This window comes from Micromonospora yangpuensis, assembly GCF_900091615.1.
GTDB classification, from domain to species: Bacteria; Actinomycetota; Actinomycetes; order Mycobacteriales; family Micromonosporaceae; genus Micromonospora; species Micromonospora yangpuensis.
Genome location: NZ_FMIA01000002.1, coordinates 1,362,571 through 1,593,256 on the forward strand (window position 1 = coordinate 1,362,571; position 230,686 = coordinate 1,593,256).

Below are 230,686 nucleotides of genomic sequence, written 5' to 3' on the forward strand. Positions count from 1 at the left end.
CCGGGGCACCCGTGGGGGCGTACCCGGGCTTCTGGTGCCGGTGGTCTCCGTCGTCGGGCCGGCGGTCGGTGCCCCGGCCTGCTGGGGCACCCGCCCCGCTCCGCCGGTGGGTGTATCGGTCCTGCCGGGGGACGTGTTGCGCCCGCCGGGCGACGTCCCACCGGTCCGGGGTGGCGTGCCGACCGGCCCGGCGGCGGCACCGCTCGTGCCGGCCTTACCGCTCGTGCCGGCTCTGTGGGCCCTGCCGGTGGTGCCGCCCGCCCGGCCGCGCCGGACCCGCCGCGGCCGGACGCCCTGCTTGCCCGGTTGTTCACCGGCGTGCGCGAGGATGTCCCGCTGGAAGAGCGCGGCCTGCATCTTCTGGGCGATCTGCCGCTGTTCGGCGGCGATGGCGGCCTCCCGGGCCTTCATCTCCGCGATCGACCGCTCCACCTCCGCCAGGTGCCCGGCCCACTGTGGCTGGTCGGCCCCGCAGTGCGGGCAGTGGGCGGCGGCTTTGATCTCCCTGCCGCACGAGGAGCACTGAAAGGTCTGCACGACACCCCTCCACCCGGCTGGCCCGCACTGTGGACTTCCACTGTCGCAGCATGCCAAACCCGGCGCTGATCTCGACACCCGTCGCCGCGTGGTCGATCGGAATCCTTCGTCCCCGGCCACGCCCCCTCTCCCGGGAGAGGGCACGCCCCTCCCGGGAGAGGGCACGCCCCTCCCGGGAGAGGCGAAGCCTCCCTCTCGGGGAAGGCACGCCAGAAAGCAGGAAGTAGTGGCCTCACCAGGGGGTGAGACCACTACTTCCAGGAAACAGCCGCCCAGACCCTGGGGGAGCGGGGCGGGGCAGGTTTCAGGGGCGGCCGAGGCCCCGGTACTCCCAGCCGGCCTGGGTCCAGAGGGCGGAGTCGAGGCAGTTGCGACCGTCGACGACCCGCCGTCCGTTCACCAACTCGCCGAGGACGATCGGGTCGGCGTTGCGGAAGTCGGCCCACTCGGTGAGCACACAGACCAGGTCGGCACCGGTGACGGCGTCGGTCATGCTGTGCTCGTAGCTCAGCTCCGGCACCGCCCGGCGGGCGTTCTCGATCCCCTGCGGGTCGAAGACGTGCACGTCCGCGCCGGCCTTCTGCAGCAGCGCGGCGACCGACAGGGCGGGGGCGTCCCGGACGTCGTCGGTGTTGGGCTTGAAGGTGGCCCCGAGCACCGCGATCCGGGTCCCGGAGAGGTCCGGGCCCGCCGGGCCGGCGCGGCGACCGAGCAGGTCGGCGGCGAGATGCAGGACCCGGGTACGCCGACGCAGGTTGATCAGGTCGACCTCGTGCAGGAACCGCAGCGCCTCCCCGGCGCCCAGCTCCTGGGCCCGCGCCTGGAAGGCCCGGATGTCCTTGGGCAGGCAGGCCCCGCCGAAGCCGAGCCCGGCCTGGAGGAAGCGGTTGCCGATCCGGGGGTCGTACCCGATGGCCCGGGCCAGCTGGGTGACGTCGCCGCCGGAGGCCTCGCAGACCTCGGCCATCGCGTTGATGAAGGAGATCTTGGTGGCCAGGAAGGCGTTCGCGGCGACCTTTACCAGCTCGGCGGTGGCGAAGTCGGTGACCACCAGGGGCACCTCGCGGTCCTCGGTGGCGGCCAGGTCGAAGACCCCCTTGTGGGCGGCGTAGAGCATGCCGTTGGCCCACTCGCTCTTGACCCCGACCACGATCCGGTTGGGGCGCAGCACGTCGTCGACGGCGAAGCCCTCCTGGAGGAACTCCGGGCTCCACGCCACCTCGACGCCGAGGTCATCCGGGGTGTGCTTGCCGACCAGCTGCTCGACCCACTCGGCGGTGCCCACCGGCACCGTCGACTTGCCGACGATCAGGGCCTTGCGGGTCAGGTGCTGGGCCAGGCCGGTCACCGACGCCTCGACGTACGACAGGTCGGCGCCCATGCCGTCGGCGCGCTGCGGGGTGCCCACGCAGATGAAGTGCACGTCACCGAAGTCGGCGGTCTCGGCGATGTCGGTGCTGAACCGCAGCCGGCCGGCGGCCAGGTTGCGCTTGAGCAGCTCGTCCAGGCCGGGCTCGTGGATCGGCACGTCACCGGCGTTGAGCTTGGCGATCTTGTCGGCGTCGACGTCGAAACCGAGCACCTCGTAGCCGAGTTCGGCGTAGCAGATGGCGTAGGTCGCGCCCAGGTACCCGGTGCCGAGGAAGGTCACCCGGGGCCGGGACGCGCCGGACGGCGGTGTCACCGCGGCGATCGCCGGCATCGGCTGGGTGTTCGGGTACGGGATCGTCACGCCTGTCTTCTCCGCTCGCACTGGCGGCGCTTGGTTTGCGTCGCGTTCGGCTGGGCGCCTGTCCGGGGCACCAAGAAAGTTGTGGATCGTGGTGGGGGTCGGCGGCGCGCGCCGACGGCATCAGGACGAGCCTACGCGGCGGTAAGGATCACCTGAAGCATGGTCGCTATCCTTCATTCTGCGCGGTCGACGGGGCCGGCCACGGCGCCGACTGCGCATGATAGCGGTGAAGGGGAGGGGGCCGACATGGCCGCAGAGGAACCGTTCGACGTCTACCGGCTGCCCGAGGAGCACGAGGCGATCCGGGCTGCGGTCCGTGAGGTCTGTGCGGCGAAGGTGGCCCCCGGTGCCGCTGCGGCCGACGAGACTGGTGAGTTCCCGCAGGCCTCCTACGAGGCGTTGCGGGCCGCCGACTTCCACGCCCCGCACGTGCCCGTCGAGTACGGCGGCGCGGGTGCCGACGCCCTGGCCACCGCGATCGTCATCGAGGAGGTGGCCCGCGCCTGCGCGTCGTCCTCGTTGATCCCCGCGGTCAACAAGCTGGGCACGATGCCGCTGCTGCTGGCCGGCTCGGAGGAGCTGAAGCGGCGGTACCTGACCCCGGTGGCGGCGGGTGAGGCGATGTTCTCGTACTGCCTGTCCGAGCCGGAGGCCGGCAGTGACGCCGCGTCGATGACCACCCGGGCCGTCCGCGACGGCGACCACTGGGTCCTCAACGGCGTCAAGCGGTGGATCACCAACGCCGGCGTCTCGGAGTACTACACGGTCTTCGCCGTCACCGACCCGGCCGCCCGGTCCCGGGGCATCTCCGCCTTCGTGGTCGAGAAGTCCGATCCGGGGGTCAGCTTCGGCGCGCCGGAGAAGAAACTCGGCATCAAGGGCTCGCCGACCCGCGAGGTCTACCTGGACAACGTCCGGATCCCCGCCGACCGCATCATCGGCGAACCCGGCACCGGTTTCGGCACCGCGATGCGGACCCTGGACCACACCCGGGTCACCATCGCCGCCCAGGCCGTCGGCATCGCCCAGGGCGCGCTCGACTACGCCAAGGCGTACGCCGCCGAACGCCGGCAGTTCGGCAAGGCCATCGCCGAGTTCCAGGGCATCCAGTTCATGCTCGCCGACATGGGCATGAAACTCGAAGCCGCCCGACAGCTGACCTACGCCGCGGCCGGCAAGTCCGAACGCGGCGACGCCGACCTGACCTACTTCGGCGCCGCGGCCAAGTGCTTCGCCTCCGACGCCGCCATGGCGATCACCACCGACGCCGTACAGATCCTCGGCGGCTACGGCTACACCCGCGACTACCCCGTCGAACGCATGATGCGCGACGCCAAGATCACCCAGATCTACGAAGGCACCAACCAGGTCCAACGCATCGTCATGGCCAGGCAACTCCTCAAGGACTGACCCGGGTCGGTGGCGGGCCGCCCCATCGGCCCGCCACGGCTCAGATGTCGTCCAGGGTGTCGTCGGATCGGCGCGGTGCGCGTGGCGGCGCCGACCAGGGTGAGTTGCCGGTGCGCCGGGGCAGCGGCTCGGTAGGTGTGTCGTCGGGGTACCCGAGGGTCGGCGGGTTGGTGTCCCGGTCGTACGAGGGGCTCGCCGGCCAGTCGTACTCCTGGGTCTGGGTTGTCGGCGGCTCCGGCTCGGCCGTCGCCGGCACGGGCGCGGGCGCGGGCAGCACCGTCGGCCTGGGCCAGCGCCGCCACCGTTGCCCGCTGAAGGTGGCCATCAGCAGCATCAGGCCCAGCAGGAACAGGGTGCCGTTCTGCACCGGCAGTTCCAGGGGCAGCGGATCGCCCAGGATCCGCCAGCCGTCCGGGATCCGCTCTCGGACCTCGAACGGGACCACGAACATGCCGACGTACGGGGTGACGAGCAGCAGCCCGGCCACCAGCGGGCCGAGCGGTGAGACGCGCAGTGTGCCGAGCAGACCGAGCAGGATCCCGGCGACGCCCAGGTAGACGGCGGGCTCGATCAGGTTGGCGGTGTTGAAGGTACCGACCTGCACCCAGCGGTCGACGGTCCGGGCGGACCCGTCCTGCCCGAGGGTGACCAGGACCCAGGTGACCGGTGCCACCACCAGCCCACCGAGAAGGCTCCACAGATGTCGCATCCGCGCACCGTACCGTTTCCGCCATGACGGAGCACTTCTCTGCCGCGCCGGGTAAACCGACGTCGTACTCCCGGGTGACGCTGAGCCGCATCATGACGGCGGTCGATGTCAACCTGTACGGGACGGTACACGGTGGGGTACTGATGAAGTTCGTCGATGACGTCGCCGGAGCCGCCGCGGCCCGGCACAGCGGAGGCACCGCCGTCACCGCCGCGATCGACGAGATCGTCTTCTCCGAGGCGGTCCGGGTCGGCGACCTGGTGCACGCGCACGCCCAGGTCAACTGGACCGGGCAGACCTCGATGGAGGTCGGGGTGCGGGTGGTGGCCGAGCGGTGGGACTCGGCCGAGGACGAGGCGGTCCGAGTCGCCACGGCGTACCTGGTCTTCGTCGGGGTCGACGCGGGCGGCGCGCCCCGGGCGGTCCGACCGGTCCTGCCGGAGACCCCGCAGGACGAGCGGCGGTACCGGGAGGCCGAGATCCGCCGCGCCCACCGGCTGGCCCGCCGCCGCGCCATCCAGGCCCACCGCGCCACCTGACCTCTCGCGCCGCCGCCCCGGCCCCCGCGCCGCGGTCTCGGCCCCCGCGCCGTCGTCCCGGCCCCCGTGCCGCCGTCCCGGCCGGCTCCGCGCGGGTCGCCGGGGTGAGAGGGGAACCCCGCTATACAAAAGGCGTTAACAGGGGGCCCTTCCTTGCAGTTGGGGAGGGAGGGGTGGGGTGGGGCAGGATGGCGGCATGGACGTGTTGTGGACGCCGCCGGCGGACGTACGCGAGCGGTCCCGGATCGGGGCGTACCTGCGCTGGCTGGCCGAGCACCGGGGGCTGGAGTTCGCCGACTACCACGCGTTGTGGCAGTGGTCGGTCGACGACCTGGACGCCTTCTGGCGTTCGATCTGGGACCACTTCGAGGTGGTCGCGCACACCCCGCCGACGGCCACGCTCACCGACCCGGCGATGCCTGGTGCCCGCTGGTTCCCCGGGGCCCGGCTGAACTACGCCGAGAACGTGCTGCGGATGCCCGGTCGGGCCGACGACGACCCGGTGGTGGTGGCGCACGGCCAGACCCGCCCGCCGGTCACCCTGACCGCCGCCGGCCTGCGCGAGCAGGTTCGCCGGGTGGCGGCCGGGCTGCGCCGGCTCGGTGTCGGCCCCGGCGACCGGGTGGCCGCCTACGCCCCCAACATCGGTGAGACGTACGTGCTGCTGCTGGCCACCGCCAGTCTGGGTGCGGTCTTCTCGTCCTGCGCGCCCGAGTTCGGCACCCGCAGCGTCGTCGACCGCTGGCAGCAGATCGAGCCGGCGGTCCTGGTCGCCGTGGACGGCTACCGGTACGGCGAGAAGCCGGTGGACCGGCGCGCCGAGGTGGCCGCCATCCGGGCCGCGCTGCCGTCGCTGCGGCACACCGTCTGGATCCCGTACCTGGACCCGGCCGGCCCGCCGCCGGCGGAGACGCTTACCTGGGCCGAGTTGGCGGCGGCGACCGACGAGCCGTTGACCTTCACCCCGGTGCCGTTCGACCACCCGCTCTACGTGCTCTACTCCTCCGGCACGACCGGGCTGCCCAAGCCGATCGTGCACGGGCACGGGGGGATCCTGCTGGAGCATCTCAAGATGCTGGCGCTGCACCACGATCTGGGTCCGGCGGACCGGTTCTTCTGGTTCACCACCACCGGCTGGATGATGTGGAACTTCCTGGCCTCCGGCCCGGCGGTGGGCGCGACGATCGTGCTCTTCGACGGCAACCCGGGCCACCCCGACCTGGGCGGGCTCTGGCGGCTGGCCGAGGAGACCGGCACCACGTACTTCGGCACCTCCGCGCCGTACCTGCTGGCCTGCCGCAAGGCCGGGTTGGTGCCGCGCGAGACCGCCGACCTCAGCAGGTTGCGCGGGGTCGGCTCGACCGGCGCGCCGCTGCCCGCCGAGGGCTTCGCCTGGGTGTACGAGGCGGTCGGCGACGACCTGCAACTGCAGTCGCTGTCCGGCGGCACCGACGTCTGCACCGGGTTCGTCGGCGGGGTCCCGCTGTTGCCGGTGTACGCCGGGGAGATCACCTGCCGGGCGCTCGGCGCGAGGGTGGAGGCCCGGTCGGCCGACGGCACGCCGGTCCTCGGTGAGCTGGGCGAGCTGGTGATCACCGCGCCGATGCCGAGCATGCCTGTCGGGTTCTGGAACGACCCGGACGGCGTCCGCTACCGGGAGGCGTACTTCGACCACTACCCGGGGGTGTGGCGGCACGGCGACTGGATCACCATCAACGACCGGGGCGGCTGTGTGATCACCGGTCGTTCCGACGCCACCCTCAACCGGGGCGGCGTCCGGCTCGGTACCGCCGAGTTCTACTCGGTGGTCGAGGGCCTGCCCGAGGTGGTCGACTCGGTGGTGGTGCACCTGGAGGACGACCAGGGCGGCGCCGGTGAGCTGCTGCTCTTCGTGGTCCTCGGCGAGGGGCTGACCCTCGACGACGAGCTGCGTCGGAAGATCAGCCGCGAGCTGCGTACCGCGTTGTCGCCCCGGCACGTGCCCGACGAGATCCACCAGGTCCGGGCGGTGCCCCGCACCCTGTCGGCGAAGAAGCTGGAGGTCCCGGTGAAGAAGATTCTCACCGGGGTGCCGGTCGACCGGGCCGCCGCCACCGGCGCCCTGGTCAACCCGGAGTCGCTGACCGCCTTCGCCGCCCTCGCCCAGCGCCGCACCGCCACCGGCTGAACCGCCGCCCGGGTCCGGCTGTACCGCCCGGCCCGGCTGGCTCGCGTCGCGATCCGGGCCGGGCCGTCGCCGGGTTCAGGTCAGGGTGTGGGTGGTCTTCTCGGTCTCGGTGCGGGCGGCCAGCCGGGCCGGGTCGAGGTTGCCGCAGAGCACCACGCTGGCGGCCACCGTGAGCGGGGCCAGCAGCCAGTCCACCGGGTCCGGGTGGGCCGCCGCGTCGACCAGCACCCGGTCGCCGGGGCCGAGCCCGAGCTGATCGGCCCGATCGGCCGCGCGGGCCAGCAGCGCCGCGTCGTCCGGACCACCATCCGGGTACGGGGTGAAGTGGTCGCCGTGCACCCGTACCTCGCTCACGTAGTCGGCGAAGCCGGGCGGCACCTGCCGCAGCGGCCGGGCGAACGGGTCCAGCGCGAGGGCGTACCGTTCGCCGGCCGGCCAGGCGTCCGCCTCGGTGACCCGGTCGACGGCGGCGAAGAGCACCTCGACCGGACCTGGTCGGGGCAGCACGCTCAGCCGGGCCGACCAGCAGCCGAGCAGCACCGCCGCGGTCTGCCAGTGCGGGGGGAGCAGGACGGCGACCAGATCACCCTCGGTCACCGCCACCTCGTCGACGAGCAGGTTGGCCGTCTTGGCCACCCAGTTCGCCGCGGTGGCGCCGGAGATCTCGGTGCGCTCGCCGGTGGCGTCGTCGTACCAGGTCAGCAGGGGGCGGGCGGGGTCGGCTGCGATCGCGTCGGCGAACACCCGGGCAATGTTGTCGGCCATCGTCGCGAACGATACGCCGCCGCCGGCCGTACTCGTTGACAACGACAAGTCGGCGTACGGTCGGGTCGCAGTCAGCACCCGTACCGCGCGGCGGCGTAGGCTTGCCCGGAGTGTTGTTCCACACATCAGCGAAGTTCTAGGAGTCGCCCCGTGACCCCCGGCCGTCCGCCCCGCGTACTGATCGACGCCACGAGTGTCCCGGCCGACCGTGGTGGCGTCGGTCGATACGTCGATGGCCTGCTCGGTGCCCTCGGCAAGGTCTGCGGTTCGGGGGTGGACCTGGCCGTGGTCAGCCTCCGCACCGACCTGGAGCGTTACACCCGGATGCTGCCCGGCGCGGAGATCGTCCCCGCCCCCGCCGCGGTGGCCCACCGGCCCGCCCGGCTGGCCTGGGAGCAGACCGGGCTGCCGCTGCTGGCCCAGCAGGTGGGTGCCCAGGTGCTGCACTCGCCCTTCTACACCTGTCCGCTGCGGGCCGGCTGTCCGGTGACGGTCACCGTGCACGACGCCACCTTCTTCACCGAGCCGGAGCACTACGACAAGTCCCGGCGGACCTTCTTCCGCAGCGCGATCAAGACCTCGTTGCGTCGGGCCGAGCGGGTGATCGTGCCGAGCAAGGCCACCCGCGACGAGCTGATCCGGCTGCTGGACGCCGACCCGACCCGGATCGACGTCGCCTACCACGGGGTGGACCACACCGCCTTCCACGCCCCCAGCGAGGAGGAGAAGGCCCGGGTCCGGGCCCGACTGGGGCTGGGCGGCAGCAGCTACGTCGCCTTCCTCGGGGCCAAGGAGCCGCGCAAGAACGTACCCAATCTGATCCGGGGTTGGGCCCGCGCGGTGGGTGACCGGCCGGATCCGCCGGCGCTGGTGCTCGCCGGCGGGCAGGGCCACGACGACGACATCGACCGGGCGGTCGCCGAGGTCCCGTCGCACCTGCGGCTGCTACGGCCGGGCTACCTGCGCTACGCCGACCTGCCCGGCTTCCTCGGCGGCGCGCTGGTGGCGGCCTACCCGTCCTACGGGGAGGGTTTCGGGCTGCCCATCCTGGAGGCGATGGCCTGCGCCACCCCGGTGCTCACCACGCCCCGGCTCTCCCTGCCGGAGGTCGGTGGCGACGCGGTCGCCTACACCAGCGAGGCGCCGGACCAGATCGCCACCGACCTGGCCGCGCTCCTCGACGACGAGCAGCGCCGGCTCACCCTGGCCAAGGCCGGGTTCGACCGGGCCAAGGAGTTCACCTGGGCGTCCAGCGCCGAGGTGCACATCGCGGCGTGGAGCCGGGCCCGTTCCTGAGACTTCACTGGCGGTGCCCGCGAGGCTTCGTCCCTAGCGTGGCGGTTCGGGCATGATGTGCTGATGCTCTACGCCGTCATTCCGGCGGGTGGCAGCGGCACGAGGTTGTGGCCGTTGTCCCGCGCCGGCCACCCCAAGTTCCTCCACCCGCTCACCGGCTCGTCGGCCTCCCTGCTGCAGGAGACGGTGCGCCGGTTGGCTCCACTGAGCACGCCCGAGCGCACGTTGGTGGTGACCGGGGTGGCGCACGCCACGGCGGTCGCCCGGCAGCTGACCCAGCTGCCGGAGGAGAACATCCTGGTGGAGCCCTCGCCCCGGGACTCCTGCGCGGCCATCGCGCTGGCCGCCGCGGTGATCGCGACCCGGGACCCGGAGGCGGTGATGGGGTCCTTCGCCGCCGACCACGTGATCGGCGATCCGCAGCGCTGGGCGCAGACCGTGCGGGAGGCGGTCCACGGCGCCGAGCAGGGGCTGCTGATGACCGTGGGCATCACCCCGACCCGGCCCGAGACCGGCTACGGCTACCTGCAGACCGGTGACCCGGTGGGCGACGGTCCACTGCGTCCGGTGGCCGAGTTCAAGGAAAAGCCCGCCGTCGAGGTCGCCGAGGCGTACCTGCGCTCCGGGCACCACCTCTGGAACGCCAGCATGTTCGTCTGGCGGGTCGACGTGTTCCTGGCCGAGCTGGCCCGCCAGCAGCCCGACCTGTACGCGGGTGTCACCGCGATCGCCGCCGCCTGGGGCACCCCGGCGCAGGACGAGGAGCTGGGCCGGGTCTGGCCGACCCTGCCGAAGATCTCCGTGGACTACGCGGTGATGGAGGGTGCGGCGGCGGCCGGCCGGGTGGCCACGGTGCCCGGTGACTTCGGCTGGAACGACGTGGGTGACTTCCACACCCTCGGTGACGTGCTGCCCACCGACCCGGCCGGCAACGTGGTGCTCGGCACCGACGCCAAGGCGGACGTGCTGCTGCGCGACAGCAGCGGTCTGGTGGTGGTCTCCCAGTCCGGCAGGCTGGTGAGCGTGCTGGGCATGCGGGACACGATCGTGGTGGACACCGCCGACGCGGTGCTGGTCTGCGCACGCGAGCGCGCCCAGGACGTCAAGGCGCTCGTCGACGAGCTGAAGCAGCGCGGCGAGGAAGCCCTGATCTGAGGTTGCCCGGTCGGCCCCGGTCGGGCCGGCCCGGGACCCGCAGGCTCAGCGCGGCCGGTGGAAGGTGGCCCGGGTCAGGGCGGCCAGGGCCGGGGCGACCAGTTGGGCGGTCGCGTTGGCAAGTGGTCGGGGCAGCCGGTCCGGGGGGAACCAGCCCAACGCCTCGGACTCGGCACTCACCCGCTCCACCGCCCCGGGCGGCGCGAGGACCGCGAAACGCACGTCGTAGTGCGCCGAGTCGCCACCACAGCGCACCGGGTGGATGTCCACGTCGATGGGGACGGGATCGACGCGCAGGCCGTCGATCCCGGACTCCTCGGTGGCCTCCCGCAACGCCGCGCCGGCCAGCGTACGGTCGCCGGGTTCGCAGTGTCCGCCGAGCTGCACCCACCGACGCAGCTTGCCGTGCAGGCAGAGCAGCACCCGGGAGCCGGTCGGGTCCAGCACCAGCGCGCTGGCGGTGACGTGGCCGACCCGGTGGGCCCGACCCAGCGCCGACGGACCGGCGGTGAGCAGGTCGAGGGTACGGTCGCGGCCCACGGCGGCGCTCGGGCTGGTCGGCTCCCAGCCGGTCAGCAGCGCCACGGCGTCGGCGTGCAGGTCGAGGTACGCCGACCCGGCCGGCTCCACCGGCAGTGCCCCGCTCACAGGGCGAGGGCGGCGCTGGCGGTGCTGCCCGCGGGCGGGGGCAGCAGCACGGACGACACCTGCTCGGCCGCCAGCGCGGTCCGTAGCCGCTGCAGGTCGGCACCGAACCGGATCAGGTCGGCCGGTTCCACCGGGGTGGGCGGCGAGCCCAGCACCAGGGTGGCCGCCCCGGCCGGCCAGCCGGGCACGGCGGCGACCAGCTCGGCGCGTACCTGGTCGTCGGTGACCAGGGTGAAGGTCGTGCCGGGGGCGACCGAGTCGGCGACCACGGCGATCGCGCGTCGGACCGCGGCCGGGTCGACAGGTGCCGCCTCGTGGCGGTCGGGCAGGGTGGCCGCCTGGCGCAGGCCGGCCGCCTTCGCCTCGGCGGTGCCCAGCGAGAACAGGTCGAGCGCGGCGTCGCGGATCAGCGTCGACGCACCGGCGTCGGGGTCGGCGTCGGTACGGGTCGCGTTGAGGTAACCCCGGACCACCGCGACCGGCACCTGGTCACACTTGCCCTTGACCAGTTCGGCCGCGCCGGCCAACTCGTCCACCACCGCCATCTGGGTCAGGCTCAGCTCGTTGCCGTACGGGTCGACCTCCCCCCGGTGGTCGCGCAGCGCCGCCATCCCGGCCACCCCGAGCGCCACGTCGGTCAGCCCGTTGCGCCAGGGCCGGCCCATCGTGTCGCTGACGATCACCGCGACGTCGAGGTCGTACCGCTGGCGCAGGGCGGCGCGCAACGCCCGAGCCGAGGCGTCCGGGTCCACCGGCAGCAGCACCAGCCGGGTCTTGGCCACGTTCGAGGCGTCGATCCCGGCGGCGGCCAGCACGAAACCGTGGTGGGTCTGCACGATCCGGGTCGCCCCCCGGGTCGCCACCACCCGGGCGGTCTCGGCGGCCAGCACCTCGTCGCGGGCGGCGATCCGCTCCGGGCCGTCGGCCGGCACGTCGACCAACCGCCCCTCCGCCTTCGACACGATCTTGCTGGTCACCACCAGCACGTCGCCGTCGCGTAGCCAGGGCGCGGCGTTGCCGATCATCGTCGCCAGGTCGTCGCCCTCGGTCACGTCGCCGATGCCCAGCACCGGCAGGATCTCCAGTCTCACGCCAACTCCAATGCGGCCCGTACCATCTGCGCGGTCGCCTCCTCGTCGGTCATCCGCAGCGGGGCGGCCCGGACCGTCACCCCCGGCACCACCGTGCCGGCGTCCTCCTCGGCGACCAGCCAGCCGTCCAGCAGACCACCGGAGCCCCGCCCGCCGTAGAGCCGGCCCACCCCGGCGGCGCTGCACTCGACCCCGAGCACCGCCAGGCACCGGTCGGCCATGCCGCGTACCGGCGCGCCGCCGATGATCGGTGAGACGCCGACGACCGGGGCCGGCCCGTCGGCGACCGCCTCGCGCAGCCCCGGCACGGCCAGCACCGGGGCGATGCTCACCACCGGGTTGCTCGGCGCGATCAGCACCGCGTCGGCGGAACCGAGCGCCTCCAGCACGCCGGGTGCCGGCTTCGCGGTGTCGGCACCGACGAAGACGAAACGGTGCGTGTCGATCATGGCGCGGTGCCGCACCCACCACTCCTGGAAGTGGATGGCCCGCTGGCCCGTCCCGCTCCCGTCGGCGCCGTCGCCGCTGACCACCGCGTGGGTCTCCAGCCGGTCGTCGGTCGCCGGCAGCAGCCGTACGCCCGGCTGCCAGCGACCGGCCAGCGCCTCGGTCACCGCGTGCAGGGGGTACCCGGCGTTGAGCATCGTGGTGCGGACCAGGTGGGTGGCGACATCCCGGTCACCGAGGCCGAACCAGGTCGGTTGTGCGCCATAGGCGGCCAGCTCGGCCGAGACCGTCCAGGTCTCGTCGACCCGGCCCCAGCCCCGCTCCGGATCGGCGCTCCCACCGAGGGTGTACAGGACGCTGTCCAGGTCGGGACAGATCTTCAGCCCGTGCAGGAACAGGTCGTCGCCGACGTTGACCACGGCGGTCACCTCGGCACCGACCTCCCGGGCGTACGCCCGGACGCCGAGCAGGAAGCGGGCCCCACCGATGCCACCCGCCAGAACCACGATGTGCATGAGGTCCATCCTCGCGCACCGACGTCCCCGGCCCGCGCTCGCGTGGGGAGACTAGGCTCACGTCCGCAACCATTCGTCCATCCACGCCCTTCTAGGGGGAGCCCGTGACCAGCCCCGCCGGGTCCGCGTCGCCCGACGCGCCACAGGCCAGCCAGCTGACCAAGCCGTTACGCGAACTCGGCGCGTTCGTGCTCCTCGGCGCGAACGCGGTTCTGCTCTTCGTCGGACTGATCCGCCTGCTGGCCCCGACCGGATACGGCGACTTCACCGCTCGGGCCGGCCAGAACTACTTCACCTTCGTGGGCCTTGAGGCCGCCGTGCTGCCGGTGCTCGCGGTGCTGCTGGCCACCCACGTCCAGCCGGTCCTGCCGAAGGCGAAGTTGATCGTCCAGGTGGCCCTGGCCCAGTACGGGTTCAGCGTGCTGCTCGGCGGACTGACCTTCCTGATCTGGACCGTCGGCCGGCTGGCCGCCGCCGAGGTCCTGGACGCCCTGCTCGGCATGCTCACCCGGACGGCCTGGCTGGCGCTGCTCGCGTTCGGCGCGTTCGTGGTCTACCGGGTCTGGCGCAACCTCTACCACGTGCCGAAGCCGCAGGCCGAGCCCGGCGTCTACGGTCAGCCCCAGCCCGGGTGGGGGCAGTACCCGGGCGCGCCCGGTCAGCCCGGCACCGGCCAGCCGGGTGGTTACCCGCCCGCCGGCCAGTACGGCTACCCGCCCAATCCCGCCTCGGCCCCGCCGTTCGGCGCACCGTCCGCTCCCTCCTTCGGCGGGCAGCCGGCCCAGCCGCAGTCCGCACCGCCGTTCGGCGGGCAGCCCGGTGCTCCGCAGTCCGCACCGCCGTTCGGTGGCCAGCCGCAGTCCGCACCGCCGTTCGGTGGACAGCCGGGTCAGCCGCAGTCCGCACCGTCGTTCGGTGGGCAGCCGTCGGCTGGTTGGCCGACCACGTCGTCCGCGCCCGCGCCGCCGGTGCCGGCCCCGCCCTTCGGGCAGCCGCCCTCGGCGGACCCGACCCAGGCCATCCCCCGGCAGCCGCACCACCCGACCGAGACCGGCGGGCAGCCGCCGGCGGAGGCCACCGAGCAGTTCCGGGCCGCGCCCGCCGAGGCCACCGAGCAGTTCCGTACCGGTTCGGCGGACGCGACCGAGCGGATCGCTCAGGAGAAGACGGCGGCGACCGAGGCGATCGGCACCGGTTCGGCGGATGCGACCGATCGGTTGGGTACCGGTTCGACGGATGCCACCGAGCGGATCGCTCAGGAGAAGACGGCGGCGACCGAGGCGATCGGCACCGGTTCGGCGGATGCGACCGATCGGTTGGGTACCGGCTCGGCGGATGCCACCGAGCGGATCGGGCAGGAGTCGGCGGAGCCGACCGAGGCGATCGGCCGGACCGACAGCGACAGCGACCGTACCCAGCCCTTCACCGCTCGGCCCGACTCCCGCTGACCGTCCGACCGGCCCCGGCCGGGACATCCACCGCAGGCCCAGCGGGCCGACGCCGGATGTCCCCGGCCGGGGCCGGCGTCCCGGTGGGCACGGATCGGGGGGTGGGCGGGGCCGACAGGACCGGTCGGGCTGGGCATAGGCTGGGCCGATGGTTGATCGCACCGAGCCCGGTCCGACGGTGCAGAGCATTCGTCGGGCCCTGCACCGGGCCGCGACCGGGCGGACGCTCGACGTGGCCGAGGCGACCGCACTGCTGGCCGCCCGGGACACCGAGCTGACCGAGCTGCTCCGGCTCGCCGCCGGGATCCGGGACGCCGGGCTGCGCGAGGCGGGGCGACCCGGCGTGGTCACGTACTCGAAGAAGGTCTTCATCCCGCTGACCCGGCTCTGCCGGGACCGCTGCCACTACTGCACCTTCGCCACCGTGCCGCACCGGTTGCCGGCGCCCTTCCTGGACCGCGACGAGGTGCTGGCCATTGCCCGCGCCGGGGCCGACCAGGGCTGCAAGGAGGCGCTGTTCACCCTCGGTGACCGGCCGGAGGAGCGTTGGCCGGCGGCCCGGAGCTGGCTGGACGAGCGCGGCTACGACTCCACCCTCGACTACCTGCGGGCCTGCGCGGTGGCGGTGCTGGAGGAGACCGGGCTGTTGCCGCACCTCAATCCCGGCGTGCTCTCCTGGTCCGAGCTGCAACGGCTCAAGCCGGTGGCGCCGAGCATGGGGATGATGTTGGAGACCACCGCCACCCGGCTGTGGTCCACCCCGGGTGGCCCGCACTTCGGCTCGCCGGACAAGGAGCCGGCGGTCCGGCTGCGGGTCCTCGACGACGCCGGCCGGGTCAACGTGCCGTTCACCACCGGCATCCTGATCGGCATCGGCGAGACGGCCGCCGAGCGGGTCGACGCGATCTTCGCGATCCGCCGGGCGCAGCGCGGGTACGGCCACCTCCAGGAGGTGATCGTGCAGAACTTCCGGGCCAAGCCGGACACCGCGATGCGGGGCATGCCCGACGCCGAACTGCACGACCTGGCCGCCACCGTGGCGGTGGCCCGGGTGCTGCTCGGCCCGAAGGCCCGCATCCAGGCCCCGCCGAACCTCATCGCCGGCGAGTACGACCTGCTGCTCAATGCCGGGATCGACGACTGGGGCGGGGTGTCCCCGCTGACCCCGGACCACGTCAACCCGGAGCGGCCCTGGCCGCAGCTCGACGAGCTGGCCCGGCACACCGCCCGGGCCGGCTTCACCCTGCGCGAGCGGCTGACCATCTACCCGGAGTACGTCCGCGCCGGTGACCCGTGGCTCGATCCACGGCTGCTGCCGCACGTGCGTGCGTTGGCCGATCCGGAGACCGGGCTGGCCGTCGAGGCGGCGCGGCCGGTGGGCCGGCCGTGGCAGGAGCCGGACGAGACCTACGGCGGGCGGACCGACCTGCATGCCACCATCGACACCACCGGCCGCAGCGAGGACCGGCGCGGCGACTTCGACCACGTCTACGGCGACTGGTCCGAGGTCGCCGAGCGGGTCACCCCGGCCGGCCCGGTGGTCCCGGCGGCCCGGGAGCAGGGGGGTGGGGTGGGGGATCCGGCGTTGCGTACCGGGCTGCGGCTGGCCGCCGACGACCCGGCGGCGCTGCTGGAACCCCGGCACACCGACGCGGCGCTGGCGCTCTTCGCCGCCGACGGGCCGGCGTTGGACGAGCTCTGCCGGCTCGCCGACGACGCCCGGCGGGACGCCGTCGGCGACGACGTCACCTACGTGGTCAACCGCAATATCAACTTCAGCAACGTCTGTTACGTCGGTTGCCGGTTCTGCGCCTTCGCCCAGCGGGAGCGCGACGCCGACGCGTACCGGCTCTCCGTCGACCAGGTCGCCGACCGGGCCGAGCAGGCGCGGGCGGCCGGTGCGACCGAGGTCTGCCTGCAGGGCGGGATCGATCCGAAGCTGCCGGTGACCATCTACGCCGACCTGGTCCGGGCGATCAAGGCGCGGGTGCCCGACATGCACGTGCACGCGTTCTCCCCGATGGAGATCGTCACCGCGGCGGCCAAGGCCGGCGTGCCGATCCGGCAGTGGCTGACCCAGTTGCGCGAGGCCGGGTTGGACACCATCCCCGGCACCGCCGCCGAGATCCTCGACGACGAGGTCCGCTGGGTGCTGACCAAGGGCAAACTGCCCGCCGCCGCCTGGGTCGACGTGGTCGCCACGGCCCACGAGCTGGGCATCCGGTCCAGCTCCACGATGATGTACGGGCACGTCGACCATCCCGGTCAGTGGTTGGCGCACTTCCGGGTCCTGGCCGGGGTGCAGGACCGTACCGGCGGTTTCACCGAGTTCGTGGCCTTGCCGTTCGTGCACACCAACGCGCCGATCTACCTCGCCGGCATCGCCCGGCCGGGGCCGACCTGGCGGGAGAACCGGGTGGTGCACGCGATGGCCCGGCTGCTGCTGCACGGCCGGATCGACAACATCCAGTGTTCCTGGGTCAAGTTGGGCGACGCCGGGACGGCGGCGCTGCTGCGGGGCGGCTGCAACGATCTGGGCGGCACCCTGATGGAGGAGACGATCTCCCGGATGGCCGGTTCCGGCAACGGTTCGGCGCGTACCGAGCAGGAGTTGGTCGCCATCGCGCAGGCCGCCGGACGGCCGGCGCGCAGGCGTACGACCGCGTACCGTCACGCGCGCTAGGAACATCGAACCTTTTCCCGCCGCCGGCCGTACGACTGGATGCCGGCGGCGGTCGAGGCGAGGACCGCCGCCGGGTGTCCACGAAGGACCCGCCGCACCCGCGGCATTGGGATCCCTTCGCCCGTTGGCGCGGGTGTCGCGTGTCGCCCGCCGGAAAGGGTGCTCATGAGAAGTGACCAGTCGAAGTGGCGTCTGCCCAGACTGACCCGCCGTCAGACGTTGACCGCAGCGGCGAGCGCGACCCTCGGGGCGGCGGCGCTGGCGGTGCCCGGCCTGTCGGCCGCCACCCAGAACGACGCCGTCGAGGCGTCGGGTGAGCCGATCATCGTGCATCTGCGCGACGCCGAGAAGGGCACGATGGACATCTTCGTCGGCACGTCCAAGGTCGAGGTGCGGGACCGGGGCCTGGCCGACCGGCTGCGCCGCGCCGCCGCCCGTCGCTGACCCTCAGGTACGGCCACCGCTGGTGGCCCCCCGCCGCTTCCGATCCGTTCGACGCCCAGTGAGGTTGGTCCACCCATGTCTTCCCACCGCGAGGCTCCGGAGATCGCCAAGGATCCGGTCGCTGACAGCGCCGACCTGTACGCCTTCGTCAGCCCCGACAAACCCGACACGGTCACGCTGATCGCCAACTACGTGCCGTTGCAGCTGCCCTCCGGTGGCCCGAACTTCTTCGAGTTCGGCGACGACGTGCGGTACGAGATCCACATCGACAACGACGGCGACGGCCGTCCCGACGTGACCTACCGGTTCGAGTTCACCACCGAGATCACGAACCCGAACAGCTTCCTCTACAACACCGGTCCGATCGACGCGCTCGACAGCGAGACCTGGAACCGGCGGCAGTTCTACAGTCTGACCCGGATCGCCGACGGCCGGGAGCAGCGGCTGGCCAAGAAGCTGCCCTGCCCGCCCTGCAACGTCGGGCCACTGTCCACGCCGAACTACGCGAAGCTGGCCCGGCAGGCCACCTTCGCGCTCTCCACCGGGGAGAAGGTCTTCGCCGGGCAGCGGGCGGACGGCTTCTTCGTCGACCTCGGCGCGATCTTCGACCTGGGCACCCTCCGGCCGTTCCAGCAGCTGCACGTCGCCGGCAAGAAGCTGTTCCGGGACGAGGGCACGCCGGTCAACGCCACCGACCGGATGAACGTGCACAGCATCGCGCTGCAGGTGCCGCTGGGCAGGGTCCGGCGCAAGGCCAACCGGTACTCGGTGGCCGACCCGGCGTCGACGATCGGCGTCTGGACCTCGGCCTCCCGCCAGCAGGTACGGGTGCTGGACCCGGGTCCCGACCTCGCCGCCGGACCCTTCGTCCAGGTGTCCCGGCTGGGCAACCCACTGTTCAACGAGGTCATCGTGCCGATGGCACAGAAGGACAAGTGGAACTCGCTGCCGCCGTCGGAGGACAAGCGGTTCGTCGGGTTCGTGGAGAAGCCGGAGTTGGCCGGCCTGCTCCCGGCGCTCTACCCGGGGGTGTTTCCCAACCTGGACCGGCTCAACAAGGCCGGCAAGCCCCGCGCGGACCTGGTCGCGATCCTGCTGACCGGGGTGCCGGCCGGGTTGATCGACGGGTTCACCAACACCACGGGTGACGTCCAGGCGGACATGCTGCGGCTCAACACCGCCATCCCGCCGAGCCGTCGACCGAACCGGTTCGGCGTGCTGGGCGGGGACCTCGCCGGGTTCCCGAACGGCCGTCGGGTCGACGACGACGTGGTCAGCATCGAGCTGCGGGCGATCGCCGGGCTCACCGTACCGCTCGTCGACAAGACCTTCCGGCCGGACGAGGCGGCGGCCGCGCTGACCCCCGGGCTCAGCGCGGCGGACGTCACCGCTCCGCTGCTCGGGCACTTCCCGTACCTGGGTACGCCGTACGACGGGTTCAACAACCCGCCGGCGTCGTCCTGACGATCGGAACCGGCCAGGAGAGGAGCAGATCGTGCACGAGCACCGGTACGGACCCTCGGAGACCGGCAGTGTCGTGCTCGACATCGGTGGCGATGCGGGCGCGTTGATCATCTATACCGGACAGCAGTGGCACGGGCACGAGATCGAGGTGAGCCGGGTCGACCAGCCCGACGAGCCCCGGACCCACTCGGCGGTGCGGGAACGGCGGGTCCGCGACGGTACGTTCCACAGTGCGGTCTATCCGGACCTGCCGGCGGGCCGCTATACCGTCTGGTGGGACGACGACACGCCGGCCGGCGCGATCTCGGTCACCGGGGGTGTCGTCGCCGAGTTCGTCTGGCCCGCCAGCGCGCCGCCCGGGGCGCACTGAGCTGCCCGACCGGTTTCCGAACCACAGCGCCCCGTCCACGATGTGGACGGGGCGCTGTGCTGTGTGGCGGATTCCGGTGCGCGGATGTCGGCGGCTCGCGTTACTCTTGCCCACCAAGATCACTGATCTTGGTGGGTTGCTTGTCGGTGCCCCGCGTCGACGGCTCCGGCCGGGGGTGCCGGTGGCCGCCGTGACCGGTCCGTCCCTGGTGTCGGCGGGCCGACGCGCGGTCGGCCACGGGAGAAAAGTCGAGCGACTCGCCGGGAGGGCGTTACTCGTCCGGGGTCTGAATCGGTAGGGCAGGTTGCGAGGTCGGACGGCCTGGACGGCCGTCGGGCGCAGTGTCAGGAGGACGACTCCATTATCAAGTTCGGCTTGACGGCGCACGCATTACACGCGTGTAATTTGAATGGGGTTGTCCGCACGGAACACAGCAAATCGGGACCGGACGGACACGCACGCCTTTCGCGTGGGGGGTTGCAGCGGCGGAGTCGTCGGTGCGCGACAAGGAGGCAACTGAATGGACGGCCAGCTTGAGGTGGCCGACCTGCTCGGGAACGCGCCGGAGTGGCAGGAGCGGGCGCTCTGCTCGCAGACCGACCCGGAGGCGTTCTTTCCCGAGAAGGGCGGTTCGACCCGCGAGGCGAAGCGGATCTGCTCGCGTTGCGAGGTCAAGACGGAATGCCTGGAGTACGCGCTCGGCCAGGACGAGCGGTTCGGAATCTGGGGTGGGCTCTCGGAGCGGGAGCGGCGCAAGCTCAAGCGACGGGTCGCCTGAGCCAGCCGGGCCGGGGCGGTGGGGGCCGCCCGGCTCAGGCCAACTCGTCCGGGTCCACGCCCAGCAGGTTGGCGACCTGCTCGATGATCACGTCGTGGACGAGATCCGCCAGATCCTCCCGGTCCATGGCCCGGAACTCCAGCGGCCGCCGGTAGAGCACGATGCGGGGCGGCATCTCCTGCCGGCCGGGGCGCCCCGGCAGCAACCGGGCCAACGGCACCTCGCCGTCCTCCAGCACGTCGGAGTCGTAGACGTTCAGATCCGGTGGGACGTCCTCCACCGCGAACTCGACCCCCGCCAACTCCTTGGCGAACCGCCGTTCCAGCGCCTCCACGGTGTCCAGGACCAGATCGTCGAAGACCTCGGCCTTGGTACGCGCCAACGGGACGGTCGCCGGCACCAGCCGTCCACGCAGCCCACGCCCGTGCCGATCCCGATGGGTACGGCGACCGGAGCCGGGGCGGCGGTGTTCCGGGCTCGTCATGCGGCCAGCGTAGCCCCCACCACGGCCTGGCCCGCGACTGCGGCCACGACCTGGCGTGCCGGGGTTGATCCGGGCCGGGCGGCTCCGAATTGTGATCACGGAGACGGGCGTGTCGCAACGCGAACCGGTGCGCCGGACCCGGTAATGGAGATACCCTGCCGCCGTGAGGTCACCTCGGCGCTGCTCCCGTAACGCCTGCCCCCGGCAAGCGGTCGCCACATTGACCTATGTCTACCACGAGTCGACAGCGGTCGTCGGGCCGCTGGCGGCGTTCGCCGAGCCGCACACCTACGACCTCTGTGAGCCGCACGCCCGCAGCCTCACCGCCCCCCGGGGCTGGGACGTGGTCCGACACGAGGGCGAGTTCGAGCCCCCGCCGCCCACCACCGACGACCTGGTGGCGCTGGCCGAGGCGGTCCGGGAGGCCGCCCGCCCCGCGCCCCGCCCGCCCGCCGAGGACGAGCGCGCCCCCACCAACCCGCAGACCGGCCGCCGGGGCCACCTGCGGGTGATCCCTCCCCACCACTGACCCCCGGCGAGGGCTCAGCCGTACGGCTGGCTATCGGCGTACCCCTTGCGGGCGGCCCGCCCCACGACCCACGATGTGCAGATGACGCCCCCGACCGTCGACGCGGCAATCGGGCGGATCCAGCTGGTCGATCTCTCCGTCGAGCCGGACGCCACGCTGCTGCGGCGGGCCTACACCGAGATCCTCGCGCCCAGCTTTCCGCCGGACCAACTGGACTCCTTCGAGGTCGTCACCGAGTCCGACACCGTCCTCGTCGGCGTCGCCACCCACGACGGGTCGCCGGTCGGCGCCGTGGTGGCCGACCCCTTCGACCGGGTGTTGCTGCTGAGCTACCTGGCCGTCCGGCCGGGTATCCGGGGCGGCGGCGTCGGTGGCGCGTTACTGGCGCACCTGCTGCCGGCCTGGCGGGAGCGCTGCGGCTCCGACGTGGTCCTCGCCGAGGTGGAGGACCCCCGGCTGCACCCGGCCGGCGAGTTCGGCGACCCCACCGCCCGCCTACGCTTCTACCAGCGGGCCGGCTTCGGCCTGCTGCCCGTACCCTTCACCCAACCCCGGGTACGCCCCGACGCCCGGCGCGAACCCGGCCTGCTGCTGGCCGGGTGGCCGATGGCCGGCCCGGTGCCGGCGGCGATGGTGCGGTCGTTCGTCACCGACTACTACCGGTCGGCCGAGGGGACCGGGCCCGGCCAGGACCCCGAGCTCGACGCGCTGCTGACCGCCGTCGAAGGCCAGGGGCCCGAACTGGCCCCGCTCACCCTCGACCGGTACGAGCAGGTGCCCCTGTTGGACGTGCCTACCCGCCGGCCGGGGGAGCAGGGGTAGCCCCCGGCTGCTTCCGGCCGCCGGTCGGGCCGGGTCCCCGTGCTGTCAACCGGTCGGGCCGTCGCCGGACAGCTCGTCGGCGAGCTGGTCGATCCGGTCCAGTTCGGCCCGGGCATCCAGGTCCAGCCGGTCCACGACCTCGCCCCAGTGATCGGTGAACGGCCCCGAGCGCCGGTACAACTCCGCCGGCTCCGGTCCCCGGGGGAAGAGCTGAGCCGCCACCCGGTCGGTCGGGGTGTCCGGACCGGGTCCCACGTCGAGGACCTCCGGCGGGGTACCGGCGGTCGCCTCGACCAGGGCCGCCAGGATCTCCGCCCGGCGGGGCAGCTGATCCCAGCCGACCGCCCGGGCCGCCGCCCGCAAGGTGATCTCGGTGTAGAACTGGCTGGTGTAGTCGTCCGGCGGGCTCACCGAACCGTCCAGCACGTTGTCCATCCGGTGGAAGACGAAGGCGTGCTTGACGGCCTGGCCGTACTGCTCGGCGGCGGCGACCGGGTCCGACTCGTGCAGCAGGTCACCCAGCAGCCGGTGCACGTTGGCCAACAACTCCGACTCGATCTCCTCGTCGGCGACGAGCTGGCGGAGCCAGTGGCTCGACCGCCGGCACCGGGTCGCGGCCGCCCGCCGGTCGCCGGCGTCCCACCCGACCTGGGCCCACTCGTAGTAGAGCCAGGCGAGCATCCACTCGTCGGCCAGGTCGAGGAACTCCGGCTCCAGCTGCCCGTACGTCGCCTCGGCCGCGGCGAACCGGCGGTCGTACCAGTAGGTGTGGGCGGTGAACAACCGCAGGTACAGCCAGGCCTGCCGGCGGAGCTCCTGGACCTCGGCGGAAGAGCCCGGATCCCGCCAGCCGTGGTGCACCCCGCACAGCTCGCCGATCGCCCGTAGCGCGTGGCGGGCCTGTGTCCAGTGCGCGCCGGTCGGTTTGTCCGGCCCGGTGGGATAGTGCTGGTGGAAGCGGCGTACCTCGTCGAGCAGGTCCCGGTCCAGCCCGGTCCGGGCCGCCCGCTGCCAGCTGTCGAGCAGCTGGTGGCAGAAGGAGAACGTGATGTAGAGGCCCCACCACCAGAACGCCTTGAGGAACAACACGACGAACTGGATCCGGGTGACCTGCCGCTCGTCGGGCAGCTGGGCGGAGTGGGACAGCCACTCGGCCTCGTACATCTGCCAGACCGCGTTCTCGTACTTGAACCAGGAGCCGTATACCGTGGTGGTCTTCTCCTCCACGGCGGCCACCTGCCGGTAGTAGTAGGCCGCGGCCCGGCGGTGCAGGTGCGTCCACCGGGCCGGCTGGAACCTCCGCACGGCCGAGGCGATCGCCGGCCGGACGAAGTCGTGCAGACGGAACCGTCCCGCCACCGGCAGTGGGTCGAGCAGGCCGAGCCGCTCGATCCGGCCCACCGCCCGGCCCACCCGCTCGGCGTCGCCGGCCAGCTCCTCGCCGTCGAGCAGATCCAGCAGCATCGGCACGTCGAAGCTGTTCAACAGGGACGCCACCTGGGCCACCCGCCACACGTCCGGACTGCGCTCCGGCCGGATCACCGCCCGGACCAGCTCGTCGACCCGCGGGTCGCCGTCGTCGGACAGGTGGGACAGCAACTCCCGCAGGCGATCCGGGTCCAACGCCTCGTCGACGTGGGCGTGGATGAACTGCACGACGAGCTTGAGCCCGTACGGGTGACCGCCGGTGAAGCCCACCACCAGCTCCGCCAGGCGCCGACCGGCCCGATCCCCGAAGTGGTACGCCAGGTGGGCCTGGGTCTCGGCGACGGTGAACCGGGGCAGGTTCTCGACGAGATCGGGGTCCAGCACCCGCCGGCCGTGCTCGGCGTACTCGCGCGGCACCAGCGACAACACCACGACGGTGTCCGGCAGGCGCGCGGCGAACGCCACGAACCACTGCCCCACCGCGTCGTCGATCAAGGTCTCGAACCCGTCGAGGATCAGCACGGCCCGCCGGCCGGCCAGGAAGGTACGCCAGTCGGCGAGGAACGCCTCGTCGATCCGGCGCTGCGCCCGGCGCAACCGCTCGACCGGGCTCTCGTCCCTGACGTTCACGTCGATCCGCGCGTCGGAGACGGACCCCCACGACCTCGCGGCGAACGTGTTCTGCACGATCACCGAGTTCGCCGTCCCCCGGATGCCCTCCGTCGCCAGGACGAACCCGCCGAACTGCGGCACCAGGTCCTGCACCAGGTCACCGAGGAGCTGGGCCGATTTCTCCAGCACCAACGCGGAGATGCCGGTGGTGGTCGCCGACCCGTACTGCCCCCGGTACAGCTCACTCAACCCGTACGGCTCCGCCGTCATGTCCGCCCGGGTGGGCATCAGCACCACGTCCGGCAGGTCCCGCCGGACGGCCACGCGCAGCAGGCTCAGGAACGAGGTCTTGCCCATGCCCTGACCGCCGAGGACGGCGAAGGTCCCGTGGCCTCCCCGGATACCGGCCATGACCTTGGCCAGCTGTTCGTCCCGCCCGACCAGCCCGTCGACCACCCGGACCCGCTGGATCGCCACCTGCGGTGGGCGTACCTCGTGCGGTGCTGGTGCTGGTGCTGGCCCGGCGACCCGGACATCCTCGATGGTGGCGCCGAGCCCGGCGGTGAAGGTGTGCCCGGCACCGGAGTCGGCGAGCAGGATCCGGCGGATCCGCGCGCCGATCCCGGCCCGAAAACTGTGCCCCGGCCGTCCACCCTCGCCACCGGTGCCGTTGGCGACGAACGCGACGGCTGCCACGAAGCTGCCGATGCCGGCCAGCCAGCCGAGCACCTCCACCCCTCGCAGGCCCCAGAACGCCGCGGCGACGCCGAGCGTGACCGCGCAACCGCCGATCAGGAGGGCCCGTCGAGTGCGCCAAGCCGGGGAGACCATAGGGCCAGTGTGGACAGTGCGGAGATGCCGCTCAATCAGATATCTGCATCATTCGGCCTGCTCGTTCGGTGTGCCGGTCCGCCGATCGTGGCGGGTCGCTGCCGTTCCGTTGCCGCCGGGTGTCACCAGGTGCCGTCGTCGCGTACCCGGGTGGGCGCGTGGCCGAGCAGCAGGGTGTTGAGGGCCGAGTCGATGTCCTGGCCGAGAAACCACTCACCGCCCTGGTCGAGGGCGAAGATGCGGCCGTGTTCGTCGACGGCGAGGATGCTGTGCTGCTGTTCGGAGCCGATCGGGAAGAGCCGGGCCCCGAGCACCGCGGCGAAGTCGGCAAGCGTGTCCGCACTGTGCGTCACCGCATGGGGTCGGATGTCGAACCGCGAGATCCACACTTCGGCACCGGCACCACGTCGCGCACCCACCAGAGCGGGAAAGGCGGTGAGCACCGCCATCACCGCCGGGAAGGCCTGGTGACGGTGATTCGTGCCGGCTACCGCCATGACGTCTCTGACGGCTGCCGCCGCCATCACCTCGTCACCGAAGTGTGGTTGCCAACCGGCTGCCACGAGCGCATGGGAGACCGCCGGTGCGAAACGGCCCGGCTCGGGGTCGGGTGCCGGATCGGGATGCCACTCCCGGGTGAAGGCGAGATCGGACCAGGGCAACAGGTTGAAGTGGACCAGGAAGTTGACGCAGGAATCGCAGGGGCGCTCGGCGGAACCACCGGCCGGGTCGTGCGGTTCGCGGATGCGGTACGTCTCGAACCGGGCGGCCTCGAACAGGGCGCGGACCGCGTCGAAGGTCAGCGGCGGCTGCCCGTTGGTGGTGCGCTCGTGGTCGTACTGGTGCAGGACGTCGGAGACGACGATCAGCTCGGCGTGCCGGTCGCCACCTCGTACCAGGTGGCCGGTGGGTAGCTCGGCCAGGTAGGCCTGGACCAACGGGTGGTGGTGGAGTGCGACGTCGCCCTTGGCGCCGCCGGCGGTGTGCAGGTGGCCGTCCAGGGTCAGGTGGGCGGCACCGCCCGGGATGGGCAGCCGGCGGACCTCGCGCAGCAGTTGGCTGGCCGGGTCCACGGTGGTCGGCGGGGTCGGACCGGCTGGTCTGCTGCGCCGGTACATGTCCTCGACGACGTGGGTGGGGACGCGCGGCCAGGTGGAGACCTTGCCGCTCTCCTTGTCCAGGACGATCGTCGGCAGGTCACCCGGGACGGTGGACGCCTCGGTGGAGACCGTGGTGAGGATGACGTAACCCAGGTCGAACTCGCTGACCAGCGGAGTGCACTCGTACCCGAGGCGTTGCGAGTCCCGGCGCGCCCACGCCTCGGCGAGCTGTTCGGCCTGTTGACGGTCGATCACCGTGCTGAAGTTACCGGACCCACAGGATTCGTGGCACCCGGTATGGTCTGGCCTACTGATCGTGACGGGAGGTGGCGGTGGTCGAGAGCGTGGACCGGGATGCCAACCGGGCGCTGCGGGCCCGGTTCGACGACGTCTACGGGCAGTACCGACAGCTCCGGTCCGGTCTGGACGACCTCCAGGTCAGGCTGGCGGAGCTGCGGGTCACCCGACGCTCCGACGACGGTCAGGTGACCGCGACCGTGGGCGCGCGGGGAGAGGTTCTCGGCATCGAGCTCGACCAGACCGTGTACCGGGACCGGGACGCCGCCGCGCTCAGCCGGAAGATCACCGCGACGGTGCGCCAGGCGACCGCCGACGCGGCAGCCGCCACCCAGGACCTGGTCGCCGGCTACCTGCCGGCCAGCTCCGGGACGATGGACTTCCTCCGTTCCGGTGATTTCGGTGCGCTGCTGCGCCGGGCCGACGCCGCCGTCGAGCGCGGAGAGCGGGGCCAGCATGGCTGAGGGGCACCTGTGGCTCGATCCGTCCCGGGCCCGCCGCGGTGCGACGGACCTGTCGTCGGCCGGCGCGGCGATCAGCGCGAGGCGGCGACAGACCGGTGGTCGGATCGCGGCGGCGAGCGCGAAACGCCCCTGGGGGAACGACGACATCGGCGCCGCCTTCGAAGAGCGCTACCGCGGCATCGAGGAGCTCGTGCTGCGGGCCTGGGAGGGCGTCGGACGCCGGGTCGAAGGACTGGGTGGCGACGCCGTCCGGTCGGTGGAGGCCAACGTCGGCACGGACGTCGGTAACGCCGCACGGTTCGATCGGATCCCGGACCAGCGCCACCTCGACCGTTGACCGTCGGAGGCCACCCTCGTGACGCTGTTGCCGAGTCCGATCCCGCATCCGCTGGAGTTCTCGCCGTGGGAGCTGCCGGGCTGGGTGTACGAGGCCCTGGACTGGGTGGTCGGTGTCCAGTGGCCCGACGGCAACGAACGCGCCGTCTGGGACCTTGCTGACCAGTGGTACGGGGTGGCGGCGGCGTTGGCCGGTCCGCGTGCCGACGCGTTCGCCGCCGCAGCCGAGGTGCGGTCCGGGTACGGCGGCCTCGGGGCGGTGGCCGAGGCGTTCGACACCGCCTGGCGGCGGGTGGCCGAGGGCGACGACGCTCCGCTGCCGGTGCTGTTGGCGGTCACTCAGGATCTCGGCCGGCTGGTCGAGGAGTGTGGTTGTGACATCGAGGGCGCCAAGATCGAGGTCTGGATCGAGCTTGGCATCCTCGTGACCGAGCTGGCCATCCTGGCCGCGGTGACGGTGCTGACCGCCGGGGCGGCATCACCGGCCGCCGCCCCGCTGATCGCCGCGACGCGGGTGGTCGTCCAGCAGATCTTCCGGCGGCTGATCGCCCAACTGGCCCGCAAGGGGCTCAAGCACGGGCTCAGGGAGGCCGGCGAGCGGGCGGCCAAGGAGACGATCCGCAGCGGTGCGCGAGGGCTGGCCCGGCGAGCGGCCGTCGGTGGTGCCTTCGAGGCGGCCGAGGAGAGCGGCATCACCCTGGCCACCCAGGCGTACCAGAACTCCACCGGTCGTCGGCACGGCCTGGACGTGGCGGACGTCGGTGCCTCGGCGGTGGGTGGGTTCGCCGGGGGTGCCGCCGCGCCGGCGGCCTTCCTGGGCCGGCACTTCAGCGGGCGGGCGGCCCGGATCGGCGAGCATGTCGGCAGGTCGATGGCCGGAGAGGTGATCGCGGAGAACGCGGCCAGCCTCGCCACCGGGCAGGGGCTCACGTCCGGGCAGGACGCCGCCCGCGCCGCAGCCTCCGGGGTCCGGGGATCGGCCACCGGCCAGGCCGACGCCGCCCTGCACGCCCGCCTCGACGGACGCCTCAGCGCCCTGGCCGGCAACTCCGCCGCCCCGCCGAACCTCGGTGCACCGCCTCCGGCGTACCCCGAGGGGGTGACCGTTCCCGCGACGGACGGCGACCCGGCGCCCACCGGCATCCCTTTCCCACGCGCGGGCTCCGCTCCAGACGCCGCCCTGTCGCAGGCCGCGTCGGCCCCGGTCGTCGAAGGCCGGGCCGCCCTCGTCTCCGGACCACCCGACAGCCGTCCTACCTCGACGGCGGACCCGGCGCCACACTCGACGGCCGGTGCCCCCAACCTGGTCGCGGGCGTCACCGCCGACCTGCCGGCCGACCCGTCCTCGGGTATCCCGACCATCGCGTCCGGTCCGGTGGTTCCCGCCCCGCCCGACGCTTCACCGTCGTCGAGGCTGGAGGCAGCGCCGTCGGTGGTGGACCACCGTGACGTCCCTGCACCTGCCGAGCCGGAAGTGCCGGGCGACCCTCGTCTCGCCACCGGACCAGTGACCAGCCCCACCCTGTCTTCGGTGCTCGTGGAACCGACAGTTGCACCGTCCTCATCGCTGGCGTCGTCGGTGCCGTCGGTTGGGTCCGTCGCCGGGCCGGGCGAGCCCGGTGTCACGACGGGCAGCCACACCTCGTCTGCCGGTCCGGTGACCGGTGCCGTCGCCCCGGCGGCCGCCACTTCCACGGCGGCCCCGCCGGCGGCCTCTGTGGTCTCACCATCTCCGATGATCCCGCCGGATGGGGTGGCGCAACCGGTGAGCACCGGCCCGGCAACGGGGGTGTCGCCTGTTCCCGGCACGGTCTATCGGTCCAGGCACAGCTCGGTCACCCAGCCCCTCAACCCCGGCCCACCGACGGCCCCGCCGGATCCGGCACCACACCCGGACCGGCAGGACCTGGCCCACCTGCAACCACGCACCCCGCAGTGGTACGCCGCCAAGTGGGCCGTCGAACGAGAAGGCCTCGACCGCCGCCGCTACCAGGGCTACTTCGAAGCGCAACGCGCCTGGTACGAGGAGAACCGGCGGACCGACGAGGCGGCCAGACTGAGAGGGCTGGCCCAGGAGAACGAACGGAGGGGGCGCGAGTACTACCACCATGCCCGGGGCCTCAAGGTCGCTGGCGATGTCAAGGCCGCCAGGGCATGGAACGGCGCGGCGGATGCCTGGTTCCGCGAGAGCTATCGACATCACGATCTCGCTGAGGCGGTGTTGGCGGGGACGGTCAAGCCGCACTCCGTCCGCATCGACGACGAGTCGGCTTTCCAGCGGATCAACGACGACGTGGCCGACCTGGCGACCGGCGCGGTCGAGACCGACGACCGGTCGGCGCTCACCGGTGACGGTCGTCCGCCGACGATCGACCGCTCCCGCCCGTACGGTGTCCGGGGTGGACTCCGTCCGCCGTTGGCGCTGCACCAGACCGACCTGGAACGGCAGATGCCGCGCGACGACCAGGGCCGGGTGCTGCGTACCGCCGATCCTCGCCGGGGTGGATGGTTCGCGCTGGCCAACGACGGCGGGCCACAGGCCGACCCGACCCGGGGCATCAACTGCCTCGACTGCACCCTGTCGCTCTACGAGACCTGGATGCACGGTCGTCCCAGGGTGTCGGCGCCCCGTACCTTCGACGCCTACGCCGAGGGTGACATCAGGTCGCCGCTGGGCGGTGAGGCGGACGGCCCCGGGCGCGCCGAAACCGCGACTGGTGGCCGCTTCCAGCGCCTCTGCACCCCGCCGAACACCCAGCCCATGACCGTGGCGTACGCGGTGGACCAGTCCTACCGCAACCTGCACGACCAGCTTCGCCTCGGTGGACACGGCAGTTTCGCCTTCGTCATCACCGACTGGGAGGGCGGTGGCTCACACATCTGGGCCGCCCTCAACCAGAACGGCACGGTGCTCTACCTCGACCCGCAGACCAACCTGGTAAGCGACCGCCCGTTGTACGGCCACAACGGTGCCACGAACCCGCACAACGTCGTCGGCATCGACGTCATGGTGCTCGCCCCGGACGGCCGGCCCATGCCCCTCGGTGGCCTGCAACGCGGTTGGCACAGCCAGCAGCCCGACCTGCCGCACCATCCACCCGCACCACAGAATCAGGGGTACGGCGAGCCGTACCTCAACCGCCTCCACCTGCTCAACGGCCCCGGCTCGACCACACCGCCAGAGCCATTCCAAAACGATTTAAGCCCACTGTCTGGATCGATGCCGATGCGAGAAGGCGTGGCATCCGCATCTGATCTAGAAGCTGCTTTTGTCGCCGGTGTAACGTCCCTTGAAATTATTTCGGAGTTGAGCGAAAAGGCGCTGAGGCGACTCGCGCCGATGCTGAACGAGTCGGATGCGAAGGATGTGGCAGCGCTCTTCCGGGAACCTGCTGTCCAGAAGATGTTTGCAGATTTCGAACAGGTTCCGTCGCAGGGTGGTAGCGGATTTGGTCAAGAGTTGTTCATGCGGTTGCTGTCCTCTCCTGATCTGGCACGCCTGATCATCGATGTGCCTGAGTTGTGCCGCTCTCTAGCTGCGAGGCCGTTGACGTGGCACCACCTTGCCGGGCAGCCGCAGGCTGTCGACGTGCTCGTCTCGTCTCTTACCCACCTGGTGGCAGAGGGCGTTGATGCGACGGATATTGCGGATCCTCAGGCGCAACCAACGCCGCTGACCCAGGATCAGATCCGAATAAGCGATTCATTTGTTTGTTCTGATCAAGAATCCATGCAGCTGGGTTTCGACTTACGAAGGCGTGCAGATCCCGAGTATCGGCGTCAGTATCTTGATGAACTCTATGTGGAGGCCAGCCTTGCGCAGCAGGAGGTCAACGCAATCGCTGAGAGACTGGCTGCTCATGCTCGCTTCGACGCCCGAGCAGAGGGGCGTCCACGGCCCAAGGATCGACAACGAGCCGAAGACAAGGTCGCAAAGTACGACGGCGATGCATCCCAGTTGACTGACCTTGCAGCAGGGAAGGTTAGCTTCAGTTCTTTGATGGATCTCTATGCCACGCTCGCCTTACTCAAGGTGGATGTCGGTGTGGAAATCGTAGCGTTCGACGATCGATTCCGAAACCCTCAGAGTAGTGGATACCGGGACATCCAAATGATGATTCGGACGAGCCGAGGGCATGTTGCTGAGTTTCGCCTGCATCTGCTGGCGCTCGATGAGGTTGCATCATGGGAGCATGCCTTGTACAAAGTGCGACGTGACCTTATTGCGATCGCCAAAGAGCAGGGACGTACTCTGTCACAGGTAGAGCGGGCCGTCTGGAACGCTGTTCTCGCGCAGGAACAGCAGTTCTTCTGGCGAGCCCTTCAGTCAACACTGAATGGAGAGTTGCCGGGATGAGAGAGATGCCAGGTCTGGTATTGCCGGCGTACTTCTCGTACTTCAAACGACCTTTGAAGGTCGGTGCTGGGCCGGACGGTGGCTTGACGGCTTGGCGTCTCTCCGTCGACTCGGGCGGGTGGGAGGCTGCGGACGACCTTGTCGCCGACGTCTTGCTGGCCGTCGGGGGTGAGGTCAGTTCACTCAACCCGGATGATTTTGTGCAGTTGACGGAACGTACCCGTGCTCGTTACCTGCAAGGCGATGGGCCAATCTTCGCGCTGTACGAAACGATCGACGCCATCATTTCGGTTGCCGCAGGGGAGTCGCGCCAGTTGACCGACCGGGAGAGTGAACTCGTGCGAGGGATTCGGCGGAAGACCTTCGTCCTGTTCGAGGAGCAGTTGCAGCGGGACGGCAAGCCCGGAGCTGACCCCGGTCTGGCCCTGTCGCCGTCATGAGCCCCGAGGTGCACAGGGGACGTCAGCCGTCGGTCGACGGCCCCGGTCCGGGTGTCGCGTACCGGGCGGCGATGGTGCGGACGGCCTCGTCGACCACCTGAGCGACGCGTTCGGCGCTCACCTCCCAGCCCGGCACCAGGAGCGCCGGCCAGAAGACGTAGTTGGAGATCATGCCCAGGAACTGGGTGGCGGCGAGCTCCACGTCCTCGACCCGTACCGTTCCCGCCTCGTGCTCAGCCAGGAGATAGCTGCGTACGGACTCGAAGTAGGGCATCTTGCCCTGCGAGAATTGCGCATGGGCCAGCTCAGGGAAGCGCGGCAGCTCGGCGATGACGATCCTGAACAGGTCGGTCATCTGGGCGCGGCCCAGTAGCTCGGCGTAACGGCGACCGATCATGCTGAGCCCGTCGACGACGTTGCCTGCCGGCGGCGGATCCACCTCGTCGGCGGTCGACCAGGACTCGGCCACGATGGCGTCGAACAGGGCGGCCTTGCTCGGAAACTGCTTGAACAGGGTGGCCCGCGAAACGCCCGAGCGTTCGGCGATCCGCGCCAGCGACGTCCGGTCGTAGCCCAACTCGAGAAACAGTGCGGTCGCGGCCGTCACGATCAGCGCGCGCTTTTCCTGGGCGACGCGCTGGTGGTACGTCGGCACGACCCTGCTCATGGGACCGAGCATACGAGGTGAGTGGCTTGACTCACCATTGCCGTCGACCTAGCATCCAGTGATGGTGAGTCGGTCGGCTCACCACTGGCCGCCGTTCATCTCTGGTGATCCCGGCCAGCCACCCCCGTACCGAGGAGCAGCTGATGCCCCGCTTCGACAACCAGACCGTGCTCGTGACCGGTGGGGCCGGCGGTCAGGGCGCGAGCCACGTACGCGCCTTCCACGCCGAGGGGGCGAACGTGGTGATCGGCGGCATCGACGCCGAACGCGGTGGCGCTCTCGCCGCCGAGCTCGGCAGCCGCGCTCGCTTCACCCCGCTCGACGTCACCGACGAGGGTTCGTGGTCCGCCGCCGTAGTGGCTGCCGAGAGCGCCTTCGGTGCCCTGAACGTGCTCGTCAACAACGCGGGCGTGCAGAACCCGCCCGCGACGATCGAAGACACGGAGCAGGCCACCTGGTCGCGCATCCTCGACGTCAACCTCACCGGGACCTTCCTCGGCATCAAGGTCGCAGCCCCCGCTCTGCGCCGCGCGGCAGGGGGATCCATCGTCAACATCGCCTCGATCATGGGTCTGGGCGGCACGGCTCACTACGCGCCGTACGTCGCCAGCAAGTGGGCCGTGCGAGGCCTCACCCGTACGGCGGCACTCGAACTCGGTCGCGACCACATCCGGGTGAACACCATCCACCCCGGCGTGATCTCGACCCCCTTCATCCACGAGCCGGCGGCCGGCGCGGTCGCGGCAATCGGCGACTTCTACTCGCCCGAGCCGTTCGCCGTTCCCCGACTCGGGGAGCCGACCGACGTCACCCGGCTTCTCCTGTTCCTCACCTCATCGGACGCGTCGTTCATCACGGGCTCGGAGTACGTCATCGACGGTGGACTCCTCCTCGGCCCCGCCCTTCAGGCCGGGACCGCATGAGCACGATCAACGGTCGACTCGGGCGCTGCGGCTGATCTTCTCGGCGCGGGAGGGGGCCGGGGCGGCGCGGGCGGACGGAGTACCCTGCCCACAGGCGCGGGGCTGGGAGAACAGCGCGTCTGGTGCCTCGGTAGTAGCCTGACCGGCGGCCCAACTCGGGGCCGGACACGGTGAGGTGATCATGTCGGTACGTCGGCACGTGGTACGCCTGGTGACGACCAGTGCGGTGCTCGGCGGTCTGGTGGCCGTCGGCGCGGCCCCGGCCTTCGCCGACGACGACTCGGTCCGGGTCCGTTCCTCGGACGGGTTCAGCGCCGGTGGTTCGCCGGGTGCGGTGACCGTGGAGGTCCGCAAGCGCAGCGAGGGCTGTGCGCAGGTGCGTACCGTGCTGGGGTTGCGGCTCGACGGACTGCGGGCCGACCAGGTCCGGGTGCAGGCCGACGCGGGCGGACGGTGGGGCCCGGTGGGGGTTTCCGGCGGCGACGGGGCCGTCGGCACCGCTACCGTCGTGCCCGCCCGGCCCGTGGTCTGCGAGGGCCGGAGTGCTAGGGTGCGGTACCGGATCTCGTTCACCGCCGGGGCGCCCGCCGGCCGGTTGACGGTGGTCGCCCAGGTGGTCACCGCGCAGGGCCGGTCGATCGGCCAGGACGCCACCACGTCCCGGGTCGGTGGTCGGCTCGCCGCCGTCGCCACGCCGTCGCCCACCCCGTCGAAGTCGAAGAAACCGAGTCCGACGCCGAGTCCGAGCGCGGTCGCCACCACCGAGGCGGCGGCACCGCCGGCGGCACCCGCCGCCGCGCCGGCGCTGGCCACGGTCGCCGCCGGGTCGGGGTCCCTCGCGGCGGCGCCCTCCAGTGGGATGTCACCGGTGTTGCTCTTCGGGGTGGCCATGGTGGTGCTCGGGCTCGGGCTGATCATCCTGCTGGTCCGCCGGTCGCGGGCGGACCGCAGGTCGACCGAGCCGGCGGAGGAGACCTCGGTCGGGCCGGCGTTCCCGCTGCCGGGCAAGCCGGGCGGCACCACCTACGGTGCCGGTGCGCCGGTGCCGCCGGGTGGCTCGCCGCCGGCGGCCGGCGGCGTGTACGGGCGGCAGCAACCGAGCCAGCCGACGCCGTCGGGTGGCACCGTGTACGGCGCGCCGACGCCCCGGCCGGCCGGCAACGTCTACGGGGCCCCACCGGCCCCGGCCACCGGCCCGGCACCGTCGACCCCGCCGAGCGCCGCAACCCCGCCGAGCGCCGCAACCCCGCCGAGCGCGTCGGGCGCGCCGCCGCCGTACCAGGCGGGTCTGCCGAAGGCCGGGCTCTACCCGCCGGTCGTGCCGCGTCAGCCGACCGGCGAGGCCGGATCCACCGGTACGCCACCGGCGGGCCCGGCAGCGGGCGGCGACTCGACCACGATCATGCCGCGCCTGCCCGACTGAGCCGGGTGGAGCCGGACCACTCCGATACGCTCAGCTTCGTTGACGACCTGCTGCGAAGGAGTGGAACCGGTGGCTGATTTGTCCCAGATTGTGAAGGCGTACGACGTCCGTGGGACGGTGCCGGACCAATGGGACGAGCGGGTCGCCGAGGCTCTCGGCGTCGCCTTCGCCCAACTGCTGAACGGCCTCGGTGAGCCGGGTGACGCGGTGCTGGTGGCGCACGATATGCGGGCCACCGGCCCCGGTCTCGCCGCCGCCTTCGCCCGGGGCGTGCAGGCGCAGGGGCGCTCGGTGATCGACATCGGGCTGGCCTCCACCGACATGCTCTACTACGCCTCCGGCTCGCTCGACCTGCCCGGGGCGATGTTCACCGCCAGTCACAATCCGGCCCAGTACAACGGCATCAAGATGTGCCGCTCCGGTGCCCGCCCGATCGGCCAGGACAGCGGGCTGGCCGAGATCCGTCAGCGGGCCCAGGCGCTGCTGGACGCCGGCGAGGTCGGCGCGGCCGGGCAGCCGACCCGGTCGGTCGAGCAGCGCAACCTGCTCCCCGAGTACGCCGCCCACCTGCGCAAGCTGGTCGACCTGAGCGGTATCCGGCCGCTGAAGGTGGTCGTCGACGCCGGCAACGGCATGGGTGGCTACACGGTGCCGAGCGTGCTCGGTGACGCCGCCCTGCCGGCCCTGCCGCTGGAGATCGTCCCGCTCTACTTCGAGCTGGACGGCACCTTCCCCAACCACGAGGCGAACCCGCTGGACCCGGCGAACCTGGTCGACCTGCAGCGGGCCGTCCGCGAGCACGGCGCGGACCTCGGGCTGGCCTTCGACGGCGACGCCGACCGGTGCTTCGTGATCGACGAGCGCGGCGAGCCGGTCTCCCCGTCGGCGATCACCGGTCTGGTCGCGGTCCGGGAGCTGGCCCGGCACCCCGGTTCGGTGGTGATCCACAACCTGATCTGCTCCAGCGCCGTCCCGGACATCGTCCGGGAGCACGGCGGCGAGCCGCTGGTGGCCCGGGTCGGGCACTCTTTCATCAAGGCCGAGATGGCCCGGACCAACGCCGTCTTCGGCGGGGAGCACTCGGCGCACTACTACTTCCGGGACTTCTGGTTCGCCGACACCGGCATGCTGGCCGCCATGCACACCCTCGCCGCCCTCGGCGGGCAGGATCTGCCCCTGTCCGAGCTGGCCCGGGAGTACGAGCGGTACGTCGCCTCCGGTGAGATCAACTCGACGGTGACCGACCAGGCCGGGAAGGTCGCCGAGGTCCGGGCCGCCTACCCGGAGGCCGAGGCCGACGAGCTGGACGGGTTGACCCTGCGCTTCCCGGACGGGGCCTGGTTCAACCTGCGCGCGTCGAACACCGAGCCGTTGTTGCGGCTCAACGTCGAGGCACCGGCCCGGGAGCGGATGATCTCGCTCCGCGACGAGGTGCTCGACCGGGTACGTCGATAAGATCCCTGCGCCGGTCGGCACCGCCGACCGGTGAGACCGCACACGTGGAAGGAGCCGCGCCGTGGCCCTGGACCCGCAGTTGCTAGAGATCCTCGCCTGTCCGGACACACACCACTCGCCGTTGGACTACGACGCCGGGGCGCAGACGTTGACCTGCACCGAGTGCGGGCGGATCTTCGAGGTCCGCGACGACGTACCGGTGCTGTTGTTGGACGAGGCGCGCGGCGGCCCGGAGCAGCGGTCGTGATCGACGGTACGGCGGGGGTCAGCGGACGCCGGGACCCCGACGAGGCCCTGCTCGACAACCCGGACGCGCTGGCCGAGCGCGACCCGGGTGGCATGCTGCGGCACACCGCCAGCGCCGGTGCGCAGGTCCGGGAGGCGGCGGCGCTGACCGCCGAGGCCAACCTGTCGGTGCTCGCCGACGAGGGACGGCCCCGCGCGGTGATCATCGCCGGCATCGGCACCGCCGGCCGTACCGGGGACGTGCTGGCCACCGTCGCCGGGCCGCGCTGCCCGGCCCCGGTCATCGCGCACCGCAGCGCCGGGGTGCCCGGCTGGGTAGGCGCGGCGGACGTGGTGATCGCGGTCAGCGCCTCCGGGCGCAGCCCCGAGGCGCTCGGTGCCGCCGAGGCCGCGCACCGCCGGGGTGCCCGGCTGGTCGCGGTCGGCGCCCCCGACTCGCAGCTCCAGTCGGTCGCCGAGCGGGCGCGGGCGCCGTTCGTGCCGGTGCCCCGCCGGGCCCCGGCCCGGGCCAGCCTCTGGGCGCTCACGGTGCCGGTGCTGCTCGCCGCCCGGGCGCTCGGCCTGGTGAAGGTCAACGAGGCGGACCTGGCGGAGACGGCCGCGCGGCTGGACGCCGAGGCGGACCGGAGCCGGCCTACCGCCGAGTCCTTCGTCAACCCGGCGAAGTCGCTGGCCCTGGGCCTGGCCGGCTCGGTACCGATCGTCTGGGGTTCGTCCCCGCTGGCCACCGTGGCGGCCCGTCGCTTCGGCGACACCCTGTCGGCGAACGCCCGGTACCCGGTGGTCACCGGGGCGCTCGGTGAGGCCGGCCGGGGTCGGGTGGGACTGCTCGACGGCGTCTTCGGTGGGCTGGTCGAGGGGGAGCGGGACATCTTCGCCGACCCCGACGAGTCCGCCGACGGTGGCACCCGACTGCGGCTGGTGCTGCTGCGCGACGGTGGCCTGAACGCCGAGGACGACACCGACGAGCCGTTGGCGGTCGAGGAGCGTCGGGCCGACGCGGTGCAGGTCCTCGCCGAGCGGCGGGGGGTGCGCTGCGACGTGGTCACCGCCGAGGGTGGCTCCGCGCTGGAGCGGCTCGCCTCGCTGGTGGCGGTGCCGGACTTCGCCTCGATCTACCTCGCGCTGGCGCACGGTCTGGACCCGATGGCGGTACCCGCCGTCACCGAGATGAAGGAGCTGGCCAACCAGTGAGCACTGGTGACACCGGGGCGGGGGCGGCGTGAGCGCCTCCGGCGGGACGAAGGCGATCATCGCCGCCCTGTTGGCGAACGTCGGCATCGCGGTCACCAAGTTCGTCGCGTTCCTGCTGACCGGCTCCTCGTCGATGCTTGCCGAGTCGATCCACTCGGTGGCCGACTCCGGCAACCAGGGTCTGCTGCTGCTCGGTGGCCGCCGGGCCCGACGGGCGGCCACCCCGCAACACCCCTTCGGGTACGGGCGGGAGCGCTACATCTACGCGTTCATCGTGTCGATCGTGCTGTTCACCGTCGGTGGCCTCTTCGCGCTCTACGAGGCGTACCACAAGTGGTCGCATCCGGAGGCGATCACCGCCTGGCACTGGGTGCCGGTGGCCGTGCTGCTGGCGGCGATCGTCATGGAGTCGTTCTCCTTCCGCACCGCGATCCGGGAGTCCAACCTGGTCCGGGGCGGTCAGTCCTGGGTCCGGTTCATCCGGCGGGCCAAGGCGCCGGAGCTGCCGGTGGTGCTCCTTGAGGACTTCGGTGCCCTGATCGGCCTGGTCTTCGCGCTCTTCGGGGTGGGGCTGACCCTGGCCACCGACGACGGTCGTTGGGACGCGGCCGGTACGGCGATGATCGGCGTGCTGCTGGTGGCCATCGCGGTGGTGCTGGCGATCGAGACCAAGAGCCTGCTGCTCGGTGAGGGGGCCGAGGAGTCCGACGTCACGGCGATCTCCCGGGCGGTCACCGACGGGCCGGAGGTCGAGCGGATCATCCACATGAAGACCCTCTACCTGGGCCCGGAGGAGCTGATGGTGGCCGCGAAGATCGCCGTCGAGCCGTGCGAGAGCGCCGAGGAGCTGGCCCGGGGGATCAACGCCGTGGAGGCGCGGATCAGGGCCGCGGTGCCGGTCGCCCGGGTGATCTACCTGGAACCGGACATCTACTCCGCGGCGGCGGCCCGGTCCGCCACGGGCGGCGGCGAGCAGGGCCCGGCAGCCGATCCGCCGGGCGTCGCGGAGCACTGAGCGTGGAGGTGCTGCACGGGCCGATCCGGGACTACGCGTGGGGGTCCCGGTCGGCGCTCGCCCGCCTGCAGGGGCGTCCGGTGCCCAGTGCCGGTCCTGAGGCGGAGCTGTGGTTGGGCGCCCATCCCGGTGCGCCGGCCGAGGTGGAGCGGGACGGCGTCCGGGTCAGCCTGGGCGAGCTGCTGGTGGCCGAGCCGACGTACTGGCTGGACAGCGAGGGGGTACGGCGGTTCGGCACCCGGCTGCCGTTCCTGCTCAAGGTGCTGGCCGCGGCGGCGCCGTTGAGCCTGCAGGCGCACCCGGACGCGGCACAGGCCCGGGCCGGGTACGCCGCCGAGGCCGGGCGGGCCGACGGGCCGCGCAACTACGTCGACCCGTACCACAAGCCGGAGCTGCTGGTCGCGCTCTCGCCCTTCGAGGCGCTCTGCGGGTTCCGTGATCCGCGGGTCTCCGCCGAGGTGCTCGCCGCTTTCGGCGTACCGGCGTTGGCTCCGGTCGTCGCCGCCCTGCGGGACGGGCCGGACGGGCTGCGTACGGCCGTACGCACGTTGTTGACCTGGCCGGACCGGCAGCGGGCGGCCCTGGTGGCGGCGGTGCTCGCGGCGCCGGTGGCCGGCCCGGACGCCGAGCTGGCCCGGGACCTGGCGGCCGACTACCCGGCCGACCCGGGGGTGCTGGTGGCGCTGCTGCTCAACCATGTCCGGCTGGCGCCGGGGGAGGCGATCTGGATGCCCGCCGGCAACCTGCACGCCTACCTGCGCGGCTGCGGGGTGGAGATCATGGCGGCCAGTGACAACGTGTTGCGGGGTGGGCTGACCCCGAAGCGGGTGGACGTCGACGAGCTGGTCCGGGTGCTCCGGTTCGAGGTGCTCGACGAGCCGGTGCTGGCGCCCCGGCCGGTCTCGCCGGGGGTGTCGACGTGGCCGGTGCCGGTGGACGACTTCGCGTTGCACCGGGTCGAGGTCGCAGCCGCGGTGCCGACGGTCCGCCTGCCGGTGCCGGGGCCACGGGTGGTGCTCTGCGTCGCGGGGGAGTTGCGGGTGGACGACGGGGCCGGGTCGGTCGGGCTGCGTACCGGTCAGGCCGCGGTGGGGCCGGCGGTGGCCGGACCGCTGGTGGTGCACGGCACCGGTGAGGCGTTCGTCGCAACCGCCGGTTGACCGCGGCACGGGGTGCCGGGCGGGGGTCGGCGGAGATCGCCCGACACGCATATCCGAAATTTCCGGAATGAGTTGACTCGGCGGGCACCGGGTGCGAACCTATGGGTGCGCAGCGTTATCGCGACGATGGTCCGAGAGCGTGCGGGGAACCAAACCGGGGGGATGCACGGGGCGGCCGGCTTCTGGACGGGAGATCCGTTCGACGCCGACCGCCCCGTGCGCTGTCCGCCGTCCGCGTATGGTGGAGGGTCGGTCAGCACATCGTTCGACAGGAGACTTCATGACCAGCACCCTCCCGGCCGCCACCACCGGCGGTCAGACCGAGGTTCGGCCGAGCACCCTCGCCGACGGCGACTACCGGGTGGCGGATCTGTCGCTCGCCGAGTTCGGGCGCAAGGAGATCCGGCTCGCCGAGCACGAGATGCCGGGCCTGATGGCCATCCGGCGGGAGTTCGCCGACGCGCAGCCCCTGGCCGGGGCGCGGATCACCGGTTCGCTGCACATGACCATCCAGACCGCCGTGCTGATCGAGACCCTGGTCGCGCTCGGTGCGCAGGTGCGCTGGGCCTCGTGCAACATCTTCTCCACCCAGGACCACGCCGCCGCCGCGGTCGTGGTCGGCCCGACCGGCACCCCCGAGGCCCCCGCCGGCGTGCCGGTGTACGCCTGGAAGGGCGAGAGCCTCCAGGAGTACTGGTGGTGCACCGAGCAGGTTCTCGACTGGCCCGGTGGGGCCGGCCCGAACATGATCCTCGACGACGGCGGTGACGCCACCCTGCTGGTGCACAAGGGCGCGGAGTTCGAGTCCGCCGGGGCCGTTCCGCCGGTGGAGTCCGCCGACTCCGAGGAGTTCGCGGTCATCCTGGAGGTGCTGCACCGCAGCCTCGCCCAGGACAACCAGCGGTGGACCCGGATCGCGGCCGGCATCAAGGGCGTGACCGAGGAGACCACCACCGGTGTGCACCGGCTCTACGAGATGCACCGGGCCGGCACCCTGCTCTTCCCGGCGATCAACGTCAACGACTCGGTGACCAAGAGCAAGTTCGACAACAAGTACGGCTGCCGGCACTCGCTTATCGACGGCATCAACCGCGCCACCGACGTGCTGATCGGCGGCAAGATGGCCGTCGTCATGGGCTACGGCGACGTGGGCAAGGGCTGCGCCGAGTCGCTGCGTGGCCAGGGCGCCCGGGTCGTGGTGACCGAGGTCGACCCGATCTGCGCTCTCCAGGCGGCGATGGACGGCTACCAGGTCGCCACCCTGGAGGACGTGGTCGAGACCGCAGACATCTTCATCACCGCGACCGGCTGCTACGACGTCATCACCAACGAGCACATGGCCCGGATGAAGCACCAGGCCATCGTGGGCAACATCGGCCACTTCGACAACGAGATCGACATGGCCGGCCTGGCCAAGCGCTCCGACGTGACCCGGGAGAACATCAAGCCGCAGGTCGACGTCTGGCGCTTCGCCGACGGGCACGCCATCATCGTGCTCTCCGAGGGCCGCCTGCTGAACCTGGGCAACGCCACCGGGCACCCGAGCTTCGTCATGTCGAACTCGTTCGCCAACCAGACGATCGCCCAGATCGAGCTGTTCACCAAGACCGACGAGTACCCGACCGGCGTCTACGTGCTGCCCAAGCACCTCGACGAGAAGGTCGCCCGGCTGCACCTGGACGCCCTCGGCGCGAAGCTGACCACCCTCAGCAAGGAGCAGGCCTCCTACCTGGGTGTCTCGCCCGACGGCCCGTTCAAGCCGGAGCACTACCGCTACTGAACCCCGGGTTCCGCTCCACCGACGCACGGGCCGGCCGACCACTGCCGGCCCGTGCGTCGCGTCCATAGGCGGCCCGGGCGTCGGTCAGCGGCCCGTGCGTGCGTAGGTCAGGGGTGCCCGTGCGTAGGTCAGGGGCCCCGGCGGCGGGCGGGGCGTACCCAGGTCCAGACGCACCAGGCGAGCCAGGTCAGCGAGACGACCATGGCCAGCGGACGCAGCCGCAGCGCACTGAGTAGCAGTACCACGGCGAGTACGGCCAGCCAGGGGAGGAATGCCTTCACGCCGGCCATTGTCCGCTGTCGCCGGGCCACCCGCCAGGGGCGGACCCGCCGGGCCGGCGTACGGTGTCGGCTCGTCGACTCACCCGGCGTGATGATCGCGGGTCGGGTGTCGGATGACGGCTTCGCGCAGTACCGTGCCGGGTGACGTAAACACATCGACCTGAACAGGGATGGGACCATAACCCCCATGAGAGCCCGGGTACTGGTGGTTGACGACGACCCCGCGCTCGCCGAGATGCTCGGCATCGTGCTGCGCAGCGAGGGTTTCCAGCCCTCCTTCGTCGCCGACGGAGAACGGGCACTGGCGGCGTTCCGTGAGAACCGTCCCGACATCGTGCTGTTGGACCTGATGCTGCCCGGAATGAGCGGTATCGACGTGGCACGGGCCATCCGGGGTGAATCGGGCGTACCGATCGTGATGCTGACCGCGAAGAGCGACACCGTCGACGTGGTGCTCGGGCTGGAGTCCGGCGCGGACGACTACGTGGTGAAGCCGTTCAAGCCCAAGGAGCTGGTCGCCCGGATGCGGGCCCGGTTGCGCCGGGGCGAGGACGCGGCCCCGGAGCTGCTCACCATCGGGCCGCCCGGCAACCAGATCACCATCGACGTGCCGGCGCACACCGTCAGCCGCAACGGTGAGGAGGTGAAGCTGACGCCGCTGGAGTTCGACCTGCTGGTCGCGCTGGCCCGCAAGCCGCGTCAGGTCTTCACCCGGGAGGTGCTGCTGGAGCAGGTCTGGGGCTACCGGCACGCCGCCGACACCCGCCTGGTCAACGTGCACGTGCAGCGGCTCCGGGCCAAGATCGAGCCGGATCCGGAGCGGCCGGAAATCATCCTGACCGTGCGGGGCGTGGGCTACAAGGCGGGCACCGGATAACCTGGTCGGACTGTGACCACCTCCCCGAACGTCACCGGTTCCGCTCCGCCTCCCCGCCGGCGCACCGCCGCGCGGGAGCTGTGGCACGGCCTGGCCGGGTGGTCCGTCCGGTTCGTGGGCGGTCTGCGCCAGACCTGGCGGCGGTCGCTGCAGGTCCGGGTGGTCAGCATCACGTTGGTCGTCTCCAGCCTGCTGGTCGGCGGGTTCGCCTACCTCATCGCCGACAAGATCACCAACATCCTGGTGGAGAACGCCAAGGCCGACGTGCTGATGCGGCTGCAGAGCGGCAGCGACTACGCGGCCAAGCAGCTCAGCTTCTACAGCACGCCGCAGGAGGCGCAGCTCCAGGAGACGATCGAGGGCACGGTCAACTACCTGGCCGGTGGCGACCCGCAGCAGACCAACGGGGTGCTGGTCGCGCTCACCGCCGACCGGTACACCGGCATCATCGAGCCGCGCAGCTCCTCCGACGTCAACTACCGTCCGTTGATCAGCCCGGAGCTGGGCGCGGCCGTGGCCGACGGCAACGTCGCCCACCAGATCCGCAGCGGCCGGCTCACCGACCAGCGCAGCAAGTACCTGGTCTACGGCTCGCCGGTGCCCACCAAGTTCGGGCAGTTGGAGCTCTACTACCTCGTCCCGCTGGACCGGCAGGACGCCACCGCCGCCGACGCCCGGGCCACCGTGGCGGCCACCGGGGTCGCCCTGGTGCTCCTGCTCGGCCTGCTGGCCGCCCTGGTCACCCGGTTGGTGGTACGCCCGGTCCGGGTGGCCGCGCGCACCGCCCAGCGGCTCTCCGCGGGCCTGCTCGACCAGCGGATGGTGGTCAACGGGGAGGACGACCTGGCGTTGCTGGCCGCCTCGTTCAACCAGATGGCGACCAACCTCCAGCGGCAGATCCTGCGGCTGGAGGAGATGTCCCGGTTGCAGCGCCGGTTCACCTCGGACGTCTCCCACGAGCTGCGTACCCCGTTGACCACGGTCCGGATGGCCGCCGACCTGATCTTCGCCGAGCGCGACGAGTTCGACCCGGCGGTGGCCCGTAGCGCCGAGCTGCTCCAGGCCGAGCTGGACCGGTTCGAGGAGTTGCTCACCGACCTGCTGGAGATCAGCCGGTTCGACGCCGGTTTCGCGATGCTGGACGCCGAGCCGACCGACCTGGTGCCGATGGTGCACCGGGTCGCCGACCGGCTGGCCGGGCTCGGCGAGCGGGTGGGCGTGACGATCGAGCTGGACCTGCCGGCCACGCCGGTGATCGCCGAGGTCGATCCACGCCGGGTCGAGCGGGTGCTGCGCAACCTGGTGGGCAACGCCGTGGAGCACGGTGAGGGTCGACCGGTGCTGATCACGCTGGGCATCGACCAGACCACGGTGGCGGTCACCGTCCGCGACCACGGGGTGGGCCTCAAGCCGGGCGAGGAGAAGCTGGTCTTCAACCGGTTCTGGCGGGCGGACCCGTCCCGGGCCCGGCAGACCGGTGGCACCGGGCTCGGCCTGTCGATCAGTCTGGAGGACGCCCGGCTGCACGGCGGCTGGCTGGAGGCCTGGGGAGCGCCCGGTCAGGGGGCCCAGTTCCGGCTGACCCTGCCGGCGCGGGCCGGTGACCGGTTGACCACCTCCCCGCTGCGGTTGGTGCCCGCCGACGCCGCGCTGCCCTTCGGCGGTCCGGTGGAGAGCGGGGCGCTGGCCATCGGCCCGGGACCGGGTGGCACGCTGGCCATCGGCCCCGCGCCCGCCGGCACGGGCGACCGGGCGGAGGTGGGGTCGTGACCGGACGGGTGGCGCGGGCGGGGGCTGGCGCGGCGCGCGGCCCCGTCGCGCGGGTGCTGACCGCCGGGCTGGTCGTGCTGCTGGCGGCCGTCGCAGCGACGGGCTGCGGGATTCCGCACGAGTCCGACGTCCAGGTGGACCAGCGGGGGCCGTCGGTGGTGTCCGGCTCGTCCAGCCTGCGTCGGGACGAGCCACCGAACCGCACCGCCGCCGGCACCGACCCGGACGCCTTCGTCCGTAACTTCCTCGCCGCGGCGGCCGGTGAGCCGGACCGGGCGTACCAGCGGGTCAAGCAGTTCATCGACCCGGCTGAGCGGGACCGGCTCCAGGAGAAGCAGGGCAGCGAGATCGGGCTGACCGTGGTCCGGCTGAAGGACGAGCCGGTGATCACCACGGACGTGGAGAGCACCAAGATCAGAATCGCGGTGCAGCAGATCGGCCTGCTGCGTGCCAACGGCACCCTGGTGCCCCCGGTGGCCACCGAGACCGAGTACCGGTTCGAGGTCGACACCGGCGAGCGCGAGGAGAGTTCCGGCCTGTACGTCCGGGAGCCACCGAACGTGCTGCTGCTCAGCGACACCGCGTTGCGCGAGTTCTACCAGGCCGAGACGATCTACTTCTGGAGTTCCGACCGCACCCGGTTGGTGCCCGACCAGCGTTACCTGCCGCTCTCGGCGCCCGACGAGCGGCGGGTCACCGACGTGGTGCGGTGGCTGACCGCCGGCCCGTCGGACTGGCTCGGGTCCGGCGTCAGCCGCCTGCCCGACGGCACCAGCCTGATCAACAACGCCACCGAGTCGGACGGCCGGTGGGAGGTCAACCTGAACATGACCGGCGAGGACGACAACCGGCTGGACCAGTTCGCCACCCAGCTCGCCTGGTCGTTGCCGGAGTTGCAGGGTTCGCTGGAGCTGAAGATCCGCAACCAGTCGCGCCGGATCATCGACAGCCTCCGCGAGCACCGGATCGCCAACCCGGCCTACCGGATCAGCAACAGCCCGCAACGGTTCTGCGTCTACGACGGCGCTATCCAGCCCCTGGCGTTCGCCGGTGAGCCGGTCGGCACGGTGCCGGTCAGCGCCGGTGACAACCAGCGGGTGGTCTCGGCGGCGGTGACCCGGGCCGGGGAGAAGATCCTCGCCGCGCTGGTCGTCACCGCGACCGAGCGGCGGCAGCAGTTGGCCGTCGGCACCGGCCCCGACCCGGTGAAGGTCTCCGCCACCAGCGACGCGTACGCCTCGATTGGCCGGCCGGTCTGGTTGCGTTCGGCCGACCCGGTCCGGCCGCAGGGGCTGACGGTGGCCGACGGCGAGCTGTACCGGTTCGGCGCGGACGCCCGGCTGGTACGGGTGCCGCTGCTCAACGTGGCCGGCCCGGTGACCGCGGTGGCCGCCGCCCTGGACGGTCACCGGATCGCGGTGATCGCCGGTGGTGCGCTCCACGTGGCCGCGGTGAACCTCGACGGCGGTCAGCTCAACCCGGGCCCGGCCCGTCGGGTGGTCACCTCGTTGACCAACCTGACCGCAGTGGACTGGGGCGGCGAGAACACCCTGATCGTGGCCGGTTCCGGCGGCCGGCCGGCGATCCACGACATCAGCGTCGACGGTGCCCTGGAGACGCCGCGCAACACCGACGTCGGCGCCCAGGTGACTCACCTGGCGGCGTACCCGGCCAACTCGGTCGTCTCGCTCTCCACCGGAACGCTCATGTACGAGGCCAACGGGGTGGCGTACCGCAGCAACCCGTTCGAGCGGATCCGGCAGGACCAGGTGCTGTTCACCCCGCCGCCGGGGCAGGACCGGGCGGGCAACCCGACCGCACCCTTCTTCTTCTACTGACCGCCGTGCCCGATCCCGGTGGACTGTGGGCGGACCTCACCGATCTGGTGCTGCCCACCGAGTGCGCCGGTTGCCGGCAGCGGGTGGCGGGGCTGCGTCACGGCCTCTGCGCCGGTTGTGTGGCCGTCCTGCGCGCCCTGCGACCCCGTCCGGCGCTGCCCACTCCGGCGCCGGCCGGGCTGCCGCCCTGTGTGGCGCTCGGGGCGTACTCGGGGGTGTTGCGGCAGACGCTGCTGGCGTACAAGGAACGGGGTAGACACGGGCTGGCCCGGCCGCTGGGCGCGCTGCTGGCCGAGGTGGTCGTGGCGGCGGTGGGTCCGGTCCGGCCGGTACTGCTGATCGGGGTGCCGGACACCGCGGCGGCGGCTCGGTCCCGCTACGGCGACCACCTGGACCGGTTGACCCGGCACGCCGCACGCCGGCTGCGGGCGGGCGGCTGGCCGGTACGGGTGCTGCGACCGGTGCGGGCGCTGCCCCGACCGGACTCGGTGGCGCTGGACAGCGCCGGTCGGGCGCGGGCGGCCGAGGCGGCGTTCCGGCTGCGTGCCGGACGGTTCCCCGCCGCCCCGCCCACCCAGGCGGTGGTGCTGCTCGACGACATCGTCACCACCGGGGTCACCCTGGCCGGGCTGGCCCGGGTGCTGACCGTCACCGGCCTGTCGCCGTCGGTGGCGGTGGTACTCGCCGCGACCCGGAAAAGACGCACCCCGTAACCCTCCGTGTTTCCGTTTCACCCGAAGGTGTCCGAGGTGTGAAAAGTTTTTGGCCGCGGTGACAACAGGGGGTGACGGCCGGGCGAGGAAGAGTTAGCGTTTCGGTGTCCGGGGTAGGGATGTCCGCATACCCGCCCCGGCGGTGAAAGGAGGCGTAGCCGTACTGACCGGTCGACGCCGAACGGGATCTCCCCGGCTGACGGCTCGACCGGAACTTCGGATCGAACGACCATCCGTACGAGGAGGTCAGATGGACATCGTTGTCAAGGGCCGTAACGTCGAGGTGCCGGACCACTACCGGGTCCACGTCGCCGAGAAACTCGCCAAGATCGAGCGCTACGACCACAAACTCATCCGGGTCGACGTCGAGCTGTTCCACGAGCGCAATCCCCGCCAGGCCGACCACTGCCAGCGGGTCGAGATCACCTGTGTCTCCCGAGGACCGGTGGTACGCGCCGAGGCCTGCACGAACGACTTCTACAGCGCGCTCGACGCGGCCATCGCCAAGCTGGACACCCGGTTCCGCCGGGCCGCCGACCGGCGGCGGGTCCACCGGGGACGGCACGCGCCGATCTCCGTCGCCGCCGCCACCGCGGGACTCCCCGTGGCGGAGCGGGGCGACACCCCGTTGACCGCCGCCGTCGCCGCCCGTAACGGCTCCTCGACCGCCCTCGCCGAACGCGAGGACGAGTCGGACTACGAGTACGACGACCAGCCCTGGCACATCGCGCGGGAGAAGATCCACCCCGCCGAGCCGATGACCGTCGACGACGCCCTCTTCCAGATGGAACTGGTCGGCCACGACTTCTACCTGTTCCAGGACAAGGAGTCCGGCCGGCCGAGCGTCGTCTACCGGCGACACGCCTACGACTACGGCATCATCTCCCTCGACACGTAGGATCATCCCCGCCACGCGAGTGACCGGGCGGTGCGGTGGACGACCCTCCACCGCGCCGCCCGGGCCGGCTCAGGTCAGCTCCGGCGGCAGCAGCGCGAACGTCAGGTCGTCGAGCCGGCCACCGGCCAGCCCCGGCAGCCGGGCCCGCAGCAGCGCCTCCCGGTGGAAGCCCACCCGCTGCAACACCCGGTGCGAGGCGGTGTTGTCGGGCACCGTACCGGCCCCGATCCGGGCCACCCCGACCGAGTCGAACGCCCAGCGGGCGAGCAGCCGGACCGCCCGGGTGGCGAGGCCGCGGCCCCGGAAGGCGGGGGAGAGCGCGTACCCGATGGTGGCGTGACCGGTCCCGGGCTCGGGGTAGCCGAGCCCGCAACTGCCGGCGAAGGCCCCCGAGGCGGCGTCGACGATGGCCAACCGGGCGGTCTCGCCTACCAGCCAGGCGCTCTCGGCCAGCCGGCACCGGGTTTCGATGGCCGAGGGCTCGGGTGGCACCGGTGGGGCCTGGTTCGCCACCACCTCCGGGCGGCTGTGCAGGGCGTACATCTCGTCCACGTCGCCCGGGGCGATCCGGCGCAGCAGCACCACGCCGTCGGTGAGCCGGTCGTCGGGCAGGTCGGGCAGGACCCGGGGGGTCGGTTCGTCGGGATCGTCGGCCAGGCGTACCCAGGCCAGCAGGTCGCGCCGCCCACCACCGGGTAGCGGCGCGGCGGCCCGGCGTACCCCCTCGGGTCGGAAGCCGGCGGCCAGCGCCACCCGCTGGCTGGCCGTGTTCTCGGCGTCGGTGAGCAGCTCCAGCCGGGCGGCCCCGGCCCCGAAGGCCTGCCGGGCCAGCAGCCGGGTGGCGGCGGTCGCCACGCCCCGCCGGCGGGCCCAGGGCGCCACCCAGTAGCCGATCTCGCCCTGCTGGCGCGCGGGCACCGGGTTGTTCACCCCCACCGCACCGAGCAGCCGGTCGGTCCCGGCGTCCGCGATGGCGTACCCGACCCCGCCGCCGGCCCGGGCCGCCGGAGCGCCCTCGGTGATCCACCAGCGGGCGTCGGCCTCGGTGTACGGCGCGGGCAGGCCGGGCAGCCACCGCCGGATCGACGCATCGGCGCAGGCGGTGGCCAGGTCATCGGTGTCGTCGACCCGGAACTCCCGCAGCCGGACCGGGTCGCCCTCGACGGTGCCCGGGTACCCGCTCACTGCAGGTCCTCGGGGAGCAGCGCGGCGACCAGGCAGTCCACCCGTTGCCCCCGGTGGTTCAACCCGGCCCGGGTGACGCCCTCGACGGTGAACCCGGCCTTCTCGGCCACCCGCCGGGAGGAGGTGTTGCCGACCAGCGCCCGCCACTCGACGCGGGCCAGGCCCAACGTGGTGAAACCCCAGGCGGCCAGGGCGGTCAGCGCGGCCGGCTGGTAACCCCGGCCCCGGGCGTGCGGCGCGGTCATGAAGCCCACGTCGGCCAGGAGCGGGTCGGTGGCCGACAACCGCAGGTCGACCGAGCCGACGTACCGGTCGGCCGGGTCGGCGAGCACGTAACGGGCGTTGGTCCCGGCCGCCCAGTCGTGCCGGCAGAGCCGTCGGTACGACTCGGCGTCGGCGCGCCGGTACGGCTCGGGCACCGTGCTCCAGCGGATGGTCTCCGGGTCCCGGCAGGTGGCCACGACGGCGTCGGAGTCGCGCTCCTCCATCGCCCGTAGCCGCAGCTCGGTGCCGCCGACGGTGGCGAAGAGGACCGGCTGGGCCCGGCCGAAGACGGCGGCCCGCCGCGCCGGCAGGGTGCCGGGGCCGGCCGGTCCGGTCTCGCCGGGGGCCGGCACCTCGCCGGGCAGCAGCGAGCCGATCCAGCCGTCGCCGGTGCCCCCCGGAGTCGGATCGGCCAGCCGCAGCTGCCCGGAGACCCGGACCCCGGCGCGCAGCGCGACCAGCCGGGAGGCGTGGTTGCCCAGCTCCGCCTGCCAGATCAACCGCCGCAGCCGCAGCTGCGTGAACGCCCAGCGGGCCACCGCCCGCAGGGCCCGGACCGCGACCCCCTGGCCCCGGGCCCAGGGCGCGGTCCAGTACCCCACCTCGGCGGAGCGCAGCCGGTCGTCGATGGCCACCAGCCCACAGGAGCCGAGCAGCTCACCACTTGCCGCGTCGCAGACCGCGAAGGGCGCGCCGGTGCCGCCCTCCCACGCCGCGGGGGCCAGCTCGGTGACGAAGGAGAGCGCGTCGACCAGCCGGTAGGGGCGGGCCACCCCGGACCAGCGCGCAAGGTCCGGGTCCTGGCAGGCGCGGTGCACCGCGTCGGCGTCCCCGGCCCGCCACGGGCGCAGCAGCAGGCCGTCCTCGGCGATCCGCACGGGCTCCATGCGGGCAATCGTGCCGGATCGTTCGCGCTGGGCGTAACCGGATTTCCGGTCGCCGGGCGGCAGGTGCGGGAAATATGTCGGCTTCGGCGCGTTCCAGGGCCGCCACCAGTGACCAACACCCCGACGGAGCGCCTACGATGGGTCGAGACTGTCTAGGGGAGCGTTGATCCGTGTCGATTCTGGAAAAGGTCCTCCGCGCCGGTGAGGGCCGTATGGTGCGCCGGCTCAAGGCCATCGCCGCCGCTGTCAACTCGATCGAGGACGACTACGTCGACCTCACCGACGAGGAGCTGCGCGGCATGACCGACCAGTTCCGGGAGCGGATCGCCGACGGTGAGAGCCTCGACGACCTGCTGCCGGAGGCCTTCGCGGTGGCCCGGGAGGCGGCCGCCCGGGTGCTCGGTCAACGACCGTACGACGTCCAGGTGATGGGCGGCGCGGCGCTGCACTTCGGCAACATCGCCGAGATGAAGACCGGTGAGGGCAAGACCCTGACCTCGGTCATGGCGGTGTACCTCAACGCGCTGTCCGGCAAGGGCGTGCACGTGATCACGGTCAACGACTACCTCGCCCAGCGGGACGCGGCGTGGATGGGTCGGGTGCACGAGTTCCTCGGGCTCACCGTGGGCGTGGTCCTGCCGAACCGCCCCTCCAGCGAGCACCGCGCGGCGTACGAGTGCGACATCACCTACGGCACCAACAACGAGTTCGGCTTCGACTACCTGCGCGACAACATGGCGTGGTCGAAGGAGGAGCTGGTCCAGCGCGGCCACAACTTCGCCGTGGTCGACGAGGTGGACTCGATCCTGATCGACGAGGCCCGGACCCCGCTGATCATCTCCGGTCCGGCCGAGCACTCCGCCCGCTGGTACGGCGAGTTCGCCGGCGTGGTGGCCCGCCTCCAGTCCGGCAAGGACGGCGCGGGGGACTACGAGGTCGACTACGCCAAGCGGACCATCGCGGTCACCGAGCGGGGCGTGGCCAAGGTGGAGGACCGGCTCGGCATCGACAACCTGTACGAGTCGGTGAACACCCCGCTGGTCGGCTACCTCAACAACGCCATCAAGGCCAAGGAGCTGTACAAGCGGGACAAGGACTACATCGTCAGCGACGGCGAGGTCCTGATCGTCGACGAGTTCACCGGCCGGATCCTGCACGGCCGCCGGTACAACGAGGGCATGCACCAGGCGATCGAGGCCAAGGAGGGGGTGGAGATCAAGCAGGAGAACCAGACCCTGGCCACCATCACCCTGCAGAACTACTTCCGCCTCTACTCGAAGCTCTCCGGCATGACCGGTACCGCCCAGACCGAGGCCGGTGAGTTCAACAAGGTCTACAAGGTGGGCGTGGTGACCATCCCCACGCACCGGCCGATGGTCCGCGAGGACCGCGCCGACGTGATCTACAAGACCGAGAAGGCCAAGTTCAACGCGGTCATCGAGGACATCGCCGAGCGACACGTGCAGGGCCAGCCGGTGCTGGTCGGCACGGTCTCGGTGGAGAACTCCGAGATCCTCTCCCAGCTGCTGCGCAAGCGGGGCATCCCGCACTCGGTGCTGAACGCGAAGTTCCACGCCCGGGAGGCGGAGATCGTCGCCCAGGCCGGCCGCAAGGGCGCGGTCACCGTCGCCACCAACATGGCCGGCCGGGGCACCGACATCCTGCTCGGCGGCAACGCCGAGTACCTCGCCGCCAGCGAGCTGCGCCAGCGTGGCCTCGACCCGGAGGAGCAGCCCGAGGAGTACGCCAAGGCGATGGAGGAGGTCCTGCCCACCTGGAAGCAGGCCTGTGACGCCGAGGCGGACGAGGTGGCCGCCGTCGGTGGCCTCTACGTGCTGGGCACCGAGCGGCACGAGTCCCGCCGGATCGACAACCAGCTGCGCGGTCGTTCCGGCCGGCAGGGCGACCCGGGGGAGTCCCGCTTCTACCTGTCCCTGCAGGACGAGCTGATGAAGCGCTTCCGGGCCGGCGCGGTCGAGGCGGTGATGGAGCGCTTCAACATCCCCGAGGACGTGCCCATCGAGTCGAAGATGGTCACCCGCCAGATCAAGAGCGCGCAGGCCCAGATCGAGGGCCAGAACGCCGAGATCCGCAAGAACGTCCTCAAGTACGACGAGGTGATGAACAAGCAGCGCCAGGTGATCTACGCCGAGCGGCTGCGGGTGCTCAACGGCGAGGACCTCTCCGACCAGGTCCGCAACATGATCAACGACACCATCGAGGCGTACGTGCGGGGGGCCACCGCCGACGGGTACGCCGAGGACTGGGACCTGGAGCAGCTCTGGACCAGCCTGAAGCAGCTCTACCCGGTGGGCGTGACCATCGAGGACCTGGAGGAGGAGGCCGGCGGCTCCCGGGCCGGGCTCGACGGCGACTTCCTGGTCGCCCGGCTCAAGGAGGACGCCAACGCCGCGTACGACCGGCGGGAGGCCGACCTCGGCGAGGAGGGTGCCCGCCAGTTGGAGCGGATGGTGCTGCTCCAGGTCATCGACCGCAAGTGGCGTGAGCACCTCTACGAGATGGACTACCTCCAGGAGGGCATCAGCCTGCGCGCCTACGCCCAGCGCGACCCGGTCGTGGAGTACCAGCGCGAGGGCTTCGACATGTTCGCCACCATGATGGAGGGCATCAAGGAGGAGACGGTCGGCTTCCTCTACAACCTGGAGGTCCAGGTCACCGAGCCCGAGCCGGCGGCCGAGGAGGTCAAGCTCCTGGAGAAGCCGGTCGAGATCAAGGCCAAGGGCCTGGGTCGGGCACCCCAGCAGCAGGGCCTGCAGTACTCCGCACCCACCATCGACGGTGAGGCCGGTGCCGGTGCGGTGGTCGTCGAGCGGCCCGAGGAGGAGGCCCCGGCGCTGGGCATCGGCCGGTCCAGCTCGTCCGGTGGCGCGCAGTCCGGGTCGCCCCGTCCCGGCGCGCAGTCGGGCCCGGGATCACCGCGTCCCGCCGCCCAGGACAACGGCCAGCAGCGCCCGCCCGCCGCCCTGCGTGGCCCGGCGGTGGCGTCGAACGTGGCCCGGCGGAACGCGCCGGGCCAGGCGGAGGCCGCCGGCGGACCGTCCCGTAACGCGCCCTGCCCGTGCGGGTCGGGTCGCAAGTACAAGCGCTGCCACGGATCGCCCAACGGCGGCGCCTGAGCCGCCAGCACGCTCCTGACCGGCGACCCCGGCATCCCCACGCTCGTGGTGGATGCCGGGGTCTCGGCTTGTCGGGGCGTCGTGGCTCAGCCCCCGGCTAGAGCACCTGGATGGTGGTGCAGAGCCAGCTGCCCCGCCGGTGCTCCAGGCGCAGCGCCATCGCCCAGGAGCGGCCGGTGGGGGTGCCGAGGACGGCGGCCACCTCCACCGCCCCGGCCCTCGGCTCGCAGACCCGTAGCCGACGCAGCCGTACCGTCGGCCGGGTCGACCGGCGGCGTACCGGGCCGGACCGGGCGACCCCCCGGGCCAACTGCTCGGTCACCTCGGCGACGGCGTCCGGAGCGGCCAGCGGTCGGATCTGCCCCGGCGGACGGTAGCCGTTGAGGATCTCCAGGCAGGTGGTCACGAACCGGTGGGCAGCCCGACCGGCCTCCGGGCTGGTGCCGCCGCCGGGCAGCCGGGGCCCGGTAGTGGGTGGCCGCTGCTCGGGACGGGTCGGCGTGGGCCGGGGATCCCGCTGTCGGGTGTTCGGCCGGCCAGGGTGGGCCCGGGCCGGGTCGAAGAGGTCGAGCGCGAGCTGAAGGCTGGGCGGCCGGGGCCAGAGATCGGCCGGGTCGTCGGTGAAGGGCGGGTCGAGCGACGGGACCGGGCGTAGCCGGAACGGTGGACGCGCCGACGTGGGACGGCGAGTGTCGACCATCGCGAACCCTTCGTTTGGTTTCGTTTGCCTCCGATTGCCTTCAGTCTCCGGCACGACAGTGTCCATCGTCAATGGTGGGACGACTACTCGGGGTCACGTTCGGCGAGTGGGTTCTCCCGTACCCACTCGGCGGTCTCGGTGTACTTGAGCTGGATGTACTCCTCCAGCCGGGCCCGCTCCACCCGCCACTGTCCCCGGCCGCCGATCTTGATTGCGGGCAGTTCGCCGCTGCGCACCATGTGGTAGACCTGCGAGTCCGACACGTTCAGCTCGGCGGCCACGTCGGAGAGCAGCAGGAACCTGGGCTCCACCGGCACCCCCAAGGCTCGACTACGTTTGCCTAAGCTTGCCACCGATCGCCTCGTCGCCCCGCCCGCCCCGCACGGCGGTCGCGGGTAGCCACGTTCGTGGCCCGACGGCCCGACGGCTCGGCGAGGTCGCGACGTCCTCGTTCCCGCCTGGCGCTCGGGGTGGCATGATCGGCGCTCGGGGTCGGCTTGGTCCGACGCGACAGTACGGGTCGGCTTAGGCCGACACGCGACAGTGTGAGGTCGGCCCAGGCCGACACGCGACAGTGTGGGGTCGGCGTGGCCGGCTTGCGACAGTGCGGGGTCGGCAGGGGCCGGCTCGGGTGACGACGGGGGTGGCCGGTGCGCGACGAGCTGATCCGGGTGTACGTGCCGGCGACCGTGCCGATGCTCGCGCGGTTGCGGTCCGAGGGGCTCACCGTGGCCGGGACGGTGCATGCGGTGACCCCCGCCCTGCGGGAGTGGTACGCCGAGGGCGACGAGGAGGAGCTGGAGTACGTCGCCTTCACCCGGGCTGCCCAGGATGCGCTGCCGCTGCTGGGGGCGGACCCGTCCGCGCCACGCCGTCGGGTGGTGGTCTCGGTCGACCTGCCGGCCGCGCAGGTCGGACGGGGTGACCTTGAGCTGGGGTCCAGCATCGTGGCGCTGAACGGCCCCCTGCCGGTGACCGCGGTCGCCGCCCTGCACGTCGACGGTGCCGAGGCGGTCGCCGACGTGACGGCTGCCGTCGAGGCGGTCGACGCGGCACTGGCCGGCGACCCGGACGCCCAGTTCACCGTCGACGGCGTCGAGGACCACGAGCTGGAGTGGTACGCCGTCAGCGAGCTGGACCTGCTGCTGCACGCCGTGGCCTGACCGCCCGCCCCCTGCCCCGCCCTCCGCCTGCCCCGCCCTCCGCCTGACCAGCCCGCCCCCTGCCCCGCCCTCCGCCGGGCTGCCGCAGGGGTGAGAAGGGCTCCCCGCTATACCGAAAGCGTTAACAGGGGGCCCTTCCTTACTCGTTGTCGGTGGGGGGTGGGGTCAGGGTGCGGCCGAAGGCGATGAGCGAGACCAGGGCGCCGACGAAGAGCACCCAGATCCCGTTGTCGATCCGCGAGGTGCCGAGCGAGGTCTGCGCCACCGCGTCCGCGTCGCTCAACGCGCTGGCCAGGTCGAGCAGGGAACGACCACCGATCCGGAGGATCACCTCGGCGGTGAGCAGGAGCAGCCCGGGTCCCGCCCCGGCCAGCAGGTACGCCGGCCAGCGCAGGTCGGCCGCGTCCGGATCACGGCGGGCAGCGTGCCGGCGGGCCCAGCGCAGGTACCCGAAGGCGAGCAGGCCGGCGAGCAGGCCGGCGAGCAGCGACTCGGTGCGCGACACCCAGTTCGCCGCGCTCACCAGGGCCTCCTGGCTGCCACCGTCCCCGCCGTACAGGTCGAACAGGGGGCTCCGGGCGCGGCTGAACGCCACCACGAAGAGCAGGACGCCCAGCCCCGACAGCACGGCGGCACCGACCACCGGGGCGGTCCGGGCGGCGGCCACCGCGCCGCCGATGATCGCCGCCGCCGCGGCGGTGCCGGCGATGACGTTTGTCGTCGCGGTGTCGAGGTAGGTCAGGTTGATCGCCGTCGCGGTGGCCACCCCGACCAGCAGGCCGGTGCCGACCGCGATGAGGAAGCGCAGGGTGGCCCGGTCGGCCGTCCGCCGGGCGAGCAGGTTCGTCGCCGCGAGGGCGACCGCGGCCCCGGCGACCAGCGCCGCCGAGATCACCCCGGGCAGCGCGAAGGCGGAGAGACTGATCGCGGTCGACCCGGCCTCGGCCGAGCCGATCGCGGCCCGGGTCGACCAGAGCATCGCCGCCAGCCACGCGATGCCCAGCACCTCCAGCAGCGCGGCACCCGGGGCGGGCAGCCGCCGGGACGGGGCGTCCGCCGCGGGCTCCTGACCGGCGGTCGGCTGGTCCTCGGCGGTGGTGCGGCCGGGATCGTTGCTCATCGTCTTCCCTTTCGACGGCCGTCCGGCCGGGCCTGAGCGGGTCACCAGCCGTCCAGCGTACGCGTGCCGCCCCCCGGACCTGCGGCCCGCGCTCCCGGCCGGTGGCGCGCAGGTCGGGTCGGCTGCCGGGCGTGGAACAATCGCCGGAGGTCCCGCCGCCGCGACCGGCGTACCCCCGTGCGCGGAATCCGGCATCCGGTCATCCGACCGGCCCGCCGGCGGGGCCGATGGCCACCGCCGCCGCGAGCACCCAGGAGCTGTGATGGACGCCGTGTTCCACGTACCCGCGCCGCACAACGAGCCGGTACGCACCTACGAGCCGGGGAGCCCGGAGCGGGAGCGGCTGCGACAACGGCTGACCGAGCTGGCCGCCGAGCAGATCGAGCTGCCGATGACCGTCGCCGGTGAGCAGCGGATGGCCGGCGGCGAGCGGATCGACGTGGTGCAGCCGCACCGGCACGCGCACGTGCTCGGGGTGACCGCGCACGCCACCCACGACGACGCCCGGGCGGCGGTCCGGGCGGCCAAGGAGGCCGCACCGATGTGGCGGGCGCTGCCCTTCGAGGAGCGGGCCGCGATCTTCCTGCGCGCCGCCGAGCTGCTCGCCGGCCCCTGGCGGGACACGCTCAACGCGGCGACGATGCTCGGTCAGTCCAAGACGGTGGTCCAGGCCGAGATCGACGCGGCCTGCGAGTTGATCGACTTCCTCCGGTTCAACGTGGGCTTCGGCCGGGAGTTGCTGGAACAGCAGCCGAACTCCTCGGCCGGGGTGTGGAACCGGTTCGACCACCGTCCGCTGGAGGGTTTCGTCTACGCGGTAACCCCGTTCAACTTCACCGCGATCGCCGGCAACCTGCCGTCGGCTCCGGCCCTGATGGGCAACACCGTGGTCTGGAAGCCGTCGCCGACCCAGCAGTTCGCGGCCCATTTCACCATGCGGTTGTTCGAGGCGGCCGGCCTGCCGCCGGGCGTGCTCAACATGGTCACCGGTCGGGGCGAGGAGGTCTCGGACGTGGTGCTGGCCGACCCGGACCTGGCCGGCATCCACTTCACCGGCTCCACGAAGGTCTTCCAGCAGCTCTGGCGCGGTGTCGGGGAGAACATCGCCGGCTACCGGGGGTACCCCCGGTTGGTGGGTGAGACCGGCGGCAAGGACTTCGTGGTCGCCCACCCCAGCGCCGACGTGGACGCGCTGCACACCGCGCTGATCCGGGGGGCCTACGAGTACCAGGGGCAGAAGTGCTCCGCGGCGTCCCGGGCGTACGTGCCGCGTTCGCTCTGGGACGGTGGCCTGGCCGACCGGCTGGCGGCCACCGCGGACTCGTTGACCTACGGCGACGTGACCGATTTCGGCAACTTCGGTGGCGCGGTGATCGACGCCAGGGCGTTCGCCCGACACACCGCCGCCCTGGAGTTGATCTCCAGCGACGACAGTTGCCGGGTCCTCGCCGGTGGGACCGCCGACGACTCGGTGGGCTACTTCGTCCGGCCGACGCTCTTCGAGTGCTCCGACGCCGCGCACGAGACCTTCACCACCGAGTACTTCGGTCCGATCCTCGGCGTGCACGTCTTCGACGACGCCCGCTTCGACGAGGTGGTCGACCAGGCCGAGTCGGTCGCGCCGTACGCGCTCACCGGGTCGATCTTCGCGACCGACCGCCGGGTGGTCGACTCCGTGGCCGAGCGGATGCGGTACGCGGCCGGCAACTTCTACGTCAACGACAAGCCGACCGGTGCGGTGGTCGGGCAGCAGCCCTTCGGTGGCGCGAGGGCCAGCGGCACCAACGACAAGGCCGGCTCCTGGCACAACCTGGTCCGCTGGACGTCCCCACGGACGATCAAGGAGACCTTCGTGCCGCCCACCGACCACACCTATCCGCACATGCGCTGACGGGCCGGCTCCGGCCCCCGGGTGTCCCCTGCGGAGGGGCTCCGGGGGTCGGGCGGAGCACCCCGCGGCGCTTTCCGGTGTCCCCTACGGAGAGGTTCCGGACCCGGATCGGACGATCCGGCCGCACCCGCAGTCAGGGTGACAGACTGTGATCTCGCGCACCGGAACCCGAACTGTCGCGCGCCGACAGTGCACATAGGAAGTCCTAGCGGGTGGCGAAATGGTGAAATCCTGGACGCCGGGACCGCAAAGTGGCAGCGTAATGGGCATGGCGGAATCCGGAGTCAACCCCACGGCGGCAGCTCTGCTCGGGCTGCTCCACGCGGGACCCATGACAGGCGGCCAACTGATGGCCGCCGCTGAGCGCCGACTGGCGCCGTACTGGTCGATGACGCGTAGTCAGGTCTACCGCGAGTTGCCGGTGCTGGCCGAGCGGGGTTTCGTACGTCTGGGCAAGCCCGGTCCACGGATGAGCCAGCCGTACGCGATCACTGCGGCCGGAAAACGGACATTTTCTCGCTGGTTGGCGGAAAATCCCGGGAAGGACACTGTCCGTAACCCCGTGGCACTGCGGATCGCTTTCGGCGACCTGCACTCGGCGAGCCAGCTGCGCAACCTCTACGCCTCGGCCAACGAGTACCACACCGAGGCGCTGGCGGCGGTCCGGGAGCAGGTGAAGAACGCCAAGAAGGAGGGCGAGACGTACGACGCCAGCGCGCTGGAGTTCGCCGTCGCCTACCACAAGGCCGCGCTGTCCTGGCTCAAAAGCGCCCCGGTCGGCTGACCGGGCCGCAGGCAGTACGCTTAGCTGTCGTGACCGCTGCCGATTACGCCGAACAGCTCAAGGAACTCGACGCGACCCTGCGCAACATCGAGGCCGTGCTCAACCTCGACCGGTTGCAGGAGGACAAGGCCCGGCTGGAGCAGGAGGCCTCCGCGCCGGACCTCTGGGACGACCAGGCCAAGGCGCAGCAGGTGACCACCCAGTTGTCGTACGTCAACGGGGAGATCAGCAAGCTGGGCAGCCTGCGCTCCCGGCTCGACGACGCGCGCGTCCTGCTGGAGCTGGCCGAGGCGGAGGACGACTCCGGGGTGCTCACCGAGGTCGAGGGTGAGATCACCGGCCTGACCAAGGCCATCCAGGAGATGGAGGTCCGCACCCTGCTCTCCGGTGAGTACGACTCCCGGGAGGCGCTGGTGGCCATCCGGGCCGGTGCCGGCGGGGTGGACGCGGCGGACTTCGCCGAGATGCTGCTGCGGATGTACCTGCGCTGGGCCGAGCGGCACGGCTACCCGACCGAGGTCTACGAGACCTCGTACGCCGAGGAGGCGGGGTTGAAGTCGGCCACCTTCGCGGTCAAGGTGCCGTACGCGTTCGGCACCCTCAGTGTCGAGTCGGGCACCCACCGGCTGGTCCGGATCAGCCCCTTCGACAACCAGGGGCGCCGGCAGACCAGCTTCGCCGGGGTGGAGGTGCTGCCGGTCACCGAGCAGACCGACCACATCGACATCCCCGAGAACGAGATGCGGGTGGACGTGTACCGCTCGTCCGGGCCGGGTGGCCAGTCGGTCAACACCACCGACTCGGCGGTACGGCTCACCCACATCCCGACCGGCATCGTGGTGACCTGTCAGAACGAGAAGTCCCAGCTGCAGAACAAGGCCTCCGCGCTGCGGGTGCTGCAGGCCCGGCTGCTGGAGCGCAAGCGGCAGGAGGAGCAGGCCAAGCTGGAGGGTCTGAAGACCGACGCCGCCGGCTCCTGGGGCGACCAGATGCGCTCGTACGTCCTGCACCCGTATCAGATGGTGAAGGATCTGCGTACCGAGCAGGAGACCGGCAATCCGAGCGCGGTCTTCGACGGTGAGCTGGACAGCTTCATCGAGGCCGGCATCCGGTGGCGCAAGCAGCGGCAGCTCGCCGGCGACAGCGCGTGACGGGTCGCGGGCGCTGCGCTTCTTCGATCTCCCGCTGACCGGGTATTTGGATGACTCGGCTCGCATCACCGGGGCGTAGCGCTTGGCGTTCCGATTACAGGGCGTAGACTCACCACCCGTGATTCAGCTTGAGCAAGTGACGAAGACGTACCCGAAGGCGTCCCGGCCTTCGCTCGACAACGTGTCCGTCTCGATCGAGAAGGGCGAGTTCGTCTTCTTCATCGGTCCCTCCGGCTCCGGCAAGTCGACCATCATCAAGTTGTTGCTGCACGAGGTCGCCCCGAACAAGGGGCGGGTCGTGGTCAACAGCAAGGACGTCACGTCGCTGCGGTCCTGGAAGCGTCCCCACTTCCGGCGGTCCATCGGCTGTGTCTTCCAGGACTTCCGGCTGCTGCCGAACCGCACCGCGTACGAGAACGTGGCCTTCGCCCTGGAGGTCATCGGCAAGACCAAGGCGGTCGCCCGCCGGGTCGTGCCGGAGGTGCTGGAGCTGGTCGGGCTGGGCGGCAAGGAGCACCGGTACCCGCACGAGCTCTCCGGTGGTGAGCAGCAGCGGGTGGCGGTGGCCCGGGCGTTCGTGAACCGACCGCTGATCCTGCTGGCCGACGAGCCGACCGGAAACCTCGACCCGGACACGTCCATCGAGATCATGCGCCTGCTGGACCGGATCAACCGCACCGGTACGACCGTCGTGATGGTGACGCACGACTCCAACATCGTGAACCAGATGCGCCGTCGGGTGATCGAGATCGAGAGCGGCCAGATCGTGCGCGACCAGGCCCGCGGCGTCTACGGGTGAACCGGCGCCCCACCCCTGCGAAGTCTGACGACGAACACCTCATGCCGGAGACCCGGAGGATCCCCCGATGCGCGTGAAATACGTCCTGTCCGAGGTACTGGTCGGGCTGTGGCGCAACGTGACCATGACCATCGCGATGATCATCACGATGGCGGTGTCGTTGACCATGCTCGGCGTCAGCGGCCTGGTCTACACCAAGGTCGCCGACATGAAGGACCTCTACTTCGAGAACGTCGAGGTCTCGATCTTCCTGACGCCCGAGGTCACCGAGGAACAGCGGGCCACGCTGGACACCCAGCTCAAGAGCGACCCACTGGTCCGGGAAGCCATCTACGTCGACAAGAACGAGGCGTACGAGCGCTTCAAGGACATGTACCGGGACGCTCCCGACCTGGTCTCCGCGGTGAAGCCGGACCAGCTGCCCGAGTCGTACCGGCTGCGGTTGGTCGACCCGGAGCAGTACAAGCAGATCGCCGACCAGTACACGTCCACCGAGGGGGTCGACCAGATCGTCGACCAGAGCCGGGTGCTCGACAAGATCTTCAACCTCTTCACCGCCGGGCAGAACGTCGCCCTGGTCGCCGCGATCGCGATGGCGATCGCCGCGCTCCTGCTGGTCGCGAACACCATCCAGGTGGCGGCGTACAGCAAGCGCCGGGAGGTGGCGGTGATGAAGCTGGTAGGTGCGTCGAACTGGTTCATCCAGGCCCCCTTCGTGCTGGAGGCGGTCGTCGCCGGCCTGATCGGCTCGGTGCTCGGCCTCGGCGCGCTGGTCGCGCTGAAGCGCTTCCTCTTCGACGGGGCGCTGAGCAGCCTGCAGGGCCTCTTCTCGCCGGTCAGCTGGGGTGAGATCTTCCTGACCTTCCCGCTGATGGCGGCGGTCGGCGGGCTGGTCAGCGCGATCACCGCCTGGGTCACCCTCCGCTTCTACCTGCGGGTCTAGTTACGGTACGGCGTCCGCACGCGGCTTGACGAGCCCTCCCGCACCGGAACAAAACGGTGCGGGAGGGCCGTTGTCGTTCGGGTAGCATGATCCCCGCCCGGCGGCCGGTCCGTCGGGTCGGAAGCTCGGGGTCGGAAGCTCGGAAGGGGGTGGCCCGATGCCACGGGAGAAGGGGCGCAAGGTCGTCGCCTCCAACCGGAAGGCGCGGCACGACTACTCGATCCTCGACACGTACGAGGCGGGGATGGCCCTGACCGGCACCGAGGTCAAGTCGCTTCGTGCCGGCCGCGCCTCGCTGGTGGACGCGTTCGCCCAGGAGCGCAGCGGGGAGCTGTACCTGCACGGGATGCACATCCCGGAGTACACCCAGGGCACTTGGACCAACCACGAGCCGCGTCGGACCCGCAAGCTGCTGCTCAAGCGGTTGGAGATCGACCGGCTGATCGGCAAGACCCGCGAGGGCGGGTTGACCATGGTGCCGTTGCAGGTCTACTTCTCCGACGGTTGGGCCAAGGTGGAGATCGCCCTGGCCAAGGGCAAGAAGTCGTACGACAAGCGGCAGGACCTCGCCAAGCGGGACGCGGACCGGGAGATCGCCCGGGTCGCCGGCCGGCGCGGCAAGGGAATGTCTGAGTAGTTTGCCCGGTTTGTCCCAGCGGGCCACTCCGGGCCGGGGCTCGGGGATGAAAGCTGTTGCCCGAGGCGTTAGTCTTGGGTGGTGCTGCCGATCCGGCAGCCCGTCGAGGGGGTGACTGGTTTCGACTTCGTGCGTTGCGGCAGGGGAAGCGAGCCGAGGAAGCCGACGTCGTCTCGATAATCGGTCGTCGGAAAACAATAAGCGCCAAGCAAAATCGCGCTGACTTCGCTCTCGCCGCCTGAGGCGAGTAGCAAGTCTGTCGGCCTGGGATTGCCTTCGACCCAGTTAGCCGGCATCAGCTAGGAGGCTGGCCAAGCGGACCCGGTCGCGGGGTCCGTGCGGCGAGATCAATCAGCGACTGGGCCCGTCACACCGACTCGCTCGCGTGATCGGAGGGGCCGAGTAGAGGCATAGCGAGCTGCGCTCGGAGAAGCCCTGACAAGGCGGCGAAGGACCCGGGTTCGATTCCCGGCACCTCCACCACCACCCGAGGCGCCCCGGTCCACCAGGACCGGGGCGCCTCGTCGTTTCGCCCCGCCGCCTCCGCCGCCCCGCCGCCTCCGCGGCAGGAGCAGGCTTCGCGGTCACAGCAGGGTCGGGATGTCGGTGCTGATCGGGACCGGGAGAATCGTGGGGCGGTCGGCGAGCAGGCCGGTGGCCAGGGCGTCACCGAGCTGGTCGGGGTCGTCGACCACGGTGGCGGCGCACCCGTAGCCCCGGGCCAGCGCGGTGAGGTCCAGGCCGGGCAGGTCCAGCCCGGGCACCCCAGGGGTCTCCTTCAACGCGGCGAAGGCCTTCAGGATGGCGTACTGCTGGTTGACCGGGACCACCACGACCAGGGGCAGCCGGAGTCGGGCGGCGGTCCACAGGGACTGGACCGAGTAGTGGAAGGAGCCGTCGCCGATCACCGCGACCACCGGGCGGCGCCGGCCCGTGTCGCGTTCGGCTAGGGCGATGCCGACCGCCGCCGGCAGGCCGAAGCCGAGGCCGCCGCTGGCCATCGTGAAGTACGACCCGGGCCGCCGGATCCAGAGCTGGCGGCGCAGCGCGGCCAGGTTGGAGGGTGACTCCTGCACCAGAACCCCGTCGGCGGGCCAGTGCCGGGCCAGCGCGGCGAAGAGCGCGTCGGCGGAGAGCGGGACGCCGGCCGGCGGTGTCTCCGGCGCGGGTCGGGGTGGCGGGTCGGGCCGGTCGGCGGAGGGCAGCAACTCCACCAGCGCGTCGAGGGTCAGTCCGGCGTCGCCGAGCAGGCTGTCGCCGACCGGAGCGCGGGCCGCCTCGGCGGGGTCGTCGGTGACGTGCAGCAGCCGGGTGCCGTCGGGCAGGTGGTCGCCGGGCACGTGGGGGTAGTACCGGAACACCGGCGCGCCGACGACCAGCACGGTGTCGTGGCCCCGTAGGGCCTCGGCGAGCGGCGCGATCGCGTACGGCAGGACGCCCCGGAAGTACGGGTGGTCCTCCGGGAAGCTGGCCCGCTCCGCGGCCGGTGCCGACCAGACCGGTACCCGCAGTTTCTCCGCCAACGCCACCGCCGCCGGCCACGCCAGGGCCCGGTCCACCGCCGCCCCGAGCACCAGCACGGGCGTGCGGCTGGCCGCCAGGATCTCGGCGAAGTCCCGCAGCCGTCGGGGGTCGGGGGCGTATCGGGTGGCGACGGCACGTACCGGTGGTGGCGGGTCGGCCGGCTGGTGCCAGTCGTCCAGTGGCAGGGAGAGGAAGACCGGGCCGGCCGGGGGTTGCACCGCGGTGGCGTACGCCCGCATCACCGCCGCCGGGATGTCCTGGGCGCGTACCGGTTCGTGGCTCCACTTCACGTACGGCTGGACCAGCTCGGTGGCGCGGGGGCTGGCCAGCCGGGGCTCCAACAGCAGCATCTCCCGACTCTGCTGGCCGGCGGTGACCAGCAGCGGGGTGCGGTTGTGCCAGGCGGTGACCAGGTTGCCCATCCCGTTACCGGTGCCCGGGGCGGTGTGCAGGTTGACGTGCGCGGGTCCCCGGGTGGCCTGGGCGTAGCCGTCGGCCATCGCCACCGCCGAGGCCTCCTGGAGGGCCAGCACGTAGTGGAAGTCGGCGGGGAAGTCCTGCAGGAAGGGTTCCTCGGTGGAGCCGGGGTTGCCGAAGACGGTGGTCAGGCCGAGTTCCCGCAGCAGGTCGTAGGTCGTGTCGCGGACCGTGGCCATCGTCACCCGCCTCCTGTCTGCGCCGCCACCTCAGCCGAATCTATCCGGATAAGTCTCGCAAAAGGCGCTTTTGGCTCGTGTCCCGTACTCCTTGATCTTGTTGATCACCGCCGGCCGGACCTTAGCCAGCGCGGGAAGGGCAAGCTATGGTGCCAGGCATGGCGTTGACAGCGCGGAGGACCCGGGTGGACGGTGCGCCCCCGGCACGGCGATCGCCGTCCGGAATCGGGGCGGCCGGAGGTGGCCCGCGACGCCGGGGTGGCCAGGTGGCAGCGCGGTTGACCGATGGTTGACATGCAGGGAGAGGGGCAGGCGATCGGCGGTCGTGCGATGGAGTCGATGGCCGGCCGGCTGCTGGTGGCGACCCCTGCGCTCAAGGATCCGAACTTCGACCGGACCGTGGTGATGCTGGTGGCGCACGAGCCGGGCGGGGCGCTCGGCGTGGTGCTCAACCGGGCCACCGAGGTGCCGGTCGCGGACGTGCTCGGCGCCTGGAGCGACCTGGCCCGGCATCCGGCGGTGCTCTTCGAGGGCGGCCCGGTCCAGCCCGACTCGGCGATCTGCCTGGCCCGCCTGCGTAACCCGGTACGCCGGCTGCGCGGCTTCCACCAGGTCGCCGGGGCGATCGGCACGATCGACCTGTCGGTCGACCCCGACCGGCTCCGGGAGAACGTCGCCGGGATCCGGGTCTTCGCCGGTTACTCCGGCTGGGGCGCGGGCCAGTTGGAGCAGGAGATCGAGGAGGGCTCCTGGTTCGTGCTGGACGCCCTGCCCGGGGACGCCTTCGTCGACCGGCCGGACGACCTCTGGCCGATGGTGCTACGCCGGCAGGGCGGGATGATGGCCGCCGTCGCCCACTTCCCGCCGGACGTGGCGTTGAACTGACCCGGGGAGCACCCCCGCGTTTCGACCGCGGCGGTCGGGATGTGTATAGTTTCGCCAGTGCCCGGGCGACCGGGACAGCAGCAGGGGGCCGTGGCGCAGCTGGTAGCGCACCACACTGGCAGTGTGGGGGTCAGGGGTTCGAGTCCCCTCGGCTCCACCCCGAGCAGCAACTCAGCGGCCTGGTCGAGCAATTCCGACCAGGCCGCTGATTCGTTTCCGTCCCGGCGTGGTACTCCGTTCACCCGGGGTGTCACCGTCAGTTGTCGCAGCCCGGGTGGCCTCTGAAACGCGTGATAGGTTTCGCCGATGGGTCAGCCATCCTCCGGCAGCAGCGTGGTAACCGGGCACGTCGATCGGGTAGCCGACTACTACGACGCCAACACCCGGCGCTTTCTGCGCTTCGGCGAGTCGACCGAGGCGATCCATCGCGGAGTGTGGCTGCCGGGAGTGGCGAATGCGGCCGAGGCCGGGGACACGGTCAACCGGCTGGTGGTCGAACGCCTGAGTGACCACGTGCCGGTGCCCGAGGGGCGGGTGCTCGATCTGGGTTGTGGTGTCGGCGCGACGGTGGTGCGTATCGCCCGGACGATCGACGCCCGGGTGGCCGGTGTGACGATCAGCCGGGTGCAGGCCGAGATCGCCGAGCGGCGGTTGGCGGCCGAAGGCCTGACCGAGCGGTGCCACATTGTCCGTGGTGACTTCGCCGAGCTTCCCCCTGAGCCGCGTTACCACGCCATGGTCGCCATCGAGTCCATGGTGCATTCACCGTCGTTGGCCGAGCTGATCCCGACGTTGGCCGAGCGCCTGGAGCCGGGCGGCCGGTTGGTCCTGTGCGACGACTGGATGACCGACAAGGATCGCGGACTGCCGGCCCGTGAACGGTGCCTGGACCAGTTCCGTGCCGGCTGGCGGGTCGGCAGCCTGCACAGCGTCTCCGAGTTGACCGAGATGGGCCAGCGCGCCGGGTTGCGCCTGTTGGAGAACGTGGATCTCACCGCACACCTGCGCCTGGGCCGGCCCCGGGACCGGGTGATCGACGTGGTCGTGGGGGCCACCGGTGCCCTGCCCCGGGTGCGTGACCGCCTGGTCGAGACGCCGTTCTGGGCCAACATGATCGGCGGCTCGGCGTTGCAGGCCGGACTGTCCCGGCGCTGGATCGAGTACCGCCTGTTGGTCCTCGAACGCACGGTCAAGTGAGTGTTCTGCGTCACACATTGAACTGTTGGGAATCCAGAGTCCTTTTAGCCCGTTCTCGGGTCGGATTCCCGTTGCGATGAACCGATCCGGGCGCCGGGTGCCCTTCGTCGCCGCTCGCCTGGTGCTACGTATCGGGTGGGGATCTGTACGCAGAGTGCTGGTTGTGGGCCCCGGGGTGGGCTGCGGACGCCCGTCCGGCTTTCGTCATCCGGCCGAATTTTGCGCCGCTCACTACCCTGTTCGATGATCCCGAGCGTGGGCACCAGTCGAGAGCGATAAGGGCAGCAGATGAGTGACAGTTACCCTCCGTACGGAGGGCAGCCGGACCCGAACGCCACCCCGTGGAGCGGGCCCCCGGCCCAGCAGAGCGGCTACCCCGCCTACGGACATCCAGGTCAAGGTCAGCCCGCTCACCTGGGCGCTCCGTTCCCGCCGCCACCGCAGAAGTCGAACAAGGGCCTGATCATCGGGCTCTCGATCGGTGCCGCGGTCATCCTGCTCCTCGCGCTCTGTGGTGCCGGCATCGCGTTCGCCCTGGCCGGCGGCGACGACGAGCCGGATCCGATCGCCTCGCAGAGCACCCCCGCCGAGGGCGGGGGCGAGAGCCCGCAGCCGGGTGGCGAGAACACCCCCGGCCCGCAGGAGTCCACCCCGCAGGAGGCGCCGCCGAACAACAACGCGGTGACCGCCCGCTACTCCAGTGACTTCTCCTCGGTCTGCGACGGCAGCCCGATCCTGAACGCCGCCACCTACACCAGCGGCGGCTCCGGGGCCAAGGCGTACACCTTCTCGAACAACCCCGAGCGGCTGACCACCTGGTCGACCCGGTCGGTCAGCTCCAGCAAGAGCTACTACGCCCGGTCGACCGAGTTCGAGTCGGTCTCCGTGGTCGGCTGCCTGAAGTTCGTCGAGGGCAGCGAGGGTGAGCCCAGGAAGTGCGACTACAAGGACAGCGACGACAAGCCGGTCTCGGTCTCCTACATCTCGTCGCGGTACACGCTCACCTTCCACGCGGCCAAGACCGCCGAGAAGATCGGCGACGGCGGCACGGTGAACGCCCCGGCCAACCGTTGCCCGAGCTTCATCTCGTACAACCGGACCACCATGAAGGCGTACGCGGCGCCGGACGCCGGCAGCATCGAGGCCGCCCTGGACAAGTTCCTGTCCTGAGGCAGCGCACCACCGGCAGGCTGAGCAGACACCAGCAGGCTGAGCAGGCACCAGCAGGACGAGCGGTACCGGCCGGGCCGGGGCGGGGAGACCGCCCCGGCCCGGCCGCGTTCGTCGTGCCGGTCCCTCGATAGGCTCGGGCCGACCAGCGGGCCCCGACCGGGTGGGTCGCGTGACGAGGAGGCTGGCCGGCACCGTGGCGCGGACGTTGAGGATCACCACCCGGAACGCCACCTTCCAGCAGTGGCAGGCGCTGCTGACCAACCGCACCAAGCGGCAGCGGGCCGGTGAGTTCCTGGTCCAGGGGGTACGGCCGATCTCGCTGGCGGTCCGGCACGGTTGGCCGGTGCGTACCCTGCTCTGCCCGGACCGGGTGGCACTGTCCCGGTGGGCCGGTGACCTGTTGGACACCGTCGACGCCACCCGGGCGGTGCTGGCTCCGGAGCTGCTGCGTGAGCTGGGCGGCAAGGACGAGGACGCACCGGAGCTGCTCGCGGTGGTCGAGCTGCCCGCCGACCGGCTGGACCGGATCCCGACCGGCCCGGACCCGCTGGTGCTGGCCTTCGACCGGCCCACCACGCCGGGCAACATCGGCACCATGGTCCGCTCGGCCGACGCGTTCGGCGCGGCCGGGGTGATCGTCACCGGGCACGCCGCCGACCCGTACGACCCGAAGGCGGTCCGGGCCAGCACCGGCTCGCTCTTCGCCGTACCGGTGGTCCGGGTGCCGAGCCACCGGGAGGCGCTGGAGTGGGTGGCCTCGGCGCGTACCGCCGGGGTCGAGGTGACCGTGGTCGGCACCGACGAGTCCGGCGACGTCGACATCGCCGGAGCGGACCTGACCGGCCCCACGCTCGTCGCCGTCGGCAACGAGACGCACGGCCTCAGCGCGGCCTGGCGACAGTCCTGCGACCGGATGGTACGGATCCCGATCAGCGGCTCGGCGAGCTCGCTGAACGCGGCGACCGCGGCGACGGTGGCCCTGTACGAGGCGACCCGGCAACGCGCCGCACGCCGCTGAGTCGCACCTCTTGAAGGAAACGTCCGTCCACTGACAAACCCCTCGACCGTAACGGCGGAAGGCGCTGGCTAACGCCTCTGCGGCGATCTGGACCGCCTCTGTTGCCCGACCGGCATGGGGGTGGTTCGTCGTTGGATGACCAACCCCGCCGACTGCACGAAGATCGACCGTCGAGCCACCGCGTCGCCCGTGGCGTCAAGCTGGTAGCCGTCGAGCCAACACCACCCGTTGTAGGTGGTCCGGGTCCAGTCCTCGATCACGCGGATGACTCGGAACATGATCGGGTTGACGAACTGCACGCTGGCGGCTCTGGTCACCTGCACCAGGTCACCCGCCATCGGTAGGAGCGCGCTCACCGCAGGTTCCTCACCGTCCGCCAGGCCAGAAGCTGAGCACGAGAGACGGTGACCCGAGGAAACCAGCCGTCCGGGCGGCACCGTTGACAGCGCCCGAAGGTGTGGTCATCGAGAACCAACCAGGCCACCTGGACCCGGAACGGCACCTCGGGCTCAGTCATCGGTCCTCACCCGGCCAATGCCCCCGGTTGATCGGGATGCGGTGTCTGACCCGGCACGGCAGTTCTGAGCCGCACCGGCAGACCCACCGCCACTTGACCCAGGACCACACCGGCCGATGTCGGCGGGCCAGCGTGAGGGCTACCGCCGTCAGGTACTCCGCGTATGTGACCCGTCGAGACATGTCCACCTCCGGCTACTGCGGCACCCCGGCCCGCCGAGCCCCGCTCCACCGAACCGGGGGCACCGCGTGACCGATCCCACACCCACAGCTGCCCGGTGTCAACTAGGGCACGCCCTACAGGGCAGGTCTTTAGGGTCGCGCCCTACAGGGCGGGGTGCGTAAGGCAGGCCCTAAGGGGTAGGACTCACTGTGCCTACCTTGTGGGACATGGGCGAGGAGGAAGTCCCAGGCCCGCTTGTAGGAGCGGCTGAGATTCAGGACATGCTGGGCGTGAGCCGGTCGCGGTTCCGGCAGATCATCCTGCTGCCCAGATTCCCGAAGCCGTTCCAGAAGCTGATCGGCGGCTCGGTGTGGCTGCGGTCCGACGTTGAGGCATACATCCGGGACTACCGCCGCCCCAAGCCGGCGGACGACGACGACTAGCATCAAGCCCGGGCAGCCGACGTCCGTTTTGTGACAGCGACGGCGTCGGATCCGCAGGTTGTGGCAGCCCGGGTCGAACCTTTGCCGTCCCGGCCGCGTACCAGTGGCGGGAGGTCGAAGCCGTGACCGTACGCCGAACGCTCGCCGCCGTCGGGGTCGCCGCCGCCGCGGTGCTGTTCACCGGGGCGGCCGTGGTGCTGCCGCCCACCGGGCCGGCCTCGGCGCACGGTGCTCCCGTCGACCCGGTGAGCCGGTCGGCCGGCTGCGCGCCGGGCAGCCCGGCGGCCGACACCCCCGCCTGCCGGGCGGCAGTGGCGGCCGGGGCGGCGCTGCGCGAGTGGGACAACATCCGGGTGTACGGGGTGGCCGGCCGGGACCGGGAGGTGATCCCGGACGGTGAGCTGTGCAGCGGCGGCCTGTCGGCGTACCGGGGACTGGACCTGCCCCGGGTGGACTGGCCGACCACCGAGCTGACCGGCGGCAGCGCCTTCACCTTCCGCTATCGGAACACCGTCGAGCAGCGGGGCACCTTCCGGCTCTACCTCACCGTCGACGGCTATGACCCGAACGCGCCGTTGACCTGGGCGGACCTGGACCGGCTGCCGTTTCTGCGGGTGACCGACCCGCCGGTGCGGGGTGGGGAGTACCGGGTGTCGGGGATCCTGCCGGCGGGGCGGACCGGGCGACACCTGATCTACACCGTCTGGCAGAACTCCGACACTCCGGACACCTACTACTCCTGCTCGGACGTGCTCCTCCGGTCCGCCGGTGACGACCGTGCTGCCCCGTCGTCGGGTGACGACCGTGCTGCCCCGTCGTCGGTCAGTGCCGTCGACGCGGCGGTGGAGACACCGTCGGGTACGGCGTCGGCGGCACAGACCGATCCGGGGGTGCCGGTGGCGTCGGTGACCGCGACCGCCCAACTGCCCGGGGGCCGGCCGTTGCTGGTCGGTGCCGCGGTGGTGGTGGTTCCGCTGCTGGTCGGCATGGCCGCCGTGCGATTGCGGCGACCCCGGCCGGTGGCTCCCGGTCGACCGTGTCAGGTGCGTAACCACCGGGTCGGTAAACGCCGGATCTGGTGATCGGGTCACCGAAACAAGAATGGCGCTCACAGATGGAATTTGCGACCGGGAAAGCGCTTGTCGTCGTTCACTATTAGAATAATATTCTCGTTATTTGTGGACTCTGAGCTGCCTCTTTAGCTGCACAATGCGAACTTGTCGAGGTCTCTTTCGGTCGACCATGCGACCGGAAGGGACGTGGACCCCTGCGCTTAACTCGCTCTACTCTCTGCGTATTCTCGCCATTCACCGATGATGTGGCGTACGTGAAAATCGATTCACGTCACGGTTCCCGGCGAGCATTCAGGAATGGCCCACCGTCCTTTGCGGCGGTGAGTGCTGCTGTCCACGCGGAGCCCGGAGGGTTCAATGACAACTGCCGCGACCGGTCACCCGGCGGTTCGCCGGCCAGACGACGACGCGCCACGGACCCTGCACGAGCCGCCGGTGGGCGGCCGGATCCGGCTCACCGTCCTGGTGCCCACCCGTAACGAGGCGGGCAACGTGGCGGAGCTGTTGAACCGGCTCGTCCCGGCGGTGGCCACCATCGGCGCGGAGATCCTCGTCGTCGACGACAGCGACGACGACACCCCGGCGGTGCTGGCCCGGCACGCCGCCGGCGCGACGGTGCCGGTCCGCCTGCTGCACCGGCCGGCCCAGCGCCGAAGCGGTGGACTGGGCGGCGCGGTGCTCGCCGGCGCGCACCACGCCCGGGGGGAGTGGGTGCTGGTGATGGACGGCGACCTGCAACACCCACCGGAGGCCGCCGCCGCGCTGGCGGCCGTCGCGTTGCGGCACGACGTCGACGTGGTGATCGGCACCCGGTACGCCGGCCACGGCTCCCGGGGTGGGCTCGGCGGCCTGCTGCGCGAGCTCACCTCGGTCGGTGCGACCCGGCTGGCCAAGAGTCTCTTCCCGCTCCGGCTGGCCACGGTCAGCGACCCGATGAGTGGCCTGTTCGTCTTCCGCCGCTCGGCGGTCCGGCTGGACCGGATGCATCCGCTCGGCTTCAAGGTCCTGTTGGAGCTGTTGGTCCGGCACCCCGGTGCCCGGGTCGCCGAGGTGTCCTACGAGATGGAGAAGCGCCACGCCGGCCACTCCAAGGCCTCGCTGTCCGAGGGCGTCGCCTTCCTGCGGCACCTCAGCCGGTTGCGCGGGCAACGCCTGGTGGGGCAGATCCGGCAGCGTCCACGGACCATCCGTGAGCGCTTCCACGAGCTGTTCCGGATGGTCGCCTTCGGTCTGGTCGGGCTCTCCGGGATGGTGGTGAACACCGCGGCGCTCTGGTTCTTCTACGAGCCCGCCCAGCTGCACCACCTGGTGGGCGCGACGCTGGCCACCCAGCTCTCCACCTCGTGGAACTTCCTGCTGGTGGACAACCTGATCTACCGCGGCCAACGGCGTGGCTCGCTACCTGCCCGGGCGTTCCGGTTCTTCCTGCTCAACAACGTGTTGCTGCTGGTCCGGCTGCCGGTGCTGCAGGCCCTGGTCTGGGCCGGGGTGGGTGTGCTGGCCGCCAACGCGGTCACCCTGGTCGCGCTCTTCCTGGTCCGGTTCCTGATCAACGACCGGGTCATCTACAGCGCCGACGACCGGGGACGCCGGGACCCGGTGTGCCTGCTGGTCGCCTTCGGCGCGGCCGAGCGCGTCACCCCGCCCTCCCGGCGGCGGTACCAGTACCTGCCGTACCGCTACGACGTGGCCGGCGTGGTCACCATCGGTTCCCAGATCATGTTGCCGGAGCTGGAGTTCTTCCGGGCCCAGTGGGTGGCCGACGCCGACCTGGACATCAAGGTCCGGGTCGACGACGTCGGGGGCCGAGGCCCGCAGCGCCGCGCCGCGATGACCCAGTGCGCCCAGCAGGACGTGCTGCGGTACACCGAACAACTGGGCCGGCTGGGGGCGAACTTCCGGATCCAGCTCGGCCCACCGATCGACATCCGGGTGGGCCCGCTGCTGGCCCGCTCGCCGCACGTGGTCTACACCAACATCCTGGAGGCGCTGCTGCGCTTCGTGATGGTCTCGCGCGGCCACATGCTCCTGCACTCGGCCTGCGTCACCCTCGACGGCGTCGGCGTGATGCTCTCCGCGCTCACCGACACCGGCAAGACCGCCACCGTGCTGCGGCTGCTGCGCGACGACGGCGGGCTGTTCCTCTCCGACGACATGACCATCGTCCGGCCGGACGGGGTGGCGCACTGCTTCCCCAAGCCGCTGACCATCAGCTCCCACACGCTGCGCGCGGTGCAGGCGCAGGACCTCACCCCGGGAGAGTGGCGGCGGTTGCAGCTGCAGAGCCGGCTGCACTCCAAGGGCGGCCGGTCGCTGGCGCTGACCCTGAGTCGGTTCAACCTGCCGATCATGGGCATCAACGCGGTCACCCAACTGCTGGTCCCACCGCCGAAGTACAGCGTGGACCGGTTGGTGCCCTGCCGCATCGGGACCACCACCCGGGTCGAGGAGCTCTTCGTCATCGAACGCGGTACGCCCGCGATCAGCGAGCTGACCCCCGCCGAGACGGTGCAGCGGATGATCCAGAACACCGACGACGCGTACGGTTTCCCGCCGTTCCGGTACCTCGCCCCCTCGTTGACCATCGGCGGGCTCAGCTACCCGCAGCTGCGCGAGCGGGAGCTGGAGATCCTCACCGGCTTCCTGACCCGGGTCCGCAGCCGGGTGATCGCCTCGGACCGGTTCGGCTGGGCCGACGACATTCCCGACCTGCTGCGCCAGGAGCGCCCGGAGGCGGCCGTCGGGGTCGTACCGGCGCAGGGTTGGCCCCGCTGGAGTGCGGACCTGGCCACCGCCGGGGGCGGCGCATGAGGGTGCTCAAGGCGCCGAGCTGGGTGGTACCCGGGCAGCGGCGGCGGACCGCGGACCAGCCGGCGGCGGCGGTCCGGCGGGTGCGGTGGCCGGTGGTCGGCGCGCTGCTGGCGATCGCGACCCTGGCGGTGCTGGTGCGGACCTGGCAGCTGGACAGCTTCGGCTTCAACAGCGACGAGGCGGTGTACGCCGGGCAGGCGGCCTCGCTGGCCGGCAACCCCCGCTACACCCCGCACTTCCCGGTCTTCCGGGCCCACCCGATGCTGGTCCAGGCGGTGCTGTCGCCGTTCTTCCGCACCGGTGAGGCCGACCTGGTCGGGCGGCTGGTGGTGGCCGCGTTCGGGGTGGGCACCGTGCTGGCGGTCTACCCCCTGGGCACCCGGCTGTACGGCCGCCGGGTCGGTCTGGTGGCGGCGCTGCTGCTCGCGGTCATGCCGTACCACGCCACCGTGACCCGGCAGGTGCTGCTGGACGGGCCGATGCTCTTCTTCAGCACGCTCACCCTCTACTGCCTGGTGCGCTACGTGCAACGCCAGCAACTGCTCTGGTACGTGGCGACGGCGGCGATGCTCGGCCTCACCATGCTCGCCAAGGAGACCAGCGTGGTGTTGGCCGGCAGCGTCTACGCGTTCCTGGCGTTGACCCCGGCGGTGCGCCGGCCGATCCGGGCCACCTTCTTCGCCCTGCCGGTGCTGGCGGTCGTCTTCGCGGTGCACCCGCTCTCCCAGGCGCTGGCCGGCCGGAGCAGCACCGGTCGCAACTACCTGGTCTGGCAGCTGTTCCGCCGCCCCAACCACCCGCCGGAGTTCTATCTCAGGACCGTGCCGGTGGCGATGGGGCTGCTGCTGGTGGCCGCCGCGGTGGTCGCGCTGGTGTGGAGCGCCCGCCGGTGGACCTGGCGGGAGACCCTGTTGCTGTCCTGGATCGCGGTGCCGGTGCTGTTCTTCCAGCTCTGGCCGGTCAAGGGCTTCCAGTACCTGCTGCCGGTGGCGATCCCGATGGTGCTGCTGGCCGGCCGGGCGCTGGTGGCCGTACCCGCGCCGACCCGGCTGCGTCGACCAGGATGGCTGAGCTGGCCGGGATGGCTGCGCCGGTCCGCCGGCGGTGGGCCGGTGCGGGGTGTCCGGGTCGCCCTCGTCGCCGTGGTGGTGCTGAGTCTGGCCGTACCGTGCTGGAAGGTGGTCAGCCCGCCGGGCGGGACGACCTTCCTGGCCGGCTCCGGTGGCGTGCCCGGCGGCCGGGAGGTCGGCCGGTGGTTGATGGCCAACACCCCCGAAGGGGCGGTCATCCTGACCCTCGGCCCCTCGATGGCCAACATCGTGCGCTACTACGGGCACCGGGAGAGCTACGGGCTCTCGGTCAGCCCGAACCCGTTGCACCGCAACCCGTCCTACGTCCCGTTGAACAACCCGGACAACCGCCTGCGCAGCAACGACCTGCACTACGTGGTCTGGGACTCCTTCTCGGCCGGCCGGTCGGAGTTCTTCGCCCAGCGGCTGATGATCCTGGTCCGTCGCTACCACGGGCGGGTGGTGCACACCGAGTACGTCGACCAGCCCGACTCCTCGGGCCGGCCGGTGCCGGTACCCGTGATCGTCGTCTACGAGGTGCGGCCGTGACCGCCCTCCCGCCCCGACGCCGGGGCATCCATGGAAGGAAATCGATGACTGACCCCGGTGCCCGTACCGGTCGCCGCCGGCTGACCTCGGCCGCCGCGCTGCTGCTCGCCCTCCTGCTGGCCAACCTGGCCCCGGCCGGTGCGGCGCTGGCGGCCCCCGCCGCCGGGCGGGCCACCACGACGCCGATCGACCACTTCATCTTCCTGATGCAGGAGAACCACACCTTCGACAACTACTTCGGTACCCGGGAAGGGGTCGACGGCATCCCGAAGGACGTCTGCATGCCGGTCAAGGCCGGCCAGCCGGAACCCTGCGTCACCCCGTTCCACATCGGCGACCTGGGTGCGATCGACCTGGACCACTCCGCCGAGGCGTTCCGGCAGCAGTACAACGGCGGCCGGATGGACGGCTTCGTCGAGGGGGTGAGCAGCCAGGGCAAGGACGGCAAGATGGCGATGGCCTACTACGACGACCGGGACCTGCCGTTCTACTGGAACGTCGCCGACGAGTACGTGCTCTTCGACCGCTTCTTCAGCTCGTCGAACTCCGGCAGCATCCGCAACCACATGTACCGGGTGACCGGCGGACCCGGCGCGGCCGGCAAGGCGGAGACCATCCCGGCGCAGGGCTGGGGCGACATCCCGACCATCTTCGACCGGCTGGAGGCCGCCGGCATCAGCTGGAAGTTCTACGTGCAGAACTACGACCCGACGATCACCTTCCGGTCCCGGGTCGAGGAGGAGAACATCGACCGCGGGGCGCAGGTCATCTGGGTGCCGCTGCTGGCCTACGCGCGGTACGTCGACGACCCCAGGCTCTCCAGCAAGATCGTGGACCTGGACGAGTACTACACCGACGCGGCCACCGGCAACCTGCCCGCGGTCTCGTTCGTCGCGCCGTCGGGCAACAGCGAACACCCGCCGGGCAACATCGCCTCCGGGCAGAACCTGGTCCGCTCGTTGATCACCCAGCTGATGCGCTCACCGGCCTGGCCCTCGTCGGCGTTCCTCTGGTCCTACGACGACTGGGGCGGCTGGTACGACCACGTCAAGCCACCGCAGGTCGACCGCTACGGGTACGGCTTCCGGGTGCCCACCCTGCTGGTCAGTCCGTACGCTCGGCGCGGGTACGTCGACTCGACCACCCTCGACTTCACCTCGGCGCTGAAGTTCATCCAGGTCAACTGGGGGGTCGAACCGTTGGCCGAGCGGGACGCCAAGGCGGAGACCTTCCTCGGCGCGTTCGACTTCCGGTCACCACCACGCCCCGCCGTGCTGCTCGGCACCGAACGGGAACCGGCCGCCGTGCACCGACCCGATCCGGTGCCCGTCTACGCCTCGTACGCCACCGCACTGGGGCTGGTCGGCACGCTGCTCGGGGTGGCCCTGGTCCGCGGGAGGCGAGTCCGGTGACCGCGCGTCGATGGCTCTGGCGGTGCCTGGTACCGGCCGGTCCGGTGGTGCTGGCGGTGCTCCTGCTGCCCGGCACCGCGCCGGCCGCGCCCGCCTCGGCGCTGCCCGGCACGCTGCGCCTGCAACTGGTTCCGCCGATGGCCGGGGTGACGGCGAAGGTCGACGGCGACACCGCCCGGTCCGACCGGCTGGGCCGGATGAAGCTGCGGGTGCGTAACTTCACCGGCCTGGACGACCGGCTCTCGGTGCTGCCGACCACCGTCGCCGAGGGCCGTCGGGTGGTCTTCGACCGGACCCGGGGCAGCGTCGACCACGGGGTCCGGGGACGGATCGTCGAGGTGGGACTGCGCACCATCCGGCAGGTGCACTGGAACTTTCTGAACCGCTTCGACGAGGCGGTGCCGATCGACCGGGTCAGCACCATGCGGTTGCGCAGCAACACCGGCGAGATCTTCAACCTCGCGGGCAGGCAGCTGCGCGAGCCGCTCTGGGTGGCCGAGAGCCGTACCCAGCAGGGTCCGCGCGGGCTCGCCTCGAAACGGCTGTACTACGTGGTGGACGACGTGGTCGTGGACGGCGCCTCGGTGGTGAACCGGGCCGGGCAGAAGTTCGTGCCGTGGGACCTGCAGAGCTGGACCGTACGGTTGCTGTTCTACCGGGTGTCCTTCACCGCCACCGACATGTTCTTCGGCTGGTCCGCCGGTGACGGCATCGCGCTCACCAGGGCCGACGGCCGCGTCGAGCGGCTCCGGTTCGCCGCCGACCGCACGGCCGTCGTGCCCGACCTGCCCCGGGGTACGTACACCGTCACGGTCGCCGGTGGCGGGGTGTCCTTCGCCCGGCCGGTCAGCATCAGCCGGGACCAGCAGGTGGTCCTCACCGTGATCACCCCGTTCGACCTGGGGCTGGTCGTCGCCGGGCTGCTCACCCTCGCCATCGGTGTGGTCCTGATCGGTCGCCCGCACCTGCGGCGACGGCTGCGCTGGCGGCGCGGATCCGGTACCGGCCCGCCGTGGCGGCCCCGGCAACGCCGGGAACGCCCACCGGCCCGCCCGGACCGGCACGCGGTGACCACCGGCGCTGCCGCCGCGGCGGCCGTGCTGCTCGCCGGCCTGCTCTGCCCGGTGCCGGCCCGGCCGGCGTGGGCCGCGGTGCCGGCCCGGCCGGCGATGGCCGCGGTGCCGGCCCGGTCCGGGTCGGCCGGTGCGTCGACGGTGCGCCCGACCCCGGTGCTGGCGCACTACTACATCTGGTTCAACGCGACCTCCTGGAACCGGGCGAAGGTCGACTACCCGGCGCTGGGCCGGTACTCCAGTGACGACACCGAGATCATGCGCCGGCACGTCCGGATGGCCAAGGCGGCCGGCATCGACGGCTTCCTGGTCTCCTGGAAGCGCACCCCGCTGCTGGACGACCGGCTCGCCAAGCTGGTCGAGGTGGCCGCCGCGGAGGACTTCCGGCTGGGCATCGTCTACCAGGGCATCGACTTCTCCCGGAACCCGTTGCCGCTGGCCACGGTCCGCGCCGACCTGCGGTACTTCACCCAGCGGTACGCGGCCGAGCCGGTGTTCGACATCTTCGACCGACCGGTGGTGATCTGGAACGGCAGCGAACGGTTCGACCCCGACGAGATCGCCGAGACCACCCGCGAGGCCCGCCGGGACCTGCTGGTCCTCGGCACGGCGAAGAACGTCGAGGCGGTCGAGTCGAGCCGGTCGGCGCTGGACGGCCAGGCGTACTACTGGTCGTCGGCGGATCCGGAGAGCGACCGGGTGGCCGACCGGCTCGACGCGATGGCCCGCGCCGTACGGCAGGGCGGTGGCCTGTGGATCGCGCCGGTGACCCCGGGCTTCGACGCCCGGTTGATCGGTGGTCGACGGCAGGTGGGTCGCCGGGACGGCGAGACGCTGCGGGCCTCCTTCGCCGCCGCCCGGCACTCCGCGCCCGACGCGATCGGGGTGATCAGCTGGAACGAGTTCAGCGAGAACACCCACATCGAGCCCAGCGAACGCTTCGGCGCGACGTACCTGCGGGTGCTGGCCGACCTGCTGGAGGTCTCCCTCGACCCGGACGTGTCCCCGGAGAGCAGCCAGGCCGACGGCGAGTACCGGGCGCTGCCGCCCTGGGTGGCGCTGCTGGCCGGGGCCGGCGTGCTGGCCCTGGGGCCGGCGGGCCTGCTGATCCGGCGACGCCGCACCCGGGTTGCCGCCACCGCGACCGCCGCCAGCGGTCCCACCGCCGCGTCCGCCGATGGCGGGCCGGCCACCGATGCTCACGGCTCGACGGGGAGCCGGGGGAAGGATGTCTGACGTGATCAACCGCTGATCGGGGCGGCTCGCCACCGGTGCCGTCGCCGCCCCGGCACTGGCACGTGGGGAGTTGCCATGTCACGAGCGAGCCGCACCGTCCGTCGAGCGCTACCGGTGCTCGTCCTGCTGCTACCGACCCTGCCCCTGCCCGCCGCGGCGGGCACCACACCGGCCCTGCCCGCCGCGGCGGGCACCACACCGGCCCTGCCCGCCGCGGTGGGCACCACACCGATCCACCGGGCCGGCGCGACGGCCCACGGCACCGCTTCGCCGGCCCGGCACCGCTTCGCCGGCCCGGCACCGCTTCGCCGGGCCGGCGTCGTCGGCGGCCCCCACCGTCCACCATCCGGTCGCCGACAGCTGGGTGGACAGCATCAACCCGGCCCGCAACTACGGCACCGGCAGGTACCTGAAGGTCGACGGTTCGCCCCGGGAGGTGACGTACCTGCGCTTCGAGGTGACGACCGCCGGATCGACCCCCTCGGCGGTGCTGCGGGTGTACGCCGAGACGGCGAGCAGCACCGGTTTCGCCGTACACCCGGTGGAAGACGGTGCCTGGGGCGAGACGACCATCACCTACCTGACCGCGCCGGCGGTCGGTGCGGTGGCCAACAGCACCGGACCGGTGTCGGCCGGCCGGTGGGTGTCGGTGGACGTGTCGTCGCTGGTGACCGGGAACGGGCCGGTCACCATCGCCCTGACCACCAGCAACGACACCGGCATGAAGCTGACCAGCCGGGAGGGGACCAACCGGCCCGAGCTGGTCGTCCCCGGGCCGGCGAACCCCTCGCCGTACACGGTCAGTCGCAGCGGTGACACGTACCGGGCGGTGTCGGCGGCGGCCGGCCCGACCTTCACCGGCAGCCTCAAGTCGGTGGTGGAGAGCGCGGTGGCCGAGCTGAACCCGCTCGGCGGCGGCACCGTCACCTTCGGGGCCGGCACCTTCGACTTCGGCTCGCAGTACCTGAAGCTGGAGAGCATCCGCAACATCATCTTCGCCGGGGCGGGCATGACCGCCACCGTGCTGCGTAACAGCAGCTCCGCCGCCGCGGACACCGAACCGTTCAACACCAAGGGACTCAACGGGGTGGTGATCCGGGACCTGACCGTCCACGCTGGTGGCCCGGCCCGCACGACAAGCGACGCCCTCGACTTCGACGACGGCAACAACGTGTTGGTGGAACGGGTCCGGGTGACCGCCTCCCGGGGACGCGGTGTCGTCTTCGACGGCAAGAACCAGACCTGGTCGTCGATGGGCAACACGGTACGCGACTGCGAGATCACCGGCACCGCGAGCGACGGGATCGAGCTGCTGGCCAGCAGCGGTAACACCGTCTCCGGCTGCTCGATCAGTGCCGTCGGCGGCCACGGCATCCAGATCAACCGGGCCTCGTCCGGCGCCGACCAGCCCAACAAGACGGCCGACCACAACATCGTCAGCGACAACACGATCGACCAGGCAGGTCAGGACGGGATCAACGTCGACAGCGGCAACGACAACCGGATCGCCGACAACCACATCACCGACAGCGCCAACGTCACACCCAACCACGACGGCATCCGGATCGCCACGATCAGCGGGGTGAGCTGCACCGACAACATCGTCACCGGCAACGTGGCCATCGACAACCAGGCGGTGAAGACCCAGCGGTACGGGCTGCACATCACCTCCGCCGGCTGCGTGCGGACGGTGGTCGGCACCGGCAACGACTTCACCGGGAACAAGCTCAACGCGATCCGCGACATGGGCACCGACACCCTCTACCGCTGACGCCCACGGTGGCCGTCCGACCGGTTCCGACCGGCCGGGCGGCCACCCCGGGTAGCGTCGGGGCATGCGCTACGTCGAGCTCGACACCCCCAAGCCCATGTCCAGGATCGGCCTCGGGACCTGGCAGTTCGGTTCCCGGGAGTGGGGCTACGGCTCCGACTACGAGCAACGGGCGGCGCAGATCGTCCGCCGCGCCCTCGACCTCGGGGTCACCCTCTTCGACACCGCCGAGATGTACGGCTTCGGCCGCAGCGAGCGGATCCTCGGCGCGGCCCTCGGCGAGGACCGGAGCAAGGTGGTGGTGGCCAGCAAGATCTTCCCGCTGCTGCCGGTCGCCCCGGTGGTGCAGCAGCGGGCGGTCGCCTCGGCGACCCGGCTCGGCGTCGGCCACATCGACCTGTACCAGGTGCACCTGGCCAACCCGGTCATCGCCGACACCACCACCATGCGCGGCATGCGCACGTTGCAGGACGTCGGCCTGGTCGGCGAGGTCGGGGTGAGCAACTACAGCCTGCGCCGCTGGCAGTTCGCCGAGGCGGCGCTGGGCCGGCGGGTGCTCACCAACCAGGTCCGGTACAGCATGCTCGACCGGGGGCCCGAGGACGACCTGCTGCCGTACGCCGCCCAGGCCGGTCGGATCGTGATGGCGTACAGCCCGCTGGCCCAGGGCTTCCTCTCCGGCCGGTACGACGCCGGCAACCCGCCGAGCGGGTCGGTACGCCGGGCCAACCCGTACTTCCTGCCGGAGAACCTGGCCCGCGGCACCCAGTTGATCGAGACGTTGCGCGCGGTGGCCGACGCGCACGACGCCACCCCGAGCCAGATCGCCCTGGCGTACCTGCTGCGCCACCCGAACGTGGTGGCCATCCCCGGCGCGTCGAGCGTCGAGCAGATGGAACGCAACGCCGCCGCCGCCGAGATCGACCTCACCGACGACGAGTACGCCGCCCTGGTCACCGCCGCGAGGCAGTTCCGGCCGGTCACCGGCCTGGCCGCGGTACCCAAGCTGATCCGCGCCCGCGTCGGCCGCTGATCCGCGCCCGCGTCGGCCGCTGATCCGCGCCCGCCTCGGCCGGTGACCCGCGTCGGCCGGTGACCCGCGGTGGCCGGTGGTCCAGCGGTGGCCGGTGGTCCGTCGGTGGCCGGTGGTCCGGCGGCGGGACCGGAAAGTAGCTCGGATGTGACGTTGCGTGGCCGCCCGTTCGGTGTCCGGGCGAGCTAGCGTGGGCGGGTGACTGCGTCTGATGCGTCTACCGCGGTACCGCCGGTGCCGCCCACCGACCTGCCCGGCACCCTCGGCGAGCTGCGCGCGGCCGGGCACCGGTACCGCACCGTCAAACAGGAGCTGCGCGACAACCTGCTCGCCGCGATGCGCGCGGGCGGGGACCGCTTCCCGGGCATCGTCGGGTACGACGACACCGTGCTGCCCGAGGTCGAGCGGGCCCTGCTGGCCGGCCACGACCTGGTGCTGCTCGGTGAGCGGGGGCAGGGCAAGACCCGGCTGATCCGGGCGCTGGTCGGGCTGCTGGACGAGTGGACACCGGTGATCGTCGGCTCGGTGCTCAACGAGCATCCGCTGCACCCGGTCACCCCGGCCTCCCGAGCGCTGGTCGCCGAGGCCGGCGACGACCTGCCGGTCGGCTGGCTGCACCGTTCGCTGCGGTACGGCGAGAAGCTGGCCACCCCGGACACCAGCGTCGGCGACCTGATCGGTGACGTGGACCCGATCCGGATCGCCCAGGGGCGCACCCTCGGCGATCCGGAGACCATCCACTTCGGCCTGGTGCCCCGGACCAACCGGGGCATCTTCGCCGTCAACGAGCTGCCCGACCTGGCCGAACGGATCCAGGTGGCGCTGCTCAACGTGCTGGAGGAGCGCGACATCCAGGTCCGCGGCTACCAGCTGCGGCTGCCGTTGGACCTGCTCCTGGTGGCCAGCGCCAACCCGGAGGACTACACCAACCGGGGCCGGATCATCACCCCGCTCAAGGACCGGTTCGGCGCCGAGGTGCGTACCCACTACCCGCTCGACCTGGAGCTGGAGCTGGCACTGATCCGGCAGGAGGCCGACCTGGTCGCCGAGGTGCCCGAGCACGTGCTCGAGGTGCTGGCCCGTTTCGCCCGCGCGGTGCGCGAGTCGCCCTCGGTCGACGTACGCTCCGGCGTCTCGGCCCGGTTCGCCATCGCCGCAGCCGAGACGGTGGCCGCCGCCGCCCTACGTCGCGCCGCCCTCCTCGCCACGCCCACCACCACCCCCACCGCGCCTGCCACCACCACCCCCGCCACCACGCCCGCCGCGCCTGCCATCGGGTCCGCCGCCGCCCAGGTGTTTGGAAGGGACCCCTATACATCAGAAAGCGTTAACAGGGGGCCCTTCCTTACCGAGGGGGCGGTGGCTCGGGTGGGGGATGCGGTGTCGGTGACCAGCACCCTGCGCGGGAAGGTCGAGTTCGAGAGCGGCGAGGAGGGCCGGGAGACCGAGATCCTCGGCCACCTGCTGCGTACCGCCACCGCCGAGACGTTCCGGGCCCGGCTGGCCGGGTTGGACCTGTCCGGGTTCACCGGTCTGGTCGCCGACGGGGCGGTGATCGAGACCGGTGAGCTGGTGCCGGACGCCGACCTGCTGGGCCAGGTCGGCACCATCGGCGGGCTGGCCAAGGTGCTGGACCGGCTCGGCCTGGGTGACGCGCCCACCCCGGGGCAGGCCGCCGCCGGCATCGAGTTCGTCCTGGAGGGGCTGCACCTGACCCGCCGCCTCGGCAAGGACGTCACCGAGGACGGCCGGGCCCGCTACGGCAGCCGGGGCTGACCGTGGCCGGCAACCGGTTCCGGTACGGGCAGTGGCGCGGCGGCCCCGACCCGCTGGCACCCCCGTACGACGTGCGGGAGGCGGTCGATTCCGTCGGCGCGCAGGTGCTGGCCGGCGAGAGCCTCCGGGATGCCCTGCGGGACCTGCTGCGTCAGGGTCCGAACGGGCGGGGTGGCCTGGACGACCTGGCGGCGCGGGCCCGGCGGTTGCGTCGGGAGGCGCTGCGCCGGGGCAATCTGGACGGTGCGGTGACCCGGGCCCGGGCCCTGCTCGACCAGGCGCTCGCCGCGGAACGCGACGAGCTGCGGGGCCGTGCCGACGAGGCGGCCCGGTTCGCCGAGGCGGTGCTGGACAACCTGCCCCGCTCCACCGCCCGCGCCGTGCAGGAGCTGGACGGGTACTCCTGGGCCAGCGACGAGGCCCGGCAGACGTACCAGCGGATTCTCGACGGCCTGCGCGGCGAGGTGCTGGAGCAGCGCTTCGTCGGGCTGCGGGAGGCGGCCCGCTCCGCCGCCGACCCGGCGGCGCAGGCGCGGCTGGCCGAGCTGATGCGCGACCTGAACGACCTGCTGGCCCGGCACGCCCGGGCCGAGGACACCAGCGACGCGTTCGCCGAGTTCATGCGCCGGCACGGTGAGTTCTTCCCGGAACGCCCCCGGGACGTCGACGAGCTGGTCGACGTGCTGGCCCGGCGGTCCGCGGCCGCGCAGCGGCTACTGGGGTCGTTGACCGACCGGCAGCGCCAGGAACTGGCCGGCCTGATGCGCCAGTCGCTCGGTGACCGCCTCGACGACCAGTTGGCCACCCTGGACGCCAACCTGCGGGCGCTCCGGCCCGACCTGGGCTGGGGCCGGAGCGAGCGGGTCCGGGGCAACGAACCCCTCGGCTACTCCGAGGCCGCCGGCGCGCTCGGTGACCTGGCCGAGTTGGACGAGCTGCTGGACCAGCTCGACCAGGAGCATCCCGGGGCGACCCTGGACGACGTCGACGTCGAGGCGGTCGCCCGGACGTTGGGGCGCGACGCCGCCGACGACGTACGCCGGTTGCGGGAGCTGGAACGGGAGCTGCGCCGGCAGGGCTGGGTGGACCGGGACGCCGACGGGCTGACGTTGAGCCCGAAGGCGCTGCGCCGGTTGGCCGGTACCGCGTTGCGCCGGGTCTTCGCCGACCTCTCCGCGGGGCCGCGCGGTCAGCACGACCTGCGTTCGGCCGGGGCCGCCGGCGAGGTCAGCGGCGCGTCCCGACGCTGGGAGTACGGCGACGAGCAGCCCCTGGACGTGGTGCGCACGATCACCCGGGCGGTCCACCGGGCCGGCCCGAGCGTTCCGGTGCGGCTCACCGTCGAGGACTTCGAGGTGGTCGAGACCGAGCGGCGGGCGTCGGCGGCGGTGGCGCTCTGCGTCGACCTGTCGTACTCGATGATCTCGCAGGGCCGGTGGGGGCCGATGAAGCAGACCGCGTTGGCGCTGTCGCACCTGATGGCGACCCGGTTCCCGCAGGACGCGCTGCAGATCGTCGGCTTCGGTCGGCAGGCGGTGCCGATGACCCAGCAGGAGCTGGCCGCGGCCGAACCGGACATGGTGCAGGGCACCAACCTGCAGCACGCGTTGCGGCTGGCCGGCCGGCACCTGCGGCGGCACCCGGACGCCGAACCGGTGGTGCTGGTGGTCACCGACGGTGAGCCGACCGCGCACCTGGACCCGGTCGACGGTGAGCCGCGCTTCCACTGGCCGCCCCTGCCGGAGACCATCGAGGCCACGATCCTGGAGGTCGACCGGCTCACCCGCTACCGCGCCACGCTGAACCTGTTCATGCTCGGTGACGACCCGGGCCTGCGCCGGTTCGTGGCGGCGGTGGCCCGCCGCAGCCGGGGCCGGGTGTTCACCCCCGACCCCGACGACCTGGGCGAGTACGTCGTCTCCGACTACCTGCGCGCCCGCCACGGCCGCCGCTGACCTCCGCCCCACCCGGCTGCCCGATCCACGAAACCGTGCCCTCGACCGGGCGCTGTGGCCACTCGATCCAGGTTGTGATGGTCGGCCGGGCGCTGACGCCGCTCGATCCGGGTTGTGGTGGTCGGGCCGGGCGCTGTGGCCGCTCGATCCGGGATGCGGTGGTCGCGGCGGGTGCTGACCCCACCAGATCCAGGATGTGGTGGTGGGGTGGGCGCTGTCGCCGCTCGATCCACGATGTGGTGGTCGGTTTGGGCGCTGTGGCTGCTCGATCCTGGTTGTGGTGGTCGCGGCGGCCCTGTCGCCACTCGATCCGGGATGTGGTGGCCTCAACCGGTGCTGTCGCCGCTCGATCCACGAAAACGTGGTCCCGACGGGCGTTGACGCCGCTCGATTGGCGAGAACGTGGTCTCGGCGGACCGGGGGATCACTCGATCCACGATCGACCCCGTGAGCCGCCCGGGAGGTGGTCAGGGTGGGGTGCGTAGGGCCCGGAGTTGTTCCAGGTGGGCCGGGAGGTGGACGCGCAGGTGCAGGTCGAGGGTGCGTTCCCAGGGCAGCACCTCGTCGACGACCAGGGAGAAGCCCTCCCGTAGGTGGGTCTCGACCGGGGTCTGCGCCGCCGGGCCGAGCCGCTCGGCCAGGGTGCAGAGCTTCGAGCTGGTCGTCCGGAGCAGCCCGGCCAGCCCGGCCATCCCGCCGCACTCCGCGACCAATTCGTCCAACTGTGGGCGGTGGATGCTCGCCAGGTCGTAGTAGGCGAAGTGCGAGCCGGCCAGCACCGCCTCCATCGCCTCGTTCATCAACTCGTCGTTGGCGGCGAGGTGCGCCACGATCTGCTCGGCGGTGAGGTCCCCCTCGGCCGGCGGTCCGAACCCGCCGGCGTCGATCTCCGCGAACACCTCCTCGTACGCCTCGCGCAGCCGGCCGCTCTCCATGCCCCCAGTCAACCCCGACCGCCCGTCGGCCGGGCCGGTGACGCCCGTCGGATTCACCCGGACGGGCCACCCGGGGCGGGCGGGGCGGGTGGAACCGTCAGTTGATGGCCCACTGTTGTTCGGGGCTGCCGGTGCAGCCCACCTGGATGATCTCGGCACCGACCCCGGTGCCGGCGTCGCGGACCTGCGCGCACCGGCCGGAGGCCACGCTCACCAACAGCACCGGGCCGGAGCCGACAGCGCTCAGCCGCCACTGCTGGTTCGGCTCGCCGTGGCAGGGGAACTGCTGGATCTTCGCCCCGTCGTCGCCGCTGGCACCCTCGACGTCCAGGCACTGGCCGTACGCGGCGTTGGTCAGGGTGATCACGTCCGGTGCCACCTGGTTGGCCACCCACTGCTGCTCGGGGGCACCGGTGCAGTCGGCGAGCAGAGCGCGGGCCGTCTGGTGACCGCCCTCGGCGGCGACGCAGCGTCCGGAGCCGACGCCCTGGAACACCGTCGGTCCGGACCGACCCGCCGGGGCGGCGGCGGTGCTGGCCGAGGGGGTCGGCGTCGGTTCCGCGGTGGGGGTCGCCTCGACCGTCGAGGGGGTGGGCTCCGGCTCCGGCTCCGGTGCCGCGCTCGGCGCTGCCACGGCTGCGGCCTTCGTCGGTACCGCCGGCTGGTCACCGCCGCCGAGCACGCCGGTGGCGAAGAACACCCCCAGCAGTACGCCCACCAGCCCGACCGCCGAAGCGGCCCGCAACAGCGGATCCCGGGTCAGCCCGCCGCGGCCGACCCGTGGCGCGTCCCGCCGACGGCCGGCCCGCCCGGGATGGCCCTCCTGTCCGGTGCCGTAACCGCGGCCGCCGTACCCGCTGGCGTCCTGTCCGGTGCCGTAACCGCGGCCGCCGTACCCGCTGGCGTCCTGTCCGGTGCCGTAACCGCGGCCGCCGTACCCGCTGGCGTCCTGTCCGGTGCCGAAGCCGCGGCCGCCGTACCCGGTGTTGTCCTGCCCGGTGCCGTGTCCGCGGCGGGCGGGTGGCCCGCCGTAGACGGTGCCGGAGGTGTCACGGGACGACGGGTCGCTGACGGCCATGCTGGCATCCTCACCCGACCGGGGCCCCGATGGCCAGCCGACCCCCGCCGCCGGGTGGTCAGTCGACGACGGTCACGTCCTTCCAGAAGGCCACCCGGTCGCGGATCATTTCCGCCTCCGCCTTCGGTTCGGGGTAGTATCAGACCGCGTCGGTGCTGGCCCGGCCGTCGGACTCCAGGCTGTAGTAGGACGCGGTGCCCTTCCACGGGCAGACGGTCCGCGTCGGGGACTCCCGCAGCACGTCGTCACGCAGCGCCGCTCGGGGGAAGTAGTGGTTGCCCTCGACCACCACCGTGTCGTCGCTCTCGGCGATCACCAGGTCGTTCCAGACGGCTTTCGGCATGTCGCCAGCCTAGGTGCTGCGGGCCACGCCGCAACCCTGCCCGACATTCCGCACTCGAACGCCTACAGTGATCGCATGTGTGCGGTGCGTGCCGAGCGGGCGGCGGGTCAAGGGGAGACCGGCCACGGGAAGACCGGTCGTCCGGAGGCGGTGGCCCGGGACCGGGCGGTCGACCACGAGGCGGCGGTGCGGCGGCTACGGCGGTCGTACGCGGCGGTGCCCGCCGGGGAGACCGTACGGCTGGCCAAACGCACCTCCAACCTGTTCCGTCCCCGGGTCCAGCCCCGGGTACCGGGGCTGGACGTCAGTGGCCTGGCCGGGGTGCTCGCCGTCGACCCGGTCACCCGTACCGCCGACGTGCAGGGCATGTGCACCTACGCGGACCTCGTCGACGCCACCCTGGCGCACGGCCTGATGCCGCTGGTGGTGCCGCAGTTGCGCACCATCACCCTGGGCGGGGCGGTGACCGGGCTGGGCATCGAGTCGACCTCGTTCCGGCACGGCCTGCCGCACGAGTCGGTGCGCGAGATGGACGTGCTGACCGGCAGCGGTGAGCTGCTCACCTGCGCCCCGCAGGGCGAGCACGCCGACCTGTTCGCCGCCTTCCCCAACTCGCTGGGCAGTCTCGGGTACGCCACCCGGCTGCGCATCGAGCTGCAACCGGTACGCCGGTACGTGGCCCTGCGCAACGTCCGGTTCACCGGCCTGGCCGAGCTGACCGACGCGATCGGCGAGATCACCGAGACCCGTTCCTGGGCCGGCGAGCCGGTCGACGCGCTGGACGGGGTGCTCTTCGCCCCGGATGAGGCGTACCTGGTGCTCGGGACCTTCACCGACGACGCGGCCGGGGTCAGCGACTACACCGGCCAGGCGATCTACTACCGCTCGCTGCGCGAGCGGAAGCGGGACACGCTGCGGACCCACGACTACCTCTGGCGGTGGGACACCGACTGGTTCTGGTGTTCGGCGGCCTTCGGGGTGCAGCACCCGGTGGTACGCCGGATCTGGCCGGCGCGGTGGCGGCGCAGCGACGTCTACCACCGGCTGGTCCGCTGGGAACACCGGCACCAGGTGGCCGCCCGGATCGACAGGTGGCGCGGCCGGCCGCCCCGGGAACGGGTGGTGCAGGACGTGGAGATCCCGCTGGACCGCACGGCGGAGTTCCTGCGCTGGTTCGCCGACACGGTGCGGATGGCCCCGGTCTGGCTATGCCCGCTGCGACTGCGCGAGCCGGCCGGGCCGGGCAGCGCCACCGCCTGGCCGTTGTATCCGCTGCGACCGGGGCAGACCTACGTCAACATCGGGTTCTGGGGGAGCGTGCCGATCCCGGCCGGGGCCGCCGACGGCGACCTCAACCGGTCGATCGAGCGCGCGGTGGCCACCGCCGGGGGGCACAAGTCGCTCTACTCCGACGCGTACTACGACCGGGTGTCCTTCGAGCGGCTCTACGGCGGCCCGACCTGGCGGGCGGTGCGGGAACGGTACGACCCGGACCACCGGCTCACCGGACTCTACGAGAAGGCGGTGACCCGGCGATGAGCCTGACCGAGAAGCACCGGACCCCGGCCGACCGGGCAGATCCCGCCGGCCGGCCGCCGGGCCGCCGGACGCGCACCACCGTGGCCGACGTCGTCCGCGCGTCGACCGTCGGGGACCTGCCGGTGCGGATCACCGGGTACGACGGCAGCGCGCTCGGCCCCGCCGACAGCGGCTACACCCTGGCCATCCGTTCCGAGCGTGGCCTGTCGTACCTGCTCACCGCCCCGGGTGACCTGGGGCTGGCGCGGGCGTACGTCAGCGGTGACCTGGCCCTGCTCGGGGTGCACCCGGGCGATCCGTACCCGGCGTTGCGGCTGCTCGCCGACGAGCTGCGGCTGCGCACCCCGGGCCTGGTCGAGGCGTTGGCGCTGGTGCGGGGGCTGGGCTGGGAACGGCTGCTGCCGCCGGTGCCCCCGCCGCAGGAGGCCCCGCCCCGCTGGCGTCGGGTGCTGGGCGGGCTGCGGCACTCCCGGAGCCGGGACAGCTCGGTGATCTCGCACCACTACGACGTGTCGAACGCGTTCTACGAGCGGGTGCTCGGGCCGTCGATGACGTACACCTGTGCCGTCTTCGGCTCGCCGGACGACACCCTGGAGCAGGCCCAGTGGGCCAAGTACGAGCTGGTCGCCGGCAAGCTGGCGCTGCGGCCGGGGATGCGGCTGCTCGACGTCGGCTGCGGGTGGGGCGGCATGGTCCGGCACGCGGCCCGTGAGCACGGGGTACGCGCCCTCGGGGTGACCCTCTCCCGGGAGCAGGCCCGGTGGGCGCAGGCCGCCATCGAGAAGGAGGGGCTGACCGGGCTGGCCGAGGTACGGCACCTGGACTACCGGGACGCCCCACCGGGGCGGTTCGACGCGATCTCCTCGATCGGGCTGACCGAGCACATCGGAGTCCGCAACTACCCGGCGTACTTCGCCGCGCTGCGGGACCGGCTGAGTCCGCACGGCCGGCTGCTCAACCACTGCATCACCCGACCGGACAACCGGGCCGCGCACCGCTCCGGGGCGTTCATCGACAGGTACGTCTTCCCCGACGGCGAGCTGGCCGGGCCGGGTCGGCTGATCGGCGAGCTGCACGACGTGGGCCTGGAGGTGCAGCACGCCGAGAACCTGCGCCGGCACTACGCGCTGACCCTGGCCCGCTGGTGCGCCAACCTGGCGGCGAACTGGGACGCCTGCGTGGCCGAGGTGGGTACGGGCACCGCCCGGGTGTGGGGCCTCTACATGGCCGGGGCCCGTTTCTCCTTCGAACGCAACGGCGTCCAGCTGCACCAGGTGCTGGCCACCCCGGTCGACCCCACCGGTGAGCGGCCCTTCCCGCTGCGCCCCGACTGGACCCCCTGACCGACGCCGCGCCCCGACTGGACCGGCCAAACGACGAGTAGGTTCCGCCGGGGCGGGGTAAAGGCGAGCGATGTTCTTCATCTTCGGACTGCGCACCAAGGTGCACCGCTCGGGGGTGGTCACCGCGGTCTGCCGGTACTGCGGCAAACAGGCCGCGCAGGTGGTCACCCGCCACTCGACCAGGTTCACCCTCTTCTTCGTGCCGCTGATCCCGATCCGGACCCGGTTCGTGCGGCAGTGCACCTTCTGCGGGGCGGAGGACGTGATCAGCCGCGACGAGGCGAGCCGGGCCACGGCGCCGGTCGCTCGATGACCCGCTTCCTCTGCTGGCTGATCGGCCGACCGGCAGCCCCGGCACCGGTCCACTCGGTGCCCCGCCCGCCCTGCACCCCACGCCGCCGGCACCGCCGCCGGACCCGTCGCCCCCAGGCCGGCCACCGGCTGCCGCGCTCGCCCTGGAGCCGCTCACCGGAGCACTGACCGCCGGTCCCGCCTGGCTGCCGCCTCCGTCGGCGTGGCCACACCTCGCCGGTCCGGGCCGGCGTCGGACCCACCCCGCCGGTCCGGCGTCCAGGCGACGGTGGCGGCTATCGTGGCGGATCATGCGGAGCACCGAGCAGCGACTGGCCGAGATCCGGGGTGGGGTGCCACCTCGGCGGCACAACGCCCGTACGATCGCCGCGCTCACCGGCAACCCGGGCTGTACCCGCCGGGCGGTGCTGGACAGCGCCGGGGTGGACAAGACCGGCCTGGCGCAGCAGGTCGGGTTCCCGGCCCGGTTCGGCCAGTCCCGCTTCGCCATCACCCGGGGCAACGCCTTCGAGGCCCAGCTCAAGGCCGACGGCGGTACGGAGCTGCTGCGGCTGGTCGCCGAGCGGCTGGGCGTACCGGTGCCGGCCGAGACCAGCTGGACCGACCTGGGTGACGGCAGCGACGGCCAGCCCGACCGGCACCGGCGTTCCCGGGCCCGCCTGCTCGCCGCCGTGGGCCCGTCCACCGTGGGCCCGTCCGCCGTGGGCCCGTCCGCCGCGGGCCCGTCCGCCGTGGGCCTGTCCGCTTCGGCCCGCGACGACGAGACCGTCGGTCCCGGCCCGGCGGCGGATGCCGCGCTCTTCGACCATCCGCTGTTGGCGTTGGAGGTGGCCGGGCAGCGGGTGCACCTGGAACCCGACCTGGTCGCCGCGCGGCTCGCCGGCCGCTGGCACGTCGTCGAGATCAAGTCGTTCCCGGTGATCGACGGGCAGGCCGATCCGGCCAAGGTGGCCGCCGCCGCGATCCAGTCGGCCGTCTACGTGCTGGCCCTGCGTGACCTGCTCACCGCCGCCGGGCACCCGGCCGAGCTGGTCAGCACCGACGTGGTGCTGATCTGCCCGCGTGACTTCGGCAACCAGCCGGTGGCGAGCCTGGTCGACGTGCGCAAGCAACTGCTGGTGCTGCGCCGCCAACTGGACCGGATGGAACGGATCGACACGCTGCTGGCCGGGGTGCCGGCGGACTTCACCGCCGACCCGGCGGCGGATCCGGCGACGGTGACCGCCGCGCTGCGCCGGGTGGACGCCCGGTACGCCCCGGAGTGCCTGGCCAGCTGCGAGCTGGCGTACTTCTGCCGGCACGAGACGCGCGGGCAGACCGGTTCGCTGGGGCGTCCGGTCCGGGAGGCGCTCGGCGGGGTGGCCACCGTCGAGGAGGTGCTCGCACTGGCCGCCGGGGAGCGGACCGCCGAGCCGGACCAGGCCGAGGCCGCCGCCCTGCTGCGCGCCGCTGCCCGCCTGAGAGCCGACGCCCTGTCTGTCCCGTCGCCCGGCGACACCCTCCCGGCCCCGTCGCCCGGCGACACCCTCCCGGCCCCGTCGCCCGGCGACACCCTCCCGGCCCCGTCGCCCGGCGACACCGTCGCACCCCAGTCGCCCCGCGCCGCCGCGCCCGTGCCGCCGGGTGACGCCGCCGCGCCCGTGCCGCCGGGTGACGCCGTCGCACCCCACCCCGCATGAGTACGCTGCGCGCGCTCGCCCGCGCCCAGGCGCTCGCCGCCGGGCGGGCCCAGCCGGTGGCGACGGTACGACACCTGCACCTGGCCGAGCGCCCGTTGGTGCTGGTGCCGCTGGTGCTGGCGGGTGAGGCGAACGCCCCGCTGGCCGCCCTGGTCGGTGCGGCACCACAGGAGGCGAAGCTGCTGGTCGTGCCGCAGCCGCGCAACCGTGACCAGCGGTTCGCCTTCGCCGCCGAGCTGGCCTCGGTCGTGCTGCCCTGGATCGACGAGCACCGCGGCCCGACCGAGGCGGTACCTGTCGACCGGGGCCGGGACGTGCGGCACCGGTACACCGACGCCCCGCAGGTGGTGGTCCCCAACCCGGCCGGGGTGACGTTCCTGCGGCTGTTCGGCCGGGCCACCCGGTTCCGCCGTACCGACGGGGACTATCCGGTGCACCCGTCGGTGCCGCTGCTCGGGCAGTGGCTGACCTTCTTCGCCGAGCGGGCCGAGCATCCGGGTTCGGCGGCGACCGTGGCGCTGACCGAGGCGTTGACCCTGCACTGGGCGACCGGGCAGTCGACGGTGGAGGACCTGCACCTGCCGGCGCTGCTCGGCTGGCTCGACCCACCGGCCGGCTCGGACGGCCCCACGGCGGCGGCCCGGGCCGAGGATCCGGCGCGCTGCCCGCCGGCCGGACCGGCCACCGATCCGGAGTTCGACAACCGGGTGCTCGCCCCGGCGATGAGCGCGTACGCCGACGCCGAGGACGACCCGGACGCGCGGCGGGCGGCGTACGAACGGCTGGTCGGGGTGCTGCGTGAGCAGCTCGCGCCGACCTGGGAGCTGGCCTGGCGTGGCCTGGGGTTGTTGCGGTCGTTGTCGCCCGGCGCGCGGGTGGCGGGGCGTTTCGCCGGTGACCGGGACGCGTTCACCGCCTTCTGCGAGCACCTCGACGACTCGGGTGGCCCGCAGCCGCGCCGGGACTCGGCGGTGGCCGCCGCCGCCCGACTGCACCGGCTGGAACGGGCGGCGACCTCGTACGCGGTGCAGCGGGCCTACGACGATCCGCTGGTGATGGCCGAGTACCGGCTGACCGGCGAGGCGTTCGCCGGTGAGGTACGGCTGGCCGATCCGAAGCGGGTGGACGACAGCGGAAAACGGCCGGTGCTGCGTCCCCGGATCCAGCTGGTCACCGACGAGCCGGTGCTGGTGCCGGTCGGCGCGACCCTGACCTGCCCGGACCGGCCCGGCCAGAAGGCCCGGGTGGTCTTCGTGACCCCGGTCGACGGCACCCGGACCGAGGTGGTGCTGGAACTCTCCGGTGGCATGGGCCGAGGGTTGACCGCGCCGGCCGGCAGCGTGCCGGTGGTGGGGGAGCGGCTCTGCTACACCACGCTGTCCGAGGCGTTCCTGCCCGCCCCGGTGTTTCCCGCGCCGGAGGAGACCCCCTGGACACACGGGGGTCCGCCCGCCGCACCGGCGCCGGTGTAGTTTCCGACAGTCCGCCTCGGTCCGATGTGGATCGCGGGATGGCGGCACCTCCGGTAGCTGGCTAGGCTGACCGCGTTCGCTGTCCGTGACCGGTCCCCGCCGTGTGCAGGAGGGAGAGCCGGACCGCTGTGCTGCCCCTGGACGTGAGGTCGGGATCCGTGCCGGTGCCGTCACCGAACCGCCCGGGTCTCCCGGTGCCGTCACCGAACCGCCCGGCTCGCCTGGGCCTGTGGTTGGCCGGGGTGGTCCTGCTCGTCGAGGCGGGCTGGCTGGTGGCCGGGTTGCCGCAGGCGGCCCTGGCCAGTGACCTGGGCGCGGTGGTCGTCGCCGGCTGGGCCGCGGTGGCCTGCCTCGGTGCGGCCCGCCGGCATCCGCCGTCGCTGCGCCGGTTCTGGTGGTTGCTGGCCGCCACCATGGTGCTGTCAGGTGTCGGCCGGTCGATCTGGACGGTGCAGCGGCTGATCGGTGACACCCTGCCGCACACCCCGCTGATCGGCGCCATCTTCACCGCCGGCATCGTCACCGGCACCGCCGCGCTTTTCCTTCCGCGGTCGGCTCCCCGCACCGGGCTCGGCCGGGCCCGGACGTTGCTGGACGGGGTGATCGTCGGGCTCGCCCTGATCCCGATCGGTTGGATAGTGGTGTACGGGGACATCGCCGAGGCGGACCTCGCCTATCCACTGCGTATCCTCGGCCTGGCCTATCCGGTGCTCGACCTGATGCAGTTGACCATCCTGGTCGCGGTCGCCGGGCCGGGACGTCCGATGTGGCGGCCGTTGCCGTGGATCGGGGTGAGCCTGGCCGTGCGGGGAATGGCCGACGCGCTCTACGTCTGGCTCGTCACCCAGGGCAGCTACGCGCCGGGGCACCCGATCGATCTCTGCTGGCCGTTGAGTTACCTGCTGATCGGCGCGGCCACCCGCCATCCGCCACCGCCCGACGACGACGGTGCCGACGAGGCGACCGAGCCCCCGTTGTCGGCCAGGTGGCGGGTGGCCCTGCCGTACCTGCCGGTGGGCGGGGCGATCGTCGCGGTGGTGCTGTCCCGCCGGAGCACCGGGCAGACCCCCGAGGTGATCTTCTACGGCATGATGGCGCTGCTCGGCGCGCTGGCGTTGCGCCAGGGGTTGGCCGCCAACGAGATCCTGCGGTTGGTCGGTCGCCTGCGCCGGTTGGCCTACCGGGACCAGCTCACCGGCCTGCCCAACCGGCTGCTGTTCAACAAGCGGCTGCGGCAGGCCCTGCGTCGGGAGTCCCCGGTCGCCGTCCTGCTGCTGGACCTGGACGGCTTCAAACAGGTGAACGACCGGTTCGGCCATGCCGCCGGTGACACCCTGCTCACCAACATCGCGGCCCGGATGCGGGCCGCCGTGGACGCCGACGCCACGGTGGCCCGGCTCGGCGGCGACGAGTTCGCGGTGCTGCTCGACGGCGACCGGTCGACCCCGCCGGAGCTGCTGGCCGAGCGGCTGCTGGTGGCCCTGCGTCCCTCGGTCGGCGAGGAGGAGGCCGGCGTGCACCCCTCGGCGAGCATCGGCATCGCCGAGTACGGCCCGCAGCACGCCTCGCACACCGACCTGCTGCGCGACGCTGACATCGCCATGTACGCGGCCAAGGCGGCCGGTAAGTCCGCGTACCGGACCTGCACGTCGACGTTGCGGGAGTCGGCGGTGAGCCGGGCGGAGCTGATCGCCGAGCTGCGCCGGGCGGTCGACGAGAACCAGCTGTGCCTGGAGTTCCAGCCCATCGTGGACCTGGCCACCGGCACGGTCGGCAGCGCCGAGGCGCTGGTCCGCTGGCGGCACCCCCGGCTGGGGATGCTGCCCCCGGCGAGGTTCCTGCCGTTGGCCGAGGAGACCGGGCTGATCCTGCCGATCGACAGGTGGGTCATCCACGAGGCGTGCCGGGCCGCCGCGGCCTGGCGGGGCCGTGCCCCGCAGGCCACCGTGGCGGTGAACATCGCCGCCGCCCACCTGCACCGCTCCGACCTGATCGCCACGGTCACCGACGCCACCGCCCGCGCCGGCCTGGCCCCGGGCGCGCTCACCCTGGAGCTGACCGAGTCGGCGTTGATCGAGGGCAGCGAGGTGGTGCTGGACCGGCTGCGTCAGCTACGTGAGCTGGGTATCCGGATCGCCATCGACGACTTCGGCACCGGTTACTCGTCGCTGAGCTACCTGCACCGGATCCCGGCCACCGAGCTGAAGATCGACAGGTCCTTCGTGACCCGGCTCGGCGAGGACGACCGGGCCTACGCGACGGTGGAGATGGTCACCCGGCTGGCCGGCGCGTTCGACCTGGCGGTGGTCGCCGAGGGGGTGGAGACCGAACGGCAGCACACGGCGGTCGCCGCGATCGGCTGCGCACACGGCCAGGGCTACCGGTACGGCCGCCCCGGCGAACTGCCCGACCTGCGCGGCCGTACCGGCGTCGGCTCGCCCGCCTGACCGGGTGGCGACTACTGCGGGGGCTCCGACGGTGGGGGTTCCGGTGGCAGGTTGGGGGAGAGCCGCCGCAACGCGCCGAAGGTCGGCAGCAACGCCTCGTACAGCTCCTCGTGTAGCGGCAGCAGCGCCGCGTAGGTGGCGGCGGCGGCCGGGTCGGGGGTGACCGTCTGGTCGATGCGGACCAGGTCGGCCGCCACGTCGACCGAGGGGATCAGGCCCAGCGCCTGCATCCCCAGCAGCGCCGCGCCGAAGCTGGACCCCTCGTGCCCGGCCGGGAAGCGCACCGGCAGACCGAGCGCGTCGGCGAGCATCTGCCGCCACAGTGGGCTGCGGGCGAAACCGCCGCTGGCCCGCACCTCGCGTACCTCGTTGCCGGCGGCCTGCACCGACCGCAGCACCAGGGCCAGCTGCTGGCAGACCCCCTCCAGCGCGGCCCGGATCAGGTGTTCCCGGCGGTGGCCGTGGGTCAGCCCGACGTACGCCCCGCGCGGCAGCGCGCTCCAGTGCGGGGCCCGCTCACTGAGCAGGTACGGCAGCATGATCAGCCCGCCGGAGCCGACCGGGGCGCGGGCGGCCAGCGCCAGCAGCTCCTCCTCGGGCTGGTCGCCCAGGTCGGGGGCGAGCGCGTCGCCGGTCCAGCCGAGCACGATGCCGCCGTTGTTGATCGCGCCGCCGACCACCCAGCGTCGTTCGGTGAGCGCGTAGCAGAACACCCCGCCGAGCGGGTCGACGGCGGGCTGCTCCACCATCACCCGCAACGCGCCGCTGGTGCCGATGGAGCAGGCCAGCACGCCGGGGCGGACCGCGCCGAGGCCCAGGTTGGCCAGCGGGCCGTCACCGGCGCCGACCACCACCGGGGTGCCGGCCGGCAGTCCGGTGGCGCGGGCCGCCGCCGGGGTGAGGCCGGGCAGCACACCGGTGGTGGGGACCAGCCGGGGCAGCTGCGCCTCGGTGATGCCGGCGATGCCCAGCGCCTCCGGGTCCCAGGCCAGCCGGTGGATGTCGAACAGCCCGGTGCCGGAGGCCAGCGAGTGGTCGGTGACCAGCTCACCGCAGAGCCGCCGCAGGACCAGGTCCTTGCTGCCCACCCAGTGCGCGACCTGCTCGAAGAGCCGGATCTTCTGCTCGGCGTACCAGACCAGTTTGGGCAGTGGGGCCATCGGGTGCACGGGGGTGCCGGTCCGGCGGTGCAGGGCCAGCGCGTTGGCCCCGGCGCGCAGCCGTTCGGCCTGCCCGCTGGCGCGCGAGTCGGCCCAGGTGAGCACGGGGGTCAGCGGTTCGCCGTGTACGTCGAGGCCGATCAGGCTGTGCATCGCCGAGCTGAACGACAACCCGGCGACCGGCCGGGCCAGCCCGGCGACGACCACCCGGACGGTCTCCAGCACGGCGGCATGGATCAGCTCGAAGTCCTGTTCGGCGTGACCGGGCCGGGGCGCGTCGAGCGGGTAACCGACCGCGTGGCTGCCGAGCTGCCGCCCGTCGGTGTCGTAGGCCACCGCCTTGGTGCTGGTGGTGCCGATGTCGACGCCGATCACCACCGGTCGGTCGGCTGCGGAGCCTCCCACGCGCGCACCCCCTGACTCCCGCGCCGAGTCCGGCGCGAATTTATCATTCGATCGGATGATTTACCCCCTGCGGGTTGACAACTCTCCGTCTGCCACTCGTTGACCAGGGCGACACCCCAGATTGGTGGCCTGCACGGCGGAGGAGTCGGCATGGCGAGGACTGATTCGACGGGTACCTGGCGGTACCGCTGGGCGCACCGGGAGAACGACCGGTTGCGGCAGGCGTACCGTGATGCCGAGCTGACCTGGCGACGGCGCGACGAGGAGCTGCGGCGCATGCGCGCGGCGGCGCTCGGGTTCCGGGCCGCCGCCACGGCCGCACCCGGCCTGCCGCTGGAACTCGACAGCGACGAGCGGGTGCACTGGGTGGCGCCGGCCGCGCAGCTGGTCGAGAGCCGGCACTCGGCGGTGCTGCCGGCCCCGGAGTTGTCCGTCCCGGTCTCCGGCGCCCGGCCGCGCCCGCGCCGCCCCGACGGCCTGCGGGTGCTCGACACCGGCCTGGCCGTGATCACCAACCACCGGCTGGTGCTGCTCGGCGGCCGGGGCCGCCGCGACTGGGCGTACGGCCGGATCAGCGGCCTGGCGCACGACCCGGCGGCACCGGTGACCCTGATCCAGGTGCTGGACCGGCGGCCGGCCTCCGGGCTGCTGCTGCCGCCGGCCACCGTCGCCGAGTTCCGGCTCACCCTGACCCTGGCCTTCGCCGACGTGATCGAGCAGGGTCCGGCCGTCGTCGCGCAGCTCGACGAGCTGATCGCCGAACACGACCAGGTACGCCCGTTCCGTCCCGAGATCGTCACCCCGGCGCAGGCCCAGTTCACCGCGCGGGTACCCGGCGGCCGGCGGACCGTGGCGGCGGCAGCGGCCGGACTGCTGCTGATACCCGCCGTGCTTGTCGACTCCGACCCACCCGGCCCGACCGGCACCCAGGCTGCCGTCGCCGCCACCGGCGAGGTCGCCGCGCCGGTGGCGGCGACGGCGCGGCCCGCCACCTCGCCGACCCGGACCCGGTCACCGAAGCCCCGCCGGGCCACCGGCGGCGGCACCGCGACCCCGTCGCCCCGGGACCGGTTCTGCGGCGCACCCCGCAACCCCTTCGGGTACGACTTCTGCGACGGCCAGCAGATCTGGACGCCCGCCACCGAGTTCTGCGACTGGTTCTCCTGTGGCCAGGACTTCCAGGACGGCCGGGGCTACCTGGTGCAGTGCCGTGACGGCTCGTTCAGCCGCTCCGGCGGCCAACCGGACGCCTGCGACCTGCACCGGGGCGTCCGCCGTACCCTGCACTCCTGAGCCGGTAGCCGAGGTCCCGAGCCCGCTCAAGGGCAGCTGAGCCGGGGTGGCGCGGCTGTTCCATGATGTCTGGCGTGATCCAACGCAACCGCAAGCGGGACTACTGCGACTGTGCCGGCCCGAGCTGCGACAGCCCGAACTGCGACGGCCCGGGTTGCTGCGACTTCGGACTCTTCTCCTTCCTGCTCACCCTCGGCGCGGCCACCGCCCAGGTCACCCGGGCGCCCCTGGTCGACCGGGCCGGCCGGGCCGCGATCGGCGGCTACCGGCGCTGGCTGTCGCACCGCTGGCCCGGCCGGTGCCGCTTCACCCCGACCTGCAGCGGGTACGGCCTCACCGCCGTCGAGCGGTACGGCCTGGCGGTGGGCGGCCGGATGGCGGCCGACCGGCTGCGCCGTTGCCGTCCACCGGTGCCACTCGGCACCCATGATCCGGTGCCGCCGGGTACCCACGATCCGGTGGCTCCCTCGCCTTGACCGGCCTGGAGGATCTTGGAAGAAATCGGCCCTCGGAGGGGCACTTTCCTGCCAGTATCTTGTCCGCGTCCGAAGGGTGACCTGCGCTCGGCGTCGACCACACAGCCCTTGGCCCGCTCGGCTACCGAACTGCTCATCTGGGTCTCCCGCCAGTGGGAGGCGGCCGGTAGGGTTCGAGGATCATCGGTGGGAGGATCAAGAGGCGCAATGGTCGGTTAGCTGATCCCCACGTTGCATCGTCGCAGCCAGCCAAAGGTGTCCCATGCTCTCCCGCTCCACCGTGGTCTCCGCCACCGAGTCGCCGTCGCTGATCCTCGACCGGGTCACCTCCCTGGTCGACTATCTGATGGCCGTCCGCGCCCAGCAGGAGAAGCCGGCCCGGACGGTGCCGACGGCCGATGCGTACTGGCAGCACGGCCTGCCCGGGCACGTCGACTGCGAGGTCGGGGCGGACCCCGACGGGGTGAGCTGGCTACGGGTCGGCCTGCCCGCCGCCCCCGCCCACCCGGCCGGCGAAGCCGACCAGGACACCCCCGTCGACCCGGACGAGCAGGCCCAGCGCATCGACCAGGTGCGGGAGCTGCACCGTAGCCTCTTCGACCTGAAGCACCGGGTCGACATGAGCGCCGGCAGTCACGAGCTGGTCTGGGGCCACGGGATCCTGCGCACCGAGGTCGCCGGCCACCAGGTGCGGTACCCGCTGGTGGTGACCCCGGTGGCCATCGAGTACGACGCCGACCGGTCGATGGTCCGGGTGGTGCCGCAGGGGGCCGCCCGCCTGCAGACCGACCCGTTGACCGGCCTCGACCAGCGGTACCTCGGTCAGCTGCTGGCCCTGGCCGGTGCCGGTGGGCAGCTCGACCTCGACGTCTGGAACGACCTCGACCGGCGGGAGTTCTTCGAGCGGGCGTTGCGTCGGCTCGGCCACGATCCGGTGGTGCGCGACATCGACGCGCCGGCCCCGACCGGGCCGCACGTGCACGACACCGGGGTGCTCTTCGTGCGGCCCCGGCAGCGGATGCTGCGCCGGTTCCTGGAGGAGCTGCGGTCCCGGCTGCTGGCCGGCGACACCACAAGCATCGGGGCGCTGGCCGCGATCCTGGCCCACGAGCCGAGCCGGCTGCGGATGCCGCAGGACCAGCCGGAGCGCTGGCAGCCGCTGGGGGAGCGGCTGCTGATGCCGCTGCCCACCAACGAGGCCCAGGAGTCCATCGCCCGTCGCCTCGCCGAGCACCGTAACGTCGCCGTGCAGGGCCCGCCGGGCACCGGCAAGACGCACACCATCCGCAACCTGATCTGCCACCTGATGGCCCACGGCAAGCGGGTGCTGGTGGTGGCGCAGAAGGAGGACCCGTTGCGGGTCCTGCGCGACGGTCTGCCGCCGGAGATCCAGTCGCTCTGCCTGGCCGTGCTCGGCCGCTCCACCGACCAGCTCGTGCAGCTGCAGCTGGCCGCCCGGGAGTTGTCCGACCGGGGGGCCACCCTGGACCGGCGCGCCGAGCAGCAGCGGGTCGACCGGCTGCGGCGACAGTTGGCGGAGGCCGAACGGGACCTCGGGCAGGCGCTCGCCGGTCTGCGCACCATGGCGGAGAACGAGTCCGCCCAGTACGAGATCGACGGCATCCGGCTCTCCCCCAGCGACGTCGGCACCTGGCTGCGCGAGCGTGCCGACCGCTACGGCGACCTGCCCGACGCGGTCCCGGCCGACCTCGACGCCCCGCTGACCGTCGAGGAGTTCACCGACCTGCTCGACCTCGCCCGGCGTACCCGGCGGGCCGACCGGACCCAGGCGGTGCGGCACCTGCCGACGGTGGCCGAGCTGCCGGACGCGGCGACGGTGCTGGCCGACCGCGAGGAGCTGGCCGAGGTCCGCGCCGAGCTGGACCACCTCGCCGCCGCGGGGGTGGTCCTGCCGGAGGTCCGGGAGTTCGGCCGGGCCGGCCTGGCGGAGCTGGGCGGGCAGCTGCGGGAGGCGATGGCCCTGCTCGCCGACCGGGAGGGCGCCTGGACCGACCGGCTGGCCACCCTCCTGCAGGCCGACCCCAACTGGCGGGCCCGGTGGGAGGACCACGTCGACGCCTGCGAGCGGGTGCTGGCCGAGCTGGCCGAGGCCGCCCGGGTCATCGCCGGGCACCAGGTGACCGTCTTCGAGGCCCACCTGACCGAGCCGCGCCGGCTCCTGGCGCAACTCGGCGAGCTGCGTCAACGCTTCGCCGCCGGCAAGGGCGTGCACAAGGTCTTCCAGGCCACCCTGGCCCGGGTCGCCGGCGAGTGCCGGATCGACGGCGAGGTCCTGCGCGGCGTCGACGACGTGGACATGGTCGTCGCCTACGTGACCAGCCGCCGGCTGCAACGGGAGCTGACCACCCGCTGGGACGAGTGGCGGCAGACCCTCGACCTGGCCGACCTGGACGACCAGCCGGAGCGCTGGAGCGGGCAGCTGCTCACCGCCGCGGCCACCGCCCTGGACTGGGACCGCCGCCGCTGGCCCACCCTGCTGGCCGAGCTGCGCCGGCTGCTGCCCCGGGTGGAGCGCACCGTCGACGTACATCGGTTGGCGGCCCTGGAGGACGTGGTCGACAGGTGCGCGGACGTCTTCGTCCACGACCGGCTGGTCTCCGAGGAACGGCAGCTCGACGCGTTGTTGCAGGCCGGCATGGTGCACCCCGAGGCCAGCGAGCTGTGGCGGCTGCTCGACCAGAGCCGCCAGCGGGCCGACCTGGCCGGCTGGGACACCCTGGTCGACGAGGTACGCCGGCTCGCCGCGCTGCGCCCGGCGGCGCTGCGCTTCGCCCAGCTCACCGACCGGCTGCGCCCGGTCGCTCCGGGGTGGACCGCACAGCTCGACGACGGCTCCGCGATCCCGCCCGGCACCGGCGCGGACTGCCTGCGCCGCTGGCAGTGGCGGCAGGCGCAGAGCTGGTTCGACAGCGTGGTGGGCAGCGTGGATCCGGTCGCCGTGGGCCGTCGGGTCGACCGCAGCCGGGAGCGGATCCGGCAGCTCACCCGGGAACTCGTGGTCGCCTCGGCCTGGTTGGAGGTGTCGCTGGCCCTGGACGACCGGCGGCGGGCCGCGCTGGCCGACTGGACCACCGCGCTACGCAAGATCGGCAAGGGCACCGGCCGCAACGCCGCCCAGTGGCAGGCACACGCGCAGAAGGCGATGACGGCCGCCGTGGACGCCGTACCGGTCTGGGTGATGTCGATCGACCGGGCGATCGAGCAGTTCGCCGGCGGGGCCCGCTTCGACGTGGTGATCGTCGACGAGGCGTCCCAGGCCGACCTCTTCGCGCTGCCCGTGCTCAGCCTCGCCGAGCGGGCCGTGGTGGTCGGCGACGACCAGCAGATCGGTCCGCAGCTCTCCTTCGTCGGTACGGTCACCAACCTGATCGACGCGCACCTGACCGACGTGCCCTCGGCGGAGCACTTCGACCCGGAGAGCAGTCTCTACGACCACGCGGTGCGCCGCTCGCCGGAGCGGATCCTGCTCACCGAGCACTTCCGCTCGGTGCCGGCGATCATCGGTTTCTCCAGCGACACCTACTACGGCGGTGAGATCGAGCCGCTGCGTACCGACCGGCCGGCCGGCATCGGCGACCCGGTCACCGCCGTGTACGTCCCCGAGGGCATCCGCCAGGACCTGCCGACGTACGGCAACGTCAACGTCGCCGAGGCCGAGGCGCTGGTCACCCGGGTGGCCGCGATCGTCGCCGACCCGGCGTACGCCGGCCGGAGCATCGGCGTGGTGAGCCTGCTCAGCACCAGCGGACAGGCGCTGTACCTGCTGTCCCGGATCCGGGAGACCGTCGGCGAGGAGGAGATGGAGCGGCGTCGGCTGCGCGTCGGTGACCCGTACACCTTCCAGGGCGACGAACGCGACGTCGTGCTGGTGTCGACGGTGGTCTCGGCGCACAACGGCCCGGTCGCCGCCTTCACCAAACGCGACCACCACCGGCGGGTCAACGTGGCCGCCTCCCGGGCGCGCGACCAGCTCTGGGTCTTCCACTCGGTGCAGCCCGCCGACCTGCGCGCCGACGACGCCCGGGGTCTGCTGCTTACCTACTGCCAGCAGGCCACCGGGGCGGAGGAGAGCTACGGGCAGCTCGAACAGCGCTGCGACAGCGACTTCGAACGCGAGGTGCTGCGCCGCCTGCTGCGCCGGGGCCACCGTCCGTTGCCGCAGTTCCGCATCGGCGGGTACCGGATCGACTTCGTGCTGCCCGCCCCGGACGGCCGCCGGCTGGCTGTCGAGTGTGACGGCGACGCGTACCACGGCCCGGACCAGTGGGAGAGCGACATGCGCCGGCAGGCGGTGCTGGAGCGGGTCGGCAACTGCGTCTTCGTCCGGATCCGGGGCAGCGTCTTCAGCCGGGACCCGGATGCGGCCCTGGAGCCACTGTGGCAGCGCATCGAGGAACTCGGCATCACGGCGGTGGGCTCCGCGGCGTCGACTGTGGTCGACGCCGCCGCACACCCGGGGTGAATGTCCGACAACGCAAAGTTGTTCCATTTTGGTGGCAGCAGCCACGGTGGTCCACCGCGTTGAGGGGGAGGAGTTGTCCCCACACGCGCTAGGAGCACCATTCGATGGGATTCAACCGCAGGCGGACCAGGGCCGGGCTGGCGGTGACGGCCGCCGTCACCATCGCCCTCGGTGTCGGCATCGGCGCCGCTGGCGCGAGTGGCCGACAGGACTGGTGGGGGCGCGGCCAGCAGCAGCCGGCACCCACCTCCAGCACGCCGACCGAGGCGGCCGGCAGCACCGCCGCACCGGCCCCGGGGGCGACGCAGAGCACGACCCCGACCGACTCGCCGGCCTCGGCCGCGCCGGCACCGGCGACGACCGCGACGCCCACCGCCACGACCCCGGCCACCACGGTCGCGCCCTCGTCGGCCGCGCCGAAACCGGCCGCCCCGGCCACCGCCCCGCCGCGGACCTCCGCCCCGGTCCGTAAGGGAGCGGGTACGACCGCCGCCTGGGCGCCGCCGCCGGCCAACGCCAACTTCGACTACCAGATCGGCGGGGCGTACGCGCCGCCGAGCGGGGTCACTGTGGTCAGCCGGGACAGCGAGGCCAGCCCGGCCGCCGGGATCTACAACATCTGCTACGTCAACGCCTTCCAGGCCCAGCCCGGCGCCGAGTCGTGGTGGAAGACCAACCACCCGAACCTGTTGCTGCGCGACGCCAACGGCAACCTGGTGGTCGACGAGGACTGGGACGAGCTGATGCTGGACTTCTCCACCGAGGCCAAGCGCACCGCGCTCACCCGGATCGTCGGCGATTGGATCGACACGTGCGCCAGCAAGGGGTTCAAGGCCATCGAGCCGGACAACCTCGACTCGTACACCCGCTCCAAGGGTCTGCTGACCCGGGCGCAGGCCGTGTCGTACGCGGCGTCGCTGAGCGCGTACGCCCACAGCAAGGGCCTCGCCGTGGCCCAGAAGAACCTCGCCGAGCTGAGCACCGCCGACGCCCGTAAGGCCGGCTTCGACTTCGCCGTCGCCGAGGAGTGCGCCACCTGGAACGAGTGCGACGCCTACACCGCCACGTACGGCAACCACGTGATCGTCATCGAGTACACCGAGAGCGGCTACACCAAGGCGTGCCGCTCACACGGCAGTACGCTCTCGGTCGTGCTGCGCGATCTCGACGTCACCACCCCGGGCTCGCGGTCGTACGTCCGGAAGGCCTGCTGAGCCACTGTCCCTGTTCCGCGACGCCGCCGAGATCTCCGGTGCCCGCCCCGGGCCCGGAGATCTCCGGCGTGCCGCCACCCGTGAGGTCGGCGCTGTCCACACCGGTCAGCCGGCGGACTTCGACGAGTTCGTGCAGGGGCGCGGACGGGCGCTGCTGCGCTTCGCCTACGTCCTCTGCGGAGACGCGCACCTGGCCGAGGACATCGTCCAGGAGGTGCTGGCCCGGATGCACCGGCGCTGGGACAAGGTCACCGCGATGCACCACCCCGAGGCGTACGTGCGTGCGGCGATCGTGCGGCAGTTCCTGTCCTGGCGTCGGCGGCGGGCCTCCCGGGAGGCCGTCCTCGCCGAGGTGCCTGAGCCGGTCGGTCCCGACGAGCCCCAGCACCGGGTGCTGGCCCGCGCCCACATGTGGCAGCTGCTGGCCGGGTTGCCCCGCTCGCAGCGGGCCGTGCTCGTCCTCCGCTTCTACTGCGACCTGCCCGACGACGAGATCGCCACGCTGCTGGGCTGCGGCGAGTCGACGGTCCGGTCCCAGGCGTCCCGCGCGCTCGCCCGGATGCGCACCATACTCGGCGAGGCGGGGGTGAGCGGCGATGGATGAGCTGGACCGCCTGCTCGCCGAGACGCTGCGCGGGGCCGACGACCGCGCGCCCACCGACGCCGGCCTGCTGGACACGGTGCACCGACGCTCCCGCCGGTACCACCGCCGCCGGATCGCCACCCGGCTGACCGCCGCCGCGGCCGTGCTGGCCGTCGGCCTCCCGGCGCTGTCGGTGCTCACCACCGGCCCCGACCCGGTCGGACCGCCGCTGGACGTCGTACCACCGGTCACCGCCCCACCGGTCACCCCCACCCCGACCCCGCCGCCGGCCACGACCAGCGCGCGACCGGAGCGCACCACACCCGCGCCGTCGGCCACCGGCTCGACCCCTGCGCGCGGCACCGTCCCGGCCACCCGCGCGGTCACCCTCACCGACGGCTGGTCCGCCCCGAGGTTCCCGTACACGCTGCCCGCCGCCGCGCACCGGCGGACCCCGGTGGCCTCGATGTCCGACGGCGACCTGGTCGGCTTCTTCGAGACCACCGACTGGCACGAGGCCGACGTCACGGTCACCGTCTCGGCCCGCCGACCCACCTTCCCCGCCGGCTCCGCCGCCTCCGAGCAGGAGATCCGGGTACGCGGCCAGGCCGGCACCCTGCGCACCGTCGACGTACGCCCCGCCAAGCAGCTCACCCTCTACTGGCGGGAGTCGTCGAACCGGTGGATCCAGCTGGCCACCGACGACACGTACACCCCGGCCGAGGTGGTGGCGCTCGCCGAGTCGCTGTCGGCCGCGTCGATCGCCGTACTGCCGCCGTTCGAGCTGGCCCGCAGCCCCGCCGGCCTGGTCACCGACACCGTGACCAGGTCCCGGATGACCTTCCGCGCCCCGGGCTCGGCACCGGGCACCGACGGGCTGAGCACCGTGCTGCGGGAGCGTCGCCCGCTCACCGGCGTCAACCAGCGGGTGAACGGCGACGACGCGGTGCTCACCCGCCGGGACGGCCGGGCCACCCTCGCGGTCGACGTCACCAACTGGCAGGCCACCCTGGAGATCACCGTCGGCAACGGCCTCACCATCAGCGACGCCGACCTGCTGCGCTACGCCACCGGGGTACGCATCCTGGACCGCTCCGACCCGGAGTGAGCCATGGCCAGGCGACCCGGCCCTACGCGGCGATGGCGCGGGCGGCAGCGTACGTCTCGGCCGGCAACGGGTACGCCAGTTCCCAGAGGATGCGCATCGGCCGGTCCCCGGTGTGCCCCCGGTACGTCATCGGACCCGCGTACAGGTACGCCGGTGCGCCGAGGTCCCGGTCCGGTACCCGGGACTCCCGGACGAACAGGTGCACACTCGACCCACGCTCAGCATGGTGGACGTACCGTTGCCCGGTGCTCGACGCCGTCGAGGTAGTGCTCTGCGACTCCCACTGGAACAGCGTCTCGGTGATCGCCCGGTCGGCGTACATCGTGGTGGGGGAGTAGTGGTGTGCGGCCTTGACCAGGGTGACGAAGAAGAGGTCGGCGCGGACGTCGGGCAGCCACTTCACCCCCTCGCGCAGCGACCCCGGGTTGGTCATCCCGAACGCCGCGCACGCCTCGTTGCGGCTGTACCGGGCGTGCACCCGCAACAGCCCCGACGGCACGCTCACCCGGTGGATCCGGTCCCGCAGCACCTCGGCGACCTGGCGCAACTCGACGCAGCGGGCCGGCTCCGCCCACAAGCGGGCCAGCCGCTCGTCCCGCGAGGTCAACGGCGCGTTCGGCCCCCACAGGTCGAAGTGCAGCAGGTCCCAGAGCCGGTCGTCGGCCGGTGGGCGCTGCCCGGCGGCGACCCGAGCCAGCAGGTCGAGCCGGTCGACGTCGTCCAGGTGCAGCATCCGCCCGATCGCCCGTCCGAGCGTGGTGTCGTCCGGCCCGGCCGCCGGCACGGGCAGGCCGGCGGCCCGCCGCAGCCCGGTCCACCCACCCAGCGCCGCCGACCGGTACACGTCCTCGACCTCCCACCCGGTCTCGGCGAGAAACTCGGCGAGCGTGGCGTCCTTGAGCTGCCGCAGCTCGGCGACCAGGTTCCGGCGGAAGGTCGGCAGTGCCGTCTTCAGGTTGGCCAGGACCACCTCCTTGGCGACCCGGTCCAGCTGGATGTGGCAGCCGCTGGGCAGCGACGGGAAGTCCTGCTCGACGGCCTCCCGGACGGCCCGCCGACTCACCCCGGTCAACGCCCGCCAGCGCAGGTCGAACCGGAAGTTGGCGTGCTGGCCGCCGATGAAGTCCAGCACCGTCAGGCAGGCCTTGTCGTCGCCCAGCCGCAGCCCCCGACCGAGCTGCTGGAGAAAGATCGTCGCGCTCTCGGTGGGCCGCAACATCAGGATGGTGTCCACCATCGGCAGGTCGACGCCCTCGTTGAACAGGTCGACAGTGAAGAGCACCCGCAGCTTCCCGGACTTGAAATCCCGCAACAACCCCTGCCGGGCGGCCGGCTCCACCCGCGAGGTCACCGCCGCCGACGGTACGCCGTGGCGGCTGAACCAGTCCGCCATGAACTCGGCGTGCCCGATGCTGACGCAGAAGCCGAGCGCCCGCATCCGGGTCACGTCCACGGTGTCGCGAACCGAGGTCAGGATGATCCGCGCCCGCGCGTGGTCGGCGGTGTAGAGGCTGTCCAGCTCGGCGCGGTCGTACCCGTGCCCGCGTTTCCACCGCAGGTGCGACAGGTCGGTGTCGTCGTGCAGCCCGAAATACTGAAACGGGGCGAGCAGCTGCCGCTCCAGGGCATCCCACAGGTGCAGCTCCGCCGCCGACCGCCCGCCGAACCACCGCCGCACGTCCCCGCCGTCGGTCCGGTCCGGCGTCGCGGTCAACCCCAGCAGCACGCGCGGCGTCAGCCGCTCCAGCAATCCGGCGTACGTCGGGGCCTCCGCGTGGTGGAACTCGTCCACGATCACCATGTCGTACGCCCCGGGGTCGATCTGCTGCCGGTGCAGCGACTGGATCGAGGCGAAGACGTGCCGTGCCTGCTCGGGTCGTTCCCCGCCGACCAGCAGCTCGCCGAAGCTGCCGTCGGCCATCACCTGCCGAAACGTCGATCGGCTCTGCCGCAGGATCTGCTCCTGGTGCGCCACGAAGAGCAGCGAGTCCACCGTCCCGGCCCGGCGCAGCCGCCGGTAGTCCAACGCGGCCACGATCGTCTTGCCGGTACCGGTCGCCATCACCACCAGGTTGCGGTGCCGGCCGTGCACCTGCCGCTCCGCGTCCAGGTCGGCCAGGATCTCCGCCTGGTACGGGTACGCCCGCACATCCAGGTTGGCGATCTCGGTAGGTGCCTCGTCGGCCCGCTCCCCGCGCAGCGCCACCCGGAGCCGCTCGGCGTCCCGACCGGCGTCGTAGGTCTCGAACGCCGGATCGTGCCAGTAGTCCTCGAAGGTGGCGGTGAAGGTGTCGATGACGTGCCGCTGCTCCACGTTGGAGATCCGGACGTTCCACTCCAGCCCGTCCAGCAGCGCCGTCCGAGACAGGTTGCTCGATCCGACGTACGCCGTGGTCAGGCCGTTGCCCCGGCGGAACAGCCAGGCCTTGGCGTGCAGCCGGGTGGTCCTGGTCTCGTACGACACCTTGATCTCGGCCCCGAGGTCAGCCAGCCGGTCCAGGGCCCGCTGGTCGGTCGCGCCAAGGTACGTCGTGGTGATGACCCTGATCCGGCCACCCCGCTCCCGCAGCTCGCGCAACGCGGGCTCGACGGTGCGTACGCCGGCCCACTTGATGAACGCGCAGAGCAGATCGACACTCTCGGCGGAGGCCAGCTCGTGGTTGATCTCGTGCCCGATCCGGGGCTGGTGCCGGCCGTTGACCAGCAGTGCGCCGGTGGAGAGCGGGGTGGCCGGGCGCGGCGGGAAGCGCGGCCCGGCGGGCGGGACCGGCGGGGCGGCGATCGCGTGCAGCAGGTTCCGGGCGTCGACAATCTCGTCGTGCGCGTCGTCGTCGGCGGCCGGGTCGAGGGCGACGATGTGCTCGGCGATCCGGTTGGCCACCTCGACCTGCCGCAGCAACCGGTCGTCACCGGCGGGCACAGCGTTTATGGCGCGACGAGCGAGGCCGGCGAGGTGCCGAGCGAGCAGGTCGGGCGCGTCGGCGGGGTCGAGCTGGGCCCGTTGGATGAGGTCGGGGTCGATCCGTTGGAGCCGGGTGGCGAGCTGCCGGGTGATCAGGTGTTCGTGAATGCCCGGCTCAAGATCCGTCACCGCAGCAGGTTACCCAGCGAGCACCGTTCCGCGTTGCCCTCGGCGCGCCGGATAGCATCGCTGCGATGAGCACTGAGTTGCGTGGTCAACGGAGGGCAGCGCCGGCAGTTGTCGGGACGGACGACGCCACCCGGGTCGCCGTCGAACTCGGTGACGAGGTACGGCAGTTGCGGCTGCGGCGCGGCTGGAGTCAGACCCAGCTCGCCCACGCCGCCGGCATGACCCAGTCCACTGTCGCCCGGTTCGAGGCCGGCGGCACGGTGCCGACCCTGCCCGTCCTCCTCCGCCTGGCGGGTGCACTGGGCAGAAGACTGGACATCCGCTTCGTACGCTGAGTCCGGCGGGCTGGCGAGTGGGCTGGCCGGCGGGCGCTGGCGAGCGGGCGGGCTGGCTGGCTGGGAGTGGGGCGTCAGCGCGTGCGGATCATGATCGACTCGGTTGAGCCGATATGGCGGTATCAACCGGCCTCGGACCCCGCCATATCAGCCCAACCGAGTCGATCAACAAAACTGGACGCCCGCTCAGCGGGGTGGTGGCGTAGCTCCACTTCGTACGCTGAGGCCGGCGGGCTGGCTGGCCATCGGGCGGGTGAGTGGGGCGTCAGCGTGTGCGGATCATGATCGACTCGGTTGAGCCGATATGGCGGTATCAACTGGCCGCGGACCCCGCCATATCAGCCCAACCGAGTCGATCAACACCAGCTATCGCCCTCGGCGTGGGCGACGTCGGGTCTGATGCGCCAGTCCGGTCTTGGGTCGACGTCGCGGGCGACGCCTTCGGCGCATCCGCGTCGAAAAAGCCGCCTGTGTCACTTAACCGACACTTCGAGTTCGCCCCAATGGCATCGCGATAAAGTTCTCCGGCGAGATGGTGGCGACATTCGCCGCGAATCGGTAAAGTGGCCCCTTCTTGAACGGGTAAAACTTGATTAAGAGCGAAACCCTCTTGGTGTCACTAGTTTTCTTGGCGGCATTGGCGGTGCTGTTGGCTGTCCTGGTCGTGGTGATGCGCCCGCCCACGCCTGTGGCGGTTCGGCGATTTTCTCCAGTTTGTTCGAGTGATCATTCTTCCGATCTTGAACGTTCTTTAGATGAAGCTCTGGCCGCTACTCGGTATCAGGCAGGACGCGGGGGGTCGCCTGGTGTCCATCTGGGTGAAGTACTGCGGTTGAAGCCGGTGAATTTCCGGGAGTCTTTACCTCAAGTTGCTGAAGCGATCAGGGCTGGCAGGGTCGTATCACTGGACCTGTCCCTTGTTGGTTCTTATGACGCGATGTGTCTGGTGATCTACTGTCACGGCCTCTGTTCAGGGCTGGGAAGCTGGATATATCGCCTGGCTGAGGAAGTTATCGTCATCTGTCCCGTGAACGAGGAGCGGAGTGGTCTTGGTCGTCGAGGCTAGCCAGCAGGAGCAGGTGCTCCTGCTTAACCACCGTATTCGGCAGACTGAGCATGCGCTCAAAGTTGCACGGCGGCGTCGCCAATGGTCGAATTGGTCGCTGGTGTTTGGCCCGATTCTTCTGCTGGTTATTTACGCAGTTTTCTGGATCCCTTCGTGGAGTGATGACCTGAAGCGGATTGTCCTCATTCCTGCAGCCCTGCTGGCTGTTTCTTTTGCGGGGGCCGCCTTTTATTTAAAATCTTATCCGGGCGGGCCGGCCGAAAAGTCTGCTGCTGGCAACGTTCATCGACCATCCGAAGGGGATCTAGAACTCGAAATAGCTCGGCTGCGCGATGAGCGCAAGCTCGTAGTGGCGAGGGTTGATGGCGACCTGAAGGTGCGTCGAGTAGCGTACAAAGAGGACGCTTACTCTGATATTGACAAGCTGAGACTGGAAAGCAATCGTTACCGTAGAGTAAATAACACCTTTCAGGGATTTCTCATTATTGGTTCACTGGGGGCGACCGGAATTGCCGGAATCTCCGACCGGATGACCTGGGATAGGTGGACTATCCTTGGCGTGACCTTCCTTGTTGGTGTCGCAAGTGGCTTTATGGGTTACTTTAAATATAAGGAGCGAAGCTTCTACCTCCAACAAACCGCTGATGCCATTGAGGCTGAGTGGGAGGCGGTGGAGGTGGGTGTTGGCAGGTACAAGCGAATTGCTTCAGAGTCGGAGCAATTGGCGGAGTTCGTTGAGGAAGTTCATCGCCTCAAATCGGAGCAAAAGAAGCGTCAGCAGAATTTGGAGCAACCGCCAGAATCGCGAAATTCGAGCGAATAACGGACCGCCTGCTCCCGCTGTGGTGACGTAGCTCTAGGCCGTCGATCATCGGTGTACCCCCTGGTCGTACGCCTCGACGAACTCGCGCGTCGCGGCGGTCGAGTGCTCCGGCCGGGCGAGTCTGGACCGTACCTGCGCCAGGTGACGGCTCACCCGGCCCGAGCTGACCTGGCCGATGTCGGGCAGCAGATCCAGTGCGATGTGCGCCGCTTCATCGATGTTGCCCTGTTGGCAGGCGGCATCGGCCAGTTGGACCGAGTAGTAGATCCGGTTTCGGCGATGAGCTGGGGAAGGGTTCTCCGCGATGGCTCTGAACGTGTTGACGGCACGTTCCGGCCGGTTCAGGGTCAGGTGGCACATCCCCTGTATGCCGGTCATCTCCTGTTCGTTGACGAAGCCGAGGAACGGTGAGTCGTCGTCGTGGGTGCCGCGCTCGAACTCGCGGCGGGCCTTGGTCATCTCCCGGTTCACCCCACTGCCGTCCTGCAACACCGAGTACGCCCGCGCCCGACGTAGGTGCAGGAGGGTCGTCAGTCGGGGCGTGGCCCACCCGGAGGAGACCCGGAGTGCGGCTTCGGCACAGTGCAGTGACTCGGCGGGGCGGTCGTCCCGGAGTAGCCGTGCCAACCCGTCCAGGGCGTACGCCTCGGTCTGGACGTCATCGGCGATGCGCGCTCGGCTGATCGCCTCGTGCAGATAGGGCGTACCCTCCGATCTGCGGTTGGCGTCGATGGTGAGCCAGGCGGTTTCGATGGCGAGATCGGCCAGGGCGGCGTGGAGAGCTTCACCGACTTCCCGGCTGTAGGTGGCCTTCGCGGCCCAGTTGGACAGGTGGGCGTGGACCCGGATGGCGACGTCGCAGAGGTCGTTGGCCCCGACGGCGGCGTCTGCCCGGCGGAACTCGTCGACCAGGGAGCTTGCGTACCGTACCTGCTCAAGGCCGATGGTGCGGGGTGCGTCGGTGGGTGCGGCGAGCAGGTCGAGCGAGCCGGTCGCGGCGATGCCGGCGAGCGCGGCCAGGGCGTGGAACTGTCGGCGGTCCGTGGTGCCACCTCCTTCATCGGATGCCGCGGTGACGGCATCGGCCGGTGCCGGCGGGGTCGCCGGCCCGGCTTCCATGACGGGTACGTCGGCAGGCGGGTGTGCGGCGGGCGGATTGTCGGCGGGTAGCGGCTGGTCGGGCAGGCTGAACCAGAGGTAGCGGGGCGGGATCCGCAGGAGTTGCGCCCAGTGGATGAGTCGGTCCAGGTGCACGATGGGCGGGCTGTTCTCGATCCGGCTGAGCTGGGCCTGGGTGATGCCGAGCCAGCCGGCCACGGCGCTCTGCGGCAGGGCGTTGCGGCCGTGGTACGGGTGGTTGCGGAAGGCGCGGATCACCCGGCCGAGGTTGCGTTCGGTGAGGGCCTGGCGCAGGGGCCCGTGCTGCCAGAAGCTGGCCGGCACCACGGGTGGTCGGCTCAGCCGGTCGCGCTCGGCGGTGTCGCAGGGGGCGCACCGTCCACTGTCGTTGTCGCGGGCCAGTCGGCCACCGCAGCGGGGACAACTCGGGTGGGCCTTCGGGGACCTCGCCATCTGCCGCCGACTCCATTCAGGTCGCCTCATCGAGGGTAACCATTCAACCCCGCTTGGTGAGGAATTGGTATGCGTGGCGCGCATATCGGGGTATCCGCCGGAGCGGACTCACGGTGATCACTTCGATTCCTACCGTCACTGTCGCCGACCTGATCGCGGTCATGGCCTGCCCCTGCCCGGCCGGCACGCTGTGTCACATGGCCCGGGGCGGGTGCCGGCCCACGCGGTAGGTCCCCCGCCGCCGCTCTGCCCGCCCGCCCCGGTGCCACGTCACGTGTGTGTGTTTGCAGGGGGCCCTTCCTATACAGAAAGCGTTAATAGGGGGCCCTTCCTTTCAGAGAGGGGTGGGTATGACGGCGGAGGAGACGGCGCGACGGTGGTTGCGGTTGGTGGTGGCGGACGCGGAGTTGTCGCCTCACCTGGTCGGGGTCGACCTGCGGCGGTTGGGGGCGCATCTGGCGGCGAGTCTGGCGGCGGCCACCGACGGGGTGGACGTGGCCGACCCGTGGGCCGGGCTGGGACTGTCGGAGGAGCAGCACCGGCGGGTGCTGGACTACCTGGTCGGGGTGCTCTGGGCGGGGGACGTCCCGGCGGAGCGGATCAGCCGGCTGCGGACCGGGGTCGGCGGGTGAGCTGGGTACCGGCCGAGGTGGTCGACCACTACCGGCCCGGTCGCGGGATCGCGATCCTCACGGTGCGTCCGGTCCGGCCGGTCGCACACCGTCCGGGTCAGGCGGTGCCGGTGCGCACCCCGCGCCACCCGGACCGGTGGCGCTGGTACTGCCCGGCGAACGCCCCGCGCCCCGACGACACCATCGAGCTGCACGTCCGCGCGGTACCCGCCGGCACCGTCTCCGGCACCCTCGTTCATCGGGTACGCCCCGGCGAGCTGCTGCACCTCGGCCCACCGGCCGACACCGGGCTGCGGCTGGTCGACGGGCGGGACCTGTTGCTGATCGCCGGCGGCACCGGGCTGGCCCCGCTGCGGGCCCTGGTCGAGCAGGTCGCCGCCGCTCCGGCCGGTCGGCGGGTGACCCTGGTCGTCGGCTCCCGCACCTTCGTCGAGCTGTACGACTCGATCAGCCTGGACGATCTCCAGAGCGCCCACGACTGGCTGCGTCTGGTGCCGGCGTTCTCGCACGACCCGCAGGCCGAGCCGGGGGAGGTGGGCGACGCCCTCACCGTCGCCCTCGACCACCGCCACGGCGACCAGCGGGTGTACGTCTGCGGGCCGCCGGCGATGCTGGCCGGCTCCCGACTCCGGCTCCTCGCCGCCGGCGTCCCCGCCGACCGGATCCACCTGCCCGGCCAACCGTCGGTTCCTACCGGACGAGTTTCGGTCAGCGCCCGGACCTGGCGCGAGTGGGACGACCTCGCCGGTGTCTTCGACCGACCCACCGACCCGGAGTGGGACGGTTGATCGTGGCATCGAACTGCTCGTTCGTGCGCCGGGCCAGCGAGTTCGTGCTATATAAGTATTATCCGAGGAGGATAGGTGATGCTTATATCGTCGTCAGTCTGGCAGCGGCTCAACGAGATCGGGGTGACCCTCGTTCCGGTCGGTCCTGACCGTGTCGAGTTGGGCTGTGCGGGCGTCCGGGACGTGTTCACCGTCGTGGCAACGACGGCACCTCTGCATCCCGGTGACATCGCTGTACTGACCGGTCGTCATCCGGAGGCATGCCTGGTGATCGTGCCGACGGCGACATCGGCGGTCCGCGGGGCGGTGGAGCGGGCGAACTGGTCCCTGCTCGTCGGGGCTGAGCAGCAGGTCGAAGGCTTCCTGAACATCGGTGGCCGAAGAATCGCGGTCAATGGAAGGGGTGCCGGTGACAGGAGGCGCGGCGTCCGCCCCGGACGGGTGCCCTGGGGGACGTACACCCTGCTTCGTCGCCTTGTCGATTGCCCCATGGCCACCCAGCAGGAGTTGGCCAGGCTCGTCGGCATCTCGCAGCCCCGGGTCTCGCAGGCACTGCGCGCGCTTGGCGAGCACGGCCTGGTGTGTCGCGCCTCAACCGGTTGGCAGGTCCCTGACGTGGAGCAGGCGCTGCGGTGGTGGTTGCGGAACTACCCGGGGCCGGGCGGCATCACCACGTTCTGGTACAGCCTCGACCCGCCCAGGGAGCAGGCCTATGCGATCGCTGCCCTGAACGAACACGGACCTGCTGGGTTGGCTGTCTCCGGGGATATCGCCGCCGATCTTCTCGCGCCCTGGCGCAGCCCGCAGCGGGCCGTCCTGTACACCCGAGGTGGTCTGGACCTGACCGAGACCGGCTTCACCCCGGCAGGTGAAGAGGAGGCGACACTCGAACTCACCGTGCCCAGAGACCCAGGAGTCTGGGCCGGGCCGGACCTGCCAGGCCCAGGAGCGGGGGAGCTTCCGCTAGCGGACCCGATGCAGATTCTCTGGGACCTGAACCGAGCGCCCGGCACGGATGTCGAGGAGGCCGTGGAGCGCCTCTGGAACGTGATGCTGCGCCAGCAACGGGGACGGGCGGCGTGACAACATCACGCAAGGTGATCGTGTGGAGTCATGGGAAGGTTTGTTAACTAGTAATTGACGTCAGCTGTTGACAATCTGCATCGATGGACGTAAAGCTGGGAGAGCGCTCTCCCGTCGATGTCGGGGCGACTGCCAGCTGATCCAGGGGAGGGGGTCGTCTGTCTCCCCAAGTCGAGGTTGACCCCCGAGGGTCGATGTGGAGCCCAGCCCCCATCCCGAAGGAGTCACTGTGCGTAACCCGCTCGGTAGGAGAAGCAGAGCCGTCCTGGGTGGACTGGTCGCCGTGGTGTTGGCGCTGCCGGTCAGCCTCGCCGTCAGCGGCGGTCCAGCCCAGGCCGTCGGCCCCGACCTGCTGCCCGTCACCGTCACCAACAACTCCGGTCGCGCCGAGGCGACGTACCTCTATGTTCTCGGCACTGACATCAGGCCCGGCGGCGGCCTCGGCTACGTCAACGCCGCCGGCCGGTTCACCCGCTGGCCGGCCGGCGGGCTGCCGCCGACACCCGCGCCCGACGTGGCGATCGCCGGCCCGGCCCGGGGCGGCAGCGTCACGGTGCGGATCCCCCGGTTCATCTCCGGCCGGATGTACTTCTCCTTCGGCCGCAAGCTCGACTTCCGTCTCACCCCCGACGGCCTGGTGCAGCCCGCGCCGTGGGCCGGCGCCGACCCCAACCGGGACACCCTCTTCGACTGGTCGGAGTTCACCTACAACGATGCCGGCCTCTGGCTGAACAGTACCCAGGTGGACCACTTCGCCGTGCCGCACGCGGTCTCGGTCACCGACGCCCGCGGGGCCACCTCGAAGACCGGCCAACTGGTCACCGGCGGCCGGGCCAACGTGATCAACGGGCTGAAGGCCCAGCCGGCGTTCGCCCGCTCGGTGGTCACCCGCTCCGACGGTACGGTGCTGCGGGTGCTCGCCCCAGGCAAGGCCATGGAGGCGGGGCTGATGGACCCGCGCTACCTCGACGCGTACATCGACTCCGCGTGGCAGACCTACACGAGCCGGACGCTCACCGTGGTGCCCCGCAGCGCCGAGCCGAACCGCCGCTTCACCGGTCGTACCGTGGGGTCGAACATGGTCTTCACCGACTCGACAGGTGCCACCGTGGCCACCGTCGGCAAGCCCACCACCAGCAACGTCTGGGGCTGCGACGGCGTCTTCAACGCCCCGAACGTGCCACCCTTCATCGAGCCCGAGATCAAACGCACCCTCTGTACGGCGTTGGTCCGCGGCACCCTCGGCCGGTACGACGTCGAGCCGAACCTGACCGCCGCCAACTTCTACCGCAACAGCGCCCCGAACCACTACTCGCGGCTCATCCACGCCAACATGGTCGACGGCCGGGCGTACGGCTTCCCCTACGACGACGTCGGCGGCTTCGAGTCGCTGGTGCACAGCGGCGACCCCCGCTCGGCCGCCATCACCCTGACCCCGTTCAACTGAGTCAATCCCAAAGCCGGCTGACCTGCTACTTTCCGGTCATTGCCCCATCGAGGAGCAAAAAGCGCATAACCCCGCAACCACCCGGGTACGTGATCAGGGGCGGGCCGGTCGCACCGGCCGTACCGCGAGGATCTGACCGCGAGAGGTGGGAGCAGGGCATGACGTTACGCAGGTGGGCCGCCGGAGCAGGCATCCTGGTGTTGACCGGGGCGATCGGTGCCTGCGGCAACGCCGACCCGGACACCGACGCCGCGTCCGCCTCGACGCCGGCCTCCGGTGTGGAGAGCCCCACGACGAGCCCACCCGGGGCCACGCCCAGCGCGACCCCGGGTGGCTCGGAGGCCACCGACGACAAACTGCTCTCCGGTACGCGCCGGATCACCATCGTCCGGACCGAGGGCTTCGAGTCGGGTCTGTCGCTGCTCGACGGCGGCAACCTGGCCGAGGTCGACGACGACAGCGGCCGACAGGTGTTCGTGCCGACGCCGCTCGACGGCGGCACCTTCCAGATCAAGGCGTACCAGAGCGGCGGCACCGGCAGCCCGGTCTGCTGGCAGGTGACCGACGCGCAGCCCGCGAAGATCGAAGGCGCCACCTGTGCGGCCGACGAGCAGAAGCAGCAGCTCAACATCAACAAGGCGGAGGGCGCCGAGGGGCTGTACTACATCGGCCACGGCTCGGCCACCCTGCAGCACTCGTCCACCGAAGGCCTGGTCGTGGTCGACTCGGGCGACGACGCGGTACGGCACACGTTCCGCTTCAACGACACCGGAGCCGCCCCGGAACAGGGCTGACCCAGCTGTAAGGAAGGGCCCCTTGTTAACGCTTTCTGTTGCACAAGGGGCCCTTCCTAACGGCCCGGGTGAACCGATCACTCTGGGAGATCATTGTCGCGGGCGGGAACGCTTTGATTTCCGCTGGTCGGAAGCCCGACGGGCCGGCGCACCTGACCCCTGGCCGACGGCTGGTCCGGAGCCCGATTGCAGGTTTGCCGCCTTGACGAGATTCCGGCTTTCCTTCACGATCCTTCGGGACGCGCTCCTGACCGCTGTGACCAGTTTTTCCTGTGCCTTCTGGAGTTCTTTTCGAGAATTCTCAAGTGAAGTGTCAGAGGTGCCCCGTTTTTCGCGCACCGCGTTACTGTATTCCTTTAACTCGAGGTGGGGTCGGAGTGCCTTCACGGCAGTGAGCTGCTCCGCTCGCTCCTTCCCTGGGACCTCACCCGCGCTCGTGAAGTAGTGTATGTCTCTGGTCACGGTGGTCGGCTCGCCGTTCAGTCTCCGTCCCTGCAGGCTCTGGGTCAGGATGAGGTGCCCGGTGTTGACGTAGGGCGAGGAAACGAATTCTCCCTTCTTGTCCTGGTAGCCTTCTTGTCGGTAGTGACGCCGGTCTGGGCTGGCGGAAACCGCAGATATGATCTCCTCTTGCAGCCGTACCTCGTCGAATTTTTGGGACGTCTTCTTGATGTTTTCCTTCACTGTGGGGTCATGAGCCAGTTCCCGCTGCTGCTCCGGCCGGAGGGCGTCGGCGAACTTCGCTGTGACCTCCGGTGGGCAGAGCCTCCGGATCTGGAAGACGGGGTCGAACTGGGAAGATCCGTGCGGCCCGCTGTTCAGCACGTCCATGACGGCTCCAACTCCAACAATTGTGGCCGGCAGGGCTCCCACCGGCGCGTACAGACCGATCCGCTCTACGACCGGAGGCCCTTGGCGGTTCAGTGCCGCGTCGTTTCTGCCCCGTGCCCGGTGCCCGGTGCCCCGTGCACGTCCCTGCAGGCCGTCACGACGGCGAGGTGGGTCAACACGGTGCCCGGCCCCGATGCCGGTAGGGTGCGAGAACCGCGGGTGGGGAGGTGGCACGGTGCGAGGGCTGCAGGTTCCGCCCGCTGTCGAGGCGGAGCAGGTCGTCACGGCCGTGCTGGCCGACCTGCGCTCCGGGGAACACCGGGGTGTGGTGGTCGACTCCCCGCCGGGGGCCGGCAAGTCGACCCTCGTCGTGCGGGCCGCCGTCGAGCTGGCCGCCGCCGGTGAGCCGCTGATCATCATCGCGCAGACCAACGAGCAGGTCGACGATCTGATCGACCGGCTCGCCCGCAAGGCCCCCGAGCTGCGTATCGGTCGGCTGTCGGCCAACGACTACCGGGCCCCGGACCGGGTCACCGCCCACGAGCAGGTCCGGGTCGCCTCGAAGGTCGCCGACCTGAACAGCCCGGCCGTCATCATCGGTACCTCCGCCAAGTGGGCCCTGGTCACCGAGGGGTCCTGGCCGTGGGCGATCGTGGACGAGGCGTACCAGATGCGCTCTGACGCCCTGTTGCGGGTGGCCGGCAGGTTCGAGCGGGCGTTGTTCGTGGGGGACCCGGGGCAGCTCGACCCGTTCTCCACCGTGGAGACTGCCCGCTGGACCGGGCTGACCTGGGATCCGATGCAGTCGGCGGTGGCGGTGCTGCTGCGGCACAACCCGCAGCTGCCGGTACACCGGCTGCCGGTCTCCTGGCGGCTGCCGGTCTCGGCGGCCCCGGTGGTCGCGGCGGCGTTCTACCCGTTCACCGGGTTCCGGGCCGGCACCGGGGCGGGTGACCGGGTACTCGTGCTCACCGAGGCCGGAACGGGTGACGCCGTGGACTCGGCGGTGGAGCTGGCGGCGGCCTCCGGCTGGGCGCTCTACGAACTGCCGGCCCGGCACACCCCGCGTACCGACCGTCAGGCCGCCGCGGCCTGCGCGGAGCTGGCGTTGCGGATGCTGCACCGGGGCGCGGTCGCCGTCAGCGAACACGCCCCGGCCGGCGCGCCGGTCACCGCCGACCGGATCGCCGTCGGTGCCGCCCACCGCGACCAGGTCGCGGTCATCCGCGCCCACCTCGGCCAGGCCGGGGCGGGCATCACCGTGGACACCGCCAACCGGCTCCAGGGCCGCGAGTACGACGTGACGATCGTGCTGCACCCGTTGTCGGGTCGACGCGACGCCACCGCGTTCCACCTGGAGTCGGGGCGGCTCTGCGTGCTCGCCTCCCGGCACCGGCACGCCTGCGTGGTGGTGGCCCGCGCCGGCATCGGTGAGCTGCTCGACGCCCACCCGTCGACCGAACCGGTGCACCTGGACGTGCCGGTCAGGTTCCCCGACGGCTGGGAGGCCCACCAGCACATCCTGCACGCCATTCCCCGGCAGGCCGCCGGCTGAGCCGGCGCCTCGTCGAGACGGGCTGTCCCGTCGGGGCCGTCGAGCTGAGTCGGCTACGACATCAGCTCGACAGCGTCCGGGGGTGCCTTCCCGCTCAGCTACCGGGGCGGGGGCGGGGCAGTGGCCAGCGGGTGGGCGGGCCGGTGATTTCGGTGCGGAAGATGTCGTACCGGTTGTTGGTGTCGCCCGGCACCAGCGAGGTGCCCGCCGAGACGTACGCGACGTAGCGGCCGTCGGCGGAGATGTCGGGGTGCTCGCCACCACCGTCGGTGCCGTGGGCGGGCACGGCGACCAGGACGTTGGTCCGGCTGACCCGGTCGAACCGGAAGACCTGGTTCTGCCACGGGACGGGCTGGCCGGTCAGGTTCTTCGCGTTGGACCAGAAGGTGACGTACCGGCCGTCGGCGCTGAGCCGGGGCGACAGGGCGGTGCCGTTGCCGGGGACACCGGCCGGGGTCGCCGAGGCGGCGACGAGCGTGCCGGTGGCCCGCTCCCAGAGGAAGACGTCGGTGGTGTCGTTGGTGTCACCGGGTACGAGGTTGGTCGCGTCCGAGGTGAAGGTGACGTACCGGCCGTCGCTGCTGATCTCCGAGCTGGTGGCGTGGGCGGCCGGTGCCGGTGGGCCGCTCGGCGGGGCCGAGACGAGCTGGGTGGTGCCGCGTTGCCGGTCGAAGAGGTAGACGTTGTTGCCGTCGGAGACCGGCTGCTCGACGAGGTCGGTGGCCCGTGACTGGTAGCTGATGTACCGGCCGTCGTCGCTGATCGACGGGTTGGTCGAGGCGCCGAGGAAGGGCGCGGTGCCGTCCGGGGTGCGGGAGACCAGCGTCGTCGTGCCGGTGTCGCGGTCGTGGACGTACACGTCGGTGTCGAAGTTGGTGTCCTGCGGCACCAGGTTGGCCACCGCCGAGAAGGTGACGTACCGGCCGTCGCCGCTGATGTCCAGCGAGTCCCAGCTGTGGCTGGCCTGGGAGATCCGGGTGAGCTGCTTCGTCTCCCGCTCCCAGACGAAGACGTGCCCGCTGAAGATGGTGCCCGGATCGCCGGCCAGCTGAGCGGAGGAGTTGAACGCCACGAAACGGCCGTCCCGGCTGATCCGGGGCAGCTCCGACGAGCCGTACACCGGCACTCCGGCCGGACCGACGCTCACCAGCTCGGTGGAGCCGGTCACCGTGTCGTGCAGGAAGACGTCCCGTGAGTAGTTGGTGTCACCGGGCACCAGGTTCTGCGCCGCCGAACTGAACGCGACGTACCTGCCGTCACCGCTTATCGACGGTCGGTACGAGTCGCTGTCGGCCTGGGTGCCGTCGGTGGCGACGGAGACCCGGACGGTGGTGGTATCGGCAGCGGCCTGGGCGGCGGTGACCGGGACCAGCGCGGTCAGCACCCCGACCGCGGTGGCACCCGCCAGGCGGGCGCGCGACATCAGGTGCAACACATTCCTCCCCGTGTGGTTCCCCGGCCGCACATCGACGGTCGCCGGGGACTGCGTACAGCGGCACGCTAGCAGTGCGGCGTCCGTCGATGTGACCACAGGGATCGACGGCCGTGATTCTAGGTCGCGTGGTGGTCAGCACCGGCCGTGGTGGTGGCCTGGTCCAGCCAGTGGCGGTACCAACCGGCGAAGCCCAGCGGGGTGCCGTCGGCGTCCAGCAGCGGCTCGAATCCGCTCTCCTCGGCGGTGCCGTCCGACCACATGGTGCCCCGGGCCGGGCCGCTGACCACCAGGGCGTCCCGCAGGGCGCAGCCCCGGTGGCAGAGGTAGATCAGCCCCACCGAGAGGGCCGGATCGTACATGACCGCGTCGTGCCGCTCCCACCAGGCCTGCTCGGCAGCCTCGTACTCCTCGGTCGAGTCGAAGTCGTCCGCGTCTGGCATCTCGGGCACCCCGTCGGCCTGGTTGAACGCCTCGGTGAACGGGAACGGCTGGTCCAGGGTCGCCAGGGCGGTCAGGTCGGAGCCGTCGCCGTCCCACGTCCACCGGCCGTCGACGCGGCGCAGCCCGAACAGCCCGTACGCCGGGCCGGCCCCGCCGCGTCCCACCTGGAGCAGGAACGACCGGTACTCGCCGGGTAGCTCGACCCGGAGTTGGCTCTCCACCTCGGCCAGCTCCGCCGGGGTCAGCGGCGGCTCGACCACCCACTCGTGCGCGCCCGCCCCGAACACCTCGCCGGCGGCCGGCGCGGCGGCCAACCGGGCGAGTCTCTCCCGTACGTCAGACCAGTCGTGTTCCGTCACGGCCGGCACCATACCGACACCCACCGACGGCTCCGGCCGACGGCGCGGTGCTCAGCCCGCGCCGGCGAGCACGTTGGCGGTCTGCACCCGGACCGGGTCGGGGTCGGCCCAGCTCCAGTTCGGGTGGGCCCGGTTGGTCAGCAGCACGTACACCAGCGCGCGGGTCGGGTCGACCAGCAGGGACGTGCCGGTGAAACCGGTGTGGCCGAAGGTCTTCGGGTTGGCCAGCCGACCCATGAACCAGGGCTGGTTCAGCACCACGCCGAGGCCGTGGTCGGAGGTGCGGTTGGGACGCTCCGGGTCGACGGCGGGCAGCCCGGCGTTGGCGTTGGTGAGCATCCGGCGCACCGTGGCCTCGGTGAGGATCCGTTGGCCGGCCCAGCTGCCGCCGTGCAGCAGCAGCTGGCCGATCACGGCGACCTCCTCGGCGGTGCTGAAGACGCCGGCGTGCCCGGCGATGCCGCCGAGGTGGTTGGCCACGTCGTCGTGGACGACGCCGCGCAGCAGCCCCCGGGAGGAGCGGGCGTCGGTGGCGACCAGCCGGTTGGCCTTGTCGGCGGCGCTCAGCCAGGTGTTCGGCGTGAAGCCGGTCCAGCGCAGGCCCAGCGGGTCGGTCAGGTGGGTCTTGAGTGCCTGGTCCAGTCGCAACCCGGTGACCTTCTCCACCAGCTTGCCGGCGACCATCAGGCCGACGCTGGAGTAGCGGAACACCAGGCCGGGGACCGCGCCGCTGACCAGCGGGGTGGCCAGCACCGCCCGCCAGCGTTCGGCGACGGTGTCGTAGCCGGTGACCTTCGCCCCGACCGGCAGGCCGCTGGTGTGCGCCAGCAACTGCGCCACGGTGACCTTGCTCTTGCCGGTGCCGGTGAACTCCGGCAGGTAACGGACCACCGGGGCGGCCAGGTCGAGCTTGCCCTTCTCCACCTGCTGCAGGGTCAGGATCGCGGTGTACACCTTGGTGATCGAGGCCAGGTCGAAGATGGAGTCGGCGCGCATCTTCACCCGCTGGGCGGCCGGCAGCAGCTTCGGCCCGGCCCCGTACCGCAGCGCCTCGCCGACCACCGCCTGGGTGGTCGGCCGGGGGCGGCCGGCGGTGAAGGCCATCGCGACCGCACCGGCGTACGTCGGGTGGTCCGGATTCTCCGGGGTCGGGCTCAACGACCGGGTGAGCACGGTGGTCAACTGTCCGCTGGGCGGTGCCGGCCGGGGCGCGGCGGCCCGCGGTGCCGGCGCCGCGGCACCCTGACCGCCACTGGCCGCGACCGGGGTACGCCAGGCGGCCGGCGCCGACTCGGCGCGGCAGCCGGTCAGGGTGGCGGTGGTGGCGGCGATCCCGAGCCCGAGCAGCGCCCGGCGACTGGTCGACATCGCTGCATCATGCCACCCACCGGTTGGATCCGTGGTCCCGCCAGGGGCCGCTTGCCCGGTTGGATCCGTGGCCCCGCCAGGGGCCGCTTGCCCGGTTGGATCCGTGGTCCCGCCAGGGGCAGCCGACGGGTCACCCGGAACGGCTCCACTCGCCTAGGGTGAGGATGCCATCACAGGGGCGTCCCGGCGGGGGCGGCAACCCCACGTCGGGGCAGCCGGCCCGGCGACGGCGCGGATGCGGGATCCGCAACGCGCCGGGCCGGCCCTGCCGGTTCTGTCGGTCAGGTCGGCCGGTGGGCCTGCTGGTCAGGAGGGCAGGTAGTCGAAGGTGTCGGGGTGCTCACCCTGCCGCCCGGCCTCACCCCGGTCCAGGCCGCTGATCCGCTCCATGGTGGCCTCGTCCAACTCGAAGTCGAAGAGCCGGAAGTTCTCCTCGATCCGGGCCGGCGTGTTGGACTTCGGGAAGACGATGTCGCCGCGCTGCAGGTGCCAGCGCAGCACCACCTGGGCCGGCGTCCGGCCCAGCTGCTCGGCGACGTCGACGATGGTCGGGTCGTCGAGGACCAGTCCCTGGGCGATCGGCGACCACGCCTGGGTGAGGATCCCGTGCGCCCGGCCGTACGCGCGGACCTCCTCGTTGCCGAAGTACGGGTGCACCTCGATCTGGTTGACCGACGGCACGATCTCCGTCTCGGCGGTGAGTCGCTCCAGGTGCGGCACCTGGAAGTTCGACACCCCGATCGAGCGGGCCCGACCGTCGCGGCTGAACTCCTCCAGCACCTGCCAGGTGGAGACGAAGTCGCCGTCGTAGCGGGTCGGCAGCGGCCAGTGGATCAGGAACAGGTCGAGGTAGTCGAAGCCCAGCGCGTCCAGCGTCGCCTCGAACGCCTTGCGGGCGTCGTCCGGCCGGTGCGCGGCGTTGGTCAGCTTGCTGGTCACGAAGACCTCGTCGCGGGTCAGCCCGGAGGTGCGGACCGCCTGGCCGACCTCGGCCTCGTTGCCGTACATCTCGGCGGTGTCGATGTGTCGGTAGCCGACCTCCAGCGCGGTGCGGACGGCCTGGGTGGTGTCCCGGGGCTTGATCTGGAAGACCCCGAAGCCGAGCTGGGGGATGGTGGTGCCGTCGTTGAGCGGGATGTCGGGGACCGGGTTGCTGGCCATGGTGACTCCTGTTCCGTGATCGAGCGTGACCGGACGACTCCTGATTGTCATACCCGGGATGGCGGTTACCTACCGACGACACCGGACGAATCCCGACGCGTCGGGCGCCGGGTTCACCCGGGTCGGTCCGTCGGCCCTTGTGGAGGCGCGATCAGTGGATCTCCGTCTGCCCGAACGGGCCCCTTCCGCTCCGTGCTGACCTGCATCAGGATTGGTCGATGGTCGGCCTCCGGGAGTCGGAGAGCCGGACGGGGACGACAAGAAGGGGCGTGGCACGCGTGCTGTCATTTCCAGCCAGGAGGGTGTTGGCCGCGATCGCGGTCGGAACACTCGTGAGCACGGTGGCGTTGGCGAACCCGGCGACGGCCGCGCCCAACGACACCGCCAACAAACTGACCCGGGCGGTGACGCTCAAGGGCGTACTCGACCACCTGAACTCCTTCCAGCACATCGCCAACCGCAACGGCGGCACCCGCGCCTCCGGCACGCCCGGCTACGACGCCAGCGCCAACTACGTGGCCCGCAAGCTGCGGGCCGCCGGGTACCGGGTGACCCGCCAGAAGTTCGACTTCCCGTACTTCGAGGCGTTCGGCTCGTCGTTCGCCCAGGTGGCGCCGGGGCAGGTCAGCTACGTCGAGGGCACCGACTACACGCTGCTGGAGTACTCCGGCGACGGGGTGGCGCAGGGCACTGTCGTACCGGTGGATCTGAACCTGACGCCGCCACGCGCCTCCACCTCCGGCTGTGAGGCCAGCGACTTCACCGGGGTCGACGTGGTCGGCAAGATCGCGCTGATGCAGCGCGGCACCTGCGGCTTCGGCGACAAGGTCGCCAACGCCGAGGCCGCCGGCGCGATCGGGGCGATCATCATGAACCAGGGCAACGGCACCCCGCAGGAGAACCCGGACCGCTTCGAGCTGTTCAACGGCACCCTCAGCGGGCCGGTCGCCACCATCCCCGGGGTCGCCGTCTCCTACGACACCGGTGCCGCCTTCTCCACCACCGCCGGCCTGGCCGTACGCATCACCGCCGACACCATCAGCGAGGTACGCAGCACCGAGAACGTGGTGGCCCAGACCCGCGAGGGGCGCACCGACAACGTGGTGATGGCCGGGGCGCACCTGGACAGCGTGCCGGAGGGGCCGGGCATCAACGACAACGGCTCCGGCAGCGCCGCCCTGCTGGAGGTGGCCCTGCAGATGGCCGAGGTCAAGCCGGCCAACGCGGTCCGGTTCGCCTGGTGGGGCGCGGAGGAGGCGAACCTGCTCGGCTCCCAGTACTACGTGGACCAGCTGACCGAGCGGCAGGTCGACAACATCGCGCTCTACCTGAACTTCGACATGATCGGCTCGCCGAACTACGTCTTCGGTGTCTACGACGGTGACGACTCCGCGCAGCAGGGCGCCGGGCCGGGGCCGGAGGGCTCCGCCGAGATCGAGGCCCTCTTCGAGCGCTTCTTCGCCGCCCGTGAACTGCCCACCGTGCCCTCGGACTTCACCGGCCGCTCGGACTACGGCCCGTTCATCGCCGCCGGTATCGACATCCCCTCCGGCGGTCTCTTCACCGGTGCCGAGGGGCTGAAGACGGAGGCGGAGGCCGCGCTCTTCGGCGGCGTGGCCGGTGCGGCGTACGACCCGTGCTACCACCAGCGGTGCGACAGCAAGAAGCCGGTGGTCCACGGCGCCGACGCCGACCTGTACCGCGAGCTGCGCGGCTCGCACCGGCTCTGGGGCAACGTGAGCACCTTCGCCCTGGACGTCAACTCCGACGCCGTCGCCACCGCGGTGATCACCTACGCCTTCGACACCTCTGCGGTCAACGGGGTCTCGAAGAGCACCGACCGGGCTGCCGCCAAGACCCGCAGCGCCCCGGTCGCCGAGGTCGCCGCCGACGCCCACGGGCACGGGCATCCGTGGAAGTGAGCTGACGCCTGCGCCGACGCGGGCCGGGCCCTACCGTGGGGCCCGGCCCGTGCCGTGTCACCGGTCGGCCCGTGCCGCGTCACCGGTCGGTCGGTCGCCAGTACTGGCGTTTCCGCTCGTCGCGGACCACCACACCGAGTCGGCCCAGCTCGGTACGCAGGTCGCGGAGGTCGTCGCCGTCGCCCCGTTCCAGGGCGCGTTGCCGGGCCCGCAGCAGCGCGTCCGCTCCCGCCGGCAGACCGGGTAGCTCCGGTACCCAGCGCCGGTAGGCGTTCCGGTACGGATCCTGCTCCGTCCAGGGCCAGCCGTGCTCCCGCAACGCCGCCGCCAGCCGGTCGCCGGGCAGCTCGCCGGACTCCCGGACCAGCTCCTGCCCGGCGGCACCGAGCACCACCAGGTCGTTGCCGTCACGGAACACCGCCTGCGCGTCCCGGCGCGACACCTCCGACCGGGTACGGTCGCGGCGCAACCGGATCCGTTCCCGCTCGACGGTGACGGTGAGCCGTTCCGCCGTGCCGATCAGCGCGACGACCAGCCCGGCCAGCGCTCCGAGCAGCGGCGCGCCGATCGTCACGTACGGCTCGGGGGCCCCGGCGACCAGCTTGAGGACGTCCTGGAACGGGACCCAGGACCGGCCGGTCAACCAGTCCGCACCGGCCGCGAGGGCCCCGACCGCTCCCGCGCCGAGCAGCGGGAAGCCCAGCCACATCACGACCAGCTCCCCGGCACCGGCGTGCACGACGGTGGAGGTGCCGGAACTGTCGGCCCGCACGGTCAGGACACCTCCCTGCGCAGCGTGCGCACCGTCCCGGCGGCCAGCGGCAGCACCAGCCAGACCAGCAGGGAGACGCCCAGCCGGGCCCACTGCTCCCCGGTCACCGTCGAGCCGTAGAACGGCTCCATGGTCAGCGCGGTGTCCAGCCAACCGGCCGGCCCGCGCAGCGCCGGGATCGTCGCCCCGAGGGTGGACCAGAGGATCGGCAGTAGCAGGTAGCTCACGATGGCCAGCGGGGTGTTCAGCAGCAGCAGCCCGAAGCCCGCCCCCATCAGCACGGCGGCCACCTGGAGCACCACCGCGTGCCAGAGCAGCTCGGGCGCGAACCGCCACGGCCCGTCCGCGCCGGTGGCCCCGGCGACCAGCGCGCCGAGCGCGGCCACCGCCAGGCTGACCAGCACCGAGGCGAGCGCGGCGAGGACCACGGCGGCGAGCTTCGCGACGATCACCCGCTCCCGCCTCGGTACCAGCGCGAAGGTGGCCAGCGCGGTGCGCTGCGACCACTCGCTGGTGATCGACAGGATGCCGAGCACCGGCAGCAGCACCCCGATCGGCAGCAGGGTGAAGGTGAAGAAGAGGGCGAAGGTCTGCTCCTGGCGGGGTGCCCAGATCAGCATCGCGGCGACCAGCGCGGCGGCCAGCAGGCCGATGCCTACCAGCAGCCAGAGCCCGGCCCGGGTGTCGAACAGCTTGCGGGTCTCCACGGCGACCAGCCGGGGCAGCGACGGACGGCGTACCCGGGCGGGCCGGCGGGGTTCGACGGCGGGTGCGGTGATGGTCAACGGACTGCCTCCTTGACGGACGTGCCGGCGGTGAGGGTGAGGAAGATCTGTTCCAGGCCGCCGCTGCCGGCGGGGCGCAGCTCGGTCAGGGCGACGCCCGCGTCGGCGGCGGCCTGCCCGACCACGCCGGCCTCGGCCGGCACCAGCAGCCCCCCGTCGGTGCCGCTGGTGACGGCGAGCCCGGCGCTGGTCAGCGCGGCGCGCAGGGCCTGCGGATCGCGGGCCCGGACCACGGTGCCGGCGGCGCTGAGCAGCTCGTCCTTGTCGCCCTGGGCGACGATCCGGCCGCCGCCGATCACCACCAGCCGGTCGGCGACCGCCTCCACCTCACGCAGCAGGTGGGAGGAGAGCAGCACGGTGCCGCCCCGGTCGGCGAAGTCGCGCAGCAGGCCGCGCATCCAGAAGATCCCCTCCGGGTCGAGGCCGTTGGCCGGCTCGTCGAGGATCAACACCCGGGGGTCACCGAGCAGCGCGTGTGCCAGGCCGAGCCGCTGCCGCATGCCCAACGAGTACGCCCGCACCCGCCGTCGGGCCGCCACCGCGTTCAACCCGACCAGGTCGAGGGTGGCGGCCACCCGATCCGGGCCGACACCCATGGTGTGGGCGGCGACGGTGAGCACCTCCCGGCCGGTCCGCCCGACGTGCTGCGCGGCGGCGTCGAGCAGCACGCCGACCTCCCGGCCCGGATTGTCCAGCTCCCGGTAGGGCCGTCCGGCGACGGTGGCCCGCCCGGCGGTCGGCCGGGCCAACCCGCAGATCATCCGCATGGTGGTGGACTTGCCGGCACCGTTGGGCCCGAGGAAACCGGTCACGGTGCCCGGTAGGCAGCGAAACGTGACGTCGTCGACGGCGCTGTGCCGGCCGTACCGTCTGGTGAGCTGTTCGACCTCGATCATGTGCACAGCGTGCCGGCGGCGGGCGGCGGTGCGCTGCGGCCGACGGTCCATCCCCGGTAGCCGTCGGTCGACGTCGAGGTCTCGACTTTGGTAGCTGGTCGGAGGGTCCGTCGGCTGCCTAGCATCGGAGGGTGACCAGCGCCGTCGTACCGGATCATCCCTGGCTGCTACCCGGTGCCCTGACCACCGGCGGGCAGCCGGCGCGGCGACCCCGGCGCACCACCCGCGACTGGCTGGTCGACGGCACCTTCTTCCTGCTCGCCCTCGCCTTCCTGGTCGCGGCGCACTACGACGCCCGGCAGGCGCAGCCCGAGTTCGCGCTCAACGCCGGCCCGTCCTGGCTGGTCGGGGTGGACATCCTGGCCGGCCTGCTCGCCGTGGCCGCCCTCTGGGTACGCCGCCGCTGGCCGGTCGCCCTCGCCCTGGTCCTGTTGCCGGTCGGGCTCTTCTCGGTCACCGCCGGGGTGGCCCTGCTGGTCGTGCTCTTCACCGTGGTGGTGCACCGGGCGTTTCCGGTGGCGGCGGCGGTGGTCGGCCTGCACCTGCTGGCGGTCCCGGTCTCGCTGCGGCTGCGTCCGGACCCGGTGCTGTCGGACCTGGCGGCGGTGATCCTGGTCGGCTCGCTCATCGCGGCGACGGTGGCCTGGGGGATGTTCGTCCGGGCCCGGCGGCAGCTGATCCTCTCCTTGCGGGACCGCGCCGAGCGTGCCGAAGCCGAGCAGCAGCTCCGGGTCACCCAGGCCCGCCAGGTCGAACGCACCCGGATCGCCCGGGAGATGCACGACGTGCTGGCGCACCGGATCTCCCTGCTCAGCCTGCACGCCGGAGCGTTGGAGTTCCGTCCCGACGCGCCCCCGCCGGAGATCGCCCGCGCCGCCGGGGTGATCCGGGCCAGCGCCCACACCGCCCTGGAGGACCTGCGGGCGGTGATCGGCGTGCTCCGCGCCGACACCGCCGCCTCGGACGCCCCGGAGCCACCGCAGCCGACCCTGGCCGACGTCCCGGCCCTGGTCGGCGAGGCACGGGCCGCCGGGATGCGGGTCGAACTGACCGACGGGGTACGCGAGCCGACCGCGGTGCCGGCGGCGCTGGGGCGCACCGGGTACCGGATCGTGCAGGAGGGGCTGACCAACGCCCGCAAACACGCGCCCGGCGTGGTGGCCACCGTGGCCCTGACCGGCGGCCCGGCCGACGGACTGACCATCGAGATCCGCAACCGGTGGCCGGTCGGCGGCCCCGTCGCCCCGGAGATCCCCGGCACCGGCACCGGCCTGGTGGGCATCGCCGAACGGGTAAGCCTGGCCGGCGGGCGCCTGACCCACGGGCGCGACGACACCGGCGACTTCCACCTGACCGCCTGGCTCCCATGGCCGACCTGACCTCATCCGCCGAGCCGGCCGGCGGTCCGGGTGTTGCCGGTTCGGCCGGCGGTCCGGGCGCTGCCGGCGGTTCGGGTTCGGCCGGTGCCGCCGGCTCTGCGGGCGCTGCCGGTGGCGCGGCGGACCCGGGCGTGGTCCGGGTGCTGATCGTGGACGACGACGCGCTGGTCCGGGCCGGCCTGTCGATGATCCTCGGCGGGGTGCCGGACGTCCGGGTGGTCGGCGAGGCCACCGACGGCGACGAGGTGCCCGCCGCCGTCGTCGCGTACGCCCCGGACGTCGTGCTGATGGACATCCGGATGCCCCGGATCGACGGACTGGCCGCGACCGAGGCGCTGCGGGCGCTGCCCGACCCGCCCGAGGTGCTGGTGCTGACCACCTTCGACGCCGACGAGCAGGTGCTGCGGGCGTTGCGGGCCGGCGCGGGCGGGTTCCTGCTCAAGGACACCCCGCCAGCGGAGATCGTCCAGGCGATCCGCCGGGTGGCCAGCGGGGAGGCGACCCTCTCCCCGAGGGTCACCCGCACGCTGATCCGGCACGTGACCGCCACCGGGCAGGCCCACGCCGGCCCGGCGGTCGGTGGCTCGGCGATCTCCGGCGCGGCGGTTGGTGGCTCGGCGGCCGACGGTGGGTCGGCTGCCCGGCGGGAGCGGGCGCTGCGGCTGCTCGACGGGCTCAGCGCCCGGGAGCGGGAGGTGGCCGTGGCGCTCGGTCGGGGGCAGAGCAACGCCGAGATCTCGGCGGAGCTGTACATGAGCGTGGCGACCGTGAAGGCGTACGTCTCGCGGCTGTTGACCAAGCTCGACCTGAACAACCGGGTGCAGGTGGCGCTGCTCGTCCACGACGCCGACCTCACCTGACCCGCCCGGCCGGCTGGCCTCGGTCGATCGTCTACCGCCGGCTGCATGCACCGAGAAGACTACCAAATTTGGTTGTATCATTTTTGGTACTTTCATGGATGGTTGCTTCAGTGGTTGGGGGATGGCCGGATGGACGGGTTCGTAGGTCGAATCAGGGAGCTGGCTGTCCTGGACGGCATGCTGGGACGGGTCAGCCGTGGGGGGCGTGGTGGACGGCCCGGACGTGCGCTACTGATGCGAGGCAGACGCCGGGTCGGCAAGTCACGCCTGGTGGAGGAGTTCGTCGAACGGGCGGAGACGCCACACCTGTTCTTCACCGCCTCGGCTCAGCCGACCGCTGCGGCCGACATCGCCCTGTTCGTGGCGGCGGCCGCCGCCTCGTCACTGCCCGGGGCGGCGCTGTTCGACGCGCAACGCCCCAGCACCTGGGACGCCGCGTTGACACTGCTCGCCAGTGCGCTGCCGGTGGACCGTCCGAGCGTGATCGTGCTGGACGAGATGCCGTACCTGATCGGGACGGACCCGGGGTTCGAGGGAACGCTGCAGAAGATCTTCGATCGGGAGTTCTCCCGTAGGCCGGTGTTGTTGATCTGTGTCGGCTCGGACCTGGCGATGATGGAGGCCCTCAACGACTACGGCCGACCATTCCACCAGCGGGCCACAGAGATGGTGGTGCCACCGATGAACCCGGCGGAGATCGGGGAGATGCTGGCTCTGCCCGCCGCCGAGTCCTTCGACGCGTGCCTCGTCACCGGTGGACTGCCCCTGATCCTCGACGAATGGCCTGCCGGAGCGTCGTTGACCGACTACCTGGCCACCGCCGTCACCGATCCGACCTCGGCGCTGATGGTCAGTGGGGAGCGGGCCCTGGCCGCCGAGTTCCCCCCACAGAGCCAGGCCGGCCTGTTGCTACGGGCCATCGGCACGGGAGAACGGAGCTTCACGTCGATCTCCCGTGCCGCTGGCGGGCTGCCCCAGGCATCGCTGGTCCGGTCCCTCAAGGTGCTCACCGAGAAGCGGATCGTCTCGGCGACCCTGCCGCTGTCCACCAGACCGTCCCGGGAGACGAGGTACATCGTCGCCGACCCGTACCTGCGGTTCTGGTTGTCGTTCCTTGGCCCGCACCTGGCGGAGATCGAACGGGGCAGGGGTGACCTGACGCTGGCCCGGATCACCTCGTCGTGGACGTCCTGGCGAGGACGGGCGATCGAGCCGGTGGTCCGCGAGGCGTTACGTCGGTTGCCACCTGGGCTGCTGCCCGGTGACCCCGAGGTGATCGGCGGTTACTGGACCCGCACGAATGATCCGGAGATCGACCTCGTCGGTGCCGACCGGGAGCCGGTCGCCCGGCGGGTGAGTTTCGTCGGGTCGGTCAAGTGGTTGGAGAACCGCCCCTTCGACGCGCACGACCTGGGGCGCCTGCTGCTGCACCGGTCCCTGCTGCCCGGTGCCGACGAGGACACCGAGCCGGTTGCGGTCTCCCGGAGCGGGATCACGGTCGATGGCGTACGGGGTGTCTCCCCGGAGGAGTTGCTGGCCGGATATCGGGATTGAACCGACGGCACCCCGGCGACGTACCAGTGCACGAGGATGCGGCGCGTCAGCCGCACCGCTGCGGAGCTGCGGGAGGCCTACCGTGCGAGTTGGTGAGCAGTCGACGGATCCTATCGACCAGGTGCTGGGTGAGGTGCCGCTGCCGGCATCGCTGACCCCCGAGGATGTCCGGCTCGCGGTCCGGGCGGTGGTGGTGCACACCGCCGAGGAGTGGCCGACCGGACCGCTGTGCCGCAACGACGGCGCGTCGTACCCGTGCCGGTTGCACCGCTGGGGACGGCGGGTGCTGGAGACGCACGGGCTCAACGAACGTCAGATCGACGCGTTGATCCGGCACGGCAACCCGTTCGTGCACGTACCGTTCCCGTTCCTGGTGAACGGCCCGTCGACGGCGCGTACCTCGACGGTCCCGGCCCGCCCCGGCATGGCCCCGCCGCCGCGTCCCGGCTCCGCGCCGCCGCGTCCCGGCTCCGCGCCGCCACGCCTCGGCTCCGCGCCGCCGCGTCCCGGGGCGATGACCGCGCGCACGGGCTCCATGCCCCCGCGTTCCGGCTCCATGCCCCCGCGTTCCGGTTCCGTGCCCCCGCGTGGCGGGTCCGTGCCGGCACGCAGCGCGTCCGCAGCCCCGCGTGGTGGTGTCGTGCCGCCGCGTGGCGGGTCTGTTCCGCCTCGGCCCGGTACCGCCCTGGGCCGGGACGGCCGGCCGGCGCCAACCTCGTACCAGACGCGTGGCCAGGTCGGGTCGCGAGCCGCCACGACCCCAGCGCGGCCCGTGACCCGGTCCGGCGTCCCCGGCCGGCCGGTGGCACCCCCCGCCACCGCGCCGCGCTGGCCCCGGGCGAGCTGAGCGGTGCGGCTCCGCGCCCTGGGGAGGTGACCGACGCCGGTCGGAGGCGGGACCCCCAACCCGCCCCCGGCCGGCGTCGGCGTACCCGGTGGTGACCGTGCCGGCGGCCCCCGCGCTGCCGCTGTCCGCTGGCAGCGGCCCCCGCGCCGCCGCTGTCTGCCGGTGGACGTCGTGCGCTGGCCGGCGTCGTGAGCTGGCCGAAAACCGCCAACGGGCGCACTCTGGCTGATGTCGCCACCGATGTCCGGCCCGGTAACCTCAGCGCCGGGCCGGCGAACGGGGGAGGTGGGCCGTGGCGCGCGGAGGGGTGTTCTGCGTCGAGGGACAGTGGCACCGCGACCTGAACGAACGGGGCTCGGTCCTGCCCACCCTGGAGCTGCTCGAACGACTCGGCAAGATCCGGTTCATCCACAAGGACGCGGCCACCCGCGACGAGCTGTTCTACTTCCTGGACCGGTGGCTGCTCAAGCAGTACGCGGACTACCGGGTCGGGTTCTTCGCCATGCACGGTGAGCCGAGCCGGCTCTGCCTGACCGACTGGGACTCCGTCGAGCTGGCCGACGTGGCCGAGCGGATGGCCGGCCGGTGTGACGGGCGGCGGCTGTACTTCGGCAGTTGTTCGGTGCTGCGCGCCTCGGACGCCACGCTGCGGGACTTCCTGGCGGTGACCGGAGCGGCGCTGATCTGCGGCTTCACCCGCGAGGTCGACTGGGTCGAGTCGGCCGCCTTCGAGACGGTGCTGCTCGACGTGCTGGCCAACGGTCAACGGCACAACGCCGCCGAGTTGCGGATGGGATCGGCGCACTGGGCGCCGCTGGCGTCGTACCTCGGCTTTCGGGTGATCTATGCCAACGGCCGGGCCTGGCGGCCGACCGCCCGGCCCCGGGTGCCCGCCCAACCGGCACCCGCGCCCGCCGCGGCCCGCGCGCCCCGGCCCCGCCGGGCCTGACGCCCGCGTCGCCGCTTCGGCGCTGGTGCGTGGCGGGCTGATCAGCGCTGGTAGGAATGTGGGATGGCACGCCACATCGCAACCAACGTCCGAGCGGACCGGGAAACGCTTGTCGAGTTCGTCCGTACCCGGCACCGGGTGGTGCTGATGACCACCCGCGCCGACGGACGGCCGCAGTCCTCACCGGTGTCGGCCGGGGTCGACGCCGAGGGGCGGCTGGTGATCTCCACGTACCCGGAGCGGGCCAAGGTCCGCAACGTCCGTCGCGACCCGCGGGTCTCGGTCTGCGTGCTCTCCGACGACTGGAACGGCCCGTGGGTGCAGCTCGACGGTACCGCCGAGGTGCTCGACCTGCCGGAGGCCCTCGAACCGCTGGTGGAGTACTTCCGGTCGATCTCCGGCGAGCACCCGGACTGGGACGAGTACCGGCGGGCCATGATCCGGCAGGGCAAGTCGCTGATCCGGGTGAGCATCGACGGGTGGGGGCCGATCGCCACCGGCGGTTTCCCGGCCCGGCTCGCCGACTGAGTCCGCGGCGCGAGCGGCACCCCCGCGCGGTCGCGGCGCTTTCCGATCGCGGCGCGGCGCTTCTCGCGGTCCGGGGTGTTTGGAGGGGCCCCCTGCTATACAGAAAGCGTTAACAGGGGGCCCTTCCTTACACCGGTCAGGCGGGTTTGGCGGTGGCGAAGGTGGCGGCGCCGATCAGCTCCAGGGAGACCTGCAGGCGCTCCAGGCTGATGTTCTTCTCGATGGTGTCCTCCGGGCTGTGGTACGGCGGCTCCAGCAGCGCCGGCGACTCCTCACCCCGCCAGGAGAAGTTGGCGCTGGCGATGCCGACCTCCTGGAAGGACTGGTGGTCGCTGGAGCCCCGCTGGGTGACCGGCGAGATCTGCGGCACGTAGCCGAGCCGGTTCGCCGCCGCGGTGACCTCGCTGGTGGCCCGGTTGTCCTGCCCGTCGAAGGAGAGCAGCCAGTACCGGGTGGCCGGGTCCCAGCTGGTGGCGACCATGTCGTTGTTGTAGACCGCCAGGAAGCGGTCCCGCTCGGTCTGCGGCAGCTGCCGGACGTAGTACCGGGAGCCGATCAGGCCCTGCTCCTCGGAGCCCCAGAGGGCGAACCGGATGGTCGCCTCCAGCGGCACGTTCTTGAGCACCCGGGCCAGCTCCAGCGCCAGGACCGTGCCGGAGCCGTCGTCGTTGGCGCCGGGCGCGCCGATGACCGTGTCGTAGTGGGCGCAGACCATCACCACCGGACCGTTCGCGCCGGAGGAGCCGACCCGCTCGCCGATCACGTTGTTCGAGATCAGGTTCCGGTGCGCGGTGGTGTTGATCACCAGGACCAGCCGCTGGGCGGCGACCAGCTCGCGGAGCCGGTGCTTCTGCGCCTGGGCGACGCCGACCACCGGAATCGGCACCGGCGTGCTGGCCGAGCCTGGCAGGGTGGGGGAGAAGGCCGAGGCCCGGCGAGGGGCGACCGCGTCGGCGGGCAGGAAGACCACAGCTGCGGCTCCCTTGGCGACGGCGGTGGCCACCAGCTGCTCCCGCTGGGCGGCGACGTAGTCGACGAGGACGATCCGCCCGGCGGCGTCGGCCGGGTAGTTCTCCGGTGCGCCCGCGCCGACGTCGATGACCTGGCCCCGGGCCTTGGTGTCCAGGGCCGCCTGCGGGGAGGCCCCGGCCTGCCAGCAGAGGTCCCAGGGCAGGCGGGTGGGGGAGCTCAGCTCGGCAAGGAACTTGTCCGCCACCGGGAACGGCTGGAGGGTCGTGTCGTAGCCCATCCGGTCGAGGGTGCGGGCGATGAAGTCGGCGGCCCTCCGCTCCGAGGCGGTCCCACCGATCCGGGGACCGATCTTCTCGCTGAGCGTGAAGAGGTCGTTGACCGCCCGCTTCGCCGAGGCCTGCCGGACGATCCGACGGTCCTCCGGGGTCAGGGTGGGCAGGTTCACCGCACCGGGGCGCTGGTCGTCGGCGGCCCAGGCGGGCAGCGGCAGCGCGACGGTGGCGGCGGCGCCACCGAGGGCGACGGCCAGTACGCGGCGGCGGTTGAGGGGGGCGGGGGAAGAGGTGCTGAGCTGACCGTCCGGTGTGGTCAAGGGTCCTCCTGGTTCGGGGGCTGGACCCGGCACCGTCATGCGGTGGCCCGGGTCACATGCGACCGAACCTATCTCGCCTATGCTCCCTTCTCAAGATCGGTTGTGAGTCAGTTTCGCAGGTCAGCTCAGTACGCGGCGGTGAAACGCCGGTTGGTGAAGGCGGGTTTCTCGATCTCGTCGAGGATCGCCACCGCCAGATCCTCGTAGCTGAGCACCGAGCGACCCGCGGCGTCGACCACCGGCTGGTCGGTGCCGGTCCGGTAACGACCGGTGCGCGCGCCGGGGTGGAACTCCAACGGCGGCGGCGAGACGTAGGTCCAGGTCACCCCGTCGGCACCGGCCCGGTAGAAGTCCAGCGCGTCGGCCTGACCCCGCGCCGACTCGCGGTACTCGTCGGGAAACTCCGGATCGTCGAGGAACCGCCGCCCGTCCGGGTCGAGCAGGGTCGACCCGCCTCCGACATGGATGATCCGCGGCGGATCCGGCAGCTCACGGAGCACCTCGACAAGCGTCCGGGCGGCGTCCAACCACAACCCTCGTTCCCCGCCGCCGACCGCCACCACCAGCACGTCGGCCTCCGGCGCAAGTTCGCGTACGCTGCGCGCGCTGGTGGCGTCACCGGTGACCACCCGTACCCCGGCCGGCAGGTAGGAGACGGCCTCCGGGCGGCGTACCGCGGCGGTCACCCGGTGCCCCCGGCGGACCGCCTCGGCGGTGATCCTCGACCCGGCGGTGCCACCGGCACCGAACACCACGATGTCGCTCATGCCCTCAGGCTAGGGAGCCACCACGCCGGTCGTCGCCGGAACGCCGCCGGCTCAGTCGATCAGGCCGGAAGGTCACCGGCTCAGTCGACCGGGCCGGAACAGCACCGGCTCAGTCGATCAGGGCGGAGTAGATCAGTTGCCGCAGTTGGGCGCGGAGCGGCCAGGTGCTGGAGGGCATCAGCTGGGTGAAGAGCAGCGCGGTGAGCTCCTCGGCCGGGTCGACGAGGAACGCCGTGCTGGCCACCCCGCCCCAGTGGTACTCGCCGGCACTGCTGGGCAGCAGGCTGCGTACCGGGTCCTCCAGGACGGCGAATCCGAGCCCGAAGCCGACCCCCTCGAAGTTGCTCTCGGCGAAACCGCCGACGGAGAGCGCGGCCAGGTCCCGCCCGCCCGGCAGGTGGTTGCGGGTCATGAAGCGGACCGTGCGCGGCCCGAGCAGGCGTACCCCGTCCAGCTCGCCGCCGCGCAGCAGCAGCTGGGTGAAGCGGTGGTAGTCGGCGGCGGTGCTGACCAGGCCGGCACCGCCGGAGAGCAGCACCGGCTGCTGCCGGACCGCCGCGCCGAACCGCTCGTGGCGCACCGCCCGACCGGTGGCCGGATCCGGTACGTAGAGCGCGGCCAGCCGTTCGGCGTCGGACTCCTGGACCCACCAGTGGGTGTCGGTCATGCCCAGCGGGCCGAAGATCCGGTCGGTGAAGAACGCGTCGAGGCTCTGCCCGGAGACCACCTCGACCAGCCGGCCGAGCACGTCGGTGGCGACCGAGTAGCCCCAGGCCGTACCGGGCTGGAAGAGCAGCGGGAACTCGCCGAACACGGCGCAGGCCCCGGCCAGGTCGACCCCGGGCGGCGGCAGCAGGTCGTAGCCGGCCGCCCGGTACAGGCCGTCGACCACCGAGGTCTGCATGAAGCCGTACGTCAGCCCGGCGGTGTGGGTGAGCAGGTGCCAGGCCCGGATCGGCTCGGTCGCCGGCACCGTGTACGGCTTGAGCACCGACCCCTTGGAGTAGACCCGCATGTCGGCGAACTCGGGCAGCCAGCGGCTGATCTCGTCGGTCAGCTCGAACCGGCCGGACTCCCAGAGCATCATCGCCGCCACCGAGGTGATCGGCTTGGTCATCGAGTAGATCCGCCAGAGGGTGTCCGCGCCCACCGGCGCACCCGCCTCGACGTCGCGCATCCCGTACGTCGAGCTGTGCGCGATCTCGCCGCGCCGGGTGACCACGATCTGCCAGCCGGGGAGCCGCCCGTCGTCGACGTACCTGCCGAAGTGCTCGTCGATCCGCGCCAGCCGGGCGGGGTCGAAGCCGATCAGGTCCGGGTCGGTCGTCCGTGTCACGCTCACCTGTCGAACCTACTAGCCGGTACGTCCGACCCGGAAGTGTCCTCCGCGCCACCGGTGTCGGTGGGCCTGGCTAGGCTCGGCGGATGCCGCAACCATCCGGGGAGGGCCCGACCGAGGGGGTCACCTTCCGGCACGACGACTGGTACGCCGAGGAGCTGGTGGACCGGCACTTCACCCGCTGCGAGTTCCACTCGGTCGACCTGACCGAGGCGGTCACCCGGGGCGCGACCTTCACCGAGTGCGTCTTCGGGGCGGTACGGTTCAACGCCTCCCGGCACACCGACTCGGCCTTCACCCGCTGCGCCTTCGTCCGGTGCAACCTGTTCGAGGCCGAGTTCACCGGCTGCAAGCTGGTCGGCAGCACCTTCGAGCAGTGCGACCTGCGGCCGTTGCGGGTCGACGGCGGGGACTGGTCCTTCGTCGCCCTGCCCCGGGCGGACCTGCGCGGGGTGACCCTCACCGGGGTACGGATGCGCGAGGTCGACCTGACCGGCGCGGACCTGACCGGCGCCACCGTCACCCGGGTCGACCTCTCCGCCGCCCAGTTGCAGGGCAGCCAGCTGACCGGGGCGGACCTGCGCGGCAGCGACCTGACCGGCCTCGACCCGACGACGGTACGCCGGGCCGGCGCGCTCATCGACGTGAACCAGGCGGTGCTGCTGGCCCAGGCCCTCGGCTTCGAGCTCCGCTGAGCAGCCGCCCCGAACGGGTACGGGTTCAGGGTTCGGTCTGCTCCTCCTCCGGCACGATGCTTTCGATCGCCAGGTCGGTGCCGTCCAGAATCTCGATCACCTGCTGCCACAACTGGGCGCGTTCCATGCAGAGCGCGGCGAAGTACTTCGGCTCGAAGCGTCGGTCCTCGACGTCCGCGGTGCGGGTCAACTTGTCACTGGCGTCAGACACCCGGATCGCCGACTCGGCCAGCAGTGAACCCAGCACCTTCAGCCGGTAGTCGATCTCTTCGACCCATTCCCGGACCAGTCGGTCGACCTTCCGGGTGGGATCCGGCTCGTCGTCGGGGATCCGTTCCACCCTGGGCAGTACCAGGTCCTCGTAGGGCGGCACCGGGGGCGGGAAATGGTGGTCGGCGGTGCGGATCAGCTCGACCGCCTCGGTGACCGCGCGGGAAAACCGGGCCCGGTGTTCCCAGAACCGGGCCCGGTCCTGCACCAGCTCCGCCACCACCGTCCAGGTCTCGGCATCCACCCGGATCCAGCCCAGCACCTCGTGCAGGAACGTCGGCGGGCCGTCGAAGCGTCGTTGGTGCCACTTGCGTTCCAGCAGGCGGGCCCCTTCACAGAGCAGTTTCTTCGTGTACGCGACGATCCGTACCTCGGTGACGTCCTCCGGGAGCAGAGTGATCGGCTTCATCGGCTGGTAGACGTCCTGTTGGAAGAAGCGGAACTGCGGCTCGTTGCGCAGCCGCTCCAGGTCCGGGTCGCTGCTGGCGATCCAGGTGCGTAGCCGGGAGGCGACCCCGGAGTTGGTGTCGGACTGCACGGCCAGCCGCCCGGCCGTCCCGCTCTGCGTGCCGATCAGGCTGGCCCGCAGGTTCTGCACCGCCAGGAAGGTCAACGCCTCGGCCTCCGCACCCGGCTGGGTTTCCGGTAGGCAGATACCGCGTTCCTGATCCGACCGTCGGTAGGTCCACTTGGGGTGGCCGCAGAGAGCGTGGGCGTAACACACCGCCGCCCCGTAGTAGTCGAGATAGCGGAGCCGGACCAGCGGATTCCACCGGCGCTGGGCGCGGCGTACCGCCTGCTCCAGCAGGTCGGGGTCGGTCGGCCAGCCGACCGCCAGGCCCTGCCGGGCGCGTAGCCGTCGCCATCCGATCCACCAGGTGCTGAGGCAACCGACGGCGTCCAGTTGGTCCCGGGCGATGGCCTGCACCGCCGCCGCGCCGCGATCGTTCCTCAGCGACTCCGCCACTCTCAGCGGGATCCAGACGTCGCGCATCAGCCGGACCTGTCGCCGGGTTGCGTCCCGACCGGCGCCGGGTACCAGCAGGGCAACCGGCAGGTCCTCGTAGAGCCGTTGGAACTCCTGCCAGGCGGCGAGCCGCAGCAGCAGCCGGGCACCCTCGGGGGTGCTGAGTCGTTGCCGGACCTCGCTCTTGGCCTGGTCGTGGTCGGGCGGGTTGGCGCAGGAGAGCACCGCCGGCCAGTACCGCTCGGCCAGCGCGGCACAGAGCCGTTCCCGGGTCTGGTCACGGACGTGTCTCCGGCGGGTGCCGATCGGCTCCTTCGTGAAGAGTTCGGTCACCACCCGCTCGGAGAAGCCGAGGGCCCGGGCGTACTGGAAGCGCAGCTTCAACCACTCGGGATGCCGGCGCACCAGGCGCACGGTCGACCAGGTGTAGCGCACCCAGTGCCGCCAGCGGTCCCGTTTCCGGCTCCACAGCGCACCGGTGTACCTGCCGTCCAGCTCGACGACGGCCAGCGCGCCCTGGTAGGTCTGCAGGGCGTCGAGGAAGAGGCCCATGTCCTCCTGCACGCTGGCCACCATCAGCCGGATGTCGATGTTGAACGGGTCGAGCCGCAGCGCCTCCCGGTAGAAGAAGAGTGCCTCGTCCAGCTTCCGGTCGTCGTGCCGCTTCTTCGCCTCGCTGTAGGTCTCGAAGAGCTCCGCCGGCATGTCCCGCCCGCGCCAGCTACGCCACGGTGCGGTGTCGGCCAGTCGGGTCGCCGGCAGGATCTTCGCCATCGCCCAGTACGCGGCCCGGCAGGTGGCGTCCTCCCAGCTCCTGCCCCACTCGGTGGTGGTCGCGCTGGCGCTGCCGCCGGGCCCGGCGAACGAGGTGACCGTGACCGACAGGCCGTAACGGGGCTCCTGCCGGCGGACCTGCAGGGTCCCCTTGACCTGGAAGCCCCGGGTCGGCCAGAGGCGGGCGAGGCTGGTGGTGACGAAGATCGGCAGGTTGGACTGGTTCTGGTTGTCGGCGAGGACGTCGAAGAAGCCCTGCGGTGGCGGGTTGGATGGCCCGGCGTACGGCGGGTACACCCCGGTCTCGGCGAGCTGCCGGCAGAACCGGCTCCGCAGGTAGGTCCCCCGTCCCCTGAGGGCCTCACAGCTACCGTCCACCGCCGCGTCACCACCGTCGGCCGCAGCGCCGCCCACCGCGTCGCGGGTGCGGCCGGCCCGGTCGGGCTCCTCGCCGGGCAGGAAGCCGATCTCGAACTCCCGTACGTCGATCGGGCCGGGCCGGTACACCATCATGTTCCGGGCGTACCGCCGCCAGGCGAGGAAGCAGAACAGGGCGACCAGGGCCAACCCGAGCCGCTGCCAGGCCGGGGTGCCGCCACCGAAGAGCGTGCCCGCCGTGCCGCGCAGCAGACTCTCCGCGACCACGCCGCCCGGCTGCCACCACCGGGTCTGATCCGGAACCGGCAGCATCCGCGTGCGGCCGAGGGTGGTGAGGCCAACAAACAGGGCCAGCGAGAGGAGCACGGCGAGGGTGCCTGACTCCGCTACCTGGGGCAACGGCAGTTGAGCCGGCACGGTAGCCCCTTGCACGGGCCGCTGGGGAGAGCGCTCGTCCCAGGAAGCCGGCCGGTCCAGCGCGCAGACCGATCGTCGGTACGGGTTCGACATGCCCCCTCCCGGCTCGCTGTGAAAACGCTTCTGAGCTGCGGTTTCAGGCTATCGGCAGCCGGCCTGGCGGGACGTGAAAGTGGCCGACGCGCTTCCTGGTTTCGCGGCCCCCGACGACGAACCGATGACCGATCAGTGACAAAATCGTTCGGTTTCCTCTGGCGTCTGGGTCGATCCGATGAAAACGTGGGAGCGCACACACTCCGGGCAGGCTGTTCCAGATTGGCCGGGACGCAACTGGCGGTGAGTGGAGGTCGGGTTGGCGGAGACGGACCAGGGCCGGACCAGGTCGACCGGGGGTGCCGGACGGCGGGCGGCTCCATCGACAGGTGGTGCCCGCCGGTCCACGTCCCGGTCGACCCGGAGCGCCGAGCGGCGGACGGCTCGGAGTCGGCAGCGTCGGCTGTGGGCGGTCGAGGGGCTGACCGTGGTGGTGTGCCTGGTCGGGCTGGTCGCGTACCTCGGTCGGGAGGCGGGCCCGGAGCCGGAGACCCGGCCGGCGGGCCCCGAGGACGCGCTCGGGGTGGAACGCCCGGCCTCCGCCGGCCGACCCGCCGCCGTCGAGCCCGCCGTGGTCTCACCCGGCCTTAACCCCCGGGCCCGGCCCGCCCCGGACCCGACGCCCAGCGCCACCCCCAGCGCTCCCGCGAGCGCCGCCGTCGCGCCCGCGGCGCAGAAACCGGTGTTGGCGATCTCCCGGGTGGAGGTGCCGGCCATCGTCGACCTGACCGACGCCGGGGCGCGGGACTGGATCCACTGGGGGGCGCGCGGCGCGGAGTCCACGGTACGCAAGCGGGCGGTGCCGCCGTCCCTGGTCGACGCCGGTGGTCGGGGTGACCGCGCGGGGCACGACACCAACCCGGAGCGGTTCGTCTGGCGGGACGGGGCCGAGATGGCCGACCAGAGCGGCACGTCCAACGGGGTGCACACCTGCGGGGCCGGTAACGGGTTCACCCTCGCCGTGGCGGGCGACGGCGAGGTCCGTACCGTGCGGCTCTTCGTCGGGGTGTGGATGGCGCGGGGTCAGCTGGCGGCCCGGCTGGCCGACGGCACCACCGCCACCGTCGCCTTCGAGGATCCGCACACCGAGCACACCGCCGCGTTCGACGTCCGGTTCCGGGCGCCGGCCGGGCAGCGGCTGACGCTCTCCTGGGTCGCCGAACGCGCGTTCAACCCCGAGTGCGGCAGCGTCAGCCTCCAGGCGGCAGCCCTGCGCTGAGCTGCCGCCGGGCACCCCCGCCGGGGTGCCGGGCCGGACGGGGCGGGACAGTTTGTCCGTCACTGCGGGTACGCATAGGCGTACTTTCGGTTGGTCCGATTCGACCATCCTCTGTGGAGGAACCCCTGATGAGTCGCAGTGCCGTCCGTTCCGCCCAGCCCGCCGGTGATGTCCTGCGGGAGATCCCGTTACCGCCGTACGTCACGGGTGAGGACGCGCAGTTCGCCGTCCGGGCGGTGGTGGTGCACGCGCCGCGGCGCTGGTCGGGCGGGACGGTCTGCCGCAACGACGCCAATCCCTTTCCGTGCCGGTTGCACCGGTGGGGGCGGCGGGTGCTGGCGCTGCGCGGACTGCCCCCGGCGGCGATCGACGCCCTGATCGAGCGGGGTGACCCGGCCGCGCCGGTGCCGCCCGCCCTGCCGCCCGGCGCCTGAGGCGGCGGCGGGCCGACGGTGGGTCAGGACCGGGCCGGCTTCTCCGGTCCGCCCCAGTGGTGCGGGTTGCGGTGGATGACAAGCGGCGCCACCAGGGCGGCCAGCGCCCCGCCGAGCAGCGGGAAGACGATGAACAGCCAGAGCTGCCGCAGCGCCGTGCCACCTTCGAAGACCGCTGGCCCGAAGGACCGGGCCGGGTTCACCGACGCGCCGTCCAGGGTGATGCCTACCAGGTTGACCGCGGCGAGGGCCAGGCCGATCGCCAGGCCGGCGAAGCCGGCGTGCTCCGCCCTGCTGGTCACCACCAGGACGACCAGCACGAACAGGAAGGTCAGGACGACCTCCAGCAGCATCGCGCCGCCCCGGTTGATGCTCGCGCCGTACCCGGTGGTGCCGAGTGCCCCGGTCTGGTCCACCACCCCGCCCCACCGGGTCAACCCCCAGAGGAAGAACGCGGCCACCGTGGCCCCGGCGAACTGGGCGATCCAGTAGGCCACCGCCCCGATCGCGGAGATCTTGCCGGAGAGCAGCACTCCGAGGGTGACCGCCGGGTTGACGTGACTGCCGGAGAGCGGCCCGATCGTGTAGACCAGCGCGAGAATGATGAACCCGAAGGCGAGGGCGACCACCACCACGCCGCCCTGTACCCGGGCCGCTATCGCGCTGCCGACCCCGAAGAAGACCAGCAGCAGGGTGCCGATGAACTCGGCGACGTACCGTCGGGCATCGTCCATGCCCTCAGCTTATGAACATATCGCGGCTAAATATGGCAAATGGCCGTTAGATGCGGTGGCCCTGGTCTGCTTTGCATGGATAAGGCCGACTCGCCGGGGTAAGACCCGTGCGCGGGCCGCTGTACCGGCCTGGGTACGTGACCGACCCGAGAAGCCATGAGGAGTCTCCACATGCTGACCATGACCGACAACGCCGTGCTCGTGATCCGTGACCTCGCCGCCCAGCAGGACGTCAGTGCGGACGGTGGACTGCGGATCGCCGCCGACGCCGAGGCCGGGTCGCTCACCATCGAGCTGGTGCCGGAGCCGGTGCGGGGTGACCAGGTGGTGGACAGCTCCGGTGCCCGGATCTTCCTCGACTCCGACGCCGCCGAGCTGCTCAACGACACCTCGGTCGACGCCGTCGTGGACGACGACGGCGTGGTGCAGTTCGGCTTCGCCGAGCGCGGCTGACCGCCTCTTTCCGCAACGCTCGCCCGGGTCGGGTGGGCCGGCCGGACCGGACCTGACCGGCCGGGTCGGCCCACCCGGCCCTGAGCCAGGCGAGGCTGGGTCACCCACCGCGCCGGGCCGAAATCGCTGTGCTGTCGCCACCCGCTCGCCGTAGCATCGCCGGATGTCTGCCGCGCCCTTCCGCTACCGCTCGCCGGACGAGGACAGCGCCCGATGGCTCGACTTCCCGTTCCGGGACGGCGACATCGTGATCAGCACCCGTTCCAAGAGCGGGACGACCTGGCTGCAGATGATCTGCGCGCTGCTGGTGCTGCGTACCCCGGAGTTGCCGGCACCGTTGTCGCGGCTCTCGCCCTGGCTGGACTGGCTGGTCGAGCCGACCGGGGAGGTCTTCGCCCGGCTGGCCGCGCAGCGGCACCGGCGGTTCGTCAAGACCCACACCCCACTGGACGGGTTGCCGCTCGATCCCCGGGTGACCTACGTGGTGGTCGGCCGGCACCCGCTCGACCTGGCGGTCTCGCTGTACCACCAGACGGGCAACCTGAACCGGCAGCGGCTGCGCGAGCTGACGGGGGAACCGGCACCGGCCGGGCCGCCGCGCGCCGCCACACCGGTCGGCGACTGGTTGGCGGAGTGGATCGACCGACAGCCCGATCCCCGTACCGAGTTGGACTCGCTGCCCGGGGTGCTGTGGCATCTCGGCGACGCCTGGCAACGGCGCGGCCAGCCCAACGTGGTCCTGGTGCACTACGCCGACCTGCTGGCCGACCTGCCCGGGCAGATGCGCCGGCTGGCCGACCGGCTGGGCCTCGTCGTACCCGACGAGCAGTGGCCCGCGCTGGTCGAGGCGGCGACCTTCACCCGGATGCGCGAGCGGGCCGACCGGCTCGCCCCGGACCCGGTCGGGATACTCAGGAGCCGGGACGCCTTCTTCCGGCACGGTGGGTCCGGCCAGGGGCAGGCCCTGCTCGACGACGCCGCCCTCGCCCGCTACCGGGCCCGGGTCGCGGGCCTCGCACCGCCGGACCTGACTGCCTGGCTGCACCGCTGAACCGCCACGGCGGCGCGGACGGTTGACCGACGGAGGGCCCCACCGCGGTCGCGGTGGGGCCCTCCGGCAGGGGAAGACTGATCAGTCGTCGTCCCGGTCGTCGTCGTCGTCATCGTCGTCCCGATCGTCGTCCCGGTCGTGGTCCCGGTCGTCGTCGACCGGCTCCTTCTCGGCCTTGACCACCGAGCCGTTCTCCCGGTCCACGTCGATCTCGTGCTCGGTGTCGCCGTTGACGATCTCCACGCTCCAGACCGGGCGGCCGTTCTCCCGCTCGGACTCGGTCTCGGTGATCCGGCCCCCGCCGGCGGCAGCCAGGGCGATCTCGCCGGCCCGCTCGCGGCTGATCTCGGCGGCCCCGGCGGGCGCGCCGGTCGAGCCGGTACCCGTGGGTGCCGGGGTGGTGGCGGTCGGGTCGGCGCTGCCGCCGGTCGGCGGGACGGCCGGGGCCGACGTGGGGTCGGCCGGGACGGTCGTGGGGTCGGCCGGGGCGGCCGGGGCGGTCGTCGCGTCGTCCGGGGTGGGGGCGGCGACCAGGGTGGTGCCGGTGGTCCGCTGCGTCTCACCGGCGGCGATCCCGCCGAGGGCCACGCCGGTGACCGTCAGCACGGCCGTTCCGCCGACCGCGGCCAGTACCAGAGCCATGCGCTTCATCGTGTCGATCCTTTCCTCGGTTGCTGGAGAAAGGATCCGTCCCGGGCGGATAGCGGCGCGCTGTCCGACTGCTAAGGCCGGGTTAAGACCGGCCGGGGTCGCCCGTCGGGGGTGCGTCGGCGGCGTCGCGAGGCGGGCCGAGTCGCAGCACCACCCGGGCCCCACCGTCGGGCCGGGCGTTGCCCACCTCCAGCGATCCACCGCTGGCCTGGGCTGCCTGCCGGACGATGTCCAGGCCGAGACCGGTCGAGCCGCCGTGGCTGGCCCCCCGGCGCACGGTGCCGGCCGGCATCCCCGGCCCCTCGTCGGCGACGGTCAGCAGCACCTGGCCCGGCGTGGAGCTGAGCCGCACCGTGAACGGGGTGCCGTCCGGGGTGTGCGCGAAGACGTTGCCGAGCAGCGCGTCCACCGCCGCCGCCAGCTCGTCGGCGGGCACTCCCACCGGCAGTGGCCCCTCGGCCAGGTCCAGGGTGACCGCGCGGCCGGTGTCCTCGGCCAGCACCGACCAGAAGGCCACCCGGTCGGCCACCACCGCCGCCGCGTCGCAGGCCGCCACCTCGGCGGTCGGGGTACGCCAGCGGGCCTGCCGGATCAGGCCGGTGACCGCCCGTTCCAGGCCGTCGACGGCGGCGGTGACCCGGGCGGTGTCCTGCGGGTCACGCAGCGACTCGGCCTCCAGGCGCAACGCGGTGAGCGGGGTACGCAACCGGTGCGACAGGTCGGCGACCTGCTCGCGTTCCTCGCGCAGCAGCACCTGGATCCGGCCGGCCAGATGGTTGAGCGCCCCGGCCACCTCGCGCAGCTCGGCCGGCCCGGCCGGGGCCACCCGGGCGTCGAGTTCGGCGTTGGCCAGCCGGTGCGACACCGTGGACAGGTCGGTGATCGAGCGCACCAGGGTACGGGCCAGCCGGTCGGCGACGGCCAGCGCGACCAGCACCAGCACCGACCCCAGCAGGGCGAGCACCAGCCAGGACCGGGTCACGCCGGCGGTCAGCTCACCGGCGGGCACCACGGTCCGGATGACACCGGTGCCGTCCGGCCGGCCCTGCACCGCGATGACCACCTCGCGGCCACCGTCGAACTCCGCGGTGAGGCTCTGCCCCCGACCGGCCAGGGCCACCGCCGGGGTACGCGGCGCGGGCGCACCGAGGACCGTACCGTCGGGCAGGAAGACGCTTACCGCCCGGCCGGACTCGGCGACGAGCTGCTCCACGGTCAACCGGATGGTGTCGGTGTCGGCCGTACCGACCACCGTCACCAGCCCCTGCGCGTCGGCGGTGGCCCGGACCGTCGCCCGGTCGGCGGTGACGTCGCGCACCAGCAGGGCCAGCGGCACCAGGAAGGCAGCCAGCACCAGGACGCTCACCGCCGCCGCGAGCAGGGCCAGCCGGCCCCTCACCGGTCCGCCTCCGGGTCGGCCAGCCGCACCCCGACGCCCCGGACGGTGTGCAGGTAGCGCGGCTGCTGGGCGTTCTCCCCGAGTTTGCGCCGCAACCAGGACAGGTGGACGTCGACGGTCTTGTCCGCGCCGCCGTACGGGATCTGCCAGACCTCGGTCAGCAGCTCCCGCTTGGTGACCACCTGACCGGGCCGGCCGGCCAGGTGGTGCAGGAGGTCGAACTCGCGCGGGGTCAGCTCGACGACGGCGCCGTCCAGGGTCACCTGCCGGGAGCGGGGGTCGATGCGCAGCCCGCCGAGCGCGATGGTCGGGTCCTCGGTGTCGGCGGCGGCCGGGCCCCGGCGCAGCACCGCCCGTACCCGGGCGTCGAGCTGGGCGGCGGTGAACGGCTTGACCAGGTAGTCGTCGGCGCCCGCGTCGAGCACCCGGACGATCTCCGTCTCGTCGTCCCGGGCAGTGGCCACGATCACCGGTACCGCGCTGACCGCCCGCAGCATCCGTAGCAGCTCCCGGCCGTCCAGGTCGGGCAGGCCGAGGTCGAGCACGACCAGGTCGGGCCGGTCGTCGAGGGCCGAGCGCAGCCCGTCCATGGCGGTGGAGGTGGCGGCCACCGCGTGGCCGCGTTCCCGTAACGCGCGGACCAGCGGGGTACGGATGGTCAGGTCGTCCTCGACGAGCAGCAGGCGGGCCACAGGTGGCAGGCTAGCCGGCCGAGCGGCCCGGACCGCCGTCCTTAACCCTCTCTTATCGCCGGGCCAGCCCGGCGGCAACCTCGCGTCGGGGATAGTCGGTGCATGCGCCGTCGCACTCTCCTCGCCGTACTCGGGTGGCTGGCGACCGCCGTCGTGGCCACCGGCATCGGGCTGGGCGCGATCCGGCTGGTAGGTGAGGGCATCACCGGTACCCCGGGCGGGGTGCTCAGCCAGGAGCAGATCGAGCGGTCACTGGCCTCCCCGCCGCCGTCCGCCCCGGCCGTTCCGCCGGGCACCACCGCACCGGGCACCACCGCAGGACCGGGCACCACCGCACCGGGCACCACCGCACCGGGCACCGCAGGGCCGGGCACCGCCGGGCCGGGCGAACCGGCCACGGCCACCCCCGCACCGTCGGTGACCCCCGCCGGCATTCGTCGGGTCTTCTCGGTGACCGGCGGCTCGGCGGTCGCCGAGTGCCGCGCCGGCGAGGTACGGCTGGTCTCCTGGGCCCCGGCCCAGGGCTACCGGGTAAGCGACGTCGAGCAGGGGCCGGACGACGACGTCGAGGTGACCTTCAGCGGCCCCGACGGAGAACACGAACTGACCCTGCGCTGCGCCGGCACCGAGCCGGTGGTCGCCCCCGACGACGACTGACCGCCGATGTCGGTCCACTGTGGCACTCTCCTGCGATGCGTTCCCGTCACTGGTTGACAGTCCTTCTTCTCGTCGCCGGCGTGCTGTCGGCCGTCCACCTGGTCGGCGTGCTCACCACGTCGCCGCTGCTGCCCTCGGCCGAGGTGCTCGCCTGGGTCGCCCTGGCCGGGGTGGCGCTGGTGGCGGGTGCTCCGGCGAGCTGGCCGGTGCGGCTGGCGCTGCTGGCCGTGCCGCTGGGCCTGGCCGTCCCGGCGGCCGTCGCCTACCTGCGTCACTTCGTGGCCGAGTGGAACGGCGAGGCCGGTGGGTACGGCTTCGTCGGGTACACGCCGCTCGGCCCGTTGCAGCCGGCCTGGGCCGAGCGGTGGTGGTTCCTGGTGCCCGGCGTGGTCGGCTGCGTCGCCGTGGCGGTCCTGGTCCGCGCGCTGCCCGGGGCCCACGATGGTTCGCCGAACCGGGTGGACCGGATTCTCGCGGCGGTGCTCGCCGGGGGGTTCGTTGCCGGTTGCTACTACGACCTGACCTACCGGTGGTCCGCGTGGGAGAACTGGACGGTGGGTGGTTTCCTCGGCACGGCCCTGCCGCCGGTGCTGCTGGCCGGGGTGCTCCTGGGGCTGGGCCTGACCATCCTGGTGCGGGTCGGGGCGCGCACCCTGGCGGTGGGCACGGCGCTGCTCGCCCTCACCCTGCTGGGCGGTGCGTGGCAGGTGGGCCGACGTGGCCGCAGCGGCGGTGGGGACGGGCCGGAGGAGGTGTTCCTGATGCCCGAGCACGGCTCGCTGTTGTCCCTGATGCCCGAGTTCACCTCGCTTGCCGTGCCTCCGGCGGTGCTGTCGTTCGCTCAGCTGGTCGCGGCGGCGGCGCTCCTGGTCGGTTGCCGGCGGGTCGTCCTGGCCCGGAAACGGGCGCACGGCGGCGTTAGACCTGGCTCGTGACCCGGGTCGTAACGTCGCCGCGCTCCGGCCGTCTCCCACCTGCGCAGCCCAACGGCGGTACGTCGGCGGGGACCTGGCTCGACCGGCACCGTGATGCCGGTCGGCAGTCTCGATCCCCGCTCCGTGCGGATTCAAACCCCGAATCCACGCGACCTTCCACCATCTGCGATTCCCGGCGTGGACCGGTTCTGAAGCGGGTATGAGCGCGGCATGGAACATTTCACTATCGCGACCGTCGCCGAGAAGAGCCCGGACTTCCGGCGGGTGCTCTGGACCGGGGAGAAGACCCAGCTGGTGATCATGACGATCCCCCCGGGTGGGGAGATCGGCGAGGAGGTCCACGAGGGCATCGACCAGATCCTGACCTTCGTCAGCGGCACCGGCGAGGCCAGGGTCGGCCGGGCGAAGAAGGAGGTCGCCCAGGGCGACCTGGTGGTGGTGCCGGCCGGCACCAAGCACAACTTCGTCAACACCGGGCCGAACCCGCTGGTCCTCTACACCGTGTACGGCCCGCCGGAGCACGCCGACCAGGCGGTGCACCGGACCAAGGAGGAGGCCGACAAGGCCGAGGAGGCCGGCGAGGACGAGCCGCCCACCTCCTGAAGCGGGTGAACCCGCCCCGGGGCTGGGTACCCGGGGCGGGTGCAGCAGCCGCCGATCGCCGACTACGGGTTCCTCTCCGACTGCCGGTCGGGGGCCCTGGTCAGCCGGGACGGCTCGGTCGACTGGTGGTGCCCCGGCCGGTTCGACGGGCCTGCGGTCCTCAGCCGGCTCCTGGACGCCGACGCCGGGCACTGGCGGCTCGCGCCGACGGTCGCCAGCCGGGTCGAGCGGGCGTACCGCCCCGGCACGCTGGTGCTGCGTACCGTCCACCACACCGCGCAGGGCCGGGTGGCGGTCACCGACGCGTTGGCCGCCGAGCCGGGTGCCCGGGGGCACGAGTTGGGCCGCAACTCCCCGGCGGTGCTGCTGCGGGTCGTCGAGGGACTGGCCGGTCGGGTCCCGATGCGGCTGGATCTCGCGCCCCGACCGGAGTACGGGCTGCTCACCCCGTACCTGCACGAGCAGCCGGACGGATCGGTGCTGGCCGCCGCCGGTCCGGTCACCCTGGCGCTGCGCGGCGGTGCCGGCCCGCTGCGGGTGACCGGCGACCGGATCCGGCAGGACTTCACCGTCGCGGCGGGCGAGGTGGTCGCCTTCGACCTGGCGTACGCCCCGACCTACGGCCCGCCCCCGACCAGGCTCGATCCGGTGGCGGCGCTGGCCGACACCACGGCCGCCTGGGAGGCCTTCCGGGAGACCCACCGGTACGACGGCCACTACGCCGACCTGGTCCGGCACAGCGCCACGGTGCTGACCGGCCTGACGTACGCCCCCAGCGGCGCGGTCGCCGCGGCGTCGACCACCTCGCTGCCGGAGCGGATCGGCGGGGACCTCAACTACGACTACCGCTACTGCTGGCTTCGTGACTTCGCGGGCACGATGCGGGCGTTCTGGGTGGCGGCCTGTCCCGAGGAGGCGGACCGCCTCTTCGCCTGGGCGGCCCGTTCCATCGGTCGGGTCGGTGCCGGCCCGGTGCCGGTGCTCTTCGGGCTGGAGGGCGAGCGTGACCTCACCGAGTACGACTGCGGGCACCTGCGCGGGTACGCCGACAGCCGACCGGTGCGCATCGGCAACGCCGCCTGGCGGCAGCGGCAGCTCGACGTGCCCGGTGAGGTCGTCCTGGCGGTGTGGCGGTTCCACGACTACCTCGGCGAGACCTTCGACACCGAGCTGCGGGAGATGGTCGTCGGGCTGGCCGAGCAGGTGGCCGCGACCTGGCGGCTGCCGGACCAGGGGATGTGGGAGACCCGGGGTGCGCCGCGGCACCACCTGTCGTCGAAGGTCTTCTGCTGGGTGGCGTTGGACCGGGCGGTGCGGCTGGCGCCCCGGTTGGGCGGGCGGGCCGACCCGGTGCGCTGGGCGGCGATCCGCGACGAGATCCGGGCGACCGTGCTGCGGGAGGGTTTCCACGACCGGGTCGGCGCGTACACCGGGTGGTTCGGCTCGATGGACCTGGACGCCTCGGCCCTGCTGTTGCCGTTGGTGGGTTTCCTGCCCGCCGACGATCCGCGGATGCGGGCCACGATCGCGGCGGTGGAGCGGGAGCTGGGTGCCGGCGACGGGCTGGTCCGGCGCTGGCCCACCGATCCGGCCGGGTTCCTGGTCTGCTCCTTCTGGCTGGTCGAGTGCCTGGTGCTGGCCGGGGAGCCGGAGCGGGGGCGGGCGTTGTTCGAGCGGGCGGTCACCCACGTCAACGACGTCGGTCTGCTCAGTGAGCAGGTCGACCCGGTCACCGGCGCGCAGCTCGGCAACACCCCGCAGGCGCTGTCCCACATCGGTCTGATCAGCGCGGCGTGGCGGCTGACCGAGCCGGGGACGGCCTGAGGACCGTCGGTGGCGCACCGGGTGGGGATGGACCTGGCGATCGAGGGTAGAAGTCCGGCATGACCTCTCTCGACCAGCCCACCGTCGCCCTCGCCGGCGACGTACGGATGCCCCTGCTCGGCTTCGGCACCTGGCAGGCCACCGGCCAGGCCGGCTACGACGCGGTGCGGGCCGCCCTCGACGCCGGCTACCGGCACGTCGACACCGCCACCATGTACGGCAACGAGCAGGAGGTGGGCCGGGCGGTCCGGGACAGCGGGCTGGCGCGGGAGGACGTCTTCGTCACCACCAAGCTGCCGCCGGAGCGGGTCGGCCGGGAACGGGAGACCATCGAGGCGAGCCTGCGCGCCCTCGGCCTGTCCCACGTCGACCTCTGGCTGATCCACTGGCCACCGTCGGGAGCCGACGGCAGCGTGCCGGTCTGGCGGGAGCTGCTGGCCGCCCGCGACGACGGTCTGACCCGGGCGGTCGGGGTGAGCAACTACGACACCGCCGGGCTCGACGAGCTGACCGAGGCCACCGGCCAGACCCCGGCGGTCAACCAGATCCGCTGGAGTCCGTCGTTGTACGACGCGCGGCGGCACGCCGAGCACCGGGAGCGGGGCGTCGTGCTGGAGGGGTACAGCCCGTTCAAGTCCACCGACCTGGCCGATCCGGTGCTGGTGCGGATCGCCGCGGCGCACGACGTGTCGCCGGCCCAGGTGGTGCTCCGCTGGCACCTCGACCACGAGATCGTGGTCATTCCGAAGTCGGTGACCCCGGAGCGGATCCGCGCCAACGCCGACATCTTCTCGTTCTCGCTCAGCGCCCAGGAGATGGGCGAGATCGACGCGCTGGGCGGCTGACCGAGCACGGTGCGGCGGGCGTGGCCGGAAGGCCACGCCCGCCTGTCGTGCCGCCGCGGGTCAGGACCGCGAGCAGGCCGTGCCGTTGAGCGAGAAGCTGGTCGGGGACGAGTACGCCCCGCTCAGCGTCCCCTGGTAGCCGAAGCTGGCGGTGCCGCCCGGCGCGATCGTGCCGTTGTGGCTGATGTTGCGGGCGGTCACCGTGGACCCGCTCTGGCTCACCGTGGCGTTCCAGGCGTTGCTCACCTGCTGTCCCGAGGGCAGCGGGTAGGTCAGGGTCCAACCGTTGATGGTGCTGGTGCCGTTGTTGGTGATCTGCACGTCGGCGGTGAAGCCGTTGTTCCACGAGCTGGCGGTGTACTTCACCGCGCAGCCCGCCGAGCCGCCCGGCGGGTTGGTGGGTCCGGTGGTCGGGTTGGGGTTGTTGCCGCCGCCGTTGACGCTTGCCGAGAAGTCGTTGACGGCCAGACCGGCGCCGCCCTGCCACGGCTCGAAACCGGCCTGGATGCTGGTCAGGTACCAACTGTTGGTGATCGCACCCCGGTTGCGGGTGTCGTTGATGAAGGCCAGCAGGTTGAGGTTGGCGCTGCTGATCGCCGACGGGGCGACGTACGAGATGACGTTGTTGCCGCCGTTGTTGCCCCGCCAGACCTCCCAGTTGCGCCCGTCGATGGTGGCGTTGCCGACCGGGGAGCCGATCGGCTGGATCGAGCCCTGCCGGTTGAGCCAGATCATGATCTCCATCTGGTTCACCCCGTCCCGCTTGGGGCTGGGGTCGAGCCAGATGTCGTACGAGGCGTTGTAGGTGGCCCCGCTGACATACCGGTAGTTGATGCTGCTGTTGGCGCTACTGATCTGGCTGACCTGCATCGGCAGGTTGGTGCCGGGGGAGCAGTTGGTGTAGTGGCAGCCCAGGAAGACCGACGGGTACGCGGTGGGCGCCCCGTTGGTCGGGCTGCTGCCGTTCTGGGTGGTGATCGAGAAGCCGCGGTCGGTGACGTTGATGCACTGCTGGGCGGTGGTGCCCCAGCGGTTGTTCTGCACCACGTACCGGTTCTGGATCACGGTGGAGCCGAACTGCTCACAGATCTGGGTGTCGGCCGACGCGCTGCCGCCGAGGGCGACGGCGACGATCGTGCCGGCGGCGGTCAGGCCGATGGCGGCAAGTGCCCGCAGGGTCCGTCTCATGGTGCTCCTTGGTCCTTCGTGGTGGGGATGCCGGCCCGGGGTACGCGCGGGAGCGCTCCCAAATTCATCGTCACATTTACATGTCTGAAACTACTGCGCAACCGGTCGGCAGGGGAAAGCGCATGCCTCGGCCGCCCCGGCCGGTCGTCAGGTGGGATCGGGCGGAATCGACGCATTCACTCCTCGGCGACTCGCCGGGAAACCGGCCCTGGTGTGCGTCGATCGCACCGAGTAGTGTCTTGCCTCCGACGCGTCCCACCCCCCGGAGGCGTACCCCACGATGGGTGGTTTCCCCCTGCGCATCCTCATCGTCGGCGCGGGCATCGCCGGCCTTGCCGTGGCCCGGGCGCTGCGGATGGTGGGCCTACGACCCGACGTCACCGAGAAGCTGCCGCCCGCCGGGTACGCCGACAGCGGCCTCTACCTGCCGGGCAACGCGGCCCGCGCGCTGCGTCGCCTCGGCCTGGACGGTCCGGTACGTCCGCTCGGGCAGCTCATCCACCGGCAACGGTTCCTCGACGTCGCCGGCGACCCGCTCTGTGAGGTGCACCTCGGTGCCCTCTGGGCCGGGGTGGGCGAGTGCCGCGCCCTGCCCCGCGCCGAGCTGCACCGGGTGCTGCTCACCGGTGCCGGCGGTGAGGTCCGGTACGGCGTCGAGGTCGGCGGGATCGACCTGCTGCCCGACGGGGTCGGGGTCACCTTCACCGACGGCGGCACCGCCGAGTACGACCTGCTGATCGGCGCGGACGGGTCGGGCTCGTCGATCCGGTCCATCGCCGCCCTGGGCGGTCCGGCCCGGCCGGCCGGTCAGGTGGTCTACCGGGGTGTGGTCCGGGGTGGCCCCCGGATCACCGAGTGGACCGCCCTGCTCGGCCAGCGGGCCAGCTTCCTGGTGATGCCGATCGGGGGCGGGCGGCTGTACTGCTACGCCGACGAGGCCGGCACCGAACTGCCGGCCGACCCCGGGGCCCGGCTGCGGGAGCTCTTCGAGCCCTACGGATCGCCGGTGCCGAAGTTGCTCGACGCCCTCGACGAGGTGTGCGCGGAGCGTACCGACGAGGTGGACCTGGGCCGCTGGTCACACGGCCGGGTGGTGCTGGTCGGCGACGCCGCGCACGCCACCGCGCCGACCCTGTCCCAGGGCGCGGCGATGGCCCTGGAGGACGCCGTGGTGCTCGCCGAGTCGCTCTCCGGCACCGCGTCGGCCACCGCCGGTGGCGTCGAGGCGGCCCTGGCCCGGTACGAGAGCCGACGTCGGCCGCGTACCCGGTGGGTGCGGGACCGGACCCGGGACCGTAACCGGACCCGCGACGTCTCGCCGGCGCTGCGGGATCCGCTGCTCCGCGGTCGCGGCGGGCGGATCTTCGGCGAGCACTACCGACTGCTGGTGGACCCGCTGTGACCGGTGCCGGCGCGCGCCGTGTCGTGGCCCGCCCCCCGACCGGCTGTTCCGACCTGCTGGGGACTATCCTCCATGCGGATGACGGCTCGCAGATCACCAGCGCGTAGCCGAGCGGGACAACCGAGAACCGGAGGCCATTCGTGACCACCGTCGCACCCAAGCCGGTCGTGACCCGGCCCTGGCCGGTCCGAGAGCCGGTCAAGGGGTCGGCCCTCGCGCGGCTGCTGCGGTCCACGGACGCGAAGCAGATCGGGATCATGTACATGATCACGGCGTTCGTGTTCTTCATGATCGGCGGCGTGATGGCCCTGGTCATGCGGGCCGAGCTGGCCGTACCCGGCATGCAGATCGTGTCGCCGGAGCAGTACAACCAGCTCTTCACCATGCACGGCACGATCATGTTGCTCTTCTTCGCGACGCCTATCGTGTTCGCCTTCGCGAACTACATCGTGCCGATCCAGGTCGGCGCGCCGGACGTCTCCTTCCCCCGGCTGAACAGCTTCGCCTACTGGCTGTACCTGTTCGGCGGCACGATCGCGATGGGTGGCTTCCTCACCCCCGGTGGCGCCGCCGACTTCGGCTGGTTCGCGTACGCGCCGTTGAGCAGCGTCGAGCACTCGCCGGGCGTGGGCGCCAACATGTGGATCGTCGGCCTGGCCATCTCCGGTCTGGGCACCATCCTCGGCGCGGTGAACATGATCACCACGATCCTGACCCTGCGCGCCCCCGGCATGACCATGTTCCGGATGCCGATCTTCACCTGGAACATCCTGGTCACCAGCCTGCTGGTGATCCTGGTCTTCCCGCTGCTGGCCGCCGCGCTCTTCGCGCTCGCCGCGGACCGCATCCTCGGCGCCCACGTGTACTCCCCGGAGACCGGCGGGCCGATGCTCTGGCAGCACCTGTTCTGGTTCTTCGGCCACCCCGAGGTGTACATCGTCGCGCTGCCGTTCTTCGGCATCATCAGCGAGGTCATCCCGGTCTTCTCCCGCAAGCCGATCTTCGGCTACAAGGGTCTGGTCGCCGCGACCATCGCCATCGCCGCCCTGTCGATGAGCGTCTGGGCGCACCACATGTTCGCCACCGGTCAGGTACTGCTGCCGTTCTTCAGCTTCCTGAGCTTCCTGATCGCGGTGCCCACCGGGATGAAGTTCTTCAACTGGATCGGCACCATGTGGCGCGGCCAGATCAGCTTCGAGACGCCCATGCTCTGGGCGATCGGCTTCCTGGTGACGTTCCTCTTCGGTGGCCTGACCGGCGTGCTGCTGGCCAGCCCGCCGCTGGACTTCCACGTCTCGGACTCGTACTTCGTCGTCGCGCACTTCCACTACGTGCTCTTCGGCACCATCGTCTTCGCCGTCTTCTCCGGCATCTACTTCTGGTTCCCGAAGATGTTCGGCCGGATGCTCGACGAGCGCCTCGGCAAGGTGCACTTCTGGCTGACCATGGTCGGCTTCCACACCACCTTCCTGGTGCAGCACTGGCTCGGCAACGAGGGCATGCCCCGGCGGTACGCCGACTACCTGCCCGGTGACGGCTTCACCACGCTGAACATCATCTCCACCATCGGCGCGTTCATCACCGGTATCTCCACGCTGCCGTTCATCTACAACTGCTGGAAGTCGTACAAGGCCGGCCCGGTGGTCGAGGTCGAGGACCCGTGGGGCCACGGCAACTCGCTGGAGTGGGCGACCAGCTCGCCGCCGCCGCTGCGCAACTTCGACAAGATGCCCCGGATCCGTTCCGAGCGGCCGGCGTTCGACTACAAGTTCCCCGAGCTGGCCGCCGGTGGCCAGTCGCTGGCCGGCCCGCCCGAGGGCGGTGCCAAGCCGCTGACCAGTGAGGTCAACGGTGGTGCCAGCTACCAGGAGGACACCTCGGCGGACCTCGACCAGCGCTGACCGACCGCCGTACGACGGGCGCCGCACCCATCCGGGTACGGCGCCCGTCGCCGTCTGCGTCGGGCTCAGCCGGACCGGCCCAGGCTGACCAGTACCGCGTTGCGGTACAGCAGCAGCGGCTCGCCGGTGCCGTCCAGCCGGACCAGCATGATCTGGCTGCCGAGGGCGCGCGCCCGGGTGCCCCCGCCCGGCTGCAGCGACACCAGCAGGTGTCCGCCGTCCGGGGTGGGCAGCAGGTGCGACACCACCTGGTCGGGGCCCGCCCCGGTCGACAACTCGGTCTCCCGGCCGTCCGCGCCGCGGGCCATCAGCGGGTCGTTGCGGAGGCCACCGGCACCGTCGTCGAGCCGGTGGAGCAGCCGGCCGTCCGGTAAGGCCGGGCCGGGCCGGGCACCGGCGCGGGCGGCCACGACCCGACCCCGCGCGTCCAGGCTCAGCACCTGCCCACCCGGCGCGAGGGTGATCGCGCCGTCGGCCACCCGGGCGGCGTCGGCCTCGAACCGTTGCACCTGGCCGCCGTCCCCGACAGCCGAGGCCCCCGTCAGCCGGGCCGCCGCCAGGTCGACGCTCCACAACCGGACCGGCCGGACCTGCCGCGGCTGCGGGCCGACCAGCTCGGCCAGTAGGGCGTGGTCGCCGGTCACCAGCGCCGTCAGATATCCGGTGGGACGGCCCGCCCCCGTCACCTGGCGTACGTCGCCGCTGGCGAGGTCCAGGATCACGATGCGGTACCCCTCGGCCGGCTGGACGACCAGGGCGCGGGTGCCGTCCGGGGTGAAGGCGACGTGGCCGACCGGGGCGAGCAGGTCCCGCACGGTCCCCTCCAGGCCGATCAGGCTCAACCGGCGCTGCCCGTCGACGATCCGCAGGTGGGCGAAACCGGCCGGGCCGACCGCGCCGTCCGGCTCACCCCGGGCCAGCTCGACCCCGGTCGACCTGGCGACGCCGGTACGGGTGTCGACCACGCTCACCCGCCGGGTGCCGGTCTCGGTGACGAACAGGTGCCGGCCGTCGGCGGTGGCGCCGAACGGCGTACCGGCGACGGTGACCGGTGGGCTCGGCACCCCGGTGCTCAGGTCGACCGCGCCCCACTGCCCGGTGTGGCTGACCGACCAGAGCAGGCCACCGGTCGACCCGGCGTGGCAGCGGGCCTCCACGGCGGGCTGCCGGACCTGCCCGTCGGCGCGTACCACCAGGCACCGGTTGCCGGTGACGGCCAGCCCGGCACCGACCGGGGTGACCGTGCGTACCGAGCTGTGGTCGGGCAGTTCGGTGTCGCGTACCCGGCCGTCGGCGACGAAGGCGTCCCGGGGGTCCTCGGCCAGCCCCCGGGCCACGGTCGGGCCCAGCGGATCGCCGAGTGCCACCTCGACGTGCCGGCGCGTCGGTGCCACCCCGGTCAGCTCGGCGCCGAACCGCTCGACCTGGTACAACCCGTGCAGGTCGGACCGCCGGTCGTCGGCCACCGAACCGAGCAGGACGGCCGGACCCAGGCCGGTGACCTCGGCGGGCAGCTCGCCCACCCGGACCGGGCCGCGGTCCTCCGCCGGCCCGGAGCAGGCCACCACCCCACCCACCCCGACCGCCAGGAACACCGCCACCACACCTCTGCCACGCATGACGGACATGGTGCTGGTTGCCGGCAACCCCGTCCACCGGAGCAGCGAACCGGCGGGCCCGTTGACCCCCATGGGCGGGCCGGTGGGTCGCGTTGGGTGGGCCGGTGGGTCGCGTGGGGCGGGCCGGGCGGGTCGCGCTGGGTGGGGCAGACGGCTCAGCGGGTCGCGGTGGGTGGGGCAGACGGCTCAGTGGGTCGCGGCGAGGGCGTCGGTCTTCTCATCCGCCACCGGCGGACCGGTCCGGCGGCGGCGCAGCTCCACCGGCAGGACGACGAGCGCGACGAGTAGGCCGATCCCGCCGGTCACCACGAAGCCCCACGGCGGCGAGGTGCGGTCGATGACCAGCCCGGCCAGGGGCGCGCCGACGGCGATGCCGACCGTCACCGCCGAACCCTGCAGCCCCATCGCCTCCCCCCGCACCTCCGCCGGGGCGAGCCGGCTGACCAGGTCGGAGGTGGCGGCCAGGGTGGGCGCGCAGAGCAGCCCGGCCGGGATCAACGCCAGGCAGAGCAACCACCAGTACCCCCCGCCGAGCCCCACCGGAATGGTGCAGAGGCTCAGCGCGGCCAGCAACGCCAGCGGCGAGAAGGACCGGCTGACCGCGCCGTAGGCGAAGCCGCCGACCAGCGAGGCGACCGCCCAGACCGCCAGGACCAGACCGGTCCAGCCGACCGCACCACTCTCGCGCAGCACGGCGACCACCGCGACGTCGGTACCCCCGAGGACCAGGGTGGCGGCGGCGCTGACGGCGAAGACGGCGAGCAGGCGGGGGGTCAGCCACTGCCGGCGGGGCACCCGGCGGGCCGGCGCGGCCGTCTCGCCGGCGCTGCGGATCGGCGGGTTGAGCAGCCAGAGCAGGATGCCGGAGGCGACCAGCCCGGCACCGACGAACCAGAGCGTGCTCCGGGCCGAGATCGTGGTGGCCGCCGCGACGGCCAGCGCCGGGCCGATCATGAACGACAGCTCGGTGGACATCGAGTCCAGCGCGTACGCCGGGCGGCGGCCCTCGGGCGGCACGAGCGCGGCGATCGACTGGCGGATCACCGAGAAGATCGGCAGGGCCAGCAGCCCGGCGACGAACGCCGTCACGAGCAGTACCGGGTAGGGCAGGGCCGGTGCGGTGGACCAGAACAACGCCTCGGCGACCGTGGTGAGGGCCAGCACCGGGCGCAGACCGTGCCTGTCGATCAGCCGACCCAGTAGCGGGTTGCCGACCGCCGCCCCGACCGTGATCGCCGCACCCACCAGCCCGGCCGCGCCGTAGCCGCGGCCGAGGTCCAGCACCACGTAGAAGGTGAGGGTCACGCCGGTGGCGGTGATCGGCACCCGGGCGAGCACCGACACCGCCAGCAGCGACCGGAGACCGGGCAGGGCGAGTGCCTCCCGGTAAGGCTTCATGTTCATCGTGGTCCGTACCTCCGGGCGACATCTTCGACCCCGGGTGCGACAGACACCACTCAATTGTCGGTTAAGCGCTGCGGATCACAGGCGCCCCGCGCATGGTCACCCCGGCGCCCTCCATCGCCCGCAGGGCCACGTCGGTGGTGGCCGGTGCCACGGCGGCGGTCAGGTCGAGCAGCACGGTGGTGGCGAACCCCTCCCGGGCCGCGTCCAGGGCGGTGGCCCGGACGCAGTGGTCGGTGGCGATCCCCACCACGTCGACCCGGTCCACGTCGCGTCGCCGCAGCCAGTCCGCCAGGCCCTCGCCGTCGGCCGCGTGCCCCTCGAAACCGGAGTACGCCGCGGCGTACTCGCCCTTGTGGAAGACCGCCTCCACCCGCCCGGTGTGCAGCTCCGGATGGAACTCGGAGCCGGCGGTGCCGACCACGCAGTGCCGGGGCCAGGAGTCGATGAAGTCCGGATCGTCGCTGAAGTGGGAGCCGGGGTCGACGTGGTAGTCCTTGGTCGCCACCACGTGGTCCCAACGGTCCGGCTCGGCGGCGAGCAGCCGGGAGATCCCGGCCGCCACCCCGGCCCCGCCGGTCACCGCGAGGGAACCGCCCTCGCAGAAGTCGTTCTGCACGTCCACGATGATCAACGCACTACCCATCGGATGTTCCTTCCACGTTCGCGGGGGTCAGCTCACGGGTACGTCAGCTCGTGGGTACGACCGTCACCGGGACCGCCGGATCACCGGCGGAGAGCTTCAGCCCCTCCCAGGGGATGGAGATCAGGCACTGCCGCAGGTGCTCGCGGGACTCGTCAAGCGACACCGGCTCGGCGGGCTCGCCACCGGCGACGTACGTGCGCTGCAGCAGCCGGTCGTTGGGCTGCCGGTCCGGCACGCCCTGCGGCACGACGACCTCCTCGGTGGCGGTGCCGGTCGGCTTGTGCCGCCGGACGGCCACCTTACGTCCGCCGATCGTCGACTTGTGCTCGGACCGCTTCACCACCGGCCGTCCCTCGACCTCGACCAGCTTGTAGACCAGGCTGGCGGTGGGCGCGCCGGAGCCGGTGACCACCGAGGTGCCGGCACCGTACATGTCCACCGGCTCGGCGGCGAGCGCGGCGATGGCGTACTCGTCGAGGTCACCCGAGACGATGATCTTGGTCTCGGTGGCGCCCAGCGAGTCCAGCAGCTCGCGCGACTGGTGGGCGATGACCGCCAGGTCACCGGAGTCGATCCGGACCGCCCGCAGCTGCGGCCCGGCCACCTCGATCGCGTTGCGGATGCCCTGGCTGATGTCGTACGTGTCGACCAGCAGCGTGGTGTCCCGGCCCAGCGAGGCGACCTGCGAGGCGAACGCGGTCTTCTCGTCGGTGTGCAGCAGGGTGAAGGCGTGCGCGGCGGTGCCCGCGGTGGGGATGCCGTAGCGCCGGCCGGCGGCGAGGTTGGAGGTGAACCGGAACCCGGCCAGATAGGCGGAGCGGGCGGCGGCCACCGCGGCCTCCTCGTGTGCCCGGCGGGAGCCCATCTCGATAAGTGCCCGGCCCCGGGCGGCGGTGACCATGCGGGCCGCCGCGGCGGCCACCGCGCAGTCGTGGTTGAGCACCGACAGCACCAGCGTCTCCAGCACCACGCACTCGGCGAACCCGCCGGAGACGGTGAGGATCGGGGAGCCGGGGAAGAACAGCTCCCCCTCGGCGTACCCCTCGATGTCGCCGGTGAAGCGGTAACCGGCCAGCCAGGCGGCAGCAGCCTCGTCGACCACCCCGGTGCGGCGCAGGAAGTCGATCTCGTCGGCGTCGAAGCGGAAGTCCCGGATCAGCTCGATCAGGCGGGCGGTGCCGGCGACCACGCCGTAGCGCCGGCCGGTGGGCAGGCGGCGGCTGAACACCTCGAAGACGCAGGGCCGGTCGGCGGTGCCGTCCCGCAACGCGGCGCTGACCATGGTCAGCTCGTAGTGGTCGGTCAGCAGCGCGGGGCGAAAGGTGCTCACGTACCCCAGCCTAGAGTTCCTCCGGTCGTCGTGCCGACCGGGCTGCGTACGGGTGGTCGTGCTGGTCAGGGCCCTGCCAGCGGCGTCGGGCGGGGAGCACCGGGCGGTCGCGCACGGTGCTGGTCCGCTCCCGCCCGGCGTTCCGGTTCATCGGTTCGTCACTTCCGGTGGCACGATGGGGGGCATGGCGGCTCCACAGGTTGCACCGGTCGAGACGACGGACACCGAAGAGGTGCCCGCTTCCGACCGGCCATGGGTGACGATCGTCTGGGATGACCCGGTCAACCTGATGACGTACGTCACCTGGGTTTTCCAGAAGCTCTTCGGATACAGCCGGGAGAGGGCCGAGCAACTGATGTTGGACGTGCACCACAAGGGGCGGGCGGTGGTCTCCAGCGGGGCCCGGGAACGGATGGAGCACGACGCGGCGCAACTGCACGCGTACGGCCTGTGGGCGACGGTGGAGCGCGCGTGAGCATGTTCCGTCGCCGGGAGGACCGCTACGTGGCGACCTTCGCCGTGGACGAGGTGCGGGTGCTGCGCAAGGTGGCCTCGGAGGTGGTCGGCCTGCTCACCGACGGCTTCGACCACACCGACCCGGTCGTCGGCCGGCTCTTCCCCGAGGCGTACCCGGACGACCCGTCCGGCGCGGAGGAGTTCCGCCGGTACACCGAGGGGGACCTCAAGACGGCCAAGATCGACCAGGCCGGGGCGATCCTCGCCGCGCTGCCCGACGAGGCCGGTGGGGAGGTACGCCTGGACGCCGAGGCCGCCGAGGCGTGGCTGCGGGCGCTGAACGACGCCCGGCTGGCGATGGGCGTCCGGCTGGAGATCAAGGACGGCACCGACCTGGGCGAGGAACTGGACGAGGCGGTCGCCACCGACCCCAGCTCCTCCCGGGTGTTCCAGCTCTCCGTCTACGCCTACCTCGGCTACCTCCAGGAATCCCTCCTCCTAGCCCTCATCGACTAGCTGTGTGTGTAAGGAAGGGCCCCCTGTTAACGCTTTCGGTAGAGAAGGGCACCCTTCTCACCAGCGGGCGTTAACAAGGGGCCCTTCCTTCGCGCGGGGTGGGGGGTCGCGTGGGGTGGGGGTCAGGTGGGGGAGACGGCGTTGAGGGCGGCCAGTTCCTGCTCGTCGAGGGTCAGGTCAGCGGCGGCGGCGGAGTCCCTGATCGTTTCGGGGCGGCTCGCGCCGGGGATCGGCACCACCACCGGTGCCAGGGACAGCTGCCAGGCCAGGCAGACCTGCTGCGGGCTGACCCCGCGCGCCTCGGCGATCTCGGCGAACGGACGGAACCGCCCGCCCAGGTCCCCGGCGCGGCCGATGCCGCCCAGCGGCGACCAGGGCAGGAACGCCAGCCCCAGCTCCGCGCAGAGGCGCAGCTCCTTCTCGCTGCTGCGGAACTCCGGGGAGAACTGGTTCTGTACGGCGGTCAGCCGGTCGCCGAGGATCTCGTGGGCCTGCCGGATCTGGTCCGGGTCGGCGTTGGAGATGCCGGCCTGCCGGATCTTGCCGGCGTCGGCCAGTTCCCGCAGCGCGCCGATCGACTCGGCCCACGGCACCCGGGGGTCCGGCCGGTGGTACTGGTACAGCCCGATGGCCTCGACGCCCAGGCGGGCCAGGGAGGCGTCGCAGGCGGCCCGCAGGTAGTCGGGGGAGCCGTTCTGGGCCCACTCCGAGCCGCCGGGGCGGGTGTGGCCGCCCTTCGTGGCGACCAGCACCGCCGAGGTGTCCCCGCCGTAGCTGGCCAGCGCGCGGGCGATCAGCGACTCGTTGTGCCCGAAGTCGTCGGAGCCCAGCGAGTACGCGTCGGCGGTGTCGATGAGCGTGACGCCGGCGTCCAGCGCGGCGTGGATGGTCCGGATCGAACGCTCGGTGTCCGGCCGGCCGGTGACCGACATCGGCATCCCGCCGAGTCCGATCGCGCCTACCTGCACCGAACCGAGGCGACGTTGCTGCATGGGGAACTCCTTCGCTTTTGCCGCTGTCTCCGGCATTCGTACCCCTTCGTGGGCGGTGGAAAAATCAACCCGCGCCGAAATTCCGTCCGCCCGGTGGGAAGGTGACGGCGCCCACGTCGGGCTGCGGCCCGACAGGCGTTAGGCTGGTTCACGTGCTGAGCATCGACCGGTCGATCGTCGAGGCGATCGTCGCCCACGCCCGTCGGGACCATCCCGACGAGGCCTGTGGTGTGGTCGCCGGACCCGCCGGCAGTGACACCCCGACCCGGCACATCCCGATGGACAACGCCGCCCGGTCGATGACGTTCTACGAGTTCGACTCGATGGAGCAGCTGCGGGTCTGGCGGGAGATGGACGACCGGGACGAGGAACCCCTCGTGATCTATCACTCGCACACCGCCACCGAGGCCTACCCGTCCCGGACGGACGTCTCGTTCGCCGGTGAGCCGGGAGCGCACTACCTGCTGGTCTCCACCCGGGAGCCCGACGCCGAGGAGATCCGCTCGTTCCGGATCGTCGACGGCGTGGTCACCGAGGAGCCGGTCCGGATCGTGGACGCCCCGGTGGATCCGCACGCCGTCCAGTCCTACATGTTCGGGCAGAGCCCGGCGACGGTCGACTACGAGTGTTCCGACCGCTGATCACCCAGCGCCGGCCCACCTGTTCCCGTCATCCAGGCACACCCGATCGAGGAGTTTCCACATCATGGCCATCGAGGTTCGCATCCCCACCATCCTGCGCAGCCACACCGGCGGCGCGAAGGTCGTCGAGGGCACCGGGGACACCCTGGGCGACCTGCTCACCGACCTGGACTCCCGGCACGCCGGGCTGCGGGGCCGGCTGGTCACCGAGGCCGGCGCGCTGCACCGGTTCGTCAACGTCTACGTCAACGACGAGGACGTCCGGTTCCTCGGCGCGCTGGACACCAAGCTCTCCGACGGTGACAGCGTCACCATCCTGCCCGCAGTGGCCGGCGGCGCGTTCGGGTTCGCCGCGGCGGCCGCGATCGCCTCGCACAGCGCGGCGGCACTCGCCGCCCGGCACGGCGTCGACAGCCGGCGCGTCACCGTCACCCGCTGACGGGCGGTCGCCATGGCCAGGTACGACAGCCTGCTCGACGCCTGCGGCGGTACGCCCCTGATCGGGCTGCCCCGGCTCTCGCCGACGGTGCCCGAGGGGGCGCCGCCGGTGCGGCTCTGGGCCAAGCTGGAGGACCGCAACCCGACCGGCAGCATCAAGGACCGGGCGGCGTTGTTCATGGTCCGCGCCGCCGAGGAGGCCGGCCGGCTCCGTCCGGGTGACACGATCCTGGAGCCGACCAGCGGCAACACCGGCATCTCGCTGGCCATGGTGGCGAAGCTGCGCGGCTACCGGTTGGTCTGCGTCATGCCGGAGAACGTCTCCACCGAGCGGGTGCAACTACTCCGGATGTACGGCGCTGAGATCATCTTCTCGCCGGCGGCCGGTGGCTCCAACCAGGCCGTGGCCACCGCCAAGCAGATCTCGGTGGAACACCCCGACTGGGTGATGCTCTTCCAGTACGGCAATGAGGCCAACGCGCGGGCCCACTACGAGACCACCGGCCCGGAGCTGCTGCGGGACCTGCCCTCGATCACCCACTTCGTGGCCGGTCTGGGCACCACCGGGACCCTGATGGGCACCGGGCGGTACCTGCGGGAGAAGGTCGAGGCGATCCAGATCGTCGCGGCCGAGCCCCGGTACGGCGAGTTGGTCTACGGCCTGCGCAACATCGACGAGGGGTACGTCCCGGAGCTGTACGACGCCACCGTGCTGTCCCGGCGGTTCTCCGTCGGCACCCGGGACGCGGTGCTGCGTACCCGGCAGTTGGTGGAGGTGGAGGGAATCTTCGCCGGCTTCTCCACCGGGGCGATCCTGCACGCGGCGTTGGCCGTGGCGCACGAGGCGGTCCGCGACGGCCGCCGGGCCGACGTGGCCTTCGTGGTCTGCGACGGTGGCTGGAAGTACCTCTCCACCGGGGCCTACGGCGGCACGTTGGCCGACGCCGAGGAGGCCCTGGAGGGTCAGCTCTGGGCGTGAGTGTCCGCAGCCCCGGCCCGGCGTTCAATCGGGCCGGGGCTGTTCACTCTTCGTGTTGATGATCTCGTTTCAGCGTGACGCCAAGGGGCGTTCGGCCCGGCTGGGTGTCACGTTGGCGACAACTTGCACGAGATGATTCGTGCCCCGCTCACGTCGGCGTAGGCTGCCCAGCGTGGCGTACGCGTCGGTAAAGATCATCGGTGGGTGCAGGGCCGGTGCGGTGACTACGGCGCGTGGCAGTGGGACAACCGGATGCGCCTGACCGTCCTGGGTTGCGCGGGTAGTTTTCCCGGCCCCGACTCCCCCTGTTCGGCGTATCTGGTCGAGGCCGACGGCTTCCGGTTACTTGTCGACTTCGGCTCCGGGGCGCTGTCCACCCTCCAGCGGTACGTGGGGCTGCACGCGGTGGACGCCATCCTCCTCACCCACCTGCACTGCGACCACATCCTCGACGCCGCGTCGTACATCGTGGTCCGCCGGTACGCGCCGGACGGACCGTACCCCGCCCTGCCGGTGTACGCCCCCTCGGGCGCGCCGGACCGGCTTTCCGCCGCGTACGGGCAGACGGACACCACCATCGACGACGTGTACCAGTTCTACGGCCTCCAGCCCGGCACCTTCCCGATCGGGCCGTTCAGCGTCACCGTCGACCGGGTCAACCACCCGATCGAAACGTACGGGGTACGGCTGGAACACGAGGGGCGGGTGCTCTGCTACTCCTCCGACACCGCGCCCTGTGAGGCGCTGCTGCGGCTGGCGCAGGACGCCGACGTGTTCCTCTGCGAGGCCAGCTACCTCGACGGCGTCGACAACCCACCCGATCTGCACCTGACCGGGCGGGAGGCCGGCGAGGCGGCGACCAAGGCCGGGGTCGGCCGGTTGCTCCTGACCCACCTGGTGGTGGCCTGGGGCAGCGAGGCGCACACGCTGGACTCGGCCACCGCCGCGTTCCCCGGCCCCCTTGAGGTGGTCCGCCCCGGCGCCAGCTACGACATCTGACCCGGCCCCGGGCACCGGGCGGTGCCGCCACCGCAATAGGGTGCAGGGATGGCGCGACCTGACGGGCGACTGCCCGACCAACTCCGACCGGTGACCCTGACCAGAGGATGGAGCTCCCATCCGGAGGGTTCGGTGCTCGTGGAGTTCGGCGGGACCCGGGTGCTCTGCACGGCCAGCGTCACCGAGGGGGTGCCCCGCTGGCGGCGCGGCTCCGGGCTGGGCTGGGTGACCGCCGAGTACGCGATGCTGCCCCGGGCCACCAACACCCGCTCGGACCGGGAGAGCGTCAAGGGCCGCATCGGTGGCCGTACCCACGAGATCTCCCGCCTGATCGGTCGCAGCCTGCGGGCCAGCATCGACCTGAAGGCGCTGGGCGAGAACTCGATCGTGCTCGACTGCGACGTGCTCCAGGCCGACGGCGGCACCCGGACCGCGGCGATCACCGGCGCCTACGTGGCGCTGCACGACGCGGTCGGTTGGCTGGCCGCGCGCAAGGCGCTGGCCGGCAAGCCGGAGAAGGTGATGCACCGGTCGGTCGCCGCGGTCAGCGTGGGTGTGGTCGCCGGCGAGGCCCGGCTGGACCTCAACTACACCGAGGACGTGGCCGCCGAGGTCGACATGAACGTGGTCTGCACCGACGGTGGGGACTTCGTCGAGGTGCAGGGGACCGGCGAGGCGGGGGTCTTCGCCCGGGACCAGCTCGACGCGCTGCTCGACCTGGGCACCGCAGGTTGCCTGGAACTCGCCGAGGCCCAGCGGAAGGCTCTCACGTCATGAACAAGGTGCTGCTCGCCACCCGTAACCAGAAGAAGCTGATCGAGCTGCAGCGGATCCTCGACGGCGCCCTCGGCGCGCACCGGGTCGCCCTGCTCGGCCTGAACGACGTGGACGACTACCCGGAGCTGCCGGAGAGCGGCCTCACCTTCGGCGAGAACGCGCTGATCAAGGCGCGGGAGGGGTGCCGGCGGACCGGTCTGCCCACCATCGCCGACGACTCGGGGCTCGCGGTGGACGCCCTCAGCGGGATGCCGGGGGTGTTCAGCGCCCGGTGGGCCGGTCGGCACGGCGACGACCAGGCCAACCTGCAACTGGTCCTGGACCAGATCGCCGACCTGCCGGACGAACACCGGGGCGCCTCCTTCGTCTGCACCGTCGCGCTGGTGCTGCCCGGTGGCAAGGAGCACCTGGTCGACGGCCGCCAGGCCGGCCGGTTGTTGCGCGCGCCGCGCGGTGACGGTGGCTTCGGGTACGACCCGATCTTCCTCGGCGACGGGCAGAAGCACACCAATGCCGAGCTGACCCCGGCGGAGAAGGACGCCATTAGCCACCGGGGCAAGGCGCTGCGGGAGCTGGCGAAGTTGGTGGCGAAGGTGCTACCCCCGGTGAGCTGAGGCGCGGACCCGACCGGAGAACCGAACCACCTGGTACCGGCTTGCCCTGCTTGCGGGCCGTGGGGTATCTGTAGGGCAGGCCGGGGGCGCTTGGAAAGGAAGCCCCGAGGGCCTCTTTTCCCATCACCCGGCCTGTTGCCGACGCCTCCACCCGGCCTGTTGCCGTCGCCACGCCGGCCTGTTGCCGTCGCCACGCCGGCCTGTTGCCGTCGCCACGCCGGCCCGGCGGAACGGGCGGGGGCAAGGTGGTTCGGTTTCCCGGTCACCACAACCAACCCTGACCCGTCACGCTCCCGCTCACCGCCCCCTCCTGCGCGGCCGAGGCACCTCGCCCTCTCCGTACCCGAGCGGGGTGTAGATCTTGGACACTTACCGTCCAAATAGAACGGTAAGTGTCCAAGATTCACTTCCGGGGGTCGCTTCGGCGGGGCGGGGGCGGGGGGTGGTGGGGGTTGGTGGGGGGATGGGCCGCTTTGTGCCGTTCTTGCGGTTGCGAGGTGTCTGCGCCAGAAGGGGCGACTTGGGGCCCCGGAGGTGTGTGTTCTTCCAGGATCGTTCATCGGAGATCGACTCGAAAGGTCAGGCGGCCCACTGCCCCCCACGTAGTGCGTTCACGCGGTAGCCTGCTGTCACTGCGGCAAACCAGGACGTCCACAGTGGTCTTTGCTGACGCGTCCGAGGTGTGCCTGCTCGTCCGATGATCCGGCGGTGGGTGTCCCGCCTGAGCTTTCGAGGTGCAGCAGAGATGGTTGACCCGGCCTCCGCCGACCGTCCACATCAGAGCCGCGACTCCGACGGGACAGCCGCCCCGATGGGGGACCAGCCCGCCCCGACGACCGGCCATCCCGCCGCTCCGGCGGCGGACCAACCGACCGGCCATCCCACCGCCCCGACGACCGGCCATCCCACCGCTCCGGCGGCGGACCAACCGATCGGCCAGCCCACCGCTCCGACGGCGGACCAGTCCGTGCCGCCGACCGGCCATTCCAGCGCTCCGCCGACCGGCCAGTCCAGCGGCCCGGCGGCCGGCCGGCCCGGCGACGCGGCGGCCGATCAGGTCACCACTCCGGTGGCCGGCCGGGCCGGTCGGTCGTTGGCGCTGCGGGCCGGCCGGTCCCTGGCGGTGTCGAAGAGCGACGGGGCGTCGCAGGTGCCGGCCGAAGGGACCCCGGTGACCAGGGCCGACCGGCTGGCCCGCTGGGCGGTGCCGCTGGTCCCCGCCGTGGTGGCCCTGCTCGTCGTGCTCTACGACATCGACCGTCGCCAACTCTGGCGGGACGAGGTCTCCACCTGGTTGGCGTCCACCATGTCCGTCGCCGACCTGCAGCGGATGATCGAGAAGAGCGACGTCGTCATCGCGCCCTACTACCTGCTGATGCACGGCTGGCTCGCGGTGTTCGGCGACTCGCCGGTGGCCCTGCGGCTGCCCTCGGTGCTGGGGATGGCGGCCACCGCCGCGCTGACCGCGATGATCGGCCGGAAGCTGTTCGACGTACCGGTGGGGCTCTGCGCGGGGTTGATCGTCGCGGTCCTGCCGACCGTCTCCCGTTTCGGCCAGGAGGCGCGGCCCTACGCGCTGGCCACCGCCGCCGCCGTGTTGGCGACCCTGCTGTTCCTCCGGGCGGTCGAGCGGCCGTCGTGGTTGCGCTGGCTCGGGTACGCCCTGACGGTGGTCCTGATCGGTCTGTTGCACCTGGTCGCGCTCCTGGTGCTGCTGCCCCATCTCGCCTACCTGCTGGGTCGGCGCCAGGGCGGGGCCGGCCTCGGCCCGTGGGCGCTGGCAGCCTCGCTCGGTCTGCTGCCGGTGCTGCCGCTGGTCTGGCTCGGCTCCAGTCAGGCCGGGCAGGTCTCCTGGATCCAGCCGGCCACCTGGGAGAGCACCATCGACGAGATCGCCGAGGTCACCGGCAGCGTTCCGGTCGGCGCGCTGCTGATCGGGCTGGCCCTGCTCGGCTGCGCGCTGCTGGGCCGGGCGGGTCTGCTGCTCGGCACCTGGGCCGTGGGCCCCTTCCTCGTGCTGCTGCTCATCTCCCCGCTGACGGCCCTGCTCCTGCACCGGTACGTGCTGTTCACGCTGCCGGCCTGGGCCCTGCTGGCGGTCGCGGCGGTCGCCCGTTCCGTCGCCGCGGCCCGGTCGGTCGAGTCGCCCTGGTCGGCCAGGCCGGGCCGGTCGGCCGAGCCACCCTGGTCGGCCTCGTCGGCCACCTCGGCCACCTCGGCCACGTCGGCCACGTCGGCCACGTCGGCCACGTCGGCCACGTCGGCCACGTCGGCCACGTCGGCCACGTCGGCCACGTCGGCCACCTCGGCCACCTCGGCCACGTCGGCCGCCTCGGTCACGTCGGCCACGTCGGCCGAGTCGCCCTGGTCGGCCGAGTCGCCCTGGTCGGCTGAGCCGGACTGGCCGGACCAGCCGGCCCGGTCGGCGCAGCCGTCCCGTCGTCTCCGGTACCTCGCCCCGGCGGCGCTGGTCGTGCTCTGTGTGGCCTTCGGCCTACCCGCCCACGGTCAGGAGCGGCAGATCGTGGTGGAGGGGGAGCCGGACCTTCGGGGAGCGGTCCGGGTGATCGCCGCCGAGATCGCCGCCGGTGACCGGTTGGCGATCAACTCCCGGTTTCCCAACCGGATGCAGGAGGGGTTGGACTACCACTTCCACCGGGCCGGGCGGAAGAGCCCACCCACCGTCTTCACCGCCAACCCGGGGGCCAGACCCACCTACCCCCGACAGTGTCGCAACGCCAACAACTGCCTGTCGTCGGTGCAGCGGCTCTGGCTGATCAGCACGTCACGGACGGAGGACCCACGGGACGCCATGCATCCGTCACTGGCTGGGCCGATGCGCGAGGAGTTCGCCCCGATCCGGATCGTCGAGCTGACCAACGTGACGGTCTCCCTCTGGCAGGCCCGTTGACCGGCCCGGCGTCCCTACGAGGGCCCGCCCCGTCGGTGCTGGCGGGACGCCCCACCGTCGTCCCGGTGCGAGCGGCGGTGATGGTGCGCTGGCTCGGTGCTGCCTCGACGTCCGCAGTTGGCCTTCGGGTCGACGCCGCCGAAGGAAAGACTCAATCAAGCGTCCCGACTTCCCGCTCGATGGCGGCCCGCAGGTCGGGACCGCGTACCACCTGCCGGGCCGCCTCCAGTAGCGGGGCGAGGAAGACGTCCGGGCCCGGCTCGCCCAGCACCCCGCCGAGCGCGGCCAGCGCCGCCCGCCCGGCCGGCGACGGGGTAAGCGGGGCGCGCAGTTGCAGACCGCGTATGGCGGCCAGCAGCTCGACCGCGAGCAGGCTGGTCAGGTTGTCCAGCACGGTCCGCAGCTTCTTGGTCGCCGCCCAGCCCATCGAGACGTGGTCCTCCTGCATGCCGCTGGTGGGCAGCGAGTCGACCGAGGCGGGAGCGGCCAGCCGCCGGTTCTCCGCGACGATGCCGGCGGCGGTGTACTGGGCGATCATCAGCCCGGAGTTCACCCCGGCGTCGGGGGAGAGGAACGCCGGCAGGTCCCGGTTGCGGGTCACGTCCAGCAGCCGGTCCACCCGCCGCTCGGCCATCGCCCCCACCTCGGCGGCGGCGATGGCCAGGTAGTCGGCGGCGAAGCCGAGCGGCGCACCGTGGAAGTTCCCGGTCGACTCGACCCGGCCGTCCGGCAGCACCACCGGGTTGTCCACCACGGAGCGCAGCTCCCGGTCGGCCACCGTACGGACGAAGTCCAGGGTGTCCCGGGCCGCCCCGGCCACCTGCGGCGCACACCGCATCGAGTACGCGTCCTGCACGGCGTGCGCCAGGTCGTCGCGGTGCGAGTCCATCACCCGGGAGTCCTGCAGCAGCCGGTGGATGTTCGCCGCCGAGACCGCCTGCCCGGGATGCGGTCGGATGGCGTGCAGCTCCGGCAGGAAGGGCCGCTCCGAACCGAGCATCGCCTCGACGGCCAGGGCGGCGGTGACGTCGGCCATGGTGAACAGGTGCGCCGCGTCGTGGCCGGCCAGCAGCAGCATGCCGAGCATCCCGTCGGTGCCGTTGATCAGCGCCAGCCCCTCCTTGGCGGCCAGCTCGACCGGGGCGAGCCCGGCGGCGCGCAGCGCGTCGGCGGCGTCGATCCGTTCACCTGCCGGACCGAGCACCCAGCCCTCGCCGAGCAGCGCCAGCGCGCAGTGCGCCAACGGGGCCAGGTCGCCGGAGGCCCCGAGCGAGCCGTGCTCCGGCACCCACGGGGTGATCCCGTGGTTGAGCAGGTCGACCAGGGCCTCGGCGACCAGCGGTCGGACGCCGGAGCGGCCCAGCGCCAGCGACCGTACCCGCAGCAGCATCATCGCCCGGACCACCTCGCGCGGCATCGGCGCGCCCACCCCGGCGGCATGTGAGCGGATCAGCGCGTGCTGCAGCTCGGCCCGGCGTTGCGGGGCGACGAAGGTGTTCGCCAGCGCGCCGAAGCCGGTGGAGACCCCGTACACCGGGCGGCCGGCGGCCTCGATGCCGTCCACGATGGCCCGGCTGGTCGCCATCGCGGCGGTCGTGGCCGGATCGAGGACCACCGTGGCGTCGCCGCGGGCCACGGCGAGCACGTCGGCGGCCGAGACTCCGGTGGGGTGGATGGTGACGTGCGTGTTCATCGTGGGACTCCGTCGTGCAGGACCTGGCGGACCAACGGGACACCGGGCCGGTAGGCCAGGTGCAGGTGCGAGGGGGCGTCGAGGATCATCAGGTCGGCCCGGGCGCCGGGGCGCAGCACCCCGACGTCGGTGCGGCGCAGCGCCCGCGCGCCACCGGCGGTCGCCGCCCACACCGCCTCCGCCGGGGTCATGCCCATCTCGCGTACGGCCAGCGCCACGCAGAACGGCATCGACGAGGTGTACGACGAGCCGGGGTTGCAGTCGGTGGCCAACGCGACGGTGATCCCCGCGTCGAGCAGCCGCCGGGCGTCCGGGTAGGGCGACCGGGTGGAGAACTCGGCCCCCGGCAGCAGGGTCGCCACGGTGGTGGTGCCGGTGCGGTCCGGCCCGGCGGTCGAGGCGAGCGCGTCGACGTCGGCGTCGGTCAGGTGGGTGCAGTGGTCGACGCTGGCCGCGCCCAGCTCCACCCCGAGCCGTACCCCGGGTCCGGGGCCGAGCTGGTTGGCGTGCAGCCGGACGCCCAGCCCGGCGGCCTGCCCGCAGGTGAGGATCGCCCGGGCGTGGTCGGCGTCGAAGGCGCCCCGCTCGCAGAACACGTCGATCCAGCGGGCGTACGGCGCGGCGGCGCGCAGCATCGGCCCGCACACCAGCCCGACGTAGTCGTCCGGGCGGTCGGCGTACTCGGTGGGGACCACGTGTGCGCCGAGGAAGGTGGTGTCCCCGGTCACCTCGCCGGCGATGCGCAGCGACCGGACCTCGTCGGCGACCGTGAGGCCGTACCCACTCTTGATCTCGATGGTGGTGGTGCCCTGGCGCAGCGCCTCCGCGCGCAGCCGGCGCACGGTGGCCCGGAGTTCGTCGTCGCCGGCCGCCCGGGTCGCGCCCACGGTGGTCCTGATGCCGCCGCCGGTGTACGGGCGGCCGGCCATCCGGGCGGCGAACTCGACGGCCCGGTCCCCGGCGAAGACCAGGTGCGCGTGGCTGTCCACGAAGCCGGGCAGCACGGCGGCCCCCTCGGCGTCGATCCGGTGGTCGGCGGCGGGCGCGTCCCGGGCCGGCCCGATCCAGACCACCCGGCCCGCCTCGACCAGCAGCGCCACGTTCCGGCGGATGCCGAGTGGGCCACCGGTACCGCTGTCGGCCACGTTGGTGACCAGCTCACCGATCCGGTCGACAAGCAGGCTGCTCATCGCCCGCCCCCCTCGCCCGTCGCCCGGCCCGGGCCGACGGGCCCGGTCGCCCTGCGGGCCGGCCCGGTCCCGGTCGCTCTGCGGGCCGGCCCGGTCCCGGTCGCTCTGCGGGCCGGCCCGGTCCCGGTGGCCGGCGGGGCCGGCCTGGTCGCGGCCGGCCGGGCCGGCGTACCCGCGGTCATCCGGTCACCTCGGCGATGGCGGCGGAGAGTTCGCGCGGCACGTCGACGTGCAGGTGGCGGCCGTCGGCGACCACCGGCCGGCCGTCGACAAGCACGTGGGTGACGTCCGCCGCGCCCGCGGCGAAGAACACCCCGACCGGGGGTACGCCGGCGGTACGGACGCTGTCCAAACTGACCGTGACCAGGTCGGCGCGCCTGCCCACGGCGATCTGCCCGGCGTCGGTCCAGCCCAGCGCGGCGTGCCCGGCGACGCTGGCCGCCCGCAGCAGCGCGGCGGCCGGGAAGTGGCCCCGACGGCGGGTCCGCAGCCGCTCGTCCAGCTCCATCGCCCGGGCCTCCTCGAACGGGTCGACGACCGCGTGGCTGTCACTGCCCAGGCTCAGCGTGATGCCGGCGTCGACCATCCGGCTGGCCGGTCCGATCCCGTCGGCCAGGTCCCGTTCGGTGGTGGGGCAGAGGCAGACCCCGGTGCCGGACTCGCCGAGCAGGGTCAGGTCACCGCTGGTCAGGTGGGTGGCGTGGACGGCGGTCACGGTGGGTCCGAGCACCCCGTGCCGGGCCAGCAACCCGGTCGGGGTCAGCCCGTGCACCGACCGGCAGGCGTCGTTCTCGGCCGGCTGCTCGGAGAGGTGCACGTGCAGCGGCGAGCCCCGTTCGCGGGCCCAGGTCGCGACCGTGCCGAGTTGTGCGGCCGGCACCGCCCGTACCGAGTGCACCGCCGCCCCCAGCCGGGCGTGCCCGGCTGACCCGGCCGGACCGGGTCCGTCACCGGCAGCTGACCCGGCCGGACCGGGTCCGTCACCGGCAGCGGCCCCGGCCGGACCGAGTCCGTCACCGGCAGCGGCCCCGGCCGGACCGGCGGCGTCGGGGGGCGCGGTGGTGCGGCTGGCCAGCGGGTGGGTCGAGAGACGGGCGGCCCAGCGGTCGGCGTCGCCGTCGCCGAACCGGCGCTGCACCCCGGCCAGCGGTGCCCCGTCGACATCGGCGGTCAGGTAGCAGGTGTCCAGCAGGGTGATCCGGATGCCGGCCTGCGCGGCGGCCTCGACAAGCGCCGCGCCCATCGCGTTCGGATCGGCGTACGGGGTGCCGTCCGGGCCGTGGTGCAGGTAGTGGAACTCGCCCACGCAGGTGATCCCGGCCAGCGCCAGCTCGGCGTAGACCGCCCGGGCCAGCGCCAGGTAGCGCTCCGGGTCGAGGCGGGCGGCCACCGCGTACATCTGGTCGCGCCAGGTCCAGAAGTCACCCCGGCCACCGTGGGTACGCCCGCGCAGCGCCCGGTGGAAGGCGTGCGAGTGGGTGTCGGCCAGCCCCGGCAGGGTGAGCCCGGGCAGTCGGACCGCGTCGGCGTACACCTCGACCCCGGTGGTCAGGCCGCCGTCGCCGGTCAGCCGGGTGACCCCGGTGATCCGGCCGTCGGCGGTCTCGATCAGCACGTCGGGGGTGGGTTCGGCCCGGTCGGGCAGCCAGGCGTACTCGGCGAGCCAGCGGGTCACGGTCATCGGGTCAGCTCCGTCAGGACCCGGGCCAGGGCGGTGACCCCGGCGGCGCAGTCGGCGTCGGTGGCGGTCTCGGCCGGGGAGTGGGACACCCCGGTCGGGTTGCGGACGAAGAGCATCGCCGTGGGCAGGTGCCCGGCGAGCACCCCGGCGTCGTGGCCGGCCGCGGTGGGCAGCACCGGGGCGGCCAGCAGCCGGGCCAGTCGGGTACCCAGGCGGTCGTCGAAGGTGACCAGCGGGGTGGCCGACTCCTCGGTCACCCGTACCTCGGTGCCGTCGCGGCGGGCCCGCTCGGCGGCCTTGGCGGCGACCGCCTCGACCAGCGCGTCCAGGGTCTCCTGGTCGGCGGCGCGTGCGTCCAACCAGCCGGTCACCGTCGACGGGACGGCGTTGGTGGCGTTCGGCTCGACCCGGACCCGGCCGACGGTGGCGTGCGCGCCGCGCAGCCGGGCCTCCTTGTTCGCCGCGAGCACGGTGAACGCGTAGGTGAGCATCGGGTCGCGGCGGTCGGCCATCCGGGTCGTACCGGCGTGGTTGGCCTCGCCGTGGACGTCGAAGCGCCACCGGCCGTGCGGCCAGATCGCCTCGGCGACCGCGACCGGCGCGTCCCGCTCGACGAGCGCCCGGCCCTGCTCCACGTGCAGCTCCACGAAGGACGAGAAGCCGGCCAGCAGGTCGGGTCGGGCCCCGACCGGCGCCTGGCCCAGCGCCTCGGCGAAGCTCACCCCGGCCGCGTCGCGCAGCCCGGCCGCGCGGTCGACCTCGATCGCCCCGGTGAGCAGCCTCGACCCCAGACACGGTACGCCGAACCGGGCCCCCTCCTCCTCGACGAAGGCGGCCACCACCACCGGCCGGGTGGGGGTGACCCCGGCGGCGCGCAGCTCGTCGACGGCGAGGAACGCGCTGACGATGCCGAGCGGACCGTCGTACCCGCCGCCGTGCGGCACCGAGTCGAAGTGGCTGCCGACGAGCACCGCGTCGACGGCGTCCGGGTCACCCCAGCGGGCGAGCAGGTTGCCGTTGCCGTCCTCGGTGACCGCCAGCCCCCGCCGCCGGGCCTGCTCCCGGAACCAGTCCCGCAACGCCAGCTCGGCCGCGCCGAGGGCGTACCGCAGGTACCCGCCGCTGCCCGGGTCCCGCCCGATCGCCGCGATCTCGTCCCACAACACACGGAACCTGTAAGGAAGGGACCCTTCCACAACAGAATGCGATAACAAGGGGCCCTTCCTTACTCCGCCATGGGGATGCGGACGTCGGGGTGGGGGGTCGGGTAGCCGGCGTCGACGTGGCGGATCACGCCCATCGCCGGGTCGTTGGTGAGTACCCGTTCGATCTTCTGGCCGGCCAGCGCGGTGCCGTCGGCGACGCAGACCTGCCCGGCGTGCAGGGACCGGCCGATGCCTACCCCGCCGCCGTGGTGCAGGGAGACCCAGGACGCCCCGCTTGCGGTGTTGACCAGGGCGTTGAGCAGCGGCCAGTCGGCGATCGCGTCGGAGCCGTCGGCCATCGCCTCGGTCTCCCGGTACGGGCTGGCCACGCTGCCGCAGTCCAGGTGGTCGCGGCCGATGACCACCGGTGCGGAGAGTTCACCCGAGGCGACCATCTCGTTGAAGCGCACCCCCGCCCGGTCCCGTTCGCCGTAGCCCAGCCAGCAGATCCGGGCGGGCAGCCCCTGGAACGCGACCCGTTCTCCGGCCAGCCGGATCCACCGGGCCAGGGACTCGTTCTCCGGAAACAACTCCAGCACCGCCCGGTCGGTGGCGGCGATGTCGGCCGGATCCCCGGAGAGCGCCGCCCACCGGAACGGCCCCTTGCCCTCGCAGAACAACGGCCGGATGTACGCCGGCACGAAGCCGGGAAAGTCGAAGGCCCGCTGGTACCCGCCGAGCTGCGCCTCGCCCCGGATCGAGTTGCCGTAGTCGAAGACCTCGGCACCGGCGTCGAGGAAGCCCACCATCGCCTCGACGTGTTTCGCCATCGAGGCCCGCGCCCGGTCGGTGTACCCGGTCGGGTCGGCCGCCGCGAGGTCCCGGGCGTCGGCCAGCTCCACCCCCTCCGGCAGGTACGACAGCGGGTCGTGGGCGCTGGTCTGGTCGGTGACGATGTCGATCTCCACGCCCCGGCGCAGCAGCTCGGGGAAGACGGTGGCCGCGTTGCCGACCACGCCGACGCTGAGCGCCCGGCGGTCCCGTCTCGCGGCCGACGCCCGCGCCACCGCGTCGTCGAGGGAGTCGGCGACCTCGTCGAGGTACCGGTCGCGTACCCGGCGGTCCAGCCGGCTCCGGTCGACGTCGACGATGAGGCAGACGCCGCCGTTCATGGTGACCGCGAGGGGCTGGGCCCCGCCCATCCCGCCGCAGCCGGCGGTCAGCGTCAGCGTGCCGGCCAGCGAGCCGGCCGGCCCGTCTCCGGTCAGCTTCGCGGCTACCGCGGCGAACGTCTCGTAGGTGCCCTGCAGGATGCCCTGGGTGCCGATGTAGATCCACGATCCGGCGGTCATCTGCCCGTACATGGTCAACCCGAGCGACTCCAGCCGGCGGAACTCCGGCCAGGTGGCCCAGTCACCGACCAGGTTGGAGTTGGCCAGCAGCACCCGGGGCGCCCACTCGTGGGTGCGCAGCACGCCCACCGGCCGGCCGGACTGGACCAGCATCGTCTCGTCGTCGCGCAGCCCGGTCAGCGTCCGCACCAGGGCGTGGTAGGACGGCCAGTCCCGGGCCGCCCGCCCGGTGCCGCCGTACACCACCAGGTCGTCGGGGCGTTCGGCCACCTCGGGGTCGAGGTTGTTCATCAGCATCCGCAGCGCGGCCTCCTGCGGCCACCCCCGGGCGGTACGCGTGCTGCCACGCGCGGCGCGGACGGGCTCGGGCATGTCGGGCTCCTCTCAGCTGACGAACAACTGGCGGCGGGCGGCGGAGACCTCGAACGCCTCCAGCCGGCGTTGGGTCTCGGCCGGTGCGGCGTCGCAGAGCGCCTGGAGCAGCACCATGGCCAGGGTCATCGGGGCGGTGTGCAGGTCGAAGACGAGTCCGGTGCCGACCCCGGCGGGCAGCACCAGGTCGGCGTGGTCGGTGGCGGGGCTGACCGGGGAGTCGGTGACCGCCACAATGGTCAGGCCGGCCGACCGGGCCTCGCGCAGCGCCTCGAAGGTCTCCCTGGGGTATCGCGGCAGGACCAGCGCCAGCAGGGCGTTCGCCCCGGCGTCGGCGGCCCGTTCCAGCCGGTCGGTGAGCAGGCTGCCGCCGGTGTCGAGCACCCGCACGTCCGGGTGCACCTTGGCGGCGAAGTAGGCGAAGTACGCCGCCAGCGGCGCGGCGGCCCGCAGGCCCAGCACCGGCAGCGGTCGGCTGGCGGCGAGCAGCCGACCGGCCTCGGCGATCCGGTCGGGGTCGGCGAGTTGGCCGGCGAGCCGGTCCAGGTTGCCGATCTCGGCGCGTACCGCCTGTTGCAGTTGGTTGCCGGTCCCGCCGGGCCGGCCGGTCGGCCCGGCGGTCAGCTCGCGCAACCGGCGACGCAGCGCCGGGTACCCGTCGTGGCCGAGGGCGGTGGCGAACCGGGTCACCGAGGGCTGGCTGACCCCGGCCAGCTCGGCGACCTCGGCGGCCGACAGGTAGCCGACCGACGGGGCGTGCTGGACCAGGCAGTGCGCGATGCGCCGCTGGGTGGGGGTGAGCCGGACCCCCTCGAACAGGCCGAGGACCCGCTCGGTGGTCGCGCTGACGGCTCCGTCATTCATGCCGAGACTCTATGCATGAAAACTTTCACCCGGCAAGTGGTCGGGCCGTCCTGGCATCAACTGGGGGGTGGGTGCGTCAGGTGGACGCGTGCGTGCGGCTCGGGTGTGCCGTCCGTTGTGGCGGCTGGCCAACCGGGGGTCCCGATCAGCTCTCCACCGCGGAGCCCCACTGATGTCTCGTCGCCCCATGCCTGCCGACCCGTCGATCGGTGATCGCATTCGGGCCCGTCGTGAGCTTTGGGGAGGTCTGTGGTCGCCATGGCGACCACAGACCTCCCCAAAGCGGGTATGCGGCTCGTGCGCGGCCATGGTGAGGCCATCTGTCTGCTGCTTGACCTTCGAGAGGGGGTGCCGGCTGGCCCGGGCGGCAGCGGTACGCCCGTGACATCGTCCAGTCGCTTTCCGGGCGGCGGTGACGGGCGATGAGCAAGGCGGTGACCGAACTGGTGTCCCTGGTCGGTGCGTAGTCGCACGCGACGTACCACTTTCCCGTACGACCGCTTTGGGTGGTCTGTCGTGTACCTGTCTTATGGCGGTTGATCGCCTCAACCTGTAGTTGCTGGGCGCGATTGTTTGATGGTGTTGGTGTTCGCCGGCAGTGACGCCCGCACCGGACCCCGACGATCCACCGCAGCCCGGCTGACCGCCGACGGCCTCCGGGCCGACCGCCACGCCGCCGGCCTGCGGCCCGAAGTCATCGACGGCGGGTCTGCGCTCTGTACTATCCGCACGGCGGGGGCGAGCAGGAGGAGTGGGCATGCAGCCGGACGTTCCGTACAGGTTCACCGAGGCGGTGGGGGAGTGTCCGGTCGGCCGGGCCTGGTCCGCAGTGGACCAGCAGGGGCAACCGGTGACCGTGGTGGTGCTGGAGGGTCCGGCGGCGGCCGACCAGGGCTGGCGGGAGGCGTTCGCGAACGCGGCGACCACCCTCGGCCACACGGCCGGCGGCCACCAGTACGTTCGGGCCGACTTCTACGCGGCCCAACCCTGGGTGGCGTACCCGGCGGCGGCCGGCGCCGCGCCGCAGCGGCTCTTCCACAGCCTCGGCATGGACTACCAGCCGGCCACCCGGCCCGGCTCGACCGTCGGACCCGGTTCGACCGTCGGACCCGGTTCGACCGTCGGACCCGGCTCGACCGTCGGACCCGGCTCGACCGTAGGGCCCGGCTCGACCGCCGTGCCGGCCCAGCCGGTCGGCAGCCCGGCCGAGCCCGTCTCCGGCGGGCCCACCCTGGTCGCCGCGCAAACCCAGCCGGTCTCCGGCGCTGCGGTCGCCCAGCAGGTCTCCGGATCACCCCAGCCCGTCTCCGGTGCCGTGCACGCCCAGCCGGTCTCCGCTGCACCGACCCCCGTCTCCGGATCACCCCAGCCGGTCTCCGGCTCGCCCGGGCCCGTGTCCGGGGCAGGTCAACCGGTCTCCGGGGCACCCCAGCCGCCGTGGGCGACGTCGCCCCAGCCGGTCTCAGGTCAGCCGGTCTCGCCGGCCGAGGCCACCGGGATCAGCTCCGCGCCGCCGGACTCGTTCAGCGCGCCGGGGCGGCGGATCGCACCGGTCCCCCCGGCCCCGCCCAGCCGTACCGGTCGGTGGATCGCCGTCGTGGCGCTGGCGGCGGTGCTCGCCGCCGCGGGCGGGGTCCTGGTCGGACGCAGCCTCGACGGTGCCGGCTCCGAGGCCCGGCCGGCCCCGTCGGCGACCGCCCCGGACGCCTTCACGGCGAACCAGCTCGCCATCAACCGGACCAAGTTCGACGGTGACCTCGCGCCGCTGGCCGAGCCGTGGCTGGCCCGGATGGGCGGCTGCGCGGTGGACACCGAGGTCGGCGGCCCCAAGCTGCCGGCGGACGAGCAACGCCACGTCTTCTGCCGGTACGGCGGGCTCTCGCTGCACTTCGGACTCTTCGAGTCGGTCGAGGCCCGGAACGCGGCGCGGGCCTACCGCCAGCAGCTGAACCTGGCCGGTGGCTCGCTGGCCCCGGGCCTGCGCGAGGCCACCCGGACCACCGGCGGGGTCACCGGCGCCGGCGGCAGCTACATCGAGTACGCCTTCAAGGGCGAGGACGAGCGGGCCATCTGTGGCCTGTGGTGGGACCGCGACGAGGGGCTCGGCGCGCTCTACCTGGAGACGCTCTGCGAGGCCGGGCTCGGGGGCAACTGGGACGCCCTGCGGGACCTGTGGCGGCGGACCAGCTGAGCCACGATGACGTCGACCGACCGCGCCACCCCCGCGTCGTCCGCCGAGCCTGCCGGTGCTTCCGCTTCCGCCGAGCGTGCCGGCGGGTCGCCGGCCAACAGCGGCACCCCGCTGCTGGCCGGGCGGCCGGTGGCCCTGGTGCACGAGTGGTTCAGCGCCGCCGGGGGCTCGGAGAACGTCTTCCTCGCCCTCGGTGACCTGCTGCCGCACGCCGACCGGTACGTGCTCTGGGCCGAGCCGGAGGTGCCCCGGGAGCGGCTGCGGCTGCGCGAGTCCTGGTTGGCCCGTACGCCGCTGCGGCGCAGCAAGGCGCTGGCGTTGCCGTTCCTGCCGTTCGCCTGGCATCTCGGCCGGCCCGGCGGCTACGAGGTGGTGCTCTCGTCCAGTCACGCCTTCGGGCACACGGCCCGCTTCGGCCCGCCCGAGCAGACCCGGCACCTCAGCTACGTGCACTCGCCCGCCCGGTACCTGTGGAGCCCCGACTTCGACGGACGGGGCGCGGGCCGGCTGCTCGGCGGGCCCCGGCGGGTGCTGCGGGCGGCGGATGTCCGGTTCAGCCGGCACGTGCACGCCTACGCGGCGAACTCGGTGGAGGTGCGTGACCGGATCCGCCGGTACTGGCGGCGGGACGCGGTGGTCGTCCACCCGCCGGTCGACGTGGACTTCTTCGCCGCCGCGCCGCCGGCGCAGCGCGACCAGCCCCGGGATCACCTGCTCGGGGTGGGTCGGTGGATCCCGTACAAGAACTTCGACCTGATGATCGCGATCGCCGCCGAGGCGGGCCTGCCGCTGGTGCTCGCCGGGGGCGGCCCGGAGGAGGCCCGGTTGCGTCGGCTGGCGGCCACGGTGGACGTACCGGTGACGTTCGAGTCGCGGCCGGACCGGGCGCGGCTGCGGGAGCTGTACTGGGGTGCCCGCGCGTTGCTCTTCCCCGCCCACGAGGATTTCGGCATCATCCCGGTCGAGGCGCAGGCCTGCGGCACGCCGGTGGTCGGGCTGCGCGCCGGGGGCCTGCTGGAGACCGTGGTCGACGGCGAGACGGGTTTCCTGGTGGACTCCCGGGAGCCGGCCCGGCACGCCGCTGCGGTGCGCCGCGTCGGTGACCTCTCCGCCGACCGGGTACGCCGGCACGCCACCGCCTTCGGTGCGGACCGGTTCGCTTCCCGGATGGCCGGCTGGGTGGCCGATGCCTGCCGTTGACACCACCGTCGTCGAGTGCAGCGGCGTCGGCGACGGCGGGATCACCCGGGTCCTCACCGAGATCGTCCGGCACTGGCCCGGCCCGCACCGGCTGCGGGTGGTGGCCGCGCCGCCGGGCTGGTCGGCCCCGGCGACCGGGCCGGGCGTCACGGTGGAGGTGCTCAGCCACCAGGGCGGCGGCCGGGCCCGGACGATCGCGGCGGCCACGGCCGGCCTGCGCGCGGTCACCGGCCGGGCCGACGGGACGACCCGGGTGCTGTCGTTGAGCCCGTCGCTGGCGGTCCGGGGCAGCCGGCTGCCGGTCACCACCGTCCTGCACGACCTGGCGTTCCGGCTCTGGCCGCACGGCCTCTCCGCCCCGGTCCGGCAGTACCGGCGGGTCAGCTACGCCACCGCGATCGGCCGCTCCGCCCGCCTGCTCTGCGTCAGCGCCCGTACCCGGCACGACCTCTTCGGACTGTACGGCGTGCCGGCCGACCGGACGGCCCTCTGGCAGCCCGGCAGCAGCCTCGACCCGCCCACCGGCGGGTTGCCCGCCCCGCTGGCCGCCGCCGACCGGCCGTACCTGGTGGTGGCCGGGCACGCCGCGCACAAGGGCGTGGAGATCGCCGTCGAGGCCCTGCCCGAGCTGCCCGGGTACCTGCTCGCGGTGCTCACCGGCGGGCAGCGGTTCCCGCACCACACCGCCGCCCGGTCCGCCGCCGCCGACCGGGTGGTGCTGCTGGACCGGCTCACCGACGACGGGTACGCCGCCACCCTCGCCGGGGCCGCCGCGCTGCTCATGCCGAGCCACTTTGAGGGGTACGGCCTGCCGGCGGTCGAGGCGCTGCGGCTCGGTACCCCGGTGGTCGTCTCCCCGGACCCGGCGCTGCACGAGGCGACCGGCGGCCGGGCGGCCCGGATGCTCACCTGGACGCCGCAGGCGCTGGTGGCGGCGGTGGCCGAGGCGACCAGCCGGCCCGTGCCCACGGTGGTGGCCGGGAGGACCGGCCCGCTCGCGCCAGCGGTGGTCGAGCCCACCGGCCGGCCCGCGCCGGTGGTCGGACCGGTCGGGCGGAGCTGGGCCGAGGCCACCGCGCACCTGGTCGAGCTGCTCGCCGACGCCGCACCGGCGACCCCGGACGGGAGGTGACGGCGGGTGCGAATCGCCCAGGTGCATGCCGGCTTCGCCGTCGCCGGTGGCGCGGAACGGTACGTCCGTGACCTGTCCCGGACGCTCACCGAGCGGGGCCACCAGGTACGGGTGTTCAGCCGGACCCCCGACCCCCGGTGCCCGCAGGACCACCCGGTCGGCGAACGCCGCTCTGCCCGGCTGGCCCGGCGGCTGCCCCGGCTGGCCAAGGTCTGCACCCACCTGGGCGACCTGGTCGACCCGACCGGCCTCGACCCGGCCGACCTGGGTGACTTCGACCCCGACGTGGTGCACCTGCACAACTGGCAGGGGCTGGGGATCCGGCCGGTGGCCCGGCTGTCGCGAGCCTGGCCGACCTGCCACTCGGTGCACGACCACGCGGTCCTCGACCCCAACAACGCCCTCGGCAACCTCGGCCGCTCCGCCGCCCTGGACGCCCTGCTACGGCTACGGTCCCGCTGGGTGCTGCACCAGCTTCGGCACAGCACCCTGCTGTTCCCCTCGGAACGGACCCGCCGCCGGGTACTGGGCAGCGCACCCGTAGCCCGACCGGCCAACCGGCTGCTGCCGCTGGCCGTGCCGACGCCGGCCGGCCCCCGCGACTGGCCGTCGGGCCGCCGCGACACCTTCCTGTACCTCGGGGCGCTGGACCGGCACAAGGGGGTGGACCTGCTGCTGGACGCCTGGGCGGAGGTCGACGCAGAGGTGGGCGGCACACTCCTGGTCGGCGGGGACGGCCCGCTGCGTGCCGAGGTGCGCCACGCCGCCGACCGGTCGTCCTCGGTGCGGTACCTCGGCTACCTGGACGACGCGGGCAAGCGCGCCGCGTTCCTGGCCGCCGGCTGGCTGATCTTCCCCAGTCAGGGTGCGGAGACCTTCGGCCTGGTCTGCGCGGAGGCGCTGCGGGCCGGACGGCCGGTGCTCGCCAGCGAGGTGGCCCGCCCGCCGATGGCCGGCGACGGCTCGCTGCTGGTCTTCCGGACCCGCGCCGAGCTGGCGGCGCTGCTGCGCCGGGCCGCCCGGATGCCCGACGACGAGTACGCGACGATGGCCGCCTCGGCCGCCGCCGACGGCCGCCACCTCGACTGGGACCGGCACGTCGACGCGGTCCTGGCCGCCTACCGGTCGGCCGGCCCCCTCCCGAGACCGACGAGCCACCCGAGGTGACCCGGCGCATGTCCCCCGATCCCGCCACCCCCGCCAGCGGGCCACCCGCCTCCGAGGCCGCCACCTCCGACCCCGCTGCCGGCGGGCCGCCCGCCGTCCGGCCCGCCGACGGGCCTCCTGCCGTCCCGGCGCAGGTCGGTGCGGCTGCGGTGCGGGCCGGCACGTCCGCGCGGGACCGCAGGGGCCGCGCCACGCTCGTCGCCCTCGGGTACGTGCTGGTCGTGCTCAACGCCCCGCTGGGCCTCTGGATGATCGGCCTGGAAGGGCTGGTCGGTGCCGCCTTCGGTGGCCGGGAGTACGTGCTCAGCGTCTCCGCCACCGCCGTGGTCTGCGTGCTGTTCGCGCTCGCCTGCTGGCACGGCCGGTGGAGCCGCGCCCAGCTCCGGGCGGCCGGGGCGGTGCTGCTGGTGCTGACCGTCTGGAGCCTGATCGGTGTCGCACACCACGGGCTGGCCCAGACCCTGGTCGGGGTCCGGCTCACCCTGGTCCCGTTGCTGCTGCTGGTGGTGCTGACCGCGCTGCGGCGCGACCAGTTGGAGACCGTGCTGACCATGCTGTCCTGGCTGCTGGTGGCGAACGCGGTGGCGGCGGTCGGTGAACTGCTGGTCGGGCCGGCCCGGCTGGTGCGGTGGGGTTTCGAGGAGGACCGGGCGGTCCGCTACATCGGAGACACCTTCCGGGTGCCGGGGCTCACCGAGTTCAACGGTGAGCTGGGCATCCTGGCCGGCGCGTTCCTGCTCGGCTACGTGGCCCTGTGGTTGACCCGCGACGCCCGTCCGACCCGCCGGACCTGGCACGCCGGTGGGGTGGCCGCCGTGCTCTGCCTGGCGTTGAGCACCAGTCGTTCCGGGGCGCTGCTGGTGGTCGCCGGGGTGCTCGGCGCGGTACTGCTGGACCGCTCCGGTGGGGCCGCCGGGCGGCGGCGGGCCCGGCTGGTGGGCCTGGGCGTGGTCGGCTGCGTGGCGGTGGGTTTCGTGGCCGTCGGGGCCACCGGGGCCCGGAGCCTCTTCGAACGCTTCGACGTCTGGGCCGGGCTGCTCGGTGGCGGCGTGCCGCCCTGGGGGCTGGGCGTCGGCGGGGTCGGTGCGGCCACCACGTCCCGGGTGACCAGCAGCGCACAGGTCTTCGTGGACAACCAGTTCGTCAGCGTCGGCCTGCAGTACGGGCTCTGGGCGATGGTCGTGCTGCTCGCCGGGGTCGGCTACGGCCTGCTGCGGCTGCGGCGGCGCTCCGCCACCCGTACCGGAACGGTGGTGCACCTGGCGGTGCTGGCCGGGTTGGCCGCCGCGGCGATGGTGATCGAGGCGTGGGAGTACCCGGGCGCGATGCTGTGCCTGGCCGGGTTCGTGGCGTACGGGCTGCGCCTGGACGGCCCGGTGCCCGGCGGACCGGTCCGGCCGAGCCTGACCCGCTGGCCGGGGCTGGACCGGCCGGTGGCCCCCGGCGAGCGACGGGACTGACCGGTGCGCCCGCTGGTCGCCGTCGCGGCGCGGTTGCAGGGCTCGCAGGTGTCGGTGCAGGCGCTCACCCGACTGGGCAGCGTCTACGTCTTCCTGCTGGCGTCCTGGGCGGACAGCGGCCGGCTGGCGGTGGTGGCCCTGCAGGGCGCGCTGCTGGCCATCCCGTACACGCTGATGGAGGCCCTGCTGGGCCGCCCCCTCTCGGCCGGCCTGGTGCCTGGCGGCTGGCAGCTGCGCAGCTGGGCGTGGCGGGTAACCGCCGCGGTGTTCGCGCCGGTGGCCGTGGTGGGTTACCTCTGCGCCACGGTGGCACTCCCGCAGACCGGCCCGGTCGACCGGCTGGTGCTGCTCGTTCCGGTGCTGCTGCAGCTGCCGTTGGAGGCGCTGTTCTGGGTCACCACCCGGACCGGAGGCGTCCGGTGGGCCAACCTGATTCCGCAGGCCACCGCCGTCGGCACCCTGCTCGCCGGGGTCGTCTTCGTCGTGCTCGACCTGCGGCTCGACGTGGTCGCGGTGCCGGCCCAGCTCGCCGTGCTGGGCTGGGTGTTGCTGCGCCGGCCGGCGGTCGTACCCGGGCAGGTGCGGCCGCCGGTGGCGCGGGCGCTGCGGCTCGGTGCGGTCTACTGCGTGGCGGCGGCGGTCGACCTGGCCTACACGGTGAGCCTGCCGGCGGTGGCCGGCGCGGTGGTCGGGCCCGCCGCCCTGGTCGTGCTGCGCGGCCTGGACCTGCTCTTCGGGCCGTTCCACGTGGCGCTCTCGGCCAGCGTCCGTCAGGACGTGGTGGCCGGCCGGGCCGCCCGCTGGCGGACCGGGGCCCGGGCGTTGACCATGGTGAGCCTGGCCGGCGTCGGCGTGGTGGTGCTCGCCAGCGGCTCCCTGCGGGCGGTGGTCGCCGACGAGTTGGCCACCGTCGCGGTCGGCGTACTCGCCCTGTACTGCGCCTACAAGGCGCTGCTGGCCGGGGCGACCTGGCTCTCCACCCGGCACATGATCTGGGCGCCGCCACGGCGGTACCTGGTCTCGGCCGTCGGCTCCCGGGTGATCGCCTTCGGGGGTCTGGCCTGCTCCGTCGCCTGGGTCGACGGCCTCGCCGGCCTGGTCGGTCAACTGCTGGTGGCCGAGGCGCTGGTGGTCTGCTGGTTCCTGGCCCGGATCAGGGCTCGGCCGCCAGCACCTGCACCGCGCCGTTGGGGAAGACCGCGCAGAGCTGCGTCCGACCGTCGACCTGCCGGGCCACCACCCGCACCGCGCCCGGCTGCGGGAGACCGGGATCGGCCTGCGCCCGCAGGTCGAACGCCGGGCGGACCACCAGGTTCTTCTCCGGGTGACCCAGGCCCTGGGTGATCTCGACGAGCGTGGTCGCCGCCGGCTCGCCGATCCAACCCCGACCGGTGCCGGGCACCCGCCCGCCCTCGGCGTCCAGGGCACCGGGCTGGGAGAGGCTGACCCGGACACTGGACAGTCCCCGGTCCGCACCGAAGTCGACGGCCGCCGTGCCGCAGTTGACCACCTTGCTGTCGATCAGGCAGCCCGAGGGCTCCTGCGGGTCCACCCCGGGCACGAACTGGAAGCCGATCTCCGGGTGCGGGTCGTGGTGGTTGTAGCCGAGCACCAGCCCGCCGATCCAGCGCACGTCGTTGCGGGAGATCCGGACGCCGACCCCGCCGTTGAGGTCGGCGTAGCAGTTGGAGCAGCTGATGCCGGCGGCGGCCAGGTCGAACGAGACGTTCTGCCGGATGCCCCAGGCGTGACAGTTGACCATCGAGGTGCCCTGCGCGTCACCGGCCAGGCGGAACCCGCTCGCGCCGTTGTCGAAGGTCAGGCAGTTGATGAACATCGAGTCGTGCGGGCCCAGGAAGTTGATCCCGTGGCCGTCGTTGCCGTGGGTGCGTACCGCCGAGAACCGGGACTCCATCTGGTGCGAGGGGGCCGGCAGCGCGCCGGCCGGCCCCCACTCGCTGACGATCCCGTCGGTACGGCAGTTGAAGACGATCACCTCGGACAGCTCGTAGCCGTACCCGTAGACCCGCAACCCGTACCCGGCGGTGGGATTCTGCGCCTTGTTGCCGTCCAGGGCCAGGTCCCGGAGGCTGAACAGGGTGGTCCCGGCGTCGCTGCGGGTGCCGGCGAGCCGGTCGTAGCCGGCGGACTCGATGATCGCGGTGTTCGCGCCGGGGCGCAGCCGCAGCGTCGTGGCGTCCCCACCCGAGCCGCGCAGGTGCACCCGGGACGGCAACACGACCCGCCCGGTCAGGTACGTCCCCGGCGGGAGGAACACGATGCCGCCGGTCCGGCCGGCGGCGTCGAAGGCCCGCTGCAGCGCGGCGGTGTCGTCCTCGCGCCCGTCGCCGACGGCACCGTGCGCCCGGACGTCCACCACGCCGCCGGAGTCCCCGGTGGACCAGGCGCCGGCCACCCCGGTGCCCAGCCCGGCCGCTACCGTGCCGCCGCGTAGCAACGCGCTGCGCCGGCTGAGGCCCGGCGTCGGCGCGGGATCACCCGGGCTGCCCTGGGCCATCGCGGCGCTCCCGTCGTCCGGTTCCGGCCGGCCACTCAGTGTCGGCCACCACGGAACACCTGTGCCACCGTACGCAGAACCACCTTCGCGTCCAGCCACAGTGACCAGTTCTCGATGTAGTAGTTGTCGAAGCGGGCCCGGTCGGAGATCGGGGTGTCCCCGCGCAGGCCGCTGACCTGGGCCAGCCCGGTGAGCCCGACCGGGACCCGGTGCCGCATCGCGTACTGCGGGTACTCGGCGGAGAACTTCGCCACGAAGTACGGCCGCTCGGGCCGCGGCCCGACCACGCTCATCTCGCCCCGCAGGATGTTCCAGAGCTGAGGCAACTCGTCCAGGGAGGTCCGGCGCAGGAACCGGCCGACCGGGCCGATCCGCCGGTCGTGTGCGATCGACCAGTTGGTCCGCGACTCGTGTTCGTCGACCGGTCGCATGGTGCGGAACTTGACCACCCGGAACAGCCGACCGTGCCGGCCCACCCGCTCCTGCCGGAAGAAGACCCCGCTCCGGTCCTCCAGCAGGGTGGCCACCGCGCAGAACAGCAGCACCGGGCTCAGCACCACCAGCGCCACCAGGGCGAGCACCACGTCCGAGGCCCGCTTGACCGCCCACTTGGGCCCGGTGAAGGTGGTACCCCTGATCTTGACGATCGGGATCGCGCCGATGTGGTCCGGGTTGCCGTCGTGGGTCCGTGACCCCCAGAGCCGGGGCACCGCCCACAGGTCGCAGCCGGCGCTGGCCGGGCGGCGCAGCAGCTCCATCAGCACCGGCTCCGGGCAGGCCGGGTCGGCGATGATCAGCACCTCGCACTCGACCGCGCCGATCAGCTGCTCCAGCTCCTCCAGGCTACCGATCACCGCCGTCCGCCCCGCCCCGGCGGCTGCGGTCGTTGCGGCTGTGGTCGTCCCGGCGGCTGTGGTCACGCCGCCGGCCGTGGTCGTCCCGGCGGCTGCGGTCGTTGCGCCGGCGGTCGGGGGTGCGTCCACGCAGCCGACGAAGCGCAGGCCGTACTGGGGGTAGCGGCGCAACAGCCGGGCCAGCTCGCTGCCGACCGGACCCCCGCCGATGACCAGGGCGTTGTGCTCGACCCAGCGCCTCCGCCGGGCCTGCACGATGAGGCTGCGGGTGCCGGCCCGCACGACCACGAGCAGACCGGCGGCGAGCGCCAGCGCGGGCAGGAAGGCGGTGGGGTGGCCGGCCGGCGCGGGCCGCGCCGCGACCAGGGCGGCCACCAGCGCGCCGCAGGCCGACAGCCGCCCCACCAGACCGGGCAGCTCGTCCAGGATGCTCACGTGCCGTCGGTGCCGGTAGAACCCGCCGACGGCGAGGACGGCCATCGTCAGCGCGGCCATCAGCAGCGTGGCGGTCCAGAACCGGGTGGTCAGCAGCAGCGGCGCGAGCAACGCGGCGAGATCCCCGGTCACCGTGACCATCCAGGCCCGCAACCCGCGGGTACGCCGGGACGCCCGCGATCCGACGTACGGCAGAACGGCAGTGGTGTCCAGCCCGGCGCGCGGCACGGGCACCGGGCCACGGGACCCGGCGTCGGCCGGTGGACCGTTCCGACTCATCGTCGGCTGGCTGGACATTGTGCGCGTGACCTCCCCGTCACGGCCGTGGCTGCCACCTTACGGCCGATCGCAGGATACGACTGGTCACGCACCGTCGCCAGGGCCGAACGGATGGAAATTGCCCTATGTGCCGGAGTCCACGATGTCCGGCACCGAGTCCCGGCGTACCGCGTCGAACAACGACCGGGCCGCCGGGGTGTCGGCGAAGACGACGCTCTCGTTGCCTACCTGGCCGGTGCCCTTGACCGGGCAGGTGTAGAAGCCCAGGTTGCCGCCGCGCAGGTGCCGGTTCTCCATGGCCAGGTCCACCAGGGACAGCGACCGGTCGACCGCGACGGCGTTCGTGGTCGCCTTGACGAAGGCGTTCAACCTGGCCGGGTTGGTCAACACCCCACCGGAGACGGCCTTGTCCAGGATGGCCTTGATGACCTGCTGCTGGTGCCGGATGCGGGCGAAGTCACCGTCGGGGAAGGCGTACCGCTCCCGCGCGTAGTCCAGCGCCGCCGCGCCGTCGAGGGTCTGCCGGCCCTGCCGGAAGGTGCGGCGGCTGTCCGGATTGAGGGAGTGGGTCGAGGTGAACCCCCGCTCGATGTCGATCTCGATGCCGTCCAGCGCGTCGACGATCTCCTTGAAGCCGGCGAAGTCGACCATGACCACGTGGTCCATCCGTACCCCGGTGAACTTCTCCACGGTGCGCACCATCAGCGGCAGGCCGCCCCAGGCGTACGCGGCATTGATCTTGGCATCCCGACCGCCGTGCCGCCCGTCGGCGGACCTCGGCACCGCGACCCAGGTGTCCCGGGGTATCGAGATCAACTGGGCGCTGGAGCGGTCCTTCGGCAGGTGGGCCAGGATGATGGTGTCCGCCCGGGAACCCGAGGTCTGCTCCGGATCCCGGGTGTCGCTGCCGAGGATCATCAGGTTCATCGCGTCCTTGACCACCACCTCGGGACGCTCCTGCTCGGGCACCCCGGTGAACGCGTCGACCCGCTCGATGTCCGACTCGACCGACCGGTAGTAGAGCCCGCCGGCCAGCGCGCCACCGCCGCCGACCAGCACGAGCACCATCAGGCAGACGAGCAGGACACGCCGCCACCGACGCCGTCGGGGCGGGGGTGGGGCCGGTGCCACCGGTTCGACCGCCGGCGGCTGCTGGGGAGCGGACACGCGGGCATGTTACCGACTCACATTCCTGCCCGGGTGCCCGTCGCGGACGCCTGGTGTTCATCGGCCGGCCTCCCCGAGGCCTGTTGTTCATCGATCGGCCTCCCCGAGGCCTGTTGTTCATCGGCCGGCCGCCCGGACGGCGGTGAATCCTGGTACAACCCTCGGGTGGATGTCACGAAGCTCCGCCGGGCCGTCGCCCGGACCCGGCTCGCGCCGGTCGCCGCCTTTCCGAAACGGCTGGCCCGGGTCGCCCGGCACGACGCGAAACTGCTGCGGACCTCGGCACGCTGGCTGGTCACCTCGCGGGAGCACCACAACTACACCTACGAGCTGACCAGGTTGAGCCGCCAGCATCTCGCCTGGTTCGTCAGCGTGGTCTGCGACGTACCGGTCAAGCAGGTCCGCGCCTGGTTCCAGGAGATCGAGTCCGACGACGCGCTGCGGCGGCACATCGAGCAGGCCACCGCGGGCGCGCAGCGGCGCGGGCTGGCCGACCGGGAGGTCCGCTACGCCCGCCGGATCGGCTGGTACGCCATCGTCCGCGCCACCCGCCCCGCGCTGGTCGTCGAGACCGGCGTCGACAAGGGGCTGGGTAGTTGCGTGCTCGCCGCCGCGCTGCTGCGCAACGCCGCCGAGGGCCACCCGGGCCGGCTCGCCTCACTGGACATCAACCCGGAGGCCGGCTACCTGGCCCGTACCGCGCCCTGGTCGGAGGTGGTGGATCTGGTGGTCGGCGACTCCATCGCCTCGATCGAGGCCCTCGACCGTCCGGTCGACCTCTTCCTGCACGACAGCGACCACAGCCGGGCGCACGAGAAGCGGGAGTTCGACACCGTCGAGGCCAGGATGGCCCCGGGTGGCCTGCTGCTCACCGACAACGTCACGCACACCAACGTCCTGGCCGACCACGCCGAACGCACCGGCCGCCGGTTCCTGGCCTACCGGGAGACCCCGGCCCGGCACTGGTACCCGGGCGACGGCATCGGCGTGGCCTGGTGAGATGTGCTCCGGGGCGTCCCTTAACTGTGCCTTAGCTGACTTGGCCGCAACCGGCCGTTACGGCAACATCGGGCGGTGTGACCGATCCCAGTGCGCACACCCAGCCTGACCAGCCCACCGGCCCCGGCCGGCGGCGTGCCCGGCGACCGGGACCGGGCCGGTGGCTGCTGGCGGTTCCGGTCGTCGGCGTGGCCACGGTGCTGGGACTGACCCTGCTGCTGCGCGCCGGCACCACGCCCGCCTGCGCCGCCGTGGTTCCCGCCCGGGCCGGCGCGGTGGCTTTGGCGCCGGGCGCGGCACCGGCGGCGGTGGCGCTCGCACCGGGGCTGGCCGCGCCGCCGGTCGGTGGGGCGGTCCGGCAGGGCAAGGCGACGTTCTACGACGTCAAGGGCGGCGGCGGGAACTGCTCCTTCGTCGCCCCGCCGACGAACAAGCGGTACGTCGCCCTCGGCCAGAGCGAGTACGCCGACGCCGCCGCCTGCGGCGGCTACCTGGACGTGACCGGCCCGAAGGGCTCGGTCCGGGTGGTCGTCATGGACCAGTGCCCGGAGTGCGCGGCCGGGCACATCGACCTCTCCGCCGAGGCGTTCGCCGAGATCGCCGACCCGGTCCAGGGCATCGTGCCGGTCAGCTACCGCGCGGTGGTGAACCCGCCGCTGTCCGGCCCGCTGACCTTCCGGCTGAAGGAGGGCTCGTCGCAGTACTGGTTCGCCGTCACCGTCGGCTCGCACGGCAACCCGCTGCGTTCGGTCGAGGTCCGGCAGGGCAGCTCGGGAGCCTGGCGGCCGGCGGCCCGGCAGAACTACAACTACTGGTTGATCGACTCCGGTGCCGGCCCCGGCCCGTACTCGATCCGGGTCACCGACGTCTACGACAACCGGGCGATCGCCACCGGCATCCGGATGCTGCCGGAACAGGTCCAACGCAGCGACGTACGGATGTACGGCGGGTCCGCCGCCGCGCCGCGTACCGCCCGGTCGGCCACCCCGTCGGCCACCCCGTCCCGGTCGGCTCCGCCCAGCCCGTCGGCCACTCCGACCCCCAGCCCGTCGGTCAGCCCCCCGGGCAGCCCGACGGCGTCGCCCAGCCCGTCGGCCACCGAGGCGGGGGAGACCGACGCCGGTGGCGCGGCTGCCGGCACCGGCGAGTCAGGACCGGCCGGCTGCCGGGACTGACCAGCACGCGGCTGGCATTCACTTACCGGCGTGCGGGCCTTCTTCGCTGACCCAGCCGGCGGCCTGCGTTCGCCTGTCGGCGGCCTGCGTTCGCTGGGCGGCGGCCTGCGTTCGCTGGCCGGGCGGCGGCCTGCGTGAGTCCGGTCGCGGCGGTGTGAGCGGGGAACCCTTCTCTACCAGATGCGTTAACAGGGGGCCCTTCCTTACTGCAGGGGGAGCCACATGAGGAGTTCGTCGCGGTCGTCGCCGGGGGCGAGGCGTAGCGCGCCGGGTAGGCGGCCCACCTCGCGGTAGCCGAGGCGACGGTAGAACGCGTCCAGGCCCTGGCCGTCGCGGACCGTCACGTGCAACGCCGACCAGCCCAGCTGCCGGGCGAGTCGTTCGGCCTCGCGCATCAGCGCGAGGCCGTACCCCCGGCCCTGGGCGTCCGGGTGGACCATGACCCGCTTGAGCACGCACCAGTGGGTCTTCAGGTGGAACCGGTTGTCGCTGAAGATCAGCGCGGCGACCGGTCGCCCGTCGGCGTCGTAGCCGATCAGCAGCCGGTCGGGGCCCTCGGCGACGGCCGCGAGGGCCGGGTCGGCCAGGGTGCGGACCTCGGCGGCGGTGACCGGGGGGACGAAGCCCACCGCGCCGCCGGCGTTGCTCACCTCCACCCACAGGGTGACGAGCTGGTCGCGCAGTTGCGGGGTGAGGTCCGGGTCGAGGGTGAAGCGTAGGGTCACCCCGCCATCCTGGCCGGCCCGGCCGGTGGCCCGCCCGGCATCGTGACGCGGACGACAGCCGCCGACCGGTCGCCCGCGGTCGCGCAACCACCCACGGACGGAATTGTCGCCGATTGTTTGTGCCCGAGCTGCGAGCACACGCCTCTCGGTACCTATGGTTCCGTTTGTGCCGAACGGGACAGCTGATCATGTCGGTCTTCCGACATTCAGGTGAAATTGCCGGGAGCGTCGTGGGCGGGACCGCTGCGGGGCGGTCGAAAACCCAGGTCAAAAGGCTTCTCCGGGCATTGGTGATCCGCTTTCCGGGCATTGTGATCAAAGGAGTGCGTCAATATGCTGGGCGAGCCCGAAAGGAAAACCGGAGAATCGGAGGACCGATTGAAATCCAATCTGCGCTGGGCGGTCACCGCTGGATTGTCGGTGGCCATGTTCGTCAGTGCCGCGCCGGCTGCCAACGCGAATCCCGCGACCGCCGCCGGAAAGGGAAACGTCTCGTCCGTCGCCCGCACCGGTGACGGTCGCGCGATCACCAACGACCGGATCGCCAAGGAGGTCGCCGACTACTGGACGCCGGAGCGGATGGCGTCGGCCGTCGACGTGACCTACGCGAAGTCCGCGGCGGCCGCCGACGCGCCGAGCCGTGCCTCGAAGCCCACCGGGCCGGCCGGCGCGATCGCGCCGATGGCACCGCGCGTCGCCGTCACCGACGACTTCCGGACCATGCTCAACGAGTCGCTGGCGGTCGGCAAGGTCTTCTTCACCACGCCCACCGGCGGCTCGGCTTCCTGCTCGGCCAGCACGGTGGCCAGCGGCAAGCGGCGACTGGTGATGACCGCCGGGCACTGCGTGCACCAGGGCGCCGGCGGCCAGTGGTACAGCAACTGGCAGTTCGTCCCCCGCTACCGCACCGGCGCGCGACCGTTCGGCACCTTCGTCGCGCAGAGCCTCAACACCCGGACCGCGTGGATCAACAGCAGCAGTTACGCCGAGGACATGGGCATCGCCATCATGTACAACGGCGGCTCCTACGGACTCAAGGTCGGTGAGACGGTCGGTGGTCACGGCCTGCGCTGGAACTGGGGCTACAGCGTCTCGGTGACCGCGCTCGGATACCCGTCCAACCTCGGCGGTGGCGAGAGCCAGTACTACTGCCAGAGCACCACCTGGAATGCCGGCGGTCAGCAGATCCGGATGTACTGCAACATGACGTACGGATCCAGCGGTGGACCCTGGTTGCAGGAATACAACGACGCCACCGGATACGGATACATCAACAGCGTGGTGAGTCACGGCGACAACCCGGGTAACGGGCAATTCGACGGCCCCTATTTCGACGACGACATCAAGAGCCTCTACGACTTCGCCGAGGGTCTTTCCCCGGCGTAGTGCCCCACGGTCGGAAGAGGTCAGACGCCGGCTGCCCCGACGGGTGGCCGGCGCCTGATCCGTTGGTCGTGCTCAGCCTCCCCAGACCCGCCAGGTCTGGTTCAACGGGCGGTCGACGCCGCCACCGACTCGAACCCGGTCTCGGCCGGCGGCAGCAGGGTCACCGTGTACGTGTCGGTCTGGTTGGCGTACGGCAGGACCACGCTGGTGGTGCCGTTCGACAGGTCGACCACCCGGTTCGAGACGGTGACCGGCCCCTGCACCGCGCCGCCGCCGTGGTCCGGGATGCGTTGGGTCAGCACCCGTACCTGGTTGTTCCGCACGATGCCGCTGGTGGCGTCCAGGCGTTGCAGGTCGACGGTCAGGTTCCCGGTGGTGTGCCCACCGCCGACCAGGATCCGTGCCTCGCCGGTGGTCTTCGTCGCGTGGGCGTCGTACGACCCGCTGGGGGTCACCGCGACGATCTGACCGGTCTGGCCGGCGTAGTAGCGGTACACCCACCACTCTCCCCGGGGCTGGTGCCGGCCGGCGGAGGTGCGGATCAGCAGGTTGGCGTTGTCGTCGTGCAGGTCGGCCCCGCCGGCCCAGTTCGCCCGCAGCCCGTCGGCACGGGCCCGCTCCAGGCGCGCGATGTACCAGGCCCCGGCGGCCGGGTTCTGTTCGTCGGGCGCGCCGTACTCGTTGATCTGGTACGGCCGCGGGTGGGCGATGCCGCGCGGGTCGAGGGTGGCGTTGGCGGCGGCGACGTCGGCGACCGGGTCACCCGGCAGCGAGTGCCAGCTGACGATGTCCGGCACGGTGTCGGTCGAGCGGACGAAGTCCAGGTACTGGTTCCAGAAGGCGTGCTCAATCGACGGTACGAAGGCACAGCTCGGCCCGACGATGAGTTGGCCGGGCAGTTCGGCGCGCAGGCGTCGGTGGGTGCGCCGCCACAGTTCGAGGTACTGGGCGATCGGGCGGTTCCAGAAGACGGTGATGTTGGGTTCGTTCCAGATGTCCCACTGCACGGTCAGCCCGGCGGACCGGACGTCGTCGACGATGCGGGTCAGGAAGGCGTCGTAGTCGGTCCAGTCGCCGTCGTCGCCGGGGAAGCGGGAGATGCCGGCGCCGTCGGCGCCCCACAGGTCGTGCGCCAGCAGGATGAACCGACCGCCCAGGGCGGCGGTTCGGCGGGCCTGGGCCAGGGTGGAGGCCCAGCGGCGGTCGTAGTTTCCGCCGACCCAGCCGTTGCCGGGCAGTTGCGCTCCGCCGGCGCGCAGGTACCGGAAGTTGACCTCCCGGTAGAAGTGCTCGGCGGGGCCGCTGGCGTTCTCGGTCATGCCGTAGATCCAGCCGGACGCCCGGTAGGTAGGCGTGCCGGTGGTGGTGGCGAAGTTGACGGTGATCGACTCGTCAGCGGCCTGGGTGGGGGGCGGGGTTCGCACCGGGCGGCTCCTTGGTGGGGCGTACGGGCCACGCGCTCCGGAGGCTGCGCCAGCGGATCGATCTGCGGTGGGGCCGGCGGGACTCGAACCCGCACTGGTACGGACCTAAACCGTATGCCTCCTGCCAGTTGGGCTACGGCCCCTCACTCCGCGTCGCGCGCTCCCGCCCCGGCATCGGGTCACCGGGCGTCCGGCGCGACCGCCCCAGTAGACCACACCGGCGGTGCGCCCGGCTGGCCGGCAAGCACCCGCCGGGCGTGGCGGCCGTCGATGCGTGGGATCAGTCCAGGCCGAGGTCTCGGCGGAGCTTGGCCACATGGCCGGTGGCCTTGACGTTGTAGAAGGCGTGCTCGATCTTCCCGTCCGGGTCGATGACGAAGGTGGAGCGGATCACGCCGGTGACCGTACGCCCGTAGGACTGCTTCTCGCCGTACGCGCCGTACGCGGTCAGCACCGCCTTGTCGGCGTCGCCGACCAGCGGGAACGTGATCGCGTCCCGCTCGCGGAACTGGGCCAGCTTGGCGGGCTTGTCGGGGGAGATGCCGACCACCTCGTAGCCGGCGGCCCGCAGCGAGGCGAGTGAGTCGCGGAAGTCGCAGGCCTGCTTGGTGCAGCCGGGGGTCATCGCGGCCGGGTAGGCGTACAGCACCACCCGGCGGCCCCGCAGGTCGCTCAGGGTCAGCGTCTCACCGGTGTCGGTGGGGAGGCTGAACTCGGGTGCGGGGTCACCGGGGGAGAGGCGGTCGGGCGCGGTCATGGCTCGACCCTACCGCCGCCCGGCCGAGGGTGACCGACGCCACCGGCGGTACCCGCTCCCGGGTTGTTGCCAACTATTGGCAACAACGAAGCGGGGAAATACGCTGATGGCCGGTACGGGGGCCGGCCCGTCGACAGCTGGGAGGCCGAGTGGAGACACTCGCGATGCACATTTCCAACGGCATCATCAACGGCCCCGTGGCGGCGGCCTTCGCCGTGCTGGCCCTGGCCGCGTTGACCCTCTGCGTGCTGCGCGGGCGGCGGGACCTGGACGACCGGCTCGCCCCGATGGCCGGGCTGGTGGCGGCCTTCATCTTCGCCGTACAAATGATCAATTTTCCGATCCTCACCGCCGGGGTCAGTGGTCACCTGATGGGCGGGGCGCTCGCCGCCATGCTGGTCGGGCCCTGGGTGGGTGCCCTCTGCGTGGCGGTGGTGCTCGTCGTCCAGGCCCTCGTCTTCGGCGACGGCGGGGTGGCCATGCTCGGGCTCAACATCACCAACATCGCGCTGATCGGCACCGCGGCGGCGTACCTGCTGATCGCGCCACTGCTGCGGCTGCTGCCGCGCAACCCGACCGGCCTGGGCATCACCGCCTTCGTCTCCGCCCTGGTCAGCGTGGTCGTCGCGGCCCTGGGCTTCGTCGGGCAGTACTGGCTGGGCGGCACCACCGACCTCGGCGGCAACCTCACCGGCCTGGCCGGCACGATGGTCGGGGTGCACCTGCTGATCGGCATCGGCGAGGGCCTGATCACCGCGACCACGGTGGTCACCGTCGCGAAGGTCCGACCCGACCTGGTGTACGCGCTGCGCCGGCTGCGGCCGCACGCGACCGCCGCCCCGAGCGTCACCGGAGGCGTACGGTGAACCGCCGCCTCTGGGCCTTCGTCGGCGGCGGCCTGCTGGTCGCGCTCCTGCTGGCCGGCGTGGTGAGCAACCTCGCCTCGGCACACCCGGACGGGCTGGACTCGTCGCTGCGCGAGGGCTGCACCTTCGACGCCGACGACACCGTCACCGGCGGCAGCTGCCCGGCCCAGCAGGAGAAGGAACACGAGGTCGGCGGGCCACTTGCCGACTACGGCATCGCCGGGATCGACAACGACCTGCTCTCCACCGGCCTGTCCGGGGTGCTCGGGGTGCTGCTCACCTTCGCCGTCGGCGGCGGCGCGTTCTGGCTGCTGCGCCACCGCGATCCGGCGGGACCGGATGCCAGCCGCCGCGATCCGGCGGGACCGGATGCCAGCCGCCGCGATCCGGCGGTACCGGATGCCAGCCGCCGCGATCCGGTCGGACCGGACGGGAGCTGAGCGGTGGGGGCCGGGCACGCGCACGTGTTGTACCGCGACGTCGACTCGCCCGTGCACCGGCTCCCGCCCGAGGTCAAGATCGCCGCGATGCTGGTCTGCACGCTCGCCGTGGTGGCCACCCCCCGGGAGGCGTTCTGGGCCTTCGGCGGGTACGCCCTGCTGGTCGCGGTGGTGGCGGCGCTGGCCCGGACCGGTCCCGGCTGGCTGCTCAGCCGGGCGGTGATCGAGGTGCCGTTCGTGCTGTTCGCCTTCGCGTTGCCGTTCCTCGGCGCCGGCGAACGGACCCACGTGCTGGGGGTGGGCCTGTCCACCGAGGGCCTGTACGGCGGGTGGAACATCCTCGCCAAGGGCACCCTCGGCGTACTGCTGTCGTTGCTGTTGGCGGCGACCACGACGACCCGGGACCTGATCGTCGGCCTGGACCGGCTGCGCTGCCCGCAGATCCTCACCCAGATCGCCACCTTCATGCTGCGCTACCTGGACGTGCTGGTCGGCGAGGCCCGGCGGATGCGGGTGGCCCGGCTGTCCCGGGGCGACGACCCACGGTTCCTCTGGCAGCTGCGCGGCCTCGCCGCCGGGATCGGCACGTTGTTCCTGCGCGCCTTCGAACGCGGCGAGCGGGTCTACCTGGCGATGCTCTCGCGCGGCTACACCGGCCGGATGCCGGCGGTGTGGGGTGCGGGCGGCGCGACCGCCGGGCAGTGGCTGGTCGGGGCCACCGTCCCGGCCGTGGCGACCACCCTGGCCACCGTCGCCGTCGTGCTCACCTGACTGCTGGCATGATCGGGGCCGTGCAGCCCGACGTGCCCTCCCTCGACGTGCGTGGACTCCGGTACGCGTACCCGGACGGGCACGTCGCCCTGCACGGGGTGGACCTGACGGTGCCGCGCGGCGCCCGGGTGGCGCTGCTGGGCCCCAACGGTGCCGGCAAGACGACCCTGGTGCTGCACCTGAACGGCATCCTCACCGCCACCGGCGGCACGGTCACCGTCGGCGGGCTGACCGTCGGACCGGACCGGGCCACCCTCGCCGAGATCCGCCGCCGGGTGGGCATCGTCTTCCAGGACCCCGACGACCAGCTCTTCCTGCCCACCGTGGCCGAGGACGTGGCGTTCGGGCCGGCCAACCTGGGGCTGCGCGGCGCGGAGCTGGCCGCCCGGGTCGACGAGGCGCTGGCCGCGGTGGGCATGACCGGGCACCGGGACCGTGCCCCGCACCACCTGTCGTTCGGGCAGCGCCGCCGGGTGGCGGTGGCCACCGTGCTCGCCATGCGCCCGGAGATCCTCGTCCTCGACGAGCCCTCGTCGAACCTCGACCCGGCCGCCCGCCGGGAGCTGGCGGCGATCCTGCGCGACCTGCCGGTGACCGTCCTGATGGTCACCCACGACCTGCCCTACGCCTGGGAGCTGTGCGAACGCGCCGTGGTCCTGGACGCCGGCCGGATCGTCGCCGACGCCGACACCGCGGAACTGCTCGCCGACGCGGAGCTGCTGGCCCGGCACCGGCTGGAACTGCCCTTCGGCTTCGGCCCGCTGGGCGTCACCCGCCGGCCCTGACCGCCGCCGGCTCACCCCCGACGGTCCCGGCGTCACCGACGGTCCCGGCCTCGGCGGCGGTGTCTGCCGCGCCTTCGGCCCGGCCTTCGGCGGTGTCGGCCGCGCCCTCGGCGGCCCGGCCGGACCCGGCTTCGGCCGCCGCCGCAGCGGCCGCGGCGGCGGTGCGCAGGCGGAGGATGCCGGCGGCGGCGGCCCCGGCCCCGGCGGCGAGCAGCAGCGCGGTCAGGATCCGGGCGGACTGGGCGGGCCACGGCACCGGCACCACCGAGCGGGTGAAGACCGCCGCGTTGCCGATCCCGGCGAAGAGCGCCAGGCAGGTGCCGGCCAGGGCCAGGGTGAAGTCGGCAGCCGGCCGGCGGGCCAGCGCGTACCCGCCGGCGACGAGCGCGCCCAGCCCGGTCAGCAACGGCCAGATCTGACCGCTGAGCAACCCGACCAGCACCCCGCCGACGCCCTCGGCGCCGGCGTCGACCTCCCGGCCGATGATGAGCACGCCGGCGGCCAGCCCACCGGCGGCGAGCAGGCCGCCGATCCCGGCCAGCGCCCGCGCGCCGGCCCGGGTACCGGCCGGCACCAGGCCCAGCGCGCCCACCGCGAGCAGGCCCACCGTCACCCCCACCCACCACGGGTACGGATCCGGCGGCGGGACCCAGTCCAGGGTGCCCCGCAGCTCGGCCGGCTCGGTGCCGTCGCGCAGCGGGATCACCCAGTCGCGTACCCGGTGCACCCGGTCGGGGGCGGCGCGCACCTGCGCCGGTGGCTCCGCCTCCCGCCACAGCGCGCGCCGGTCGTGCCAGCGTACGGTCGGCTCCTCGGCGATCCGCCGCCACTGCGGGGCGGCCTGCGGGTCCGCCTCCGCCGGCAGCACCGTGCCACCGGCGATGGTCCGGTTCAGGTACGTCGCCGGGGAGTGCACGTTCTCGAAGGCCCCGTCCGGCCCCACCCGCAGGTACGGCTCACCGGAGTAGCCGATCACCTCGACCGGCCGGTCGCTGCGGTTGGTCAGCTCCAGCCGGGCCCCCGCCTCGATCGCCCGTACGCTCACCCCGTCGCGGGCCGGGGCGACGCCGGTGATCCCGGTGCGGTAGTCGGTGCCGGCCGGGGCGTCCGCGCCGTGCGCGACGGCCGGCGCGGCGGTGCCGAGGACCGTGCCGAGCACCCCGGCGACCACCAACGCGGTACGCGCCAGCCGCCGGTACCGGACCGCGGGCCCGGTGCGGCTCATCGGCTGGCCGCCTCGACGGCCGCCTTGATCCCGTTCGGGGTGCGGTCGGTGACCGTCTCGCCGTCGACCACCACGGTCGGCGTACCGGTGATGCCGGCCCGGCTGGCCTCCTCGGTGACGTGCTCGGTCCACCTGGTGAAGGTGCCCTCCCGCTGGCAGGAGGCGAAGCCGTCCCGGTCCAGCCCCGCCTGCACGGCGAGGTCGGTCAGCTGGTCGTCGCTCAGCCCGGCCCCGCCCTCGGGGGGCTGCTGGTCGAAGAGCTGCTTGGCGTACTCCCGGTACCGGCCGCCCTCGGCGGCGCAGCCGGCGGCGGCCGACGAGCGGGTGGAGTACTCGGTGGTGGAGTACCGGTTGAGGTAGGCCACCGGGTGGTACACCACCCGGGCCAGGCCCTGGCTGACCAGCTCCTCCAGGGTCGGGCCGGTGGCCTGCTCGAACTGCTTGCAGACCGGGCAGAGGAAGTCCTCGTACACGTCGATGGTGACCGGGCCGGTGCCCGAGACGATGCCGGTGCCGGCCTCGTTCGAGCCGGTGGGGGCGGTGACCTGGCCGGCGCGCTGGCTGGACCAGACGCTCCAACCGATCAGTCCGGCGACGACCAGCACCGACACCGCGGCCACCGAGGTCCACAGGGTCCGTTTGCGGCGCCGTTCCCGGGCCAGTTGCTCCCGGACCACCCGGGCCGCGTCCCGGCGGCCCTTGCGACTACTCATCGTCGTCCTCCACGGTGGGTGCGCCGCCCAGCGCGGCGTCGACGGAGAGCGGGGTACGCGGCCGCCACAGCAGGAACCCGGCCAGCGCCAGGAAACCCAGGTCGCGCAGGATCTCCGGTAGGTAGCTGGGGGTCTGCCCGGCGGCCAGCTCCCCGCCGGTGCCGAAGCAGCCGCAGTCGATGGCCAGGCCCCGGCTCCAGGCCGAGGCGATCCCGGCGACGAAGACCACCAGCAGCGCCGCGGAGACCCCGGCGGCCAGTCGGGTGGCCAACCCCACCAGCAGCAGTACGCCCAACGCCAACTCGACGAAGGGCAGCGCCGCACCGATCGCCGCCGCCACCTCGTACGGCATGAGCTGGTATGCGTTGACCGCCCGGCCGGAGGCGGCCAGGTCACCGACCTTGCTGGCCCCGGCGTACAGCCAGACGGCGGCCAGGCCGAGCCGGACGGCGACGCCGAGCCACGGGCCCACGGCGTGCCACCGGCCCCTGGTGCTGGTCGCTGCGGTCACAGTCATCGGTCGTCCTGTCCCTGCCGGAAGTTCCCCGGCTCAGCCGGCGAGCGCGTCACCGACGGCCTCGACCAGCTCGTTGCGGGCGCGGGCCACCCGGGAGCGGATCGTGCCCACCGGCACCCCCTCCACCGTGGCCGCCTCGGCGTACGACAGGCCGAGCACCTGGGTGAGCACGAACGCCCCGCGCCGCTGCGCCGGCAACCGGCTCAGCAGGTCGGCCGCGCCGAGCAGCCCGGCCGGGTCGGGATGCGGGTCGTCGGTGTGCGCGTGCGCGAGGAGCCGGTCGTCGAGCCGCCGCCGCCGGACCACGGTGCGCAGGTGGTCGGCGCAGGTACGGCGGGCGATCCCGAGCAGCCAGGTCCGCGCGCTGGACCGCCCGGCGAACGACGGCAGCGCCCGCAGCGCCCGCAGGTAGGTCTCCTGGGTCAGGTCGTCGGCGCTGTCCGGGTGCACCAGGGCGGCGGTGAACCGCCACACCTCGGCCTGGGTGAGCCGGATGAAGGTGGCCTGGGCGGTGGGGTCACCGTCGCGGGCGGCCAGCGCCCACCGGGTGGCCGCCTCCCGGTCGTCAGGCGAGGCCGGAGCGCCGAGGTCGTCGGCTGCTCCGGCGGCGGGTTCACGCGGCGCGGGGATCACGAAGAACCAGCGTACGCGGCACGACGGGGCCGGACAGGGTCCTTCGGCCCGCGAATTTCCGAACCGGCCGGAACTTTTCCGCCGCGCCGCCCGACTAACTCCCTATGAGGTGCGACGACCGGTGCCCGGCGGGCCGATGGCGAGCCGGGCTCGCCATTTGCGGCCCTGGTCGGCGAGCATGGCTGGCATGACTGCTGTCGATCGTCGCCGGCTGCCGGCCCCCACCCGTCGCCACCGGGCCCCCCGGCTGACCGCCGCCCGCCGCTGGGCCGCCCGGTTCTCCGCCGGGCTGGGCCTGCTGGTCGTCCTCGTCGCGCTGCTGGTCGCCCCGGCCGGCCCGGCCAGCGCCCACGCGGTGCTGGTCAGCAGCAGCCCGGCGGCCTCCGCCGTGGTCCCGACCGCTCCCGTCGAGGTGGTGCTCACCTTCAGCGAGCCGGTCCGCAAGGTCACCGACAAGATCAGGGTGATCGCGCCGGACGGCTCCCGGGCCGACCGGGGCGAGCCCCGCTTCGAGGGCGGCGTGGTGACCGTTCCGGTTGCCCAGGACGCCGGGCAGGGCACCTACCTGCTCAGCTACCGGGTGATCTCGGCCGACAGCCACCCGGTCTCCGGAGCGTTCACCTACTCCGTCGGGGCACCGTCCACGCCACCGTCCGACGCCGGGGCGGACAGCCGGGCCGACCCGGTGGTGGACACCGCCGTGAAGGTCTCCCGCTACCTCGGGTACACCGGCCTGCTGCTGCTGGTGGGTGCCGCCCTGGTGCTCGCCGCGCTCTGGCCGGCCCGGCTGTCCCGGGTCGGTCCCGCCCGGCTGGCCTGGACCGGGTTGGGGCTGCTGGCCTTCGCCACGGTGGGTGCGATCCTGCTGCAGGTGCCGTACACCGCTGGCGGCGGCCTGTTCGACGTCTCCGGTGAGGGGCTGAGCAGCGTCCTGGCCAGCCCGTTCGGCACCACCCACCTGGTCCGGCTCGGGCTGCTCGCGGCGGCGGCGTTCCTGCTCCGGCCGCTGCTGGCCGGTCAGGCCGGCCGCACCGACGTGATCATCGTGGCGGTGCTGGGCGCGGCCACGCTGTTCACCTGGCCGCTCTCCGGCCACTCGGCGGCCTCGCCCGCGCCGGCCGTCTCGGTCACCGTCGACGCGGTGCACCTGGGCAGCATGGCGGTCTGGCTGGGCGGCCTGGTGATGCTCGCCGTCTTCCTGCTGCGCCGCGCCGACGAGCGGGAACTCGGCGCGATCCTGCCCATCTGGTCCCGGTGGGCGGCGCTGGCGGTGGCGGCCCTGCTGCTCGCCGGCACGGTGCAGGCGCTGATCGAGGTGGGCACCGTCGAGGCCCTGCTGACCACCACCTACGGGCAACTGGTGATCGCCAAGGTGGTGCTCTTCACACTGGTGATCGCGGTGGCCGCGTACTCCCGGCAGTTGGTCCGGCGGCAGATCGCCGCCCAGCAGCCGACCCGGGTGCGCCGGGCGATCGTCGCCGAACTGGTGGTGACCGCCGTGGTGCTGGGCGTCACCGCGGTGCTGGTGCAGACCCCGCCGGCGCGCACGGCGGCGACCGACGGCGTCGGCGCCGAGCAGGGCTACTTCAACACCACGCTGACCAGCTCGATCTACTCGTTGCAGGTCGAGCTCTTCCCGGCCCGGCGGGGCAGCAACACCGTGCACCTGTACGCCTACACCCCGGACAACCAGCCGCTGCCGGTCGAGGAGTGGCGGTTGACCGCCGCGCTGCCGTCGGCCGGGATCGAGCCGATCCAGTTCCCGTTGCTGCCGTTGACCGACAACCACGCCACCAGTGAGGTCAACCTCCCCGCCGCCGGGGACTGGCAGTTCAGCTTCACCCTGCGTACCACCGAGATCGACCAGGCCACGGTGACCGCCGCCGTGACAGTCAAGTAGGGCCCCGGCCCGCCCGACAGAGGAAGGTTCCACCCATCATGATCCGTTTTCGGCGCACCGCCACCGGCGCCGGGCTCACGCTCGGTGCCGCCGTCGCCGTACTGTTCGGCTTCACCGGACCGGCCGCGGCGCACGTCACGGTCAACCCGCAGGAGGCCACCCAGGGCGGGTACGGCCGGTTCGCGTTCCGGGTACCGAACGAGAGCGACTCCGCCTCCACCAGCAAGGTGGAGGTGACCATGCCGGAGAACGCGCCGGTCGGCTCGGTGGTGACGATGCCGGTGCCGGGCTGGACGGTGGCGGTCGAGCGCCGCACGGTCGACCCGCCGGTCCAGGTGCACGGCAGCGAGCTCACCGAGGTGGTGTCCAAGCTGACCTGGACGGCCGCTGCCGGTGGTGGGGTCAAGCCGGGCGAGTTCCAGGAGTTCCCGGTCACGATGGGGCCGCTGCCCGAGGTCGACACGATGGTCTTCAAGTCGCTGCAGACCTACTCCAACGGTGACGTCTCACGCTGGATCGAGGAGCCGGTCCCCGGCGGCGAGGAGCCGCAGGACCCGGCGCCGGTGCTGACCCTGACCGCCGCGAACGCCGCCCCGTCGGCCGCCCCCGCCGCTCAGAACAGCGACGACGACGATGACGACGACGACCGCGCCGAGGGCGTGGGGCTGGCGACCGGGCTGGGCGGCGTCGGGCTCCTCGCCGGGCTGGGCGGACTGGTGCTCGGCGGGCTGGCGTTCGCGCGTACCCGCCGGGAGACCAGCCCCGCGACGGCGACCGTTCCGGCGGCCGGTGCCGCGCCTGCCGGGGGCACCCCCGCGCCTTCGGCGGAGACCCCGAAGGACTGACCCCGCACCCCCCGGTGGCCCTCGGGTGGCTCTTTGGTGGCCTTTGGTGGCTGCCCTCCGGTGGCCCTCCGGTTACGACGGTGGCCCTCCGTGCTGCCGACACGGAGGGCCACCGGCACCGGGGGATCGGTGCGTCTCACTTGTGGTAGTAAACGCCATCTAGACGGCGAAGAGGGTCAGTTGGCACTTCTGTCCATTTGGTGCGATTTTTCGACTGTCCGGGTGGGTAGCGCCACCAGTAGCAGGAGACAGAGCAGCACGTAGGTGTTGCGGACCACGAAGTCGACCGGATCGTCGGTCCGTACCGGCGACACCCCCCAGTCCTGGAACGTCACCACCCCGTAGACGATCACCAGCGACACCCCGCCGGCCAGCGCGAACCACAGCCGCCGGCGGCCCGTGCCCGGCCCGGCGCGCAACGCCGCGTCCACCAGCACCACCACCGCCGGCACGAACCAGTAGATGTGGTGGGTCCAGGTGATCGGGCTGATCAGGGCGGCGACCAGCCCGGTCAGGGTCAGCCCGGCCAGGTGGTCGCCCGCGCCGGCCGCCCGCGCCGCCCGCCACAGCCCGTACCCGGCGACCAGGGCGACCAGCAGCAGCCAGCCGAGCTGACTCGGACGCTCCGGCGCGGTCAGCCGGCTCAACAACCCGAACAGCGACTGGTTACCTGTGTAGTCGGTGCGCCCGACCCGCTCGGTAGACCACAGCTCGTGCGTCCAGAACCGCCACGAGTCACCCGGCGCGACCGCCGCCGCCAGCAGGGTCGCCCCGGCCGCCGTCGCACTGGCCACCGCCGCCGCCCGCCACCGCCGGGTGGCCAGCAGGTACACGATGAAGATGCCCGGGAAGAGCTTGAGCGCCGTCGCCAGCCCGACGCCGACCCCGGCCCACCGCGACCCCCGGGGTACGGCGAAGAGCAGGTCGGCCAGGATCAGCACGACCAGCAGCATGTTGATCTGACCGAAGGTGATCGTCTCGCGGGTGCTCTCCACGGCCAGCACCAGCAGCACCGCCACCACCACGGTGAACACCCGGGGCAGCCCGTGCCGGTCGACCAACGGCAGCACCAGCCACCGGGTCGTCACCACCACCCCGACCACGGTCAGCACCGTGAAGACCAGCTCCGTCGCCCCCAGCGGGATCAGCGTGAACGGACGCAGCAGCAGGGCGGCGAAGGGCGGGTACGTGAAGTACAACTCACCCTGCACCCGGTCCGGCTGGACGTAGTCGTACAACGGTTGGCCGGAGGCCCACCACCGCATCGCCCGCAGGTAGATCTTCAGGTCGAAGAAGTCGTGCACCCGGCCCGGCAGGTACAGCGCGGGCACCACGGCGGCCAGGGCGAGCACCGCGACGATCCGACGGACCCGACGACTGCGGGCGTCCTCCTCGTCGGCGGCGGACGGCGCGGCGGGTTCGGCTGGCACGCAGAAACCCTAGCGGTCTGAGCTGGCCACGGTGAGCAGGCACGAGCGGGATGTGACGAGGTGGCCCGACGTCCCGACGGCCGTCCCGCCGTCCCGGCGGTTGGGTGTCCGGCCTTGCCGGCGTCCGGCGCCTGGGTCCGCTCTGCGGTTGTCCGGGCGGTTCTCGGTCCGGGCCTGCCGGCGGTTGGGTGTCCGGCCTTCGGCGTGCCGGCGGTTGGGTGTCCGGCCTTCTGGCGTCCGAGCGCGCTGCATCCGGCGTGGGCGGCATCTCGGCGATCTGCGTCCGCCCGCGCGTCGGTCCGCCGGGCGTGCCGAGGTGACCGGGCGGGTCGAGGTGACCGGGCGGGTCGAGGTGACCGGGCGGACGGTGGTGGGCTGCGCGTAGTCTGTTGCCCGTGGCTGACCTCCTCGTCTGGATCGACTGTGAGATGACCGGGCTCGACCTCGGCAGGGACAAGCTGATCGAGGTCGCCGCACTGGTCACGGACCCCGACCTGAACGTGCTCGGTGACGGCGTCGACGTGGTGGTGCACGCCGACGAGGAGGCCCTGGCCGGCATGCCGGAGGTCGTCCGGACGATGCACGCCAAGTCCGGGCTCACCGAGGAGGTCCGGCGCTCGACGGTCAGCCTCGCCGAGGCCGAGGAGATGGTCCTCGACTACGTCTCCCGGCACGTCAAGGACCCGCGTACCGCGCCGCTCTGCGGCAACTCGATCGCCACCGACCGGGGCTTCATCACCCGGGACATGCCCCGCCTCGACGCGCACCTGCACTACCGCATGATCGACGTCTCCTCGATCAAGGAACTGTGCCGGCGCTGGTACCCCCGGGTGTACTTCGGCCAGCCGCAGAAGGGCCTCGCCCACCGGGCGCTCGCCGACATCCGGGAGAGCATCCGCGAGCTGGAGTACTACCGCCGGACGATCTTCGTCCCGCTGCCCGGACCGGACATCGACACCGCCAAGTCGATCGCCGCCTCGTTGTAGCGCCAGCCCCTGGCCGGGTTCGCCGGGTCCGTGGTCGTCGGGTCCGTGGTCGCCGGGTCCGGGTTCGCCGGGTCCGTGGTCGTCGGGTTCGTGGTCGTCGGGTTCGTCGCCGTATCGGGTCCGTGGTCGTCGTGGGTGAGGGCGCGGAAGTGGGCCGAACCCGGTGGACGCCGGCGGTGGGGGTGTGGCTATTATTAGTGCGCTCCGCCCCGGTGGGCGGGTGAACGTGGTGGCTGTAGCTCAGTTGGCAGAGCACCGGGTTGTGGTCCCGGTTGTCGTGGGTTCAATTCCCATCAGTCACCCTTGAGTAATGCCAGTTCAGGGCCGGTCTTCACCGGCCCTGACGGCGTTTCTGGGGGCGTCCTGGGGGCACTCCACCCGCCCCGCTTTTCGCTCGGGCCACGCAGCACCCCACCCCACCCCACCCCACCCCACGTCGCCTAGCCGCGGAGCGGCGGGCAGGCGACCACTTCCTGGATGTGGTGGTCTCGGAGTGGGTTCGAGGGGACAACATCCTGGATCCTGTGGAACATCCGTGACGGCGGTTCCCGTTGCCGGTGCGCAGGTGTCACACGCGGTGCCTCGCCGGGGGAGCGCGAACGGGTAGCGGTCCGCCGGGCCGTGCCGGGCCGCACGGCGCAACGCAGGCGCGGGCGGGCGCGACCGGTACAAGTGTCCCGGTACACCCGGCCGTCGCCCGCCTCCGCTCGCCGGTGAGAGGGGTGCCCCGCTCGACCGAAAGCGTTAACAGGGGGCCCTTCCTTACTCCTGGGGGAGGGCGCTGCCCTTGACGTACTCGTCCCAGCTCAGGTTCCAGTCGGTCCAGCCGTTGCCGTTCTGCAGCTTGCGCTCGGTGCCCTTGACCGTGATCGGGTCACCGACCTTGGTGTTCTTGAACAGCCAGGCCCCGTTGGCCATCGACACGTTCACGCAGCCGTGCGAGACGTTGACGCTGCCCTGCTGCCCCTCCGACCAGGGGGCGGCGTGGATGAACTCGCCACCCCAGGTCAACCGCTGGGCATAGTCGATCTTCGTGCGGTACCCGTCCTCGGGGCCCAGCTCGTCGAAGGTGTCGAAGACCGTCTTGCGCAGCTTCTCCATCACCACCATCGTGCCGCTGGACGACGGGGTGCTCTTCTTGCCCAGGCTGACCGGGATGGTCTTGATCACCTCGCCGTCGCGGGTCACCGTCATCTTCTTGGCCTTGTTGTCCACGGTCATCAGCAACTTCGGGCCGACCTTGATGTCCACGGTGAGGTCCGCCCGGCCGTACCAGCCGTCGCCCATCGGCAGGCCGCCGGCCTGCACCCGGTACGACACCGTGCTGCCCGGCTGCCAGAACTCCTTCGGGCGGTACCGCACCTCGGTCGGGCTCACCCAGTGCCAGACGCCCTCCTGCGCCGGCTCGGAGCGGACCGTCATCCGCCGCTGCACGTCGTCGCGGTAGTCCTCGGGAATGTCCCGGCCGAACTTCACGATCAGCGGCATGCCCACACCGACCACCTGGTCGTCACCGAGGAAACTCGTCACCCGGACCTGCTTGTCCGGCTTGGCCATGGTGGTGAAGGTGCTGGTCGCCGTCGCCGGCCGACCGTCGTCACCGGTAGCGGTCACCGTCGCGGTGTACGTCTGGCCGTACTCCAGCGCACCGGCCGGCAGCCAGGTCGTACCCTCGGCGTCGAGCTTGCCCTCGACGGCCTTGCCGGCGGCGTCGGTCAGCTCGACGGTGGTCTCGGTGGCCTGCTCGGTGCTGAAGCTGATCGCGGTCGCCGCCGGTACGTCCTTCGCGTCGGCCTTCGGCTCGCTGATCGTGGCCGACGCCTTCGGCGGGTTCTCGCTGGCCTCCGGCGCACCGGCGTTGCCGCTGCCGCCGCCGTTGTCGGTGCCGCCGCCGCTGGTGCAGGCCCCGGTCAGCGCGAGTATCGCGGCGAGCGCGCCCGCCGCGAACACGCGGCGTCGCCCACCGCGTCGGGTGCCGGCGTACCGGATCGACTGGTCCTGGCTGAGTCGCATGCTTCCCTCACTGTCCTAGGCCCCCACGGCCATCGTCTCTCACCGACGCGGCGGAGCCGACATCCGTTCCCGAGGGTGAAGAGGAACACCTCAGCGCCATTATGCCCGGTTGCGGAGTGGAACTCCCGTTCCTGAATCGCGCTCGGCTCGACCGGTCCGACCTTCGTCGGCCGGGGCCGGGGCCGGGCCGGGGCCGACCGTCCACAACGGCAGTGACCTCCGCCGGACGCCGGGTGGGGCGCGCGACGGAGGTCACCGATGCGGTACGTCACACCGCCGGACCGGCACCCTCCTCCGGTACCGGCAGCGCGCTGCCCTTCTTGAACTCCGCCCAGTCCAGGTTCCAGGCGGTCCAGCCGTTGCCGGCGGCCAGCTTGCGCTCGGTCCCGGCGATGGTGATCGGGTCACCGACCCGGGTCCGCTCGAAGAGCCACTTGGCGTTCTCGGTGGAGACGTTCACGCAGCCGTGCGAGACGTTGCGCTGCCCCTGGTGCTGCACCGACCACGGGGCGGCGTGGATGTACTCGCCACCCCAGGTGATCCGCTGGGCGAATTCGATGTCGGTGACGTACCGGTTCTCCGGGTTCGGGTCGTCGGTGGTGTCGAAGACCGTGGCCGCCTGCTTCTCCATCACCACCATCGTGCCGCTGGACGAGGGGGTGCTCTTCTTCCCCAGGCTCACCGGCATCGTCTTGACCACCTGACCGTTCTCGTACACGGTCATCTTCTTGCTGGCGTTGTCCACCTTCATCTCGAAGGACCGCCCGATCTTCGCGGTGGCCTTCCGGTCGACGTTGCCGTACCGGCCGTTGCTCAGCGGGATGCCGGCCAGCGCGATCCTGACCTCGATCGTGGTCTCCGGCTTCCAGTACTCCGGCGCCCGGTAGTACGCCTGGGTGCCGTTGGAGACCCAGTGCCAGGCCCCCGGCTGCGGCGGATCGGTCTTGACGAACATCCGCTTCTGCACCGCCGCCCGGTCCTTCTTCGGGATCCCCGGGTGGAACTCGGCGACCACCGGCATTGCCACCCCGTACGACTTGTCGTCGAAGAGGTACAACCCGCTGGTGATCATCGACGAGGGCTTGGCCATCGTGGTGAAACTGCTGGTCCCCTCGTGCCGCTCACCACCCGGCCCGGTCCCGACGACCGTGGCGGTGTACTTGGCGCCGTACTTCAGCGGCGCGGCCGGCACCCACGACGAACCGTCGGTACGCAGTGAACCCTTCACCTGGTCGCCGCCGGCGGTGGTCAGGCTGACCTCGGTCAGCTTCCCGCCCTCCGGCAGCTTGCCGCTGATCTCGGTGCTGACCGGCCGGTCCTTCGCCTTGTCGGCGGGGCTGACCGTCAGGTCCACCACGCTTGCCGGGTCGACCGGACCGCCGGAGACCCCACCCACCGAGCTGCTGGGTGCCGGCGTCGGCCCCTGGACGAACTCCGCCTGCTTTCCACCGTCGCTGCCGCACCCGGCCAGTGCCACCGACGCCGTCAACACGAGGACGCCCACCCTCGCCCCGGTCCGCGCGAACATGCCCATTCCCACCTCTGTTCTCACGTCCTGGCGGATGTACTCACGTTTCGCGGACATCGTGCCGCATCGGGGCGACAAGCTCGCCCCTGGTCCCAGCGAAGTGAGGGGTTTGGCGTGTAATGTCCGGTAAGCTCGGCCGAAGGGGGGAGGCGGGGATCGGATTGGAACCCGCCTCACGGGCCGTGCTAAGGTTCTCCCCGTTGCCGACGAGCGCCGCTAGCTCAACTGGCAGAGCAGCGGACTCTTAATCCGCGGGTTCGGGGTTCGAGTCCCTGGCGGCGCACCATCGAAAAGGCTCTGACCTGGGGTTTCACCCTGGGTTGGAGCCTTTTCGTGTTTCTGCCGGTGGTGCGGTGTCTCGGTGGGTGCTCGGGAGCCGTTGGACCGTTGCGGCTTCCGGTGGACTGGTGGCGTGTCGGTGGAGAGATGGATCAACTGCCTGACGCGTCGGCGGGTGCGGCGGCTTGCCAGGTACCTCGTTGTGCGCCTAGAACCGCAACCGGGTACTTTTCGCTACGGTTAGTGATTCCCGGGCGCGGATAGGGGCAAGTCGTGCGTCAGATCGTACGTAGGTCGGTGCGGGCCGTTCTTCTGGATGAGGACGACCGTCTCGTGCTGATCAAGCGGATCAAGCCCGGCCAGGCGCCGTACTGGACAACGCCGGGCGGCGGCCTGGAGTCGACGGATGTCTCCCTGGAGGCCGCGCTTCGCCGCGAGTTGCACGAGGAGCTCGGTGCCGAGGCGGACCGGTTCGCCCAGGTGTTCCTGTTCACCGCCTCCGCTGGTGAGGGCGTTTCTGTCCAGCACTTCTTCGCCTGTCGGCTACGTCAGCTGAACGAGGACGCCCGGACCGGGGAGGAGTTCGCTGATCCGTCGCGTGGCGGCTACCAGCTCGACAGGGTGGCGATCGACAAGCTGGCTGCGGTGGATCTCAAGCCGGATGCGCTGAAGGAGTTCATCATCTCCAACGAGGAGGCTCTGCTTTCGGTGTAGGGCAGGCTGACCAGACCATCGCCGGTCCGAGTCTGAAGTCCCGGGCTGCCTGGAAAGTGTCTTGCGGGCTGCGGGCACCGTTCAGGTTTGCGGCTACGGCACCGATGAAGACGCGGTGCGACACGATGAGGACCACGCCCCGCTGGGCGGCCTGGTGGGTGCGCGATACGGCTTCCCACACGCGTTGTCGTAGCGCGGTGAGGCTCTCCCCACCATGGAGAGCTGAATCCGGATCACGAAGGCGTTCGCTGCGCCACGCTTGGTACTCGCTCGGGTAGTCGTCGGGGCTCAGGCCGAGGACGCAGTCGGGTGCGCGCCACTCCGCGTAGAGCGGATCTGGCGGCGCGATCGGCACATCAAGGATCTCGGCCAGAATGCCGGCAGTCATCGTCGCCCGCAGAAGAGTGCTGGTGAGGATCATGTTCGGCTTGGCGTTCCGGTCGAGCAGCCAGCGGGCTGTGCTGACGACCTCGGCGATCCCACGCGTCGTCAGCGGCGTGCCGGGACGGGCGTGGGCGCGGGGGCGGCAGAGGCCGTCGAGGCAGGTGCCGTGCCGCATCCAGAGAACCTGGCCGTTCACGACAGGTGCCAGCCGCCGTCGACGTTGAGCGCCTGTCCGGTGATGAATCCCGCTGTGGGGGAGAGCAGGAAGGCGACGACGGAGGCCACATCGGCAGGCTGGCCACGGCGCTTGATGCACTGCCGGTCGAGTTGGCGTTGCACCATGGCGGCGTGGTCGTCGACGACGGTGTGTTCGGCGGGGACCTCGATCGAACCCGGGCGCACCGTGTTGACGGTGATGTTGTTCGGGCCGAGTTCACGGGCCAGGGCCCGGACGAGGCCTTCGAGCCCGTTCTTGGCCGCGATGTAGCCGGCCAGGTCGATGCGGCCGAGTTGGGTCAGGATCGAGGAGACGGCCACGATGCGGCCGCGGCCGTTCGCGATCAGGGCGGGCGTGACGGCGCGGATGCACGCGGCGTGGGTGACCAGGTTGAGTTCGAGTTGACTGCGGAACGTGTCCAGGTCCAGTTCGTGCCAGGGGATTCGGGGGTATGCGCCAGCGTTGGTGACCACGGCAACCAGTTGGTCGGCGTGGGCGTCGACCGTGGATTGGAACAGCGACTGTGTCGTGGACCGTGTCAGGTCGCCGATGACGGTGCTGGTGAGTGCGCCGCGCTGGTGGGCCGCCTCGACGACCGCCCCGAGGTCGTCATCGTCGTGGCGGTGGGCCAGGACCAGGTCGAAGTCGGCGGCGAGACGGGCGGCGATCGCGGCTCCGATGCCGCCGCCGGCCCCGGTCACGATCGCCACATCACGATTCATGGACTGTCCTCCCAGGTGTCGTGGTGAGTCCCAGCAGCTGGGCCAGGTCGGCTTCGGGCGCGTAGAGGTCTGCGAGCAAGCCGATCGACAACGCGGCGTCCGACGGTTCCATCTGGTGCAGCGGGTAGACGGCCAGCAGACGCATGGCGAGGTACGGCCGTAGCCACGTGAGCAGGTCGGTGCCGACGCTGGTGGCGAGTGGTCGGGCGAGCTGACCGAGGTAGCGGGCGACGGTGTATTGGCGCGCTGCCGAGGGCCGGTGCTGGTAGTCGATCGCGATCGTGCGGTCCGACAGCCTCGCCAGTCGGACCTGTGGTTTGACGGCGTCGGTGATTGCCCGCCGGTGGTCGGCGAAGGCTCCGGGGTTGTAGCGCGGCACGAGCCATGCGGCGTGTAGCCGTTGGTACCAGAGGAAGCAGGCGATCTCCCCCGCGAGGGAGTTGAGGCCGGCGGTGTCGTAGTCGAACCAGACGGGTCGGTTCTGGTCGTCCAGGCCGATGTTGACGTCGGTGGGATCGCCCTGGGTCGTCGCTGCCCATGTCTGCTGGTCCGGGTGCAGGGCGGTGCGGAGACCGGTGACCAGTGCGTCGAAGTCGAGTCGTCGAGGCTGTCCGTTGATGACGAGGGTCGTCTCGTGTAGGTCGCTGCAGCGGATGGCGGACCTGTCGGGCATCGTCAGCAGGTTGGGGTTGTGGCCGTAGTACAGGTCGATCCGGCCGCCGGGTTGGGCACGGTCGCGATAGAGCTTGCCGATGGTCTGGGAGGCGGGCAGATGACGCATCGTGGTGCCGATGATGTGCTGGTAGCGGTTGAGGATGGCGTCGAGCCCGTGGTCGAGGTTGGCGCGGGCACCGACGTCGCCGGCCGTGATGGCGTCCAGGAGCAGGCCGGTGTCGGGCTGGTCGGGCCGGTGTCGGTCGTACACGGTCAGGGTCCAACGGCCGACGCGGTGGTACGCGTGTAGGGCGGGGAGCGGATAGTGGTGCTGGATCCGCCGGTACCCGGCGATCTCGGCGGCAGCCTCGGCAGGATTCGGGTTGGCCTTGACGAATAGTCGGCGTGCGCCGACATCGAGATGGAAGGTGTGGTTCGCGGTGAACCGCCGGTGGCGGGCGACGCGGATCACGAGTCCCACCAGCCAACGCACCGGCCGGCGAAACGCGCGATCAGTTCGGCCGGTACGGCTCGCAGGTCGCTGGCGGTGGACCAGACGGTGTCGTCGTAGCCGTCCCGGACGGGGCACGCGTCGGCGATGGACATGAGCTGTGAGAACGGCGTCGCCACCGCGTGGTGACGGGTTGAGCCGGTAATCCACTTGGTGTGTGCGTGCCGCCCGTACAGGCCGACGACGGTAGGCCCGGTGCCGTCCGGTCTTTCGGTGAGGGCGGCGAGGTGGGTCAGGCCGGTGTCGTTGCCGACGACCAGTTCGGCGGTAGCGAACAGATCGACGCAGTCCACGGCCGTCGGACCGTGGAAGACCTCGATCTGCGCGACGGACGGTGGTGCCGCTCGGTCCGGCGCGGCGATCAGGCCGAACCGCCAGGGCGCGTCAGGCCGGTGAGCAGTGAGGCAGCGCGCGATTGCCGCGAAGTTCTCGATGCCGTAGTCCTTGCGCTCTGGCCGGCTGGTGGTGGACACGAAGAGGACGTGGTAGGGCGTAGGTGTGGGCTCCGTGGCGCGGAACCGCGGGCACGGGTCGCTGTCAGCAGGCAGCCGTACCCCGAGGGTCTGCTCGATGTCGAGGTAGTAGCGCATCGGCAGCGTGGCGTGCACCTGGAGGACGTTGGCGTCGACGATGTCGAGCCTCGTCGGCGGGATCTCGGGAACGGCTTCGAAGGTGCGCGGTGTCGGGCTTTCGGTGCCGATCGAGTGTTGGCCGTTCGCGGAGGTGACGGTGAGTGGCAGGGCGCATCGGGCGAGGAGATCCGCGCGGGGTCCGACGTATGCCGGCTGCGGGTACCGGTCGCGGGTGGCCTCGTGGAGAGCCTGCGCCAGGGCGAGACCCAGCAGTACGTCGCCGAGCCCTCGTGCGCCGAGGTCGAGCTGCCAGCCGCTTTCGTGCACCGCGTCGAGGGCGGCCTTCGGTGGTGGCAGCTCTCCCGCGGCCCGCCGGTACGGCAGGAGTCGGCCAAGCGGGGCCCGATTGCGCCGGACGAGCGTCGGTCCGCCCCGCCAACAGGTCGGGCTGTCGGTGTCGGTCAGAGCGTGGTCAGTACGCACAGCGGGACCTCGTGTCGTTCGAGCAGCTCCCGCCCGTCTCCGGTCGTGTCCTCGACCAGACAGAGCACGCCTGTGACGTCGGCTCCGGCACTGCGGAGCGCGGTGACGAGGTTGGTGAGGGTGAGCCCGGTCGTGATCTCGTCGTCCACGATGAGGACGCGCTGACCCTTGAAGCGGCCGTAGGCGAACACCTCCAGGCGGCGGGCGTGAGGTTCGTGGAAGACGAGCTTCTCCGGCAGGTCGAGGTTGATCTTCCAGGCGATGCGGTAGTGGCTGCCGCTCGCCCACGAGACCGCGAGCGTGGGGATGATGCCGCCAGCGTCCAGGCCGAGCAGCACGTCGTGCGGCCGGTAGGCGGGATGCTCGCACCAAAGCCGCCAGAGGTTGTCACCGGCGGCCATCACCCGATCCGGCGCGGTGTCACTGCGGACACCGTCGAGTTCGTGAACGATCCTGACCGGGCGGGTGGTGTCGCCGACTCCGAGTCGGGCTACTCGGTCGGCGGTGATCGCCTTACGTGCGGTGGCCGTCATTGGCTTCCGTCGTCCTTCCATGGTCGCGGGTGTGGCCGAGGGTCTCGTCGTAGGCCAGCAGGTCGCTGGCGGCGCTGCGGATTCGTTCCGTGAGTTCGTTGTCCGAGCGCCAGTCGGCGTGGCTGACGTCGGTGACCGAGGGAAGGTCGACGCGGGCGGAGGGATGTCGGCCGGCGAAGGCCTGGCGGACTTCGTCGCTGGCGTCGATGTCGATGCCGTCCGCTCGGAGCATGATCTTCATGGCGAGGACGACGTGCTTGTAGAGCGCCCTGACATCGGTGTCGGGTCGGGCGGCCAGCCGCCGCAGCGTCATGACGACCAGCGGTAGGTCACCGCGGGCAGCGCACTCGTCGGCGGTCCGGTCGAGGACATGGAGTACGAGACCGGGTCGGCGATACAGCACTCCCCGGCCGTCGTGCGCGATCTGCCGCAGCGCGTAGAGCAGGCGTGGTGGCAGCCTGCCGGTGCGCGCCTCGTTGGTGGTGAACGCCGACAGCGCGATCTTCGCCCCGTCCGGGCCGGTGGGTGGGAGCGATCGGTTGGCGAGCCAACGCACCGGAAGGGTGTCCCGGACGACGAGGACATCCACGTCGCTCCAGCCCGGCTGCCAGTTTCCATAGGCCAGGCTTCCGGTGACTGCGACCAGTGCCGTCTCGTCGTCGACCAACTCGGCGGCGTAGGCGGCGAGGAAAGGTCGCAGGGACGCCGGCACCGGTGTCTCACGTTGTGGCGGGTGTCGGTCGCCGGAAGTGCGGTGAACCAGCTCGGCGACCGCTCGTTTCAGGGCGAGGAGGCTGCCCGTGTTGTCGACGACGGAGTCGGCGATCGCCGCGATGCGCTCGGCGCCCCGGTTCTGCTTCGTCGCGTCCCGAGACGCTAGCGAATCGGGTGATTCTTTGCCACGGGCCAGACGCACTGCCGGCGGCGCATCGAGATAGATGATCTGGCAGCGATCTCCCCAGATCTGCCGTACATGCCTGGTTGCTTCGAAGCGATGCGCGCTTTCGACGCTGATCCGGTGGGAGCCGGGATTGAGCGCGGCTAAGCGGAGGATCTCCTCGGACAGCATCCGTGCCTCGGTCAGCTCATCCCACGCCTGGTACGGGTCGGTCACGCCGGCCCGGTCGGCCGCAAGGCGGAGCAGATATCCGATCTTCAGCCGCGTGACGGCGTGCTCGGTACGGAGTAACTCCCCGACGGTGCTCTTTCCGCTCTCGGACATGCCGGCGAGGACCCAGAGCCGGTCGACGCGATCCGGAGCCAGCAGTGTGACGGGCACGCCGAAGCGGGTGACGGCCTCGCGAACCTCACGCTGAACATCGAGCAGTGGCCGATCACCACGCACGATCAACCGGTGGTAGTCCCCTCGGTGGATTTGGAGTTCGATGGCTTCGGCCAGTTGGCGCTGGTAGGCGGCGTACTGATCGGATGCGGGAGCCCGGTCCCGGGCCAACGCCTGCCGCGCCTCGGCAGAAGGATCAGGATCGTGCCGCAGCAGGATGTGGAGTTCGCGTCTGTCGACGGGGAGGTATCGGAGCGCTCGGGCTTCTACCTCGGCAAGGGCCTCACCGATCGGCGTTCCGTCCTTCACCGCGGCCGTCGCCGCGCAGGTGGCGACGAGCATCGGGTAGCCCCGGTCCTCCAACGCCAACCTGCCGCCTCCCTGGCACCGGGCGGCGAAGGAACGGAACACGAGATCGACGTGCTCGTCAGTGGTGCTGTCGACGAACCACCATCGGCTGAAGTCGTCCCGTGACACCTTCGCCCACTGCGGGTCCCACCGGTCGATGGTCCCGGTCAGGGTGATCCCCGGTGTCGCCGAGGCCAGCCACTGTGCATTCGTGGACTTGCCGACGTTGTCCGCACCGTTGAGCGTCACCGCGACGTTCATCGGCGCTCGCCGTAGCTCTTGAGGGCACGCCAACGAGGAATCCGTCGGCAACCCTCGCGAGCATCTCGCACAAGATCGTCGTACGCACGCGCCAGCTCCCGAAACTGCCGCAAAGCCGCATCGGCCTGGCTGGCGCTCCGTTCTTGCGCCTCGTGGTCGATCAGGCGTTGGCACCGCACCCAGGCAATAGCCAACCGGTCGATGACCGAGCCGATCGTCTCGGTGTGCAGCGGTCCGGTGCCCGGATCGTCGAGCACGCGGTCGACCCACGTGTCGATCTCCGTGACCAGGTCCACCCGAACGCGGTTCAGCAGGTCGATGGACCGCTTCGCGGCGGCTACGACATGGTCATCAGCGTTCGGATCCCGAGAGATCATCTCAGCTGACCACTGGTCGCCGTGGTGCACGGCAAGTCGCCCGGCAGCCCGCAACGGGACCCGCCATGAAGACATCGGGCAGGCGGAGTCGTCCCGGAACGAGTCGATGAGCAGACCAGAGGCCGGGAGGACGTTCTGCCTGCCGAGCTGGCCTGCAGGGTTGGCCGAGTTGGTTACAGCATCAAGGGGCACGATGAAGCCTCCAATTGCCTCGTTCGGCATGCCGTGAAGCGAATCGATAGCGATAGCTGTATGGGGCAATGCGCGTTGTCGCCACGCCGACCACCACGAGCCCGACACGGCGGTGTGGCGGGCACCGCACAACTCGGGACGGGATGCACCGGGCGTGCGTCGGGGCAACCGCAGCGACCGGAAGAAGGCGGCCGTAGCCCGCTCGCGCGCGGGACACGGACTCAGTACGTCGCAGGCCAAGCATCGGCCGTTGGCGCAGGACACGACGTGTCTTGCCAGAACGGGCCTGCGCCTCCTCGATCCGCTCGCCGCCGAGATACGTAGCCATGACTCCCCGCTTCTCTGTCTGATCGGCGCGGCGGCGGCGAGCGGGTCACGCGAGCTGGCTCCAGCCGACACCGATCGCCGCCGCCGTTACCAAGGACCCAACGTCCTGGCCGCTGCGGCACCAACCGGCCACATCCCTCGATAGAGAATTCGGTCGATCGCCATGTCGGGCCGCTGCCGAGGCCCGTAGACGGTGAAGTAGCGCAGCGCGACGGCACTGAGTGGGCTGTCAGCTCGTCGGGCGTAGGCGAGACACAGCTGTTCCGCGGCCAGCTTGCTTACCCCGTAGGGGGAGACCGGGCAGGTGGGGTCTTCGTCGCGGCTGGGCCGGTCGGCCGGACCGGAGACGCTCGACGACGAGGCGACGACCCGCCGGCGCACCCCCTGGCGGGTGCAAGCCTCTAGCAACCGGTGTGTGCCGAGCACGTTGGTCTGGGTGTAGTCGAGAGACTCGCGACTCCACGACGGCCGTACACCCGGCCGCGCGGCGAGATGGAAGACGGTGTCGCAGCCAGCCACCAGATCGTCCAACTGGTCGACGGCCAGGTCCAGGCAGTACGGCGTGAACAGGGGGCTGCCGACCGCCTCGGCCAGGTTCTCGTCCGCGAGGGCGTGCTCACCGACCCGCCGCCGATCCAGGCCGACAACCCTGACTCCTCTGCCCAGTAGCGCGTCGACCAGGTGCGAGCCGATGAAGCCGGCCGCTCCGGTGACCAAGACACGAGACATCATCGCTGCTCCTCCCTTCCCGGGCTCTGCTCGAAGAGCCGATGCCAGACGTGCGTGTACAGGGGTGGGTCTACCTGGGAAAGCGTGGTCTGATCGATCACCGGCAGGGCGCCCGGTCGTTCGGAACTTGTCGAACCGGTGGCTGTCGTAGCGGCGTTACGGGAGACGTAGACCGTCATCGCGGTCCCGCTTCCGACCCGCCCATGCCGCGCCGTGATCGCCGAGGACATGCGCCAGGTCTGCGGAGTCGGCCGGCGGCGTGGCGGACCCACCGGAAGACCGGCAGGTCCGCCACCGGGAGGCGGCGGCTGGGAGCACCCCGCCGATCACCCGCCTGCGCAGGCTCGACGGCGATACGCAGGCGAGGAACCAACCTCACGGGACTTGCGCCGACAGCCATCACGGCATCTGAACCAAGCTGGGGCGACGCCTTGTCGGTCCTGATCAGTACGTCCACCATGAGCCTCACGCCGTTGACGGTCATCGGTGGACACCGGTGCCACCGGCAACGGCGGCGTTCGATGTCCAGCTCTAGCGAACCGTTCCTAGCCGTGGGTCGGTACCGTCCACTACCCGTCCAGTCGCAACCAGGTAGTGACGACCCGTAGCGGCAGTGGCTAGCGTGATCCACGTCGACAGGCGATGTCCGGAGGTGCGCGATGGCGGGACGGCGCTATTCCCCGAACCGGCAGCTCGCGTGGGAGAGACTCCAACGCGGCTGGTCCTACGAGGAGACCACCGAACGCATCCGCACCGAGATGAGCCGCGCAGGCGAGACCGACACCGGGCTCAACGCCAACACCGTGCGACGCTGGGAGACCGGGGAACGGTGGCCAGACCCGCGTTACCGCAAGCACCTGGTCGCGATCTTCGGTAAGCCAGCGAGCGACCTCGGCCTGCTCACCCCCGACGAACTGGCCGTACGCCCGGCCGCGGAAACACTGCACGAGCTCAGGAGGTTGTGGGACATGCTCACCCGAGACGACAACGGCAACGGCTGGGACCGGGCGTCCGTACTACGCGCGCTCGTCGGTGCCAGCATGCTGCCCTTGGTCGCGCCGCTACTATCACTCGATCCCCACGCCGCGCACGCCGGCGGCAAGACCGTCGACCCCGACTCGTACCGGCAGATCGTGCACTGTCAGCGAGAGCTGTACTGGACCAGCCCGGCCCGGCCGTTGTACGAGGCCGCCTACGCCCACACTCAGCTCGGCATCGGGCTCCTCCGTGCCGCAACCGGAACCGACCGGACTGGTCTCGCCGGAGCGCTCGCGGAATCCGCACTGCTCACCGCCCGACTCGCCTTCTTCGACCTCAGCCAGCCCGCCGTCGCCGAACGCTGCTACGACGTCGCCCTCGCTGCCACCCGCGAAGCCGGCGACCATGCGCTGGCCGCAGCTGTTCTCGGCCACATGGCGTTCATCCCCGCCTTCGGCCACGATCCCGCGAAGGCCCGCACGCTGACCAACGCAGCCCTCCAACACACCTGGCACGGCGTCAGCCCCCTGGTCCGCTCCTGGTTGCACTGCGTCGCCTCGGAGGTCGAGGGCCGGGCAGGAGCAGCGGCGGCCAGCCGCCATCACATCGATCTGGCAGCGAAGGCGCTTGATGGCAGCCCGGTGCCGCCTGAATGGCTCGACTTCTACGACAACACGCGTCTGCACTCCTTCGCCGGTTACGCCGCCCTTGCCGATGGCGACCACGGGGAAGCCGCCACCCAGCTGGATCAGGCACTCGCCGCTCTCCCAGGGGCCGGTGCCAAACAGCGCAGCGTAGTCCTCGCCGACCTTGCCAACGCTTATGGCGATGACGGTGATCGGGCTGCCGACTACCTCAACCAGGCCATCGATGCCTTACACACCGACTGGTACGGCACTGGCCTCGACCGGGTCCGGGCCGTCCGCAACGTACTCGGCGACAGCCGCAACGGTGCCCGACTCGACGAACGTGTCGCCGCCTTGACCACCAGTCGCGCCGCGCTACCTGGCAGTTAGAGCGGGCTGGCGTCGATTCGCCTGTAAACGGCATCGGGTAGCTCCATGGGCGGTTGGAGCCGGAGCAGACCTCGGTCGCTGGCTCTATCCGTCGCTAAGGACATCGACATCGAGCATTGGGCACCGAGTAATTACCCCGTGTCGGGCGCTTCGACCGACCGATAGGCGCTCACGCGGTGCTGTGCCAGCGACAGCCGCCTGCGTATCCGCGACCCCGCAATAACGGACAGTGTTGATCAAAGCGGCTAGGCTTGGCAACCGGCCGAGCTGGGACAACTGGAACAAGACGACGAAGTGATCCGCTGATGCGGCAGACCCCCGGCCACGTGGTGCGACCTCCCGCGCGGCCGTTCAATAGGTAGAGGACCCATGCGAACCACCACAGTCGGCGACGTGACGATCCTGCTTCCCGATCTCGACCCTGACGACCTCGACAGCACCACCGAGCCCGGTGCTGATCTCACCGACGCTCATGTCGATGACGTCTCCTGGCGGGGTGCCGTCCTCGACGCGGTCCGTGTTCGGGGTAGCCGGATCACCGGTTCGGGCCTCAGTGAGAGCTCCTGGGAAGGGGGAACGGTCTTCGGCTGCGAGATCGTCCGCAGCGACTTCTCCGGCGCGGCCCTGTCCGGGCTCAGCATCGAGCGGAGTGTCCTCACCGGGTCGCGGTTCACCGGTGCCCGGCTCACCGATGTCCGTCTCAAGGATGTCCTGTTCGACGGCTGCCGCTTCGACTACGCCACCTTCAGCCGGGTCGCCGCCAGCGGAGCGGTTGCGTTCGTCGACTGCATCCTCACCGACGCCACTTGGTCCTCCTGCAGGCTCCCCAAGGTCGTACTGCGATCGTGCCAGCTGGCTCGCCTCGAACTGGAATCGAGTCAGCTCCACGGTGCTGACCTGCGGGGTAACTCGCTGCGTGGCCTGAAGACCACTCTCGCGAACCTGTACGGGGTTATCCTCACCGAGGAGCAGCTGCCCGACCTGACCCACCTGGCTGTCGGTGAATTCCACATCGAGGTGCGGGCTCAATGATCTTCGGATGGGGAGCGCCCGTCGGTCGGCTTGTGGCCGCGCTCGTTGGGTCTGTTGGTGTCGCAGTGGCCCGGTGGAATGTCAGTCGTGGGCTACCAACCGCCGCTGCGGGGGCGGCGGCGTTGCCGGTGAGGTTGTACGTCGAGACGACCGCGTTCGCGGTGGGGCGCTTCGACGGTGCTGACGACCAGGCCTTTGTCCTGGGTGGGCAGCTCGGTGCGCGCATCTGGCCGTTCACCGCCGTGACAGACGACTCTGTACTTTTGCCGGTTGGTTCTCTCGCCGTGGCTGGCTGGTCCTCCGGGTGGCGATTCGCGGGCCGGTGGGGGCGTCGATGACCGTAGGTGTGCAGTCGACCCGACGGGGTGGGGGAGTGGGGTCTGCGCCGGTCCTGCCGAGAGGGTTCGGCTCGGTGGACGGGATCATCCCGGGGCTGGTGGCCGAGCATCGTAAGGATCTTGGCCGGCAGCTGGCCGGATGGCGTGCCGCTGCCGGGATGACGCAGGCGCAACTGGCCAAGCGGATCTGCTACTCGCGCAGCACGCTGGCCAACGCTGAGACCGGTCGGGACATGAGCATCCGGGGTTTCTGGTGCGACGCCGACGACGTGGTCGGTGCCAACGGGGCGCTATTGGCCGCCTTCGACCAGGTCGCCGCGTTGGTGCGGGACTTCCACGAGCAGCGGGCATCGGCACGTGACCGCGAGCGTCGGCAACGCGCTGCCCGCCTCATCGCTCCCACCGTTCAGGGACAACCGAGCGCACCGGCGGAGCCGAGAAGGTGCCAGTGTGAGGCGGTGGTCGTCGGTCGGTGGACCGAGCGGGAGGTCCGCGTGTTGCGGGAGGCGCTACGGATGACCGTCCACGACTTCGCTCAACGGCTGGGAGCGAGCGACGCGGCCGTCTCCGGCTGGGAACACCGACGCACGCCCACGCCACCGAAGATGGCCGCGCAGGCGGTGTTGGACCAGACGCTCGCACTCGCCGACACCGACACCAAAGCCCGGTTCCTGCTGATCCTCAACACCCCCGACCAGCACGGGTAGAACAGCGCGAGAGTGAGGTAGGCACACCGACAGGGCCGCTCGCCGTAGCCGAGCGCCGACGGCACCCGCCGACAGCCGTGGGTTCTGCTGGTGAGCGAAGTTCCTGTTTCGCCGGAGATGGACAACTGAGGCACCCTCTCATGCCGATGAGCGTGCACACGATCTTGCGTGTCTGGAGCCGTCTTTGTGGGCTGGGCGCCACCTGCGGCATGGCGGTGACGCTGGTCGACGGCCTGAGTCAGTCCTTTGCAGAATCGTGGTGCGGCGGCGGGGTGAACGGACCGCCAGGCATCCGCCCGGATCGCTCGGCGGCTGCCGGGTGTCATCATCGAAAAGGACAAGTCGTACACGCTCGACGGCCGGCGGTGCCATCTGCAATCCGGTCAACGCCTGGACGACAGCGTCCTCCTTCGGCCACCGGTACACGCCAGACGAGATCAGCGGGAACGCCACCGACGTCGCGCCGAGCTCGGCCGCGACGATCAGCGAGTTGCAGTAGCAGTCACGCAGCAATGCCGATCGGTCCTCGGTGGCGCTCCATACCGGCCCGACGGTGTGGATGACCCAGCGGGCCGGAAGGCGACCCGCAGTCGTCGCCAGGGCCCGCCCGACCGGCAGGCCCCGGCCGAACCGGCTGGCCCGCAACGCGCGGCATTCGTCCAGGATCGCCGGGCCACCCCTACGGTGGACCGCACCGTCCACCCCGCCACCACCCAGCAACGACGAATTCGCCGCATTGACGATCGCATCCACCCGCTCCGCGGTGATATCCCCCGTGACAAACTCGATCTCCACGGCCACCATCATGAACCATCCGTATATCCCATGCCGCCGATAAACCCCGGTCGGTCACCGGCACTCCAGGTCGCATACGCGCCATGCCGCTGACCGCGCGTCGCGCAACGTCGCAGTCGGCCGATCGAAGGAATGCCTGGTCTTGTCGGGAGGCGGATACCGCTGCGTGGCGTTGAGCGTGGACGGCCTGTAGCCGCCTCGCCGAGGCGAGAGTCAGGTGTAGTCTGCAGTGATCATTTGGCGCTGGGGGCAGACGACCGATGGGTGCGCGTACCGCACTGCTCGCTTTCGCTGAGGGTGATCTGCGCCCTGGTCTGCGGGGAGCGGTCCGGTCCCGCCCAGCGGAGGTCATAGACCTTGTGCGCGAGATGCATCCTGGCTACGAGGTGACACTCATCGGCGACGGCTCGCTCGGCGACCACAGTTGTCCGCCGGACGACACCAGTTACGCGACCGTCCTGGCTGGTGCCGAGCTGTTCTGCGACCTCCGGCTCGTCTGTGATCTCCCATCGCAGGTACCTGCCGGGCTGCTCCGCGCCGCAGGGGGCCGGCGGATCATCATGCACG

The 230,686-nt window shown here is 72.1% G+C and carries 192 protein-coding genes, 4 tRNA genes, 1 other RNA gene and 5 pseudogenes (2 of these 202 running past the window's edge); 124 read left to right on the forward strand and 78 right to left on the reverse strand.

Annotated features, from left to right (window positions below):
* Positions 1-537, reverse strand: partial view of an SCO7613 C-terminal domain-containing membrane protein gene (locus GA0070617_RS06460; RefSeq protein WP_229688127.1) — the 5' portion only. It extends 4,560 nt beyond the left edge of the window; the window shows 537 of its 5,097 coding nt (coding positions 1-537); it begins with the start codon at positions 535-537; the stop codon falls past the left edge of the window.
* A 304-nt stretch (positions 538-841) separates the two neighbouring features.
* Positions 842-2,269, reverse strand: a complete 1,428-nt coding sequence (locus GA0070617_RS06465; protein ID WP_091434879.1) for a UDP-glucose dehydrogenase family protein — start codon at positions 2,267-2,269, stop codon at positions 842-844.
* Between the two features lie 246 nt (positions 2,270-2,515).
* On the opposite strand from GA0070617_RS06465, the gene GA0070617_RS06470 reads away from it, so the two are divergent.
* Positions 2,516-3,679: an acyl-CoA dehydrogenase family protein gene (locus tag GA0070617_RS06470; protein ID WP_091434881.1), complete on the forward strand. Its 1,164-nt coding sequence runs from the start codon at positions 2,516-2,518 to the stop codon at positions 3,677-3,679.
* Between the two features lie 40 nt (positions 3,680-3,719).
* On the opposite strand, the gene GA0070617_RS06475 is transcribed toward GA0070617_RS06470, so the two are convergent.
* The gene (locus GA0070617_RS06475) at positions 3,720-4,388 is read right to left on the reverse strand and encodes a hypothetical protein (protein ID WP_091434883.1); all 669 of its coding nucleotides are present in this window, start codon (positions 4,386-4,388) and stop codon (positions 3,720-3,722) included.
* Between the two features lie 23 nt (positions 4,389-4,411).
* On the opposite strand from GA0070617_RS06475, the gene GA0070617_RS06480 reads away from it, so the two are divergent.
* Together GA0070617_RS06480 and GA0070617_RS06485 are read left to right on the forward strand one after the other, a co-directional pair.
* Complete coding sequence (locus tag GA0070617_RS06480) at positions 4,412-4,927, forward strand: acyl-CoA thioesterase (RefSeq protein ID WP_091434885.1); 516 nt, start codon at positions 4,412-4,414, stop codon at positions 4,925-4,927.
* Positions 4,928-5,123: 196 nt separating this feature from the next.
* A complete protein-coding gene (locus GA0070617_RS06485; protein WP_091434887.1) occupies positions 5,124-7,094 on the forward strand; it encodes an acetoacetate--CoA ligase in 1,971 nt (656 codons plus the stop codon).
* Between the two features lie 75 nt (positions 7,095-7,169).
* On the opposite strand, the gene GA0070617_RS06490 is transcribed toward GA0070617_RS06485, so the two are convergent.
* Positions 7,170-7,859, reverse strand: a complete 690-nt coding sequence (locus tag GA0070617_RS06490; protein ID WP_091434890.1) for a TIGR03089 family protein — start codon at positions 7,857-7,859, stop codon at positions 7,170-7,172.
* A gap of 150 nt (positions 7,860-8,009) precedes the next feature.
* On the opposite strand from GA0070617_RS06490, the gene GA0070617_RS06495 reads away from it, so the two are divergent.
* Positions 8,010-9,155, forward strand: a complete 1,146-nt coding sequence (locus tag GA0070617_RS06495; protein WP_091434892.1) for a glycosyltransferase family 4 protein — start codon at positions 8,010-8,012, stop codon at positions 9,153-9,155.
* A 63-nt stretch (positions 9,156-9,218) separates the two neighbouring features.
* A complete protein-coding gene (locus tag GA0070617_RS06500) occupies positions 9,219-10,310 on the forward strand; it encodes a mannose-1-phosphate guanylyltransferase (RefSeq protein WP_091445992.1) in 1,092 nt (363 codons plus the stop codon).
* A gap of 45 nt (positions 10,311-10,355) precedes the next feature.
* On the opposite strand, the gene GA0070617_RS06505 is transcribed toward GA0070617_RS06500, so the two are convergent.
* The 3 genes from GA0070617_RS06505 to cofD are packed head-to-tail and all read right to left on the reverse strand — an operon-like array spanning position 10,356 to position 13,011.
* On the reverse strand, positions 10,356-10,958 hold the full coding sequence (locus tag GA0070617_RS06505) for an NUDIX hydrolase (protein ID WP_373868295.1): 603 nt from the start codon (positions 10,956-10,958) through the stop codon (positions 10,356-10,358).
* On the reverse strand, positions 10,955-12,049 hold the full coding sequence (locus tag GA0070617_RS06510) for a coenzyme F420-0:L-glutamate ligase (protein WP_091434894.1): 1,095 nt from the start codon (positions 12,047-12,049) through the stop codon (positions 10,955-10,957). The genes GA0070617_RS06505 and GA0070617_RS06510 overlap by 4 nt, the downstream gene beginning before the upstream one ends.
* Positions 12,046-13,011, reverse strand: coding sequence for a 2-phospho-L-lactate transferase (gene cofD, locus GA0070617_RS06515; RefSeq protein ID WP_091445997.1), 966 nt, complete (start codon positions 13,009-13,011; stop codon positions 12,046-12,048). The genes GA0070617_RS06510 and cofD overlap by 4 nt, the downstream gene beginning before the upstream one ends.
* Positions 13,012-13,115: 104 nt before the next feature.
* On the opposite strand from cofD, the gene GA0070617_RS31995 reads away from it, so the two are divergent.
* From GA0070617_RS31995 to GA0070617_RS06545, 6 genes are all read left to right on the forward strand, one after another.
* Positions 13,116-14,459, forward strand: coding sequence for a hypothetical protein (locus tag GA0070617_RS31995; RefSeq protein WP_091434896.1), 1,344 nt, complete (start codon positions 13,116-13,118; stop codon positions 14,457-14,459).
* A 148-nt stretch (positions 14,460-14,607) separates the two neighbouring features.
* Positions 14,608-17,142 carry a bifunctional FO biosynthesis protein CofGH gene (locus GA0070617_RS06525; protein ID WP_091434898.1) on the forward strand — a complete coding sequence of 845 codons (2,535 nt, stop codon included), beginning with the start codon at positions 14,608-14,610 and terminating at the stop codon, positions 17,140-17,142.
* A gap of 165 nt (positions 17,143-17,307) precedes the next feature.
* A complete protein-coding gene (locus GA0070617_RS06530) occupies positions 17,308-17,586 on the forward strand; it encodes a hypothetical protein (RefSeq protein ID WP_091445999.1) in 279 nt (92 codons plus the stop codon).
* A gap of 75 nt (positions 17,587-17,661) precedes the next feature.
* Positions 17,662-19,050: a DUF4331 domain-containing protein gene (locus tag GA0070617_RS06535; RefSeq protein WP_091434901.1), complete on the forward strand. Its 1,389-nt coding sequence runs from the start codon at positions 17,662-17,664 to the stop codon at positions 19,048-19,050.
* Between the two features lie 31 nt (positions 19,051-19,081).
* A complete protein-coding gene (locus GA0070617_RS06540; RefSeq protein WP_091434903.1) occupies positions 19,082-19,420 on the forward strand; it encodes a phospholipase in 339 nt (112 codons plus the stop codon).
* Positions 19,421-19,940: 520 nt separating this feature from the next.
* Positions 19,941-20,198, forward strand: coding sequence for a WhiB family transcriptional regulator (locus tag GA0070617_RS06545; protein ID WP_091434905.1), 258 nt, complete (start codon positions 19,941-19,943; stop codon positions 20,196-20,198).
* Positions 20,199-20,232: 34 nt separating this feature from the next.
* Here the strand turns inward: GA0070617_RS06545 and GA0070617_RS06550 are convergent, their stop codons facing one another.
* Positions 20,233-20,682 carry a metallopeptidase family protein gene (locus GA0070617_RS06550; RefSeq protein WP_091434907.1) on the reverse strand — a complete coding sequence of 150 codons (450 nt, stop codon included), beginning with the start codon at positions 20,680-20,682 and terminating at the stop codon, positions 20,233-20,235.
* Between the two features lie 163 nt (positions 20,683-20,845).
* Here GA0070617_RS06550 and GA0070617_RS06555 point away from each other — a divergent pair, with 163 nt between their 5' ends.
* Together GA0070617_RS06555 and GA0070617_RS06560 are read left to right on the forward strand one after the other, a co-directional pair.
* Positions 20,846-21,211, forward strand: coding sequence for a DUF3499 domain-containing protein (locus tag GA0070617_RS06555; protein WP_091434910.1), 366 nt, complete (start codon positions 20,846-20,848; stop codon positions 21,209-21,211).
* An 81-nt stretch (positions 21,212-21,292) separates the two neighbouring features.
* Positions 21,293-22,033 carry a GNAT family N-acetyltransferase gene (locus GA0070617_RS06560; protein ID WP_091434912.1) on the forward strand — a complete coding sequence of 247 codons (741 nt, stop codon included), beginning with the start codon at positions 21,293-21,295 and terminating at the stop codon, positions 22,031-22,033.
* A 45-nt stretch (positions 22,034-22,078) separates the two neighbouring features.
* Here GA0070617_RS06560 and GA0070617_RS06565 read toward each other — a convergent pair whose 3' ends face one another.
* Both GA0070617_RS06565 and GA0070617_RS06570 read right to left on the reverse strand, forming a co-directional pair.
* Positions 22,079-24,904 (reverse strand): hypothetical protein, encoded by a 2,826-nt coding sequence (locus tag GA0070617_RS06565; RefSeq protein WP_091434914.1) that lies wholly within the window; start codon positions 24,902-24,904, stop codon positions 22,079-22,081.
* A gap of 122 nt (positions 24,905-25,026) precedes the next feature.
* Entirely contained in the window at positions 25,027-26,259 is a 1,233-nt protein-coding gene (locus GA0070617_RS06570) for an SUKH-3 domain-containing protein (RefSeq protein WP_091434917.1), read from the reverse strand.
* A 77-nt stretch (positions 26,260-26,336) separates the two neighbouring features.
* Between GA0070617_RS06570 and GA0070617_RS06575 the strand changes: the two genes are divergently transcribed.
* From GA0070617_RS06575 to GA0070617_RS06590, 4 genes are read left to right on the forward strand one after another with little or no spacing between them, the layout of a single operon-like run.
* Positions 26,337-26,765 (forward strand): YbaB/EbfC family nucleoid-associated protein, encoded by a 429-nt coding sequence (locus GA0070617_RS06575; RefSeq protein WP_091446001.1) that lies wholly within the window; start codon positions 26,337-26,339, stop codon positions 26,763-26,765.
* Positions 26,758-27,102 carry a hypothetical protein gene (locus GA0070617_RS06580; protein WP_091434919.1) on the forward strand — a complete coding sequence of 115 codons (345 nt, stop codon included), beginning with the start codon at positions 26,758-26,760 and terminating at the stop codon, positions 27,100-27,102. Before GA0070617_RS06575 ends, GA0070617_RS06580 begins: the two co-directional genes overlap by 8 nt.
* A gap of 18 nt (positions 27,103-27,120) precedes the next feature.
* Positions 27,121-31,458: a toxin glutamine deamidase domain-containing protein gene (locus GA0070617_RS06585; protein WP_091434922.1), complete on the forward strand. Its 4,338-nt coding sequence runs from the start codon at positions 27,121-27,123 to the stop codon at positions 31,456-31,458.
* The gene (locus GA0070617_RS06590; RefSeq protein ID WP_091434924.1) at positions 31,455-31,898 is read left to right on the forward strand and encodes a hypothetical protein; all 444 of its coding nucleotides are present in this window, start codon (positions 31,455-31,457) and stop codon (positions 31,896-31,898) included. The genes GA0070617_RS06585 and GA0070617_RS06590 overlap by 4 nt, the downstream gene beginning before the upstream one ends.
* A 22-nt stretch (positions 31,899-31,920) precedes the next feature.
* Here the strand turns inward: GA0070617_RS06590 and GA0070617_RS06595 are convergent, their stop codons facing one another.
* Complete coding sequence (locus GA0070617_RS06595; RefSeq protein WP_229688125.1) at positions 31,921-32,553, reverse strand: TetR/AcrR family transcriptional regulator; 633 nt, start codon at positions 32,551-32,553, stop codon at positions 31,921-31,923.
* A 155-nt stretch (positions 32,554-32,708) separates the two neighbouring features.
* Between GA0070617_RS06595 and GA0070617_RS06600 the strand changes: the two genes are divergently transcribed.
* From GA0070617_RS06600 to ahcY, 8 genes are all read left to right on the forward strand, one after another.
* Positions 32,709-33,488 (forward strand): SDR family oxidoreductase, encoded by a 780-nt coding sequence (locus GA0070617_RS06600; protein WP_091446005.1) that lies wholly within the window; start codon positions 32,709-32,711, stop codon positions 33,486-33,488.
* A gap of 181 nt (positions 33,489-33,669) precedes the next feature.
* Positions 33,670-34,911 (forward strand): hypothetical protein, encoded by a 1,242-nt coding sequence (locus GA0070617_RS06605; protein ID WP_175440453.1) that lies wholly within the window; start codon positions 33,670-33,672, stop codon positions 34,909-34,911.
* 69 nt (positions 34,912-34,980) lie between these two features.
* Complete coding sequence (locus tag GA0070617_RS06610; RefSeq protein WP_091446007.1) at positions 34,981-36,366, forward strand: phosphomannomutase/phosphoglucomutase; 1,386 nt, start codon at positions 34,981-34,983, stop codon at positions 36,364-36,366.
* A 61-nt stretch (positions 36,367-36,427) separates the two neighbouring features.
* Entirely contained in the window at positions 36,428-36,613 is a 186-nt protein-coding gene (locus GA0070617_RS06615; protein WP_091434926.1) for a Trm112 family protein, read from the forward strand.
* On the forward strand, positions 36,610-37,806 hold the full coding sequence (locus GA0070617_RS06620) for an SIS domain-containing protein (protein WP_091434928.1): 1,197 nt from the start codon (positions 36,610-36,612) through the stop codon (positions 37,804-37,806). Before GA0070617_RS06615 ends, GA0070617_RS06620 begins: the two co-directional genes overlap by 4 nt.
* Before the next feature lie 28 nt (positions 37,807-37,834).
* The gene (locus tag GA0070617_RS06625) at positions 37,835-38,821 is read left to right on the forward strand and encodes a cation diffusion facilitator family transporter (protein ID WP_091434930.1); all 987 of its coding nucleotides are present in this window, start codon (positions 37,835-37,837) and stop codon (positions 38,819-38,821) included.
* Between the two features lie 2 nt (positions 38,822-38,823).
* The gene (gene manA, locus GA0070617_RS06630; protein WP_091434932.1) at positions 38,824-39,981 is read left to right on the forward strand and encodes a mannose-6-phosphate isomerase, class I; all 1,158 of its coding nucleotides are present in this window, start codon (positions 38,824-38,826) and stop codon (positions 39,979-39,981) included.
* Positions 39,982-40,261: 280 nt separating this feature from the next.
* Positions 40,262-41,761, forward strand: coding sequence for an adenosylhomocysteinase (gene ahcY, locus GA0070617_RS06635; protein WP_091434934.1), 1,500 nt, complete (start codon positions 40,262-40,264; stop codon positions 41,759-41,761).
* Positions 41,762-41,889: 128 nt separating this feature from the next.
* Here ahcY and GA0070617_RS30420 read toward each other — a convergent pair whose 3' ends face one another.
* On the reverse strand, positions 41,890-42,042 hold the full coding sequence (locus GA0070617_RS30420) for a hypothetical protein (protein WP_175440454.1): 153 nt from the start codon (positions 42,040-42,042) through the stop codon (positions 41,890-41,892).
* Between the two features lie 187 nt (positions 42,043-42,229).
* On the opposite strand from GA0070617_RS30420, the gene mtrA reads away from it, so the two are divergent.
* The 5 genes from mtrA (at position 42,230) to hpf (ending at position 48,138) form a co-directional block, all read left to right on the forward strand.
* Positions 42,230-42,919, forward strand: coding sequence for an MtrAB system response regulator MtrA (mtrA, locus tag GA0070617_RS06640; RefSeq protein ID WP_091434935.1), 690 nt, complete (start codon positions 42,230-42,232; stop codon positions 42,917-42,919).
* 90 nt (positions 42,920-43,009) lie between these two features.
* Positions 43,010-44,689, forward strand: a complete 1,680-nt coding sequence (mtrB, locus tag GA0070617_RS06645; RefSeq protein WP_091446009.1) for an MtrAB system histidine kinase MtrB — start codon at positions 43,010-43,012, stop codon at positions 44,687-44,689.
* Positions 44,690-44,742: 53 nt separating this feature from the next.
* Positions 44,743-46,527, forward strand: a complete 1,785-nt coding sequence (locus tag GA0070617_RS06650; protein WP_091434937.1) for an LpqB family beta-propeller domain-containing protein — start codon at positions 44,743-44,745, stop codon at positions 46,525-46,527.
* Positions 46,528-46,532: 5 nt separating this feature from the next.
* Positions 46,533-47,240, forward strand: a complete 708-nt coding sequence (locus tag GA0070617_RS06655) for a ComF family protein (protein WP_091434939.1) — start codon at positions 46,533-46,535, stop codon at positions 47,238-47,240.
* Positions 47,241-47,490: 250 nt separating this feature from the next.
* Complete coding sequence (gene hpf, locus GA0070617_RS06660; protein WP_091434942.1) at positions 47,491-48,138, forward strand: ribosome hibernation-promoting factor, HPF/YfiA family; 648 nt, start codon at positions 47,491-47,493, stop codon at positions 48,136-48,138.
* A gap of 69 nt (positions 48,139-48,207) precedes the next feature.
* Here hpf and GA0070617_RS06665 read toward each other — a convergent pair whose 3' ends face one another.
* Both GA0070617_RS06665 and GA0070617_RS06670 read right to left on the reverse strand, forming a co-directional pair.
* Positions 48,208-49,323, reverse strand: a complete 1,116-nt coding sequence (locus tag GA0070617_RS06665) for a GNAT family N-acetyltransferase (RefSeq protein WP_091434944.1) — start codon at positions 49,321-49,323, stop codon at positions 48,208-48,210.
* On the reverse strand, positions 49,320-50,474 hold the full coding sequence (locus tag GA0070617_RS06670) for a GNAT family N-acetyltransferase (protein ID WP_091434946.1): 1,155 nt from the start codon (positions 50,472-50,474) through the stop codon (positions 49,320-49,322). The genes GA0070617_RS06665 and GA0070617_RS06670 overlap by 4 nt, the downstream gene beginning before the upstream one ends.
* Positions 50,475-50,644: 170 nt before the next feature.
* Here GA0070617_RS06670 and secA point away from each other — a divergent pair, with 170 nt between their 5' ends.
* Positions 50,645-53,611 (forward strand): preprotein translocase subunit SecA, encoded by a 2,967-nt coding sequence (secA, locus tag GA0070617_RS06675; protein WP_091434949.1) that lies wholly within the window; start codon positions 50,645-50,647, stop codon positions 53,609-53,611.
* Between the two features lie 97 nt (positions 53,612-53,708).
* Here the strand turns inward: secA and GA0070617_RS06680 are convergent, their stop codons facing one another.
* Together GA0070617_RS06680 and GA0070617_RS06685 are read right to left on the reverse strand one after the other, a co-directional pair.
* The gene (locus GA0070617_RS06680; RefSeq protein WP_091434950.1) at positions 53,709-54,311 is read right to left on the reverse strand and encodes an Rv3235 family protein; all 603 of its coding nucleotides are present in this window, start codon (positions 54,309-54,311) and stop codon (positions 53,709-53,711) included.
* An 83-nt stretch (positions 54,312-54,394) separates the two neighbouring features.
* Complete coding sequence (locus GA0070617_RS06685; protein ID WP_091446012.1) at positions 54,395-54,622, reverse strand: helix-turn-helix domain-containing protein; 228 nt, start codon at positions 54,620-54,622, stop codon at positions 54,395-54,397.
* A 339-nt stretch (positions 54,623-54,961) separates the two neighbouring features.
* Between GA0070617_RS06685 and GA0070617_RS06690 the strand changes: the two genes are divergently transcribed.
* Positions 54,962-55,474, forward strand: a complete 513-nt coding sequence (locus tag GA0070617_RS06690; RefSeq protein ID WP_091434952.1) for a DUF6912 family protein — start codon at positions 54,962-54,964, stop codon at positions 55,472-55,474.
* 139 nt (positions 55,475-55,613) lie between these two features.
* Here the strand turns inward: GA0070617_RS06690 and GA0070617_RS06695 are convergent, their stop codons facing one another.
* Complete coding sequence (locus GA0070617_RS06695; RefSeq protein ID WP_091434955.1) at positions 55,614-56,594, reverse strand: hypothetical protein; 981 nt, start codon at positions 56,592-56,594, stop codon at positions 55,614-55,616.
* A gap of 262 nt (positions 56,595-56,856) precedes the next feature.
* Between GA0070617_RS06695 and pruA the strand changes: the two genes are divergently transcribed.
* The 7 genes from pruA (at position 56,857) to ssrA (ending at position 63,282) form a co-directional block, all read left to right on the forward strand.
* Positions 56,857-58,485: an L-glutamate gamma-semialdehyde dehydrogenase gene (gene pruA, locus GA0070617_RS06700; protein ID WP_091434957.1), complete on the forward strand. Its 1,629-nt coding sequence runs from the start codon at positions 56,857-56,859 to the stop codon at positions 58,483-58,485.
* A gap of 268 nt (positions 58,486-58,753) precedes the next feature.
* Positions 58,754-59,269, forward strand: a complete 516-nt coding sequence (locus GA0070617_RS06705) for a helix-turn-helix transcriptional regulator (protein ID WP_091446014.1) — start codon at positions 58,754-58,756, stop codon at positions 59,267-59,269.
* 29 nt (positions 59,270-59,298) lie between these two features.
* A complete protein-coding gene (gene prfB, locus GA0070617_RS06710) occupies positions 59,299-60,420 on the forward strand; it encodes a peptide chain release factor 2 (protein WP_091434959.1) in 1,122 nt (373 codons plus the stop codon).
* Between the two features lie 118 nt (positions 60,421-60,538).
* Positions 60,539-61,219 (forward strand): cell division ATP-binding protein FtsE, encoded by a 681-nt coding sequence (gene ftsE, locus GA0070617_RS06715; protein WP_091434961.1) that lies wholly within the window; start codon positions 60,539-60,541, stop codon positions 61,217-61,219.
* Positions 61,220-61,286: 67 nt separating this feature from the next.
* A complete protein-coding gene (gene ftsX, locus GA0070617_RS06720; RefSeq protein WP_091434963.1) occupies positions 61,287-62,162 on the forward strand; it encodes a permease-like cell division protein FtsX in 876 nt (291 codons plus the stop codon).
* A 157-nt stretch (positions 62,163-62,319) separates the two neighbouring features.
* Positions 62,320-62,799, forward strand: coding sequence for an SsrA-binding protein SmpB (gene smpB, locus GA0070617_RS06725; RefSeq protein ID WP_091434964.1), 480 nt, complete (start codon positions 62,320-62,322; stop codon positions 62,797-62,799).
* Positions 62,800-62,906: 107 nt separating this feature from the next.
* Positions 62,907-63,282: a transfer-messenger RNA gene (gene ssrA, locus GA0070617_RS06730) on the forward strand.
* Positions 63,283-63,383: 101 nt separating this feature from the next.
* Here ssrA and mdlC read toward each other — a convergent pair.
* On the reverse strand, positions 63,384-64,979 hold the full coding sequence (mdlC, locus tag GA0070617_RS06735) for a benzoylformate decarboxylase (RefSeq protein ID WP_091434966.1): 1,596 nt from the start codon (positions 64,977-64,979) through the stop codon (positions 63,384-63,386).
* Positions 64,980-65,273: 294 nt separating this feature from the next.
* Between mdlC and GA0070617_RS06740 the strand changes: the two genes are divergently transcribed.
* The 5 genes from GA0070617_RS06740 to GA0070617_RS06760 all read left to right on the forward strand — a co-directional run bounded on the left by GA0070617_RS06740 (position 65,274) and on the right by GA0070617_RS06760 (position 69,252).
* Complete coding sequence (locus tag GA0070617_RS06740) at positions 65,274-65,864, forward strand: YqgE/AlgH family protein (RefSeq protein ID WP_091434968.1); 591 nt, start codon at positions 65,274-65,276, stop codon at positions 65,862-65,864.
* 84 nt (positions 65,865-65,948) lie between these two features.
* Positions 65,949-66,021: transfer RNA gene (locus GA0070617_RS06745), tRNA-Ala, on the forward strand.
* Positions 66,022-66,170: 149 nt separating this feature from the next.
* Positions 66,171-67,061 carry an SAM-dependent methyltransferase gene (locus GA0070617_RS06750; protein ID WP_091434970.1) on the forward strand — a complete coding sequence of 297 codons (891 nt, stop codon included), beginning with the start codon at positions 66,171-66,173 and terminating at the stop codon, positions 67,059-67,061.
* 288 nt (positions 67,062-67,349) lie between these two features.
* The gene (locus GA0070617_RS06755) at positions 67,350-68,231 is read left to right on the forward strand and encodes a flagellar basal body-associated FliL family protein (RefSeq protein WP_091434972.1); all 882 of its coding nucleotides are present in this window, start codon (positions 67,350-67,352) and stop codon (positions 68,229-68,231) included.
* Between the two features lie 196 nt (positions 68,232-68,427).
* Positions 68,428-69,252, forward strand: coding sequence for a TrmH family RNA methyltransferase (locus GA0070617_RS06760; protein ID WP_091446016.1), 825 nt, complete (start codon positions 68,428-68,430; stop codon positions 69,250-69,252).
* A 68-nt stretch (positions 69,253-69,320) separates the two neighbouring features.
* On the opposite strand, the gene GA0070617_RS06765 is transcribed toward GA0070617_RS06760, so the two are convergent.
* Entirely contained in the window at positions 69,321-69,590 is a 270-nt protein-coding gene (locus GA0070617_RS06765; protein WP_091446018.1) for a hypothetical protein, read from the reverse strand.
* A gap of 568 nt (positions 69,591-70,158) precedes the next feature.
* On the opposite strand from GA0070617_RS06765, the gene GA0070617_RS06775 reads away from it, so the two are divergent.
* The 10 genes from GA0070617_RS06775 (at position 70,159) to GA0070617_RS06820 (ending at position 86,133) form a co-directional block, all read left to right on the forward strand.
* Positions 70,159-70,374, forward strand: a complete 216-nt coding sequence (locus GA0070617_RS06775; protein ID WP_091446020.1) for a helix-turn-helix transcriptional regulator — start codon at positions 70,159-70,161, stop codon at positions 70,372-70,374.
* Between the two features lie 122 nt (positions 70,375-70,496).
* The gene (locus GA0070617_RS06780) at positions 70,497-71,456 is read left to right on the forward strand and encodes a lytic polysaccharide monooxygenase auxiliary activity family 9 protein (protein ID WP_091434976.1); all 960 of its coding nucleotides are present in this window, start codon (positions 70,497-70,499) and stop codon (positions 71,454-71,456) included.
* 348 nt (positions 71,457-71,804) lie between these two features.
* Entirely contained in the window at positions 71,805-74,258 is a 2,454-nt protein-coding gene (locus tag GA0070617_RS06785) for a glycosyltransferase (protein ID WP_091434978.1), read from the forward strand.
* Positions 74,255-75,877: an ArnT family glycosyltransferase gene (locus tag GA0070617_RS06790; protein ID WP_091434981.1), complete on the forward strand. Its 1,623-nt coding sequence runs from the start codon at positions 74,255-74,257 to the stop codon at positions 75,875-75,877. The genes GA0070617_RS06785 and GA0070617_RS06790 overlap by 4 nt, the downstream gene beginning before the upstream one ends.
* Before the next feature lie 44 nt (positions 75,878-75,921).
* Positions 75,922-77,289, forward strand: coding sequence for an alkaline phosphatase family protein (locus GA0070617_RS06795; RefSeq protein WP_175440455.1), 1,368 nt, complete (start codon positions 75,922-75,924; stop codon positions 77,287-77,289).
* On the forward strand, positions 77,286-79,598 hold the full coding sequence (locus GA0070617_RS06800; RefSeq protein ID WP_091434984.1) for an endo-1,3-alpha-glucanase family glycosylhydrolase: 2,313 nt from the start codon (positions 77,286-77,288) through the stop codon (positions 79,596-79,598). The genes GA0070617_RS06795 and GA0070617_RS06800 overlap by 4 nt, the downstream gene beginning before the upstream one ends.
* Before the next feature lie 70 nt (positions 79,599-79,668).
* Entirely contained in the window at positions 79,669-81,369 is a 1,701-nt protein-coding gene (locus GA0070617_RS06805) for a right-handed parallel beta-helix repeat-containing protein (protein WP_425312152.1), read from the forward strand.
* A 64-nt stretch (positions 81,370-81,433) separates the two neighbouring features.
* The gene (locus GA0070617_RS06810) at positions 81,434-82,402 is read left to right on the forward strand and encodes an aldo/keto reductase (protein ID WP_091434989.1); all 969 of its coding nucleotides are present in this window, start codon (positions 81,434-81,436) and stop codon (positions 82,400-82,402) included.
* 198 nt (positions 82,403-82,600) lie between these two features.
* On the forward strand, positions 82,601-84,178 hold the full coding sequence (locus GA0070617_RS06815) for a magnesium chelatase ATPase subunit I (protein WP_091434992.1): 1,578 nt from the start codon (positions 82,601-82,603) through the stop codon (positions 84,176-84,178).
* Between the two features lie 2 nt (positions 84,179-84,180).
* A complete protein-coding gene (locus GA0070617_RS06820; RefSeq protein ID WP_091434994.1) occupies positions 84,181-86,133 on the forward strand; it encodes a vWA domain-containing protein in 1,953 nt (650 codons plus the stop codon).
* 467 nt (positions 86,134-86,600) lie between these two features.
* On the opposite strand, the gene GA0070617_RS06825 is transcribed toward GA0070617_RS06820, so the two are convergent.
* From GA0070617_RS06825 to GA0070617_RS06835, 3 genes and pseudogenes are all read right to left on the reverse strand, one after another.
* Entirely contained in the window at positions 86,601-87,068 is a 468-nt protein-coding gene (locus GA0070617_RS06825) for a hypothetical protein (RefSeq protein ID WP_091434996.1), read from the reverse strand.
* Between the two features lie 97 nt (positions 87,069-87,165).
* Positions 87,166-88,146: an RICIN domain-containing protein gene (locus GA0070617_RS06830; protein WP_217628774.1), complete on the reverse strand. Its 981-nt coding sequence runs from the start codon at positions 88,144-88,146 to the stop codon at positions 87,166-87,168.
* A gap of 58 nt (positions 88,147-88,204) precedes the next feature.
* A pseudogene (locus GA0070617_RS06835) lies at positions 88,205-88,489 on the reverse strand (DUF427 domain-containing protein).
* A 186-nt stretch (positions 88,490-88,675) separates the two neighbouring features.
* Here GA0070617_RS06835 and GA0070617_RS06840 point away from each other — a divergent pair.
* The 6 genes and pseudogenes from GA0070617_RS06840 (at position 88,676) to GA0070617_RS06865 (ending at position 97,281) form a co-directional block, all read left to right on the forward strand.
* On the forward strand, positions 88,676-90,028 hold the full coding sequence (locus GA0070617_RS06840) for an FAD-binding oxidoreductase (protein ID WP_229688177.1): 1,353 nt from the start codon (positions 88,676-88,678) through the stop codon (positions 90,026-90,028).
* Positions 90,025-91,371, forward strand: coding sequence for a class I SAM-dependent methyltransferase (locus tag GA0070617_RS06845; protein WP_091435001.1), 1,347 nt, complete (start codon positions 90,025-90,027; stop codon positions 91,369-91,371). Before GA0070617_RS06840 ends, GA0070617_RS06845 begins: the two co-directional genes overlap by 4 nt.
* A gap of 70 nt (positions 91,372-91,441) precedes the next feature.
* On the forward strand, positions 91,442-91,684 hold the full coding sequence (locus GA0070617_RS06850) for a zinc-ribbon domain-containing protein (RefSeq protein WP_091435003.1): 243 nt from the start codon (positions 91,442-91,444) through the stop codon (positions 91,682-91,684).
* Between the two features lie 289 nt (positions 91,685-91,973).
* Positions 91,974-93,161, forward strand: a pseudogene (locus GA0070617_RS06855) (hypothetical protein); the annotation flags it as partial.
* A gap of 197 nt (positions 93,162-93,358) precedes the next feature.
* Positions 93,359-94,834 carry a hypothetical protein gene (locus tag GA0070617_RS06860; protein WP_091435005.1) on the forward strand — a complete coding sequence of 492 codons (1,476 nt, stop codon included), beginning with the start codon at positions 93,359-93,361 and terminating at the stop codon, positions 94,832-94,834.
* A gap of 194 nt (positions 94,835-95,028) precedes the next feature.
* On the forward strand, positions 95,029-97,281 hold the full coding sequence (locus tag GA0070617_RS06865; protein ID WP_175440456.1) for a putative bifunctional diguanylate cyclase/phosphodiesterase: 2,253 nt from the start codon (positions 95,029-95,031) through the stop codon (positions 97,279-97,281).
* An 11-nt stretch (positions 97,282-97,292) separates the two neighbouring features.
* Here the strand turns inward: GA0070617_RS06865 and GA0070617_RS06870 are convergent, their stop codons facing one another.
* Positions 97,293-98,846, reverse strand: coding sequence for a gluconokinase (locus tag GA0070617_RS06870; RefSeq protein WP_229688123.1), 1,554 nt, complete (start codon positions 98,844-98,846; stop codon positions 97,293-97,295).
* A 150-nt stretch (positions 98,847-98,996) separates the two neighbouring features.
* Here GA0070617_RS06870 and GA0070617_RS06875 point away from each other — a divergent pair, with 150 nt between their 5' ends.
* The 6 genes from GA0070617_RS06875 (at position 98,997) to GA0070617_RS06900 (ending at position 108,003) form a co-directional block, all read left to right on the forward strand.
* Complete coding sequence (locus tag GA0070617_RS06875) at positions 98,997-100,139, forward strand: hypothetical protein (RefSeq protein WP_091435011.1); 1,143 nt, start codon at positions 98,997-98,999, stop codon at positions 100,137-100,139.
* A 65-nt stretch (positions 100,140-100,204) separates the two neighbouring features.
* The gene (gene yidD / locus GA0070617_RS31015) at positions 100,205-100,615 is read left to right on the forward strand and encodes a membrane protein insertion efficiency factor YidD (RefSeq protein WP_373868294.1); all 411 of its coding nucleotides are present in this window, start codon (positions 100,205-100,207) and stop codon (positions 100,613-100,615) included.
* A 262-nt stretch (positions 100,616-100,877) separates the two neighbouring features.
* Positions 100,878-105,098, forward strand: coding sequence for an AAA domain-containing protein (locus GA0070617_RS06885; RefSeq protein ID WP_091435015.1), 4,221 nt, complete (start codon positions 100,878-100,880; stop codon positions 105,096-105,098).
* A 104-nt stretch (positions 105,099-105,202) separates the two neighbouring features.
* A complete protein-coding gene (locus tag GA0070617_RS06890) occupies positions 105,203-106,312 on the forward strand; it encodes an endo alpha-1,4 polygalactosaminidase (RefSeq protein ID WP_091435017.1) in 1,110 nt (369 codons plus the stop codon).
* A 31-nt stretch (positions 106,313-106,343) separates the two neighbouring features.
* A complete protein-coding gene (locus tag GA0070617_RS06895) occupies positions 106,344-106,916 on the forward strand; it encodes a SigE family RNA polymerase sigma factor (RefSeq protein WP_091435019.1) in 573 nt (190 codons plus the stop codon).
* The gene (locus GA0070617_RS06900) at positions 106,909-108,003 is read left to right on the forward strand and encodes a hypothetical protein (protein ID WP_091435021.1); all 1,095 of its coding nucleotides are present in this window, start codon (positions 106,909-106,911) and stop codon (positions 108,001-108,003) included. The genes GA0070617_RS06895 and GA0070617_RS06900 overlap by 8 nt, the downstream gene beginning before the upstream one ends.
* Before the next feature lie 22 nt (positions 108,004-108,025).
* Here the strand turns inward: GA0070617_RS06900 and GA0070617_RS06905 are convergent, their stop codons facing one another.
* A complete protein-coding gene (locus tag GA0070617_RS06905) occupies positions 108,026-111,094 on the reverse strand; it encodes a DEAD/DEAH box helicase (protein WP_091435023.1) in 3,069 nt (1,022 codons plus the stop codon).
* Between the two features lie 65 nt (positions 111,095-111,159).
* On the opposite strand from GA0070617_RS06905, the gene GA0070617_RS06910 reads away from it, so the two are divergent.
* Both GA0070617_RS06910 and GA0070617_RS31355 read left to right on the forward strand, forming a co-directional pair.
* Positions 111,160-111,429, forward strand: a complete 270-nt coding sequence (locus GA0070617_RS06910; RefSeq protein WP_091435025.1) for a helix-turn-helix transcriptional regulator — start codon at positions 111,160-111,162, stop codon at positions 111,427-111,429.
* Positions 111,430-112,472: 1,043 nt separating this feature from the next.
* Positions 112,473-113,318: an SLATT domain-containing protein gene (locus GA0070617_RS31355; protein WP_229688120.1), complete on the forward strand. Its 846-nt coding sequence runs from the start codon at positions 112,473-112,475 to the stop codon at positions 113,316-113,318.
* 45 nt (positions 113,319-113,363) lie between these two features.
* On the opposite strand, the gene GA0070617_RS31360 is transcribed toward GA0070617_RS31355, so the two are convergent.
* Positions 113,364-114,890: a helix-turn-helix domain-containing protein gene (locus tag GA0070617_RS31360; RefSeq protein ID WP_229688119.1), complete on the reverse strand. Its 1,527-nt coding sequence runs from the start codon at positions 114,888-114,890 to the stop codon at positions 113,364-113,366.
* A 350-nt stretch (positions 114,891-115,240) separates the two neighbouring features.
* Between GA0070617_RS31360 and GA0070617_RS31365 the strand changes: the two genes are divergently transcribed.
* The 5 genes from GA0070617_RS31365 (at position 115,241) to GA0070617_RS06945 (ending at position 119,634) form a co-directional block, all read left to right on the forward strand.
* Positions 115,241-115,522, forward strand: a complete 282-nt coding sequence (locus tag GA0070617_RS31365; protein WP_229688118.1) for a hypothetical protein — start codon at positions 115,241-115,243, stop codon at positions 115,520-115,522.
* Positions 115,519-116,310 (forward strand): FAD-binding oxidoreductase, encoded by a 792-nt coding sequence (locus GA0070617_RS06930; RefSeq protein ID WP_229688117.1) that lies wholly within the window; start codon positions 115,519-115,521, stop codon positions 116,308-116,310. The genes GA0070617_RS31365 and GA0070617_RS06930 overlap by 4 nt, the downstream gene beginning before the upstream one ends.
* A 183-nt stretch (positions 116,311-116,493) precedes the next feature.
* Positions 116,494-117,393 (forward strand): winged helix-turn-helix domain-containing protein, encoded by a 900-nt coding sequence (locus GA0070617_RS06935; RefSeq protein WP_175440457.1) that lies wholly within the window; start codon positions 116,494-116,496, stop codon positions 117,391-117,393.
* A 229-nt stretch (positions 117,394-117,622) separates the two neighbouring features.
* Positions 117,623-118,840, forward strand: a complete 1,218-nt coding sequence (locus GA0070617_RS06940; protein WP_091435033.1) for a beta-1,3-glucanase family protein — start codon at positions 117,623-117,625, stop codon at positions 118,838-118,840.
* Positions 118,841-118,998: 158 nt separating this feature from the next.
* Positions 118,999-119,634: a hypothetical protein gene (locus GA0070617_RS06945; RefSeq protein ID WP_139135593.1), complete on the forward strand. Its 636-nt coding sequence runs from the start codon at positions 118,999-119,001 to the stop codon at positions 119,632-119,634.
* A 90-nt stretch (positions 119,635-119,724) separates the two neighbouring features.
* Here the strand turns inward: GA0070617_RS06945 and GA0070617_RS29725 are convergent, their stop codons facing one another.
* Positions 119,725-120,465 (reverse strand): hypothetical protein, encoded by a 741-nt coding sequence (locus tag GA0070617_RS29725; protein ID WP_139135594.1) that lies wholly within the window; start codon positions 120,463-120,465, stop codon positions 119,725-119,727.
* Positions 120,466-120,700: 235 nt separating this feature from the next.
* On the opposite strand from GA0070617_RS29725, the gene GA0070617_RS06950 reads away from it, so the two are divergent.
* Positions 120,701-122,020, forward strand: a complete 1,320-nt coding sequence (locus tag GA0070617_RS06950) for an AAA domain-containing protein (RefSeq protein WP_373868292.1) — start codon at positions 120,701-120,703, stop codon at positions 122,018-122,020.
* 94 nt (positions 122,021-122,114) lie between these two features.
* On the opposite strand, the gene GA0070617_RS06955 is transcribed toward GA0070617_RS06950, so the two are convergent.
* From GA0070617_RS06955 to GA0070617_RS06970, 4 genes are all read right to left on the reverse strand, one after another.
* On the reverse strand, positions 122,115-123,443 hold the full coding sequence (locus GA0070617_RS06955) for a TolB family protein (protein ID WP_139135595.1): 1,329 nt from the start codon (positions 123,441-123,443) through the stop codon (positions 122,115-122,117).
* A gap of 128 nt (positions 123,444-123,571) precedes the next feature.
* Positions 123,572-124,255, reverse strand: coding sequence for an SMI1/KNR4 family protein (locus tag GA0070617_RS06960; protein ID WP_091446027.1), 684 nt, complete (start codon positions 124,253-124,255; stop codon positions 123,572-123,574).
* A gap of 51 nt (positions 124,256-124,306) precedes the next feature.
* Positions 124,307-125,623, reverse strand: coding sequence for a serine hydrolase domain-containing protein (locus tag GA0070617_RS06965; protein WP_091435041.1), 1,317 nt, complete (start codon positions 125,621-125,623; stop codon positions 124,307-124,309).
* Between the two features lie 306 nt (positions 125,624-125,929).
* Positions 125,930-126,784, reverse strand: a complete 855-nt coding sequence (locus GA0070617_RS06970) for an aldo/keto reductase (RefSeq protein ID WP_091435043.1) — start codon at positions 126,782-126,784, stop codon at positions 125,930-125,932.
* A 305-nt stretch (positions 126,785-127,089) separates the two neighbouring features.
* On the opposite strand from GA0070617_RS06970, the gene GA0070617_RS06975 reads away from it, so the two are divergent.
* On the forward strand, positions 127,090-128,706 hold the full coding sequence (locus GA0070617_RS06975; protein ID WP_217628775.1) for a M28 family metallopeptidase: 1,617 nt from the start codon (positions 127,090-127,092) through the stop codon (positions 128,704-128,706).
* Positions 128,707-128,785: 79 nt separating this feature from the next.
* Here GA0070617_RS06975 and GA0070617_RS06980 read toward each other — a convergent pair whose 3' ends face one another.
* Genes GA0070617_RS06980 through GA0070617_RS06990 form a run of 3 tightly spaced genes read right to left on the reverse strand, consistent with a single transcriptional unit; the run spans position 128,786 to position 131,159 of the window.
* Positions 128,786-129,478, reverse strand: a complete 693-nt coding sequence (locus tag GA0070617_RS06980; RefSeq protein WP_091435047.1) for a YqeB family protein — start codon at positions 129,476-129,478, stop codon at positions 128,786-128,788.
* 2 nt (positions 129,479-129,480) lie between these two features.
* Positions 129,481-130,263 (reverse strand): ABC transporter permease, encoded by a 783-nt coding sequence (locus GA0070617_RS06985; RefSeq protein ID WP_091435051.1) that lies wholly within the window; start codon positions 130,261-130,263, stop codon positions 129,481-129,483.
* Positions 130,260-131,159: an ABC transporter ATP-binding protein gene (locus GA0070617_RS06990; protein WP_091446030.1), complete on the reverse strand. Its 900-nt coding sequence runs from the start codon at positions 131,157-131,159 to the stop codon at positions 130,260-130,262. Before GA0070617_RS06990 ends, GA0070617_RS06985 begins: the two co-directional genes overlap by 4 nt.
* Positions 131,160-131,290: 131 nt before the next feature.
* On the opposite strand from GA0070617_RS06990, the gene GA0070617_RS06995 reads away from it, so the two are divergent.
* The 6 genes from GA0070617_RS06995 to GA0070617_RS07020 all read left to right on the forward strand — a co-directional run bounded on the left by GA0070617_RS06995 (position 131,291) and on the right by GA0070617_RS07020 (position 137,276).
* Entirely contained in the window at positions 131,291-132,538 is a 1,248-nt protein-coding gene (locus GA0070617_RS06995; protein WP_091435055.1) for a sensor histidine kinase, read from the forward strand.
* Positions 132,526-133,398 (forward strand): response regulator, encoded by an 873-nt coding sequence (locus tag GA0070617_RS07000; RefSeq protein WP_091435058.1) that lies wholly within the window; start codon positions 132,526-132,528, stop codon positions 133,396-133,398. The genes GA0070617_RS06995 and GA0070617_RS07000 overlap by 13 nt, the downstream gene beginning before the upstream one ends.
* Before the next feature lie 234 nt (positions 133,399-133,632).
* Positions 133,633-134,952 carry an ATP-binding protein gene (locus GA0070617_RS07005; RefSeq protein WP_229688116.1) on the forward strand — a complete coding sequence of 440 codons (1,320 nt, stop codon included), beginning with the start codon at positions 133,633-133,635 and terminating at the stop codon, positions 134,950-134,952.
* A gap of 82 nt (positions 134,953-135,034) precedes the next feature.
* The gene (locus tag GA0070617_RS31370) at positions 135,035-135,799 is read left to right on the forward strand and encodes a ribosomal eL19 family protein (protein WP_229688115.1); all 765 of its coding nucleotides are present in this window, start codon (positions 135,035-135,037) and stop codon (positions 135,797-135,799) included.
* 292 nt (positions 135,800-136,091) lie between these two features.
* A complete protein-coding gene (locus GA0070617_RS07015) occupies positions 136,092-136,748 on the forward strand; it encodes a DUF6642 family protein (protein WP_091435065.1) in 657 nt (218 codons plus the stop codon).
* Positions 136,749-136,811: 63 nt separating this feature from the next.
* On the forward strand, positions 136,812-137,276 hold the full coding sequence (locus GA0070617_RS07020; RefSeq protein ID WP_091435067.1) for a PPOX class F420-dependent oxidoreductase: 465 nt from the start codon (positions 136,812-136,814) through the stop codon (positions 137,274-137,276).
* Between the two features lie 136 nt (positions 137,277-137,412).
* Here the strand turns inward: GA0070617_RS07020 and GA0070617_RS07025 are convergent, their stop codons facing one another.
* The 3 genes from GA0070617_RS07025 to GA0070617_RS07035 all read right to left on the reverse strand — a co-directional run bounded on the left by GA0070617_RS07025 (position 137,413) and on the right by GA0070617_RS07035 (position 140,949).
* Complete coding sequence (locus GA0070617_RS07025; protein ID WP_229688114.1) at positions 137,413-138,840, reverse strand: M28 family peptidase; 1,428 nt, start codon at positions 138,838-138,840, stop codon at positions 137,413-137,415.
* Between the two features lie 125 nt (positions 138,841-138,965).
* Positions 138,966-139,607, reverse strand: coding sequence for an NAD(P)-dependent oxidoreductase (locus GA0070617_RS07030; RefSeq protein WP_091435071.1), 642 nt, complete (start codon positions 139,605-139,607; stop codon positions 138,966-138,968).
* A 109-nt stretch (positions 139,608-139,716) separates the two neighbouring features.
* Positions 139,717-140,949 (reverse strand): serine hydrolase domain-containing protein, encoded by a 1,233-nt coding sequence (locus tag GA0070617_RS07035; RefSeq protein WP_091435073.1) that lies wholly within the window; start codon positions 140,947-140,949, stop codon positions 139,717-139,719.
* A gap of 83 nt (positions 140,950-141,032) precedes the next feature.
* Here GA0070617_RS07035 and GA0070617_RS07040 point away from each other — a divergent pair, with 83 nt between their 5' ends.
* Positions 141,033-141,641, forward strand: a complete 609-nt coding sequence (locus GA0070617_RS07040; protein ID WP_091435075.1) for a pentapeptide repeat-containing protein — start codon at positions 141,033-141,035, stop codon at positions 141,639-141,641.
* Positions 141,642-141,666: 25 nt separating this feature from the next.
* Here GA0070617_RS07040 and GA0070617_RS07045 read toward each other — a convergent pair whose 3' ends face one another.
* Positions 141,667-144,447 (reverse strand): tetratricopeptide repeat protein, encoded by a 2,781-nt coding sequence (locus GA0070617_RS07045; RefSeq protein ID WP_139135596.1) that lies wholly within the window; start codon positions 144,445-144,447, stop codon positions 141,667-141,669.
* A gap of 352 nt (positions 144,448-144,799) precedes the next feature.
* Here GA0070617_RS07045 and GA0070617_RS07050 point away from each other — a divergent pair, with 352 nt between their 5' ends.
* Entirely contained in the window at positions 144,800-145,759 is a 960-nt protein-coding gene (locus GA0070617_RS07050; protein ID WP_229688113.1) for a hypothetical protein, read from the forward strand.
* Positions 145,760-145,887: 128 nt separating this feature from the next.
* Positions 145,888-146,193, forward strand: coding sequence for a hypothetical protein (locus GA0070617_RS07055; protein ID WP_091446035.1), 306 nt, complete (start codon positions 145,888-145,890; stop codon positions 146,191-146,193).
* A gap of 23 nt (positions 146,194-146,216) precedes the next feature.
* Here GA0070617_RS07055 and GA0070617_RS07060 read toward each other — a convergent pair whose 3' ends face one another.
* Positions 146,217-146,927 (reverse strand): MIP/aquaporin family protein, encoded by a 711-nt coding sequence (locus GA0070617_RS07060; protein ID WP_091435079.1) that lies wholly within the window; start codon positions 146,925-146,927, stop codon positions 146,217-146,219.
* A gap of 171 nt (positions 146,928-147,098) precedes the next feature.
* Between GA0070617_RS07060 and GA0070617_RS07065 the strand changes: the two genes are divergently transcribed.
* Both GA0070617_RS07065 and GA0070617_RS07070 read left to right on the forward strand, forming a co-directional pair.
* Complete coding sequence (locus GA0070617_RS07065) at positions 147,099-147,380, forward strand: adhesin (RefSeq protein WP_091435081.1); 282 nt, start codon at positions 147,099-147,101, stop codon at positions 147,378-147,380.
* Positions 147,381-147,543: 163 nt separating this feature from the next.
* Positions 147,544-148,431: a sulfotransferase domain-containing protein gene (locus GA0070617_RS07070; protein WP_091435084.1), complete on the forward strand. Its 888-nt coding sequence runs from the start codon at positions 147,544-147,546 to the stop codon at positions 148,429-148,431.
* Positions 148,432-148,512: 81 nt separating this feature from the next.
* On the opposite strand, the gene GA0070617_RS07075 is transcribed toward GA0070617_RS07070, so the two are convergent.
* From GA0070617_RS07075 to GA0070617_RS07085, 3 genes are all read right to left on the reverse strand, one after another.
* On the reverse strand, positions 148,513-149,073 hold the full coding sequence (locus GA0070617_RS07075) for a PepSY domain-containing protein (protein ID WP_244891676.1): 561 nt from the start codon (positions 149,071-149,073) through the stop codon (positions 148,513-148,515).
* A gap of 91 nt (positions 149,074-149,164) precedes the next feature.
* A complete protein-coding gene (locus GA0070617_RS07080) occupies positions 149,165-150,481 on the reverse strand; it encodes a sensor histidine kinase (RefSeq protein WP_091435089.1) in 1,317 nt (438 codons plus the stop codon).
* On the reverse strand, positions 150,478-151,173 hold the full coding sequence (locus GA0070617_RS07085) for a response regulator transcription factor (RefSeq protein WP_091435092.1): 696 nt from the start codon (positions 151,171-151,173) through the stop codon (positions 150,478-150,480). The genes GA0070617_RS07080 and GA0070617_RS07085 overlap by 4 nt, the downstream gene beginning before the upstream one ends.
* Before the next feature lie 102 nt (positions 151,174-151,275).
* On the opposite strand from GA0070617_RS07085, the gene GA0070617_RS30430 reads away from it, so the two are divergent.
* From GA0070617_RS30430 to GA0070617_RS07115, 5 genes are all read left to right on the forward strand, one after another.
* Positions 151,276-151,830: a septum formation initiator gene (locus GA0070617_RS30430; protein WP_175440458.1), complete on the forward strand. Its 555-nt coding sequence runs from the start codon at positions 151,276-151,278 to the stop codon at positions 151,828-151,830.
* A gap of 53 nt (positions 151,831-151,883) precedes the next feature.
* Entirely contained in the window at positions 151,884-152,765 is an 882-nt protein-coding gene (locus GA0070617_RS07100; RefSeq protein WP_139135598.1) for a hypothetical protein, read from the forward strand.
* 210 nt (positions 152,766-152,975) lie between these two features.
* Positions 152,976-153,368 carry a cupin domain-containing protein gene (locus tag GA0070617_RS07105; protein WP_091435099.1) on the forward strand — a complete coding sequence of 131 codons (393 nt, stop codon included), beginning with the start codon at positions 152,976-152,978 and terminating at the stop codon, positions 153,366-153,368.
* Positions 153,369-153,407: 39 nt separating this feature from the next.
* Entirely contained in the window at positions 153,408-155,192 is a 1,785-nt protein-coding gene (locus tag GA0070617_RS07110; RefSeq protein WP_091435101.1) for a glycoside hydrolase family 15 protein, read from the forward strand.
* 59 nt (positions 155,193-155,251) lie between these two features.
* The gene (locus GA0070617_RS07115; RefSeq protein ID WP_091435103.1) at positions 155,252-156,037 is read left to right on the forward strand and encodes an aldo/keto reductase; all 786 of its coding nucleotides are present in this window, start codon (positions 155,252-155,254) and stop codon (positions 156,035-156,037) included.
* A 60-nt stretch (positions 156,038-156,097) separates the two neighbouring features.
* Here GA0070617_RS07115 and GA0070617_RS07120 read toward each other — a convergent pair whose 3' ends face one another.
* Positions 156,098-157,225, reverse strand: coding sequence for a glycoside hydrolase family 12 protein (locus GA0070617_RS07120; protein ID WP_091435105.1), 1,128 nt, complete (start codon positions 157,223-157,225; stop codon positions 156,098-156,100).
* Positions 157,226-157,505: 280 nt separating this feature from the next.
* Here GA0070617_RS07120 and GA0070617_RS07125 point away from each other — a divergent pair, with 280 nt between their 5' ends.
* Both GA0070617_RS07125 and ctaD read left to right on the forward strand, forming a co-directional pair.
* Entirely contained in the window at positions 157,506-158,627 is a 1,122-nt protein-coding gene (locus GA0070617_RS07125; protein WP_091435107.1) for an FAD-dependent monooxygenase, read from the forward strand.
* A 140-nt stretch (positions 158,628-158,767) separates the two neighbouring features.
* The gene (gene ctaD / locus GA0070617_RS07130; RefSeq protein ID WP_091435109.1) at positions 158,768-160,528 is read left to right on the forward strand and encodes an aa3-type cytochrome oxidase subunit I; all 1,761 of its coding nucleotides are present in this window, start codon (positions 158,768-158,770) and stop codon (positions 160,526-160,528) included.
* Between the two features lie 65 nt (positions 160,529-160,593).
* Here ctaD and GA0070617_RS07135 read toward each other — a convergent pair whose 3' ends face one another.
* The 4 genes from GA0070617_RS07135 to GA0070617_RS07150 all read right to left on the reverse strand — a co-directional run bounded on the left by GA0070617_RS07135 (position 160,594) and on the right by GA0070617_RS07150 (position 165,527).
* Positions 160,594-162,147, reverse strand: a complete 1,554-nt coding sequence (locus GA0070617_RS07135) for a YncE family protein (RefSeq protein ID WP_139135599.1) — start codon at positions 162,145-162,147, stop codon at positions 160,594-160,596.
* Between the two features lie 186 nt (positions 162,148-162,333).
* Positions 162,334-163,551, reverse strand: a complete 1,218-nt coding sequence (locus tag GA0070617_RS07140; protein WP_091435112.1) for an MFS transporter — start codon at positions 163,549-163,551, stop codon at positions 162,334-162,336.
* A 64-nt stretch (positions 163,552-163,615) separates the two neighbouring features.
* Positions 163,616-164,197 (reverse strand): isochorismatase family protein, encoded by a 582-nt coding sequence (locus tag GA0070617_RS07145; protein WP_091435115.1) that lies wholly within the window; start codon positions 164,195-164,197, stop codon positions 163,616-163,618.
* Between the two features lie 43 nt (positions 164,198-164,240).
* Entirely contained in the window at positions 164,241-165,527 is a 1,287-nt protein-coding gene (locus tag GA0070617_RS07150; protein ID WP_091435117.1) for a nicotinate phosphoribosyltransferase, read from the reverse strand.
* Between the two features lie 184 nt (positions 165,528-165,711).
* Here GA0070617_RS07150 and clpS point away from each other — a divergent pair, with 184 nt between their 5' ends.
* Entirely contained in the window at positions 165,712-166,002 is a 291-nt protein-coding gene (clpS, locus tag GA0070617_RS07155) for an ATP-dependent Clp protease adapter ClpS (RefSeq protein WP_091446038.1), read from the forward strand.
* Positions 166,003-166,004: 2 nt separating this feature from the next.
* Positions 166,005-166,499: a DUF2017 domain-containing protein gene (locus tag GA0070617_RS07160; protein ID WP_175440742.1), complete on the forward strand. Its 495-nt coding sequence runs from the start codon at positions 166,005-166,007 to the stop codon at positions 166,497-166,499.
* A gap of 122 nt (positions 166,500-166,621) precedes the next feature.
* Here the strand turns inward: GA0070617_RS07160 and GA0070617_RS07165 are convergent, their stop codons facing one another.
* Positions 166,622-167,491, reverse strand: a complete 870-nt coding sequence (locus tag GA0070617_RS07165) for an aldo/keto reductase (RefSeq protein WP_091435119.1) — start codon at positions 167,489-167,491, stop codon at positions 166,622-166,624.
* A 152-nt stretch (positions 167,492-167,643) separates the two neighbouring features.
* Here GA0070617_RS07165 and GA0070617_RS07170 point away from each other — a divergent pair, with 152 nt between their 5' ends.
* From GA0070617_RS07170 to GA0070617_RS07200, 7 genes are all read left to right on the forward strand, one after another.
* Entirely contained in the window at positions 167,644-168,132 is a 489-nt protein-coding gene (locus GA0070617_RS07170) for a M67 family metallopeptidase (RefSeq protein ID WP_091435121.1), read from the forward strand.
* Positions 168,133-168,196: 64 nt separating this feature from the next.
* Positions 168,197-168,571 (forward strand): MoaD family protein, encoded by a 375-nt coding sequence (locus GA0070617_RS07175; RefSeq protein WP_091435124.1) that lies wholly within the window; start codon positions 168,197-168,199, stop codon positions 168,569-168,571.
* A 12-nt stretch (positions 168,572-168,583) separates the two neighbouring features.
* On the forward strand, positions 168,584-169,549 hold the full coding sequence (locus GA0070617_RS07180; protein ID WP_091435126.1) for a PLP-dependent cysteine synthase family protein: 966 nt from the start codon (positions 168,584-168,586) through the stop codon (positions 169,547-169,549).
* A 252-nt stretch (positions 169,550-169,801) separates the two neighbouring features.
* Positions 169,802-170,548 carry an MBL fold metallo-hydrolase gene (locus tag GA0070617_RS07185; RefSeq protein WP_091446042.1) on the forward strand — a complete coding sequence of 249 codons (747 nt, stop codon included), beginning with the start codon at positions 169,802-169,804 and terminating at the stop codon, positions 170,546-170,548.
* A 48-nt stretch (positions 170,549-170,596) separates the two neighbouring features.
* Positions 170,597-171,325 (forward strand): ribonuclease PH, encoded by a 729-nt coding sequence (gene rph / locus GA0070617_RS07190; protein WP_091435130.1) that lies wholly within the window; start codon positions 170,597-170,599, stop codon positions 171,323-171,325.
* Positions 171,322-171,939, forward strand: a complete 618-nt coding sequence (gene rdgB, locus GA0070617_RS07195; protein ID WP_091435131.1) for an RdgB/HAM1 family non-canonical purine NTP pyrophosphatase — start codon at positions 171,322-171,324, stop codon at positions 171,937-171,939. Before rph ends, rdgB begins: the two co-directional genes overlap by 4 nt.
* A 745-nt stretch (positions 171,940-172,684) precedes the next feature.
* A complete protein-coding gene (locus GA0070617_RS07200) occupies positions 172,685-174,850 on the forward strand; it encodes a glycosyltransferase family 39 protein (protein WP_175440459.1) in 2,166 nt (721 codons plus the stop codon).
* A 151-nt stretch (positions 174,851-175,001) separates the two neighbouring features.
* Here the strand turns inward: GA0070617_RS07200 and hutH are convergent, their stop codons facing one another.
* The 7 genes and pseudogenes from hutH to GA0070617_RS07230 all read right to left on the reverse strand — a co-directional run bounded on the left by hutH (position 175,002) and on the right by GA0070617_RS07230 (position 183,147).
* Complete coding sequence (gene hutH, locus GA0070617_RS07205; protein WP_091435135.1) at positions 175,002-176,543, reverse strand: histidine ammonia-lyase; 1,542 nt, start codon at positions 176,541-176,543, stop codon at positions 175,002-175,004.
* Positions 176,540-177,733 (reverse strand): imidazolonepropionase, encoded by a 1,194-nt coding sequence (gene hutI, locus GA0070617_RS07210; protein WP_091435137.1) that lies wholly within the window; start codon positions 177,731-177,733, stop codon positions 176,540-176,542. Before hutI ends, hutH begins: the two co-directional genes overlap by 4 nt.
* A 178-nt stretch (positions 177,734-177,911) precedes the next feature.
* Positions 177,912-178,652, reverse strand: a pseudogene (locus GA0070617_RS32325) (amidohydrolase family protein); the annotation flags it as partial.
* 105 nt (positions 178,653-178,757) lie between these two features.
* Positions 178,758-179,408: pseudogene (locus GA0070617_RS32330) on the reverse strand (amidohydrolase family protein); the annotation flags it as partial.
* A 2-nt stretch (positions 179,409-179,410) separates the two neighbouring features.
* Positions 179,411-180,628: an allantoate amidohydrolase gene (locus GA0070617_RS07220; RefSeq protein ID WP_091435139.1), complete on the reverse strand. Its 1,218-nt coding sequence runs from the start codon at positions 180,626-180,628 to the stop codon at positions 179,411-179,413.
* An 11-nt stretch (positions 180,629-180,639) separates the two neighbouring features.
* Complete coding sequence (hutU, locus tag GA0070617_RS07225; RefSeq protein WP_091435141.1) at positions 180,640-182,283, reverse strand: urocanate hydratase; 1,644 nt, start codon at positions 182,281-182,283, stop codon at positions 180,640-180,642.
* A gap of 12 nt (positions 182,284-182,295) precedes the next feature.
* Positions 182,296-183,147: a MurR/RpiR family transcriptional regulator gene (locus GA0070617_RS07230; RefSeq protein WP_091435143.1), complete on the reverse strand. Its 852-nt coding sequence runs from the start codon at positions 183,145-183,147 to the stop codon at positions 182,296-182,298.
* Positions 183,148-183,904: 757 nt separating this feature from the next.
* Here GA0070617_RS07230 and GA0070617_RS07235 point away from each other — a divergent pair.
* The 5 genes from GA0070617_RS07235 to GA0070617_RS30435 are packed head-to-tail and all read left to right on the forward strand — an operon-like array spanning position 183,905 to position 190,297.
* Positions 183,905-185,338: a hypothetical protein gene (locus GA0070617_RS07235; protein ID WP_091435145.1), complete on the forward strand. Its 1,434-nt coding sequence runs from the start codon at positions 183,905-183,907 to the stop codon at positions 185,336-185,338.
* 6 nt (positions 185,339-185,344) lie between these two features.
* Positions 185,345-186,538 carry a glycosyltransferase gene (locus GA0070617_RS07240; RefSeq protein ID WP_091435148.1) on the forward strand — a complete coding sequence of 398 codons (1,194 nt, stop codon included), beginning with the start codon at positions 185,345-185,347 and terminating at the stop codon, positions 186,536-186,538.
* Entirely contained in the window at positions 186,525-187,670 is a 1,146-nt protein-coding gene (locus tag GA0070617_RS07245) for a glycosyltransferase (protein ID WP_091435150.1), read from the forward strand. Before GA0070617_RS07240 ends, GA0070617_RS07245 begins: the two co-directional genes overlap by 14 nt.
* Before the next feature lie 6 nt (positions 187,671-187,676).
* Positions 187,677-188,837, forward strand: coding sequence for a glycosyltransferase family 4 protein (locus GA0070617_RS07250; protein WP_091435152.1), 1,161 nt, complete (start codon positions 187,677-187,679; stop codon positions 188,835-188,837).
* Between the two features lie 8 nt (positions 188,838-188,845).
* Complete coding sequence (locus GA0070617_RS30435; protein ID WP_175440460.1) at positions 188,846-190,297, forward strand: hypothetical protein; 1,452 nt, start codon at positions 188,846-188,848, stop codon at positions 190,295-190,297.
* A 1,153-nt stretch (positions 190,298-191,450) separates the two neighbouring features.
* On the opposite strand, the gene GA0070617_RS07265 is transcribed toward GA0070617_RS30435, so the two are convergent.
* From GA0070617_RS07265 to GA0070617_RS07275, 3 genes are all read right to left on the reverse strand, one after another.
* Positions 191,451-192,815 (reverse strand): glycosyl hydrolase family 28-related protein, encoded by a 1,365-nt coding sequence (locus GA0070617_RS07265; protein ID WP_091435157.1) that lies wholly within the window; start codon positions 192,813-192,815, stop codon positions 191,451-191,453.
* A gap of 35 nt (positions 192,816-192,850) precedes the next feature.
* Positions 192,851-194,383, reverse strand: a complete 1,533-nt coding sequence (locus GA0070617_RS07270) for a sugar transferase (RefSeq protein ID WP_244891677.1) — start codon at positions 194,381-194,383, stop codon at positions 192,851-192,853.
* Positions 194,384-194,506: 123 nt separating this feature from the next.
* Positions 194,507-195,550, reverse strand: coding sequence for an LCP family protein (locus GA0070617_RS07275; protein ID WP_444980273.1), 1,044 nt, complete (start codon positions 195,548-195,550; stop codon positions 194,507-194,509).
* Between the two features lie 165 nt (positions 195,551-195,715).
* Between GA0070617_RS07275 and GA0070617_RS07280 the strand changes: the two genes are divergently transcribed.
* Together GA0070617_RS07280 and GA0070617_RS07285 are read left to right on the forward strand one after the other, a co-directional pair.
* Positions 195,716-196,549 carry a class I SAM-dependent methyltransferase gene (locus GA0070617_RS07280; RefSeq protein WP_091435164.1) on the forward strand — a complete coding sequence of 278 codons (834 nt, stop codon included), beginning with the start codon at positions 195,716-195,718 and terminating at the stop codon, positions 196,547-196,549.
* Between the two features lie 77 nt (positions 196,550-196,626).
* Positions 196,627-197,724: an expansin EXLX1 family cellulose-binding protein gene (locus GA0070617_RS07285; protein ID WP_091435166.1), complete on the forward strand. Its 1,098-nt coding sequence runs from the start codon at positions 196,627-196,629 to the stop codon at positions 197,722-197,724.
* Between the two features lie 203 nt (positions 197,725-197,927).
* Here the strand turns inward: GA0070617_RS07285 and GA0070617_RS07290 are convergent, their stop codons facing one another.
* A complete protein-coding gene (locus tag GA0070617_RS07290; RefSeq protein ID WP_091435168.1) occupies positions 197,928-198,449 on the reverse strand; it encodes a GNAT family N-acetyltransferase in 522 nt (173 codons plus the stop codon).
* A 333-nt stretch (positions 198,450-198,782) separates the two neighbouring features.
* Here GA0070617_RS07290 and GA0070617_RS07295 point away from each other — a divergent pair, with 333 nt between their 5' ends.
* Positions 198,783-199,835, forward strand: a complete 1,053-nt coding sequence (locus tag GA0070617_RS07295; protein ID WP_091435170.1) for a trypsin-like serine peptidase — start codon at positions 198,783-198,785, stop codon at positions 199,833-199,835.
* Positions 199,836-199,936: 101 nt separating this feature from the next.
* Here the strand turns inward: GA0070617_RS07295 and GA0070617_RS07300 are convergent, their stop codons facing one another.
* The 3 genes from GA0070617_RS07300 to bcp all read right to left on the reverse strand — a co-directional run bounded on the left by GA0070617_RS07300 (position 199,937) and on the right by bcp (position 202,016).
* A complete protein-coding gene (locus GA0070617_RS07300; protein ID WP_229688110.1) occupies positions 199,937-201,259 on the reverse strand; it encodes a beta-xylosidase in 1,323 nt (440 codons plus the stop codon).
* A 68-nt stretch (positions 201,260-201,327) separates the two neighbouring features.
* Positions 201,328-201,402, reverse strand: a tRNA-Leu gene (locus GA0070617_RS07305).
* Between the two features lie 137 nt (positions 201,403-201,539).
* Positions 201,540-202,016 (reverse strand): thioredoxin-dependent thiol peroxidase, encoded by a 477-nt coding sequence (gene bcp, locus GA0070617_RS07310; RefSeq protein ID WP_091435172.1) that lies wholly within the window; start codon positions 202,014-202,016, stop codon positions 201,540-201,542.
* Positions 202,017-202,165: 149 nt separating this feature from the next.
* Here bcp and GA0070617_RS07315 point away from each other — a divergent pair, with 149 nt between their 5' ends.
* The 4 genes from GA0070617_RS07315 to GA0070617_RS07330 are packed head-to-tail and all read left to right on the forward strand — an operon-like array spanning position 202,166 to position 204,878.
* Complete coding sequence (locus GA0070617_RS07315; protein ID WP_091435174.1) at positions 202,166-202,882, forward strand: energy-coupling factor ABC transporter permease; 717 nt, start codon at positions 202,166-202,168, stop codon at positions 202,880-202,882.
* On the forward strand, positions 202,879-203,322 hold the full coding sequence (locus GA0070617_RS07320) for a PDGLE domain-containing protein (protein WP_091435176.1): 444 nt from the start codon (positions 202,879-202,881) through the stop codon (positions 203,320-203,322). The genes GA0070617_RS07315 and GA0070617_RS07320 overlap by 4 nt, the downstream gene beginning before the upstream one ends.
* A gap of 3 nt (positions 203,323-203,325) precedes the next feature.
* Complete coding sequence (gene cbiQ / locus GA0070617_RS07325) at positions 203,326-204,093, forward strand: cobalt ECF transporter T component CbiQ (RefSeq protein ID WP_091435178.1); 768 nt, start codon at positions 203,326-203,328, stop codon at positions 204,091-204,093.
* Between the two features lie 8 nt (positions 204,094-204,101).
* Positions 204,102-204,878, forward strand: a complete 777-nt coding sequence (locus GA0070617_RS07330) for an energy-coupling factor ABC transporter ATP-binding protein (protein WP_091435180.1) — start codon at positions 204,102-204,104, stop codon at positions 204,876-204,878.
* Here GA0070617_RS07330 and GA0070617_RS07335 read toward each other — a convergent pair.
* The 4 genes from GA0070617_RS07335 to GA0070617_RS07350 are packed head-to-tail and all read right to left on the reverse strand — an operon-like array spanning position 204,862 to position 207,966.
* A complete protein-coding gene (locus tag GA0070617_RS07335; protein WP_229688109.1) occupies positions 204,862-206,103 on the reverse strand; it encodes a hypothetical protein in 1,242 nt (413 codons plus the stop codon). The two genes, GA0070617_RS07330 and GA0070617_RS07335, sit on opposite strands and share 17 nt — an antisense overlap.
* A complete protein-coding gene (locus tag GA0070617_RS07340; protein ID WP_091435182.1) occupies positions 206,100-206,816 on the reverse strand; it encodes a DsbA family protein in 717 nt (238 codons plus the stop codon). The genes GA0070617_RS07335 and GA0070617_RS07340 overlap by 4 nt, the downstream gene beginning before the upstream one ends.
* A complete protein-coding gene (locus tag GA0070617_RS07345; RefSeq protein ID WP_091435184.1) occupies positions 206,809-207,333 on the reverse strand; it encodes a MauE/DoxX family redox-associated membrane protein in 525 nt (174 codons plus the stop codon). The genes GA0070617_RS07340 and GA0070617_RS07345 overlap by 8 nt, the downstream gene beginning before the upstream one ends.
* A 33-nt stretch (positions 207,334-207,366) precedes the next feature.
* Positions 207,367-207,966 (reverse strand): sigma-70 family RNA polymerase sigma factor, encoded by a 600-nt coding sequence (locus tag GA0070617_RS07350; protein ID WP_091435186.1) that lies wholly within the window; start codon positions 207,964-207,966, stop codon positions 207,367-207,369.
* A 187-nt stretch (positions 207,967-208,153) separates the two neighbouring features.
* On the opposite strand from GA0070617_RS07350, the gene GA0070617_RS07355 reads away from it, so the two are divergent.
* Both GA0070617_RS07355 and GA0070617_RS07360 read left to right on the forward strand, forming a co-directional pair.
* Entirely contained in the window at positions 208,154-209,866 is a 1,713-nt protein-coding gene (locus tag GA0070617_RS07355; protein WP_091435189.1) for a copper resistance CopC/CopD family protein, read from the forward strand.
* 38 nt (positions 209,867-209,904) lie between these two features.
* Complete coding sequence (locus tag GA0070617_RS07360) at positions 209,905-210,711, forward strand: YcnI family copper-binding membrane protein (RefSeq protein WP_091435191.1); 807 nt, start codon at positions 209,905-209,907, stop codon at positions 210,709-210,711.
* 176 nt (positions 210,712-210,887) lie between these two features.
* On the opposite strand, the gene GA0070617_RS07365 is transcribed toward GA0070617_RS07360, so the two are convergent.
* Positions 210,888-212,141 carry a glycosyltransferase 87 family protein gene (locus GA0070617_RS07365; protein ID WP_091435193.1) on the reverse strand — a complete coding sequence of 418 codons (1,254 nt, stop codon included), beginning with the start codon at positions 212,139-212,141 and terminating at the stop codon, positions 210,888-210,890.
* Positions 212,142-212,530: 389 nt separating this feature from the next.
* Between GA0070617_RS07365 and orn the strand changes: the two genes are divergently transcribed.
* Together orn and GA0070617_RS07375 are read left to right on the forward strand one after the other, a co-directional pair.
* Positions 212,531-213,127: an oligoribonuclease gene (gene orn / locus GA0070617_RS07370; RefSeq protein WP_091435196.1), complete on the forward strand. Its 597-nt coding sequence runs from the start codon at positions 212,531-212,533 to the stop codon at positions 213,125-213,127.
* 229 nt (positions 213,128-213,356) lie between these two features.
* Positions 213,357-213,429, forward strand: a tRNA-His gene (locus tag GA0070617_RS07375).
* A gap of 460 nt (positions 213,430-213,889) precedes the next feature.
* Here the strand turns inward: GA0070617_RS07375 and GA0070617_RS07380 are convergent.
* Together GA0070617_RS07380 and GA0070617_RS07385 are read right to left on the reverse strand one after the other, a co-directional pair.
* Positions 213,890-215,140: a L,D-transpeptidase gene (locus GA0070617_RS07380; RefSeq protein WP_091435199.1), complete on the reverse strand. Its 1,251-nt coding sequence runs from the start codon at positions 215,138-215,140 to the stop codon at positions 213,890-213,892.
* A 268-nt stretch (positions 215,141-215,408) separates the two neighbouring features.
* Positions 215,409-216,674 (reverse strand): L,D-transpeptidase, encoded by a 1,266-nt coding sequence (locus tag GA0070617_RS07385; RefSeq protein WP_091435202.1) that lies wholly within the window; start codon positions 216,672-216,674, stop codon positions 215,409-215,411.
* A 204-nt stretch (positions 216,675-216,878) separates the two neighbouring features.
* Here GA0070617_RS07385 and GA0070617_RS07390 point away from each other — a divergent pair.
* Both GA0070617_RS07390 and GA0070617_RS07395 read left to right on the forward strand, forming a co-directional pair.
* Positions 216,879-216,954 (forward strand) — tRNA-Lys (locus GA0070617_RS07390).
* Between the two features lie 266 nt (positions 216,955-217,220).
* Positions 217,221-217,661, forward strand: coding sequence for an NUDIX hydrolase (locus GA0070617_RS07395; RefSeq protein ID WP_091435205.1), 441 nt, complete (start codon positions 217,221-217,223; stop codon positions 217,659-217,661).
* Here GA0070617_RS07395 and GA0070617_RS07400 read toward each other — a convergent pair.
* The 9 genes from GA0070617_RS07400 to amcA all read right to left on the reverse strand — a co-directional run bounded on the left by GA0070617_RS07400 (position 217,627) and on the right by amcA (position 225,483).
* A complete protein-coding gene (locus tag GA0070617_RS07400) occupies positions 217,627-218,220 on the reverse strand; it encodes a histidine phosphatase family protein (RefSeq protein WP_139135601.1) in 594 nt (197 codons plus the stop codon). The two genes, GA0070617_RS07395 and GA0070617_RS07400, sit on opposite strands and share 35 nt — an antisense overlap.
* A 17-nt stretch (positions 218,221-218,237) precedes the next feature.
* Positions 218,238-218,984 carry an SDR family NAD(P)-dependent oxidoreductase gene (locus tag GA0070617_RS07405; protein WP_091435209.1) on the reverse strand — a complete coding sequence of 249 codons (747 nt, stop codon included), beginning with the start codon at positions 218,982-218,984 and terminating at the stop codon, positions 218,238-218,240.
* Positions 218,974-220,110 carry a hypothetical protein gene (locus tag GA0070617_RS07410; protein ID WP_139135602.1) on the reverse strand — a complete coding sequence of 379 codons (1,137 nt, stop codon included), beginning with the start codon at positions 220,108-220,110 and terminating at the stop codon, positions 218,974-218,976. Before GA0070617_RS07410 ends, GA0070617_RS07405 begins: the two co-directional genes overlap by 11 nt.
* Positions 220,107-221,204: a glycosyltransferase family 9 protein gene (locus GA0070617_RS07415; protein WP_229688108.1), complete on the reverse strand. Its 1,098-nt coding sequence runs from the start codon at positions 221,202-221,204 to the stop codon at positions 220,107-220,109. Before GA0070617_RS07415 ends, GA0070617_RS07410 begins: the two co-directional genes overlap by 4 nt.
* Positions 221,183-221,737 (reverse strand): phosphoribosyltransferase, encoded by a 555-nt coding sequence (locus GA0070617_RS07420; RefSeq protein ID WP_077936271.1) that lies wholly within the window; start codon positions 221,735-221,737, stop codon positions 221,183-221,185. The genes GA0070617_RS07415 and GA0070617_RS07420 overlap by 22 nt, the downstream gene beginning before the upstream one ends.
* Positions 221,718-223,628 (reverse strand): nucleotidyltransferase domain-containing protein, encoded by a 1,911-nt coding sequence (locus GA0070617_RS07425; protein ID WP_091435214.1) that lies wholly within the window; start codon positions 223,626-223,628, stop codon positions 221,718-221,720. Before GA0070617_RS07425 ends, GA0070617_RS07420 begins: the two co-directional genes overlap by 20 nt.
* On the reverse strand, positions 223,625-224,227 hold the full coding sequence (locus tag GA0070617_RS07430) for a DUF4254 domain-containing protein (protein WP_091446052.1): 603 nt from the start codon (positions 224,225-224,227) through the stop codon (positions 223,625-223,627). Before GA0070617_RS07430 ends, GA0070617_RS07425 begins: the two co-directional genes overlap by 4 nt.
* Before the next feature lie 384 nt (positions 224,228-224,611).
* A complete protein-coding gene (locus GA0070617_RS07440) occupies positions 224,612-225,256 on the reverse strand; it encodes an NAD-dependent epimerase/dehydratase family protein (protein ID WP_229688107.1) in 645 nt (214 codons plus the stop codon).
* Positions 225,253-225,483: a multiple cyclophane-containing RiPP AmcA gene (amcA, locus tag GA0070617_RS32335; RefSeq protein WP_425312154.1), complete on the reverse strand. Its 231-nt coding sequence runs from the start codon at positions 225,481-225,483 to the stop codon at positions 225,253-225,255. Before amcA ends, GA0070617_RS07440 begins: the two co-directional genes overlap by 4 nt.
* Positions 225,484-225,912: 429 nt before the next feature.
* Here amcA and GA0070617_RS07445 point away from each other — a divergent pair, with 429 nt between their 5' ends.
* The 3 genes from GA0070617_RS07445 to GA0070617_RS07455 all read left to right on the forward strand — a co-directional run bounded on the left by GA0070617_RS07445 (position 225,913) and on the right by GA0070617_RS07455 (position 229,324).
* Positions 225,913-227,247: a helix-turn-helix domain-containing protein gene (locus GA0070617_RS07445; RefSeq protein ID WP_091435215.1), complete on the forward strand. Its 1,335-nt coding sequence runs from the start codon at positions 225,913-225,915 to the stop codon at positions 227,245-227,247.
* 369 nt (positions 227,248-227,616) lie between these two features.
* On the forward strand, positions 227,617-228,279 hold the full coding sequence (locus GA0070617_RS07450; RefSeq protein WP_091435217.1) for a pentapeptide repeat-containing protein: 663 nt from the start codon (positions 227,617-227,619) through the stop codon (positions 228,277-228,279).
* 412 nt (positions 228,280-228,691) lie between these two features.
* A complete protein-coding gene (locus GA0070617_RS07455) occupies positions 228,692-229,324 on the forward strand; it encodes a helix-turn-helix domain-containing protein (protein ID WP_229688106.1) in 633 nt (210 codons plus the stop codon).
* Between the two features lie 318 nt (positions 229,325-229,642).
* On the opposite strand, the pseudogene GA0070617_RS07460 reads toward GA0070617_RS07455, so the two are convergent.
* Positions 229,643-230,128: pseudogene (locus GA0070617_RS07460) on the reverse strand (O-acetyl-ADP-ribose deacetylase); the annotation flags it as partial.
* 251 nt (positions 230,129-230,379) lie between these two features.
* Between GA0070617_RS07460 and GA0070617_RS07465 the strand changes: the two are divergent.
* Positions 230,380-230,686, forward strand: partial view of a DUF6928 family protein gene (locus tag GA0070617_RS07465; protein WP_091435218.1) — the 5' portion only. Its footprint extends 446 nt past the window's final position; 307 of the gene's 753 nt are visible here — the first part of the coding sequence; its start codon is at positions 230,380-230,382; the stop codon falls past the right edge of the window.

Coding starts and splice junctions, on each gene's coding strand:
- rph (WP_091435130.1), top strand. CDS start 170,597: ATGGCGCGACCTGACGGGCGACTGCCCGACCAACTCCGACCGGTGACC.
- GA0070617_RS06500 (WP_091445992.1), top strand. CDS start 9,219: ATGCTCTACGCCGTCATTCCGGCGGGTGGCAGCGGCACGAGGTTGTGG.
- GA0070617_RS07185 (WP_091446042.1), top strand. CDS start 169,802: ATGCGCCTGACCGTCCTGGGTTGCGCGGGTAGTTTTCCCGGCCCCGAC.
- GA0070617_RS06480 (WP_091434885.1), top strand. CDS start 4,412: ATGACGGAGCACTTCTCTGCCGCGCCGGGTAAACCGACGTCGTACTCC.
- GA0070617_RS07430 (WP_091446052.1), bottom strand. CDS start 224,227: ATGCCGAACGAGGCAATTGGAGGCTTCATCGTGCCCCTTGATGCTGTA.
- GA0070617_RS07360 (WP_091435191.1), top strand. CDS start 209,905: ATGATCCGTTTTCGGCGCACCGCCACCGGCGCCGGGCTCACGCTCGGT.
- GA0070617_RS07040 (WP_091435075.1), top strand. CDS start 141,033: ATGCCGCAACCATCCGGGGAGGGCCCGACCGAGGGGGTCACCTTCCGG.
- GA0070617_RS07345 (WP_091435184.1), bottom strand. CDS start 207,333: ATGACTGTGACCGCAGCGACCAGCACCAGGGGCCGGTGGCACGCCGTG.
- GA0070617_RS07340 (WP_091435182.1), bottom strand. CDS start 206,816: ATGAGTAGTCGCAAGGGCCGCCGGGACGCGGCCCGGGTGGTCCGGGAG.
- GA0070617_RS31360 (WP_229688119.1), bottom strand. CDS start 114,890: ATGGCGAGGTCCCCGAAGGCCCACCCGAGTTGTCCCCGCTGCGGTGGC.
- GA0070617_RS07425 (WP_091435214.1), bottom strand. CDS start 223,628: ATGAACGTCGCGGTGACGCTCAACGGTGCGGACAACGTCGGCAAGTCC.
- GA0070617_RS07270 (WP_244891677.1), bottom strand. CDS start 194,383: ATGAGTCGGAACGGTCCACCGGCCGACGCCGGGTCCCGTGGCCCGGTG.
- GA0070617_RS07445 (WP_091435215.1), top strand. CDS start 225,913: ATGGCGGGACGGCGCTATTCCCCGAACCGGCAGCTCGCGTGGGAGAGA.
- hutU (WP_091435141.1), bottom strand. CDS start 182,283: ATGCCCGAGCCCGTCCGCGCCGCGCGTGGCAGCACGCGTACCGCCCGG.
- rdgB (WP_091435131.1), top strand. CDS start 171,322: ATGAACAAGGTGCTGCTCGCCACCCGTAACCAGAAGAAGCTGATCGAG.
- GA0070617_RS31365 (WP_229688118.1), top strand. CDS start 115,241: ATGACGGCGGAGGAGACGGCGCGACGGTGGTTGCGGTTGGTGGTGGCG.
- GA0070617_RS06875 (WP_091435011.1), top strand. CDS start 98,997: ATGGCGAGGACTGATTCGACGGGTACCTGGCGGTACCGCTGGGCGCAC.
- GA0070617_RS06765 (WP_091446018.1), bottom strand. CDS start 69,590: ATGGCGGGTGACCTGGTGCAGGTGACCAGAGCCGCCAGCGTGCAGTTC.
- GA0070617_RS06670 (WP_091434946.1), bottom strand. CDS start 50,474: ATGGAGCCCGTGCGGATCGCCGAGGACGGCCTGCTGCTGCGCCCGTGG.
- GA0070617_RS06775 (WP_091446020.1), top strand. CDS start 70,159: ATGGGCGAGGAGGAAGTCCCAGGCCCGCTTGTAGGAGCGGCTGAGATT.
- GA0070617_RS07135 (WP_139135599.1), bottom strand. CDS start 162,147: ATGCGTGGCAGAGGTGTGGTGGCGGTGTTCCTGGCGGTCGGGGTGGGT.
- GA0070617_RS07175 (WP_091435124.1), top strand. CDS start 168,197: ATGGCCATCGAGGTTCGCATCCCCACCATCCTGCGCAGCCACACCGGC.
- GA0070617_RS07380 (WP_091435199.1), bottom strand. CDS start 215,140: ATGCGACTCAGCCAGGACCAGTCGATCCGGTACGCCGGCACCCGACGC.
- GA0070617_RS06550 (WP_091434907.1), bottom strand. CDS start 20,682: ATGACGAGCCCGGAACACCGCCGCCCCGGCTCCGGTCGCCGTACCCAT.
- GA0070617_RS07120 (WP_091435105.1), bottom strand. CDS start 157,225: ATGAGACGGACCCTGCGGGCACTTGCCGCCATCGGCCTGACCGCCGCC.
- hutH (WP_091435135.1), bottom strand. CDS start 176,543: ATGAACACGCACGTCACCATCCACCCCACCGGAGTCTCGGCCGCCGAC.
- hutI (WP_091435137.1), bottom strand. CDS start 177,733: ATGAGCAGCCTGCTTGTCGACCGGATCGGTGAGCTGGTCACCAACGTG.
- GA0070617_RS06965 (WP_091435041.1), bottom strand. CDS start 125,623: ATGTCGACCAGTCGCCGGGCGCTGCTCGGGCTCGGGATCGCCGCCACC.
- GA0070617_RS06885 (WP_091435015.1), top strand. CDS start 100,878: ATGCTCTCCCGCTCCACCGTGGTCTCCGCCACCGAGTCGCCGTCGCTG.
- GA0070617_RS07115 (WP_091435103.1), top strand. CDS start 155,252: ATGACCTCTCTCGACCAGCCCACCGTCGCCCTCGCCGGCGACGTACGG.
- GA0070617_RS06680 (WP_091434950.1), bottom strand. CDS start 54,311: ATGGTCGACACTCGCCGTCCCACGTCGGCGCGTCCACCGTTCCGGCTA.
- GA0070617_RS07355 (WP_091435189.1), top strand. CDS start 208,154: ATGACTGCTGTCGATCGTCGCCGGCTGCCGGCCCCCACCCGTCGCCAC.
- GA0070617_RS07055 (WP_091446035.1), top strand. CDS start 145,888: ATGAGTCGCAGTGCCGTCCGTTCCGCCCAGCCCGCCGGTGATGTCCTG.
- GA0070617_RS06560 (WP_091434912.1), top strand. CDS start 21,293: ATGACGCCCCCGACCGTCGACGCGGCAATCGGGCGGATCCAGCTGGTC.
- GA0070617_RS06890 (WP_091435017.1), top strand. CDS start 105,203: ATGGGATTCAACCGCAGGCGGACCAGGGCCGGGCTGGCGGTGACGGCC.
- GA0070617_RS07420 (WP_077936271.1), bottom strand. CDS start 221,737: ATGACGGCCACCGCACGTAAGGCGATCACCGCCGACCGAGTAGCCCGA.
- GA0070617_RS06580 (WP_091434919.1), top strand. CDS start 26,758: ATGGCTGAGGGGCACCTGTGGCTCGATCCGTCCCGGGCCCGCCGCGGT.
- GA0070617_RS06740 (WP_091434968.1), top strand. CDS start 65,274: ATGCAGGGAGAGGGGCAGGCGATCGGCGGTCGTGCGATGGAGTCGATG.
- GA0070617_RS06525 (WP_091434898.1), top strand. CDS start 14,608: ATGGTTGATCGCACCGAGCCCGGTCCGACGGTGCAGAGCATTCGTCGG.
- GA0070617_RS07125 (WP_091435107.1), top strand. CDS start 157,506: ATGGGTGGTTTCCCCCTGCGCATCCTCATCGTCGGCGCGGGCATCGCC.
- hpf (WP_091434942.1), top strand. CDS start 47,491: ATGGACATCGTTGTCAAGGGCCGTAACGTCGAGGTGCCGGACCACTAC.
- GA0070617_RS07235 (WP_091435145.1), top strand. CDS start 183,905: ATGCAGCCGGACGTTCCGTACAGGTTCACCGAGGCGGTGGGGGAGTGT.
- amcA (WP_425312154.1), bottom strand. CDS start 225,483: ATGTCCTCGGCGATCACGGCGCGGCATGGGCGGGTCGGAAGCGGGACC.
- GA0070617_RS06990 (WP_091446030.1), bottom strand. CDS start 131,159: ATGATCGAGGTCGAACAGCTCACCAGACGGTACGGCCGGCACAGCGCC.
- GA0070617_RS29725 (WP_139135594.1), bottom strand. CDS start 120,465: ATGGACGTGCTGAACAGCGGGCCGCACGGATCTTCCCAGTTCGACCCC.
- ftsX (WP_091434963.1), top strand. CDS start 61,287: ATGCGCGTGAAATACGTCCTGTCCGAGGTACTGGTCGGGCTGTGGCGC.
- GA0070617_RS07450 (WP_091435217.1), top strand. CDS start 227,617: ATGCGAACCACCACAGTCGGCGACGTGACGATCCTGCTTCCCGATCTC.
- GA0070617_RS07165 (WP_091435119.1), bottom strand. CDS start 167,491: ATGCAGCAACGTCGCCTCGGTTCGGTGCAGGTAGGCGCGATCGGACTC.
- cofD (WP_091445997.1), bottom strand. CDS start 13,011: ATGCACATCGTGGTTCTGGCGGGTGGCATCGGTGGGGCCCGCTTCCTG.
- GA0070617_RS06900 (WP_091435021.1), top strand. CDS start 106,909: ATGGATGAGCTGGACCGCCTGCTCGCCGAGACGCTGCGCGGGGCCGAC.
- GA0070617_RS06470 (WP_091434881.1), top strand. CDS start 2,516: ATGGCCGCAGAGGAACCGTTCGACGTCTACCGGCTGCCCGAGGAGCAC.
- GA0070617_RS06565 (WP_091434914.1), bottom strand. CDS start 24,904: ATGGTCTCCCCGGCTTGGCGCACTCGACGGGCCCTCCTGATCGGCGGT.
- GA0070617_RS07020 (WP_091435067.1), top strand. CDS start 136,812: ATGGCACGCCACATCGCAACCAACGTCCGAGCGGACCGGGAAACGCTT.
- GA0070617_RS06755 (WP_091434972.1), top strand. CDS start 67,350: ATGAGTGACAGTTACCCTCCGTACGGAGGGCAGCCGGACCCGAACGCC.
- GA0070617_RS07240 (WP_091435148.1), top strand. CDS start 185,345: ATGACGTCGACCGACCGCGCCACCCCCGCGTCGTCCGCCGAGCCTGCC.
- GA0070617_RS06945 (WP_139135593.1), top strand. CDS start 118,999: ATGACGTTACGCAGGTGGGCCGCCGGAGCAGGCATCCTGGTGTTGACC.
- GA0070617_RS06790 (WP_091434981.1), top strand. CDS start 74,255: ATGAGGGTGCTCAAGGCGCCGAGCTGGGTGGTACCCGGGCAGCGGCGG.
- GA0070617_RS06830 (WP_217628774.1), bottom strand. CDS start 88,146: ATGGCCGTCAGCGACCCGTCGTCCCGTGACACCTCCGGCACCGTCTAC.
- GA0070617_RS06795 (WP_175440455.1), top strand. CDS start 75,922: ATGACTGACCCCGGTGCCCGTACCGGTCGCCGCCGGCTGACCTCGGCC.
- GA0070617_RS07200 (WP_175440459.1), top strand. CDS start 172,685: ATGGTTGACCCGGCCTCCGCCGACCGTCCACATCAGAGCCGCGACTCC.
- clpS (WP_091446038.1), top strand. CDS start 165,712: ATGGCGGCTCCACAGGTTGCACCGGTCGAGACGACGGACACCGAAGAG.
- GA0070617_RS07005 (WP_229688116.1), top strand. CDS start 133,633: ATGCGAGGCAGACGCCGGGTCGGCAAGTCACGCCTGGTGGAGGAGTTC.
- mdlC (WP_091434966.1), bottom strand. CDS start 64,979: ATGGCCACGGTCCGCGACACGACCTACGACCTGCTGCGGGAACTCGGC.
- yidD (WP_373868294.1), top strand. CDS start 100,205: ATGTCTGGCGTGATCCAACGCAACCGCAAGCGGGACTACTGCGACTGT.
- GA0070617_RS07230 (WP_091435143.1), bottom strand. CDS start 183,147: ATGAATGACGGAGCCGTCAGCGCGACCACCGAGCGGGTCCTCGGCCTG.
- ahcY (WP_091434934.1), top strand. CDS start 40,262: ATGACCAGCACCCTCCCGGCCGCCACCACCGGCGGTCAGACCGAGGTT.
- GA0070617_RS07160 (WP_175440742.1), top strand. CDS start 166,005: ATGTTCCGTCGCCGGGAGGACCGCTACGTGGCGACCTTCGCCGTGGAC.
- GA0070617_RS07065 (WP_091435081.1), top strand. CDS start 147,099: ATGCTGACCATGACCGACAACGCCGTGCTCGTGATCCGTGACCTCGCC.
- GA0070617_RS06970 (WP_091435043.1), bottom strand. CDS start 126,784: ATGGCCAGCAACCCGGTCCCCGACATCCCGCTCAACGACGGCACCACC.
- GA0070617_RS30435 (WP_175440460.1), top strand. CDS start 188,846: ATGTCCCCCGATCCCGCCACCCCCGCCAGCGGGCCACCCGCCTCCGAG.
- GA0070617_RS06955 (WP_139135595.1), bottom strand. CDS start 123,443: ATGTCGCGCGCCCGCCTGGCGGGTGCCACCGCGGTCGGGGTGCTGACC.
- GA0070617_RS07060 (WP_091435079.1), bottom strand. CDS start 146,927: ATGGACGATGCCCGACGGTACGTCGCCGAGTTCATCGGCACCCTGCTG.
- pruA (WP_091434957.1), top strand. CDS start 56,857: ATGGACGCCGTGTTCCACGTACCCGCGCCGCACAACGAGCCGGTACGC.
- GA0070617_RS07265 (WP_091435157.1), bottom strand. CDS start 192,815: ATGGCCCAGGGCAGCCCGGGTGATCCCGCGCCGACGCCGGGCCTCAGC.
- GA0070617_RS06535 (WP_091434901.1), top strand. CDS start 17,662: ATGTCTTCCCACCGCGAGGCTCCGGAGATCGCCAAGGATCCGGTCGCT.
- GA0070617_RS06605 (WP_175440453.1), top strand. CDS start 33,670: ATGTCGGTACGTCGGCACGTGGTACGCCTGGTGACGACCAGTGCGGTG.
- GA0070617_RS06860 (WP_091435005.1), top strand. CDS start 93,359: ATGAGTACGCTGCGCGCGCTCGCCCGCGCCCAGGCGCTCGCCGCCGGG.
- smpB (WP_091434964.1), top strand. CDS start 62,320: ATGCCACGGGAGAAGGGGCGCAAGGTCGTCGCCTCCAACCGGAAGGCG.
- GA0070617_RS07400 (WP_139135601.1), bottom strand. CDS start 218,220: ATGCGGCACGGCACCTGCCTCGACGGCCTCTGCCGCCCCCGCGCCCAC.
- GA0070617_RS07245 (WP_091435150.1), top strand. CDS start 186,525: ATGCCTGCCGTTGACACCACCGTCGTCGAGTGCAGCGGCGTCGGCGAC.
- GA0070617_RS06485 (WP_091434887.1), top strand. CDS start 5,124: ATGGACGTGTTGTGGACGCCGCCGGCGGACGTACGCGAGCGGTCCCGG.
- GA0070617_RS06785 (WP_091434978.1), top strand. CDS start 71,805: ATGACAACTGCCGCGACCGGTCACCCGGCGGTTCGCCGGCCAGACGAC.
- GA0070617_RS07385 (WP_091435202.1), bottom strand. CDS start 216,674: ATGGGCATGTTCGCGCGGACCGGGGCGAGGGTGGGCGTCCTCGTGTTG.
- GA0070617_RS07330 (WP_091435180.1), top strand. CDS start 204,102: ATGATCGGGGCCGTGCAGCCCGACGTGCCCTCCCTCGACGTGCGTGGA.
- GA0070617_RS06750 (WP_091434970.1), top strand. CDS start 66,171: ATGGGTCAGCCATCCTCCGGCAGCAGCGTGGTAACCGGGCACGTCGAT.
- GA0070617_RS06695 (WP_091434955.1), bottom strand. CDS start 56,594: ATGAGCAACGATCCCGGCCGCACCACCGCCGAGGACCAGCCGACCGCC.
- GA0070617_RS07105 (WP_091435099.1), top strand. CDS start 152,976: ATGGAACATTTCACTATCGCGACCGTCGCCGAGAAGAGCCCGGACTTC.
- GA0070617_RS06845 (WP_091435001.1), top strand. CDS start 90,025: ATGAGCCTGACCGAGAAGCACCGGACCCCGGCCGACCGGGCAGATCCC.
- GA0070617_RS07440 (WP_229688107.1), bottom strand. CDS start 225,256: ATGATGTCTCGTGTCTTGGTCACCGGAGCGGCCGGCTTCATCGGCTCG.
- GA0070617_RS06590 (WP_091434924.1), top strand. CDS start 31,455: ATGAGAGAGATGCCAGGTCTGGTATTGCCGGCGTACTTCTCGTACTTC.
- GA0070617_RS06705 (WP_091446014.1), top strand. CDS start 58,754: ATGGCGGAATCCGGAGTCAACCCCACGGCGGCAGCTCTGCTCGGGCTG.
- GA0070617_RS07180 (WP_091435126.1), top strand. CDS start 168,584: ATGGCCAGGTACGACAGCCTGCTCGACGCCTGCGGCGGTACGCCCCTG.
- mtrA (WP_091434935.1), top strand. CDS start 42,230: ATGAGAGCCCGGGTACTGGTGGTTGACGACGACCCCGCGCTCGCCGAG.
- GA0070617_RS07405 (WP_091435209.1), bottom strand. CDS start 218,984: ATGAATCGTGATGTGGCGATCGTGACCGGGGCCGGCGGCGGCATCGGA.
- GA0070617_RS06850 (WP_091435003.1), top strand. CDS start 91,442: ATGTTCTTCATCTTCGGACTGCGCACCAAGGTGCACCGCTCGGGGGTG.
- bcp (WP_091435172.1), bottom strand. CDS start 202,016: ATGACCGCGCCCGACCGCCTCTCCCCCGGTGACCCCGCACCCGAGTTC.
- GA0070617_RS06825 (WP_091434996.1), bottom strand. CDS start 87,068: ATGGAGAGCGGCCGGCTGCGCGAGGCGTACGAGGAGGTGTTCGCGGAG.
- GA0070617_RS06490 (WP_091434890.1), bottom strand. CDS start 7,859: ATGGCCGACAACATTGCCCGGGTGTTCGCCGACGCGATCGCAGCCGAC.
- GA0070617_RS07000 (WP_091435058.1), top strand. CDS start 132,526: ATGGCCGACCTGACCTCATCCGCCGAGCCGGCCGGCGGTCCGGGTGTT.
- GA0070617_RS07145 (WP_091435115.1), bottom strand. CDS start 164,197: ATGGGTAGTGCGTTGATCATCGTGGACGTGCAGAACGACTTCTGCGAG.
- GA0070617_RS06530 (WP_091445999.1), top strand. CDS start 17,308: ATGAGAAGTGACCAGTCGAAGTGGCGTCTGCCCAGACTGACCCGCCGT.
- GA0070617_RS06910 (WP_091435025.1), top strand. CDS start 111,160: ATGAGCACTGAGTTGCGTGGTCAACGGAGGGCAGCGCCGGCAGTTGTC.
- GA0070617_RS07075 (WP_244891676.1), bottom strand. CDS start 149,073: ATGGCTCTGGTACTGGCCGCGGTCGGCGGAACGGCCGTGCTGACGGTC.
- GA0070617_RS06810 (WP_091434989.1), top strand. CDS start 81,434: ATGCGCTACGTCGAGCTCGACACCCCCAAGCCCATGTCCAGGATCGGC.
- GA0070617_RS30430 (WP_175440458.1), top strand. CDS start 151,276: ATGCGCCGTCGCACTCTCCTCGCCGTACTCGGGTGGCTGGCGACCGCC.
- GA0070617_RS07030 (WP_091435071.1), bottom strand. CDS start 139,607: ATGAGCGACATCGTGGTGTTCGGTGCCGGTGGCACCGCCGGGTCGAGG.
- GA0070617_RS06545 (WP_091434905.1), top strand. CDS start 19,941: ATGGACGGCCAGCTTGAGGTGGCCGACCTGCTCGGGAACGCGCCGGAG.
- GA0070617_RS07295 (WP_091435170.1), top strand. CDS start 198,783: ATGCTGGGCGAGCCCGAAAGGAAAACCGGAGAATCGGAGGACCGATTG.
- GA0070617_RS07070 (WP_091435084.1), top strand. CDS start 147,544: ATGTCTGCCGCGCCCTTCCGCTACCGCTCGCCGGACGAGGACAGCGCC.
- GA0070617_RS06475 (WP_091434883.1), bottom strand. CDS start 4,388: ATGCGACATCTGTGGAGCCTTCTCGGTGGGCTGGTGGTGGCACCGGTC.
- GA0070617_RS07335 (WP_229688109.1), bottom strand. CDS start 206,103: ATGAGCCGCACCGGGCCCGCGGTCCGGTACCGGCGGCTGGCGCGTACC.
- GA0070617_RS06600 (WP_091446005.1), top strand. CDS start 32,709: ATGCCCCGCTTCGACAACCAGACCGTGCTCGTGACCGGTGGGGCCGGC.
- GA0070617_RS07140 (WP_091435112.1), bottom strand. CDS start 163,551: ATGAACATGAAGCCTTACCGGGAGGCACTCGCCCTGCCCGGTCTCCGG.